This window comes from Robinsoniella sp. KNHs210, assembly GCF_000686105.1.
Classification (GTDB): Bacteria; Bacillota; Clostridia; order Lachnospirales; family Lachnospiraceae; genus Robinsoniella; species Robinsoniella peoriensis.
The window spans coordinates 230687-461372 of the sequence record NZ_JMLZ01000002.1 but is presented as its reverse complement, the minus strand read 5'-3'; the positions used below and the strand labels follow the sequence as shown (position 1 = coordinate 461372).

General features: G+C 41.0%; 179 protein-coding genes, 2 pseudogenes and 2 CRISPR repeat arrays (1 of these 183 only partly in view). Of the genes and pseudogenes, 37 read left to right on the top strand and 144 right to left on the bottom strand.

Annotation, left to right across the window (positions count from 1 at the left end; genetic code table 11):
* The 8 genes from CD03_RS0108885 to CD03_RS0108850 all read left to right on the top strand — a co-directional run.
* Positions 1–683, top strand: the 3' portion of a protein-coding gene (locus CD03_RS0108885) for a DegV family protein (protein ID WP_027293340.1). The gene continues 190 nt to the left of window position 1, outside the view; the window shows 683 of its 873 coding nt (coding positions 191–873); the start codon falls outside the window, past its left edge; its stop codon occupies positions 681–683.
* A 513-nt stretch (positions 684–1196) separates the two neighbouring features.
* The gene (gene speD, locus CD03_RS0108880; RefSeq protein WP_027293339.1) at positions 1197–1958 is read left to right on the top strand and encodes an adenosylmethionine decarboxylase; all 762 of its coding nucleotides are present in this window, start codon (positions 1197–1199) and stop codon (positions 1956–1958) included.
* 10 nt (positions 1959–1968) lie between these two features.
* Positions 1969–3423, top strand: a complete 1455-nt coding sequence (locus CD03_RS0108875) for an aminotransferase class I/II-fold pyridoxal phosphate-dependent enzyme (RefSeq protein ID WP_027293338.1) — start codon at positions 1969–1971, stop codon at positions 3421–3423.
* A gap of 4 nt (positions 3424–3427) precedes the next feature.
* Positions 3428–4279, top strand: coding sequence for a polyamine aminopropyltransferase (gene speE / locus CD03_RS0108870; RefSeq protein WP_027293337.1), 852 nt, complete (start codon positions 3428–3430; stop codon positions 4277–4279).
* On the top strand, positions 4269–5132 hold the full coding sequence (gene speB / locus CD03_RS0108865) for an agmatinase (protein ID WP_027293336.1): 864 nt from the start codon (positions 4269–4271) through the stop codon (positions 5130–5132). Before speE ends, speB begins: the two co-directional genes overlap by 11 nt.
* Before the next feature lie 73 nt (positions 5133–5205).
* A complete protein-coding gene (locus tag CD03_RS0108860) occupies positions 5206–6408 on the top strand; it encodes a saccharopine dehydrogenase family protein (protein ID WP_027293335.1) in 1203 nt (400 codons plus the stop codon).
* A gap of 15 nt (positions 6409–6423) precedes the next feature.
* Positions 6424–7551, top strand: coding sequence for a carboxynorspermidine decarboxylase (gene nspC / locus CD03_RS0108855; RefSeq protein WP_027293334.1), 1128 nt, complete (start codon positions 6424–6426; stop codon positions 7549–7551).
* Between the two features lie 116 nt (positions 7552–7667).
* Positions 7668–7871: a hypothetical protein gene (locus tag CD03_RS0108850; RefSeq protein ID WP_027293333.1), complete on the top strand. Its 204-nt coding sequence runs from the start codon at positions 7668–7670 to the stop codon at positions 7869–7871.
* A 680-nt stretch (positions 7872–8551) separates the two neighbouring features.
* Here CD03_RS0108850 and CD03_RS38840 read toward each other — a convergent pair.
* The 18 genes and pseudogenes from CD03_RS38840 to CD03_RS0108740 all read right to left on the bottom strand — a co-directional run bounded on the left by CD03_RS38840 (position 8552) and on the right by CD03_RS0108740 (position 30113).
* A complete protein-coding gene (locus tag CD03_RS38840; RefSeq protein ID WP_255348071.1) occupies positions 8552–8674 on the bottom strand; it encodes a hypothetical protein in 123 nt (40 codons plus the stop codon).
* Between the two features lie 148 nt (positions 8675–8822).
* Complete coding sequence (locus CD03_RS0108835; RefSeq protein WP_027293330.1) at positions 8823–9809, bottom strand: diaminopimelate dehydrogenase; 987 nt, start codon at positions 9807–9809, stop codon at positions 8823–8825.
* A gap of 103 nt (positions 9810–9912) precedes the next feature.
* The gene (locus CD03_RS32960) at positions 9913–10341 is read right to left on the bottom strand and encodes a hypothetical protein (protein WP_156042837.1); all 429 of its coding nucleotides are present in this window, start codon (positions 10339–10341) and stop codon (positions 9913–9915) included.
* A gap of 586 nt (positions 10342–10927) precedes the next feature.
* The gene (locus tag CD03_RS0108820) at positions 10928–11413 is read right to left on the bottom strand and encodes a GNAT family N-acetyltransferase (protein ID WP_027293328.1); all 486 of its coding nucleotides are present in this window, start codon (positions 11411–11413) and stop codon (positions 10928–10930) included.
* Between the two features lie 550 nt (positions 11414–11963).
* Positions 11964–13940 (bottom strand): sensor histidine kinase, encoded by a 1977-nt coding sequence (locus CD03_RS0108810; protein WP_027293327.1) that lies wholly within the window; start codon positions 13938–13940, stop codon positions 11964–11966.
* A 128-nt stretch (positions 13941–14068) separates the two neighbouring features.
* On the bottom strand, positions 14069–14707 hold the full coding sequence (locus CD03_RS0108805; protein ID WP_334291695.1) for a K(+)-transporting ATPase subunit C: 639 nt from the start codon (positions 14705–14707) through the stop codon (positions 14069–14071).
* Positions 14708–14884: 177 nt separating this feature from the next.
* Entirely contained in the window at positions 14885–16939 is a 2055-nt protein-coding gene (gene kdpB, locus CD03_RS0108800) for a potassium-transporting ATPase subunit KdpB (protein ID WP_027293325.1), read from the bottom strand.
* Positions 16940–16962: 23 nt separating this feature from the next.
* A complete protein-coding gene (kdpA, locus tag CD03_RS0108795) occupies positions 16963–18678 on the bottom strand; it encodes a potassium-transporting ATPase subunit KdpA (RefSeq protein WP_027293324.1) in 1716 nt (571 codons plus the stop codon).
* A gap of 34 nt (positions 18679–18712) precedes the next feature.
* Positions 18713–18817 carry a K(+)-transporting ATPase subunit F gene (gene kdpF / locus CD03_RS37150; RefSeq protein WP_081820193.1) on the bottom strand — a complete coding sequence of 35 codons (105 nt, stop codon included), beginning with the start codon at positions 18815–18817 and terminating at the stop codon, positions 18713–18715.
* Positions 18818–19161: 344 nt separating this feature from the next.
* Positions 19162–19866, bottom strand: a complete 705-nt coding sequence (locus CD03_RS0108785; RefSeq protein WP_027293323.1) for an ABC transporter permease — start codon at positions 19864–19866, stop codon at positions 19162–19164.
* On the bottom strand, positions 19859–20779 hold the full coding sequence (locus CD03_RS0108780) for an ABC transporter ATP-binding protein (protein ID WP_027293322.1): 921 nt from the start codon (positions 20777–20779) through the stop codon (positions 19859–19861). Before CD03_RS0108780 ends, CD03_RS0108785 begins: the two co-directional genes overlap by 8 nt.
* Before the next feature lie 168 nt (positions 20780–20947).
* Positions 20948–21880, bottom strand: a complete 933-nt coding sequence (locus tag CD03_RS0108775; RefSeq protein WP_052377737.1) for a sensor histidine kinase — start codon at positions 21878–21880, stop codon at positions 20948–20950.
* Positions 21877–22587, bottom strand: a complete 711-nt coding sequence (locus CD03_RS0108770; protein ID WP_027293320.1) for a response regulator transcription factor — start codon at positions 22585–22587, stop codon at positions 21877–21879. The genes CD03_RS0108775 and CD03_RS0108770 overlap by 4 nt, the downstream gene beginning before the upstream one ends.
* A 97-nt stretch (positions 22588–22684) precedes the next feature.
* Positions 22685–24727 (bottom strand): annotated as a pseudogene (locus CD03_RS0108765) (thioredoxin domain-containing protein).
* 228 nt (positions 24728–24955) lie between these two features.
* On the bottom strand, positions 24956–25552 hold the full coding sequence (locus CD03_RS0108755; RefSeq protein ID WP_027293318.1) for a cytidylate kinase-like family protein: 597 nt from the start codon (positions 25550–25552) through the stop codon (positions 24956–24958).
* A 91-nt stretch (positions 25553–25643) separates the two neighbouring features.
* Positions 25644–27497: an ABC transporter ATP-binding protein gene (locus tag CD03_RS0108750; RefSeq protein ID WP_081820190.1), complete on the bottom strand. Its 1854-nt coding sequence runs from the start codon at positions 27495–27497 to the stop codon at positions 25644–25646.
* On the bottom strand, positions 27494–29647 hold the full coding sequence (locus tag CD03_RS0108745) for an ABC transporter ATP-binding protein (protein ID WP_027293316.1): 2154 nt from the start codon (positions 29645–29647) through the stop codon (positions 27494–27496). The genes CD03_RS0108750 and CD03_RS0108745 overlap by 4 nt, the downstream gene beginning before the upstream one ends.
* Positions 29631–30113 (bottom strand): MarR family winged helix-turn-helix transcriptional regulator, encoded by a 483-nt coding sequence (locus tag CD03_RS0108740; protein WP_027293315.1) that lies wholly within the window; start codon positions 30111–30113, stop codon positions 29631–29633. The genes CD03_RS0108745 and CD03_RS0108740 overlap by 17 nt, the downstream gene beginning before the upstream one ends.
* Positions 30114–30395: 282 nt before the next feature.
* Here CD03_RS0108740 and CD03_RS0108735 point away from each other — a divergent pair, with 282 nt between their 5' ends.
* Entirely contained in the window at positions 30396–31094 is a 699-nt protein-coding gene (locus CD03_RS0108735; RefSeq protein ID WP_027293314.1) for a pirin family protein, read from the top strand.
* A gap of 59 nt (positions 31095–31153) precedes the next feature.
* Here the strand turns inward: CD03_RS0108735 and CD03_RS0108730 are convergent, their stop codons facing one another.
* The 9 genes from CD03_RS0108730 to CD03_RS0108685 form a co-directional block, all read right to left on the bottom strand.
* Positions 31154–32110, bottom strand: coding sequence for a glycoside hydrolase family 43 protein (locus CD03_RS0108730; RefSeq protein WP_027293313.1), 957 nt, complete (start codon positions 32108–32110; stop codon positions 31154–31156).
* 25 nt (positions 32111–32135) lie between these two features.
* Positions 32136–33125, bottom strand: a complete 990-nt coding sequence (locus CD03_RS0108725; RefSeq protein ID WP_027293312.1) for a LacI family DNA-binding transcriptional regulator — start codon at positions 33123–33125, stop codon at positions 32136–32138.
* Between the two features lie 218 nt (positions 33126–33343).
* A complete protein-coding gene (arfA, locus tag CD03_RS32955) occupies positions 33344–34879 on the bottom strand; it encodes an arabinosylfuranosidase ArfA (RefSeq protein WP_242849070.1) in 1536 nt (511 codons plus the stop codon).
* Between the two features lie 123 nt (positions 34880–35002).
* Positions 35003–35830, bottom strand: coding sequence for a carbohydrate ABC transporter permease (locus CD03_RS0108715; protein WP_027293311.1), 828 nt, complete (start codon positions 35828–35830; stop codon positions 35003–35005).
* The gene (locus CD03_RS32950) at positions 35823–36725 is read right to left on the bottom strand and encodes a carbohydrate ABC transporter permease (RefSeq protein ID WP_044289254.1); all 903 of its coding nucleotides are present in this window, start codon (positions 36723–36725) and stop codon (positions 35823–35825) included. Before CD03_RS32950 ends, CD03_RS0108715 begins: the two co-directional genes overlap by 8 nt.
* 140 nt (positions 36726–36865) lie before the next feature.
* Positions 36866–38275, bottom strand: coding sequence for an ABC transporter substrate-binding protein (locus CD03_RS0108705; RefSeq protein WP_027293310.1), 1410 nt, complete (start codon positions 38273–38275; stop codon positions 36866–36868).
* Between the two features lie 1198 nt (positions 38276–39473).
* The gene (locus tag CD03_RS38835; RefSeq protein ID WP_255348070.1) at positions 39474–39596 is read right to left on the bottom strand and encodes a hypothetical protein; all 123 of its coding nucleotides are present in this window, start codon (positions 39594–39596) and stop codon (positions 39474–39476) included.
* A gap of 135 nt (positions 39597–39731) precedes the next feature.
* Positions 39732–40373, bottom strand: coding sequence for a GNAT family N-acetyltransferase (locus CD03_RS0108690; RefSeq protein ID WP_044289253.1), 642 nt, complete (start codon positions 40371–40373; stop codon positions 39732–39734).
* A 130-nt stretch (positions 40374–40503) separates the two neighbouring features.
* Complete coding sequence (locus CD03_RS0108685; protein WP_027293307.1) at positions 40504–41919, bottom strand: CHAD domain-containing protein; 1416 nt, start codon at positions 41917–41919, stop codon at positions 40504–40506.
* Between the two features lie 389 nt (positions 41920–42308).
* On the opposite strand from CD03_RS0108685, the gene CD03_RS0108675 reads away from it, so the two are divergent.
* On the top strand, positions 42309–43127 hold the full coding sequence (locus CD03_RS0108675; RefSeq protein ID WP_027293306.1) for a polysaccharide deacetylase family protein: 819 nt from the start codon (positions 42309–42311) through the stop codon (positions 43125–43127).
* A gap of 95 nt (positions 43128–43222) precedes the next feature.
* Here the strand turns inward: CD03_RS0108675 and CD03_RS37760 are convergent, their stop codons facing one another.
* Positions 43223–43393, bottom strand: coding sequence for a CDP-alcohol phosphatidyltransferase family protein (locus CD03_RS37760; RefSeq protein ID WP_156042832.1), 171 nt, complete (start codon positions 43391–43393; stop codon positions 43223–43225).
* Positions 43394–43428: 35 nt separating this feature from the next.
* Positions 43429–44235 carry an MBL fold metallo-hydrolase gene (locus CD03_RS0108665; protein ID WP_027293305.1) on the bottom strand — a complete coding sequence of 269 codons (807 nt, stop codon included), beginning with the start codon at positions 44233–44235 and terminating at the stop codon, positions 43429–43431.
* An 80-nt stretch (positions 44236–44315) separates the two neighbouring features.
* On the opposite strand from CD03_RS0108665, the gene CD03_RS0108660 reads away from it, so the two are divergent.
* The gene (locus CD03_RS0108660; protein ID WP_027293304.1) at positions 44316–45203 is read left to right on the top strand and encodes a patatin-like phospholipase family protein; all 888 of its coding nucleotides are present in this window, start codon (positions 44316–44318) and stop codon (positions 45201–45203) included.
* 32 nt (positions 45204–45235) lie between these two features.
* Here CD03_RS0108660 and rsmH read toward each other — a convergent pair whose 3' ends face one another.
* The 26 genes from rsmH to CD03_RS32930 form a co-directional block, all read right to left on the bottom strand.
* On the bottom strand, positions 45236–46285 hold the full coding sequence (rsmH, locus tag CD03_RS0108655) for a 16S rRNA (cytosine(1402)-N(4))-methyltransferase RsmH (protein ID WP_027293303.1): 1050 nt from the start codon (positions 46283–46285) through the stop codon (positions 45236–45238).
* A 101-nt stretch (positions 46286–46386) separates the two neighbouring features.
* Positions 46387–47376 carry a diguanylate cyclase domain-containing protein gene (locus tag CD03_RS0108650; RefSeq protein ID WP_027293302.1) on the bottom strand — a complete coding sequence of 330 codons (990 nt, stop codon included), beginning with the start codon at positions 47374–47376 and terminating at the stop codon, positions 46387–46389.
* Positions 47377–47512: 136 nt separating this feature from the next.
* A complete protein-coding gene (locus CD03_RS0108645) occupies positions 47513–47950 on the bottom strand; it encodes a hypothetical protein (RefSeq protein ID WP_027293301.1) in 438 nt (145 codons plus the stop codon).
* A gap of 210 nt (positions 47951–48160) precedes the next feature.
* Positions 48161–48736 carry a DUF305 domain-containing protein gene (locus tag CD03_RS0108640; protein WP_027293300.1) on the bottom strand — a complete coding sequence of 192 codons (576 nt, stop codon included), beginning with the start codon at positions 48734–48736 and terminating at the stop codon, positions 48161–48163.
* Between the two features lie 81 nt (positions 48737–48817).
* Positions 48818–50419, bottom strand: a complete 1602-nt coding sequence (locus CD03_RS0108635; protein ID WP_027293299.1) for a GGDEF domain-containing protein — start codon at positions 50417–50419, stop codon at positions 48818–48820.
* Positions 50416–51996: a GGDEF domain-containing protein gene (locus CD03_RS0108630; protein WP_027293298.1), complete on the bottom strand. Its 1581-nt coding sequence runs from the start codon at positions 51994–51996 to the stop codon at positions 50416–50418. Before CD03_RS0108630 ends, CD03_RS0108635 begins: the two co-directional genes overlap by 4 nt.
* A gap of 14 nt (positions 51997–52010) precedes the next feature.
* On the bottom strand, positions 52011–52973 hold the full coding sequence (locus CD03_RS0108625; RefSeq protein WP_027293297.1) for an ABC transporter ATP-binding protein: 963 nt from the start codon (positions 52971–52973) through the stop codon (positions 52011–52013).
* Positions 52973–53962, bottom strand: a complete 990-nt coding sequence (locus CD03_RS0108620) for an ABC transporter ATP-binding protein (RefSeq protein WP_027293296.1) — start codon at positions 53960–53962, stop codon at positions 52973–52975. The genes CD03_RS0108625 and CD03_RS0108620 overlap by 1 nt, the downstream gene beginning before the upstream one ends.
* A complete protein-coding gene (locus CD03_RS32945; protein ID WP_044289252.1) occupies positions 53919–54923 on the bottom strand; it encodes an ABC transporter permease in 1005 nt (334 codons plus the stop codon). Before CD03_RS32945 ends, CD03_RS0108620 begins: the two co-directional genes overlap by 44 nt.
* Positions 54913–55851: an ABC transporter permease gene (locus CD03_RS0108610; RefSeq protein ID WP_242849069.1), complete on the bottom strand. Its 939-nt coding sequence runs from the start codon at positions 55849–55851 to the stop codon at positions 54913–54915. The genes CD03_RS32945 and CD03_RS0108610 overlap by 11 nt, the downstream gene beginning before the upstream one ends.
* Positions 55852–55895: 44 nt before the next feature.
* The gene (locus tag CD03_RS0108605) at positions 55896–57599 is read right to left on the bottom strand and encodes a peptide ABC transporter substrate-binding protein (protein ID WP_027293294.1); all 1704 of its coding nucleotides are present in this window, start codon (positions 57597–57599) and stop codon (positions 55896–55898) included.
* A 205-nt stretch (positions 57600–57804) separates the two neighbouring features.
* Positions 57805–60603: a DNA-directed RNA polymerase subunit alpha C-terminal domain-containing protein gene (locus CD03_RS0108595; RefSeq protein WP_027293293.1), complete on the bottom strand. Its 2799-nt coding sequence runs from the start codon at positions 60601–60603 to the stop codon at positions 57805–57807.
* A gap of 314 nt (positions 60604–60917) precedes the next feature.
* Complete coding sequence (locus CD03_RS0108590) at positions 60918–63065, bottom strand: ATP-binding protein (RefSeq protein ID WP_027293292.1); 2148 nt, start codon at positions 63063–63065, stop codon at positions 60918–60920.
* Positions 63058–64146, bottom strand: coding sequence for an SIR2 family protein (locus CD03_RS0108585; RefSeq protein ID WP_027293291.1), 1089 nt, complete (start codon positions 64144–64146; stop codon positions 63058–63060). Before CD03_RS0108585 ends, CD03_RS0108590 begins: the two co-directional genes overlap by 8 nt.
* 545 nt (positions 64147–64691) lie before the next feature.
* On the bottom strand, positions 64692–65420 hold the full coding sequence (locus tag CD03_RS0108580; protein ID WP_027293290.1) for a TatD family hydrolase: 729 nt from the start codon (positions 65418–65420) through the stop codon (positions 64692–64694).
* Positions 65413–66852: a Qat anti-phage system QueC-like protein QatC gene (gene qatC, locus CD03_RS32940; protein ID WP_044289251.1), complete on the bottom strand. Its 1440-nt coding sequence runs from the start codon at positions 66850–66852 to the stop codon at positions 65413–65415. Before qatC ends, CD03_RS0108580 begins: the two co-directional genes overlap by 8 nt.
* Complete coding sequence (locus CD03_RS0108570) at positions 66836–67537, bottom strand: hypothetical protein (RefSeq protein ID WP_027293289.1); 702 nt, start codon at positions 67535–67537, stop codon at positions 66836–66838. Before CD03_RS0108570 ends, qatC begins: the two co-directional genes overlap by 17 nt.
* 10 nt (positions 67538–67547) lie before the next feature.
* Positions 67548–69428, bottom strand: a complete 1881-nt coding sequence (locus tag CD03_RS0108565) for a KAP family P-loop NTPase fold protein (RefSeq protein WP_027293288.1) — start codon at positions 69426–69428, stop codon at positions 67548–67550.
* 130 nt (positions 69429–69558) lie between these two features.
* Positions 69559–70500: a recombinase family protein gene (locus CD03_RS32935; protein ID WP_242849068.1), complete on the bottom strand. Its 942-nt coding sequence runs from the start codon at positions 70498–70500 to the stop codon at positions 69559–69561.
* A 1-nt stretch (position 70501) separates the two neighbouring features.
* Positions 70502–70663, bottom strand: coding sequence for a hypothetical protein (locus CD03_RS38225; RefSeq protein WP_197041647.1), 162 nt, complete (start codon positions 70661–70663; stop codon positions 70502–70504).
* A 154-nt stretch (positions 70664–70817) separates the two neighbouring features.
* Positions 70818–71270: a DNA-directed RNA polymerase sigma-70 factor gene (locus CD03_RS0108550; RefSeq protein WP_027293287.1), complete on the bottom strand. Its 453-nt coding sequence runs from the start codon at positions 71268–71270 to the stop codon at positions 70818–70820.
* 160 nt (positions 71271–71430) lie between these two features.
* Positions 71431–71592 carry a hypothetical protein gene (locus CD03_RS37755; protein ID WP_156042830.1) on the bottom strand — a complete coding sequence of 54 codons (162 nt, stop codon included), beginning with the start codon at positions 71590–71592 and terminating at the stop codon, positions 71431–71433.
* A 202-nt stretch (positions 71593–71794) separates the two neighbouring features.
* Positions 71795–72640, bottom strand: a complete 846-nt coding sequence (locus CD03_RS0108540; protein ID WP_027293286.1) for a GIY-YIG nuclease family protein — start codon at positions 72638–72640, stop codon at positions 71795–71797.
* 346 nt (positions 72641–72986) lie between these two features.
* Positions 72987–74348, bottom strand: coding sequence for a 23S rRNA (uracil(1939)-C(5))-methyltransferase RlmD (gene rlmD, locus CD03_RS0108535; RefSeq protein ID WP_044289846.1), 1362 nt, complete (start codon positions 74346–74348; stop codon positions 72987–72989).
* 166 nt (positions 74349–74514) lie between these two features.
* Positions 74515–75459, bottom strand: coding sequence for a 3'-5' exoribonuclease YhaM family protein (locus CD03_RS0108530; RefSeq protein WP_027293284.1), 945 nt, complete (start codon positions 75457–75459; stop codon positions 74515–74517).
* A gap of 81 nt (positions 75460–75540) precedes the next feature.
* Entirely contained in the window at positions 75541–76854 is a 1314-nt protein-coding gene (locus CD03_RS32930) for a S1C family serine protease (protein ID WP_044289250.1), read from the bottom strand.
* A gap of 218 nt (positions 76855–77072) precedes the next feature.
* On the opposite strand from CD03_RS32930, the gene CD03_RS0108520 reads away from it, so the two are divergent.
* Genes CD03_RS0108520 through CD03_RS0108510 form a run of 3 tightly spaced genes read left to right on the top strand, consistent with a single transcriptional unit; the run spans position 77073 to position 81634 of the window.
* Entirely contained in the window at positions 77073–79451 is a 2379-nt protein-coding gene (locus CD03_RS0108520) for an endonuclease MutS2 (protein WP_027293283.1), read from the top strand.
* A gap of 48 nt (positions 79452–79499) precedes the next feature.
* On the top strand, positions 79500–80201 hold the full coding sequence (locus CD03_RS0108515) for a response regulator transcription factor (RefSeq protein WP_027293282.1): 702 nt from the start codon (positions 79500–79502) through the stop codon (positions 80199–80201).
* Positions 80201–81634, top strand: coding sequence for an ATP-binding protein (locus CD03_RS0108510; protein WP_027293281.1), 1434 nt, complete (start codon positions 80201–80203; stop codon positions 81632–81634). Before CD03_RS0108515 ends, CD03_RS0108510 begins: the two co-directional genes overlap by 1 nt.
* A gap of 188 nt (positions 81635–81822) precedes the next feature.
* Here CD03_RS0108510 and CD03_RS0108505 read toward each other — a convergent pair whose 3' ends face one another.
* The 13 genes from CD03_RS0108505 to CD03_RS0108435 all read right to left on the bottom strand — a co-directional run bounded on the left by CD03_RS0108505 (position 81823) and on the right by CD03_RS0108435 (position 97886).
* The gene (locus tag CD03_RS0108505; RefSeq protein ID WP_027293280.1) at positions 81823–82218 is read right to left on the bottom strand and encodes a ribosomal maturation YjgA family protein; all 396 of its coding nucleotides are present in this window, start codon (positions 82216–82218) and stop codon (positions 81823–81825) included.
* Positions 82205–82705 (bottom strand): tRNA (cytidine(34)-2'-O)-methyltransferase, encoded by a 501-nt coding sequence (locus CD03_RS0108500; RefSeq protein WP_027293279.1) that lies wholly within the window; start codon positions 82703–82705, stop codon positions 82205–82207. The genes CD03_RS0108505 and CD03_RS0108500 overlap by 14 nt, the downstream gene beginning before the upstream one ends.
* Before the next feature lie 120 nt (positions 82706–82825).
* On the bottom strand, positions 82826–83989 hold the full coding sequence (locus tag CD03_RS0108495; RefSeq protein ID WP_027293278.1) for an aminotransferase class I/II-fold pyridoxal phosphate-dependent enzyme: 1164 nt from the start codon (positions 83987–83989) through the stop codon (positions 82826–82828).
* Complete coding sequence (locus CD03_RS0108490) at positions 83986–84468, bottom strand: Lrp/AsnC family transcriptional regulator (protein ID WP_027293277.1); 483 nt, start codon at positions 84466–84468, stop codon at positions 83986–83988. Before CD03_RS0108490 ends, CD03_RS0108495 begins: the two co-directional genes overlap by 4 nt.
* A 30-nt stretch (positions 84469–84498) precedes the next feature.
* Entirely contained in the window at positions 84499–85482 is a 984-nt protein-coding gene (locus CD03_RS0108485) for an AIR synthase family protein (RefSeq protein ID WP_027293276.1), read from the bottom strand.
* Positions 85483–85840: 358 nt separating this feature from the next.
* Positions 85841–87517 (bottom strand): VanW family protein, encoded by a 1677-nt coding sequence (locus CD03_RS32925; protein WP_052377735.1) that lies wholly within the window; start codon positions 87515–87517, stop codon positions 85841–85843.
* 129 nt (positions 87518–87646) lie between these two features.
* Positions 87647–88405: a 3'-5' exonuclease gene (locus tag CD03_RS0108470; RefSeq protein ID WP_242849067.1), complete on the bottom strand. Its 759-nt coding sequence runs from the start codon at positions 88403–88405 to the stop codon at positions 87647–87649.
* Between the two features lie 109 nt (positions 88406–88514).
* The gene (nth, locus tag CD03_RS0108465; RefSeq protein ID WP_027293274.1) at positions 88515–89168 is read right to left on the bottom strand and encodes an endonuclease III; all 654 of its coding nucleotides are present in this window, start codon (positions 89166–89168) and stop codon (positions 88515–88517) included.
* 114 nt (positions 89169–89282) lie between these two features.
* Positions 89283–91004 (bottom strand): B12-binding domain-containing radical SAM protein, encoded by a 1722-nt coding sequence (locus CD03_RS0108460; protein WP_027293273.1) that lies wholly within the window; start codon positions 91002–91004, stop codon positions 89283–89285.
* An 837-nt stretch (positions 91005–91841) separates the two neighbouring features.
* On the bottom strand, positions 91842–93575 hold the full coding sequence (locus CD03_RS0108450) for an oleate hydratase (RefSeq protein WP_027293272.1): 1734 nt from the start codon (positions 93573–93575) through the stop codon (positions 91842–91844).
* Positions 93576–93747: 172 nt separating this feature from the next.
* A complete protein-coding gene (locus CD03_RS0108445) occupies positions 93748–94302 on the bottom strand; it encodes a TetR/AcrR family transcriptional regulator C-terminal domain-containing protein (RefSeq protein WP_027293271.1) in 555 nt (184 codons plus the stop codon).
* A 96-nt stretch (positions 94303–94398) separates the two neighbouring features.
* Positions 94399–96159, bottom strand: a complete 1761-nt coding sequence (locus tag CD03_RS0108440; RefSeq protein ID WP_027293270.1) for an ABC transporter ATP-binding protein — start codon at positions 96157–96159, stop codon at positions 94399–94401.
* Positions 96159–97886, bottom strand: a complete 1728-nt coding sequence (locus CD03_RS0108435) for an ABC transporter ATP-binding protein (protein WP_027293269.1) — start codon at positions 97884–97886, stop codon at positions 96159–96161. The genes CD03_RS0108440 and CD03_RS0108435 overlap by 1 nt, the downstream gene beginning before the upstream one ends.
* Before the next feature lie 257 nt (positions 97887–98143).
* On the opposite strand from CD03_RS0108435, the gene CD03_RS0108430 reads away from it, so the two are divergent.
* On the top strand, positions 98144–99145 hold the full coding sequence (locus CD03_RS0108430) for an AraC family transcriptional regulator (protein ID WP_027293268.1): 1002 nt from the start codon (positions 98144–98146) through the stop codon (positions 99143–99145).
* A gap of 84 nt (positions 99146–99229) precedes the next feature.
* Here the strand turns inward: CD03_RS0108430 and tig are convergent, their stop codons facing one another.
* Complete coding sequence (gene tig / locus CD03_RS0108425; protein WP_161597277.1) at positions 99230–100588, bottom strand: trigger factor; 1359 nt, start codon at positions 100586–100588, stop codon at positions 99230–99232.
* Between the two features lie 71 nt (positions 100589–100659).
* Entirely contained in the window at positions 100660–102117 is a 1458-nt protein-coding gene (locus CD03_RS0108420; protein WP_027293266.1) for a hypothetical protein, read from the bottom strand.
* Positions 102118–102338: 221 nt separating this feature from the next.
* Here CD03_RS0108420 and CD03_RS0108415 point away from each other — a divergent pair, with 221 nt between their 5' ends.
* Positions 102339–102821, top strand: a complete 483-nt coding sequence (locus tag CD03_RS0108415) for a hypothetical protein (RefSeq protein WP_027293265.1) — start codon at positions 102339–102341, stop codon at positions 102819–102821.
* Positions 102822–102933: 112 nt separating this feature from the next.
* Here the strand turns inward: CD03_RS0108415 and CD03_RS0108410 are convergent, their stop codons facing one another.
* The 3 genes from CD03_RS0108410 to CD03_RS0108400 all read right to left on the bottom strand — a co-directional run bounded on the left by CD03_RS0108410 (position 102934) and on the right by CD03_RS0108400 (position 104980).
* Entirely contained in the window at positions 102934–103386 is a 453-nt protein-coding gene (locus CD03_RS0108410) for a DUF1934 domain-containing protein (RefSeq protein ID WP_027293264.1), read from the bottom strand.
* Between the two features lie 10 nt (positions 103387–103396).
* Positions 103397–104221 carry a glutamate racemase gene (gene murI, locus CD03_RS0108405; protein ID WP_027293263.1) on the bottom strand — a complete coding sequence of 275 codons (825 nt, stop codon included), beginning with the start codon at positions 104219–104221 and terminating at the stop codon, positions 103397–103399.
* 108 nt (positions 104222–104329) lie between these two features.
* Positions 104330–104980, bottom strand: a complete 651-nt coding sequence (locus tag CD03_RS0108400; protein WP_027293262.1) for a YigZ family protein — start codon at positions 104978–104980, stop codon at positions 104330–104332.
* Positions 104981–105268: 288 nt separating this feature from the next.
* Here CD03_RS0108400 and CD03_RS32920 point away from each other — a divergent pair, with 288 nt between their 5' ends.
* Positions 105269–108109 carry a transglycosylase domain-containing protein gene (locus CD03_RS32920; protein ID WP_063837239.1) on the top strand — a complete coding sequence of 947 codons (2841 nt, stop codon included), beginning with the start codon at positions 105269–105271 and terminating at the stop codon, positions 108107–108109.
* Between the two features lie 82 nt (positions 108110–108191).
* Here the strand turns inward: CD03_RS32920 and CD03_RS0108390 are convergent, their stop codons facing one another.
* The 5 genes from CD03_RS0108390 to CD03_RS0108370 all read right to left on the bottom strand — a co-directional run bounded on the left by CD03_RS0108390 (position 108192) and on the right by CD03_RS0108370 (position 115024).
* Positions 108192–109775, bottom strand: a complete 1584-nt coding sequence (locus CD03_RS0108390) for a response regulator transcription factor (protein ID WP_027293261.1) — start codon at positions 109773–109775, stop codon at positions 108192–108194.
* Entirely contained in the window at positions 109753–111507 is a 1755-nt protein-coding gene (locus tag CD03_RS0108385; protein ID WP_027293260.1) for a sensor histidine kinase, read from the bottom strand. The genes CD03_RS0108390 and CD03_RS0108385 overlap by 23 nt, the downstream gene beginning before the upstream one ends.
* Positions 111508–111587: 80 nt before the next feature.
* On the bottom strand, positions 111588–112481 hold the full coding sequence (locus CD03_RS0108380) for a carbohydrate ABC transporter permease (RefSeq protein WP_027293259.1): 894 nt from the start codon (positions 112479–112481) through the stop codon (positions 111588–111590).
* Positions 112482–112500: 19 nt separating this feature from the next.
* Positions 112501–113370 (bottom strand): ABC transporter permease, encoded by an 870-nt coding sequence (locus tag CD03_RS0108375; protein ID WP_044289842.1) that lies wholly within the window; start codon positions 113368–113370, stop codon positions 112501–112503.
* 124 nt (positions 113371–113494) lie between these two features.
* Entirely contained in the window at positions 113495–115024 is a 1530-nt protein-coding gene (locus CD03_RS0108370; protein ID WP_027293257.1) for an ABC transporter substrate-binding protein, read from the bottom strand.
* A 219-nt stretch (positions 115025–115243) separates the two neighbouring features.
* Here CD03_RS0108370 and CD03_RS0108365 point away from each other — a divergent pair, with 219 nt between their 5' ends.
* Positions 115244–116299, top strand: a complete 1056-nt coding sequence (locus CD03_RS0108365) for a BtrH N-terminal domain-containing protein (RefSeq protein ID WP_027293256.1) — start codon at positions 115244–115246, stop codon at positions 116297–116299.
* Positions 116300–116404: 105 nt separating this feature from the next.
* Here CD03_RS0108365 and CD03_RS0108360 read toward each other — a convergent pair whose 3' ends face one another.
* The 4 genes from CD03_RS0108360 to ftsH form a co-directional block, all read right to left on the bottom strand.
* Positions 116405–117337, bottom strand: a complete 933-nt coding sequence (locus tag CD03_RS0108360; protein ID WP_027293255.1) for an ROK family glucokinase — start codon at positions 117335–117337, stop codon at positions 116405–116407.
* A gap of 6 nt (positions 117338–117343) precedes the next feature.
* A complete protein-coding gene (hprK, locus tag CD03_RS0108355) occupies positions 117344–118285 on the bottom strand; it encodes an HPr(Ser) kinase/phosphatase (RefSeq protein ID WP_027293254.1) in 942 nt (313 codons plus the stop codon).
* 59 nt (positions 118286–118344) lie between these two features.
* Positions 118345–120192, bottom strand: a complete 1848-nt coding sequence (gene uvrC / locus CD03_RS0108350; protein WP_027293253.1) for an excinuclease ABC subunit UvrC — start codon at positions 120190–120192, stop codon at positions 118345–118347.
* A gap of 82 nt (positions 120193–120274) precedes the next feature.
* Positions 120275–122371, bottom strand: a complete 2097-nt coding sequence (ftsH, locus tag CD03_RS32915; RefSeq protein ID WP_081820185.1) for an ATP-dependent zinc metalloprotease FtsH — start codon at positions 122369–122371, stop codon at positions 120275–120277.
* A gap of 196 nt (positions 122372–122567) precedes the next feature.
* On the opposite strand from ftsH, the gene CD03_RS0108340 reads away from it, so the two are divergent.
* A complete protein-coding gene (locus CD03_RS0108340; protein ID WP_027293252.1) occupies positions 122568–124046 on the top strand; it encodes a DUF1846 domain-containing protein in 1479 nt (492 codons plus the stop codon).
* A gap of 247 nt (positions 124047–124293) precedes the next feature.
* Positions 124294–125898, top strand: coding sequence for a CTP synthase (locus CD03_RS0108335; protein WP_027293251.1), 1605 nt, complete (start codon positions 124294–124296; stop codon positions 125896–125898).
* A 230-nt stretch (positions 125899–126128) separates the two neighbouring features.
* On the opposite strand, the gene CD03_RS35925 is transcribed toward CD03_RS0108335, so the two are convergent.
* Positions 126129–132467 carry a glycosyl hydrolase family 95 catalytic domain-containing protein gene (locus CD03_RS35925; RefSeq protein WP_052377734.1) on the bottom strand — a complete coding sequence of 2113 codons (6339 nt, stop codon included), beginning with the start codon at positions 132465–132467 and terminating at the stop codon, positions 126129–126131.
* A 529-nt stretch (positions 132468–132996) separates the two neighbouring features.
* Here CD03_RS35925 and CD03_RS0108310 point away from each other — a divergent pair.
* The 3 genes from CD03_RS0108310 to nagA are packed head-to-tail and all read left to right on the top strand — an operon-like array spanning position 132997 to position 135537.
* Positions 132997–133602: a carbohydrate-binding family 9-like protein gene (locus CD03_RS0108310; RefSeq protein ID WP_027293249.1), complete on the top strand. Its 606-nt coding sequence runs from the start codon at positions 132997–132999 to the stop codon at positions 133600–133602.
* A 59-nt stretch (positions 133603–133661) separates the two neighbouring features.
* Positions 133662–134396 (top strand): glucosamine-6-phosphate deaminase, encoded by a 735-nt coding sequence (gene nagB, locus CD03_RS0108305; protein WP_027293248.1) that lies wholly within the window; start codon positions 133662–133664, stop codon positions 134394–134396.
* 22 nt (positions 134397–134418) lie between these two features.
* Positions 134419–135537: an N-acetylglucosamine-6-phosphate deacetylase gene (gene nagA / locus CD03_RS0108300; RefSeq protein ID WP_027293247.1), complete on the top strand. Its 1119-nt coding sequence runs from the start codon at positions 134419–134421 to the stop codon at positions 135535–135537.
* 67 nt (positions 135538–135604) lie between these two features.
* Here nagA and CD03_RS32905 read toward each other — a convergent pair whose 3' ends face one another.
* From CD03_RS32905 to CD03_RS0108280, 5 genes and pseudogenes are all read right to left on the bottom strand, one after another.
* Entirely contained in the window at positions 135605–137047 is a 1443-nt protein-coding gene (locus tag CD03_RS32905; protein ID WP_052377733.1) for a polysaccharide deacetylase family protein, read from the bottom strand.
* A 62-nt stretch (positions 137048–137109) separates the two neighbouring features.
* Positions 137110–137985, bottom strand: coding sequence for a DegV family protein (locus CD03_RS0108290; RefSeq protein ID WP_027293246.1), 876 nt, complete (start codon positions 137983–137985; stop codon positions 137110–137112).
* Positions 137986–138255: 270 nt separating this feature from the next.
* Entirely contained in the window at positions 138256–139698 is a 1443-nt protein-coding gene (locus CD03_RS39445) for a glutamate synthase-related protein (protein ID WP_044289837.1), read from the bottom strand.
* Between the two features lie 66 nt (positions 139699–139764).
* Positions 139765–141105 (bottom strand): annotated as a pseudogene (locus CD03_RS39440) ([FeFe] hydrogenase, group A); the annotation flags it as partial.
* An 87-nt stretch (positions 141106–141192) separates the two neighbouring features.
* Positions 141193–141666, bottom strand: coding sequence for a zinc ribbon domain-containing protein (locus tag CD03_RS0108280; RefSeq protein WP_027293245.1), 474 nt, complete (start codon positions 141664–141666; stop codon positions 141193–141195).
* Between the two features lie 953 nt (positions 141667–142619).
* Here CD03_RS0108280 and CD03_RS0108275 point away from each other — a divergent pair.
* Both CD03_RS0108275 and CD03_RS0108270 read left to right on the top strand, forming a co-directional pair.
* Complete coding sequence (locus CD03_RS0108275) at positions 142620–142907, top strand: hypothetical protein (RefSeq protein WP_027293244.1); 288 nt, start codon at positions 142620–142622, stop codon at positions 142905–142907.
* Positions 142908–143101: 194 nt separating this feature from the next.
* A complete protein-coding gene (locus CD03_RS0108270; protein ID WP_027293243.1) occupies positions 143102–143656 on the top strand; it encodes a manganese efflux pump MntP in 555 nt (184 codons plus the stop codon).
* 69 nt (positions 143657–143725) lie between these two features.
* On the opposite strand, the gene CD03_RS0108265 is transcribed toward CD03_RS0108270, so the two are convergent.
* The 11 genes from CD03_RS0108265 to ilvD all read right to left on the bottom strand — a co-directional run bounded on the left by CD03_RS0108265 (position 143726) and on the right by ilvD (position 153068).
* A complete protein-coding gene (locus CD03_RS0108265; protein WP_027293242.1) occupies positions 143726–143929 on the bottom strand; it encodes a hypothetical protein in 204 nt (67 codons plus the stop codon).
* Positions 143930–143986: 57 nt separating this feature from the next.
* Positions 143987–144646, bottom strand: coding sequence for an ABC-2 transporter permease (locus CD03_RS0108260; RefSeq protein WP_027293241.1), 660 nt, complete (start codon positions 144644–144646; stop codon positions 143987–143989).
* The gene (locus CD03_RS0108255) at positions 144643–145500 is read right to left on the bottom strand and encodes an ABC transporter ATP-binding protein (RefSeq protein ID WP_027293240.1); all 858 of its coding nucleotides are present in this window, start codon (positions 145498–145500) and stop codon (positions 144643–144645) included. The genes CD03_RS0108260 and CD03_RS0108255 overlap by 4 nt, the downstream gene beginning before the upstream one ends.
* 5 nt (positions 145501–145505) lie before the next feature.
* Positions 145506–145880, bottom strand: a complete 375-nt coding sequence (locus CD03_RS0108250) for a GntR family transcriptional regulator (RefSeq protein ID WP_027293239.1) — start codon at positions 145878–145880, stop codon at positions 145506–145508.
* A gap of 196 nt (positions 145881–146076) precedes the next feature.
* Complete coding sequence (locus CD03_RS0108245; protein WP_027293238.1) at positions 146077–147441, bottom strand: FAD-dependent oxidoreductase; 1365 nt, start codon at positions 147439–147441, stop codon at positions 146077–146079.
* A 34-nt stretch (positions 147442–147475) separates the two neighbouring features.
* On the bottom strand, positions 147476–148492 hold the full coding sequence (locus tag CD03_RS38525; RefSeq protein ID WP_242849066.1) for a rhodanese-like domain-containing protein: 1017 nt from the start codon (positions 148490–148492) through the stop codon (positions 147476–147478).
* 223 nt (positions 148493–148715) lie between these two features.
* Complete coding sequence (locus CD03_RS0108230; protein WP_027293237.1) at positions 148716–149273, bottom strand: DUF3877 family protein; 558 nt, start codon at positions 149271–149273, stop codon at positions 148716–148718.
* Positions 149274–149477: 204 nt separating this feature from the next.
* Entirely contained in the window at positions 149478–150041 is a 564-nt protein-coding gene (locus CD03_RS0108225) for a DUF2812 domain-containing protein (protein WP_027293236.1), read from the bottom strand.
* Positions 150019–150357, bottom strand: coding sequence for a PadR family transcriptional regulator (locus tag CD03_RS0108220; protein WP_027293235.1), 339 nt, complete (start codon positions 150355–150357; stop codon positions 150019–150021). The genes CD03_RS0108225 and CD03_RS0108220 overlap by 23 nt, the downstream gene beginning before the upstream one ends.
* Before the next feature lie 259 nt (positions 150358–150616).
* Positions 150617–151093 (bottom strand): IS200/IS605 family transposase, encoded by a 477-nt coding sequence (gene tnpA, locus CD03_RS0108215; RefSeq protein ID WP_027292570.1) that lies wholly within the window; start codon positions 151091–151093, stop codon positions 150617–150619.
* A gap of 256 nt (positions 151094–151349) precedes the next feature.
* Positions 151350–153068: a dihydroxy-acid dehydratase gene (ilvD, locus tag CD03_RS0108210; RefSeq protein WP_027293234.1), complete on the bottom strand. Its 1719-nt coding sequence runs from the start codon at positions 153066–153068 to the stop codon at positions 151350–151352.
* Between the two features lie 266 nt (positions 153069–153334).
* On the opposite strand from ilvD, the gene CD03_RS0108205 reads away from it, so the two are divergent.
* Entirely contained in the window at positions 153335–154018 is a 684-nt protein-coding gene (locus CD03_RS0108205; RefSeq protein ID WP_027293233.1) for a FadR/GntR family transcriptional regulator, read from the top strand.
* Between the two features lie 142 nt (positions 154019–154160).
* Here the strand turns inward: CD03_RS0108205 and CD03_RS0108200 are convergent, their stop codons facing one another.
* A complete protein-coding gene (locus CD03_RS0108200) occupies positions 154161–155618 on the bottom strand; it encodes an aspartate ammonia-lyase (RefSeq protein WP_044289245.1) in 1458 nt (485 codons plus the stop codon).
* Positions 155619–155782: 164 nt separating this feature from the next.
* On the opposite strand from CD03_RS0108200, the gene CD03_RS0108195 reads away from it, so the two are divergent.
* Positions 155783–156730 (top strand): LysR family transcriptional regulator, encoded by a 948-nt coding sequence (locus CD03_RS0108195; protein WP_027293231.1) that lies wholly within the window; start codon positions 155783–155785, stop codon positions 156728–156730.
* 287 nt (positions 156731–157017) lie between these two features.
* Positions 157018–157971, top strand: coding sequence for a putative ABC transporter permease (locus CD03_RS0108190; protein ID WP_027293230.1), 954 nt, complete (start codon positions 157018–157020; stop codon positions 157969–157971).
* Positions 157972–157978: 7 nt separating this feature from the next.
* On the opposite strand, the gene CD03_RS0108185 is transcribed toward CD03_RS0108190, so the two are convergent.
* The 12 genes from CD03_RS0108185 to CD03_RS0108125 form a co-directional block, all read right to left on the bottom strand.
* Positions 157979–158821, bottom strand: a complete 843-nt coding sequence (locus tag CD03_RS0108185; protein ID WP_027293229.1) for a pentapeptide repeat-containing protein — start codon at positions 158819–158821, stop codon at positions 157979–157981.
* A gap of 167 nt (positions 158822–158988) precedes the next feature.
* Entirely contained in the window at positions 158989–160368 is a 1380-nt protein-coding gene (locus CD03_RS32885; protein ID WP_044289243.1) for an MATE family efflux transporter, read from the bottom strand.
* 327 nt (positions 160369–160695) lie between these two features.
* Complete coding sequence (locus CD03_RS0108175; RefSeq protein WP_027293228.1) at positions 160696–161466, bottom strand: hypothetical protein; 771 nt, start codon at positions 161464–161466, stop codon at positions 160696–160698.
* Positions 161467–161558: 92 nt separating this feature from the next.
* A complete protein-coding gene (locus CD03_RS0108170; RefSeq protein ID WP_027293227.1) occupies positions 161559–162125 on the bottom strand; it encodes a 5S rRNA E-loop-binding protein in 567 nt (188 codons plus the stop codon).
* Between the two features lie 272 nt (positions 162126–162397).
* Entirely contained in the window at positions 162398–164803 is a 2406-nt protein-coding gene (locus CD03_RS0108165) for an ABC transporter permease (RefSeq protein WP_027293226.1), read from the bottom strand.
* A 13-nt stretch (positions 164804–164816) separates the two neighbouring features.
* Positions 164817–165482 (bottom strand): ABC transporter ATP-binding protein, encoded by a 666-nt coding sequence (locus tag CD03_RS0108160; protein ID WP_027293225.1) that lies wholly within the window; start codon positions 165480–165482, stop codon positions 164817–164819.
* Between the two features lie 184 nt (positions 165483–165666).
* Positions 165667–166698 (bottom strand): sensor histidine kinase, encoded by a 1032-nt coding sequence (locus tag CD03_RS0108155; RefSeq protein ID WP_027293224.1) that lies wholly within the window; start codon positions 166696–166698, stop codon positions 165667–165669.
* On the bottom strand, positions 166695–167384 hold the full coding sequence (locus tag CD03_RS0108150) for a response regulator transcription factor (protein ID WP_027293223.1): 690 nt from the start codon (positions 167382–167384) through the stop codon (positions 166695–166697). Before CD03_RS0108150 ends, CD03_RS0108155 begins: the two co-directional genes overlap by 4 nt.
* Before the next feature lie 581 nt (positions 167385–167965).
* Positions 167966–168916 (bottom strand): GNAT family N-acetyltransferase, encoded by a 951-nt coding sequence (locus tag CD03_RS0108145; protein WP_027293222.1) that lies wholly within the window; start codon positions 168914–168916, stop codon positions 167966–167968.
* Positions 168903–169928: an aminoglycoside phosphotransferase family protein gene (locus CD03_RS0108140; RefSeq protein WP_027293221.1), complete on the bottom strand. Its 1026-nt coding sequence runs from the start codon at positions 169926–169928 to the stop codon at positions 168903–168905. Before CD03_RS0108140 ends, CD03_RS0108145 begins: the two co-directional genes overlap by 14 nt.
* Before the next feature lie 18 nt (positions 169929–169946).
* On the bottom strand, positions 169947–170999 hold the full coding sequence (rsgA, locus tag CD03_RS0108135; RefSeq protein ID WP_027293220.1) for a ribosome small subunit-dependent GTPase A: 1053 nt from the start codon (positions 170997–170999) through the stop codon (positions 169947–169949).
* 628 nt (positions 171000–171627) lie between these two features.
* Positions 171628–173037: a relaxase/mobilization nuclease domain-containing protein gene (locus CD03_RS0108125; RefSeq protein WP_027293218.1), complete on the bottom strand. Its 1410-nt coding sequence runs from the start codon at positions 173035–173037 to the stop codon at positions 171628–171630.
* A 30-nt stretch (positions 173038–173067) separates the two neighbouring features.
* Between CD03_RS0108125 and CD03_RS39165 the strand changes: the two genes are divergently transcribed.
* Positions 173068–173523 (top strand): tyrosine-type recombinase/integrase, encoded by a 456-nt coding sequence (locus CD03_RS39165; protein WP_052377732.1) that lies wholly within the window; start codon positions 173068–173070, stop codon positions 173521–173523.
* 3 nt (positions 173524–173526) lie between these two features.
* A complete protein-coding gene (locus tag CD03_RS39160; protein WP_330377161.1) occupies positions 173527–174012 on the top strand; it encodes a site-specific integrase in 486 nt (161 codons plus the stop codon).
* Here CD03_RS39160 and guaA read toward each other — a convergent pair.
* The 10 genes from guaA to CD03_RS0108070 all read right to left on the bottom strand — a co-directional run bounded on the left by guaA (position 173993) and on the right by CD03_RS0108070 (position 195848).
* Complete coding sequence (guaA, locus tag CD03_RS0108115) at positions 173993–175300, bottom strand: glutamine-hydrolyzing GMP synthase (protein ID WP_027293217.1); 1308 nt, start codon at positions 175298–175300, stop codon at positions 173993–173995. The two genes, CD03_RS39160 and guaA, sit on opposite strands and share 20 nt — an antisense overlap.
* Before the next feature lie 128 nt (positions 175301–175428).
* A complete protein-coding gene (locus tag CD03_RS0108110) occupies positions 175429–176847 on the bottom strand; it encodes a DUF4179 domain-containing protein (protein ID WP_027293216.1) in 1419 nt (472 codons plus the stop codon).
* Positions 176822–177355, bottom strand: coding sequence for an RNA polymerase sigma factor (locus tag CD03_RS0108105; protein ID WP_081820182.1), 534 nt, complete (start codon positions 177353–177355; stop codon positions 176822–176824). The genes CD03_RS0108110 and CD03_RS0108105 overlap by 26 nt, the downstream gene beginning before the upstream one ends.
* Positions 177356–177534: 179 nt before the next feature.
* Entirely contained in the window at positions 177535–178143 is a 609-nt protein-coding gene (locus CD03_RS32875; protein ID WP_044289242.1) for a DUF1062 domain-containing protein, read from the bottom strand.
* 268 nt (positions 178144–178411) lie between these two features.
* The gene (locus tag CD03_RS0108095) at positions 178412–186976 is read right to left on the bottom strand and encodes a GDSL-type esterase/lipase family protein (RefSeq protein ID WP_197041645.1); all 8565 of its coding nucleotides are present in this window, start codon (positions 186974–186976) and stop codon (positions 178412–178414) included.
* Between the two features lie 452 nt (positions 186977–187428).
* Complete coding sequence (locus tag CD03_RS32870) at positions 187429–190038, bottom strand: GH116 family glycosyl-hydrolase (protein ID WP_052377731.1); 2610 nt, start codon at positions 190036–190038, stop codon at positions 187429–187431.
* A 33-nt stretch (positions 190039–190071) separates the two neighbouring features.
* Positions 190072–192516, bottom strand: a complete 2445-nt coding sequence (locus tag CD03_RS32865; protein WP_052377730.1) for a GH116 family glycosyl hydrolase — start codon at positions 192514–192516, stop codon at positions 190072–190074.
* A gap of 90 nt (positions 192517–192606) precedes the next feature.
* Positions 192607–193440: a carbohydrate ABC transporter permease gene (locus tag CD03_RS0108080; protein WP_027293213.1), complete on the bottom strand. Its 834-nt coding sequence runs from the start codon at positions 193438–193440 to the stop codon at positions 192607–192609.
* Positions 193433–194347 carry a carbohydrate ABC transporter permease gene (locus CD03_RS0108075; RefSeq protein ID WP_027293212.1) on the bottom strand — a complete coding sequence of 305 codons (915 nt, stop codon included), beginning with the start codon at positions 194345–194347 and terminating at the stop codon, positions 193433–193435. The genes CD03_RS0108080 and CD03_RS0108075 overlap by 8 nt, the downstream gene beginning before the upstream one ends.
* Positions 194348–194459: 112 nt before the next feature.
* Positions 194460–195848 (bottom strand): ABC transporter substrate-binding protein, encoded by a 1389-nt coding sequence (locus CD03_RS0108070; RefSeq protein ID WP_027293211.1) that lies wholly within the window; start codon positions 195846–195848, stop codon positions 194460–194462.
* Positions 195849–196181: 333 nt separating this feature from the next.
* On the opposite strand from CD03_RS0108070, the gene CD03_RS0108065 reads away from it, so the two are divergent.
* From CD03_RS0108065 to CD03_RS0108050, 4 genes are all read left to right on the top strand, one after another.
* The gene (locus tag CD03_RS0108065) at positions 196182–197933 is read left to right on the top strand and encodes a cache domain-containing sensor histidine kinase (protein WP_027293210.1); all 1752 of its coding nucleotides are present in this window, start codon (positions 196182–196184) and stop codon (positions 197931–197933) included.
* Positions 197934–197948: 15 nt separating this feature from the next.
* The gene (locus CD03_RS0108060) at positions 197949–199493 is read left to right on the top strand and encodes a response regulator (protein WP_027293209.1); all 1545 of its coding nucleotides are present in this window, start codon (positions 197949–197951) and stop codon (positions 199491–199493) included.
* 314 nt (positions 199494–199807) lie between these two features.
* Positions 199808–200011, top strand: a complete 204-nt coding sequence (locus CD03_RS0108055; RefSeq protein WP_027293208.1) for an ATP-binding protein — start codon at positions 199808–199810, stop codon at positions 200009–200011.
* The gene (locus CD03_RS0108050; protein ID WP_027293207.1) at positions 200008–200589 is read left to right on the top strand and encodes a 4Fe-4S binding protein; all 582 of its coding nucleotides are present in this window, start codon (positions 200008–200010) and stop codon (positions 200587–200589) included. The genes CD03_RS0108055 and CD03_RS0108050 overlap by 4 nt, the downstream gene beginning before the upstream one ends.
* 140 nt (positions 200590–200729) lie before the next feature.
* Positions 200730–202114: a CRISPR direct-repeat array (repeat unit 30 nt; unit sequence GTTTCAATACATCCTATATTACTATTAATC).
* A 176-nt stretch (positions 202115–202290) separates the two neighbouring features.
* On the opposite strand, the gene cas2 is transcribed toward CD03_RS0108050, so the two are convergent.
* From cas2 to CD03_RS0107935, 22 genes are all read right to left on the bottom strand, one after another.
* Positions 202291–202581, bottom strand: a complete 291-nt coding sequence (gene cas2, locus CD03_RS0108040) for a CRISPR-associated endonuclease Cas2 (protein ID WP_027293206.1) — start codon at positions 202579–202581, stop codon at positions 202291–202293.
* Positions 202581–203579, bottom strand: a complete 999-nt coding sequence (gene cas1b / locus CD03_RS0108035; RefSeq protein ID WP_027293205.1) for a type I-B CRISPR-associated endonuclease Cas1b — start codon at positions 203577–203579, stop codon at positions 202581–202583. The genes cas2 and cas1b overlap by 1 nt, the downstream gene beginning before the upstream one ends.
* A gap of 59 nt (positions 203580–203638) precedes the next feature.
* A complete protein-coding gene (locus CD03_RS0108030; RefSeq protein WP_027293204.1) occupies positions 203639–204130 on the bottom strand; it encodes a CRISPR-associated protein Cas4 in 492 nt (163 codons plus the stop codon).
* An 18-nt stretch (positions 204131–204148) separates the two neighbouring features.
* Complete coding sequence (locus tag CD03_RS0108025; RefSeq protein WP_044289240.1) at positions 204149–206692, bottom strand: CRISPR-associated helicase/endonuclease Cas3; 2544 nt, start codon at positions 206690–206692, stop codon at positions 204149–204151.
* Between the two features lie 187 nt (positions 206693–206879).
* Positions 206880–207584: a type I-B CRISPR-associated protein Cas5b gene (cas5b, locus tag CD03_RS0108020; protein WP_027293202.1), complete on the bottom strand. Its 705-nt coding sequence runs from the start codon at positions 207582–207584 to the stop codon at positions 206880–206882.
* 1 nt (position 207585) lies between these two features.
* Positions 207586–208533, bottom strand: a complete 948-nt coding sequence (locus CD03_RS0108015) for a type I CRISPR-associated protein Cas7 (protein ID WP_330377160.1) — start codon at positions 208531–208533, stop codon at positions 207586–207588.
* On the bottom strand, positions 208530–210314 hold the full coding sequence (locus tag CD03_RS0108010; protein WP_027293200.1) for a hypothetical protein: 1785 nt from the start codon (positions 210312–210314) through the stop codon (positions 208530–208532). Before CD03_RS0108010 ends, CD03_RS0108015 begins: the two co-directional genes overlap by 4 nt.
* 20 nt (positions 210315–210334) lie before the next feature.
* On the bottom strand, positions 210335–211027 hold the full coding sequence (gene cas6, locus CD03_RS0108005; protein ID WP_027293199.1) for a CRISPR-associated endoribonuclease Cas6: 693 nt from the start codon (positions 211025–211027) through the stop codon (positions 210335–210337).
* 252 nt (positions 211028–211279) lie between these two features.
* Positions 211280–213319: direct repeats of the CRISPR family, unit length 30 nt; unit sequence GTTTCAATATATCCTATATTGATATTAATC.
* Between the two features lie 781 nt (positions 213320–214100).
* The gene (locus CD03_RS36725) at positions 214101–214565 is read right to left on the bottom strand and encodes a VOC family protein (RefSeq protein WP_044289238.1); all 465 of its coding nucleotides are present in this window, start codon (positions 214563–214565) and stop codon (positions 214101–214103) included.
* Between the two features lie 77 nt (positions 214566–214642).
* Positions 214643–215356, bottom strand: a complete 714-nt coding sequence (locus CD03_RS0107995) for a tryptophan synthase subunit alpha (RefSeq protein ID WP_027293198.1) — start codon at positions 215354–215356, stop codon at positions 214643–214645.
* 4 nt (positions 215357–215360) lie between these two features.
* Complete coding sequence (locus tag CD03_RS0107990) at positions 215361–216509, bottom strand: iron-containing alcohol dehydrogenase (protein WP_027293197.1); 1149 nt, start codon at positions 216507–216509, stop codon at positions 215361–215363.
* A 126-nt stretch (positions 216510–216635) separates the two neighbouring features.
* Entirely contained in the window at positions 216636–217433 is a 798-nt protein-coding gene (locus CD03_RS0107985) for a BtpA/SgcQ family protein (RefSeq protein ID WP_027293196.1), read from the bottom strand.
* 21 nt (positions 217434–217454) lie between these two features.
* On the bottom strand, positions 217455–218225 hold the full coding sequence (locus CD03_RS0107980) for a nucleoside phosphorylase (RefSeq protein WP_027293195.1): 771 nt from the start codon (positions 218223–218225) through the stop codon (positions 217455–217457).
* An 87-nt stretch (positions 218226–218312) separates the two neighbouring features.
* The gene (locus CD03_RS0107975; RefSeq protein ID WP_027293194.1) at positions 218313–219263 is read right to left on the bottom strand and encodes a carbohydrate kinase family protein; all 951 of its coding nucleotides are present in this window, start codon (positions 219261–219263) and stop codon (positions 218313–218315) included.
* A gap of 3 nt (positions 219264–219266) precedes the next feature.
* Positions 219267–219881 carry a cysteine hydrolase family protein gene (locus CD03_RS0107970; RefSeq protein ID WP_330373690.1) on the bottom strand — a complete coding sequence of 205 codons (615 nt, stop codon included), beginning with the start codon at positions 219879–219881 and terminating at the stop codon, positions 219267–219269.
* An 18-nt stretch (positions 219882–219899) separates the two neighbouring features.
* A complete protein-coding gene (locus CD03_RS0107965; protein WP_027293192.1) occupies positions 219900–220808 on the bottom strand; it encodes an ABC transporter permease in 909 nt (302 codons plus the stop codon).
* Positions 220805–221887 (bottom strand): ABC transporter permease, encoded by a 1083-nt coding sequence (locus CD03_RS0107960; protein WP_027293191.1) that lies wholly within the window; start codon positions 221885–221887, stop codon positions 220805–220807. Before CD03_RS0107960 ends, CD03_RS0107965 begins: the two co-directional genes overlap by 4 nt.
* Complete coding sequence (locus CD03_RS0107955; protein WP_027293190.1) at positions 221884–223428, bottom strand: ABC transporter ATP-binding protein; 1545 nt, start codon at positions 223426–223428, stop codon at positions 221884–221886. Before CD03_RS0107955 ends, CD03_RS0107960 begins: the two co-directional genes overlap by 4 nt.
* 65 nt (positions 223429–223493) lie before the next feature.
* Positions 223494–224756 carry a BMP family lipoprotein gene (locus tag CD03_RS0107950; RefSeq protein ID WP_027293189.1) on the bottom strand — a complete coding sequence of 421 codons (1263 nt, stop codon included), beginning with the start codon at positions 224754–224756 and terminating at the stop codon, positions 223494–223496.
* A gap of 21 nt (positions 224757–224777) precedes the next feature.
* The gene (locus tag CD03_RS32855; RefSeq protein WP_044289237.1) at positions 224778–225536 is read right to left on the bottom strand and encodes a GntR family transcriptional regulator; all 759 of its coding nucleotides are present in this window, start codon (positions 225534–225536) and stop codon (positions 224778–224780) included.
* A gap of 289 nt (positions 225537–225825) precedes the next feature.
* Positions 225826–226584, bottom strand: coding sequence for a GntR family transcriptional regulator (locus tag CD03_RS0107940; protein ID WP_027293188.1), 759 nt, complete (start codon positions 226582–226584; stop codon positions 225826–225828).
* 282 nt (positions 226585–226866) lie between these two features.
* Positions 226867–227139, bottom strand: coding sequence for a DUF4357 domain-containing protein (locus CD03_RS0107935; RefSeq protein WP_081820179.1), 273 nt, complete (start codon positions 227137–227139; stop codon positions 226867–226869).
* A 568-nt stretch (positions 227140–227707) separates the two neighbouring features.
* On the opposite strand from CD03_RS0107935, the gene CD03_RS0107920 reads away from it, so the two are divergent.
* The 3 genes from CD03_RS0107920 (at position 227708) to CD03_RS35905 (ending at position 230595) form a co-directional block, all read left to right on the top strand.
* On the top strand, positions 227708–228619 hold the full coding sequence (locus CD03_RS0107920; protein WP_027293184.1) for a MerR family transcriptional regulator: 912 nt from the start codon (positions 227708–227710) through the stop codon (positions 228617–228619).
* A 127-nt stretch (positions 228620–228746) separates the two neighbouring features.
* Positions 228747–228986 carry a hypothetical protein gene (locus tag CD03_RS0107915; protein ID WP_027293183.1) on the top strand — a complete coding sequence of 80 codons (240 nt, stop codon included), beginning with the start codon at positions 228747–228749 and terminating at the stop codon, positions 228984–228986.
* Positions 228987–229404: 418 nt separating this feature from the next.
* On the top strand, positions 229405–230595 hold the full coding sequence (locus CD03_RS35905; RefSeq protein ID WP_052377728.1) for a GGDEF domain-containing protein: 1191 nt from the start codon (positions 229405–229407) through the stop codon (positions 230593–230595).
* Positions 230596–230686 lie beyond the last annotated feature (91 nt).

Here is a 230686-nt window from a genome sequence, read left to right as displayed (position 1 = left end):
ACAATCCCGCAGTGATACGCCAGCGCTTTGAATCCCTGCTGGAACAAGGTCTGGATATTCTGCATATTGCATTTTCCTCAAACCTGAGCGGCAGTTATAATAATGTGGCAGTTGCCGCTGGTGAACTTATGGAAGAATATCCCGGTTCCCGGATTCAGGTAATTGACTCCTTAACGGTATCTCTTGGAGAAACACTGCTTCTCCTTCGTGCGCTGGATCTAAAGGCTGATGGTAAATCCATAGATGACATAACCGCTGTTCTGGAAGAAGAAAAACTTCACGGTAATGTACAGTTTACCGTAGATGACCTGCACCATCTGCAGCGTGGAGGAAGAGTATCCAAAGTTGCTGCCGTATTCGGCAGTATGATTAATATTAAGCCTATACTGTATGTGAATCCGGAAGGAAAACTCGTGCCGCTGGCAACGGTTCGCGGACGTAAAAAATCTCTTTCAGCCTTAGTAGAAAATATGAAAGCTACCCTGGAAGAAAACTATGACAAGAGCCGTCCGGTGGGAATCATCCATGGCGACTGCATACAGGATGCAGAATTTGCCGCTTCACAGATACGGGAAAAACTGGGATTTGAAAATATTATAATTAATGACGTCAGTCCCAGTATCGGTACACATGCCGGTCCGGGTGCACTTGGTCTGTGCTATTATGGAAAGGTACGCTCATAATTTTTTGTTGACTTCCCAGACCACCTATGCTATATTGAAGTCGTATGGAAAAACAGATTTAACAGGTCTTCCCATGCAAATATTTTTGACCACTTTCACTTTGGAAAGTTAAGGCCATGCGGACAGCCGGGTCAACTGCCGATTGGCAACATTTGTTGCCTTATTGATTGAGTTAAAAGCTCAAATTTTATAAGTTGGTTACTTCATAACCAGTGTGCATCCTGGCACATCAAACTTGTGAAACGGTCAATAAGAGTAGTAAAAGTAAAATATTTGCTATATAGACTCTGATCCCTATATCTGTTTTTGAATCGGAATACTTAAGATGAATCTACATACCTTTATTGGGGGGCTCATCTTTTTCATATATGCAAATTCAAATTCAGAATAATATAACGCAAGTGATGGACAGTTTGTACCGGCGCTTGCGTTATTTTTTTGCCTGTCTTACAGGAAAATCAAGGCCGGAGCGCGTTTATAAAATACCTTTTGGTGGATAAAGGAGGTACAAATATGGAAAATAAGTTAAAGCTCTACGGCTTTAATAATCTGACGAAAGCCTTGAGCTTTAATATTTATGATGTCTGTTATGCCAAGACTCCCAGAGAGCAGAAGGATTATATTGCTTATATTGATGAACAGTACAATTCAGAAAGGCTGCGGGCAATCCTGACGCATCTGGTTGATATGATCGGCGGCACGATCCTGAATATTTCCAGCCAGGATTATGAACCGCAGGGGGCTTCCGTCACAATCCTCATTGCAGAGGATCACATGGTTCCTGCCGGAGGCGATACCGTTGTAGCACATCTGGATAAAAGCCACGTGACGGTACATACCTATCCGGAATATCATCCGGATACCTGCCTCGCCACATTCCGTGTAGATATTGATGTGGCTACCTGCGGTGAGATTACACCCCTCTCCACCCTGGATTACCTGATCAGTTCCTTTGATTCAGATATTATCACGATGGACTACCGGGTACGGGGTTTCACCAGGGATGTATATGGCAACAAATTATTTATGGACCACTATATGACATCGATTCAGAATTATATAAAAGAAGAAACACTCCGGAAATATGATGCTGTTGATATTAACGTTTACGATGCCAATCTGTTCCATACCAAAATGCTGATAAAGGAAATCGATCTGCAAAATTATCTCTTTAATGCAGATGTTTATGAACTTCCACCCAGAGCCAGGCTTGAAATTATGGGAAGCCTGCGCAGGGAAATGATTGAAATTTTCAGCGGAAGAAATATATATTAGGAGGGAAGTTATGGGAAATCATTCTCAATCCCATGCCCCGATCTATGAGGCACTGGAACGTTTTAAACGAATGCGGGTCGTCCCTTTTGATGTCCCCGGACATAAAAGAGGACGTGGAAACCCTGAACTTGTGGAATTATTAGGCGAAGGTTGTGTCAGTATCGACGTGAATTCCATGAAGCCGCTGGATAATCTCTGCCACCCCATATCGGTTATTAAAGAAGCAGAGGAACTTGCTGCAGAAGCATTTGGCGCTGCAAACGCTTTCCTAATGGTAGGCGGTACGACATCCGCTGTTCAGAGCATGGTGCTCACTGCCTGCAAACGCGGGGATAAGATTATCCTTCCACGTAATGTACACCGAAGCGTCATTAATGCGCTGGTACTCTGCGGTGCAAAACCGGTATATGTCAATCCTGATATGGATCACAAGCTTGGCATTGCTCTTGGAATGAAAGTTTCACAGGTAGAACAGGCGATAGCCGAGCACCCCGATGCCGTTGCTATCTTAGTCAACAACCCAACCTACTACGGCATATGCTCCAACTTAAAAGCCATTGTGGATCTCGCCCACCGGCATAACATGCTGGCTCTGGCTGATGAAGCTCATGGGACCCATTTTTACTTCGGTGAGGATATGCCTATATCCGCCATGGCAGCCGGAGCTGATATGGCTTCCGTCAGTATGCATAAATCCGGAGGCAGCTTAACACAGAGTTCTTTTTTACTCATCGGATCAAATGTAAGCGAGGGCTATACCCGGCAGATCATCAATCTGACCCAGACCACCAGCGGGTCTTACCTGCTTCTCTCCAGCCTTGATATTTCCAGACGTAATCTGGCACTACGCGGCAGGGAAGAATTTGCAAAGGTACGTGCTCTTGCACAATATGCCCGCAGTGAAATCAATGCAATCGGAGGCTATTACGCTTATTGCCGTGAGATTATCAATGATAACAGTATTTATGACTTTGATGTGACAAAGCTTTCTGTCCACACACTGGATATCGGACTTGCAGGAATAGAAGTTTATGATATTCTCAGGGACGAATACGATATTCAGATTGAGTTTGGCGATATCGGCAATATTCTGGCATATATTTCTATCGGAGACCGCAGGCAGGATATTGAGCGCCTTGTGAGTGCTTTAGCCGAAATAAAGCGCCGTTACCAGAAGGATAAAGCCGGCATGCTGACCCAGGAATATATAGACCCCCAGGTGATAGTTACTCCCCAGGAAGCATTTTATGCAGAAAAAGAATCTCTTCCTATCCGTGAAACAGCCGGAAGGGTTTGCAGTGAATTTGTCATGTGCTATCCTCCGGGCATCCCGATTTTGGCTCCCGGGGAAAAAATCACCCAGGGAATTCTGGAATACATTGAATACGCAAAAATGAAAGGCTGCTCCATGACAGGTCCTGAAGATCCTGACATCGGACACCTGAATGTCTTAAAAGGAGTGTGATTATATGGAGCTATGGTTTTCTGAACAGCATACCCCTCATGTAAAGCTGTCAATCCGCGTGAACAGACAGTTATTCAGCGGGCAGAGTGATTTTCAGAGAATAGATGTTTTTGAATCAAAAGAGTTCGGACGTTTTCTTACCTTAGACGGCTATATGATGCTGACGGAAAAAGATGAGTTCATCTATCACGAAATGATCACTCATGTTCCGCTTGCCGTCCATCCCTGTGTGAAAAAAGTCCTTGTGATTGGTGCCGGTGACGGAGGCGTTATCCGGGAGCTGACCCGTTATACCAGCATTGAACAAATCGATATGGTGGAAATAGATCCCCTGGTGGTAGAAGTCTGCAGAAAATATCTGCCTCAGACATCCTGCCGTCTGGATGATCCCAGAGTCAGTATCTTCTATGAAGACGGTCTGAAATTTATCCGGTCCAGAGAAAACGAATACGACTTGATTATCGTTGACTCCACTGATCCGTTTGGCCCGGGAGAAGGATTGTTCACCAAAGAATTTTATGGCAATTGCTATAAAGCCCTGAAAGAAGACGGCATAATGGTTAATCAGCACGAAAGCCCATTTTATGCTGATGATGCTACTGCGTGCCAGCGGGCGCACAAAAGGATTGTTGAGAGCTTTCCCATCAGCCGGGTCTATCAGGCTCACATACCAACCTATCCGTCCGGGCACTGGCTTTTTGGCTTTGCTTCCAAGCGGTACCATCCGGTACATGACTTGAATGCGGTTGGTTGGAATCTGCTAGGAATTAACACCCGTTACTATACACCCCGGGTGCATGCCGGAGCTTTTGCACTACCAGCTTATGTAGAGGAGTTATTAAGAGATGTTGAATAAAAATATAGAAACTTTTATCGGTTGTGACGCAGAGTATTCGGATGCAAAGATTGTTCTGTTTGGGGCTCCGTTTGACTCTACCACTTCTTTTCGTCCGGGTACCCGTTTCGGAAGCAAGGCGATCAGATCCGAATCCTTTGGCCTGGAAACCTATAGCCCTTATCAGGATAAAGACCTGAGTGACATGCAGATATTTGACAGCGGTGATCTTGAACTTTGCTTCGGAGATACTGCACTTGCCCTGCAGGATATACAGGACCGTGCAGCAACAATCCTGCAGGACGGGAAACTGCCTCTGCTCATCGGCGGGGAACATCTGGTTACTTTAGGCGCTGTCCGGGCAGTTTTTGACAAGTACCCCGATCTCCATATTATTCATTTTGATGCTCATGCTGATCTCAGGGAAGATTATCTGGGTGCACAGCTTTCCCATGCCTGTGTTCTTCGCAGATGCTGGGAACTGGTTGGAGATGGGAAGATCTATCAGTTCGGCATCCGTTCCGGTGACCGGGAAGAATTTAGCTGGGGCAGCCAGGGCCACGTGAACACCCGCAAGTTTAACTTTGACGGTCTATTAGAAACCGTGGAGTCTCTGAAAGGAAAACCGGTTTACTTTACCATTGACCTGGATGTACTGGATCCAGGCATCTTTCCAGGAACCGGAACCCCGGAAGCCGGCGGTGTAACCTTTATGCAATTACTGAACGCCATTATAACCGTCTGCTCCGGTGCAAACATTGTGGGATGCGATGTGAATGAGCTCTGCCCTTCATATGACCAGAGCGGCATCTCTACTGCAACTGCCTGCAAAGTAGTCCGGGAACTGCTGTTGTCACTTGAACAGACGGGTTAGCGGTCAGCGCAGTACATGCGCAGACCTGCTAAATAGTTACTATATTACCATTTAAATTAGGAGGATTACAAATATGGGAAAAGCACTCATTATCGGATGCGGCGGTGTTGCAAGCGTTGCCATCCACAAATGCTGCCAAAACAGCAGCGTATTTGAAGAAATCTGCATTGCCAGCCGTACAATATCAAAATGCGATGCACTGAAAGAAAAATTATCCGCTGAGACAAAAACAAAGATTACAACAGCAAGTGTAGATGCTAATAATGTAGAAGAACTGATTACATTGATTGAAAAAGTTCAGCCGGATGTGGTACTGAATCTGGCATTGCCATACCAGGATCTTACTATTATGGATGCCTGCCTGGCTACCAGGACAAACTATGTTGATACCGCCAATTATGAACCGGAAGATACCGCCAAGTTTGAATATAAATGGCAGTGGGCATACCGGGAGAAATTTGAAAAAGCAGGTATCACCGCACTTCTGGGAAGCGGCTTTGATCCGGGTGTAACCGGCGTCTTCTCCGCTTATGCACTGAAACACTACTTTGATGAAATTAACTACATCGATATTCTTGACTGCAATGCCGGAGACCACGGCTATCCCTTTGCCACCAACTTCAACCCGGAAATTAATATTCGGGAAGTTTCCGCAAATGGTTCCTATTGGGAAAACGGCCAGTGGATTGAGACAAAACCCATGGAAATCAAGCGTGTCTACAATTTCCCGGAAATAGGGGAAAAAGATATGTACCTGCTTCATCATGAAGAAATTGAATCACTGGCACTGAATATGCCCGGAATCAAGAGAATCCGCTTCTTTATGACCTTTGGACAGAGTTATCTGACCCATTTAAAATGTCTGGAGAATGTTGGCATGACTTCCATCGAACCAATTATGTATGAAGGAAAAGAAATTGTCCCTCTGCAGTTTTTAAAGGCGGTTCTTCCTGATCCCTCTTCTCTTGGTCCCCGTACAAAAGGAAAAACGAACATCGGAAATATTTTTATTGGTAAAAAAGACGGTGTGGAGAAGAAGATCTACATTTACAATACCTGTGACCATGAAAAATGTTATGAGGAAGTAGGTTCCCAGGCAGTCGCTTATACAACCGGAGTGCCTGCCATGATCGGCGCCATGATGCTGATGACCGGAACCTGGAAGAAAGCCGGTGTCTATAATATTGAAGAATTTGACCCTGATCCATACATGGATGCCCTGAATAAATGGGGACTGCCATGGAAGATTTCAGAGAACCCGGAACTGGTAGATTAGAATACAGGAGGATTTATGAAGTTCGAACATTTACCAACGCCCTGCTATGTGGTGGATCAAAAGCAATTGCGCCGGAACCTGGAAATTCTGAAAAGTGTGACCAGTCATACCGGCTGCCGGATTCTCCTGGCGCAAAAAGCATTTTCCATGTATGCGGTATATCCAATGATCGGAGAATACCTAAACGGTACTACCGCCAGCGGGCTCTATGAAGCAAAGCTGGGAGCCGAAGAGATGGGAAAAGAGAATCATATTTTCTCCCCGGCTTACCGGGAAGACGAATTTGATGAAATCGCTTCTCTTTGCGGCCATATCGTGTTTAATTCCTTTTCACAGCTGGAACGGTTTGGGGCAAGGGCACGAGAAAAAGGCTGCAGTATCGGTTTACGTATAAATCCGGAATTTTCTACCCAGGAAGGGCACGAGATCTATGATCCCTGTGCTCCCGGCTCCCGGCTTGGAATTACGCCCGCTAATTTTCGTCCTGAGCTCCTGGATGGAGTGGAAGGACTTCATTTCCACACTTTATGCGAACAGGATTCAGACGCTTTACTGGATACCGTGAAAGCCGTAGAAGAAAAATTTGGTCCCTGGCTCTCTCAGATGAAATGGTTGAATTTTGGAGGCGGGCACCACATTACCAGACCCGGTTATGACATTGCTGCTTTAGAATCCTGTATCAAACGCATTCAGGAAACGTATCAGGTTCAGGTCTATCTGGAGCCCGGAGAAGCAGTGGCTTTAAATGCCGGTTATCTGTTAACTACTGTTTTGGAAACCCTGCAGAATGATATTCAGATTGCAATCTTAGACACCTCCGCAGCCTGCCATATGCCGGACGTACTGGAAATGCCTTATCGCCCTCCACTGCTTCATTCGGGAGAACCAGGTAAGAAACCCTGTACCTTCCGTCTGGCTGGTCCAACCTGCCTGGCTGGGGATGTCATTGGGGATTATTCCTTTGATGCTCCCCTAAAGCCGGGGGATCGCCTGGTATTCGCAGATATGGCTATCTATTCCATGGTCAAAAACAATACCTTCAATGGAATGGCTCTGCCTGCTATAGCACTTCAGGAGGAAAACGGAGACTGCCGGATCATCCATGAATTTGGTTATGAAGATTTTAAAAACCGATTATCCTGACCGAAATAAAATTTTATAGAAAAGATACTGACTTCTGCTTAGACTAGAGAGAACGTTTTATAGTGTTCTATTAAATGACTTATATTTGGGTTTAGCTGAGTAAGGACGCTTTGTATATGATAGGTAGTGTACGGAAAGAGAAGGGGGCGAGCCAGGACATTGATTTGGAAGGCTTACCGCAGAACTGGCATTTTCTAACCTTCCCAGAGCCCTTTTTGGCGGCACGCGGGCATTCGCTCCGAAATCCTGATGCATTTCGCAGCTCACTGCCCGCTTACAATCCGATGGGAGAAGTACTGCATTTTGCAATGCAGTACTAGTCGAATTGTATCCGCCAAAAAGCACTCTGGTAAGGTAAGTAAATACTCAGCTCTGCTATACGCCTTCCAAATCAATGTCCTGGCTCGCCCCCTTCTCTTTCCGAGATAGCATTCGTTGATACAAAGCTGGTTTTCTCAGCGTGGTGGGACCCTGGGGTTGTGGCATGCTGAACAATATTGGCGTTAAGCAACTGATCTTGAGAACGGGATTTGTTTTATGTTCTGCAATCAGAAAAAGGAATAGACTTTCATCTTCTATTATGCATAAACTGTCAAAATATACCGCTCTACATCCAATAAAGAACATCCATCTACACCCAGGGAATCTATCATGCTGAGAAAGAGTAACATAAAGCAACTGAACTTATCACAGTGATTTGTTTCTTCATTCCAGAAAAAGTAGCAAACTTTCATCTCCTTTTACGCTTAAATAGCCGAAACATACTACGCTACATCCAATAAAGAACAGCCTGCCACAGCCCAGGGGTCCGACCATGCTGAGAAATTCAGCTTTGTGGCGGTAACATGAATCTCGGAAAGATGGGAGTGGGAAACTTGTATGGACGGAGGAAGCGTAGAGCAGAGCTGAGTATTTACTTACCTTTCCGGAGTGTTTTTTGGCGGATAGTATTCGACTGGCTCCCATCGGATACTAAGCGGGTACTGAACCGAGAAATGCATCAGGATTTCTCGGTGAATACCCGCGTGCTGCCAAAAAGCGCTTCGGAAAGGTTAGAAAATACCAGTTCTGCGGCCAGCTGACGGAGTCCATACAAGTTTCCCACTCCCATCTTTCCGTACACTACCTACATCTACAAAGCGTCCTTAATCAGCTAAACCCCAATATAATGCATTTAATAGAACATTACAAAACGTTCGCCGTAGTACTAAAGAGTGCATAAAATCAAAACGAACTGCAGCCATTTTAGATCCGGCTGCAGTTCGTTTTATTTATAATAACTGTTTTCTTAATTCCTCTGAACTCTGGGCAGATAAATATGCCGGAGCAATATCAAATACTGTCTTACATCCGCTCTGTCCTTCCTGGCTTAAACGATAGGCAGCTCTTGCATATGCCACAAGTACTGATGACGTAAATTCAGGGTTTGAGTCAAGCTTCAGGCTGTATTCAATAACATGTGTATTTTCTTCATTCCAGCCTGTCTTGCCACTGCGTATCACAAATCCTCCATGAGGGATTCCACTGTGATTTTTCTTTAGCTCCTCTTCGGATATAAAATGCACGGTTGTATCATAATCTGAGAAATAGTTCGGCATAGTTTTAATTTCATTTTCAATACGTGCCTGATCTGCTCCCTCTTCTGCAACTACATAACATTCTCTGGTGTGTTTTTGTCTCGTTGTAAGTTCCGGAGTATCTCCATTTCTCACTGCATCCAAAGCGCTGTCAACCGGAATCGTGTACTGTTTTGCGTCTTTTACACCGTCTATTCTGCGAACTGCATCCGAATGTCCCTGGCTTACGCCTTTTCCCCAAAAAGTATAATCCGTTCCGTTTGGTAAAAGTGCATTTGCATACATTCTATTTAAAGAAAACATTCCCGGATCCCAGCCAACTGAAATAATACCGATTTTGCCATTACTTTTTGCAGCCTCATCTACCTTAGCAAAATGTTCCGGAATCTTTGCATGGGTATCAAAGCTGTCCACTACATGAAACATCTGGGCACATTTTGGTGTCTGTACAGGCAGGTCTGTAGCGCTTCCCCCGCATAAAATCATAACATCAACAGCATCCTTCATTTTCTCCACATCTTCGGTGGAATAAACGGAAGCACCTTCTGTCAGGATTTTAACGGTCTTAGGATCACGTCTTGTAAACACACCGGCAAGTTCCATATCCGGATTCTGCTTTAACGCACATTCTACTCCGCGTCCCAGGTTTCCATAGCCCCATATACCAATTCTAATGCTCATATTTTTTTCTCCAATCTTTCGTATCGTCTGGTAAATAATTTACTTTAAAATTTTAACACTGTTAAATATATTTTGACAAGCTTTTTTGCAAATTTAGTAAGAACTACCTGATTAAAATAGGATCTGCTCTGTACTTTTCCTTCATTTTAACTAAAAATTCCCGGTCATATGCCAACCTTGCAATATCTCCCGCCCGTCCATCGGAAGCCATTGCACTGATTAATTGAATAAATGACTGCTGCTCTAATTCCCTTCCCTTTTCTTCCCAAAAAATTCTCTCTGACCTAAGATGCTTTTCTTCATCGTATTCTTCTAAAATCACTCTCGTAACCTCCCCTCGGTTCTTGGATAAAATATCTCTCAGTATATTCTCATCTATGCATTGATTTACGGCTTTCTCTATGGACTCTTCTAATGGCATTTTAAATAAATATTCTCGGATAAGCGATATGAACCGGGCATATTCCTGCAATCTTCTGCATTGTTCCATCAAAATGCGGTTATGCCCCAAATTAATATTAAGTATTACCACTTTGCACTCAATGGCGGCGTCATTCTTCTTATCCGATTGATAAGATCAGCCAGAACAGACTGTCTTTATGTTTTCTGTTTACATGATAGTTTCGAGGCAATCCGCTTATCTCCCCGCCTTCCGGCAATATCTTTTCCTGCATTCAAGTACCTCCCAATTTCATTAATGAACTTATAGCAGGAAAACGAAATATACCATCTTGGGTCTCATTACATTCATTTATCTATTGAATCAGGGAATTTTGTACAGAAACGTACAATCTGAGAATCGGCCTATATTAGAGCGTGTGTTCAAATTATTCAAATACACTCCGGGCCTATAATATCTGCTTATAGAAAAGCATGGACAATAGGATAATCGCATAATTGCATACTGATATTTAAGAAATGTAATGGCTCCTGCCATTGTTGTCTTCAGTATAACCTGTATAAACAGAAAAATCAATCCCTAAAATTAATAAGTTATATAGAAAATATTTCAGAGGCAGCTCATATATTTATATTGCCTCTGATTTCTCTATTTGGAACACAGGACTCCGGAAATACCACTGGCAGTCTGTCAGGATTCCCCTTTCTTGTTTCGCTTTCTATAGTTCATGGTAAAATAAGATAATATCTTCATATTCTCCGCATTTACGCAGAAATCCACCGGGAATGGTTCCAAGCTGCACAAATCCCAGTTTTTCATAAATATGTATCGCAGACAGATTTGTTTTAACCACGGCATTAAACTGCAGGAGCCGAAATCCCAGTTCCTTTCCCTTTTCCAGAGAATGTTTCACTAGCTTTTCACCAGCTTTCATTCCCCTTACGGATTTTCTGACTGCATAACTGGCATTGGATATATGTGCGCAGCGCCCCACATTATTGGGATGCAGGATATACAGTCCTATAATTTCACCTTCCCTTTCCGCAACGGCAGTAAAGCTCTGGGAAGCGAAGAATTCTCTGGCATCTGTTTCGCTTAACCCCTCCCTCTGGGGAAATGCCTCCCCATCCTCCACTACCTCATTCCAGATCCGGCGCATCTGTTCCAGATCTTTTTCCTCATATCCTCTGATCTTTAATTCCATTTCCTTTTCCTCTTTCCGGCGAGAACCTATAAAAAAACTTCAGGTAACAATCTCACTCTATCCTATACTTTTTAAACAATCTGGGACCCTGGGGATGTGGCATGCCGGATGCGATTGGCGTAAAGCAACTAATCTTGAGAACGAAATTTATTTTTCATTCTGTAATCAGAAAAAGGAACAAACTTCCATCTTCTTTTACACAAACAGCCGAAACATACTGCCCAGCATCCAATAAAGAACAGCCCGTCACAGCCCAAGGGTCTCCACCAGGCTGAGAAAACCAGCTTTGTGGCAGTAAACTGAATCTCGGAAAGATGGGTGTGGGAAACTTGTATGGGCGTAGGAAGCGTAGAGCAGTTCTGCGGCCAGCTGACGGAGCCCATGCCAGTTTCCTACACCCATCTTTCCGTACACTACCTACATCTACAAAGCGTCATTCCTCAGCTAAACCCCAATTTAAGATAAAATTGTCCACTACAGAACTAAACCTTGTTTCTTCTAACAATTTTTGACTATTATAGTCTTATTTTTCATAAGCGTCAACTTATTTTTACTCCATATACCGTTCTAACACCAGGGCAGCCTCATTTAACATGGCGATCAGCAGCCCATATTCAAAAGGTGCTATCTCTCTCCTTTCTTCCAGCACAATCCCCACTACCGCGAATACTTTTTCATTATTCTGCACCGGCAGATATAAAGCTTTTGCTCCCGGCAGGGTGCTGGTGCAGGTCCCTGCCCTGTGATGGTTCTGAAATACCCACTGGGCAGCTGCCCGCTCTGATTTTACTACATATTCTTTCATATCCTCTTTAGACATTCCTTTTCGAGGAAAGAGCCTGGGGCCGGTTATTTTCTCTCTCTGTTTTAAGTAAATCAGAACGGACAGATTCGTTAGTTTCAGTACCTGGCTGGATATTTCTTTCATAACATCTTCTATATTCTGTGCCCTGCTCAGGCGCCGACTGTTGTCCAGCAGCAGTTCTGTCCGGTAAATCATTTTACTGCTTTCCTTCCCCTGCCTTCTGATCTTAGCCGTCATTGAGGACGACAGCAGTGCCACTGCGAACATAACGGCAAATGTGACAGGATAACTTTTCCCATGTGCCTGCAGACTTAAAAATGGAATTGTAAAAAAGAAATTATAAAGCAGTACGCTGAATATGGATGCTGCAATGGAACAGATTCTTCCGTTGGTATGCATTGCACATACGAGAACCCCCAGTATATATATCATAATAATATTGGAATCCGGCAGTTCCAGATTCCGGAACACCAAACCTATCGCTGTACTTCCCGCCAGTATTCCTGCAGTGATCAGAAAATCTCCCCAGTTGAGCTCCTCCCTGCGGTAAGAAATTCGTCTGTGCTTATCCCCGGGCTGAAGGTCCGGTATGACATAGATATCCATCTCCTGGGTATATTGTGCCAGCTGCTCCACCAGCGTCCGTTTGGACTGTCCAAAATATACTTTATGATTTGTCCTTCCGATAACTACTTTTGATACATTGCTTACCTTGGCGTATTCTGCAATCTGAAATGCAACATTTTCACCATAGACTGTAGCGATCTTAGCTCCCAGATCCCTTGCCAGCTGTAAGTTTTCTTCCATCATCTTTTTTACTTTCCGGTCACTGCCCTGTAATCGGGGTGTCTCAACATACAATGCGGTAAATTCTCCGTGAAAGGCGTACGCAAGCCTGGAAGCCGTACGGATTACTTTGGCATTTGTAGGCGATGCGGAGACACAGGTCAGAATATGTTCTCCCACATAATATCCCTTACGACCCTTGGACACCTCGGTTTCAGACAGACGGTTCACGCGGTCCGCCATCCTTCTCAGGGTAATTTCCCTAAGTGCAATTAACTTTTCTTTAGCGAAGAAGTTATGAACCGCCCGCTGAGCCTGATTCTCCTTATATACCTTGCCCTCTTTTAATCTGCGGATCAGGTCATCGGGTTCAATATCAATTACCTCAACCTGATCTGCCTCATCAAATACACTGTCCGGTATCCGCTCTTTCACCTTGATCTTCGTAATTCCCGCCACCAGGTCATTAAGGCTTTCCAGATGCTGGATATTAACCGTAGTATATACATTAATGCCTGCATTCAGAATCTCTTCTATATCCTGATAACGTTTTCTATGTCGGCAGCCTTCTGTATTCGTATGCGCCAGTTCATCTACCAACAGCAGTTCCGGCTTTCTGGCAAGACATGCATCCAGATCCATCTCACGGATTTTTATTCCTTTATAGTCCATCATCAGGGGCTCTATCTGCTCCAGCCCTTCCATCATCCCCAGGGTATCGGGTCTGGCATGGGGTTCAATATATCCGGCTGCCACATCCACCCCCTTTTCCAGCATCATATGAGCCGCTTCCAGCATCGTATAAGTTTTTCCCACACCTGCTGCAAATCCCAGAAAGATCTTCAGTTTTCCACGTTTGTCTGCTTCCTGCTGCTTCTCCTCTTTACGAACCTGTTCTAACAGTGCCTGCGGGTCAGGTCTGACTTCTTCTTCCATACAAACACCTCCTCTAGAATATATAAACACAAGCATTATTACGACATGCTTAAAGGATGACCTGACATACCAGCCAGTACTCTTTTTCAAGCCTTACTGGTTGGCATTCCGGTCACCCTTGTATTTCTTTATATCAAACCAATTGCCTTTGCTATTTCAATATTTGTTGTTAATACATTCACCCGATTTTCTCCAAATACACCAAGCACCTTATTTTCCGTATTGTTATCCACAATTTTCTGTACTTCTTCTACCGACAGCCCGGTTGCTTCTGCTACTGCAGCGACCTGGACTTTTGCCGCCTGGGGACTGATATGAGGATCTAATCCGGAACCGGATGCAGTTAACAGGTCCGCAGGAATATCTTCTTTTTTCACACCGGGGTGGGATTTCATGAACTCCTGAAGGTCCGCCTCCACCCTTGCCTGTAAATCAGGATTGGTAGCGCCATAGTTAAATGATCCTGATGATACACCGCCATATGCAGTATTTCCTTCTTCATCTGCGATCAGGTCTTCCTCTGTGTAGGTATTATAATTTACAGAAGAGATTCTTCCCTGAAAAAATCTGGGATCCGTAAACTGCTGTCCGATCAGCTCCGATCCTACCGCTTTGCCGTCTACTTCAATCAGACTTCCATTTGCCTGTTTATGAAATACAAGCTGGCCTGCACCATTGACCGCAAGTGGATAAGCAACTGCACACAAAAGCAGAAGGGCAACTGTCAAAATAAAAGATTGTTTTAACATTTTTATAAAAGATTTCATTTTTTTACCCATTGCATACTGCAGGCTTGCCTGCAATACTGCCACAATATAACTTGAACGAATTATATCGTGGCTTCCTTTCTATATTATAATTTTCTTTCAACTTATAACCAATGCTCTTCACAGGTTTCCCTGTATTACTGACACTCATAATTTTGCCTTAATCACTTTGTACTTTTATAATCCCAACAGAGAAAGTGCCGGGGATATTAATAAGTCAATCAGCTTAATTCCCACAAAAGGTACTAACACTCCGCCCAGACCATAGATAGACATGTTCTTTAACAGCATTTTCTCTGATCTCATAGGTTTGTATTTCACACCACGCATAGCAATCGGAATAAGGCAAGGTATGATGATTGCGTTAAAGATCAGAGCTGATAAAATCGCACTGAAAGGAGTTGCCAGTTTCATAATATTCAGCAGTTCCATCTGTGGAATCACCAGGGTAAACATAGCGGGAATAATTGCAAAATATTTAGCGATATCATTTGCAATACTGAATGTGGTAAGGGAACCTCTCGTAATCAGAAGCTGCTTTCCAATCTCAACCACTTCCAGAATCTTAGTGGGATCGGAATCCAGATCCACCATATTGGCTGCTTCTTTTGCTGCTGATGTACCACTGTTCATTGCGATTCCCACATTTGCCTGTGCCAGTGCGGGAGCATCGTTGGTACCATCTCCAGTCATTGCAACAATCTTTCCCTGTGCCTGCTCTTTTTTGATTTCCTCAATTTTATCTTCCGGCTTGCATTCTGCAATAAACTCATCCACTCCGGCCTCTTTTGCGATGGTGGCTGCTGTAAGGGGATTGTCACCGGTACACATAACCGTTTTGATTCCAATTTCACGCAAACGTTCAAACCGCTCTACCAATCCTGGTTTTACAGTATCTTTCAGGTAAATTACGCCGTATATTACATTTTTTGCACACACCACGAGTGGTGTTCCGCCAAGTCCTGATACCTTTGACACAATACCTTCCAGATCATCCGGGACATTTCCGCCGGCTTCTCTTACATACTGGATCATTGCATCGTAAGCACCTTTTCTTACCCTTGTTCCGTCTGCTAAATTCACGCCGCTCATTTTTGTCTGAGCCGTAAATTCTATAAATTCCATCTGATCTGCCATATTTGCTTTGATCTTACAATCCAGTGTTCTGCCAAGTTCTACAATAGATTTGCCTTCCGGTGTTGCATCGCTGAGCGAACACATCACGCTGTAATCTACCAGATCTTCTTTTTCAATTCCCTTAACCGGGAAAAATTCTGCCGCAAGGCGGTTACCAAAGGTAATGGTTCCCGTCTTATCCAATATCATCGTATCTACATCACCGCATGCCTCAACTGCTTTACCGGACATGGCAATCACATTAAATCTGGTTACACGATCCATACCTGCAATACCAATCGCCGACAGTAAGCCGCCAATGGTTGTTGGGATCAGGCATACCATAAGTGCGATCATGGTTGAAATGGGTATGGCTGCTCCTGAATATTTTGCGAATGGATATAAGCACACAATTACGATCATAAAAATAATGGTCAGTCCTACTAAAAGGGTGTTCAGTGCAATCTCATTGGGTGTCTTCTGTCTGGAAGCACCTTCTACCAATGCTATCATTTTATCCAGGAATGATTCTCCTGGGGAAGAAGTTATCCGTATTTTCAGCCAGTCGCTGACTACCGTTGTTCCTCCCGTTACAGATGAAAAGTCACCGCCGGACTCCCTGGTAACAGGTGCCGATTCTCCGGTTATTGCGGATTCATCCACGGATGCAACCCCTTCTATTACTTCACCGTCATTTGGGATCAGCTCTCCGTTTCTCACCAGGACGATGTCACCTTTTTTTAATTCAGAAGCATTTACTTCCCGTTCGCTTCCTCCAGCCAGTAATAATCTGGCTTTTGTATCCTGCTTTGTTTTTTTCAGCGTCTCGGCCTGTGCCTTACCCCGCCCCTCTGCAACAGATTCTGCAAAGTTGGCAAATAAAATGGTAATAAATAAAATCAGTGTAACTATCCCGTTATACGCCCTTAACTCCGCCTGATCCCCAAAAACAGTAGGCCAGATTGTCAGCAGCAGTGTGATGCAGAAACCAACCTCCACTACAAACATAACCGGGTTTTTCATCATATATCTGGGATCCAGTTTTTTAAAGGCTCCTGCAACGGAACTTTTTAAAATGTCCTTTGTGATGAACTTTTTTTTATTTTCCTTTGACATTTTTCTTATCCTCTCATTCTTCTCTAAAACCATAATGTCAGATGTTCCGCAATGGGCCCCAGTGCTAATGCAGGGAAAAACGTCAATGCGGCAAAGATATATACAACAAATACCAATATAACCGTAAAAATTACATTGTCGGTACGCAGCGTACCAATTGTTTCATTAACACGTTTCTTGGCAAACAGGGAACCGGCTATAGCCAGCTGTGCAATAATTGCCAGATATCGGCCAAAGAACATAGCTAACCCCGCAGTCACATTCCAGAATACCGTATTATCTGCAAGTCCTTCAAAACCGGAACCATTGTTCGCGGCGGACGAGGAATATTCATAGAGTACCTGGCTCAGCCCATGGAATCCCGGATTGGTAATTCCTGCAAGGCCTGCCGTAGTGGAAACCGCCAATGCGGAAAATCCCAGAATCAGCAACGGATGTACAATCAGTACCAGAGCCACCAGCTTCATTTCTTTACCTTCGATCTTCTTCCCCAGATATTCCGGTGTTCTTCCGATCATCAGCCCACACAGGAAAACCGCCAGTATTGCGTACATAATCATGTTCATAAGTCCAACGCCCTTACCGCCAAACACACAGTTAAGCATCATATGTAACAGCGGTACCATTCCACCAAGAGGGGTCAGCGTATCGTGCATGTTGTTAACCGTACCGGTTGTAAAGGAAGTCGTTACCGTAGTAAACAGAGCTGACTGCGCTATTCCAAACCGAACTTCTTTTCCTTCCATGCTTCCCATATCCTGGCTCAGTCCTGCCTGCTGCAGAGCCGGGTTTCCTGCCTGTTCATAGAAGAAGCAAAGGGTGAGTCCTATCATAAAGATCACTGACATTGCGCCAAAGATCACTCTTCCCTGTCTTCCAATCATGGGAAGTCTTTCCTTTTTCTCTTTCTTGCCTTTTCTGTCATGTATCATCTTGCCAAAGGTCACCACACAGGCACCCGGAAGAATCATCATGGAGATCAGTTCTGCAATATCAGAAATAATTGTGGGGTTCTCAAACGGCGTGGAGGAATTGGCTCCAAAGAAACCGCCTCCGTTGGTACCCAGATGCTTGATAGATTCCAATGCTGCCACCGGCCCCATTGCGATATCCTGCAGCTTTCCTTCGATAGTCTGCACTGTCTGGTTTGCCTGGAGCGTCTGGGGTGTTCCCTGGCTGATCAAAAGCAATGCTACTAAAAATGCAAAAGGAATTAAAATTCTGGTCGTAATACGTACCATATCTTCATAGAAATTCCCAAGGTCTTTTCCTTTTCCAGCCAATCCTCTGCAGAATGCCATACACGCTGCATACCCAGAAGCCGCGGATGTAAACATCATAAATATAATAACCAGCATCTGGCTTAAATAAGACAGCCCGGATTCCCCGGAATAATGCTGTAAGTTTGTATTCGTCATAAAACTGATGATCGTGTTAAAGCTGAGGCTTGCTTCCATACCACCGATCCCGTTTGGATTCCCCATCAGGAGCCCCTGAAGCCTTAATATCAAATAACCGACAAATATCATAACTGCATTTGCCATAATCAGATTTAACGCATACTGTTTCCAGTTCATACCCTGCCGTTCAATCCGGCATATTTTAAAAATACAGTTATCCACCCTGTTAAATACAGGATCTGCAAATGTTTTCTGCTTCGTGGCGATGTGATACATATAGTTTCCCATTGGAATAACCAGTATCAAAAAGATCGCCAGAGTCAATAATATCTGTAACATTGTTACCCTCCTAAAATCAACTTTTTGATTTTTCTTATAATTTTTCCGGATTTACTAACGCATAAACCAGATATACCGCTAATGCCGCTATGATGATACCTAAGAATAACATAGCATACCTCCATCTTTTTCTATACATTGTCCTGGATTATTTTTTCCCCGTTTTCACCTGGGACTCACACCAGTCGGTAAACAGCTTCACAAGTACAAAACAGAGCACCAGTACGCCAACCATGATAATGTCCATCATCTTTTTCTCCTCCTTCTTTTCTCTGAGCTGTTAAACTGATAACATCCTAACATGTATGGGTTAAAAGTGGTGTTAAACTATATCCGTGTTCGCATTAAAATGGCATTAAAATTAACGTAAAAACAGACAATCATCAAAAAAAGATGATTGTCTGCAGTCTGTTGGCAGCAGTTCTCAATTCGGCTGCCCCGTTATTCTTTTCTACTACGCAGGATCTTCTGCCGCTAACGGTATTATAAATCTAAATTTTCAATATTCCGATAAGACAGGTATGCAATTACGATTCCAGCCATACATAATAATATTGGAAAAATTGGAATGTTGAATAAATTTGCATTGCTGCCATTACTTCCGCCAGTAATGTTTACATTAGCATTAATCAGCATATTAATCACTACTGCCGCCACGATAGTTGACGAAGAAGATTTTTTTTTCATTCCAAAATACAAGGAAATCAGGCTTAATCCTGCAGTCATAAATGCCCCAAATAAAATATCCGGAATTCTTCCCAGTACCGTGGAAAATTCAATTCTGTCCGGCGTAAGGGGAATAAAAATATTAATCAGAAATAGCGATGTCCCAAACAGCAAATCAGTCAGTACAATCACTATAAATGTGCAGGAAAATACGATCAGCAGTTTACTTGCTATAATTTTTTTCCTGGAGACCGGATAAGTAAACAACGTATTTATAGTTTTTTTACCAAATTCACCAATAATTAGTTTAGCAATCAGAACGCCCGCAAAAATCCCGAAACACACCCGTAAAATCAAAGAGCCCAGCATAAGTAAGTCCTTTGCACTTTCGATACTTGCCTCATCCTCCAGTATGCTGCCCAATAATGTAATACCGATACAGCTTAATAATATAATTACACAGGCAAGCAGATTCTTGCTCAGATTTTCTTTTTCCAGTTCCAGTTTCATCAGCTTAATCATTTTCATTTCCTCCCATAATTGTATGAATAAAATAATCTTCCAGCGTATCATTCTTATAAACCATATTCAGAATGCCGACACCAGCCATTACAAGCTCCTTGCTAATCTCCGCCTGTCTGTTATTATCATAAATACGGAGCCTGTTTTCAGAGACAATTTTGAAATTCAAATGATCGAATGCATTGTCCAGAACGGTAGCCGCCCTGTGGATATCATTTACTTCTATTTCCAGGTATTGTAATGAATCATGGTGGATCTCGGACATGGATACCTCTTTGGTAAGAACCCCCTTGTCAATCACTCCAATGGTATCCGCTAACTGTTCAATCTCCGCAATAATGTGGCTGGATATTAAAATAGTGGTTCCGTAGGATGCCTTTAATTTTATTAAAAGCTGACGGATCTGTTTAATTCCAATAGGATCCAGACCGTTAATCGGCTCATCCAGAATTAATAACTTTGGATTTGTTATCATAGCCCTTGCAATCCCCAGACGCTGTTTCATACCTAATGAGAATTCTCCTACCAGTTTATTGTCAACCCCTTTTAAATCCACAAGACCCAAAACTTCCCGGATTCTTTTCTTGTTATAAAATCCCATATAATTGCAGTGCAGCTTCAAGTTCTTCCACGCAGTCAGTTTCTCGTAAAATATCGGATATTCAATAATGCTACCGATATTTCTCAGATACTCGTATGAATCTTTTTGGATAACTTCTCCACATACCCGGATGTTGCCCATATCCGGTTTCGCCAGGTTTAAAATCATTTTCATGATTGTAGTTTTACCTGCACCATTGGGCCCCAAAAATCCATAAATTTCTCCCTGTTTCACACGCATAGTAACATTTTTCACTACTTCTATGCCTTTATATGTTTTTGTTACATCTTCTAATACTATAATATCCGACATACTGATATCTCCCTCTTTCTGGTTTTGCTCTTTCTGGTTTTATTCTTTCTGGTTTTGCTCTTTCTGAATATTATTATAACGGAATAAATTTACCATTGATTACAAATTCCTTACATAATTCTTTTAAAAGAATTACTTTTGAAAAAGGGCAGGATGCTGATGCCGGATTCATTTCTTTGGCAGGGATACGGTAAACACTGTTTTTACAAATGGTCTGCTCTTTACTCTGATACTTCCTCCCATTGCCTCCACCAGGCGTTTGGTAATCGTTAGCCCCAGACCGCTGCCCTGGTATTTTTTATTCCTGGAGTCTTCCAGGGTAACCAGCCGTTCAAATATTTTATCCTGGCTGTCTTCGATAATCCCTTTTCCATGGTCTTCTACCTGGATCATTACATAATCTTCTTTCCATGTAATCCCCAGTCTCAGATATCTGCCGTCCGCTCCATATTTAATGGCATTTTGTAACAGATTAGCTAATATTCGTTTCACCGCCTGCTTGTCTGCCTCAACCGGTACTTCTTCTTCCGGAATATCAATGTCCACTTCGAAACCGCCCTCCTGAAGCATATCATAATAGTTCAGTATCTCATTTCTGGCAATTTCGCACAGATCCAGTTCCTGCATCTCCAATGCCAGTTCACCGGATTCTATTTTTACCAGGTCGAAAAAAATATTGATCATTTCTAAAACATCCGTGGTCTTCCTGTATATCTTATCTACTTTTTGCTGGATGGAATCCAGAGAGATCCCCTCCTGGTTTCGTATCATTTCGGAATATCCCAGAATGACGGTCAATGGTGTCTTCAAATCATGGGAAATATTCGCCAGCATTTTACGGTTGCTGTCTTCCTGATTTTTCCGCTCCATTTCCAGTGAGTTCTGGCGCTCCAGAAGGTCATTTATCTGAACCAGCAGCTTTTGTATTTCCTTTTCATCCGAAAGGGCGAGCAGGGTATCCGAAGAACCTTTTTCTAAAAATCCGGAGATTTCACCCGTGATTTTATTTAACTGCCTGGACTGGTTTATGTATTTTGATAATACAATTATCAATCCGACAGCCAGTATGACACAAACAAAGCACAAAATTGTATTACTCATTTTCCGCCCTCCACCGGTGTCCCCAGTTTATAACCAATTCCCCAAACCGTTTTTATGTACCGGGGATCGGATGGCTGATCCTCGATTTTTTCCCGCAGTCTCCTTATCGTCACATTGATGACATTGTCATCATGCAAAAACTCCTCATCCCATACCTCCTGGTAAATGGAAACCTTGGTATATACTTTCTCCGGATGATTCGCAAATAATTTTAAGATCTCAAATTCCTTTGCGGTCAGACTAACGGGAACACCTTTCTTTTTCACCACCAGATCCTCTGTTTCAATCGTCAGATCTCCAATCGTAATCCTGGAATCATGATGCTCCGCTTTCGCATGGTATATCGTGGTGCGGCGTAAAAATGCTTTTACCCTGGCCTGTAACTCCATAACGGAAAAAGGTTTTGTAATATAATCATCTGCTCCATATTCCAGTCCCAATACCTTTTCAAATTCACCGTCCTTCGCAGATAAGATTAAAATCGGTACCGTATTTTGTTCCCTGACTTTTTTAAGCACTGTCATTCCATTCACTTTTGGTAGCATCAGATCTAAGATAATTAAATCAAAGTCATTTTTTCTTATAAGTTCCAATGCTTCCTGTCCATCCCCGGCTGTATAGATCGTATATTCCGGCTGGGTAAGCGCTTCCTCTATCATTTCCCGGATATCGGGTTCATCCTCTACAATTAAAATTGAAAACTTCATTCTTATCCTCCCTCGAATAGCATTCTGTGCTGTTGTACAGGTTTTATAAATCATTCTTGCAATATTATAACAGATACGTCAAGTAAATGTCCCCCATTTATAAAATATTCTGTATCTCTTTCAAACTGTCCACAGGTGCCTGGCATCTGTTCCGGGTACACAGATAAAATTGTGTCTTTCCGGGTATGATCCCGTAAGCTTCCGTAAATGGAGCTATTTTTTTTAGTCTTTCGGCATTTTCTTTTGTCTTTACCACAATTGCAAGATTGCTGTCCCTCTCTCCAAGTTGCCGAAGCTCTTCTATCTCTTCTCCGGAGGGCTCCAGGCAGATTAGTTCCCTGGATGGATACAGAACCTGCATCAGAGCCAGCAAAGTAAAACTATAAGCGGAAGGGTATTCTGCAATATTACCCGCCAGAAAGCAGATCTGTTTATGAAATAACTCCTGCCACTTTTCTTCCCCTGTTATCTGGGCCAATTTATATAACACAAATGCAGCAACCGAATTCCCTGACGGAACTGCCCCGTCATATACTTCTTTTGAACGTACAATCAGCTTCTGTGCATCTTTGGCATAAATGTAGAATCCGCCATTTTCAAAATCAAAAAACTGATCTACCATATCTCCGGCAAAAGACAATGCCTTTTCCAGAAGTTCAACACGAAAGGTGGCACCGTAAAGCATCAGCAGTGCATAGGAGTAAAAAGCATAGTCATCTATTTTTCCTTCTCCAGCGGAATCCTCCTCCCGGTAACGTACCAGAAGCTTTCCTCCTTTCACCAGTTTCTGGGTGATAAACTGTTCTGCTTTCAATGCTGTACGCAGATAAGATTCCGCTCCGGTTACGGCATATGCTTTTGCAAATGCAGCTATCATCAGCCCATTCCAGGAAAGCAGGATCTTGTCGTCCTTGTGAAGGCTGGCACGCTTTCTGCGAATTGGATAAAGTGTTTTATTTATTTTGGCAATTCGGCTGTTTCTTTCTTCAAAACGGGGATTATCAATCAGGTTCGGTATAGATTTTCCTTCAAAATTACCATGGTAAGTAATATCATACCAGCGGCAGAAATACTCTCCGTCATAGTCTCCCAGATATTCTTTTATTTCATCGGGGTCAAATACATAGTACTTACCCTCCACCCCATCACTGTCCGCATCCTGTCCGCAGTAAAAGCCTCCCTTTTTATCCGTAAGCTCTGATTCTACATATTGGAGTGTCCTTTCTGCTACAAACAAGTACAGGTCTTTGCCCGTTATGGTATAGGCTTCCAGATAGGCGATCACCAGGAGGGCATTGTCATAGAGCATCTTTTCAAAATGGGGCACAAGCCATTTTTCGTCTGTGGAATACCTGGAAAACCCGCCGCCCACATGATCAAACATTCCGCCCCGATACATCTGGCATAAGGTCTTTTCCACCATTTTAAGGGCTTCTTCCTTATTCTCTTTTTTTGCATATTCCATCAGAAATAACAGATTATGAGGTGTAGGAAACTTTGGTGCACTGCCGAACCCTCCATATTTTTGTTCAAACCTTTCCAAAAACTGGGTAAATCCTTCCTTTACCAATTTCACATCCGGTTCTCCCCTGAGGCTTTCCTTGTTTTGCTCTTTTAGGAAATTTAAGATTTCATCCCCTGTCTGCAGAAGACGCTTTTTTTCATTTTTCCACCTGTCTGCAATCATGTCCAGCAATTCATCCAGTCCCGTCATTCCATATCTGGCTTTCGGGGGCAGATAAGTTCCTGCAAAAAACGGCTTGCACTCCGGAGTCATGATAATGGTAAGCGGCCAGCCTCCCTGACCGGTCATTGCCTGGCAGACGGACATATAAACGCTGTCCACATCCGGTCTTTCCTCCCGGTCTACCTTCACTGCTATATAATTCCGGTTTAAAATCTCCGCAATTTTTTCATTTTCAAAAGACTCATGTGCCATCACATGGCACCAATGACAACAAGATTTCTATAACCAACGTTAGGAATACCCAATAGATAAGAAAATAGGCTTATCTTCTGCTTTTGCTTTTGTAAATGCTTGTTCACACCAAGGCCACCAGTCAACTGGATTATAAGCGTGTTGAAGTAGATAAGGACTTTTTACATGTATTAATCTATTGGGTTTCTTGCTAGTTGTCATAGGGCATCACCTCCTTATATAAAATATAACCTTATTATACCCAAACAAAAAGTGACTATGTAAGCCACATAGCCACTAATTTTTATTTGAACTTAATCTTCAAACTATTTTCAATATATTGATAGTCTATAAACTGAAGCCCATTCCGGATCCCTGCACTCACAGCTAAACTGTTTGTAATAATAAGAGAATAATAAACTGCGATCTAACTTAACCACATAATCGCTGTTAACCTCTGTAAATCTTTTCTATTATATCCACACATTTCTCATATCCCAAGGTGGAGGTATTCAAACACAGATCATAATTTGCCATATCCCCCCACTCTTTTTCCGTGAAAGAATTATAATAACTTTTTCTCTGCATATCCTTTTGCTTGATAAATCGTTCTATGTTTTTCTTCTCAATCTTATCTACATTGCCTGCTCTGTTAATACGATCAGCCATAGCAGATGCATAGATAAAAATATTCAGTGTTTTGCATTTATCTTTCAGGGCATAATCGGAACATCTTCCGATAAAAATACACGGACCGTCATCTGCCAATCGCCTGATGGTATCACATTCTGCCTGGAAAATCTTATATGGCTGGTTTACCTTATCATATTGTCCATTGGTCATGATCGCTATATTATACAAAAGGCTTCCATTTCTCTTCTCATCATGTTCACGCATGATCCCGGGATTAATGCCATACTTTTCTGCGGCGATCATCAACAGCTCATTGTCATAGAAAGGGATGTCAAGACGCTTTGCCAGCATCTTCCCTACCTCCCTTCCTCCGCTTCCATACTGTCTGTCAATCGTGATGCATTTTCTACTCATCTTACTATTTCCTCCTTTAAACACGCCTCAGAACGTGTTTTATAATACATTTCCTCAACCTGCACACCTTAATTTGCGGTATGCATCTGCTCTAAGCAGTCATTTCCTCAAACTGGGAATTGTACAGGCTTGCATAGAATCCATCTTTTGCAAGCAGGTCTTCATGGTTACCCTGTTCTATAATATCGCCGTCCTTCATTACCAGTATCAGGTCGGCATCTTTAATTGTAGATAAACGATGAGCGATAACAAAGCTGGTACGCCCCTTCATCAGATTGTTCATTGCTCTTTGTATTCTGGATTCTGTTCTGGTGTCTACGGAACTTGTGGCTTCGTCCAATATCATTATCCTGTTGTCAGCCAAAATTGCTCTTGCAATCGTGATCAGCTGTTTCTGCCCCTGAGATACATTGCTGGCATCCTCATTGAGCTCCATCTGGTAACTCCCGGGAAGCGTCTGGATAAAGTGGTGGGCATGAGCCGCTTTCGCTGCCGCTATTACCTCTTCATCTGTAGCCTCTAGCCGTCCGTATCGGATATTCTCCATAATGGTTCCCTTGAACAGCCAGGTGTCCTGCAGTACCATGCCAAAATATTCCCTCAGTTCGCTTCTGTTGAAATCTTTGATATCGTGCCCGTCAACCTTAATACTTCCGCTGTTCACGTCATAGAAACGCATAAGAAGCTTCACCATCGTAGTCTTGCCCGCTCCGGTAGGGCCTACTATAGCAACCGTCTGTCCCGGCTCTACCTCACAGTTAAAATCATTGATAATAATTTTATCTGTATTATATCCAAAATGAACATGCTCGAATGTGACTTTTCCTTCTATATTATCTAACTGAACCGGATTTTTTGCAACCAGTTCTTCTTCTTCCTCACCCAGAAATTCAAAAACACGCTCTGCTGCTGCAGCAGTTGACTGAAGCATATTAGATACCTGCGCTACCTGGGCAATGGGCTGGGTAAAGTTCTTAACATACTGAATGAAGGATTGAATATCACCTACTTCAATGGCACCTTTTACAGCCAGAATACTTCCGCTGAGCGCAACTGCTACATATCCCAGATTACCGATAAAGCCCATAATCGGCTGCATCATACCGGATAAAAACTGTGATTTCCAGGCTGACTGGAATAAAACTGCATTAGTTTCATCAAATTCCTTTTCTACTGTCTTCTCCCTGTTAAAAGCCTGAACGATGCTGTGTCCGCTGTAAACCTCTTCTACCTGTCCGTTGATCTCACCCAGATATTTCTGCTGTGCCACGAAATATTTCTGAGAACACTTCACAACAATACCGATCAGGATTGCAGAGATTGGAAGTATTACAATGGCAATCAGAGTCATAAGCGGGCTGATGCTCATCATCATGATAAAAATACCGATCAGCTGGGTAATGGATGTAATCAGCTGGGTAATGCTCTGATTCAGGCTCTGTCCCAGCGTATCCACATCATTTGTGATGCGGGATAAAACCTCACCCACAGTTTTGGACTCAAAATATTTCATCGGCATCCTGTTAATTTTCTTGGAAATCTCTTCACGGAAACGGTAGCACAGCTTTTGTGAAATACCGCTCATAATCCATCCCTGTACAAAGGACAGGCAGGAACTGAATAAATATAAGCCCAACATTAAAATCAGTATACGTCCAATTTTTGTAAAATCAATTCCTCCCGAACCGGATATCTTCGCTACCAGGCCATTGAATAATTCCGTTGTTGCTTTACCAAGAATCTTAGGTCCCAGAATTCCAAAAATTGTTCCTCCCACTGCGAATATAAATACGCCGATCAACGCAATTTTATAACTTCCCATATATCCTGCAAGTTTGCGGATTGTTCCTTTAAAATCTTTTGCCTTTTCCCCCGGAACCATTCTGGAGCCAGGTCCATGGCGCCCTGTTTTCATTTTTGGCGGCTGGTTGTTTCCTTCACTCATGATGCTGCGCCTCCTTTCAATTCTGCTTCCGATAACTGGGATCTGGCGATTTCCAGATAAGTTTCACAACTTTCCAGTAATTGTTCATGGTTACCGATTCCTGCTATTTTGCCTTCATCTAAGACGATAATCTGATCTGCATGAAGAATCGTACTGATACGCTGTGCAACAATGATGACAGTAGCATCTGCAATCTTTTCATTCAATGCCCTACGCAGAACCACATCTGTCTTGTAGTCCAAAGCAGAAAAACTGTCATCAAAGAGGAATACTTTTGGCTTTTTCGCAATTGCCCTTGCAATGGAAAGACGCTGTTTCTGTCCTCCTGAAACGTTGCTTCCTCCTTCTGATATGCTGCTGTGGTATTTATCCGGTTTTGTATCAATAAACTCTGTGGCTTGTGCTATCCCGGCTGCTTCTTCCATATATTTATCGGGAATATCTTCCCCGCCAAACTTAATATTTGATTCAATATCTCCTGAAAAAAGTACTCCTTTTTGGGGAACAAACCCTAATATATCCCTCAGTTTATTTCTGGATAAATCCCGGATATCCACACCATCCAAAGTAATTCTGCCTCCGGTTACATCATAAAATCTTGGAATCAGATGGATCAAAGTGGATTTCCCACAGCCCGTACTTCCGATAATTGCAGTGGTCTGTCCCGGTCTGGCAGTAAAATTCAAATGTTCCAGGGCATCTTCATCAGCGCCCGGATAGCGGAAGGACACATCTTCAAATGCAACGATTCCCTTCCAATGTGATATGGTATTATCCAATGTATCTTTTTTATCCTTAATCACAACATCTGTCTCAATTACTTCATCGATACGGTTTGCGGAAACGCCTGCTCTTGGAAGCATGATTGAAATCATGGTTAGCATCAGGAAGCTCATTACAATCTGCATGGTATACGTAATAAATGCCATCATATCCCCAACCTGAAGGTTGCCGGCATCAATTCCCTTGCCGCCGAACCATACGATCATAACTGTAATACAGTTCATAATCAGCATCATTGCCGGCATCATAAAAGTCATAACACGGTTTGTAAATAACTGAGTAGACTTTAAATCCAGATTCGCATCAGCAAACCGTTTCTCTTCATATTTTTCTCTGCTGAATGCACGGATAACAGGAATTCCAGTTAAGATTTCTCTGGAAACCAGATTCATTTTATCCACCAGAATCTGCATTTTCTTAAATTTAGGCATTGCAACTGAAATCAATATTCCCACTAACAGGATAATTGCCCCTACAGCCACACCGATAATCCATCCCATGCCCGTTTGTGTATACCCGACTTTCATTATACCGCCTATGCCCAGAATCGGTGCATATAGAACCATACGCAAAAGGATTACGGACACCATCTGAATCTGTTGAACATCATTGGTGCTGCGTGTTATCAGAGATGCTGTAGAATACTGATCCATCTCCGTATTGGAGAATGACAGTACTTTCTTAAATACCCGGCCTCTCAGCGTCATTCCAATCTTTGCGGCGGTGTAAGATGCCAGCATTCCCACGAAGACCGCAGCAATCATGGATACAATAGCCAGTGCAAGCATCATTAGCCCCTTATGTATCAGATAATCGGTCTGGTAATTCCCAAGATCAATCCCCATTGCCTTATACTCTTCCTTATCAAACAGTAATGCTTTCTGTTCTATAATGGAATCACTGTAGTCCCCAAACTTCTCAAGCGCCTGATCTTTCATTTGAAGAATCTGATCTTTTGTCATCATTCCGGATGCAAGTGCCTGTTTTATCTGGTCAATATCCACTTTCCCGGACTCTTTTGCAGAAGAAAGCATCAGCATAGGTGTTCCCAGCATTTCATCCAGTTTTTCGATTTCTTTTTTACCTTCTTTATTCAGATGCAGGTAACCATCATCCTGCTTATCATAAGCAGCTTTCACCGTTTCCTCTTCTTTCTCTGTCAAAAACAGACACAGACTATCCATCGTTTCCTGACGCATCTGATCCGGAGCCACGTTGGCAATACCTCCCTGCTGAATCCCTACGTCTACAATGTCCGAGGTATAAGATGGCAATGCCAGATCGCAGTATGCCTGCACAATCAAAAGCAGTACAATGCACAGGATCAGCATTTTACACTCACTTAAATATTTAAAGAGTTTCTTCATCCTTATCTCCTTTCCCGCTGTCTTCCAATTCTTCTTCCATAACAGAAGTCATTTTATTGATCAGGCTGATCAGCATTTCTACATTTTCATCTCCCATGCGTTTCATGACCCGTTCGGAAAAGTCATCCATGGCTTTTGCTGCCATATCCCGCCTTTCCATTCCTTTTTCCGTAAGATATACATAGGTATTTCTGCGGTCATTTCGGTCTACTTCTCTTCGTATCAGATCTTTTTCTTCCATATTACGCAGGGTCCTTGATGCTGCCGGAGGTGAAACCCGCAGACTCTTGGCTAGGTCAGACACGATGATTCCCCTGCCCTCTCCGGCTCTCTCCTGACATTTGCGAATCATTTCCAGTGCAAAGAATTCCCCTTGTGATACATTGGAGAACACATGGCTCATATTCAGCTTTCGCATACGATGTGCTGCCCGGATAAACTCTTCTTTTAAATTTTTTTCACTCATATCCACACTCCTTTCTCTATCCACTTCCCTATTACTTACCGTGATTATTATTTATCCACGATATTAGTTAACTTGGTTAATCATTTACTTTGATAAGTATATGCTCACCTAAATAAATTGTCAATCCTTTAATTATAAAAAATTTATTAAATTCATTATCAAAAAGAATTGCCTTTTGCAGTTTAAAAGCTTATGATGTGTGTATACTACAAATAAAGCGGGGAACAAGTGAGATGAAAAGGTAACTATACATTAGAGCGTATAATTAAACGGAGGTTTCCAATGATAAAGAAAATTGACCACAGTAAAATGGGCAGAAGTGAACTTGGATGGCTAAACAGCTGGTTTCATTTCTCATTTGCCGAATACTACAATCCCGACAATATTCAATACGGTGCACTGCGTGTCATAAACGATGATCTAATACAGGCACACACCGGATTTGACACACATCCCCACAAAAACATGGAAATCATCACCTATGTGGTTGACGGTGAACTCACCCACGGCGACAGTATGGACAACAAACGGACGCTTACCCGGGGCGACATACAGTACATGAGTGCCGGAACCGGCATTTATCACAGTGAATTAAATGAATCAGATGAACACCTGCGCCTGCTGCAGATCTGGATCTTACCGGATGCAGCAGAATATATTCCCCAATATGGTGACTATACTTTTCCCTGGATTAACAGGCTGAATCAGTGGTTCCAGATTGTATCATCTGAAGATGGTACAGCGCCAATACGCATTCATCAGGATATAAATATATTTGTAACCCAGCTTATTCAAAATCAATCCCTGGAGTATGAAATCCTTCCGGGACGCCAGGCATATCTGGTATTAATTGAAGGACGGGCACAATTAAATGAAGTTACGTTAGAAAAAAGGGATGCCGCAGAAATCTCTGCCGGAAAATTGACCATACAGGCACAATCAGAAGCCCATATTATTTTTTTTGAAATGAAAGAACGTTAAACGCAAAGACTTCCGACAGATCGCAATTCTGCCGGAAGTCTTTGTATTTATTACCTCTTTTATTCAAACCGAAAAACAGGAAATCCTTCATCATTCCATTTAACCTGCATTAACATTGCGTGGCGATTTGGATTATACAATGGATCCCCGATAATTTCTTTCTCCGTTCTCGCATGATACACCATCATGTCATTTCCATCATTATCTTTCGTAAATGAATTATGCCCTGGTCCATAGATCCCATAAGCTTCATCTGAGGATAAAACAGGCATACGTTCTTTTTTCCAGGATAATGGATCCAGCAGATCGCTGTCCTCGCTCGCACTTAGCATCCCCATGCAATAAGCAATTCCTGTTTCACTTGCCGAATAGGTCAGGAATATCCGCTTATTATTTTTAATCACAGCCGGTCCTTCATTCACCCAGAAACCAACCCGTTCCCATGGATAGTCCGGTGTAGTCAGCAGCACCTGAACTGATTTTAATTTATACGGAGTTTCCAATTCTCCTATGTATAGGTTGGATATCTGCTTTCCAACACCTACTTTTTCAGCCCATACATAATAGTACTTTCCCAGGTTCTCGAATACGGTTGCATCCAGGGAAAATCCACGAAACGAAAATTCATCTTCATCGGCGCACTGCATCATTCCCCTCTCAGTCCAGGTTCCTGTTATCGGATTCTCATCACCGCATTCCAATACATAGGGACGGATCGCCCATATATCCTCTTTGTCACCTGCAGCAAAATACAGGTACCATTTCTGATCCAGATAATGCAGCTCCGGTGCCCAGATGTGTTCACTCATTTTCCCGTGCTCATGCTTGTGCCAGATCTCTGTCTCTTCTGCAAAAGGCAGTTCCTCTAAACTTTTAGAGCGGCGCAGTACGATTCCATCATATGCAGACACCGATGCAGTGAAATAATACCATCCATCGCTGTGGCGGTAAACATATGGATCAGCCCTCTGCATAATCCATGGTGTATTATATTTTAGTCCTTCTTTTAATTCCATTTTACCTCCGCTGCCATATAGGAGTTCAGCCCAGTGTATCTCCATCCACCGGCCTGTACTTCACTATACGTTCTTTTTTAACTTTCTTTTCATTGATGAGATCAAGCAGAAGGCTTACGGAAGTCTGTGCAACTTCCTCCACGGAATTATAAATTGTGGATAATCTGGGCGATACATATCGCAGAATATCAATATTATCAAATCCCATGATTCCATAATCTTCTACTACCTTTTTCCCCTTCATCTGAAGATATCTCATTAATTCCAATGCGATCATATCGGAAGTACAGAAGAAAGCAGTCCTTTTATCTGTGTTCTTAAGTTCCTGATATGCAGGCTCTAAGTATTCCCAGCTTTGAATCAGCCCCTGTTCCACATGGGGATATCGATCCATTGTTTCTTTAAATCCCTTTGCTCTTTCTTCATGTACATAGACATTCTCTCTCTGGGCATCAGCCAGTGGCGGGCATACAAAGATTACCCGCTCATATTTCTTATTTACAATTTTTTCCGCTGCTTCAGCTGCAGCTTTTTTCCCGTCTATTCCAACAAAAGGGATCCCTTTTGCCACCTTATTGTCAATGGTTACAATGGGGATTTCAAGACCTTTTAAAAATTCCTTATACGCTTCCCCTTTGTTAATGGAGGAAAGAATAATTCCATCCATATGATAATCCGCCAGCCGGCAGAGCTGTTCCCGTTCTATTTCTACTTTATTTTCATGGAATGTGATATTCACAGAATAATCGATCTTCCTGGCCTCCCGTACAATCGCATTTAGCATCTGGGAAAAATAGCGGTTGTCGGAATCCATAATAACAACTCCGATATAAAATGTTTTTCCCTTAACAAGACCTCTTGCAAGCATGTCGGGACGATAGTCATGTTCTTTCGCTATTTTCAGAATCATGTCTTTTGTCTCTTCATTAATTCTTCCTGTATTATGAAGCGCTCTATGTACGGTTGTTCTGGACACCCCGCATAGCAGTGCCAGATCTTTCGTTGTTATTCCCATCTTTCTGCCCCCTTGCATATCGTAAGCCTGCATGCGATACTGCTAAATGAGTAATGTGAACCTGTTCACATTTACCCCCTCGCATATCGCAGTAGTATGGCTTGTGAATACATTTATTCTAATACAATCCATGTGGCTTTACAATATTTATTTCCATACCCGGAAACTGCTGATTTCCAGTCACCCGTATGTGCTTTAAATACGCTCTGCTGCCCGGATCATATTCCAGGACAGGGGGCAAGCTCACATACCAGACGGTTTCCTTCTACTTTTCCGCCGGTTATCCTGCGTGGCTCTACGGCATCGTGCCGGATTAAATTTGTCATTTTCTTATCCTCACAGCTCATAGTTACCTGCTCCGTTATTCCCTTTATCTCAAATCCCTGAAGCTCACATTCAAAACAGATGGACTCGTCTTCACTTCGGTTGACCAGGAAAAATACCACTTCCTGTTCTTCTTCATTATATACGGTTACACTGTCTACATAAGGCACCTCACCAAACCGTTCACAGGCATAGGACGGACAGTCAAATACTTCCGATAAGACTGTACCTCTCCCATATCTGGAAGTATAGGAAAATGGATAAAAGATAGGCTGCACCCAAACCCCGCCGCCTTTTTCCGTCATAATAGCTGCACTGATATTGGTAAGTAGGGACTGGCATGCAATCTTAATGCGGTCTGCATATTTCAGGAAATTCATCAGCATACTGGCAAACAGAAGAGAATCTTCCATACTGTATATCTGCTCACTGAGGTTTGGCGCTACCTGCCACGGACTTTTGTCTACCTGGGCAGCCACTTCCACATCTGCCATTGACCACACACCCCATTCATCGAAACTAATGAACAATTCTTTATCCGAACGCTTTTTTGCCTTCACATAATCGCAGGTTCCGATCACCGTCTTAATATAGCGTTCCATATCCAAAGACTGTGCCAGAAAATAAGGTGTCCCTTTATCCTGTCCATCGTAATACTGATGCAAAGATATATAATCTACATAATCATAGGTATAATTTAACGTTATAGCTTCCCATTCCGGATAAGTTGCCATGTCGGATTTGGAACTGCCGCAGGAGACTAACTTAATACTGCTGTCCACCTGTTTCATCGCTTTTGCGGTTTCCTGTGCCAGACGCCCGTATTCTTCCGCGGTCTTATGCCCAATCTGCCAGTCTCCATCCATTTCATTACCCAGGCACCATGTATGGATACCGTAAGGGTTTTTTACACCATGAGCCTTACGCATATCACTGTAAAATGTACCCTCCGGGATATTGCAGTATTCTACAAAGGAAACTGCATTTTCAATCCCCTTAGTACCCAGATTCACTGCGAAAACAGGTTCGATCTCCGCTTTTTTTGCCCACTTCATAAATTCATTTGTACCAATTTCATTTGTTTCGATTGCACGCCATGCGATTTCCAGCCTGCGGGGTCTTTCTTCTACCTGGCCTACACCGTCTCTCCAGTCGTAACAGGAAACAAAGTTCCCTCCCGGATAACGGACTGCCGTAACTCCCATTTCTTTTACTTTTTCCAGAACATCCTGGCGGAAACCATCATCATCCGCTGAAGGATGTCCCGGCTCATAGATACCGGAATACACCACACGTCCCATATGTTCTACAAAAGAACCATAAATGCGTTTATCTATCTTTCCTTTTCTGAAATTTTTGTTTACAATCATAACTGCTTTCTGCATGTTTATACCCATTGCATATTGCCGGCTTGCCTGCAATACTGCCACACTTATACAGATTGAAAGAATCTCACCGTGGCTTCCTTTCTATGACATCATTTTCTTTCAACCAAAATTTGACTTATTAATTTAAATGTCCTTCTCTTCTTTCTCTTCTTTCACTCATTACCTCTACTCTTTCATACCAGCTGTGGCTATACCTTCCACAAAATATTTCTGGCAGAATATATACAATATTAATAATGGTGCCAGTGAGATTAAAGTCGCCGCAAGGGTCGGACCGTATTTAATTACCTTATTGCCAACGAGAACAGCAAGACCTGCGGACAACGTTCTCTTATTTGCAGAACTGGTCATCATCAGCGGGTAAAGCAGATCATTCCAGTTATTCATAAAATGAAAAATACCAAGGCTTGCAATCGCCGGCTTACATAGCGGAAGCATCAATGACCAGTAAATCCGGAATTCTCCCATACCGTCGATACGTCCGGACTCTTCAATAGATTTTGGCAGTCCTGCAAAAAATGACCTCATCATATAGATACCAAATGCACTTGTGGCTCTTGGAAGTATCAGTCCAAGATAAGTATCCAGCAGATTCAATTTATAAACTTCAATATAAAGGGGTGTCATGATAATCTGAAAGGGCACCATCATCGTCAGCAATATAATGGAAAAAATAATGCTGGATCCTTTGAAATTCATCCTGGCAAATGCATACCCCGCCATGGAATCAAAAAATACACTGAGTATCGTTACCGCTCCTGCAAAAATCACGGTATTTTTTGTCATATCAAATATGGGGATACTTTTTGTAACATACTTAAACTGATTCAGTGTCCATTCCACCGGGAAAAATTTCGGTGGATACTGAATTACGCCCACATCTGTTTTAAAGGAAGATACCAGCAGCCATAAAATAGGAATGACAACCGTAAGGGCAACAAACAATGTTAAAATAACACCAACTATATTTCCCAGGGATCTTTTTTTAATCATTGGCTTCTTCCCCCTTATTCAGTACTAACTTTTTAAGGACAAAGGTGATAACGGCTATAATTACAAAGAGATATACGGAAATGGAAGACGCATACCCCAGATCATATGGTGCTGTCTGAAAACCTCTGTCATAAATATACTGTACCACAGTCTCTGTCCTGTTCAGCGGACCTCCCTGGGTCATGACATAGGTCTGGTCAAATACCTGCAGGGCGCTTATGGTCGTCGTGACCACACAAAAGCTGATCGTAGGAAATATTCCCGGAATTGTAATATGTATAAATTTTTTCCACTGTCCTGCACCATCCATATCAGCCGCTTCATAAAGGGATGCCGATATATTCAGGACAGCTGCCGTAATCAGTGTCAGTGTATAACCAAATCCTTTCCATGCAGTAACCACAATAACCGTTGGCATAGCCAGATTCGGATCCTTTAAAAAAGATACGGAATCCAGTCCGATCTGCTCCAGCCAGTAAGGAACAAGTCCCATGTTGGGGTCCAGAAGCATAGACCATACAATACTGATGGCTGTCATGGAACAAACAAAGGGCAGATAGTAAGTAGACCGCAATAACTTTGTATACTTATTATTTTTAGCCACATACATTGCCAGCAAAAGTGCAAGCCCTACTTGAAGAGGTACTTCAAACAGTGTAAAATACAAGCTGTTAAAAGTAGCATTCCCCACCCGTGAATCCTGAAATAATTGCTTGAAATTTGTGAGTCCTGCAAAAGAAATATCCTTCATAAAGATATTCATATTCAACAGGCTGATCACCAGCGATGACACCAGTGGAATGAACACAAATATTGTTAAAATAATCATCGACGGCATAATAAACAAATACGCGCATTTCTGATAATGCGGCCGATATTTTTTTCTTTTCTTCATTCTTATCCCCCGGAATAGCACAAGCTGACTTGCGCTATTCTTTAATTAGTAGTTTGAAAGCGATTTTCTTTCAAACCTATACCTCCTGCATATCACAGGTCCCGCCTGCGATAGAGCATGGATCTGCCTTCCGGTAACTTTTATTTGCCCAGAACTTTATCCATTGCCGTAACTGCTTCCCCTAATGCTGCATCCGGGGCTGCCGCTCCTGTGATCACCTTTTCAAACATTGGGATCATGACATCGTTATCGATCTGGCTTGCTAAAGAATAACCCAGATTATAGGATCTTCCTATCTCTGTTGCCTTGGATATGGAGTTCAATACCTCATCATTTTTAATTTCCGGGTCTTCCATCAGTGATTTAGACCAAACCGGGAAACCGTTTCTCTGGGACCATTCTTTTAACGTATCATCTGACAGCCAATATTTCATGAACTTATAAACAGCTGTCTTTTTCGTATCATCAATTCCCTTGGGAATCATATAGCTGCATCCTCCTGCCGGTGAAAAAGCTCCCGCACTGCCGGATACACAAGGTGCTATTCCGAAATTAATTCCTGCTTCTTTTAAACCGTTAATCTGCCATGGCCCGCTCATATACATTGCGATCTGTCCTGCCTGAAGCATTGTATCTGCATCCGGTCCCGTAAGGTTCATGGGAGTTACTTTTTTATTTACAGCCAGATCCTGCAGCCATTCTAAAGTTTTAACATTTGCTTCTGAATCCAGTAAGTTTTCATTTTTATCCGGGTCATCGGCATCTCCTCCATTTGCCCATAAGAATTGCATATAGGTAACATTGGTAGGCAGTGCCAGTCCGTATTGTCTCTTGGACTCGTCCGTAAGCTTTTCTGCAAACTGTGCTAATTCTTCCATAGTTGCGGGCGGCGTTTCCGGATCCAGTCCGGCCGCTGTAAACATATCTTTATTCCAATACAGGTATTGTACGTTATACTGCATGGGCACCCCGTATAATTTTCCGTCAACGCAGGAAAGATCCACCACATTATCCAGGAAATTCGTTTTGTCCACTCCTGTTGTTTCCCAAAAATCGCTGATATCCTCCAGGGAATCATTACTCACATAAGGTGCAATATTTTCAATTCCGAAGAGAACAAAATCCGGAGCTGTATTGGTGGCAATTGCTGCAGGCAGCTTCTGCTGAAGGGTATCGTTCGGCATGATATCCATGTTAATCGTAATGTTATCTGTATTCGCGGCATTATAGTTGTCCACGATTTCTCTCAAAATGTCTCCATCCGAGCCGGTAAATACATTCCAGAAGTCCAGGGTCACTGCTTCACCGGAAGACTGCTCATCGGATGATTGTCCGTCGGATGACTGCTCATCGGAAGCTGCTTGCGTGTCTGTCCCTTTTTCTTCACCGGTACTTTCAGCATCACCTGCCGCCTTCGAATTTTCAGATACTTCCTTCCCATTCTCAGATGTTGTTTCTTTACTTCCAGAAGTGCTTCCCCCGCATCCTGCTAATGCACCTGCTGTCAAACTTGCTGCTAATAATAAACTCCAAAACTTTTTTGCTTTCATATTCTACCTCCATATAGAATCAATACTGGCTGGTTCATTGCTTCATTTTGCACCAGTCTCCTTAGAGCATATTAAAAAATTGCTCTAGTGGTTATCACCAATAGTCCCCCCGGATATTGTTTTAATCGAGTCTCGTTTTGGTGAACATTTTTTGCGTACACGTGTGCTCTACAATTTGAATTATATATAATGTACATAATTTTGTCAAGTGTGTTTTTTAGATTATTATAAAATAATTTAATTTACTATTTATTTGAGGATTGTGTTATCAGCTTTGTATGCACCTGCTCTCTGTTGGTTTATTATATTTGGGTTTAGATGAGTAATGACGCTTTGTAAATGATAGGTAGTGTACGGAAAGAGAAGGGGGCGAGCCAGGACATTGATTTGGAAGGCTTACCGCAGAACTGGCATTTTCTAACCTTCCCAGAGCCCTTTTTGGCGGCACGCGGGCATTCGCTGCGAAATCCTGATGCATTTCGCAGCTCACTGCCCGCTTAGTATCCGATGGGAGCCAGTCGAATACTATCCACCAAAAAGCACTCTGGGAAGGTAAGTAAATACTCAGCTCTGCTATACGCCTTCCAAATCAATATCCTGGCTCGCCCCCTTCTCTTTCCGAGATAGCATTCGTTGATACAAAGCTGGTTTTCTCAGCGTGGTGGGACCCTGGGGTTGTGGCATGCTGAACAATATTGGTGTTAAGCAACTGATCTTGAGAACGGGATTTGTTTTATATTCTGCAATCAGAAAAAGGAATAGACTTTCATCTTCTATTATGCATAAATTGTCAAAATATACCGCTCTACATCCAATAAAGAACATCCATCTACACCCAGGGAATCTATCATGCTGAGAACGAGTAACATAAAGCAACTGAACTTATCACAGTGATTTGTTTCTTCATTCCAGAAAAAGTAGCAAACTTTCATCTCCTTTTACGCTTAAATAGCCGAAACATACTACGCTGCATCCAATAAAGAACAGCCTGCCACAGCCCAGGGGTCCAACCATGCTGAGAAATTCAGCTTTGTGGCGGTAACATGAATCTCGGAAAGATGGGAGTGGGAAACTTGTATGGACGGAGGAAGCGTAGAGCAGAGCTGAGTATTTACTTACCTTTCCGGAGTGTTTTTTGGCGGATAGTATTCGACTGGCTCCCATCGGATACTAAGCGGGTACTGAACCGAGAAATGCATCAGGATTTCTCGGTGAATACCCGCGTGCCGCCAAAAAGCGCTTCGGAAAGGTTAGAAAATACCAGTTCTGCGGCCAGCTGACGGAGTCCATACAAGTTTCCCACTCCCATCTTTCCGTACACTACCTATCATTTACAAAGCGTCATTCCTCAGCTAAACCCAAATTTAAGCTGAAAGTGTAAGCTATAATTTTCAGGCAGAAAAACAGCCGGACCACTAAGTGCCCAGCTGTTTTTCTGCAGTATCCAATCTTATTTTTAGAATCTTAAGTTTACCAAAACCCTGAAATCAATCTGGGATTCCTCCTCCTTTTTTTCTTTTGGCGGAAAGGTATTCTCAAATGCTTCAAATTCCTCTTCATTTACTTCAAATCCACTGCTTTCTATAAATCTTCCTTCGATGCCCTTCAGTACTCCGGGTATTAGTTCCAGAAGCTGCATTGGTACTGCATATTTGCCATCTTCTGTCTTAACTTCATATTTTTCCGCACAATGAAATCCGAACCTGCTGTAATAGCGGGGATCACCGAATATACACACTGCCTGGTATCCTAACTCCTTCGCCCTATCCAGTGAATAGCGAATTAAAGCAGAACCGATTCCCTTTTTTTTATAATCCGGATGTACACTTACCGGTCCAAAGCATACCACCTCAAATGCCTCGCCTGCATCTGTAACAATAGCTCCCAGACTGTATGCTATATGTCCCACAATTTTACCATCCAGTTCTGCAACCAGATCCAGCTCTTTGATAAATTCTTTATGGTTCCTCAGATTATGAATCATAAAATGTTCCGTACAACCAGGTACATAGACATTCCAAAATGCTTCCCGGGTCAACTCTTCCACCGTTCTGTAATCCTCCGGCTTTTCAAGCCTTATGTTAAATTTTTCAATCATTCTGCTACTCTCTCCTGTAATTTATTTAACTTGCTCTTATTTTCTCCGATACGGCAATGCCCATACCCTTGTCTGTCCGGATATTTATTTCAGCCAGCTGTATCAATCTGCATCCATCTGAATTTCTCAGTCACAGACCCTCTCCGGCGAATTTCTTCCATCTCTTTCGGAATACAGCCAATAATGCCATTCTTTCTTCCCGTGAAAAATTTATGAAACTTTTTACGATTCTCAATTCTTTTTTTCCGGCTCCCTGCATTTTCAAATTTTTTAACTGATGCTCCATGCGGTCTATTAATACCGTTTCATCATGCAGGTCTCCGATCACAGTTTGAAACCAGGTACAGCTTTCCATCAGCTTTTCCCCTTTTTCTCCTGATTCTTCCCGGAAAAAGTCAAGTACATAACGCATATTTTTAAAAGCAATCCGCATCTGATGCAATACCGGTTCCGGAACAACCAGCCCGTTGATCCATTCATCATAAGCTTTTAATTGCATATAACACTGCAACAGGCTGACTTCCAGTACCTGCCTGTTCTGAAATATCATTACTTTAGCTGCTTTTTTCAAAACCGGCCGGCATACACCTGTTTCTAAATAGGATTCCATATCCCTTAAGAATGTTTCATATGCGATTGAACTGCAATGCCGATTTACCTCACTTAAACGTCTGTCTCTGGTCTCGCCAATCATTTTCCACAAAACAGGAATTTCTTTTATGGTATATCCACTTTTTTTCAAAAAATACACACACTTTTCCTGCATAATGTCAAGATCCCTAAGACTGCCCAGTATCTTGAGATTTTCCTTTAACTTTAAAATGCACTCCTGCTGCCATCTGTCATTCATATATCCGCTGAATATTACCGACAGGGAAAGCAGCCTGCGAAATGCCACTCTGATATCATGAATTACTTCAGGTTTCGAAAGATCCTTTGAATTACTGCTTAGTCTGGTGATTTCCTGTATCTGTATTGCCACATATTCCGACAGCTTTTGACAAAAATTATCGGAAGGATAGCGGCCGGACTCTCTTTTACCACCTTTTCCGCTATCCTGCTGCTGCATAACCTGTTGCCTTGCCTGGACAACGCTTTCCGCCAGAAACCTTAAGCTCCTGCCCTGCTCCACACTAAGTCCTGCACTTTTCATGCTGAATTTTACGGCTTTTTCCAAAGGAGACCCTGAATTAACACAGCTGATGGTTGCTGCCAATAACCGATTTTTCTCCTCCGTCAGAGATTTCAGGGGATGTGTCAAAATTATATCACCTGCCTGGGAAATTTTTGCTGTTTCCAAAACTCCTTTATGGATATCCTGAAGAAGATATGCCTTTGATGCCACATTCCCATAATCCTGCGGCAGCTGATATAATACGGCAAATCGCCGAAACAGCTTCTCAGCTATCCTGGCTCCTTCTTTTTGCAGGCTGCAGTGAATACCAAAATGACGACATAAATCACTTGTTTTCCAGTACTGAACCTCCTTCTTGGGGAGTGGCAGATATCTTGTATTTTGTACCTGACTGACCGCAGCTTTTTTCATAAGCATCCTCCTTCTAATTTGCTTGTTTTTTCCCTATACTTCTTTCCATATCCGCAGCACCGCATACATCCGCTCCTAAGTCTAATATGATTTTCTTTATCTCCTCTTTCATACTTCTCTCTGCTCCCTTGGAATCTTATCGTAAATTATTTGCTCTGTATCTAAAGCATAGCTTACCTAAGCCTATAAATCAACCTTTACTGATAAGAACTTACAAGTTTCCCCGGAACGTTTATTTACAGCTCACTATAAAGAAACATTTTTATGAGTTATTAACGGAAAGAGCAGGGACAGGCATTGACAGAGGCAAAGAAGGCTTTTTATGCAAAACAGTCATGATTCTACCATTTATCCAATATATATAAAATAAATAGAATTTGGGAATGTATATGATAAAGATTAATCACGCACTTTGTAAAAAACTGGCTAAATACGCTTTTCTATTCGTGGCAGCATTTCTGGCCGGCCATTTTGCCGCCAGAATTGTAGACAGTACTGTCAGTACCTCTATTCAGTCCTCAGCGGAAGGCAACTGGGGGCTTAGTTTCCAGGAAGAGGGTAAGCCGCCTGTGGCAAACGCTACTTTTGATGAACTGAAAAAATACGATACTTATTATGCAGAAGATACCACGGAAAAGGTTCTGTATCTGACATTTGATGCAGGGTATGAAAATGGGAATACATCCGCTATTTTAGATGCTCTGAAAAAACATAATGCTCCGGCGACATTTTTTATTGTGGGTAACTTTCTCTCAACAAGCCCTGACCTGGTAAAACGTATGGTAGCAGAAGGCCATACCGTCGGAAATCATACCTATCATCACCCTGACATGTCAAAAATGTCTACCATGGAATCCTTTTCAAAAGAAATACAGGATCTTGAGAAGCTCTATCAGGACACCGTTGGACAGCCGCTCACAAAATTCTACCGTCCGCCACAGGGCAAATACAGTGAAAATAACCTGAAAATGGCTCAGGAAATGGGATATAAAACATTTTTCTGGAGTCTTGCTTATGTAGACTGGTATCAGGATAAGCAGCCTTCAAAGGAAGAAGCCTTCAAAAAACTCCTTGGCAGAATCCATCCCGGTGCCGTTGTCCTCCTTCACAGTACTTCTAAAACAAATGCTGATATTATGGATGAACTTCTTAGCAAATGGGAAGAGATGGGTTATACTTTCAAATCTCTGGATCAATTGGCACAATGATAAAACATACACCACTCTCTAATAGCTTTTCTAAGCTCATTAAAAAGTGGTGTTTTTATTTCGTCCATAATAATGCCCATATGCCAGGCATATTTCTATTTAATTTTTCTGTTATTATCTGAATTGCCAGTTCCTCTATTGCTGAAACAGCCGCCATTAGTCCTGCTGGTCACCTGGTATCTTCTTGCAATCCAGCCGTCAGCCAAATCACTGAATCCACAGATAAAATACACGATCCAAAATGCTGTTCCAAGCGGCTTCATCATTCACACCTTTTACCATACCTTTCCTTTCAACTAGATCATAAGGATAATTCTAACCCTGTTCCTACCTCAGTCACATTAAGTGCATCGTTCATCTTCGCCTTCGCCTGAAAGGAAACACAGTGGCAGGGATATAAATTTTCCACTTGATTTTCCTGAAAGCAGCGGATCGTTTTTTCTAACCTCACATCCCGGTCAAATATATGAAATCCACCCAGAATACCCTGAATCCGCTTCTCCTTACATACCTGTTTGCTATACTCGATAATATTGCATATACCGCTGTGTGAACATCCGGTAATCACAAACAGGCCATTCGCTGACTGATACACAAGTGCAGAATCATCCAGAACCTGATCCGGTTCCCATACCCCATTGCTGTTCTGTTCTCCGATTTCGGCCCTTTTTTCAAAATCATTCAGAGAAGGTATTTCACCCAGAAAAACCAGATTTTCATTTAACCGGATTGGTTTTTCTGATAAAATCAGACTGCCGCTTTTTTTCATTTCCCCTTCTGAAAAAGGTGCTCCGATGTCTTCTGCACCATCTCGCTTAGGCTTAAAACAATCGGGATGTGCAAGAATCTTAACATCAGGTAATACATACCGCTGCATCAAAAACTTATAGCCTCTGGTATGGTCATTATGCCCATGAGAAAATACAATATGCGTCAATTTACCTAAGTCGATATCCATCGCCCTGGCATTTGTTATCAATACATCCGAATATCCTGTATCGAACAAAATGCATTGATCCCCATCCTCAATGTAATAACTAACCGCAGGCTCGCCTTTATAATATTGATCAATATAAGTATTATTATCAACCAGAACCTTTAATTTCATTTTTCTCCTCTCATCTGACAGTTATATTTTCGTCTTCCCCCTCATACATTATACCACACCATGGTATTGGAGGTTGCTTCATGAAATATGGATTAGCATTGGCCGGAGGCGGCACAAGAGGAGCGGCACATGTAGGCGTGCTGAAAGCTCTGGATGAAGAACACCTTCTTCCTTCTTCCATTGCCGGTACCAGCGCCGGAAGTATCGTCACCGGTCTATTTGCCTCTGGAATGAGTATCCCGGAGATGTGTAAGGTTGTCACCCATCTCTCCCGTCGCGGTTTGTCTTATCTTGATCCGGACTATACGAATATTCTGAAACTTTTTCCTCAAATGATATGCAAAAAAACAGTAACCCTCACGGGGCTGTTAAAGGGAAATAAACTTGCTGAATATCTATGTGAACTTACCCATAATATTTCATTATCAGATGCCCAAATAAAAACAGTAATTCCGGCAGTTGATATTGAAAGTGGAGATACCATCGTTTTTACCAATTTCGCCTGGACTTATCCCCTGGAGCATGTCCGTTGGAAACACACAGGTAAACTTGGTGACATCATGATGGCAAGTTCCTCTGTTCCAGCCATCTTTCAGCCTAGAAAACTGGAAAACTATCAGCTGGTAGACGGCGGAGTAACTAATAACCTTCCGGTTGATTTACTGGCGGCAGCCGATGAAAAACGAATTATCGCCGTAGATCTGGGCGATGACTATAAGAAGCCAGCAAATAACTCTATTTTTGAAGTATCCCTGCATTCATTTTCCATTATGAGCAGAGATCTGAAGGATTGTTTATCGCAAAAAGAGCTGTTGCTCCTGAAGCCTTCTCTTCCTGATGAAGCAGGATTATTGACCTTTGAATATATGACAGACTGCATGGAGGCCGGATATCAGTATACAAAAAAAATGATTCCCCGGATCAAAGAAGTACTGTCAGCTCCTGTAAATCCTATAAAAAGACTTTGATATTCTATAGAAAAACCGCAGTCCTATACCGCTTACGCTTTAATTGCCCATCGCATTTTCGTTGAACGGGCTCGGCTGTTTATGTTACACTCTTCCGCTGACGGGCGAATAACTTCTGTTGCAATTTCACTGTAAACACCATCGCGGAACAGTTGTTTAAAGGACTTTTTAACAAGCCTGTCCTCCCCGGAATGGAATGTAAGTATGGCTACCCGTCCGCCTTTTGCGAGTACATCCGGAAGCTTTTCCAAGAATTGATAAAGTACTTCAAATTCGCTGTTCACATCAATTCTCAATGCCTGAAAAGTCCTTTGACAAGATTTCTTAATTGCTTCTTTTCGTTGATCAGCAGGAACAAACTCCAGTGCATCTCCTATAATTTGCTGGAGTTTTGTTGTTGTAGAGATCTCTTTTCCTTTCTTAATCTCAGAAATAATCCCATGAGAAATCTCTTCAGCATAAGGTTCATCTGAATTATCAATCAGCATACCCATCAGTTCTTCCTTGCTAATTGTTCTTAAGCGTTCAGCTGCAGATATTCCTTTTTCCGGATTTAACCTCAGATCTAATGGTCCCTCTTTTTTATAAGAAAATCCTCTGTCCGGATTATCTATCTGCATGGAAGAGACTCCTAAATCCGCCAATACAAAATCAAAAGCTCCCGCTTTCCCGGCAACCTGGTCGATATCCGCAAAATTCAACTGCAGAATTGTCAATATATCCGATCCAAATCCCAAACCTTCCAGTCGCTCCCTGGTCTTAACTATTTCTATCGGATCTACATCCAGTGCATACATATGACCCTGGGATTTCAGACATTTCATCATTTCCAGTGTATGTCCCCCATATCCCAGTGTTGCATCCAGACCGGTCTGACCCGGCTTTATCTGCAGAAAATCCAATATTTCCTTTACACAAATGGAAATATGCATCCCCACGGGGGTACTTCCTTTTTGTATTACCTTTGCCACCGTTTCCGGATATTTTTCCGGTTGAAGTTCTTTATATTTTTCCTTATATGTTTTAGGATGAGTCCCTTTATATCTTACTCGACGTTTATGTTTTTGTTCCTGGTTATCCATTGTATGCCTCTCTTTCATTTATATCAAACGCATCACCTTCTGGTGTATCACTATATTTCATTTTCTTTATAAATAAGATTGTATTTTAATCATTTATTCTGTCATTCGGTCTCATACCAGCAGTAAGTTCCCCTGCCTTCTTCTTTTGCTTTATATAATGCTTTATCCGCATTATGATATGCTTTTGTGAATGACAAATCGCCTTTTCTAACTCTGACAATACCTATGGAACAGCTCTGTTCCAAATCCATCCCGGTAAAGATTATGCCGATCTTTTCAATCAGTTGATCTGCAATCTGAGTTCCTTCATTTCTGCTGTGAACCCCCTTAACAAACAGCATGAACTCATCTCCGCCAATCCTGCCTGCGATATCAGAATCTCCTGCATGTTTCTCGAGAACAGCCGCTGTGCGCTTAATAAGCGCATCCCCCGCCTGATGCCCTTTTTGGTCATTCACTTTTTTAAATTCATCTAAATCAAGCAAAAACAGCAATCCATCTGCCTTCTCTTCCGTCAGCAGACGACTGATATGCTTTTCTGTAAATTTCCGGTTAAAGAGTCCTGTCATCGAATCCAGCTGAATATCTTTTTCCAGCACCGCGCTGCGCCGCATGGCTTCTTCTGCCTGACTCGCAAATGTTTTGGGATAATACTCATCTTCTTGCTGATAAATATAAGGAACTGAATGATGCAGGCTGTCAATTACTAATCTTCCGTTAATCTCAGCGTGTACAACAGCGGTAATCCTGGTATCCATATTGATAACCACCTGTTTTCCCTCAACATCCGATTCACCAGCTTCAAATTCTCCATATACAATACAGACATCCTCACTGACCAGTTTTGCCTCATACCATTCATTTCTGATGATAAAGTCAATCCCTTCTGCTTCTTTCTGATCCTTTTGCAGACCGTTGATCAAAGATTCCAGCCCATGATAAAACTCGTGTTTCCCCGTTCCAATCACCAGTATATCAGGGGAAAGATATTCAAACATCTTTTCAATCTTCATCTGATCCCCGGAAATATAACTCTCCATCAACTGTTGTATCAATAGACTTGCCCTGCTGCATATATCTTCCTTCCTCATGGATACCTCCGTTTCGCTTGCTTGCATTATTATTATGATAACATATGGATTGTTATGTGTCGACTTCCTTTCCTGATTTTACAAAAAGATACAATTAAAAAAGCTCCACAAAGTGGAGCAGTCAGCCAGATTCAATTTAACGCTCAAACATATATCTTTCTATCTCTTGCAATGTTAATTTTCTTACCTTGGTATCCGGATATTCCCTATATGCTCCAGCACTGTAAACCGGAGCCATTTTTTCACATATTTTATCTTTATTTTTCCTCAAAAACAAATGCAGACCTTCTATATCTACAAATATTTTATATGATATGCGCCCTTTACTGCTTTTTATTTCATAAACTCCACAGGACTTTTTCATTGTATAATCAGCCGTTCTTAAATATAACTTTGCTATCTCTAAAGATTTGAATGGAAAATTCCACCTTTGCACACCTCTTTTTTCATCATGCTCAATGCAAATGCAGCGTCCGCAAGTTCCACAGATATATTGTGTATGATTTTGCAGGCACTCCATAGGATTCAGTAAAGGAGTTATTCTGTTGTTATCACTGTAACATTCCTTACACATAATTCTATTTTCCTTTCTTCACATTGTACTTTTTATCAGATCATTTTCACTTTTCTCCGATCTCTTTTTGAATTTAGTTTACTATATTTTCAAAAAACCGTCTATCAAAATATTAGGCTTCTTTTGCTGCTATAACAGAATCTTTTAATCTTGCTTTACAAAAAAGATTTTGCCGGATCGTTCTCACTTTCCGGCAAAATCCTTTTTATTTTATCTACAATTTATTTCCAGGCGGAGCAGATTCTGCATTTTCCTGATCCCCTCTTTTTGGGATGTAACGATGGCATCCAATAAGGGTACCAATGAAGAGCAAATAGGGAATTGCAGTGCATTCTCTGACATGTAGACAGCCCCTTTGTGGTGCGGTATCATTTCACGCATAAAATTAGCGTCAATATTATTGTCGGTGGACGCTGCCTTCATCTCATAAAACATATTCTGTATGATGTAATCATTGTTTTGTTTATAACAGCTGAGTTCTTCCGGTTCATTCATACAGCATTGACATTCCGGATATACCGCTTTCATATTTTCAATGCTTTTCTGCTGGGATACGATAATATTCATTGCTATGTTTTGTAATGGAATATTCGTTGTATACCTCAGCAGATTTTCAGACATGGCAATGGCGGCACAGTGATGGGGAATCATCTGGGTTATGAAACTGCCTGAAATGCTCTCCGTAAGTTTCACCCCAGACATCTTCTGAATCATATTTTCTAAAATGCAGTGATATTGTTCTACATAAGCTTTTGTATTATTACTTAACTGGCATGTATTGGTCATAATTTCACCCTCCTGCCATTATATGCAGGCTGGTTAAAGTTGGTGCCAGATTAATTTCTTCTTAACTTTCCTGCCTTATCATTAATCATTCTTATCAAGTTGGTATTTCTTTCCGGCACAGCCGTTTCTTCCATGGGCTTTCACTGTATATAGTGCCTGATCCGCCAGATTCAGCAGTTCATCAGGATCTATTCCGTCGCAGAAAGTCTCATTACAGTATCCGATCGATACCGTCAGGATATCAGAACCTGGATGTTTCTCATGATGAATCTTCTCCTGTTTTAGCCCTTCAGTTACCTGTTCAATATACGCTTTTACTTCCTGATCATCCATATTTACACACAGACAGACGAATTCATCTCCTCCGTAACGGCTGATATAGATTCCTTCCATAACATTATGGGACAAAATCTGGGCTACTTTACGTAAAACCACATCTCCCTGGAAATGACCATAGTAGTCATTATACTGTTTAAAATAATCCACATCCAGCATGATATAACCCAGGGTCTTCAGATTCTCTCTGTGTGTCATCTTAGTTACCAGTTTATTAAACGACCTCCGGTTATACAATCCGGTTAGTTCATCAAGCTGACTGGCATTTTCCAGCGCCTTTCTTTGCTGAATCATATGTTCATGCTCCATCGCTGCCTGATGGATCTGAATCCTTGAAAGCATACTTTGTGAACGCATCTCATCTTCAATCGCTGTAATCTTCCTGACAATTATATAATAATCCTGATATGCCTGTCCCAGCTCATCTTCTTCCTGGTACTGCTGGTAATATTTTATTTTAAGGATCTGAATGCGATACAATAATGACAGCGATACATCATATTCGAATTTCTGTATAATATCCAGCAATTTCTTACAGCGTTCCCTGTCACCAATTTCCAGCATGTTTGCACACATACCTTCTGCCATATCACAGACAAAAAACTGGTCTTCCACATTCAGTAAGTCGTCTCCCATTAATCTGTCAGCTTTCTCAGCACATTTCTCCCGGTCTCCTGTCATAGCATAGTAAGCACACCAGCTGCACCCTAACCGGATACGGCTATACACACTGTCATCACACAGTTTTTCACATTTTACAAGAGCCTGTCTGGCACCGTCAGCATCTCCCAGATGTCCGCATACTTCCGCTAAATTAGTCAGATAACAGACCGCAGCCCCAATATTCTCCTCCTCCAGATTGTGCTCAATGTTCGTATATGCCAATTCAAAATATGTCCTGGCTGTTTCCCAGTCTTCTCTGCAGGCAAAGGAATATCCGATATTATTATACAGCTTTCCTGCCATACTGATATCTCCCAGCTTATCTGCCAGTTTCTTACCGTCTAAAAAGTAAGACAGCGCCGTCTGGTCATCATTCAGCTTCTGATAATAGAGCCCGGCGCAGTTACACAGCACCAGCATCAAGTCATCAAAACCATAATCTTTGCATAATGTACTTGCCCGCAGGAGAAAAAAACCACAGCTGGAATACTCTCCCAATGCCAGGTGGCAGTCCACTAAATATACATTTGCAAACGCACAGCCATAGGTGTACTGCTCCGCTTCTGACACATCCAGTAACCTTTTACAAAGCTGCCGTTCTTCTTCCAGATCCGTAAATCGAACCTCCAGAATTCTCTCCATCAATTTCGTTTCATAAGAATCTAATTTCTTTTTTCTGCTCATAATAAATCTACTCTTTTTCTGGAATATGTGTTGCGGCCGGAGCGCTTACTCTGATAGAGCGCCTGGTCTGCAAGCTGAAACAATAAATGCATTTCTACCTGCGCTTTGTCTTCACCTGCCGCATAGCCAATAGAAAGGGTCACTTCATTGCTGCAGGGAGACTTATCATGTGGCAGAGCCTTAGAATGCAGGCTGTCCCTGACACATTTAATAAAATTTTCTATCTCCTCCACCGCTAATCCTTCACAAACACATACAAATTCATCTCCCCCATAGCGGCATGAAGAAATTCCGGTTTGTCTGTTTTCTATAAGGCAGCGGGCAATATCCTGGAGAACGAGATCTCCTTTTAAATGTCCGTAATAATCATTATATTCTTTAAAATAATCTACGTCCAGAATAATAATCCCCATGTTTTGCCGGACATTTTCACTGGTTCGGTCCCGCATCAAGGATTCTAAATACCTGCGGCTATATACACCCGTTAATTCATCCACATTCACTTCCCGCTCTAAGGTTTCCTGTTCCGACTGCATAATTTCCTTCTGCTGTACCAATTGGTCCAGATGAATCTTTGATTTCATAGCATTTACAATCACATTATTTACCTTCGCCCGAAATCCCTCATTTTTCTCATAAAACCTGTGATATACCTCTGTGTGTTTTGAAACCGGCTCGAACAAAAACTCATAGCGGATCGTTGTTTCCTCAAGAGCCTGCATCTGATCCACTCCAGCTTCAACGCAGTTAACCTGCATAGCCTTTAGAAAATGTTTTGCATAATGGGCATTATTCAAATCCATCATTTTTTGTGTCAGGGTGTGATAAGTCTCGAATGCCGACAGCATGTCTTCATTTATAACTTCCTGGCTCCGGAGTAAAAAGTCTGCATATTCAAATGCTTTTTCATTTTCACCTACCGCAGCATAGTAGAGGCACCAATTCTTATATCCCAGTACCTTCTTCTGCCGGGAATCCGATCCTGTCTGATCATACTCTTCAATAAATTTTCTGGCATCCGCATATTGATTCATAAGTAAAAACACCTCAGACAGATTGCCCAGTATTGAGAGTAAGACCGGGCTTTCCTCTAATACTGACTGCAGCCGATATGCTTTCAAATAATAATTCAGTGCCTGTTCATAACATCGATGACGCTGAAATGCAAATGCCAGGTTGTTCAATACCACACATTCTCCTGCCGCATCATTCAGCCGCTCTGCCACTGTAATTGCTTTCAGGTAATATTCTATGGAGTTTTCTTCATCACCACGCATATCATGATAGATCCCGAACAGACTATATACCCGCAGATGAAGATCGTCCCAGTTATGATTTTCCAGGATCAGACTTTGCGCTCCCTGCAGGCACTTTCCTGCATTCTCTTCATCATAAACCGCAATATAGTAATCCCCCAGGTATGTCAGTGCAAATGCTTTACCATAGGAATCATTACATTTTTCTGACCAGTCCAGAAGTTCCTGGCACAGCCTCTTTTCTTCTTCCAAATCCGTATAACGAATTTCCAAAATTCGGGACATGATCTTTCTCATGCCGTGATTTAAATATTCTGTCATTCAATTGGCCTCTTTTAGTGATTTTGTTCTGTATAGTGACAAGCAGCCAGATGGCCGCCGGAGATCTCCTTTAATGCAGGTTTTTCATTCATACAACGTTCCTTTGTCCGCTTACAGCGCCCTGCAAAGGGACACCCTTTGATTGACCCGGCAGCTAAAGACATATCATCTGCCTCCGTGCGCTTGCCGCTTATGATCTGCTCCCGGGAATCTACTGTCAATACCGACTCCAGCAAAAGTCTGGTATAAGGATGCTGCGGGGTTCTATATATTTCTTTTGTTCTTCCAATCTCCATTATGTGTCCCAGATACATAACAGCCACGCGGTCAGATATATAATGTACCATATTCATATCATGAGCAATAAAAACATAGGTTAATCCGATCTCTTTGCCCAAACGTTTCAGCAGATTCATAATCTGGCTCTGAATAGACACATCTAATGCGGCAATCGGTTCATCGCATATCAGCAGCTCAGGCTCCAATGCCAATGCACGTGCAATTCCGATACGCTGTCTCTGTCCGCCGGAAAATTCATTGGGAAAGCGTCCGGCATGAGCTGTCTGCAGCCCCACTGATTCCAGAAGTTCAAAGACCCTGTTTTCTCTCTCTTTTTTCGTTAATCTGTTCTGAATGACCAGGTTTTCAGCAACAATATCTCCCACCGTCATCCGGGGATTCAGGGACGAATATGGATCCTGAAAGACCATCTGAACTTTGTTTGCAAATGCAAGCCGGTGTTTTCTCCGCTTTAAATCAAGTTTTTCTCCATGGAAGTACAGGTTTCCTTCTACCTTTGGATAAACACCCATTATGACTCTGGCAAGTGTAGATTTACCACAGCCTGATTCTCCAACAATACCCAGTGTTTCCCCTTTATTAATCTTCAGATTCACATCCTGCAGCGCCTGAACTCTTCGTTTGTCATTTATCGTAAAGCCCTTGGAGACATGTTCTAACTGAAGTAATGGTTCCATTATGAATATCCTCCTTCTGGGTTATCCCGGTGATAAAGCCAGCAAGATGTCCTGTGTCCATCCTCTATTTCAATTTCAGGCGGATCCGCCAGATGACAAATCTTCATACAAGCTTCACAGCGCGGCGCAAAGGAACACCCTTGCGGCAGCTTGTCAAGATCCGGCGGGGCTCCATTAATTGCACGGAGTTCCTTATCCTTTTCCAGGTTTGGCAAACTCTCAATTAGGCCGCGTGTATAGGGATGTGCCGGTTTTTCAAACAACCTTCCAACATCACTTTCCTCCACAATTTTACCTGCATACATAACCGCAACTTTATCCGCAACATTTGCTACGACGCTCAGATCATGGGTTATCATTAATACAGACGTATGCAGCTCTGTCTGCATTTTTTTCAGTAGAGCCAGAATCTGCATTTGAATGGTGGGATCAAGTGCCGTTGTTGGTTCATCTGCAATCAGCAATACCGGACTGCATGCCAAAGCCATGGCAATCATGGCTCTCTGACGCATTCCTCCTGAAAACTGATGTGGATACTGCTCTGCACGCAGGGATGCTTCCGGTATCTGTACCATTTCCAGCAGCCGAACCGCTTCTGACTTACACTCAGCAGACGTTTTTTTTCCATGTCTGCGCAGAGTTTCTGTCACCTGTTTTCCAACCTTCATGGTTGGATTCAGATATGTAAGCGGATCCTGAAAAATCATGCCTGCCAGCTTCCCTCGTATTTCAAGCATCTCTCTCTCAGAAGCAGCAAGAATATCTCTTCCACCAAGCCAGAGCTCTTCTGCTGTCATATCCCCCCCTGATACATCATTGAGTTTTAAAACAGATTTTGCTGTCACACTCTTTCCACATCCGCTTTCTCCTACCAGCGCCAGAATTTCTCCTTTTCTAACCGACAAAGATACCCCCCGTACAGCATCCAGATTCCCATAACGCTGTTTAAATGACACTCTCAGCTCTTTTATTTTCAGCACTTCGTCCATGTGTAATATGTCTCCTTATCTTAGGATCCAGAATATCCTGTAATCTGTCACCCAGAAGATTGAACGCCAGCATAAGCAGACAGATGTATATTCCAGGCACTGCTAACTGCATCGGATATGTCTGAAACACACCGATGCCTTCATTTGCCATGACCCCCAGAGAGGGATAAGGCGGTGCAACTCCCATTCCGAGCATAGATAAAAACGCTTCGGTAAAAATAATCCCAGGTATATCCAGAGTAGCATTAACAATAATAATTCCAAACATATTTAGGAGCAGATGTATAAAAATAATCCGTCCTGCACTGGCTCCCATTATTTTTGCTGCCACCACAAATTCCTGATTTTTCAGCGATAACACCTGACCTCTTACAAGTCTAGCCATACCTGTCCATCCAACAAGGGAATACGCAATAATCAAGGAACCGATTCCTCTTGGCAGAACTGCCATCAAAAGCAGGACAATTACCATATAAGGTATACCGCTAACTACCTCCAGAAGACGCATCATTATATTGTCAGCTGCTCCTCCCATATATCCCGAGATACTGCCGTATGTAACCCCCACAACACAGTCAATCAATGCCACGGCACCTGCCACAGTCAGCGAAATTCTTGCACCATACCAGAGCCTTACGAATATATCACGTCCTAAATGGTCTGTACCAAATATATGAATCAATCCATTGACCGGATCTCTGCTGAAAAATGACTGATTCGCAAAAGCGACATTCTGTGCCGCATAATCAAACGGACTCAGAAAAGGAATCAGCACCGCTCCCAGGATCATTGCCAGAAGGAGAATCAGAAAAAAACCAGTTGACGGGCTGCTCAGGAAAAGCTGAAATGTTTCCTTACCATAGCTTGGAACAGTATGTATGGCATTCTCTTTCTGCTTCGGTTCATTCTTCGCTACCCGCTCAAAATACTCAGCCGGTATCTTGCCATTTTCATCCTTCAATTTCAACACCTCCCAGCCTGATTCTCGGATCTACGAGACTATGAATGACATCTACAACCAAATTACAAAGTACCAGGAAAATACCAAAAAATAAAGTTGTACCCACAATAACCGGATAATCATTTGCCCGAACAGAATCGACAAAATACTTTCCAAGTCCCGGGATTGCAAAAACATTTTCAACCGCAAAAGTTCCAGTAAGCAATACCGCGGTCATGGGACCAAGTACTGTTATTACAGGCATAACAGCATTTCGGAGGCAATGGCTGAAAATAATTTGCTTTTTACTAAGCCCTTTCATTCTTGCTGTCGTAATATAATCCTTTTCCAGTACTTCCAGCATACTGGAACGCATAAGCCGGCTGATAATTGCAATCGTACCAAATGCCAGCGAAAAAGAGGGCAGTAACTTACTGCTTTCTCCTTTCCACCCAATGATGTCGAATACATGCATACCGGTAATCTGATACAGCTTAACCCCAAGAAAATATTGCAGTAGAGCTCCCAAAATAAAAGAAGGGACCGACACACCCAGTAATGCTATGATCATAATTCCGGTATCCCAGGCTTTCCCTCGTTTAACCGCTGCCATGATCCCCAGTAATAAGCCAATCAGAACCGCAAAGATCAGGGAACGGATTCCAAGTTCCAGGGACACCGGAAATGCACCGCCGATAATATCGGTGACCTGTCTGCCGCTTACAAGAGAACTGCCAAGGTCTCCCCTGCATACATTCCCAATATAAATAAAATATTGTTCAAAGACCGGCTTGTCCAGCCCGTACTTTGCCGTAAGGGCGGCCTGGATAGCCGGTCTGATTGCTTTATTTCCCGAGAACGGATTCCCGGGAAGCATATGCATTAATAAAAATGTTATGGTTGTCAATACCAGTACTGTAAAAAAAGCATATATGATCCTTTTTACCACATATTGAGCTTGAAAGCGCAAAATTTTCACCTCTGCTCTCTGCCTTACCGGGCATTAATAGACGCACCGTCACACACGTTGAAATACTGGAACGGCGTACGTACCAGACCCTCCACTTTGTCTGACACTGCATATGTAGTACAGGTAAAATACAGCGGCCCCATCGCCATATCATCTAACAATAACTTTTCTGCCTGAATCATCAGTTCCTGTTTTTTGCCGGCATCACCTTGCTCATCTGCATCTGCCAAAAGCCTGTCATACTCAGGATTGGAGTATTTCCCCATGTTATTGACATTATCACTGGCGAAGTATTCCAAAAATGTCATTGCAGTATTCTCAGTCGGCCCGTTTGCCTCAATGCTTATATTAAAATCTCCATTTTCTTTCGCTTCCTGAAGTGCTTTCCATGCCTGGGCATTAATCGTCACATCAATACCAAGATTTGTCTTCCACTGCTGCTGGATATATGCCGCCTGATTCTGGCTGTAAGACGTATCCACAACATCCAGTGTCAGCTTTATATCTGCGGCTGCTATTTTCAATTCCTCCAGAGCAAGTTCCATATATTTTTTTGCATTTTCCAAATCATATGCGAACAGGCTGCCACGTGCACTGGCATAGCTTTTCTCTCCGGCACCTGCAATCATCTCCGGCACGAGACCATCTGCTGCAACAGACCCGTCTGCAATCACATTATCAAGAAGACTCTGTGTATCAATGGAATAAGCCAGCGCTTTCCGAATATTTTCATTAGCCAGATACTCATTCTCCATATTAAATCCGAGATACCACGTTCCCCCGTCAATATAGGTATGAATTGCTTTTTCATCTTTATCTTTCACCTGTGCAATCTGCTCACTGTAAATATTGCACAGATCAATTTCTCCGGTTGTAAAAGCATTCAGCCGGGTATTCGTATCGCCGATCATAGCCAGCTTGACCTTAGGAATCCTGATATCAGAAGCATTGTAATAATCATCCCACTTTTCCAGCATCATATGGTCATCATGGGTCCATTCCGTCAGCCTGTACGCCCCGTTCGTAACCATCTTATCCGCATCTTTTCCATATTCCGCAGCACCAATTTCTTCATAAGCCTTTTGATTCATCGGAAAATACATGGGCAGTGCTAAAAGGAACAGGCCATCCGTCATAGGATGTGACCATTCAATCTCCAATGTATAATCATCTCTCACCTTAATTCCCAGTTCCGATTCATCTGCCTGCCCATTATAAAAAGCTTCTCCGTTTTTAATATTCTCATATAAAAACGAAGCCATGAATGCACCTGTATCCGGCTTCATCTGGGTTACCCATGCAAAATAAAAATCCTTTGCGGTAACCGGTTCACCATTGGACCACTTTGCATTCTGCTTTAAGTAAATAACATATTTCGTATTATCTGCACTGATGTCCCACTTTTCTGCCAAGTCAGCCACCGGCTCGTCATTTTTATCCAGTCTGGCAATACCAGACATGCAGTGTGACAATATACTCATGGCAACCGCATCACACACAAGGATGGAGTTCATCTCAACAGGTTCTGTGGTAATGTCTAACACGACGGTATCTTCATCCGTGGTGCCCGGGAATGCACCTGCTTTCTTCTGAACCGCCTTCTCCTGACCCGTTTGATCTGTATTCACCTGATCTGTTTTGCCTCCGGCACTGGTATTGCCGCAGGATACTAAATTGAACACCACGATCAAAATCATTGCAAATGCCAGTAATTTTTTCTTTCTCATAATTTACTTCCCCTTTTTCTAATTAATGTAGAATGGAAATTTATGTATTTGGGGTAATTATAGCATTTATTGAAATGTGTTGTCAATTTATACATGGAGGAGTTTTATGGGGTTTTATGGGGTGGGAAATACGGAAAATAGCTGTGCAAAACGATGCGCATCCTGCCGGAAAAGTGAATACCTTTGTAAAAGTAAAACTTTCATACTAAATATCATCATAGTATACTTCTTTGTTCATATAAATCTTTTCCCGCTTAGAATCATAGTACATACTTGATTGACCTATAATCGGAGTGATATCATATCTGTCAAAGTTTAATCCATATTCCTCCTGTATAAATTCAATAAACTCCATAATGTCTATTTTCTTCAACTTTTTCATGATAAACAAAAAGAAATCAGCACGCGTAAACTGCCTTCCTATGTGACTAAAAAGGAAACCACCGCCTACTTTACTATAACGAATCTCCTTATTACCGCGTAATAAGGCTCCATAAAACCAATCGTCATAACCAAGCTTATCCAATTTACTTGTAAATCCGTTTTTTCTGATAGATTTTATTGAAAAAAACTCTTCGTTATCATATTGTGCCGCATCAAATGCATATTGTTTTAAATCTTCTTGCGATATATCCGGTGCCTTTTCACTAAAACTTCCATAAGTCAAATACTTATTTTTTTCAAATTCCAAAATATCACAATTAATGCGCATGCCCTCCAGAACACCTGCAAAATTTTGATTATACTTAATACGTCTGTCAAACATGTCAAGATCCGTAATCTCATCCTTAAGTAAAAGTGCTTTAAAATACTCCTCTCCATTCGGATAAGTATTTTTTATAACATAATCAATATACACCTGAAATCCCATAGTTTTTAGTGTATATGGATTTACTTTTTCCTTATCTCCTTTTGGGAATGTTTCCATGTAGATATTTTCAATATCTTCGATAAAATAAAAGTCTTTTATAAGTTTATTCCCCATTATTTTATATTCAGCATCTGACATAATCTTATAGTCCACAGAAAACATACCGTTATTGTAATATTTATTGATAAAAGGTGTAAAGTTAGCCAATGCTGTTTCGCTTTTGACACCAAATTCTTCCTCATATGCCTTACCAAAAGCATAAAACTCAATCGGTGCAACTCTGTATAAAAATTCTACGGTCTGCTGTTCTCTGTCTGATTCTCCAATGGAAATAAATGGCATCCTTCCTAATGATAAGTTTATCGGCAATTTATCAATATTTTTCTTTATAATATTATGTAATTCATACTCATCCATAATATTGAATTCTTCCATTAATTCAGGATAAACATTAAACAGTTTCAGTGTAGAAATCTCCATGTTTTGAAATGAATCAAAACCTAATTCTGCAAACAACCTGTCAAGATCATATTCCTGCATATTATAATATCTAATCCGGTGTCCGTATTTGCTAAGAACATAGCATTGATCATCCATCCTTGCCTCAAAGGCTCTTTCTGTGGGATATAACAGCCGCTCAACATTCTCTAATCCATTCATTTTCAGAAAATCCATATATAGCTGATAATATTCTGAAATAGTACACTCCTGATCACTATAATTTATTTCAAGTAACTTCCTTATTATAGCTTCTCTTTTTATTGGGATATATTCTCCACCGATTACTACACAGTATTTATACATTTCTTTTACTGCCTTTTGTGCAATTATACCTGAAATATGCTCATCATTTAGTAATTCTTCTAACCCCTTAGAACCTTTTTTATAAGTTCCTTTAAGATAGTTAAACGATTCTTCTGACAAACTAAATATGTTCTTAAACTCTTCCTTCGTAATGTCATAATTTTCGAACCAATATTTAAAGTCATCTTCTCTAAGCTTCGGCATATTCTCAATTGCCTTTTTTGTAATCTGTCTTACTCTTTCTCTAGTTATCCCTATAATGCTGCCGGTCTCTTCCAGAGTCATACCCTTTAATCGACACATTAAAGCTGTTTTTTGATTTCCTTCCTCCATCCGATCCGTATAATCCTGAACTGTTAAAAGATGATATTGCAATCCATCATCTGTATAATCCACCTTATCTTGGGCTTTAAGCTTCTCAATTATTTCCATAAAAATATCAGATGAACATAGTCCAAAGGGCAGCATCTTCTTTAATGTATCCATTGGTACTATTGCAGTTTCCTGAAGCAAAGAGCAAATATAGTTTTCAAACAGCTTAAAAATTGAAACATCTGAAAATATTTTATTTAATAAATTTCTATTTCCCCATACCATTTCTATATCGGATTCCAGTAAATCCCTATTCTTATATACAATGACCTTTACCTGGTTACTATATATCGCATCATCAAGATCCGGACAATTTATTTTTATATCTTCTTTAATTCTATTAGAATACAGATCAATGAGATGACTATGTTCATCCGCCTTATATTGAATACAGATAATTTCTTTAAGTTTATTTAAAATTTCTTCTCTGGTGCCAGCCCCCATTCCTTTTACTTCCAAAAAATCTTTATAATCCGTGTTCACGATAGACTTTGCCGTCATATATTTATTTCTTAATAAAGCTCCCGTAGCTCTTGCAGACATCCTCATATCATTCACGTCAATATCGTTCATAATAAAACCATTTGAGTCGTAAAATAAAGTATCATGAACATCTTCCGAAATTGTTGTTTCATCCAGATAATGCAGAACCTTGATTTTCTTCTCCTGAGTAGTATTGTTATGTTTATTGAAATTAACGTTCTTTTCTAAGACAACATCATTTATTTCTGCTTCCAGGTTTAAATCAGTTTCTATTTCCCCCAGAATAGATTTTTTTATAACATCTAATATTTCTACAGCAACATATTTATCAATAGAATCTATACCTAGTATCTCTTCTATTGAAAGCTGCATTAATTCACCTAAATTACTAATATTATATTTCTTTATTACGTTAAACGTATTTGATGAAAACCCCAGCTTGTCTATTAATATATCTTTATTTTCCCCAATCATGATATTACTCCTTTAAAAGTTATTTACATATCATAGTTTATTAATTTCCATCAAATAGTATCGCAAATGCTCTTAGAATAAGCTTTCTGCATGAGAAGTGCCACAGTTTCCACATGCGGTGAAAGTTGTCTTTTATACTACACGGCAAAAGGTTCGCCCTAACGTTTTGTTATAGAATGCCTGATTTGGAGTTTTACTCCTCTTACCCTTGTGATAATTTTTTACCCCTCTTGGTAAGAATTTTACCCCCTTTTCCCCACCTTAAATAACGAATAAATACGCTTCATTATTCTTCCCACACATCCTTTATCCTTTTAGGTACCATTGATACCTTCTTCCAGGCAAAAAGTACATTCAAATAATTCTCTTCTACAGTCATCACAATATATTGGTTCTTGAACTATGTCGTCTGCATCTACTACTTGCACGCCACAATTTGTACAATTAACAATCTTATTCATCGCTCCACAACTAAGACACATTCCATAAGGTGCATAATCATTATTTACACATATATATTTCTCTCTACATTCACAACACTCTAGTTCATCGGAAGCAATAAATGTAATACCTCCAAACAATTTTACTAATTCACGTTCAGTATCTACTTCATCATGTACGATTTTTAATGACTTCTCATCAAAATTTTTCTTTCGCCTCCAATATTCCATCAGTTTAATAGTATCACTCTCTACTTTGGTAACACTATCATCAAATTTCACCTGAACAATGTTAGGTCTATTAAAAGCTGTACCAGAAAATATAGCTTGTCCAGGTGATAAAATACTAAGCATTGCTATACTCATCTCATCTATAAAAGGCACTGTATTCTTTATAATGTCTATGTCTCTGGGATTAACCAATTTATGAATCACATAATTGTGAGACTGCGATAATAAAGTCGGTGTAATATCACTAGGTCTTTGAGTTGCCATTGTAAGAAATACCCCAAACTTTCTGCCTTCTTTGATGATGCTTTCAAAAGTATCAATGCATGTTTTGGCAATGGCATCTTCTTTATCAATATTTTGCGCTGATAAATAATTGTGAGCTTCATCAACAATCAAGTGCAAAGAAAAATTCTTTTCCTTAGAATTAAGTAAAAAATCATATAGCTTTGCACATAAAAACGTTACGATTATTCTTCTAATATCCTTTTTTGCTCTGCTCACATCGCATACCAGTATATGTTCTTTTTCAAATAAGCAATCTAATACATTTTTCTTATCACCCACTATATAAGGTAAAAAAATCGCTTTAAAATCCTTTTTATTTGAATTAAATCTTCCTATCAAAGGGCTTGTATTATTTTCATTAATATTATACTTATATGTTCGATACAAATGTGTAATATTAAGTAAAAACCCCATATCTTCGACAGAAAAGTTTTCTTTAATTGATAAAGTCGTATACTGGTTTACCTCATTGCAAATTACATGCGTATAATCAGTATAAAAATCTCCACTATTTACAATCATGAACTTATTTCCATTAATTGTATATCTATCAAAAATACTAAAAATATTCTCGATTTCTTTATAATAATTATCATCAAAAAAATAAAAATCCTCTTTTATACTATTAATTGCACCGAGTTTATTTGTTGTATTTGCATTCGAATTTAATATCCCAATTATGGATTTTTTTAGTTCATCTAATAAGTATTGAGCTATATTGGCCTGCTCTTCTTTAACAAATATATTTTTAATAACTCCATTCCAAACAGTCTTAATTACCGGATATTGTGTCTTTTCTGTTGCCTCAAGCAACAATTTCCAATCCTCACTTTTCAATAAATTTAAAGGAATATGTATACTGTTTTTACCAGCATTTCTTGTATCTAAAATTTTGTTTAATTTATTATTGGTAAATGCTTTGGTATACTCACCGTTTGTATCAACAAACAGAAAATAGCTGTTTTTTGTATTAATATTATCAAATAATTCTGTAAAAATGGTATTAAGTGTATTAGATTTTCCACTACCAGTATTCCCTACAACCAAAGAATGACTTGCAAAGAATTTATTGATATCTATATAAAAATCCAAATCCTTTTTATATAGATATTTCCCTACATTAATAGAGACACTGTATGATGTCCCGGAATAGATTTTCAACAGTTCTTTATCCGAAACAGTATAGGCATTATCAAATATATTAGGTGTCTCGCCACTATTTCCTTGTCTAAACTCATTTCCTTCAAAAAATCCTATAACTTTACAAATGACAATTCTATTACTTGCAATTTTAATAGATACTTCTTTTTTATCTGATTCAAGTATAGTTTTCTCATTTACTATTTCATATATAATATCTTCAATCTTTAAAAAACTTCCAACACCCGCAATTCGTACAGGATTACTATTGATAACAATGTACGGTGTCTCCAATTCCTTATTTATAGCTACACTTATGATAGTATTTGATACTTCTATTACCTTGCCGATATACATATCAATCATCTTTATCGCCTCCTCGAAGCTTTAGCAACAATTCAGCAACATCATTAAATTTATACTCTGTATTTACGACTATAACATTTTTATAAGCGTAATATTTCTCTTTTAAACGTGTTATCTCTCCACTTGTTGCACAGAAAATAATCAGATGAAATGTATTTATTGTCAATGCATTTTCAATTATTTTATTGATATGCTCATCTCCCATAGACATTCCCGTCACAAATAATGAAGTTTTTTCCTGACATAAACGATTTGAAAATTCTCTCATTAACGCCGAATAACTTATGATTAAATTAGTGTTTTTAAATTTATCTACAGAAGGATATATTATTTCCGGCAAAAATTCCTGTTCATAGGGGTTTCTCTCAACCAGTTCTTCATTTTTCATACACCACGATAGAGAACCATGTATCTTGAATAAATTCATATGATTAGGTGTTACTTTTATATTTGAATGGTTAATTTGAAAATTATCTACAAAATCATAATTATAATAGGCCAAATTGAATTTCCTATTTACAATTCCCTCAAATCCAGAATAATAATGAATGTTCTGTGCTTCCATTGCCATTTCATTCATCATGTCATAATTGGTTGTAAAAATATTAAAGGTCTGATTTTTTAAACCGTTTACCTCTTTTAAATTTTTAAGACCATTGTAAAATGCAATATAAGTTTCTAATACGGTGTCCTTATCTGATTGCTTCAATCGATTTCGAATTAATGATCTAATTAAATCTCTCTGTTCTTCAACCTGGTTTTTTAATGACATATTTACAATATATAAATCAACCCCCTCCAATACAGATAAAAATTTTTCTATATTAGCATCCTTAGCAAATAGATATGTATCATATAATTCTGATACCATCTCCCCCATCCCCACTGGTATAATCGAATCTTTTTTTATTCCACTATAAAAATCAATCACATTTGTATTACTTTTTATGTAATCCAGTAAATCCCACATTAATGGATAATTCACTTTACCAACAACTGGGTTATATGATGTTCCTGCACCAAGCAAAAAATTTATATTTGTATTTTTCATTAAAATTTTTATGAGTTCTAATTGCTCCATCTATGCCACCTCTTCATTCACGTTTACCGATATATTAAATGTTAATTTTTTAAGCTTCCATTTAGATTATCTCCTTACCTAATTTTAGAATTCCCTGTCTGTTTTACATGAATTTCGCATTGAAAATTAACCATTCATGGTTATTTACATACAAAGTGCACAAATCCTAGCCAGTTAGTTTCTCAATTACCTAACTATTGGATATACCCCTGCAATGCGACACCTACCACATAGTTTTTGTACATATAACAATTTCCCAACTATTTCGGCGACACAGAACTTTACTCCAACAATTAGCATCTTCTCGTTAGCTTCTTTTCACAAGCATACATTCATGTCTATATAAATTCGGATGTTTATTCACCCTTTCCGTCTCCATTTAATCAAGCATTATATTCTTCTATAAGCAGACTGTTATTCCGGTATTACTAGATCGCTATCTACATATAGAATCTGGCTTTATCTTCTCCGCTATCCTTTGCCCGGAAGCTTTACTTGTAGAGCTAGGCAGGCTGTTGATTTAAACATACTTATTCCATTTTGTATTAATCCTCTATTAAGGATAAATAATTTTTAAAGATTTGTTTTTTTAAACTTTCAATTTCACTAATCCCAATTAAATAAGCTACTTCCTTGTACACTATGCTTAATTTATCTATTGTATATTTTCTCCCAGAAACTTTTGTAAATGGTCCATCACTCTCTATAAATAATTTGTCTAATGGAATTTGTTTTATAATTTGTTTTCCATTTTTACTTCCTATCATGTTTGAATTAATAGAAAAATAGCAACCCAACTCAATAAACATTTCCAACCATTTTTTATTTCCAGAATACCAGTGCAATATTTTTTTTCTATTCCCATTCTTTTTTAATATCCTATACACTTCCTCTTCCGCCACACGACAGTGAATAGACATAATTTTTTCTTTTGAAATTTTGCATATATAATCAAATATTTCCATCTGTTTATCTTTATAAAACACATATTCCTTAGAAAAGTCCAAACCAACTTCTCCAACATACTTTGTATATTGTAAATTTCTTATAAATGATGTTTTTCGAAAGTTCACTTTTCCCACGTTTTGCGGATGAAATCCAACTCCAAATTGAACATACTTCGTTGGTTTGTACAGTTCTATGCATGATTCATATATTTCTGGTTGATTTGTAACACAAAAGGTATGCTGCTCCATTTGATTTATAAGGTTATATACTTGCAGATGATTTGAATAAAAATCAAGATGAAAATGCATATCTATTAACTTACTCATCAATCCCCTCCTCTATGAATTGAAGTAATTCATTTCCGTTTAACTGTGCTTGCTCTTTTATAAAATCATACAATTCACTCATTGATTTCATGTATACATCCACAAACTTTTCTATATCTTTCATGCTCATACCACCAAGTGCAATTAACCTTTGAGTATAATAATCCTTGCTGCCATATTTCAAATGATTATGAACTGCTAATAACACAGCTTTCAAATCTGTTGTTTTTCCAGTATCTGGATTTGAATACCTTTCATTTTTTGCAAATGCCATACTTATTTTATAACCTTCTTTAAATTTCTCCAAATACTCCTCTGATACATTAATTCCATTCAAAGACGATCTACGAATTAAACATGGATAGCAATATCCACAATTCCTTGGACGTCCTTTAATTCCCTTGTCTGCACGCATTGGGTGTGAACAAGATATTGTATTTCCTGCCCCCCTTTTAAATGCATTTGTCATTTTGACGCTTTGGACTATTTCCCCCTTTGTCTTATATGCAAAAAAATTTTCAATCGTATGTGGGATTAGAAGAATCTGTAAAAGATCATTTAATGCATTAATAAAATATACATGCGTAGTTCTTGTGCTACAACTCCCTCTTCTACTTGGCGTCAATGGAATATTTAATCCTATAAAACCATTTTCCGGAATATAAACCGGAACTTCTTCTCCAACTTGTGATGCAACTGCTAAAGCAACTGAAAGGAAAAGAAAAGATCTACTTCTACTCGTATTTTCAATATATTTTGTTTTTAAATCTTCATCTATGTTATAAGGAATTCTAGCATCAGTGTTAAAGAGTACCATATCTAATCTTCTATTGGGATAACTTTCCTTAAGAATTCTATGTAACGCATAAATTCTATTTCCTAATGCATTATATTCTCTGCAACCAACAAAACAAATATTTTTCCCTTTTTCCAACAAATTTATTGCACCTGAATAGGAATCTAAACCACCAGAAAATAGAGAAACAGCATCAAATTTTCCCTCTATAAAATCATACTTTTTTTTAGTAGCAAAATTTCTAAATTTTGAATCTGTTTTTCTAAAATTCACCGTCCATATATCACCACTTAAAAAATTTAATATATCTTCTAATTTTATCTGAACTGCATTCCACTTTGCAAATTCCAAAACTGGTATTGAAATATGTATCTCTCTAGTCCAATTATCCCCCACTTCTCCTGCCCGAATTCCTATACGTGGTATCCTTTTATCTGCTGCATAGACACTTGCTGCCAATGTTATCAAATCTTCATAAATCTCATCCAGACTCTCATTGTTAAATCTTCTCCAAATTTCTTCAAAGTTCACCTTTAGGTTTGACTTAGGTCCTTCATCCAGCATGTCAAATCTAATTGCATTTTCAAATTCATTAATTGGATCTATTTTTTCTGCTTTATTAATCCATACTTTCATACAGTCCCTCCATTTTCTTTAAATCTGCATAACACTCTTTACAGATGGCTGAAATATACTCCTGACCTTCTTTACTCGTATAATCTAAATCAAGTTTCTTTTCTAACTGAATGTCTGCCATTATTCTATTTTCTATTGCAGAACTGACATCATCCATAACACGATCGTAGTCTTTAGATAGTTCTGAATTTGTAAATATTTTTTCAGCAAAACAAGTTTCAAAATTTTTTATAGCAAATTGAATTATAAACTCCGTCAAAAATTCTTCGCTATTGATTTGTTCAAAATCTTTAAAAGTCTCTATGTCAAGTCTTTTTAAAGTTTCTGATAAACTTTCGCGTATGATCTGCATGTCAGTCGTAGAAAAATCTCTGGCAAAATAATCTATAAGTCCTTTATATAATTCATTACCGTTTTTATCCAACAATGAATCTAACCCTATATTCTTAGCTGCATTTTCTGCTCCATATTTATTGGCTGCACTTATGAAATTCATAAGTCCGCCCGCCACTATAGAAATATTGCTTTTCCCAAGATGTGTTGACATATAGGCATCTGCATATTTAGAAATCGCTTTACTAATTCCTGCACTGCCTCTTGAATCTTTCATCATTCTAGTTACGGCTCCTTTAGCCTGGCGCCACTGTTCATTTTTCGGTGGTATATAACCTTTAGATGTACCCATATATGTCCTCCTACTTTTCTTTCACTATAATTTCTACTATACTTTGATCCAGGCCCTTATTTTTTAAAGATTCAACAACATCAGAAAATCCTGATTTATCAACCTGGTACATTGAACTTAAAACAGTTGCAGTTTGCAAATTGATTTCCGTAATCTTCATCTTCTTTAATACATCCTTAATTTCGCTTCTGTAGTCAGAATAACAAATGTAGATTGGTTGCATCTTTTCTAGTAATTTGCAATTTTTTCGGAATTCCTCTATAAGTGCGTCCAATATTTTTGTATATTTAATTTCCTTATTATCTTTTAGCTTCTCCACTGTCCTACCATAATCCGTAGCACGCTTTGATTGCAAGATTTTGTTAAATATCGTCAGCTCTACTTTCCCTAAAGAATCTGATACACTTACATTTATATCTAATGATTCCCTAGTCAAATAGAAATATTTAAGCAATTTTTTTTCATATAAATCAATAGGATCTGATTTCAACCATCTTACTATTTTTTCATCAGACCACTTCCGGTATTCTTCAGGCAATTCCTCATCGTTTCTCGAAATACTTGTTATACTTTCTAACTCTTTTATTTTAGGATTTTTCTGGTTCTCTACAGCCCATTTATACAACTCTTTAAAGCGGCCCGTATCAATATATTCTAAAGCCATTAATTTAGCTAAAATTGCATAATTAAATTCTTTATCTGTTTTGTAATATATTTCAGCCAAATTCTTTCTTATCAAAAATGAATTCAAAAACCTTTTAGCCTGCCTTGGATTACCTTTTAACGTACTTGCAATTACATCACTTGTTTTAGCAATAATTTCAAACATTCTTTCAAATTCATTTATTGTTCCACACTCTAATACTGAATCGTCATAGTGCTCAAATGCTGATTTTACAAATTCCAAGTCAATTTTTACTCCGTCTACGAAAATGTTCGCCTCTTTAACTTTACTCAAAAGAATCTCAAGTTGATTTGCCTTTATTGATGGAACACCTTTAGATAAAAAAAGTTCACATATTAACAATAATAAATAATTTTTTATGTCTGTTTCAGATAACTCCGGAATATTTATAGGTAATTGAATAATCTTTTCGATATAGCTATCTGAAAAGTCTTCGGAACCTTCCGTTATTTTAGGATATTTATTTTCAATAGAATATTTCATAACCTGACTATCTACTGCTATAATAAAAGTTGATTTGGGAACAGACAAAAACAATTTAACGGCTTCCAATGTTTCTATTACGCGCTCCGGAGTACATCTATCCAAATCGTCAATCATAACAATTAAATTATCTATATGAGATTTATCAATTAAATCACTGAATTCTTTTCTAAAAAGTCGAATATTTTCAACAGCAGTATCTTTATTTTCTTCTACTTCTTTCTCATTCCAAACTTGTTTAATGTCATCCAATATTTCTTTTCTTTTTGTTTTTGAAAAATATTGTGCCATTGTAAGTGTAGCAGTTGCTGGATTTATTGCGCTCATAATCAAAGGCATCCCATGTCTTATTGTGGCTGCCCCCAATTTCATAAAATTAATTCTTCCAATCAACCCTTTTATGTCATCTTTAAGTTCTTCAAAAGCAGGTTGGTTGTCCATAAGAGCTCGTAACAAACTTTCCATAATTGCGCTTTTGGCATCATCATAGCCCTCAAACACCCATGAATTCAATGATACACAGACAAATTTTTTCTTTGTTACATCTCTTTCATCAATATTCTTTTCCACTAATTTTAACAATGTTGATTTACCAGCACCCCAACGACCAAACAATCCTATTGTCAATGGATTCAAACGTTCATTTGCCGTTATATTCGTAATTAACTCTGCAAAAGGACTATATGCCAATAAATCAATGGGAGATTCTTTATCTAACCACATAAATTTATTCCTTTCCCACTTTTTATTTATATTATATAACCCCCATCCATTTTCGACAACATATTTTTACATATTAAACAAATAGACCAACTAAAAGATTCATTCTCTAAATTGGTCTATATTTTCATTTTTAACATTTCCACTCAATCTCCGTCCCATCCAAGAACACCATCGTAACCATGCCACTCTCATACACCTTGATATAATCCACCGTCCTAAGCATCAAATCTATATTAAGTTTCTTTATTGGCTCTGCATCCTTCGTAACCTCCATAAAGTCCATTGCCCGGAACCTGGCCAGCAAATCCTCTCCCTGTATTTTTTCTTCCCACTCCGGTACCAGTATTTCTCTACTTTCCAACAGCCGATTCCATGCCAAGATATAAATCTTAATAAGCGTTTCCTCATCAATATGCCTATTCGTACAACCCATAACCCCTTTCACTTTATACCGTACACTGCACTGCCAAACCTTCCGGTCACCCTCCGGTGTCCGCCACCCCTTCCTTGCAAAAGCTTTTCCACACTCTCCACAGATAATTTTACTTGAAAAAGGATTTACTTCCGTATTCTGTGAAAACCGAGTAATGTTATGCTCTGCCAGATACTGCTTCCTACGCTCTGTCTCCAACTGCACACATTTCCAAATCCAGTCTTCAATGATTTCTTCATGGTCATCCTCAATATAGTACTGCTGAATCTCCCCTTCATTCTGTACCCGCTTCTTAGTAAGGAAATCTGTTGTATAACTTTTCTGCAGTAAAGCATCCCCTTTGTACTTCTCATTCTCCAGCATACTGGCAAGAGTAGTGGACTGCCATTTTGTACCGCCATCCCAATTCTTCACGCCTTCACTCTCAAATATCCTTTTGATATAATCTGTTGTTTTACCATGCAGGTATTCCATAAACAGCCGTTTTACAATCACAGCCTGCTTCCGATTTATAACCAATTTACCATTTTCATCCCTGTCATAACCAAGGAACCGTTTGGTACTCATCTTATGCTGCCCCACTTCAAACCTATCTCCCCGGAAGGGACTGCAGATAAATACCTTTTTTTGTTTTAGCATCCTACTTCCTCCCTTTTTGTCTTCCTGATTTTTCATACATTGCTGCCTGACCGGATTCATACTCTTTCATCTCCCAGTCAATCCGCATCAGCTTTTCTGCCAGATTCTTCGCAACGATACTGATTGCCTGCAAAATACCGATTAATTCCTTGGAATTTTCCATAAAAGTTCTGCTCCTTTCTTCAAAGTCCTGATGGGCATTTGATTTACCCTTCTATTTCCCGTAATGACACTTTTGGGAAATCTGGCAATGAAAACCAAATCTTTTTATAAAAACAGTTCGACATTTTTCTCTCTATGGCAGATTTTCCAAATATCTACACGTCAAATCCCCGGTCTCTGAAAAATGCCCGCAGCTTCTCCAGTGCCTTGTCCTTTCTAAATGCCAGTGTTCTCCGTTTCTGTCCGCTCGCTCTGGCAATCTCGCTGACTGATAGCTCTTCACTAAAAACTTTGGAAACCAGCTCTCTTTCGTCTGGAAGTAACGACTCCATGGCCTCTTCCAGAACATCCAGCAGTATCTTCTTTTCCAGAATTTCATCTATATCCGGCTGTGAGCAATCCGGTATACCCATGCTTTCAGAAAAGCCATCACTCCAAGCCTCATAAGATTCTTCCATATAGCCTTTTTCTTCTTTTGCATCCCGGTTTCTCTGCTCCCGTTTCTTCTGCTGCCACCATGGGCGGTAATAATTCTGATATTCCTCTTCGGTTACTTCCATTTGGATTTCTTCTTTACCTGATTTGATTGAGATTGTTCTTTTAGACATAAAGCGTTCCTTTCTTTACGCTTTCATAAAGCTAAGAACACTCCGCATAGATGTGGAACAGAATTTAAGACGGCAAAAGGCCGGAGCAAGCTAAGGTTAGTAGCTTTACTCCGGCCTTTCGGTGACTCAACTGAGCGGTCCCACTCGCTCGGTAGTTACATTATTTATTTTTTACTATGGAATGAACATGGAATACTACCTTTACTATTTTTTTGCAGTGCGGGCATTTCATCTCCACTGTAACATACGTTTCTTTTTTGACTGGACCGGCTGTCATCTCACAGAGACGCCGTTCACATAGCGGACATAAAATCTTACACATAATCGTCTCCTTTCGCTGTTATTTTGAGCCTAAGATGTCCAACTCTGATGTAATTGAATAAAATTGTCTGCTATATTTTGGCAATTTAATTCCATGAACTTCCATGTATAGTCATAGTATTTTCTATTTTTAGTGTTTTAAAAAAAGAAACAATCAGATTTGTATTTCTAACTGTTTCTTAGTGTAGATCCAACCTTTTATTTCATTTATTCTCTAAATCTTTTAATGTAATCCCAGCACTATTTTTCCAAGTAGCAGGACCGCTGACGCTATACCCTAATAAAAAACCTGCTGCAGCCGATGAGCTTGAAAACAAAAGATCTTCTGTGGTTATCAGTTCTTTAATCTTTCCATCCTGAAACATCTTTTCTCTGAGTTTTACTACTCCTGCAGATAGCGATTTTACAGAAGTTTTCTCATTCACAATACTCCCTGCCAAAACAACAAATCCTTCAGCAGTAACTACACCTTTTGCTGATAATCCCCCTGCTTTAATATACAACGCATCTTCTTCTGTTATAGAAATATCCTGCTGTACCACAGGTTCAAACACTTTATAACCAAGAGCATTTATCAGAACCCTGACATTCTCAACAAACTCTTCCATTACAGCAATTTGTGATTCCTTCATTACTGTATTTTTATATGTATTTTTCGTGAGAATATCATAGCGTTTACATTCACGTGCTATCTCAACAAACCTATTCTCAAGATAACGGATATGGGCTTTGTTCAAATCACGGCCTACAAATATTACCGCTGTAGTCCAGTAATACTTCTCTTTATCTGCCTGATAGTCTCGCATATGCTGAATTAGTCTGTCCTGAACATTCTCTGCCTCACCTATATAAACAGAATCACTTTTTCCCTCTTCCTTGCAAAATAGAAGATATACTCCTGGGCCCATGAGTTCAGACCTTTTCGCATCAGAGACTTCAATCCGGGGAATCTTAATTGCTTTTCCGTTCCAATTCGACAATTCAGCCGTGACAAGGCTGTCTGCCGTTCCATTTACCAGAAATAACTCTATAGATTTACCATATGCCATATTTACCACCTCATTCTGTTGAATTGTAGGGAGAACTTCCCAAGAATATTTCTAAAGAACTGCTTATTTATATATGATTATTGTATTAGATTATAACTTTTTTTACAAGGATTATCCTGTATTTCCCAACTACTGTTTTTATTAAGCTATTGCATTAATGAAGAATGGACTTGCCTTGAAATATTTCCCTCAAACAAGTCCATTTTTACATATAAAGTATTATGTTTTACCTTTTGCCAAAATGTTCATTTTTCTTACCCCACCCTAGTCATCGGAAACTTATATCATTCCAATACCAGCATAAGCACACCTACATACCATCATCAAAACCGTCAAACCCTTTGATTTACTGGCCTTTTCTCGTCAGCAGAGCCACGGTTTCAACATGCCCAGTATTCCCAAACATATCCACCCCCCGCACTCTCTCAACCTCATACCCCCCATCACAGAGATACCTAAGATCCCTGGCTAGCGTAGCACTATCACAACTCACATACACCACCTTTTGAACCCCCATCTCCAGGATAGCCTTCAGCAAAGCTTCCTCACACCCTTTCCTGGGCGGATCAACCACAATCACATCAGCTTTCACATTCTCCTCAGCCAGCTTCTTAGGCAGTACCTCTTCTGATTTCCCCACATAAAACTCCGCATTCTCAATCCCATTTAACTTCGCATTCCTCCTGGCGTCCTCTATCGCCTCCGGCACGATTTCCACCCCATATACCTGCTTAGCCCGTTGAGCTAAAAACAGTGAAATGGTCCCGATTCCACAATAAAGATCCCACACCGTCTCATTCCCGGTAAGCCCCGCATATTCAAGTGCGGTGCCATAAAGTTTCTCCGTCTGTGCCGGATTTACCTGATAGAAAGACAGCGGAGAAATCTGATACTTCACATCACCGATATAATCTTCAATATATCCTTTTCCCCACAATTCTACAATCTCTCTTCCAAGAATTACATTTGTTTTCTCCCGATTTGCATTCAGGGTTATGCTGGTCATTCCATCAAGTTCGCAGAGGCTTTTGATCAGTTCCTCCTGATTTGGCAGAGACTTCCCATTTACAATGATGCAGACCATAATCTCTTTTGTCCGAAAACCATAACGGATCAGAACATGGCGCACCAGCCCTTTTCCGGTAGCTTCATCGTAAGAAGAAACTTTGTTTTCGGTCATATAATCAATGACTTTATCTAATATGGTTTCGTTGATGTCAACGCCGAGGAAGCACTTTCGATTGGGAATGATATTATGGGTTCTTCCTGCATAAAAGCCTGCGATAATATTGCCGTCTTTATCTGTTCCGATGGGGAACTGGGCTTTGTTCCGGTAATAAAACGGTTCTTTCATTCCTATGATAGGCTCCATGGGTGGATTTTCAAACTTCCCGATTCGGATCAGATTGTTACGGATTTTATTTTCTTTGAATTTGAGCTGTTGTTCGTAGGACATTTCCTGAATCTGGCAGCCACCGCATTGCCTGGCAACCGGACATTTTGCTTCTATGCGGTATGGGGACGGCTCTTTAATAGTTAGCATTCTTGCGTAGCCATAATTCTTCTTGGCTTTCGTGATTTTTGCCTCGATCACATCTCCTATCACAGCATCTTTGACAAACAGCGTATATCCGTCTACCTTGCCGATTCCTTCTCCATCCATACCAATATCTTCTATTTTTACTTTTACTAAATCATTCTTCTTCATTGAAATAACTTCTGCTCGACCATTCTTTTTCATTAAAATAATTTCCCTTTCATCTGCCTGATATAAATTACAATTGCAAATATAGCAGGCACCGACCGGGCTGCCTGCTATACACTTTCTAACTATTTTGCTGCATCATATCTTTTAAATAACATCTATCTCTCCATTAAATACTGGTCTTTCGAATATTAGATTCAAACAACCGGTTGTACCCAAGCCAGTCCGTATTATCCCCGGCACCCATGATAATCTCCTTCATGGTCTCCATCTTCGCATCCGTATTATCAGCCAGATTAAGTGCCACTGCTTCTGCCAGTGCCGGTTTTTTCGGGGAACCGTATTCCAGTTCTCCATGGTGTGCAAGGATGCAGTGTCTTAATTCGCTTGCCAGTTTTGCCGGGAAGTTTGGTATTTTCCGGATACTGCTGCCCAGTAATTCCGCACCGATGAATATGTGTCCCAGAAGCTGTCCGTCATCTGTGTAATCATTCTCCGGAAATGCAGATAATTCACGCATTTTTCCGATATCATGGAATACTGCTGAGGTAAACAGCAGATCTTTATTCAAAAACGGATACTGACGTACATAGTCTGCGCAGAGGTTCAGTACACCAAGTGTATGTTCTAATAATCCTCCGACAAATCCATGATGTACGGATTTCGCAGCCGAATGGAATTTAAATGCTTTGATAAAACTTTCATTTTCTACAAAAAAGCTGTCTGTAAGCTCTTTGAGATATGGGTTTTGGATCTGTCCAATCAGACTCAGAAGCTCTTTGTACATTTCTTCAATATCCCTGGAACTCACCGGAAGATAATCAGCTGGTTCATATTCGCCAACCTGTGCTTTTCTTACACGTTTTATGTTCAACTGCAGAGTTCCCTGGAAGCTGGTTACGTCTCCTACTACATCTATGTAATCCATGGCATCGAAATCATCGATTCCCTGGGAATTGGGATCCCAGATCTTCGCATCGATTGTGCCTGTTTTGTCCTGAAGAACTACGTTTTCATATGTTTTTCCGTTTTTAGTAACCGCGGATTGTTTATATTTGCATAAATAGATATCTCCTACACGTTCACTCTCATGCAGCATTTCAATGTATTTCATAATCTTTTTTCTCTTACCTTTCCAAACTGTATATTATTTATATTCGCCGTCCACGATTATACCACAAATAACCTCAGGAATCTACTGTGCATTTCCAAGTGTCACGTCAGCGGGAATTTCTGCGTAATTTCCATCCATTCCCTGGCGCATCAGCAGTACATGGGCGATCTCCTCCGGCTTTAATTTACCAAGCTGGTCGCTGTACTGTTTCATATTCGTGATTTTTTCCCCATTAATGGATATCAGTATATCTGCTTTTTGTATACCGGCATACATTGCGGGAGAATCTGCGGCTATTTCTTTTACATAGACACCTTCCGGGATATGGGATTCCTTTTGGATGCTCTCCGTAACTTCTTTTCCGATAATGCCCATATAAGCCATTTCTACGTTATTGGTCATATTCTCAATCATCTGCCGTATTTCGGAAATCGATACACCGGTTACTGTGGACTGTTCCGCTTGATTTGAAAAATCCCTGGTGATGACTCCTACTATTTTACCGTCCAGATTGACAAGAATACCACTGCCTTCGCTGCTACCAATGATATCGGTATTGATCATGTTATATTCCCTGTCCTCTACCGAAGTTGGTAATATGGATGTGACCATTCCAAAAGCAATGGATTCTGTATAGCCCAGGGGACTGCCAATGGCTATTACAGGAGCTCCCTGCGCAACCGAGCAGGAACTCGCTAATGCTGAGGTATCGATCAGATTCTTCGTTTCTTCCGGAATCTTGCTGATCGGAAGCCTCACCAGCGCCATATCGGTAGTGGGATCCTGTTTCTGCAAGTCCGCATCCACAGTTGTCGCATCTGGAAATGTTACCCGTAAACGTTCTGCACTTTCTATTACGGCAGACTCTGTCAGCACGTACATATAAGCGCCATTTGCAGCCACAATCAGTCCGGATGCCTCCACATTATTTTCGGAAGGTTCATTGAACAGGTCTACATTGCTGCTGCTTCCCGTCACTGTGACCACAGCTCTTTGTGCTTCTCTGGCAACGGAATACATCTGACTGTAAAGTTTCTTATAATCGGACAGATTCAGTGCCTTTTCTTCTATAACTGTCTGCGGTATGATCTCGCTCTCTTTTTCCGTCACCGCTGCGTCGGTCGGTTTTTCTGTCGGTTTTTCGGTCGGTTTCTCCGCTGGCTTATCCGTTTCTTCTTCTTGCGCAATTACGATCTGTGTCGGGGTCTGGGGCTCACCAAATTTCTGTTTAGCCCAAGGTGTGATGATTGCAAATGTTAATCCGGCTACAGCGCCAAACACAACTGCAAGTCCTACAGCCGCTCCCGTCTTCAGAAACCATTTCTTCTTATAAAATGGCTTTGTCTTAATATGCTCATTGATAAAAGTAAAATCCTTTTTTCCTTGTTGCGACATAAAAGTACTCTCCTTCTCACAGTAAAACACATATCCCCACAGTAATGTCCTAATTCTATCAAACACATATGAACAATCTATGAATTTTAGAAAAATTTAGGTTTTCAATTGTCCGTTTATGGGGTATGATAGAAGCAGGCTTACCAGAGCGTGTCTGAAAAACCACTGCACCAATCCCCACGCTCTAACTATAAAATAAAAGATAAACAGGTGAATTTATGAATCAAAAAGCATTAAAGACATTAGAGTATTACAAAATCATAGATCAGCTTACGGAATTTGCAGGTTCCCTTCTTGGAAAAGAACAGTGTAAGAATCTTCTTCCTTCCTCTGATATAGAAGAAATTGGCAGAATGCAGCACGAAACCAGAGACGCCCTTTTACGCATTTATCAAAAGGGCAGCGTTTCCTTTTCCGGGGTAACGGATATACGGGGTTCTTTAAAGCGCCTTGATATTGGAAGTATCCTTAGTATGGAAGAATTACTTCGTATCTGTAAACTGCTTGAGACCTGCAGCCGCGTGAAATCCTATTCCCGCGGTGAGACTGACAATGACGAACCGGACTGTCTGGATGAGATGTTCGAGGCATTGCAGCCGCTGACTCCGCTTTCTACGGAAATCAGACGCTGTATCCCATCAGAAACGGAGATCAGCGATGATGCCAGCCCTGCCCTGCATCACATCAGACGCCAGATGAAGCAGACGAATGACAGGATCCATTCCCAGCTTTCTTCTATGGTAAATGGCTCAGTCCGTACTTATTTACAGGATGCGGTTATTACTATGAGAAATGGACGTTACTGCATTCCCGTAAAGGCAGAATACCGGGGCCAGGTACCTGGTATGATCCATGACCAGTCTTCTACCGGCTCCACTTTATTCGTGGAACCTATGGCTGTAGTGAAGCTGAACAATGACATTCGGGAACTGGAATTAAAGGAAGAAAAAGAAATTGAAGTTATCCTTTCTACGTTGAGTTCAAAGGCAGCTGAGGAAATGGAGGCTTTGGAAGACGATCTGGCATTGCTGACAAAATTAGACTTTATTTTTGCCCGTGCCCTGCTGGCTAAATCTTATAACGGAAGCGAACCGATTTTCAATGAACGGGGATATATTAATATCAAAAAAGGCCGCCATCCGTTACTGGACAAAAAGAAGGTAGTGCCAATTGATATCCAGCTTGGCCAGAAATTTGAACTGCTGATTATTACCGGTCCGAATACCGGTGGTAAAACCGTTTCCTTAAAAACGGTAGGTCTGTTTACCCTGATGGGACAGGCAGGCCTGCATATTCCGGCATTTGACCGCTCGGAACTGGCTGTATTTGAAGAGGTATATGCAGATATCGGAGATGAGCAGAGTATTGAGCAAAGCCTTAGTACCTTCTCTTCCCATATGACTAATATCGTTTCTATTTTGGAACATGCAACAGATAAATCCCTTGTACTGTTTGATGAATTAGGGGCAGGAACTGACCCTACGGAAGGCGCCGCTCTTGCAATTGCCATTCTGAGCAATCTGCACCGTCAGGGCATCCGGACAATGGCCACGACTCATTACAGTGAACTGAAAGTATATGCCCTTACAACCCCCGGGGTGGAAAACGGCTGCTGCGAATTCAACGTAGAGACCCTCCGCCCTACTTATCGTCTCTTAATCGGCATTCCCGGCAAAAGTAACGCTTTTGCCATATCCGGTAAGCTCGGACTGCCCCAGGAGATCATTGAGGAAGCAAAAGGACATTTAAGTGAGCAGGATGAGAGTTTCGAAGACCTGATTACGGATCTGGAAAACAGCCGTGTAACCATTGAACAGGAACGGGATGAAATCAACCGCTATAAGCAGGAAATTCAGACCTTAAAAGAAAAACTGGAAGAAAAGCAGGTAAAACTGAATACCAGCAAAGATAAGATTTTAAGAGAAGCAAATGAACAGGCCCACCAGATTCTCCGTGAAGCAAAAGAATATGCAGACACTACCATTAAGAATTTCAACAAATTCGGCAAAGCTGGGATTTCTTCCAAACAAATGGAACAGGAACGCAGCCGTCTGCGTGAAAAAATGTCTTCCGTAGAAAAGAATCTGGCTATGAAGACAGAAAAAAAAGCAGTGAAAGCAATCAAGCCAAAAGAACTTCGCGTAGGCGACAGTGTAAAAGTACTGAGTCTGAATCTGCGGGGAACCGTAAGTACCCTGCCCAACGCGAAAGGTGATCTGTTTGTACAAATGGGTATTCTGCGCTCCCAGGTAAATGTAAGTGACCTGGAACGCATTGATGAACCGGTTATTACCGCCCCGAACATGAGCAGATCCAGCAGCGGCAAGATAAAGATGTCCAAATCTGCATCTGTGGGCATTGAAATCAACCTGCTTGGCAAGACCTCTGACGAAGCCCTTGCCGAACTGGACAAATATCTGGATGACGCTTACCTGGCACACATGCCTTCTGTACGCGTTGTACACGGTAAAGGTACCGGCGCACTTCGTAAAGCGGTGCACAATTATCTGAAGCGTTCTAAAATCGTAGCTTCTTACCGCCTTGGTGAATTTGGTGAAGGTGATTCCGGAGTTACTATCGTAGAATTTAAGAAGTAGTAGAATGGGATATTCACTTACATTTATTCCACATTTAAGGAGGTCATTATGGTGACAAGACAGAAAATCATGATCGTAGATGATGATGCTAACATTGCAGAACTTATATCTCTGTATTTAACAAAAGAATGTTTTGATACAAAAATGGTATATGACGGGGAAGAGGCTATTAAAGAATTTGACCAATTTCAACCGAACCTGATCCTGCTGGATCTGATGCTTCCGGGTATGGATGGCTATCAGGTCTGCCGTGAAATCAGGCAGAAATCTTCCGTTCCAATTATTATGCTTTCCGCAAAAGGAGAAATCTTTGATAAAGTTTTAGGTTTAGAATTAGGTGCAGATGATTATATGATTAAGCCCTTTGATTCCAAAGAACTGGTAGCCCGGGTAAAAGCGGTACTCCGCCGCTTCCAGCCGGAGAAACCTGCAGCTGCAAAGCCAGCCGGAAAATACGTGGAGTACCAGGATCTGGTGATCAATCAGACCAATTATTCCGTTGTCTATATGGGGGAAACCGTTGATATGCCGCCGAAAGAACTGGAATTATTATACTTCCTGGCTTCTTCCCCAAATCAGGTGTTTACCAGAGAACAGCTTCTGGATCATATCTGGGGCTATGAATATATCGGCGATACCCGAACCGTAGACGTACATATTAAGCGCCTTCGTGAAAAAATTAAGGACCATGCAAACTGGGCGATTTCCACTGTCTGGGGCATCGGTTACAAATTTGAGGTGAAATCTTAATGAAAAAAGCTTTATACATTAAGTTCATTTCCGTATTTCTCGTATTCGGAATCCTGAGCTTTGTACTGATCTCCACCTTAAGTTCCTTCCTGACCCACAAATACCTGGTTAATTCAAAAGCGGAAGCCATGTATAAGGAACTGAATGTCCTTGCCTCCGGTCAGATCGCAGAATCCTATTCGGGTGGCGGACCTTCCATGCTGGAGATCTACACCAATATGCGGGCGCTGGCATCCTACCAGTCCGCCCAGATCTGGCTGATTAACACTAAGGGACAGATTTTATTGAATTCCGGAGAAATCTATGATCCGGAACATTTGAAAACCATTAACGGATTTGACCCTACGGCGCTGACTTCCAGTTATTATCAGGTAGGCAGCTTCTTCAACAGCTTTTCTACCGATGTTTTAAGTGTGGTAGTACCGGTCACATCCAACTATAAAGTAAAAGGCTATATCTCCATGCATTATAATATGTCCCAGCTGGAATCAGAGAAGAATTCAGTCCTGAATATCTCCTACATTACCTTTGGACTGATTTTCCTGTTATCCCTGATTATACTGGGTGCGTTTACTGCAATGGTGTACATCCCCATCAAGAAGATTATCCAGGCGGTAAACGAATATGCCAGCGGCAATCTGAATTACACACTACCGGTGGAGACTGACGATGAGATCGGATATCTGGCTGCTTCCCTGAACTATATGGCAAGTGAACTGAATAAATCGGGTGAATATCAGAGAAAATTTATATCCAATATTTCACATGATTTCCGTTCTCCGCTGACCTCAATCAAAGGCTATGTAGAAGCTATCCAGGATGGAACCATTCCACCGGAAATGCAGGACAAGTACCTGAAAATTGTACTTTCGGAAACGGAACGGCTGAACAAGCTCACCCGTGGACTTCTGACTCTGAACAACTTCGATGACAAAGGAACCTTACTGGAGCTTACCGACTTTGACATTAACGGTATCATAAAAGATACCGCTGCATCCTTTGAAGGAACCTGTACCAATAAGCGGATTACCATACAGCTTGTTTTTGAATCACAGAATCTGTTTGTAAATGCAGACATGGGTAAAATCCAGCAGGTACTATACAACCTGATCGACAATGCCATCAAATTCAGTCACCAGGACTCTTCCATTTTTATTGAAACTACGGTGAGGCATGAAAAGGTATTCGTTTCGGTAAAAGACACCGGAGAAGGCATTCCCAAAGAAAGTATCAAGAAAATATGGGAAAGATTCTATAAGACGGACCCCTCCAGAGGAAAAGATAAAAAGGGCACCGGACTTGGGCTCGCCATTACAAAAGAGATCATTCAGGCGCATAATGAAAATATCAATGTTGTCAGCACCTTAGGCGTGGGCACTGAATTTACCTTTACTTTGGCAAAAGCAAAAGAAACAGCCAATCAGGAAGCTTAATTATATCTCAAATAAAAAGAAGACAGCCGGATTTTGGGTTCTCCCTGAACTCACAGCTGTCTTCCTTTTTTAATCTTATTAAATTTTTTATTTGAATACCAGACGTAACTTGCTATTAGAAACTTCGATTGCTTTAACATAAGCTGCCAGCTATTTTATCTACTATAGGCTTTAACCATCTAAATGTTTTATAATTGCTTACGATACACTAGAAATTCATACAATCCAAGCAGCATACATCCCACTGCATAACTCCAAATATCTTTCCAGTCAAATACAGACCCTAAAGCCACCCTTGCAAAGGCATTATCCTGCAGTCCCAACAATTCCACAAGATGAAAATATTGCAAACCTTCCACAAAAACTGCAAATAAGAATACATACAGGGGCAGCATGTGGATACCTTCCGGGCAGAATATGCGCACAAAGCTGTAAACTACGATCACAACGAGTACATCACCTATATAAGGGCGAATGAATTGATCATGCACAAATAGTGCAATCCACACTTCTGTTAAAAATAATACAGCAAACAGACCGGCAAATATCAGACGCTTTCGGTTTTTACTATTATTTCCAATCATATTTTGTGAGATGGCCTTCCAGCTGCATATGGTCAAACTGATTCTGACGCAGTGCCTCATAAAGGACAATGGATACGGAATTTGCCAGATTTAAGGAGCGGATATCACCGATCATAGGAATTCTGACTGTTGTTTCCTGGTTCTCCAGCAGAATTTCTTCCGGTATTCCGGCACTTTCTTTGCCAAACATAATATAGCAGTCCGGCTCATAGGAAGCTTCTGTGTATACCTGAGGCGCTTTGGTGCTTGCCATATAAATTTTAGCGCCCGGGTTTTTACTTAGGAAATCCTCATAATTAACGTAAGTGGTTACATCCAGATCCTTCCAATAATCCATTCCTGCCCTTTTAATTTCTTTTTCATTTAGACGAAATCCCAGTGGCTCAATAAGATGAAGCCTGGTTCCTGTTGCCACACAGGTTCTTCCGATATTGCCTGTATTTGCAGGGATTTCCGGTTCGTATAATACAATATTTAATTTTGCCATTTTAAGCTTATCCTCCTGATCAGTCTTATCTTCCGTATTTTATTCTGAATTCTGTCCTAATCGCGTGTTTACAGATTCATTTCATGAATCTGAATTCCCACTTTCTGACATGATTACACCTTATCCACGCAGCTTATTAATAAAGCGCTCCAGGTGCTTCAGTGCTACCTTCAGATTCTCAAGGGAATACGCATATGAGATACGAAGATACCCTTCGCCGCAGTCTCCAAATGCAGATCCCGGAACTACAGCTACTTTTTCCTCTTCTAACAGCCTTGTGGCAAAATCTTCTGAGGTCATTCCGAATTCTTTTATGCACGGGAATACATAAAAAGCTCCAAAGGGTTCAAAACAGGGCAGTCCCATTTCTTTAAAGGCATGCATCAGATAGCGCCTTCTGCCATTATATGCTTCCCGCATTTCGGCAACATCACCATCGCCGTTTTTCATAGCCTCAATTGCAGCATATTGGCTGTTGGTTGGCGCACACATTATGGCAAACTGATGAATTTTGGTCATCTGTGCCGTTATCACCTCCGGCGCACATACATAGCCTAAGCGCCATCCTGTCATGGCATATGACTTGGAAAATCCATTAATCGTAATGGTCCTCTCACGCATTCCGGGAAGGCTTGCAATAGATACATGATCTCCGTTGTAGGTCAGTTCCGAATAAATTTCATCTGATAGTACATATAAATCTTTTTCAATGATTACCTCTGCTATTTCTTCCAGGTCTTTCCGGCTCATGACTGCACCGGTTGGATTGTTTGGAAAAGGCAGAACCAGAATCTTGGTTTTCTCCGTAATCCCATCCAGAAGTTCCTGTTTCGTCAAACGAAACTCATTCTCTTCTTTCAGATTGATTACCTTTGGCACCCCGTCTGCCAGTACAACACAGGGCAGATATGACACAAAGCTTGGCTGCGGGATAAGAACTTCATCCCCCGGGTTCAGCATGGCACGCATTGCCAGGTCGATCGCCTCACTTCCACCAACGGTAACCAGAGTTTCCTTGTCCGGAGAATATTCTATATTACATCTGCGTTTCAAATATTTACATATCTCCACACGGAGTTCTTTTAGTCCTGCATTGGAAGTATAAAAAGTCCTTCCCTTTTCCAGGGCATAGATTCCCTCATCTCTCACATGCCAGGGAGTATCAAAATCCGGCTCCCCTACGCCAAGTGATATGACATCATCCATTTCACTTACAATATCAAAAAATTTACGTATACCGGATGGCTGGATTCCAACCACCTTATCTGCTATAGGATTTCTCACGGGGTCACCAGCATCCTTTCATCTTTGACTTTTTTATCAAATATCGTTCCATGGTCTTTATATTTCTTCAAAACAAAATGTGTCGCTGTACTTAATACCGTATCCAGCGTAGAAAGTTTATCCGAAACAAATCCGGATACCTCTTTTAACGTTTTCCCTTCCAGAATTACCATCAGGTCATAAGCACCGGAAATCAGATATACGGAACGTACTTCCGGATAATTATAAATTCGCTCAGCAATGGAATCGAATCCCTGTCCCCTTTGGGGCGTTACCCGAACTTCAATCAGTGCCGTAATCTTTTCTGTAGATGTCTTGTCCCAGTCAATTAAGGTATGATATCCACAGATTACCTTCTCATGTTCCATTTTTGCAATCTCATTTGCTATCGTTATCTCATCCGAACCTAGTAATACCGCCAGTTCTTTCAGATCGATGCGGCTGTTTTTCTCTAAAAATGTTAATATCTGCTCTCTCATCTTAGCTCCTATCTGCCTGCTGCCAGGCTGCTACAACAATTTATATATTTCATCCGGCTGGGGACGTTCCAGAAATCTGCTGTCCTCTCCGTTAAACAATACCCGGTCATTGCCATCGGTTGTTCTTCCGATCAGTGATGCCGGTATCCTGCATTTTCCCAATTCGGCAATCAGTCCTAGTCCATCGTCTGCTGCAATCAGAAGGGCTCCGCTGGACATCAGAACATAAGGATTCAACCCAAAGTACTCACATATTTCTATACTTTCCTGCTTCACCGGTATTTTCTTTAGATCCGCTTCCAGTCCTACACCTGCACTTTCAGCCAGCTCCCAGAGTGCACCAAAGATTCCGCCCTCTGTCACATCATGCATGGCAGATACCCCGAAGCGGCTTGCGGCGGCTGCCTCCGGCACAACGGAAATATACCGGTCAAATTTCTTTGCGGTTTCAATCATAGCCATTGGGAATCTATTTTTCAGTTCCGCTTCTTTTTCTTTTGCAAGAATAGCGGTTCCCTCAAGGGCAATCCACTTGGTAAGTACCAGATCCTGCCCCGGTTTCACACCGCCTGTTGCCAGGACTTTACTTTCCAATGCTTTCCCGATACCCGACACTGTAATGACCGGCTGATTAACCGCCGTGGTCGTTTCCGTATGCCCTCCTGCAATCTGTATATTCAGTGAGGCGCAGGTATCTTCCAGTTCCTGCATCATGGCACGCAGTTCGGGCTCTTCCATGGAAACAGGAAGCAGAATGCTGAGCAGCACTGCTACCGGCTGGGCTCCCGATGTTGCGATATCATTGGCAGTTACATGTATTGCCAGGGCTGCGGCATTCTTTGCCGCCGCTGTAACCGGATCAATCGAGCATACAAACACTTCCCCTTCGGCAAGCTTTAACACCGCACAGTCCTCTCCGACCCCTGCCCCCTGAAGCACTTCACTTCGTTTTGTTTTTATCTGTCTGAACACAGACCTTTTTAGGGTCTGTTCTGAAATTTTACCAATTTTCATAAATTTCTCCTTCTGGTGCACCAGAGCGTATTCAAACAATCATTCCTGTCCTCTGCATAGAATGACCACCTGAAAATATTTTTCGTTTACAAAAAGCCTGTTGGATACATTTTAATACAACTTAAGTGCAATTGCAACTGTTAGCCGCCATATAGTCCCACAGTCATCACCGGTATATCATTTCTGGTCATAGCGTAATCATTCCGGCATAAACCGGCAAAATCGGCAGCCACAAATATGTAGCTGCCGATTATTTCTTCATATGATTTCTTTTCTTCTGCTTTTATCTTATTACGCCTGCTGTCAAGCTGCTTTTATCTTCCCGTAATTGATCTTCCCATCATTGATCTTCTCGTCTTTACTGTGCTGCTCCATTCGCGGTATTTGGATCTGTTGGTGCCTCAATCGGCGGCTGTCCATTTGCATCCGGCTGGGGCGCCTCCGTTACAGGCGGCTGATTCGGATCCGGAGGTGTCTGCGGGTCGGAAGGCGTCTGGTTTGGCTCTGTCTGAGGTGCATCCGTTGTGGGCGTTGTGGGTGTCTGATTCGGATCCGTAGATGGTGTCTGGGGCTCACTGGCCGGCTGTGTCTGAGGCGTGGACGCCGCGCCGCTGATCGCTGCCTGAACCGCATTTAAATCATTTGCGGCAATCGCATTGCTGATCGCTGCTGCCTGATTCGGGTCCGCCGTAGCTGTACCAACTTCATAACCTAACGGGGCTGCCTGATAGTAACTGGAGTTTACCTGTGTCTTGGTAGTTTCTCCGTTTTCCGTAACATACTTCCAAAGTTTTGCTTCCTTACCGGTAAGTGCACTCTGGGTCTGCTGCAGGTATCCGACATTCTGATTTGGATTGGCATACAGTGCAACTCCTTCTGCACTAAAAGTTTTCACTGTCTCACTTACATATTCCAGCACACGGTCAGCAGGTCTTGTCTCATGACCGTAAATCGTAAAAGTAAGTTCGCCGCCATATGCCGATCCTGCCAGATAGATCGGTGCATCCGTATTGTTTACAAATACAAGATCCATCAATCCTTCTGCAATAGCTGCATCCATGGACGGTTCTACATAAGTAACAATCATTGTGTGATTCGATCTTTCCGTTACATCCAACTCCGCCAGCAGCAATGCATTGTATAACGTAGTGGAAACCTGACAGATACCTCCGCCATAGCTGTCTACTACTCTGCCGCTCTCATAAGAAGGTGCCATCTCATATCCATTTTCAGCATTAAACGGTACCACTGCATCTGTAACAGAGAAGCTTTCTCCCGGATAAAGCAAATGTCCGTTCAGCAGTTCCGCTCCTCTTTCTACATTCTGGTTTCTTCCTGTGGTAGAACCATAGTATGTAGTATAAGTTCCCAGAACATCTTCTACCTTTGACAATTCTTCATCTGAAAATTTAGGCTTATCCTGATTCACGGAAAGTGTAACCGTTCCCGATTCTCCCTTAAAATCACTGTTCATATAATTGGTAATTGCATATACCGAATCTTCAACGTTGATTTTCTGTCCGATGACACCGGGTACAACCTCAAACTCGCCATTTTCTCTGGTAAGGCTGCCCTCCTGCGCTTCTTTTTCAAATACTTTGCATTTTGTCTCTACATAATTGCGGGCAGTAGAAGCATCCGCAGTATATTCCAGTTCAAATTTTGCAGGCTCATGCTGCAAATCTTTATTTTCTTTATAACGCTTAATCAGATTGCCGGCTTTTCCCAGTTCTAATGCCTGTTCCACCACATCTGTATTCGCCCATTTAGCTCCCAGCTCCCCTGCTGTTGCCGTTGCCGTATCTGTGCCTACCTGAAGCGTAATAGAAGCCGATTCCATTTTTGCAACTTCTCCTTTTACTGCTTCTTCTGCCTGATCCTTTGTCATTCCGGATACGTCAACATCACCAATATACACGCCTTTGTTAATCGTTCCGTCGGACTGTTCCGCATTGGCGGACAGGATACTTCCCCCGGCTGCCAATACCGCTGTCAGAACTACAGCCGGCAAAACCACCTTATTCCACTTATTCATCTTCATTTCCCCTTCTTAAATAAATAATTCCAAAACCATAGGTACCACCATAGCCAACACAATGACTACAATAATAGCTGCTGCAATAATACGCTTTGTCTTATTATTGTGAAAATTCATCATAGGAAATCACCTCTTAATCCTTCCATATTCTAGTATTATTTTATCTATCAATCTAGAGGCGTCATTTCTGGTCATGCTCTCGATTGTGACGTCCAGTTCTATTTTATGATATTTTACCAAATCTATCAAGTAAACTTTTTGAGAATTTGTAATCGGATTCTGTTTTTTTACCTGAAATATCAGTTCCTGAGGCACAAATGCCCTGGGAATCGCCCTGGCATACTCACCTGCCAGCAGCTTATACAGCTCACTTGATGAAATCGCATCATCCAAAGCACGGTGATGCCGCTCCTGCCCAATCCCAAAGTGGCAGCACAGAGAAGTGAGGCTTTTGCTCGGTACATCGTCCAGACACTGCCTAGCAATCTTCAGGGTATCAATTCCTTTTTTCTCAAATGACAATTTATAATTAACCGCCTGACGTTTGATGAAACTGTAATCAAATATCACATTGTGCCCCAGCAGCGGCAATCCCTCACAAAAGTCCACCAGGGTCCTTACTGCTGTCTCCGTACACTCTGCGCCTTTCATCATAGAATCATCAATTCCCGTTAATGCTGTTATTTTCTCCGGAATACGCATCTGACAATCCACAAACGTTTCATATGTATCCGTAACTTCCCCACCTATTACCTTCACAGCGCCGATTTCCAATATTCTGTCCCGGTTAGGATTTAATCCGGTAGTTTCCAGATCCAGCGCAACATAATTTTCACTCATCTTTAGTCCCATTGCATATTGCAGTCTTGCCTGCAATACTGCCACAATAAAACAGGTTGAAAGATCGTGGCTTCCTTTCTATGATTTCAATTTTCTTTCAACTTATACTCCTGCATACCGGAGCATTTTCACACACACTCCGGTATGCTGTATATTACTTCTTTATTTTTTTCTTTTTGTTCTTTTCTTTGTATTCCAGACAATAATCCGTCAGAAAACACTCTTCACATTTTGGGCCTCTTGCAAAACAGATCTGCCTTCCAAATGTAATAATCTGTATATTATAAAGTATCCAGTGATCCTTGGGGAGGACTTTCATCAGCTCAAATTCTACCTTTTCCGGGTCATCTTCCTTTGTAAGCCCCAGCCTTTTGGATATACGCTTTACATGGGTATCCACTACAATACTAGGCTGGTTAAAGATATTTCCCCTGATTACGTTTGCCGTTTTCCTTCCAACTCCAGCCAGAGCTGTCAGGTCTTCCAGGGAATCCGGCACCTCTCCATTGTATTTTTCCATCAGCGTATTGGTACAGGATATGATATTTTTCGCTTTGTTATGGTAAAAACCGGTTGGCTTAATATCCTGCTCTAATTCTTTTAAGTCCGCATTGGCGAACTTTTCCACGGTATCATATTTTTTAAATAATTCTTTAGTCACTATATTAACTCTGGCATCCGTACACTGGGCACTAAGCATGGTTGCAATCAACAGCTGCCACGGTGTTTCATGGTCCAGATAACATTTATACTCTCTTGTGTATACTTCATCCAGTTTATCCAGGATGGCTTTTGTCCTTTTTGTCATTGTTATACCTCCTGCATATCGCAGGCCTGCCTGCGATACTGCCTTAATAAGTAGTTTGAAAGCGCTTTTCTTTCAAACTTACTCCTATCTGATACAGCATTTCATCTTATTGGTTCAAAAATCAATTACAGAAACAGATGCGTCATCACTCAATGGATTTCTACTGCGGTAATCAAATACCACCCCAAAGCACCCCTCCTGCAGCTGATCCAGCACCTGATAATGAAACACTTCAAAATGTGTCATCTTCGATAACTGCTTATAATTATATCCATCATATCCCTTTAAATAAGAGGGATTCTCTGCTTCTTTTTTATAAAATTCGTAAATACGCTCTTTATAGTCTCCCGGATCATCTGCCCAGGAAGGTCTGCTCTTACTGTTTTCCCGCAGATACAGATCAAGCAAAAGCAATTCATCATATAGCCCGGCATTTTTTTCATCCTGTTCTCTGGCAAAATTTCTTAGATGCTCAATTCTAGCAATGCGGGAATGTTTCTGTCCTCCCAGTCCATTTCGGTCATAAAATAATGCCAGCTGCTCAAACATTTCATAGGCAGAGCCAAACGCCCTTTCCATAAATTGAACCGTGTTCGCAAACTGAAGGCTGTTATAATAGACCTCTACCATCTCTTCCACTGCCTTCAGCTTTAGTACTTCTTCGTAAGAAAGCCATCTTGTACTCAGCACTTCATACTGAGGGCGTGTCTTATAAGAGATACCATACTGTTCGGCATTCAGATGCATTTTCGATCCCTTTAACACCTTCAAAAATCCAAGCTGGAACTGATCCGGTTTCAGTGCGTAGACATCATTAAAAGACCGAACAAAGCTATCATAATTTTCATAGGGCAGCCCGGCTATCAGATCCAGATGCTGATGTATATTTTTCCCCCTGCGGATTCTCCCCACGATTTGCTTTAAAGCTTCAAAATCCATGACACGGTCGATTTCCTGTATCGTTTCCATATTCGTAGACTGTACGCCGATTTCCAGCTGTACCAGGCCAGGGCGCAGAGTTCCAAGCAGCTGCAGCTCTTCTTCATTTAATAAATCCGCTGCGATTTCAAAATGAAAATTTGTAATTCCATTGTCGTGCTCCCGGATATAATTCCATATACCCTGGGCATGTCTGTGGTTGCAGTTAAAAGTACGATCCACAAATTTAACCTGGGGTACCTTATGATCCAGAAAAAACTGCAGTTCCTTCTCTACCAGGGAAAGGCTTCGAAACCGCAGCTTCTTATCTATGGAAGAAAGACAGTAGCTGCAGGAAAAAGGGCAGCCTCTGCTGCTTTCATAGTAAACGATCTTATTGGCAAAATCCTTCATGTCACCGTACATAAACGGCAAAGTATCCATATCCAGAATCGGGTTGGACGGATTTTGAATAATCTTATTCTGCTTATTACGGTATGCAATCCCCTTAATCTGCTCAAGCTCACCGCCCCGCACATAATACGCTGTCAAGTCGTAAAAGGTCTGCTCCCCTTCCCCAATCATAACACCGCTCACCTGGGGATATGCTTCCAGAAACGTTACCGCATCAAAAGAAACTTCCGGCCCCCCTGCCCAAATCCTGGTATCCGGCAGAATTTTTGCCAGGTCTTCCATTAAAATCTTCACATATTCCAGATTCCAGATATAGCAGGAAAAAGCGATAACATCCGGTTTTTTCTTATAAATATCCTGAAGAATATCGTCCGTATAATGATTTATTGTATATTCTGCAATTTCAATATGCTCCTCAAACTCCCTGGCAAAAGCCCGCAGACTGTAAACAGCCAGATTAGAGTGAATGTATTTCGCATTGATTGCAGCTAAAAGTAACTTCATAGTTATACCTCCTGCATATCGCAGGCCTGCCTGTGATACTGTCTTAATAAGTAGTTTGAAAGCGCTTTTCTTTCACACTTTATCTCCTGAGATTTATTCATACCTTTTTAGTATAACATACTCATATGGATTTTCAACTGGAAGAAACGACAAAAAATGAGTATTTATGCGGCTGCAAATTTACTTTTTGAGAGGGGAGATGCGAAAAGGGGACTCTTTGTGGAAAGCCCTTGTATTGTGACAAGCGGTGTGCTTTTGAACATCAATAAGAAATAGGGCGCTGCACCATATACGATTATATTTGGGTTTAGTTAAGAAAGGGACGCTTTGTAGTTTGGGATGGTGTAGAAAAAGATGGAAGTTTGCTCCTTTTTCTGATTACAGAATGAAAAACAAATTCCGTTCTCAAGATCAGTTGCTTTACGCCAATCACGTTCAGCATGCACAACCCTAGGGTCCCCCCATGCCGAGAAAACCGAGGCCACTGAAAAAGTTTAAACCAAAGTAATATTGCACAAAAGGTTAAAATTTTAAAGTTCCCTGCTCTCCAAGGAACGTGATAGATTCGTTTGTTAAGGTCCTATAAAAACATAAAACTGGTATTTTCTAACCTTCCCGAAGCGCTTTTTGGCGGCACGCGGGTATTCACCGAGAAATCCTGATTGCATTTCTCGGTTCAGTGCCCGCGTGCCGCCAAAAAGCGCTCTGGGAAGGTTAGAAAATGCCAGTTCTGCGGTAAGCCTTCCAAACGCCTGTCATGATCCGCCCCCTTCTCTTTCCGCGCACTACATCTATCTACAAAGCGTCCCGTACTCAACAAAACCCAAAAGCAAAAGTTTATCTATAAGCCGTCTTCAATGCCACAGCCAACACCTTAGGGTTCTTCTTATACTGTGTAACCGGACAGATTTTCTTATTGATCCGCAGCAGTTTATAGATTGCAGTTCTTGCAGCCCTCACCGAATATTCCTCTGTAAATACCATATCTTCCGGAATTTCAACGAACTGACTGATCATAGCAAAATTAGTGGAATTGCCAGGCACTACTTTTGGTCTGTCTGTCATTTTTCTTGGTTCGAACTGTGAATCAATATATGGCATCATACATGGGATTACATTTATAACGTCTTCCATAATCTCATCAATCTTATCTTCAAAATGCAGATGATGAAGCAGCTCGGTCAATAACTCTTCGCCTGTACAATCTCTCATTGCCTTTGGTACATAATCCCCAACTTTATCCGTATACAGTCCGTATCCCCAGAAAATAGTCTGGTCGGCCGGCTGGTTTTTGAAATGAGGTTGTGCTGCTACGACAATACTCATTAACCAGTTGGAATCCTTAAAGGTCATCAGCGCACCGCTTCCGGGTATATTGGTTGAGAATTTTTCAATCATCTTTAACAGCTTATTGCCTTTGCAGGTAACCGTAAAGCTTTCCCAGTTAGTCTCTTCCGGTTTTGTGAAGAATGGTGCCGGATTTCCAAGACCATCCTTTTTTGCAGCCACTTTCTTCCACAGTTCACCGGAAATCGGATTCTCCGGTTTATATTCTGCCGGAGTATTGAAATCACCAAGTGTTGCACAATCCGTCATACAACCGTTTGTCATAATACACAGATCGCCTTCTTTTAAGGTTACGATACTTTCCTCTCCGTCTTTCAAAATGTGCATTGCCGTAGCCGTGATAGAATACCCTTCTGCAAAATCAATATCCGTTACGGTTGCATTGGTTACAAAATCCACACCATGTGCTTCCAGATAGGAGCGAATCGGCAGGATAACAGAATCATACTGGTTAAACTGAGTCCTGGTCACACCTTCCAATGTCTCAATTCTTGGGAATTCAAAAATCATTCTTTCCATATAGCGTTTGAATTCAAATAAGCTGGACCATTTCTGGAATGCAAATGTCGTCTGCCACATATACCAGAAATTCGTCTCGAAGAAATGCGGCGTGTCTTTGAACCACTCCAGAATGGTCATGCCATCCAGTTCACTTTCCGGAGTGATCATTAATTTTCCAAGAGTCATACGGTCGTCATTGTTAAATCCCATACTCTTAACATCCTGGATTACACCGTCTTTATCGATAAGACGTGCCTTAGCATGGGTCGGATGCGCATGGTCAAAGCTTAAAATCTCTTCGGTTACACTCTTCCCGGGATACTCCAGAGATGGAATACTTTTAAATAATTCCCAGAAATTTTCATAAGTTTCTTCATTTAACATACGTCCGCCACGGCATACAAATCCTCCTGCCGGTGTACCGATTCCGTCGTTACTGCCTCCAAGAATGTGCATTCCTTCGTAGATATGGATGTTCTCACCCTTAAAATGTCCGTCTCTGATTGCATAAGCTGCCCCTGCCATAGAAGCCAGCCCGCCGCCTACAAAGTGAATCTGTTTATCACCATGGTCTATTTCTTCATTAAAATCATATTCATAGTTTTCCTGCTGTTTGTTCTCTTCTTTTTGATCTCTGGATTTCTTATAAGCGGTTGCTGCTACTGCTGCACCTCCTATGATAACGCCTGTTTTCACTAATTTTTTCCATGTTTTCTTAACCATAATCATTACCTCATTTCTTTGTTTTGCCAGTTTGAATTTACTTTGTTTTCTCTTTTTCTTTTATTGTTCCCTTATGGCTAAATTATAAAACAGGCAATTCAAAATGTAACTAGACACTTTGAACTGCCTGTCTAAATCTCCGGTTATGGTCAGTAACGGAATTTAAAACGTTTTAATTACCGCTGTATCTATCATAAGCAGCTTTTTCACTGCTCAGAACAAGCCCCTTCATAAACTTCACAAATACTTCCGGTTCTTCTTTCATGCCACGTTTCATCCAGTCAATCACAGACCCGCAGGCTCCGTGGGCAAAAAATCCCGCATAGAATTTCTTATCCGCTTTGGAAAGTCTTTGTCTCATATCAAGTGCTTCGATTGCTTCCCCGAAAAGTTCTGTTGTTACGTGAAATAGATGTTCCTGAAAGTTATCCTGTGCATAACGGATGGTATTTTGGTAGAAATAACTTTCCGCTCTTATCCTGATCAGCATCTTACACAAATGTCCGTCCCAGTTATCAAAGTCAATTCCTTTTACCAGGTCTGCAAAAATATCCTGATAGTATACCCAGTTCAGAAGTTCGTACTTATCCTGAAAATGATAGTAGAAAGTCTGTCTGTTATAGCCGCTCACTGCGGTAATATCCGATACGGATATCTTATCAAAAGGCTTTTTCCTCGCAAGCTGTTTTAATGCCTGGCCCATATCCGCTTTCGCATTTGATTCCATATAACGCACCTCCCAACTTACCGGAAGCTACATCCGATTCTGTAGCTTCTGCATATTGCTGCCTGCAGCTGCCAGAAAACAATTTCAAGACACGCTCTAAGCATTCTGCTGAAACTGGCTGTTATACAAGTCCGCATAAAATCCATTATTTCCCAGCAGTGACTCATGATTTCCCTGTTCTATAATTGCCCCATCCTTCATTACCAGTATAATATCTGCCTCTCTAATAGTAGATAGACGGTGCGCTACAATAAAGCTGGTTCTTCCCTGCATCATTTTTTCAAATGCTTTCTGTATCTTGATCTCCGTCCTGGTATCAATAGAAGACGTTGCTTCATCCAGTATGAGCATCGGGGGAAGACAGAGCATCACTCTGGCAATGCAGAGCAGCTGTTTCTGTCCCTGGGACAGATTTCCTCCGGCTTCTGATATGACCGTATCATAACCATCCGGCATTCTCTTGATAAAACTATGGGCATGCGCTGATTTTGCCGCTTCCATTATTTCCTCCCTGGATGCGTCCGGTTTCCCATATGCTATATTGTCTGCAATCGTGCCGGATTTTAACCAGGTTTCCTGTAAAACCATTCCATAATTTGTTCTCAGACTGTCTCTCGTCAGCGTTCTGACCGGATGGCCGCTTACCGAGATCTCCCCACTGTCTACATCGTAAAATCTCATTAAAAGATTAATAATCGTTGTCTTGCCGCATCCGGTAGGCCCAACAATTGCTATACGCTGTCCGGATTTGACATCCAGGTTCAATCCTTGTATCAGGGATACTTCCGGGTTATAAGAAAATTGAACATTTTTCAATTTCACATTTCCATTCACCATCTCCGGCTTTAGTTCTAAAGCATCCGAAGTATCGGGAGTCTGAGGCTCTTCATCGATCAGTGCAAAAACCCTGGTAGCTGACGCCAATGCGTTTTGTAATTCCGTTACCACTCCTGAAATTTCATTAAATGGCTTTGTATACTGATTGGCATAGCTTAAGAAACAAGACAGCTGCCCTACGCTGATCACTCCCCGAATAGCAGAAATAGCACCTACAATGCCGACGCCTGCATAAACCAAACCGTTTACAAACCTGGTTGCCGGATTTGTAATGGAAGAAAAGAAGATTGCTCTCAGACTGCATTTCCTGAGATCTTCATTAATAACCCGGAACTTCTCTTCTGCCTCTTCTTCATGGGAAAATGCCTTCACAATCTTTTGGTTTCCAACCATTTCTTCTACCAGCGAAGTCATCTCACCTCGGGTTTCCGACTGCAGTTTAAACATAGAAAATGTCCTTCTGGCGATAAAGCTTGCCACAAATAAAGACAGCGGCGTAATCAGGACGACCACCAGGGTTATTTTAAAGTTAACACTCAGCATAAATAAAAGCGTACCCAGGATCGTTATGACTCCTGTAAATAACTGTGAAAATCCTAATAGTAAGCCATCCGAAAACTGATCCACATCGGTAATGACCTTACTAATCACTTCACCATACTGATTGCTGTCTATATATCGAAGAGGTAAAATTTCCAAATGCTCAAATGCCTCTGTTCGGATATCTTTTACTACATGATAAGTTATTTTATTGTTGCACAGATTCATCAGCCACTGGGCAAGTGCTGTGATTCCCACAACGATCCCAAACCTCACCAGCAAAGGCATTAAAGCAGCAAAATCAACCTGTCCTTTATCAATAATAAGATCGATTCCCTGCCCTGTAATTACCGGTGCATAAAGCGTCAATACCACACTGACCACCGCAAAGATCAAGGACATAATGAGAAGGTGTCCGTAAGGTTTAATTAATCTCAATATTCTTTTTTCTGTTTCTCTGTTATTTCCCTGCTTTTTCATTATCCACGCAGCTCCTTTTCCGAAAGCTGTGACAAACAGATTTCTTTATAAACTTCACACGTTTCAAATAATTCCTGATGCGTGCCGATTCCAGCCAGTCCGCCATCATCCAATACGATAATCTGATCTGCATTCCGTATTGTCGTAGCTCTCTGCGATACGATAAAAACGGTCATTCCCTTTGTTTTTTCAGTAATCGCCCTTCTTAGCTTTGCATCAGTGGCAAAATCCAGCGCCGATGCACTGTCGTCCAAAATCAGCACTTCCGGCTGTCCAACCAGCGCTCTGGCAATGGTAAGCCTCTGGCGCTGTCCTCCGGATAAATTCTTGCCGCCCTGCATAATCTTTGTATCCAAGCCTTCCGGCTTTCCGTCAATAAATTCCCTGGCCTGGGCAATCTCAAGTGCACGATAAATTTCTTCATCAGTTGCTTCTTTTTTGCCCCATTTCATATTTTCACGGATCGACCCTGCAAATAAAACTGCATTTTGCGGAACTACGCCTACTTTTCTGCGAAGCTGCCCAAAAGGATAATCCTTAACATTTATGCCATCCATCCTAACTGCCCCTTCTCTTACATCATAGAAACGGGGAATCAGATTAACCAGTGTACTTTTTCCGGAGCCTGTACCTCCGATAATTCCAATGGTTTGTCCACTTGCTGCTTCAAAAGACAGGTTTGTCAGAGAATCCTTATTTCCTTTATAGGCAAAACACACTTTATCAAAGGAAACTTTGGGAGCGCCTTTTTCTGGCTGAACCGGCTGGTCACCTTCTTGCATATCAGATCTCTGTTCAAATACATCATTGATTCTGATTGCAGATGCAGAAGCTTTCGTAAATGAAATAATGAGACTAGCCAGCGCCACAAGCGCCAGTAGAATCTGTGACATATAATTAATCAGTGCTATGAGTTCTCCCTGGGTAATGATCCCGTTGTAAACAGTTTTTCCGCCAAACCAGAGCACAATAATAATTGCAGCATTTACGATTACATAAGTAATTGGATTTAACAGCGCCGAAATTCTTCCTACCCGCAGCTGAATTCCCATCAACTGCCTGCTTTCCCGGTCAAAGTCTTCCATCTCTTCCTGCTGTCTGGAGAATGCCCGGATAACTCTCGCACCGGTAAGATTTTCACGGGTAATCAGCAGTACTTTATCCAGCTTGTTCTGAACCTTTTTGTAAATGGGAATGCTGATCATCATAATTCCATAGATTACAGCTGACAAAACAGGTACCAGAACAACAAATATCCACGCCAATTTCACATTGATGGTAAATGCCATGATAACAGCCCCCAGAACAATAAACGGGGATCTTAGAAAAAGCCGCAATACCAGGTTTACCCCTGCCTGTGCCTGATTGATGTCACTGGTGATTCTGGTTACCAGTGTAGATGTTCCTATGGTATCCAGTTCGGTATAAGACAAACCATTAATATGGGCAAACAAATCCTTTCGAAGCTCCGTACCAAACCCTGTAGCTGCTTTTGCCGCAAAATACTGGGCTGTCAGGGAACAGGTCAGTCCCAAAATGCCAAAGCCAATCAGAACCGCTCCCATTTTTAATATGTATGGAAGGTCTGCATTCTTAATTCCAATGTCAATAATCCTCGCCATTACCAGCGGTACCAGAAGTTCAAAGCACGCTTCCAGAAGCTTAAATAGTGGCCCTATAATACTTTCCTTTTCATAGCCCTTCAGATATTTTATTAGTTTACGCATTGGTGTACTCCATATCTCCTTCATTTAAAAATTATATTCAATTATACAACGATTTCAGAAATCTGTATAGGTAGTTTTGGGTAACTATAGGGGTAACTTATAAAGTAAGCAAAACACCCATACATTTTACCAAAAATTCATTCCTTTACTGTCCAAACTTCAGTTTTTTGTCATTGACAGTCCGTATACGGACACTTATAATTAAATTAGCAATTATTATTCTTAGAAAACCTACAAAGAGAAATCAGGAGTGAACAATGAATTTATCATCATTAGATGCTAATCTTCGAAATTTAACAAAAAAAGAACAAGAGTACCGTCAGGGAATCCGAAGCCATTTCTGGTCACATTTCCCAACGGAAATCCGGAACGGTAAAACTATATATAAAATATTTATTAACCGAAGCCGCGAAAATGACATCTGTGCTATTCCCAACAGTCTTTTTGTGCGTAAGCATTCCAGGTTTCAGGCCTGTCCCCTGCACATTCATAAATGGGTGGAAATTAATTATATGTATTCCGGATCCTGTGCCCAGATCATAAACGAAGAAACACATATTTTAGAAGAAAATCAGGTGATCTTCATAGACTCAGACACCCCTCATTCCGTGGGGAAGATCGGTGAAAATGATATCATGATCAGCCTCCTTATCGACAAAAATTATCTGAATATGAATTTTTTCAGCAGACTTGCAAAAGGAAGCATTCTTTCTCAATTTTTCATTAATACAATCGTTGAAAATACAAGTGATATACACTATATTATATTTCAATCCCAAAACAGCAGGCGCATTCCTATATTTTTCCGGGAATTTCTTTGTGAATGCTATGACCCGTCACTGAATTCTACCGATATGCTCAAGAGTCTTTTCAATCTCATCCTTTCAGAATTGATCAACGTATATGAAAACGATCTTGGTAAATGTGAACGAAAAGGACTGAAAGGGACAGTGATCCCCATACTTCGATACATAGAAGGAAACTTCAGAACCTGTACCCTGGAATCTACTGCTGCCTTTTTTAATTTAAATGCCAATTATCTGACTACCCTGCTCAAGCAAAATACCGGGTACTCCTACAAAGAACTGGTGCAGATGCAGCGTTTTAAAAGTTCCGAGAAACTACTTGCGAATACGAATACTCCGGTAAGTGTCATCGCTAATCAGGTGGGTTACGAAAATGTCAGCTTTTTTTATAAGAAATTCAAAGAAGGCTATGGCTGTTCCCCAAAAGAATACCGGATGAAACACCGCCGTTAATCAGTACAACAACTTTTTAATGTTCTCCGCAATAAAAATAAGCAGCCCGTTATTCGGGACTGCTTATTTTTATCAGGAATCAGACTACTCTGATTTTTCTGTTGTTTTTTCGGTTGTCTTCTCTGTTGCTTTGTCAGATGTCTTTTCTGTTGTTTTATCTGAACCTGCTTCCGTGGTTTCTTCCGTTGATCCTTCTTTTCCAGTTTCTTTCTCTGTAGTTTTTTCTGTAGCAGCTTCGGTTACCCTTGCTTCTTCATTTGTTACTTTTGCATTTTCTAACAGAAATTCCACTACTTTATCCTGGATCAGGCTTAATTCAATGATATCTTTTCCATACTGTTTCAGGAATTCATCTTCGCTTTCAAAACCATAATCTTTGCTGTATTTTGTAAGTCCATCTTTGTATTCCTGATCAGAGATCGTGATTTTTTCTTTTTCAGCAATTGCTTTTAATAACATTTCCTGAACCAATCCCTGCTTTACTGTTTCTTCTGCCTTTTTCATGAAATCATCTTCGGACATCTGCATATTAGCCTGAAGAAACTCTTCTAAGGACTGATCTGACTGTTTTGCGTAGGATTCATAGTATGTCTTCATACTCTGAACATTCTGGTCTACTAATTCCTTCGGATAATCATTAATCTTGGAATTGCTGTAAACCTTAGAGATCAGGTCATTTATTTCTGCTGTTCTCTGGCTCTGTGCCTTCTGCTGCATCAGGGTTGCTTTCACCTGCTCTTTGTATTCATCTACTGTCTTAGCATCTGAAATCTGCTTTACCAGTTCATCTGTTATTTCAGGTAATCTCTTGATGGAATTAACGGTAACACTAAATACAACGTCTTTACCCTGTAATTCTTCTTTTTGATAGCTATCCGGGAATTTCAGGTTCAGATCTTTGTTTTCTCCTGATTTAACTCCGATTAATCCTTCTTCAAATCCTTCGATAAAAGCATTGGAACCAATGGTTAATTCATATCCTTTATCCGTTGCTCCCTCTACTGCTTCTCCGTCAACTTTACCTTCAAAATCAATATTTACAATATCGCCATCCTGAACTGTTCCGTCTTTTACTTCTTCCATCTTATTCTGCTGTGTAACGGTACTTTTGATCTGCTCATTGATTTCTTCATCGGTTACTTCTTCTGTCTCCAGTGTAACTTCCAGGCCTTTATACTCTCCCAGTGTTACATAATCCAGAGCTTCATATTTCGCACGCTCTGTCTGTTTCTGGGTCTCAGAAGTTGCTTCTGTTGCATTCTCAGAGGTCTTTTCTGTACCTTCTTTCGTCTCAGATGCCTTCTCACTTCCGGCTTCTGATGTAGCGGATGCTGCCTCTGTTGCAGCCTGTGTTGACGTATCTGCTGTCTTCTTATCGCTAGAGCAGCCTGCTGCCAAAACACTCAGGCTTAATAATAATGCAACTACAATTTTTTTCTTCATAAAATAAATATCCTCTCTGATTTTACGCCGCTTTACTTCCGGCTCTTTCATTTCTTTGCTAATATAAACAACTACATTTGCGGGACAGGTGTAGGTCTGGACTTATCAAATACGGAATTCGCATCAAATAAATCACTTACCAGTTCCGGATTATAATACATTCTGTATCCATCCAGGTTTCTTCTGCCCTGACGCATGAAGTTATCACCAAACTGTACCCAGTACTGGGATGAATCTACATTACAATAGATATCAAATCCAACACTCTTCAAATACTCAAATTTGCCGTCTGTATTCTCGGCCGTATATCCCTCTACCGGACCAATATCCTGGCCGAAGGCAAAGATAATAATGTTTGTAGGTCCTAAAATCGGTTTTACAGTGTCCAGCCATTTCTGCGTATCTACTTTAAGCTTGTCCAGACTAATCGTACCTACCGGCTGATGCCCCCAGGTATGACTTGCAAATGTCCAGCCATTGGCTTTCATTGCATCCGCTACTTTCGTTGCATCTGCCACATCCTGATCATAATTGAAATCAGGGTGTTTGTCCAGCCAAACTTTCTGATCTGTATCTAAACTTTCCGGATCTCTGGTCTTGTACACGATATCCGTACGATATCCAAACACACCGTTATATCCGGTCATTGCCAGTGTTCCTTTTGCTCCGCGATAGGAAAAATCCGGATGCTCTTTAACAAATTCATCAATTAACGGTACCATGTCATCGTTACCGATCGTCACCGAACCATCGTCTTCCGTATAAGAAGTTTTCACTTCCCCATTTTCATCCACAACCAGTTTATCAGCCATACCATAGCCTTCCTGGTAATGATAGTAGCTCACATCATCCTGTGAAAGGACAAATGGCTTTTTATCCGGCGGCAGCATAATCTTGCCTTTTACGAGGTTGCCGTTTTCATCAAACGTAGCCATATCGGAAAGCTTTACCATTACATAGCCTTTTTCATACATAGACTGTGTAATTTTGTTAAACTCTTCAATTGTTGTCATAACCTGGTTGATTCCGCCTGAAGTGTGGTCACCAGGTCCGAAAGCCCGCTTCGTATCTTTAACCAGTGAATGGTAAAATACGTGAGTTACCTCTTCCAGGGGATATTCCACACAGGTTGCCTTGGTTGCTTCGTATCCGGATACTTTAGACTGCATGGCTGTATCATTGGCATAACCTGCTGAACTCTTAAGAAGCTCGATCGCTGCATCATAGTCATACATTGCTGCAAGCCTGTCCGCTTTTGCTACCAGGTCTTCCTGCGGTGCTTCGGTTACTTTTTGTGTCTCTGATTCCTGCTTTTCACTTGCTCCAGACTGACTTTCCGTCTGCTTATTACCCGATGATGAAGTTCCGTTCGTATTATTTTTTTTGTCAAGTACACCCTTTATTAAAAAGAAACAAAGCGCCGCAATAACCAAAACTAATACTGCAATAATGATTTTCCCCATCAGCACTTGTTTTTTGCGTTTTGCTTTTCTGGCTTCTGCCCGATTATCTTTTCCGTTTGTCTCCATTCTCATCCTCCCTCAATGTATTGTTAAATCTACCAGTCCTCATATTTTATGCGGACTGCATCTGTTATATTATAGCATATTCCGCACTAAAATCTACCTCAAAATAGTTTTTTAAGAAAAAATAAAGAAATATTGCACTTTTAAGGAAAGAATGGTAGAATGTAACAAGGTGTGAAAAATATTTGATTCTACCGATTCTACTTTATTCAGGAGGGTAACCTATGTCAACTTTTTTAACTGTTCTGCTGATTATTTTAGCAGTTCTGGTCGTATTATTGGGCGTCCTGTACTTCTTTGGACGAAAAGCACAGAAAAAACAAGCCATTCAACAAGAACAGATGGAGGCAGCCAAGCAAACGGTATCCATGCTGATAATCGATAAAAAGCGGCTAAAAATAAAAGAGTCCGGCCTTCCACAGATGGTAATTGACCAGACCCCGCGACTTATGCGTGGTTCAAAGCTTCCGATCGTAAAAGCGAAAGTCGGCCCTAAGATCATGACTCTTGTATGTGATGCTAAAATCTACGATGTAGTTCCGATTAAGAAAGAAGTTAAAGCCGTAGTAAGCGGTATCTACATTACCGAAGTCAAAGGTGTTCGCGGTCCTTTGGAAGTTCCACAGAAAAAGCAAAACTGGTTCCAGAAGGCGAAAAGCAAAATTACAGGAAACAAAACCAAGGACAAAGATAAAAAGAAAAAATAAGCATCTACATATTAAGAACCGGTCAGAATATATTATTTCATTCTGACCGGTTCTTTATTCATATATTACATTCATATATTACATTCATATATTACATTCTTATATTACATTCTTAGTTTCCCATTAACTGAAAGCTCTTGTTGTCCATGGATTTAATATTCATATTAATACAGCAGTCAGCCAGATGTTCGTAATTAACTTCCAGGGCATAGTCCACTTTCACATCAATATTGTCATCCGATGTATCCACATGGATACTGGTAGCTGAAATTCCAATCAGGAGATTTCCAAATGGTGTATCATAATACGTCATATTTTTTTTATTCTGCTCAAACACCATATGTACATTGGTCAGTCCCCGTTTTGTAACTTCCAGACCATCCTCTTTTAATTTAATCAGATTCTGGATCTTTCCATCCATGCCTTCCATAACTTCTTCGTAACTGATATAATGTTTTCCGTCTTTCTGCAGATACTTCGCGGCAGTCACAACCTCCACCGGATCTTCACCGCTGGTTTCCAGTGTCTGCATTCCTTTGATACTTATTAACACTTCTCCCGTCATCGTACTCACCTTAAAATTCTTCTATATTGATTTGTTTTGTGGTTTCAATATCATATGGTAAAATAGAATTGGCAAACTGTTTGAATTTGTCCGCCGCATCACTTACAAAAAACTGGTAAGGTGTCTCATCTTCCCCATAGCTTTCTGTATTGGCGATTCCCTTTTTCTGTAATAATTCTTTTAATCCCCTTGCTGTTTCATAAGCAGGATTTACAAGTGTTACCTTATCTCCCATGATCGCTCCGATTGTAGACCGAATCAGCGGGTAATGGGTACAGCCTAAGATCAGCGTATCAATGTCCTGTTCTTTTAATTCTGACAGATAGCGGTTTGCTATCTCTACGGTTACCGGATCTTTTAACAGCCCCTCTTCTACCAGAGGCACAAACAGCGGGCAGGCTTTTCCGATCACCTGAATATCCGGATTCTGTCCACAGATAAAATCCAGATACATATGACTGTTTACCGTACCTTCGGTTCCGATAACCCCGATTTTTCCATTTCTGGTTGTCTCGCATGCCACCATGGCTCCCGGCTTTACTACTCCGATAATCGGAATATCCAGTTCTTTTTGCACTTCTTCTAAAGCAAATGCACTGGCCGTATTGCAGGCAATCACAATCGCCTTTACTTCCTGTGTCTGCAGAAAACGTATGATCTGCCTGGAATATTTTAAAATGGTATCTTTTGATTTACTGCCATAAGGCACCCGCGCAGTATCGCCGAAATAGACAATCCTCTCCTGAGGGCTGTTGCGCATGACCTCTCTGGCAACGGTCAAACCTCCTACTCCTGAGTCAAATATGCCGATTGGTTTCTGATTTATATTATTCATTATTATATCCTCAATCTGATTTTTAAAGCTTTTCTTCCACTATTCTACTAGCAATCATCAAATAATTCAAGTGCTGAATTACCGGGACCCCTGCAAGCTGCCGTTTTCTCAGGAAAAAATCTCAGGTTTCCCATCAATAAATGCAAAATAAACCTCTTTTTCACTTAAGTATTTCGCTTTGCCGTTTGTTCCCTCGGTAATTTCCCCTTTCAGATCCAGAAGTTCATCACCCGGAACTAATGCTTTGACCATTACAATATCCGTATATTCCGAATCCAGGACAGCGATCTTTCTCTGCCCCAGTAAATACTGTATCCTGCCGATACCATTATAATCTGTTTTTATCTCCAGAATCCACCCATGCTGCTTCGTAATGATAATGCTTTCCCGCAGTCCTTCCTGGACCGCTTTTGAATAAGCCCGTACAAGTCCTCCCGTTCCTAACAGCGTGCCTCCAAAATATCTGGTCACAACTACAACTGCATTGTGGATTTCTTCTCCCAGCAAAACATCCAGCATAGGTTTGCCGGCAGTTCCGCCGGGTTCCCCATCATCGCTGCATCTTTGTATTTCCTGATTTTCCCCTAAAACGAATGCAAAACAATTGTGTGAAGCATTCCAGTATTTCTTTTTCATTGCCGCAATAAATTCCAATGCCTCTTCTTCATTGATGACAGGCTGAACCGTGGCGATAAACCGGGACTTTTTTTCACTGATTTCTCCCTCGCCGCCCAGATAGACTATTTTCAGATTTTTCATAACTGATCATCCTTTTCTTAATGTAACTCCCTCTTTTTTTATTTGTGTCCGTTTTTTCACAAATTTCAGCTAAAAGGGGATGTATACAAATTTCTCTTTGCGTACATTATAAGATAAGAAGCCCATTTTCACAATCTATATATTTTATGAAGTACTTAAAAAAAAATGAACTTGTTACTTCACCCTTTATTTCATCTGCTTTATTTGTTATAATACATAGACCAGTGGAATTTCTGTAAGTCTATGGATCCAATTCCGCTGTTTGCAAGTATTAAGGAGGCCGTGCCTATGAATTATGGAAAAAAAGAAATTTCCAAAAAACAAAAAGAACAGACTTCTGCGAAGGTGGGCAAAAAAATTGGCTTCACTTTTGTTAAAGTATTGCTAATATGTTTCGTTGCCCTGATCGTTGGTGGGACATGCATTGGGTTTGGTCTGATCAATGGACTGATAAAAAATGCGCCTGATATTTCCGGTATGAGCGTAGCACCTACCCAGGCGGCAACTTACATTTATGATACCGATGGAAATCCCATCCAGAAGCTGACTGCATCGGATTCTAACCGAACTCCGGTTACTATTGATAAAATACCCATTGACCTGCAGCACGCCGTAGTTGCAGTAGAAGATGAACGTTTCTATGAACATAACGGTATTGATGTCCGCGGAATCATCCGTGCGTTTGTTGTAGGCGTCAGCAGCGGGAACTTTTCCGAAGGTGCCAGTACCATTACCCAACAGCTTTTAAAGAACAATGTATTTCCCGACTGGGTCAGCGAATCTTCCCTTGCGGAGCGATTCAAGCGTAAATTCCAGGAGCAGTACCTGGCACTGCAGCTGGAAAAAAGCCTTACAAAAGATCAGATTTTGGAAGATTATCTGAATACCATTAACCTGGGAGCAGGTGCGTATGGTGTTCAGGCTGCCGCTCATCGCTACTTCAACAAGGATGTATCGGAGCTTACCCTTTCTGAAAGTACTGTTATCGCAGGTATTACCCAGAATCCTTCCGGTTACAATCCAATCCTTTATCCGGAAGAGAATGCAAAAAGACGTGTTAAAGTATTAAACCATATGCTTGAACAGGGGTACATTGATCAGACACAATATGATGAAGCTCTGAATGATGATGTCTATTCCAGAATCCAGGAAACCGATGTGGAAACCGGCGAGACATCAATCTACAGTTATTATGAAGATGCTTTGATCGACCAGGCTATGGACGACCTGATGGAAATCAAAGGCTACACGCAGAATCAGGCTTATAAAGCTCTGTATTCCGGCGGTTTAAAAGTATTTTCCAACCAGGACAAAAATATTCAGCAGATTTGTGATGAAGAATTTGCGAATCCTGCTAATTTCCCATCCGGAACTTTAATCGGCCTGGACTATGCTTTGACTCTGGAATCCGCTGACGGAGAGGCATCTTTCTATGACAGCGAGAGTATGAGAGTGTATTTTGAAGCACAGGATGCATCCTTTAATATGATGTTTCCTGATTCCGATACCGCGAATTCCTATGCTGCCCAGTATAAGCAGGCTGTTATGAAATCCGGCGATACGGTGCTCTCAGAACGTATCTCACTGATTCCACAGCCCCAGGCATCCGTAGTAATTATTGATCAGAGTACCGGCTATGTAAAAGCCATCGTAGGCGGACGGGGTAACAAGGAAGCCAGCCTGACATTAAACCGTGCTACTTCTACCAGAAGACAGCCGGGATCTACTTTTAAGCCGATTACCGTGTATGGTCCTGCAATTGACCGTGCAGGCATGACACTTTCCACCGTTTATGATAACGCACCTTATAATTATACCAACGGGCCGGAAGTCCGGAACTGGGACAGCGATTATGGATACAGCGGTTTAGAAACGATCCGCTCCGCCATTACCAAGTCCATCAATGTCATAGCCGTAAAATGTCTGACGGATATATCTCCTCAGACCGGTATTGATTATGCCGAGAAATTTGGTATCACAACACTTTATAACCATGATGTGAATAGTAACGGAGATGTCCTGACGGACGCTAACCAGCCATTGGCTTTGGGTGGTGTACGGGACGGTGTTGTGAATCTGGAACTTACGGGTGCATACGCCGCCATTGCTAATAAAGGCCAGTATATCGAGCCGAAATTTTATTCTAAGATTGAGGATCTGAACGGAAATATCGTCATTGATAACACCACGCCTGTCAGCTCCAGTGCAGTTAAGCAATCCACTGCGTTCCTGCTGACAAGTGCCATGGAAGATGTTATTAAAAAACCGGAAGGTACTGCATATGGAACCATTAATCTGGGTGATATGCCGGTAGCCGGCAAATCAGGTACCACGGATGATACAAAGGATATCTGGTTTGAAGGTTATACACCCTATTATACCTGCGGTATCTGGGGCGGCTATGACAATAATGTAGCCCTTCCTGACGGAGATATTTACCACTCCTACAGCAAGGTACTCTGGAACGCTATTATGCAGAGGATTCACCAGGATCTTCCTGTAAAAGAATTTGAACAGCCGGAGGATATTGTAACCGCTTCGGTTTGTAAAAAATCCGGCAAGCTGGCAATACCGGGTGTCTGCAGTGCAGATCCAAGAGGCTCTCAGGTATACACTGAATACTATGTAAGAGGTACACAGCCGGTAGCTGAATGTGATGTACACGTAGCTGTCAAGATCTGTTCTAAGACCGGACTGAAAGCAACCAGCACCTGTGAACCTGTAACCAAGATCTTCGTTCAAAGACCGACGGGAAGCGAAGGAACTACCGACGATTCTGCTTATGCACCGCCAGGCGGCACCTGCAGCGGACACACCATACTGGACAAATTATCTGATCTGCTAAAAGGAGATAAAGATAAAAACAAAAAAGAATCTGAGACTTCACCGGACGGAGAAGAAAACAAACCACAGAATCCGGAAGATGCCAATAAACCATCGTACCCCGGAACCAACACTCCGGATGATACAACCGGTGAGGGCAATGGGGAAGGAACAGGAAACGGTACGGGCAATGGAACTACACCTCCGGGTGATCAAAACCAGGGAAACGGAGGCCAGACCACACCGCCTTCCTATCCGGGGGGGAATACCAATGGCGACGGGGTAATTGATGCTCCACCGCAATAAAACCATTGTATACAGCAAAAAACGGAGAAGAAATCTAAATAATAAGATTTCTTCTCCATTTTTAAATTACAGTATATCCTCTTTATTTTCGAAATTGACTGCGGTATTCCTTTGGCGACATCCCCACCATATTTTTAAACATCTTTGAAAAATAGGAAAAATTATCATATCCTGCTTTTATGGAAATCAGATTCACCGGTTCTTCCGTCTTTTCCAAATATTCCTTAGCCAGTCTGATTCTCTGATTTGCCAGATATACACCGATGGGTTCCCCTACCTCTTTTTTAAAAATTCTAGCCAGATAGTCCGGATTCAAATATACTTTTTCTGCTAATGATTCTCTGGTTATTTCCTGATCAGGATTTTCATCAATAAATCTTTTCACCTTTTCTACTACTGAATTAGACTGCTGCTTTTCATTCAGAAGCCTGGCGGCCTCCCCCACCATCTTTTCAATAAATATTTTACATTCCTTTACGGAATGTATGGCATCCTTTAAGTTATGTATACGGTATCCAGCTTCTTCCAATTCTTCCGTGCTGATACCTTCTTTTTGATAAGCAAGGCGGAATGTATGGGCGAAATCCAGTGTGAATCTGGAGAGTATCTCTGTATTTGCAGATTTTCTTTTTACAAGGTTGTCTAAATACTCATTCACAACAGGCATGATAGAACTGCTCTCCTGCATGAGGCTCTCCCAGATCTGCCAATTGGGCGGCTGATAATCTGCTTCTTTATACACAAAGTCCTGCTGCATTACCACCTGTCCTTCCCCGTCTGCACAGTGATCCAGCATCTGTGCCACATCTGCAAAGCTTTCCTGTATTTGAAGTATTCTGCAGACATTTCCCACTGCAAAACAACAATTTGACCGAAAATGCCTTGTAATATTTTCGATCAGGTTTTTCCCTTTTTCCCCTATTTTGTAAAGTGCATCTTCTCCCATGGTTTTAATCACCACAATGCAGGAAGATTCCGTATGGGAAAGCACACATTCTACATGTGTATCAGGAGTGTCAAACAACTCTTCTAACACATTTTTCATAGACCATACCAGCATTCCCATACCCAGATCATTATAAGCCCATTCATAATCGTAAAGCTGGCAGACTGCTACTACAAACCGGACTGAATCTTCATAGCGAAGCATATAACGCTCCAGTGCAGCTTCCAGATCCTTTTGGCCTGGGATCTGCTGCTCCAGCATCAGCCCCCGAAAGAAAGATTCCTTCCGGCTCTTTTCTGTCTGGTTCCAGTGATCATAGTATCTGCGGTAATCCAGCCGCTCCAGTTCCTCCTGCTCTGCCGCTGCTGCCTTTCTCAAAAGCTCCTCAAGTTCTCCATAATCAATTGGTTTTAGCGTATAAGCAAAACACCCCAGCTTCACCGCCTGTCTTGCGTATTCAAACTCCGCATAGCTGGTGAGAAGGATATCCTTTATCACAAGATCCTGCTGCCGTATCCACGAGATCAGTTCCAGTCCATTTTCACGTGGCATTTCAATATCGGAAACCACCAGATGAATCGGTACATCCAGTATGATCTTTTTTGCATTTCTAACACTCTGGGCAGTATAGACATTTTCAATCTGAAGTTGTTTCCAGTCCAGGGTATTTTTAACGGCTTCCAATACATAGGCGTCATCATCTACAAGTAATAAGTTCATCCTTTTCCTCCTCGTTCCAAATAAATGGCATATAAAGCCGAACCCCTGCTCCCTGATCCTCTTTGTTGTAGAACTCTGCTTCTGCTTCATTTCCAAAGAAAAGCCCCAGACGTTTAATCACATTCATAACCCCTATCTGTTTGCCGTCATGGGAGATATCTTCTTTCCGGTTCAATTTTTCCATGATATCCGCCTGAAATCCTTCTCCGTTATCTTCCACAATCAATTCCAGCTTATACTTACCATGTATTTTTACTCTTCGTACAATCACCAGAATTATCGTTTCGTAATCAAAGGTCATAGCATGTTTGATTGTATTTTCTACAAAGGTCTGCAGTATCAGGGGTGGTATTTTTGCATCCAAAACACTTTCTTCTACATGGATATCGGAACGGAATCCTCCTTTATATCGGATTTCCTGAATTTTAAGATATCTCCTGGTGTGTTCAAGTTCCTCACCCAAACATACCATGTTTTCATTACTCTTAAAAATATACCTTAAATATGCGGATACATTTTTGGATAACTCCTGTATTTCTTTGTCTTTTCCCATCTGTGCCATATTGTAGATAATGTTCAGACAATTCAAGTAAAAATGCGGTTCAATTTGAAGCGTCAGGAAATCCATTTTGATTTTTTGCTGTTCTAACGTCTTTTCGTAGATATTAATTTTCAGATTCTTAATCCGGCTTACCAGGTTGGCAAGCATCTCACTTGCCTTTCCAAGTTCGTTAATCTGGTAATGAGTAGCTACCGAGTAACCCTCGTCTTCGTTCAGGCGGTCAATGTTCTCTGTAAATGTCTGAATGGGATGTACCAATGTCCGATACAAGAAGTAAAGGAATATCAGTAAAAAAAGTCCGAGAATTGTAATTGACATGCCTGCAACAAACTGAAATTTCAAGAGATTCATTACATTCTGTTCATGAATCACCAGTGTGAAGTCATAATCTTCCGTGCCGGGACGCCGGATCACCGTATACCCTTTTAATAGGCTTACGCTCACTTCATCATCTGAAACCCCCGCCAGATCAATACGATCCTCTTTCAGCTTTTCACTTCCGCTGTATACTGTATTTTCCTTTGAGGTGACGGCGATATAATAATCCTCTCCAAAAGCATTGTTATCAACAGAGCGCAGCAGCTGGTTTAACTGCATCCAGGAAAACATATACATGTCATTATTCCTGCGCACATATATCAGGTAAGTTTCCCCATCTAAATCGTGCATGAGCCACCTGCCCTTTTCTGCTTCTTCTATGGCAAATTTAAGCAGCTTTCCTCCGGCCTTTCTCCAATTATCATAGGCAGAATCCGTAGCACATCCATTTACCATAATCTCCCCTTTTTGAAGATATACCGCATAGTTTACAAGATGATCACTCTGTACGCTCCATTTGCTTAACTGCTTCTTCACACTTCTTTGCAGCAGTATGGATTCCCGTTCGTCTGTGACACTAGCCAGCCTTTCCAGCTCGATATCATATCCAAGCTCTGTGGCTACATTTTCTTTTATTGTATCCATGGTATTCTGAATCCCCTGAATCTGGCTGTCCAGAACCTGAATTCTTCCGTCACGGCTGTATTTTGAAACCGTATAGGAGGCATACATACTAAGTCCGACATTAATAATTACCATTAGAATAAGCAGCAAAGAAAACCACTTCAGTAACCTGACAAAATCATATTTCCGAAATTTCTCCTCCATAGTACGCTTTTCTTTTGATAACATATTGCCGGTCCCCCCATTACAATCTTCTGAACTTCCGCCAACAGATGGCTGCCTTGCCTATATCATTCGTTTGTTTTAGTTTAACCTTTGACAGCTCCTACCGCAATACCTTTTGCAAAATACTTCTGCAGGAATGGGAAAATACAAAGAATGGGAAGCACGCCGATAAATGCGATTGCCATACGCATAGATGCGCTTGGCATATTACTCATATCCACCTGAGCCCCCGCATTGGGGTTCTGGGCAAGATACTGGATATCTGTAATCATTTTATTTAACAGACTCTGTATCCCCCACAGGCTTCTCTTATCCCGGATATAATACAGCGCATTGGTCCAGTCATTCCAGTAGGTCAGAGCGGAAAAGAGTCCCATAGATACCAGAATCGGTTTTCCAAGAGGCAGAACAATAGTTTTGAAAATCCGAAAATGCCCGGCTCCATCAATGTTGGCTGCTTCGTAAAGTGCCGATGGAATACTGTTTGTAAAAAATGTCCGAATCATAATAACATTCATAGCGCTGACCAGGAATTGGGGAACAACCAGTCCGGCAAAAGTATCTTTGATATGTAAATAAGTGGTATACATCAGATACGTGGGAACCAGACCTCCATTAAACAGCATGGTAAAAAATACAAAAAAGGAGATTAGCCGTTTAAATGGAAGATTCTGGAGGGACAAACCATAAGCCAGCATAGATGAAAGCAAAATATTTAACCCCGTCCCCACTACCGTGATGAGAATGGTCATCATGTACGCTCTTCCAATCTCTCCCGAGCTTTGAATTAAATATTCATAAGCGGATGTACTTAATACCTTTGGAAAGAAAGAGTATCCATTTGCAATCAGCGTATTTTCTTCCGTTATAGAACCGATAAACAGCAGTATAAACGGCAGAATCATCATTAGCGCCAAAGCAGTTAAAAAAATATGTACAAAGACCATTGCAGTCTTTTGTGATTTACTTATTATCATAATCTATGACTCTCCTTTCCTAAAAAAGTGCGTTATCTGGGCTGATCTTTTTCACGATCAGATTAGATACCATGACCAGAATAAAGCCTACACAGGATTGATAAAATCCGGCTGCCGAAGACATACCCACATCCCCCAGAGTCAAGAGCCCCCTATATACATAGGTATCTATGGTTTGTGTGGTGGCATATAACATCCCGGAGTTCATGGGCACCTGATAGAACAGGCTGAAATCCGAATAAAAAATTCTTCCTATGTTCAGCAGCGTTAAGGTTATAATAGAAGGAACCAGTGCCGGAAGTGTTACATAAAAAATCTGCTTTAATTTTCCTGCACCGTCAAGAGCTGCTGCTTCGTAATAGGAACTGTCAATTCCTGCAATAGCAGCGATATAAATAAGGGTTCCATAGCCCACACCCTTCCAGCAGTTCACAACCACCAGAATTACCGGCCAATACTTTGCCTCTGCATACCAGTTTACAGGCTCCATGCCAAATGCCGGAAGTATAGTATTATTCAGCATTCCATTGTCTCCGCTAAACAGAGCGTATACAATATAGGAAACGATTACATAGGACATCAAAAATGGCAGCAATACCGAACTTTGATAAATCGTCTTCCCCTTTTTAGACCGGATTTCACTTATGAGAACCGCAATCAGAATCCCCATCAGGGTATTTACAATGATAAAAGCGAAATTATACAACAGCGTATTTCTGGTTATGGTCCACGCATCACTTGTATTAAATAAAAACTTAAAATTATCCAGCCCGCACCAGGGACTTTGAAAAATCCCTGTGGAAAAATTCACCTTTTTGAATGCAATTACCAATCCCAGCATCGGAAGATAATTATTAATCAATAGATAAATCAGTGCGGGCGCCATCATGATAAATACCGGCAGCCACTTTCTGAATTGTACTCTTTTGCTCTTTTTACGCCCTGCTGCTGCAATGGCTGCCGTACCTTGTTCTGTACCATTTACCTTCCGAAATGCCATAAAGTTCTCCTTCCTACTTTTGCGCTGCCAGCCATTCATCCAACTGTTTCTGCTTCTCATCTATTACAGTCTGCAGCCCCGCTTTGTAAAGCGCATCATTAAACTGCCCGATTGCCGCTTCCGGCTCCAGTGACCCCGTTCCAATGGCGTCATAAAATTGGTTCTTTGCATTTGTCAATGCAGTTAATTCCCCTGCCACATTGGTAGAATCATAGGTAAATCCCAGCGCCTTTGATCTGGATGCCTTCTGGATTAATTCATTTTGTGTATCCCATTTTGATGGATCTTCCCCTTCCCAGACATAGGCAATTGTCTGATTCGGAAGTTCCCAGCCAATATTCAAACCATATTTCTTATTGGATGCATCAACACCTTCCGGATAAGTGATGATTCCCTTTTCCTTATCCACAAATTGATAATGTTCTCCTTCAATTCCCCAGTTCAGCAAATTCATAATCTCGGGACTTCCATAGATATAGTCCAGACACTGGAACGCCTTATCCGGATTCTTTGAATTCCGTGCAATTCCCCAGGTATTAAAGTTCACACTGTAACTTGTGATATATGGATCACCAAATAACGAGGCAGAACTTAAATCATAACCCGTTGACAATTCATCCTGTTCCTCTGCACCTGCTTTGAGGGGTGTAAAATAGGAAAATGCTGTTCCGGCCTTTACCTGATTTACCAGTATTTCGGTAGTAGTGGCACCGTCCTTGGAAATGTATCCCGCCTGATTCCAGTCATATAATTTCTTTGCAAATGTTTTAAATTCCTCTGTCTCATAGAGGTTCACAACATCCGTAGACTGCCCTTTATCCATCAGCGTTCCAAACCCATCTGTGAGAAAATCTGCCGTTTCCCATCTGAATAACGGTGTTCCTGCCTGTGTACTTGCAAGCATAGTCATATCCGGATGCTTTTCCTTTACCGCTGCAAAAATCTTGTCCAAATCATCCACGCTTTTGATATCCTCTGCCTTGAATCCGGATTCCTCTAAAAGATCCGTTCTCATCATAATTCCTTCCCAGGTGATCTGTTCCCGCATAGTCGTTACCCCATACGTAAAATCACCGATCCGGGGGGATTTCAGGAAATCTGCATCCACATATTTCTTCATGTTGGTACCATATTTTTCAATATAATCCGTCAAGTCCAGCACCTGTCCATTACTTACATACCCCGCTGCATTGGTTACAATTATTGGAACAATATCCAAAGCTTCGTCTCCGGATAGCATCAGGGACAATTCATTGGTATAAGTCCCCCAGGAACAAGGTACCAGATCCAGCTCCATGTTGATATCCTTTTTCAATATTTCATTCACTTTCTCCAGAACCGCAGGCTCTGCTTCTTCATAAGCATCGCCGATATATGCCATGGTAACCTTATAAGTTTCTTCGCTTTTTGAATCCGCCGCTGCAGCTGTACTTTCTTTGCCGTTACCACTACTGCTTCCCTCAGTGTTTCCGCCGCATCCGGATATCATACCTGCTGCCAGTGCAGTGCACAGTACTCCCGCCATAACTTTTTTAAACTTCATATCATAATCCTCCTTTTCCTCCGTTAATGTTTTATTTGATACGGGTATTATAGAATAGCAGGATTTTTATTTCTACAACTATAAGGACTTTGTACTGTTACAATTCGGACTATCCATCCGACTATCTGTAAATTCTCCTTTCCCTCTTGACTTTCCCCCGCGCGGCACCCCTTATTCTATACTTACCAAACAAATTTATTTTCCAGAAAGGTATCTGATATGAAAAAAATAATCTCTGATTTTACCCCCGGCGGCGGAAAACACTGTATCACAAATGCTCTAAAACTAATTTTCAATTACTATGGACATCCGATGTCAGAAGAAATGCTTCTTGGTCTGGGTTGCGGCATATCGTTTTGTTATCTGAACCAGGTAGCCTCCCCCATGATTAACGGACGTATCAAACCTTTTGTCTTTGAAGAAATTCTGGCAAACAGGCTGAATATAACCATCCGCTGCCGGCAGCAAAAGGATTATATGAAAGCATTTGCATCCGCCAGGAATTCCATCGACCAGAACCATCCCGTTTTCATCTATGTTGATATGCCCTACTTAAAATATTTAAACCTGGATGAGGACTATCATTTTGGCGCCCATGCTGTTGTATTATTCGGATATGACGATGATCAGAAGATATTCTATATCAGCGATCGTGACAGCAGCCATCATCCGATTCGTACTCCCAAAGGCAGCATTGCCCGGGATTACCACCTGGTATCTTATGAAGAAACAGAAAATGCACGTTCCAGCCATCATCGCCCGTTTCCTGCACATAACAAATATCTGGAATTTGATTTCTCCCACATCCGTCCCGTTTCAAAGGAAATGATACTGGACGCTATACAGGAAAATTGCCTTAGTATGCGAAATGCGCCTGCCCATCTCCTTGGACTGAATGGAATTAAAAAGTTTTCGAAAGAAGTTTTGAAATGGAAAAATTTTGATTTAGAAAAAAGAAAAAGATCCGGTAGTACGAATTATTTTATGATTCACGCCGACGGCGGTACCGGTGGTGGAATTTTCCGAAGTATGTATGGGGATTTTTTAATCGAAGCTGCTGACGTTACTGGCTTAGAAAATTTAAAAGATATCGGTGTACGCTTTTTAGCTGTGGCTGATCAATGGGATACTGTGGCTGATGAGATGTGGGCCCTGTCCGAAACCGGAGATACTGATCTGCTGGCAGGCATATCTGTCAAAGTTGAAGACATCCATACTCAGGAAACAGAACTTTTTCAGGAGCTTCTGGATTTGAAAAGACCACAGCACCTCTGATATATGCCCGGTCAGGCAGGATAAGATTCCTGCCTGTGCATGTTTTAGAGGAATGTGGTCTATTTCTATTATGAATCCTTTTACTGTATGCCTCTGTAAGTATGCCTACAGGATCATCTTAGCTGCGCCGAAGATCCCTGCATCATTACCCAGCTCCGCCAGTGCAAACACAGCATCTTTACAGGCACTGAAAGCATATGTATTATAGTATTTACGAATATAATCCAGCAAAATATCTCCGGCTTTTGAAACGCCTCCGCCAATAACGAAGACTTCCGGATCTACCACACCTGCGATTACAGACAGGGCACTGCCCAGATATTTACCAAAACTTTCTGCTATTTCCATTGCTACTTTATCTTCTGCTTTCACAGCATCAAATACTGTTTTAGCTGATACTTCTCCATCACGCAGTACAGACGGCTCTGCATCAGCAGCCAGACGTGCATTGGCTAATCTGACAATTCCGGTTGCGGATGCTACCTGTTCCAGACAGCCTTTGTTACCACAGTTGCATGCTTCTTCCATACTGTCTTCCACATGAACATGGCCGATCTCTCCGCCTGCTCCATGAGAACCCGTAACGATCTGTCCATTAATAATGATTCCGCCGCCAACACCCGTACCAAGAGTTACCATAACTACATTATGATATCCGGCGCCGCCGCCTTTCCACATCTCTCCAAGAGCCGCTACATTGGCATCGTTTCCGGCTTTTACAGGAAGACCAATCATCTTTTCCATCTGTTCCACGAGATTTACATAGCCCCAGTGAAGATTAACTGCACACAGGATATCACCTGCTTCGTTAACCGGTCCCGGTACGCCGATACCAACGCCTGCGATATCTTCTCTTTCCAGCTGCTTTTCTAATATTTTATTATTGATAGCGCCTGCCACATCCGGAATAATATTAATTCCGTTATTCTCTGTTCTTGTTTTAATTTCCCATTTGTCAAGAACTTCCCCTTTCACGTCAAAGAGACCGCATTTTACGGATGTACCACCAATATCAATTCCAAAACAATATTTCTTCATAATTCTTTATTCTCCTTCTGGTCCGCGTCTTTTTGCAAGACTATTCTGTACGCGGTTATATAATTCCTGCGCAGCATTATAACCCATCTTTTTCTGTCTGTGGTTAACTGCAGCAGATTCTACGATAACAGCCAGGTTTCTGCCCGGACGGATCGGCAATGAATGGCAAACCACCTGATTTCCAAGGAATTCTGTATATTCCTCTTCCAATCCCAGTCTGTCATATTCTTTTTCTCTGTCCCATTCTTCCAGTTTAATTACCAGATCGATAGACTGTGTATTCTTAACACTTTCCACACCAAACAGTGTTTTCACATCAATGATTCCTATACCGCGGAGTTCGATGAAATGCCTGGTTATATCCGGTGCAGAACCAATTATCGTTTCGTCACTGACTTTACGGATCTCAACAACGTCATCCGAAACAAGCCGGTGCCCTCTCTTAATCAGCTCCAATGCAGCCTCACTCTTACCAATACCGCTTTCGCCCATAATCAGAACCCCTTCACCATAAACGTCCACCAGAACGCCGTGTATGGAAATACAGGGAGCCAGTTCCACATTTAGCCAGCGGATAATCTCAGCCATAAAAGAGGATGTAGTCTTCCTGGTAGTGAAAATAGGAACATTATATTTATTCGCCAGTTCCATCATATCTGCATCCGGCTCTGTCCTTGTGGTGTATACGATACATGGTATCTTACTGGAAATAAACTGCTCATATATCGGAAGCTTCTTTTCTCTGTCTAAATGTTCCAGATAGGTGTATTCCACATATCCGATAATCTGTACGCGATCAGAATCAAAATGATCAAAATATCCCGTCAGCTGCAATGCAGGACGGTTAATATCCGGGAGGGTAATCTTAATAGCAGACATATCCACATCCGGAGTCATATTCTTTAAATCCAGTTTCTCAACCAACTTGCTTAAAGCTACACTTGCCATATCTCTTCTCCTTCAAAATTTAATTAATATGTTAATATTATCATAATTATGCCCGAACATCAATGAAAGAAATCATACACTTTTTTTGCACTATTTGCATTCATGGACGGCGCCTTGGCAAGTTCCTCTTCGGATGCATCCCTTATGGCCTCCAGAGACTTAAATGTCCGCATCAATGCCTTTCTCCTGGCAGGCCCGATTCCATCAATATCATCCAGAATAGAATGTACCTGCTGCTTGCTCCTAAGGGATCTGTGATATTCAATGGCAAAACGATGTGCCTCATCCTGAATTCTGGTAATCAGACGAAAACCTTCCGAAGACTTTTCAATTGGAATTTCTACATTATTAAAAAATAATCCTCTGGTTCTGTGATTATCATCTTTGACCATACCGCAGACCGGAATGTTCATTTTCAGATTATCCATAACACGCAGCGCTACATTGACCTGGCCCTTACCGCCGTCCATCATGATCAGATCCGGAAATCTGCTGAAACTGCTGAATTCTTTCTCCTGTTTCGCTTCCTCAAGCTCAGCAAGACCATGGCTGAATCTTCTGGTCAGCACTTCTTCCATGCTGGCATAATCATCCGGTCCCTTTACCGATTGGATCTTAAACTTACGGTAATCGCTTCGTTTTGGTTTACCCTTTTCGTATACAATCATGGATCCTACCGATTCAAATCCACTGATATTGGAAATATCAAACGCTTCCACACGCACTACATTCTCAAGCCCCAGCAGGCCTGCAATCTCTTTCATGGCGCCAATGGTACGTCCTTCTTCCCGTTTGATTTTTTCTTTATCCTGGCTTAAAACTAATTCTGCGTTTCTGGCCGCCAATTCTACCAGTTTTTCTTTCGTGCCTTTTTTGGGAACTTTGATATGTACCCTCTGTCCTCTTTTCTTAGAAAGCCACTGTTCAATAACCTCGCAGTCTTCCACTTCTTCCTGGATCATCAGTTCCTTGGGAATAAATGGTGTCCCTGCATAAAACTGCTTGATAAAACTGTCTAAAACCATTCCTTTTGTATCGTGGGGAGCTACTCTCAGATAGAAGTGGTCCCTTCCAATCAGCCTGCCCGACCGTACAAAAAACACCTGTACCACAGCGTCCGTATCATCGGAAGCCATTGCAATAATATCCTTATCTTCCCCATCACTCATGGTGATCTTCTGTTTTTGGGCAATCTGTTTCACGCTGTTCAGAAGCTCTCTCTGTTCAATTGCTGCTTCAAAATCCATTCGTTCAGAAGCATCCTGCATCCTCTGCTCCAGCATTTTAATTACCGGATCATAATTTCCGTCCAGAAAAGCAATAGCTTCATTCACCTGATTACGGTATTCCTCTTTGGTAACGTAGCCCTGACAGGGGGCGTTGCACTGTTTAATATGGTAATTCAGACAGGGTCTCTCATTCCCGATGTCCCTTGGCAGGCTTCTGTTGCAGGTACGCAGCTTATACAGCTTGTTAATCAGCTCAATCGTATCCTTAATCGCTCCTGCACTGGTATATGGTCCGAAATATTTGCATTTGTCCTTTTTCATGATCCGTGCAAATAAAACCCTGGGATATTCCTCCTGTACCGTAACCTTAATAAATGGATAGGACTTATCATCTTTTAACATGGTATTGTACTTTGGTCTGTGTTCCTTAATCAGATTACATTCCAAAACCAGCGCTTCCAGCTCCGAATCTGTAATGATGTATTCGAAGCGGCGGATCTTTGTCACCATCTGTTCGATTTTAGCACCCTTATTTCTGCTGCTTTGAAAATACTGCCGTACCCGGTTCTTGAGACTGATCGCCTTTCCTACATAGATTATGGCATCCTTTGCATCATGCATAATATATACACCCGGCTTCGCCGGTAGTTTCTTAAGTTCCTCCTGGATATCAAACAACGATACCACCTCCCTTTCTAAAAAAATACAGCAAATCTGTTATTCACAAATTTACTGTATTTTATCTTGTCTTTTAAAGAATTTATTCACACACAGTGTTGTTATCGGGATTCTTATCCACAGTATCCACATTTTCAGACTGCTTTTGTATCTGCTGCACATTATCACCAGAAACCGATGCATCAATTTCTGCAGCTTTTACCTGATGATTACTTTCCGCTTCCAACTGAGGCTGGCTGGCACCTTCAACAGCTCCTGCCGCAGATCCTTCCAAGGCCGCCTTATCTTCTGCTTCCACTTCGTGGAAAATCTTCATAAACTCTTTACCGGTAATGGTTTCCTTTTCAATGAGGAATGCCGCAATCTTATCCAGTGCTATTCTATGTTTGCTGAGAAGTCTCTTCGCCTCTACATAAGCATCTTTGAGCACTTTCATAACTTCACGGTCAACCTCGGCTGCCGTTCTGTCGCTGCAATTTAACATGGTTCTGCCTTCCAGATACTGATTCTCAGGACTTTCAATTCCCATCATTCCAAAAGTTTCCGACATACCATACTGTGTAATCATCGCTCTGGTAAGCTTGGTAGCCTGCTCAATATCATTTGCGGCTCCGGTTGTTACACTGTTAAATACCAGTTCTTCTGCTGCACGCCCTGCCACAAATTCAATAATCTTAGCGCGGATCTCACCTTCTGAATTCAGGAATTTTTCTTCTTCCGGAACATTCATAACATATCCAAGTGCTCCCATTGTTCTTGGCACAATAGTTATCTTCTGCACCGGCTCAGAATCCTTCTGAAGCGCACTTACCAATGCATGACCTACTTCGTGGTAGGAAACAATTCTTCGCTCTTCTTTGCTCAGGATCTTGTTCTTCTTTTCCTTACCCACTAATACAACTTCTACAGACTCAAATAAATCAGACTGGGAAACTACATTTCTGCCCTTCTTAACTGCCAGAATTGCTGCCTCATTAATCATATTTGCCAGATCGGAACCAACAGCTCCTGAAGTAGCAAGTGCAATAGCTTCCAAATCTACGGTGTCATCCAGAAGAACATTTTTGGAATGTACTTTCAGAATATCCACACGGCCTTTCAGATCAGGCTTATCTACAACTACACGTCTGTCAAAACGACCGGGACGCAGAAGCGCCTGATCCAGAACTTCCGGACGGTTTGTAGCTGCCAGAATCAGTAATCCCTTCGAGGTATCAAAACCATCCATCTCAGCAAGCAGCTGGTTCAAGGTCTGCTCACGTTCGTCATTTCCACCGCCATAACGGCTGTCACGGCTCTTACCGATTGCATCAATTTCATCAATAAAAATAATACATGGCGCATTCTTTTTCGCCTCTTCAAATAAATCACGGACACGTGATGCACCGACACCTACGAACATTTCCACAAAATCAGAACCGGATAATGAGAAGAACGGAGCATGTGCTTCTCCTGCAACTGCCTTTGCCAGAAGTGTTTTACCTGTTCCAGGAGGTCCTACTAAAAGAGCACCCTTTGGAAGCTTGGCACCAATCTTCGTGTATTTTCCTGGATTTTCAAGAAAATCAACGACTTCCTGTAAGGACTCCTTGGCTTCATCCTGTCCTGCTTCATCCTGTCCTGCCACATCCCGGAATGTGACTCCTGTTTCTTTCTGCACATATACTTTAGCCTTGCTCTTGCCAACACCGCCCATCATGCCGCCGCCCTTGGACATTTTTCTCAGGAAAAATCCAAGTACAACCCAGATCAGAATCAGCGGGATCGCAATGCTTAAAATATTATAGAGAATTGCAGATGTCATGTCCGGAATCGCTCCATTAAAGTCCACACCTGCTGCAATTAATTTTTCGGTCAGGTTCGGGTCAGGTACAACGCCGGTATAATACGTCATCGTCACCCCTGGGAATGGCTGTTCCTTAGGAGTAATAACAATCTTACTGGACTGTATGTCAACCTTTTTGACTTCTTTCTTCTCTACCATTTCCATAAATTTGTTATATGTGATTTCTTTTTCGGTAGAATTCTTCAGCATATTATTGAAAATACTCATACCGACCAGGGCTATCAGTGTTACTACTAAAAATATCATGATCGTCTGCCCATTTTTAGACGGCTTGCCATTATTATTATTGGATCCGTTATTCGGTCCATTTCCTGGCTGTTGATTATTATCCATCATCTTCCTCCTCGTGATACGTCCTCTCTATTATAAAGATACTTCACCCAGAAATCAATATCGAGTTTGTGAAAAAGCCTCCATAATTCTTAAACTTTTATAAAAATCCTCAAAAAATGACTGGCATAACTCTGATACTTTGTAGTATACTAATTCAGTAAAGAATCATACCATAAAATTTAGGATCGGTGAACCAATGAAAATAGGATTTGATAACGAGAAATACTTACAGATGCAATCTGAGCATATCAGAAAAAGAATCAGCCAGTTTGGCAACAAACTCTATCTGGAATTCGGCGGAAAACTTTTTGATGACTTTCACGCAGCCAGAGTTCTTCCAGGATTTGCACCGGACAGTAAACTGCGTATGCTGATGCAGCTCTCCGACCAGGCAGAAATTGTAATCGTCATCAGCGCCGGTGACATAGAGAAGAATAAAGTCCGGGGTGATCTTGGGATCACTTATGATACAGACGTTCTCCGTCTGATCGACGCATTCGAAGAAAAAGGGCTCTACGTAGGCAGTGTTGTCATTACACAGTATTCCGGTCAGAACAGCGCGCAGCTCTTTAAAACCAGACTGGAAAAATTAGGACGTAAAGTGTATGTCCACTATGCCATCGAAGGCTATCCAAGCAATATACCATTAATCGTCAGCGATAACGGATATGGTAAAAATGAATATATTGAAACAACGAGACCGCTGGTCGTGATCACAGCACCCGGTCCCGGAAGCGGAAAAATGGCAACCTGCCTTTCCCAGCTCTACCACGAGCAAAAACATGGCATTCGTGCCGGTTATGCCAAATTTGAAACCTTCCCGATCTGGAATATCCCCCTGAAACATCCTGTAAATCTGGCTTATGAAGCAGCAACAGCCGATTTAAATGATGTAAATATGATTGACCCGTTCCATCTGGAAGCATACGATGAAAAAGCTGTAAATTATAACCGTGATGTTGAGATCTTTCCGGTCTTAGGTGCTATTTTCGAGCGTATTTTTGGGGAATGCCCTTATAAATCCCCTACGGATATGGGTGTTAATATGGCTGGAAATTGTATCTTCGATGACGAAGCCTGCAAAGAAGCCTCTAACCAGGAGATCCTTCGCCGCTATTATTATGCACTGAACGGACTTGCGGAAGGTACAAAGCAGGAAGAAGAAGTATTTAAAATCGAACTGATCATGAAACAGGCTCATCTGACCGCAGCGAACCGTAAGGTGGTACAGATTGCACTGGACCGCGCAGAAGCTACAGGCGCCCCTGCTGCTGCCCTGGAACTGGCTGATGGCAGAATGGTTACCGGAAAAACTTCTGACCTTTTGGGAGCATCCGCAGCCCTTCTTCTAAATGCATTGAAGGAACTTGCCGGCATCGACCATAAAGCCCATGTTATTTCACCGGAAGCCATTGAACCTATCCAGACTCTGAAGACTGCATACCTGGGCAGCAAAAACCCAAGGCTCCATACGGATGAAATACTGATCGCACTTTCCATTTCTGCTGCTACCAGTGAAAATGCCAAGCTTGCACTGGAACAGCTTCCCAAGCTTTCCGGATGTCAGGCCCATACTTCCGTTATGCTGTCTATGGTAGATATAAAGCAGTTTAAACGTCTTTCCGTCCAGCTGACTTCTGAACCGGTATATGAGGACAAGCGTATTTATCACTAAATTACAATTAAAATTGCTTGCGGCAGGCTGTATGTCACATTATTATTTGTTACCTTTTTATAAAACCCGGTAATTAACTTTATGACATTAAACAAATATCTGCGCCAAATAAATGAATCTTTGTTTATTTGGCGCAAATTTTATTTTTTTGTAAAAAACACTGTATTTATTAACTCTGAAGGTGTATAATTCTTTCGTTATTTTTTGACCAGCACGAGAGTGTGTTTGAGAAAACAGGAGGAAATTTATGCCAGTAAAGTATGTATTTGTAACAGGCGGAGTAGTATCAGGCTTGGGAAAAGGCATCACTGCCGCTTCACTCGGCCGCTTACTGAAGGCCCGGGGATACAAGGTAACCATGCAGAAGTTCGACCCTTACATCAATATTGACCCCGGAACTATGAATCCTATCCAGCACGGCGAAGTATTTGTTACAGATGACGGTGCCGAAACGGATTTGGATTTAGGACACTATGAGCGGTTCATTGACGAAAGCCTTGATAAGAATTCCAATGTAACCACCGGTAAAATTTACTGGTCCGTACTGCAAAAAGAACGTCGCGGTGATTTCGGCGGAGGTACTGTACAGGTCATCCCCCACATCACAAACGAGATTAAGAACCGTTTTTACCGGAATTTTACATCCGATGAAACAAGAATTGCCATTATTGAAGTCGGCGGTACGGTCGGAGATATCGAAAGCCAGCCTTTCCTGGAATCCATCCGTCAGTTCCAGCATGACGTAGGCCGGGAAAACGCAATTCTGATTCACGTAACTTTAATCCCTTACCTGAAAGCTTCGGGAGAAATGAAAACCAAACCCACCCAGGCAAGTGTAAAAGAATTACAGGGTATGGGTATTCGCCCGGATATCATTGTCTGCCGTTCCGAACTGCCGTTGGAACAAGGCATCAAAGACAAAATCGCACTTTTCTGTAACGTCCCTAATCATCACGTCCTGCAAAATCTGGATGTGGAATATCTGTATGAAGCACCTCTTGCAATGGAGCAGGAGCATCTGGCCCAGGTGGCATGTGAATGTCTGAATCTGGAATGCCCAAAGCCCAATCTGGAAGACTGGGAAGACATGGTAAATGCTCTGCGACATCCAACCAAAGTAGTAGAAATTGCTCTTGTCGGTAAATATATCCAACTCCATGACGCCTATATCAGTGTTGTAGAAGCCCTTAAACATGGTGGTATCGCCAGCCGCGCCACAGTTAATATACGCTGGATTGATTCAGAATTATTAAATGAGAACAATATTTCAGATCTCCTTGGAGATGTGGATGGCATTCTGGTGCCCGGAGGTTTCGGCAACCGGGGAATTGAAGGAAAAATTATGGCGATTGCATATGCCAGAACACATGAGATCCCTTTCCTTGGGCTCTGTCTGGGCATGCAGCTTGCCATAGTTGAATTTGCCAGAAATGTGGTTGGTTTCCATGATGCACACAGCATCGAACTGGATGCTTCCACTACCCATCCCGTGATTTCCCTGATGCCGGACCAGGATGGTATTGAAGACATCGGCGGCACTTTAAGACTTGGTTCTTATCCCTGTATCCTGGACAAGTCATCGAAAGCATTTGAGCTATATGGTGAAGAAACTATACAGGAACGCCACCGACACCGTTATGAGGTGAATAACGACTACCGTAAGGCATTGACCGGCAATGGCTTAACCCTTTCCGGAATCTCACCCGACGGCCGCATTGTGGAAATGGTTGAACTCAAAGATCATCCGTTCTTCATCGCCACCCAGGCACATCCGGAGTTGAAGTCACGTCCAAACAGGCCGCATCCGCTCTTTCGCGGATTGGTAGAGGCTGCTTTGCGCTATCAAAAATAAGCAAAACAGCCTCTATATAAATTTCTGTAACGCACAGATCTGTTTGGATTCCTAGCATATAAAGATGTATTATCACGATTATCCCTGTCTGGAACTACATTTATATAGGTAGAAAAAGCCGCACAGCAATTTCGGTCCGCACCCACTAGTTAAACTCTCTGGTCTGACTAACGGGTGCAGTTCCCTTTGCTGAAGCGGCTTTTTCTATGATCTGTTTGTGCGTATTCTGCTTACTTTATTGTAATTCTCTTGGATGCAGAGTATGCACCATAAACCTTCTCTCCTCTTTCCATGTATCCACGGATACGGAATCTGTACTTAGTTCCCTTTTTCAATCCTGCCTTGGTGTAAGCTGTATTTTTACCAGGTTTTGTGGAAATTTTCTTATATTTTCCATTTCCTGTCTTCATAAAGATTTCAATCTTATCTGCCTTAAACTTATTCCAGGATATTTTCACTTTCTTTCCTGACTGTTTCAGGGATATGGTCGGTTTTACAGGTTGTGTTGCTGTAATCATAGATTTGGAAGCAGAACCGCTGCCAGCTTTGTTTACAGCAGTTACACGGTATTTATATTTTGTCGCAGCCTTTTTCTTTTTGTCTACATAAGAAGTTTTCTTGGTGGTTGCAATTTTCTCCCACTTTTTCTTCGAATAGTTATAACTGCTGACAATATATGATTTTGCTCCTGTTTCCTTCTTCCATGATATTTTAATGCTGTTTGTTGTCTGTTTCGATGCTTTTACACCAGTTACTTTTCCAGGTTCCATCAGCTTCCATTTTGCTTTCAGGGTCACATCGCCCTTACAGATATCCGTTGATTTTACCTGTGTATTTCCCAGATACCAGCCAAGGAATTTGTAGCTTCCTTTTTTCGGTGTAGGCAGGTTACCATAAGGTTTGCCTTCCTGTACTTTGATTTCTGCCGGTAAAACGTATCCGCCATCTGTATCAAAGATAACAGTGTACTCTTTCACTTCCGGATCCGGTGTTGGTTTCGGTGCTTCTGTAACAATTACGCTGCAGGATGAGGACTTCTGTCCATCTACAGTTGTTGCTGTAATATTAGCTGTTCCTGCTGCTTTCGCCGTTACAACACCTTCATTACTCACACTTGCCACTGCTTCATTGTCCGTAGCCCACACTACTGCTTTATTTGTTGCATTTTCCGGTGTATATCCTACTCTTAAGGTAGCCTTCGTTCCGGTCTGCATTGCTGCACTGGATGGGTTTATCTTAATGGATTCAACCGGTATCTGCTTCGGTATTACATTTACCGTACAGGTAGCTGTCTTATTTCCATCCGCTGTAGTAACAATGATTTCTGCGATGCCTTCTTTTAATGCTGTGATCTTACCCTTGTCAACACTTGCAACTGTTTTGTTGTTTGAATCCCAGGTAACATTTTTATTGGTTGCGTTTTCCGGCTGAACGCTTTCTTTAATGACAGCTGTTTTGCCTACTTCAATATTAATTGCTTGTTTATCAAGGGTTACACCAGTTACTTTTATGATTTCCGGTTCTGGTTCACTCTTTACAGTTACTTCACATGTTGCTGTGAATCCGCCTTCTTCTGTGGTTACTGTAATCGTAGCTTTACCATCTGCAACTGCTGTAACTATACCGCCATCTACAGTAGCAACAGCTTCATTGTTTGATGTCCAGGAAACGTTTTGATTCGTTGCATTTGCTGGTTGAACAGCTGCTGTAAGTGTTGCTGTTTCTTTTAGCTTCATTTGCAGTGCTTCAGGCAATAATGTTACCCCTGTAACTGCTATATCTTTTCTTGATACGGTTACTTTACAGATTGCTGTTTTGTTGTTACTTTCTGTGGTAACTGTAATATTTGCAGTACCTTCTTTTATTGCGGTTACGACTCCTGCCTGGGAAACGGTCGCCACTGCTTCATTATCAGAACTCCAGCTTACATTCTGATTTGTTGCATTTGAAGGTGTAATTGTATGAGTTAATTTTTTGGTTCCTTCTTCTATTAAAGATAATTCTGCCGGCTCAACACTGACACTTTCTACTTCTACAATTTCAGGTTCTCCGTTTTCTACTGTAATTGTAGCGGTATCACGGATGGTATCATTTTCTGCTGATGTGACTGTAATTGTAGCAGTTCCTTCTGCCACACCGGTTACAACACCACCTGCTACCGTTGCTACGCCTTCATTATCAGAAGTCCAGATCATATTCTGGTTAGATGCATTTTCCGGCTGTATTTCCCCGGTTAAAGTTACACTTGCTCCTGTTTTAACAGTTGCATCTTTTGGTGATACGGTAATTGCGCTGACCGGTATCACTTCTTTTTCCGTAACGGTTACTGCACATTGTGCCGTTTTGTTTCCATCTGCTGTGGTTACGGTGATTGTCGCATTTCCTGGTTTCAGTGCATTCACTACACCATTAACTACAGTTGCCACTTCTTCATCACTTGATGACCAGGTAACATTTTTATTTGTTGCATTAGACGGGATTACCGCTGCTGTTAATGTTGCTGTGGTTTCTTCTACTAATGTAACTTCATTCGGTGTCAGTTTGACTCCGGTTACTGCTGTCGGGTCTGTGACTGTCTGTCCTGTTTCATATAAGTAGAATTCTGCTGCTGAAATAAAGTCATTTGCTGGTGTACCTGCTGTCTTTGTTGCCCTGATTTGAATTCTTTTTGCACTTACAGGTGTAAACTTAGCTATTTTTTTGTTTACATTATTAGCCCATTCACCACTTCCGCCTTCTATTTTCTGGAAATCATCTCCATCTTCTGTCGTGCTATAATACAAATCATAACCCAATATTCTTCCATTTTCTTGTGAACGCGTTACGTATTCTAATTTGTTGATTTGATATAATTTGTCAAGTGTTATTGTAAAAGTGTTATTTACACCATTTTCAATATCTGGCATTGGTTCATGTGTATAAGCAGTATGCCATATAGTACTTTCATTTCCATCAACCGCATTAGAAGCTGGACCATCGGAAGCTCCAGGTGTATCACTTTGCTGGCTGTCAGCTACTGCCGTCATTTTATTGGATGCTATCTTGTTGGATGTTTCTTCCCATAAAGCAGTTAACGTAACATCACTCTTCTCAATACGATACTTAGAACCTGCAGCATATGTGGTTTCTCCGTCACTCCATCCTGCAAAAGTCATACCGTCAATTGTAATACCGCATTCCGGCAATGTAATCGCGCTGCCTTCATATTCTGTAATAGACTCCGGAAGATTTCCTTCTCCTTCTTTATTACTTTCAAAAGTAATGGTGTGCTGGTCGCCTAATACCTGGAATGCATCAAATTCTAATTTCGTTCCTGTACTGGCTGGATTCCTGGTTCCTGTTCCAACCAATTTAATAGTATGTTTCGTATCCTCAAGACCTGCTTTTTCATAAACCATCTGTTGCTTCAGGCCTTGTGGTGTCGGATCGTAAAAGTCAATAGAATCTGCTTTTACTCCGTCAATGTAAACGTCCATGATTCCCCAGGTTGCATTCTTAGTTGCATACACACGAATGCCCTTACCCGAGAATACAAAGGAAATTGTATCATCTGCACTGCTGGTTTCTACAAAATGAATTCCACCGCCATAATGCGCAGCATCTTTCCACGTCTGCCATCTGGAACTATATTCAATTCTGGAATCAGAATCATCTACCATTCCTCTTACCGTAATATCCAGTGCACTGACGGTTTCCGAATACAGACTTTCCACACCATTTTCTACAGAGGTTATTTTATATCGAACCTTCGTAATATCTTTTACTGCTGTTTTATCTGTATAGTTTGCTTTTGTCAGACCTTCTGCGACTTTTTCATAAGAACCATCTTCTTTACGATATACATTGTAAGTTGCAGTTTCGGAAGCTGCTTTATCCCAGGTTAATTCTACCCCTGCTGCTCCGGTATAAACTGCTTCCAGATTTTCCGGTCCCTTTGCAAGTTCCGGGAAATTAGTAATGGTATATGTTTCACCCTGTGTTGATACAAACTGGATTCTGTCTCTTGACAATTTTGTAAATTCTACTTGCTTACCCTTAGAATCTACTACATTTGCCTGGCTGATTCCAGTATACTGTACCGCACAATCTCCACCATTCTTTGACAGGATCTTCACACTGGTTGCTTTTCCATCTTCCCAGTTAATATCTGTCTCAAAGTTTCCTCTTGCTACAATTCCTTTTACTGATCCGCTGGACCATGCATCCGGAAGTGCAGGAAGTACATTGATGTAACCCATATTACTCTGCATTAACATTTCATTAACGCCGGAGGTATAACCAAAGTTACCATCGATCTGGAACGGAGCGTGGGAATCAAAAAGGTTTGGATTGATACCATCGTTGAACAGTGTCTTCACTAAATCATAAGCACTGTTTCCCTGTCCTGTTCTTGCCCAGGAATTGATACGCTGACCCATTCCCCATCCGGTACTCTTCATACCACGGTCTTTTAAGGAAACGATTGCTGCATCCATATACTGATCATTGTCTACGGAAATCAAATCTCCCGGGAACAGTCCCAGTAAATGTGACATATGGCGATGTCCTCTTTCACCAATGCTTCCCAGGGTAGTTTCATTGTACCATTCTTTAATCTGTCCGCTTTCACCGATTTCGATTGGTGCTAATCTGTCCTGAGTATCCTGCCATTTCTGAATCAGAGCCTCATCTTCACCTAAAATCTTAGCACCGATAATTGCATCTTCGTATAATTGCCAGATCAGTTCCTGCTCGTATGCATTTCCCAATGTCCTTGGTCCATGCTCCGGGGAATATGTAGGAACAGATACCAGTCTTGTGGATTTCTCACCATTCGGCTTTGTAATTTCAACACCACTGTCTGTTAAAATCTGATCATAAAGCTTTGCTTCTTCTTTTAACATCGGATACAACTTATCTCTCATGTATTCAACATCGCCGGTGTATTCATAATATTCCCAGCAATTCTGAAGAATCCACGGTACCGCTGCAGGTGACCATCCCCAGGAAAATGCCCATCCGGGACAAGTCCATCCAAACGGTGTATTCTGTGTATGTGCAGTAAATCCATTCTCCGGATTTTCTTCTGTGCTCTCTATTCCAAAATAATCTTTTGCAGTAACACGGCCAGGTTCACGTAATCCATCCACATATTCAATCAATGGTTTTGCGCATTCCGCCATATTTGCAGAATAGGTTGGCCAGTAATTCATCTGAAGATTTACATTCATGTGGTAATCGCTGCCCCAGGGTACACGATTTGCATCGCCTACACGGTTCTGCCATACACCCTGTAAGTTTGCCGGTAAATCCCCTTCTCTGGAAGACTCAATCGTCATAAAACGTCCATACTGGTATAAGATAACTTCCAATTGGCTGCGTTCTTCTGGTGTTGCAGTATTTGCCTTATAAGCTGCCAGCAGTTCATCTGTTGGCTTGGAAGAAACTCCCTGTCCCAGATCCAGATCTACACGGTCAAAGATATTGGTATAGTCCGCAATGTGGTCCGCTTTTACCTGATCGTAATTTTTACCTGCTGCTTTTTCAACTGTTGCTTTCACACTTGCAGCCAGTTCCTCGTCGCTCTCTCCAGTGCGGTATTTCGGATAGGAATCTTTATAGTCTGTATCTGCTGATACATATATTACTACAGAAGAAGCATCCGATACATGCAATGACTGGTTATCTGATCCCGGATTAACCTGTCCTTCTGTGACAACCTTCAGCATGGAATTCATTTTCAGCTGATTATCCTGCATCTGTCCGGCAGTAACCAACGTATTTCCTTCTGCTTTATAGGTAACCGATTTACCTAATCCGTTATTTGCAACATTCTCTGCATTATCTACCGGGAAACTCACGTCAAATTCTAACTTTTTCGATCCATCTGCCGTCAATTTCATAGCCAGTACATTATCTGCATAACTAATAAAATATTCTCTGTGGAAATTCGTTCCTTCCAGGGTATAATCTACATTTGCAATTGCTTTGGTAAGATCAAGATCCCTCTGATAGTTCTGAACAGCAGTACTATCCGTAACCCCTTTAAAGTCCAGATAAATATCGCCCCAGGACTGATAAGCCCCATAACCATCGGATTCTCCTGTCAATTGATTACACAGATTGGAAGCTTCATCGTTTTTCCCTTCCAGGAAAAGCTGTCCTACCGATTTAAAGACATCTGACATTTTTGCCCCGTTGGATGCCGTCTGTTTATTTCCGCCATTATAATCCGGCCTTTTCGTACTTGGTCCGCCATTCCATAATGTCTTCTGGTTAAAAGTAAGGTGTTCTTTTCCAATTTCACCATACACATTTGCGCCCATATAGCTATTGCCGATTGGTAATGTAAGCTGCTGCCAGCGGTCATCTTCCGCTGTTGTTCCGAAACCGCCCGTTCTGCCTGGGATAAGATTTCCCTTGCTTGCCGGTTTATTGTACCACAATCTGAGTGGATTCTCCTGTCCTGCTGCTTTTGTCTCCGCTTTGGATTCCGCCGCCTGCACATTGAGGACATCTCCTGGAACCACTAGGGATGTTGCAACCATACATGTACTTAAAATACCTGCTATCATCTTCTTCAGTTTCATAGTAATCTCCCTTACAATTCGTTATACAATGAATTAGCGACGCTTTATCTTCCTGGCTTTTAATTTTTCTTCTCCTTTCCTGTTATTTTCATCAACATTCACAAAAAACCACCTCAGATATCTCTTCGCACTATCAAAGCTTGCCTTAATATAACATGACGAGATGTGCATTGTAAACATATGCAACCGTTACTATTTTACTTTTATTGGTTAATATTTTATCCATTTTATTACATATTTTTAACTTTTTAGTCATATTGCCTATTATTTTATCTTTCTTGTCTTTTTTACTTATTGTATTTTTATGTTTATACCAAATCTTCATAATTTTGAATTGAAAAATTGCCTAACATCAGACCTGCTAAAGAATGCTTTCTGTCTGTTATTCATTTGTACATTCCTGCTATTTTTTATAATTATTTGCCAATTTCTCATGAACCCTTTGCCTTTTTTTCCTGTATAGGTTACAATAGTAATTGTGAGCATACAAGCTTTCTAAGTTCGATTTTATATGCAAGGGAGGTATTTAATGGAATACATAATCCAAACCATTTCTTCAAAAGAAGAGATTGGAAATTGTCCTGTTTTTAATGTTGACCAGTATAACTGGGGAGGCGACTATCGTCCTAAAACCTATGGAAGTCTGGGATTTATCCCCGGAACCGGATTTTATGTAAAAATGACCTGCGAAGAAAAAGATCCGGTAAGGAAATATTTTAATCCCAACGACCCGGTACATCTGGACAGCACTATGGAAGCATTCTTTCAATTTTATCCTGCGGAACGCCCGAATTGCTACATAAACCTTGAAGCAAATTCCAACGGAGCACTCCATGCCAAATATGGGGACGAAAGAAACAACCGAAAGATTTTTCCAATGGAACTGCATGAAGCCTGTCAATGCACCGGTACTTTATACGAAAACTTCTGGACACTGGAATTGACGGTACCACTGGACCTGATCCGGTATGTGTATGGTCATTGTGATTTCCAAACAGGAAATGCCATCACCTGTAATTTTTATAAAATAAAAGAGAGCGAAGGTCTGACTCATTTTGGCAGCTTTACAAAGATTGAAAATGAAACACCAAATTTTCATTTACCACAATTTTTCGCAAAAGCAGTCATACAATAGAAATACAAAACGTTAAGAAAGCAGAGCTACTCTGCCGTAAATAGAAAAGGAGAATAATTATGCAAATAGTAAAAGCAAAAGATTATGATGATATGAGTAGAAAGGCAGCAAATATTATTTCTGCACAGGTTATCATGAAACCTGACTGCGTACTGGGTCTGGCTACCGGCTCAACTCCGATCGGAACATACAAACAATTAATTGACTGGTATACCAAAGGTGACCTGGATTTTGGACGTGTCACCAGTGTAAACCTGGACGAATACAAAGGACTTGGCGCCGACAGCGACCAGAGCTACCGTTATTTCATGAATACCAACCTGTTTAACAGCATCAATATCCGCAAAGAACGTACATTTGTACCGGATGGTTTAGAACCGGATGCGGATAAAGCGTGCTCTATGTACAATCAGATCATTTCTGATGTAGGCGGAATTGACTTACAGTTATTGGGACTTGGACATAACGGCCATATCGGTTTTAACGAACCAAGCGATAATTTTGAAAAACAGACACATTGTGTTGACTTGACAGCAAGTACCATTGAAGCAAACACACGTTTCTTCGAAAAAGAAGAAGACGTTCCAAGACAGGCATACACAATGGGAATTCAGACCATTATGCAGGCACGCAAGGTTTTAGTAGTTGTCAGCGGAGCCGACAAAGCTGAAATCCTGAAAAAAGTAGTGGAAGGACCAATCACTCCACAGGTTCCTGCATCCATTCTGCAGCTTCACAATGATGTAACAATTGTAGCAGATGCTGCAGCTTTATCGAAAATTGAAAATGCATAACAGTAATGAAGGGAAATAAAATATGATAATAAAAAATGCAAATGTATTTCACTCAGATGGTTATTTTGAAAAAAAAGACCTCTATATACAAAATGATAAATTTGCTGACAGCCCAGATACGGAAGATGAGGTAATTATCGATGCGGAAGGCATGTATGCTATTCCCGGATTGACGGATATCCACTTTCATGGCTGCGTAGGCTATGATTTCTGTGATGGAACGGAAGAAGCCATTCAAAAAATTGCAGAATATCAGCTTAAAAACGGCATTACGACCATTGTGCCTGCAACGATGACTTTCGATGAACCGCGTCTGGAAAAAATCTGCAAGACTGCAGCTGCCTATGAAAATAAATCAGGTGCTATCCTCTGCGGTATTAATATGGAGGGTCCTTTTATTGCATCAAAGAAAAAAGGAGCTCAGAATGGTAAATATATCCACAAACCGGATATTGATATGTTCCGCCGCCTTCAGGCTGCATCCGGAAACCTTGTAAAACTGGTTGATATTGCACCGGAAGAGGAAGGCTCAATGGAATTTATTGACGCCCTGAAAGATGAAGTTGGAATATCCATCGCTCATACAACAGCTGATTATGAGATTGCAAACGAAGCATATGACAGAGGTGCAAGACATGCAACCCATCTCTACAATGCGATGCCACCATTTTCCCATCGTGAACCCGGTGTAATCGGAGCCGCATGCGATCATGATAACTGCCGTGTTGAATTGATCTGTGATGGTATCCATATCCACCCTTCCGTAGTCAGAACAACCTTTAAAATGTTCGGAGATGACCGTGTTATACTGATCAGCGACAGCATGATGGCAACCGGTCTGACAGACGGTGACTATTCCCTTGGCGGCCAGCCGGTAAAAGTAGTCGGAAACCTGGCAACTTTAGAGAGTGGTACCATCGCCGGTTCCGCGACGAATCTGATGGACTGTGTCCGCACAGCCGTTAAAAAAATGGGCATTCCCCTTGCAAGCGCTATCAAATGTGCTGCAGTTAATTCTGCAAAATCCGTTGAGATATATGATCAATACGGCAGCCTGGAAACAGGTAAGATTGCAAATATTGTTCTTCTGGATCAGGACCTCAATATTGAAAAAGTATTGTTAAAAGGGAAAGAAATCTAAAATAAAAAGAGCAGCAGAGAAATCATTACTTTTTCTCTGCTGCTCTTTTCTATACGCCTCATTCACTTTAATATAAACTAGAATACACCGCACCATTTGTCAGTCCGCCCCGCTTATAATATCCCAGCTCACTGACGGTAACCAGCTGATACCCTCGTCCTAATAATTCCGGTATTATAATTTCAGCTGCCGCAACGGTAGGAAGATGAATATCATGCATCAAAATAATGTCTCCATCTCTTACATGGTTTAGAACTGCATCAACTGTACTCTGGGTATTTCTTGTTTCCCAGTCCCTTGTATCAATCGACCACATAATTACTGGCATTCCTGCCAATGCGTTTACCGCAGCATTATAAGCTCCGTAAGGCGGCCTTAACAGCGTAGCATTATGCCCTGTTATATTCCGAATATTTGTATTGGTACTGTTAATCTGTGACGATATCTGACTATCTGAAATTCTTGTCAGCTGTGGATGATCATATGTATGATTGCCAATCTCACATTTTAAATCATATTCTCTTTTCACCGCATTTGGATAAATCGGAATACTCTGGCCTACCAGGAAAAATGTTGCCCGCACTTTATTTCTATCAATACAGTCCAGCAGCCTTTCTGTATATGGTCCGGGACCATCATCAAAGGTCAGCGCCACCATAGGTTTTTTCGGATCGATCTTTGGGGTTACTTTCGCTTTTGGATCGTACACACCATTCTTATTAAAGTGGTACCACTGTCCTTCTATGAAGGAATCTCCCGTGGTTCTTGTCCCATCTTCCCGGAAATAATATTTCTTTCCATTTCGTTTGAGCCAGCCAGCTGCCATCCTGCCGTCAGACTTCAGGTAATAATATTTGTTATGGTAACGCAGCCAGCCTGTCACCCGCCTGCCGCTCCCGGTAAAATAGTACGTAGCGGAACCGATCTTCTGAAAACCTTTTGACATTTTGCCATCTTTTCCAAAATGATAACGCTTTTTGTCGATGGTACGCCACCCCACAGCCACCTTACCGTCTTTACCAAAATAATACTTATTCTTATGCCAGTTAAACCAACCGGTCCTCATCACACCCGTCCTGGTATTTGAATAATACTGTCTGCGCTTATATTGAAACCATCCTGTTCGCAGTGAACCGTCTTTATTTAAAAAATACTTGTAATTGCCATATTTTTTCCAGCCGGAAACACGGAATCCTTCTTTATTAAAATAATAGATTTTTCCTTTAATATTCACCCACTGATGAGAAGCATAAGTCCCATTAATAAAACGGAACTTATATCTGCCTGCCGATTTCACCCATTTTCCGTTTCTGCGAGCTGCTTTCATGACATTTTTCAGCTGCGGCTGTCCCTGGATTGCTTTTCCAGAGACTTTCCTTCCGGTCTTAGTGCCGCTGCCAGACTTATCAACAGTTTTCTGAGACTTTGCCGATGCTCCTGTTGAGGACATCATGGCTACTGTAATAATTACAAGAAGTGCCCATATCCACCTCTTTTTTCCACACTTCATAACCTTCCCTTCTCTCTTTCTTCAATCCTCTTATCCACTGAACATTAATTATTTTACTATTATTATTTTACTGATACATATTTCCGATAACATCCTATTGCAATTGCCCCTTCGCCTATATGACATGACACACTTAAAGATAATGGGTCCATACGGCATGGGATGTCAGGAAATGCTTCTTCAATTTCTTTCTTCCAGATCAATGCCTCTTCCAGATTACCGGAATATGCTGCTCCAAATTCCATATTTCCCTGCTGCGCATACTCCTTAAATCTCGTAGCCAGATCCTCTTTTACGGCATCCAGAATCGTTTTTTTAGCCTTCACTTTTCCACGCACTTTCGCATAAGCATCCAGCTTCGCGCCCTGTATCTGTAAAACAGGCTTAATATTTAAAATCGTACCAACCGCTGCTGCTGCCGGAGTGATTCGTCCGCCTTTTTTCAGATATTCTAACGTTTCTACTGTAATATAGATACTGGAGTCCAATGACATATCTTCCATTTTATTTTTAATTTCTGATGCACTGAACCCATCCTCTGCCATCATAATTGCGTCCATAACAGATTGATACTGTGTAACTGAAATTCTCTGGTTGTTTACAACCTGTACTTTTCCGTCAAACCCCATGGATAAACTCATTGCATTTTCACACGAGGAACTCAGTCCGCTGGACATCGGGATATGAACGATTTCTTCATTTTCTTCCAATAATTGTTCCCAGAGTTCCGTAAGATCCCCCGGAGATGGCTGAGATGTGCTGATATCAGCTCCGGATGCCAGTTTCCGGTAGAACTCTTCCTGGCTCAGGGTAATATCTTCCATAAACATTTCACCGTTGATAAAAAAAGGCATCGGTACTACATGAATCCCTAATTCTTTTGCCTTATTCTGTGTTATCCCACTATTACTATCTGTAACAATAGCTATTTTTTTCATATTCATATCTTCCTTCTTCTGCATTTTAACGATTTTAGACATCATTGTTATTGTATCTAATATTGACTTATATTACAACATTAATTTAGACTTTTTTACTATATCTTGTATATTTTCACATAGTTTTCATTACTACATCACAATATATATGTCCTGTGCAAAATAGTCTGGAAGATTCTGTTTCATCATATAAGTTAAGCCGTATCTGATCACAGTTACAAGCTATAGTAATTGGGTTCGGATACGGCTCACTATTATTTTAAAATTAATTTATGCATGTGGAATATTTGTAAATTCGGATATCTCTCTGTCAATGGTGCACAAATCACTGACATTCATATCATGCAGATTTTCATGTCCGGTAATTCTGGCAAAGGTTTTCAAATCCTTAAAACTACAATTCAGGAAATTTGCCACACGTTTTGCAGATGAATCTACTTTCAAACGTTTTCGAAGCTCCGGATCCTGTGTTGCTACTCCAACCGGACAATTACCACTTCCACAGATACGGTATTGCTGGCAAGCCGCTGCGATTAAGCCTGCAGATGCTACTGCTACCGCATCCGCTCCCATGGCGATTGCTTTCGCAAAATCAGATGATATACGCAGACCACCGGTAATAATAAGATCAATGTCAGCACCTGCTTCATCCAGATATTTTCTGGCACGATATAATGCGTAGATCGTTGGCACGCTGGTAGCATCCCTTACGATCTTCGGGCTGGCTCCGGTTGCACCGCCCCGTCCGTCAATTGTAATAAAATCAGGTTTGGCAAAGACACAGAATTCCAGATCCTTTTCTATTCTTCCCGCAGCTATCTTAATTCCAATCGGCCTTCCTTCTGAAGCGAAACGAAGTTGTTCAACAATGTCGCGCAGATCCTCTTTCGTATTGATATCTTCAAACTTTGATGGACTGATCACATCCTGTCCAATGGGCTTATTTCTAATTTTTGCAATTTCAGGTGTAACCTTGCCTCCTGGAAGATGTCCACCCATTCCTGGCTTTGTACCCTGACCGATTTTAATTTCAATTGCATCTGCATTTTTCAGATTCTCCGGTGTAACACTGTAATGATTCGGTACATATTCAAAAATGTATTTATAAGCTGCATCTCTTTCTTCCGGCAAAATTCCGCCTTCGCCGCTGCACATCGCAGTCTTTGCCATTGCACTTCCCTTAGCTAATGCCTCTTTTACCTCTTTTGATAATGCCCCAAAAGACATATGTGAAATATATACCGGTCCTTCTAAGACCATCGGCTTCTTCGCATGCTTTCCAATTACCGTAGTGATGTCTACCGGTGCATGTTCATCAAGCGGCGGTGGATTTAACTGGGCACCCAGAATAAGGATATCATCCCAGTTTGGCATTGGCATTCTGGTACCCATCGCTTCGATTATTGTTTCTCCGGTCATTGCCATCTGATGAATTTCACTCATAAATCGATTATTGGAGTCTTTCCTGACATATTCTTTTGGATAGGCAAGCGGATTTTCATTTTCTTCCTCTGATTCCACATCCTGTGCCCTGACAGCTTCCTCCGTCATAGAGCTTTCGGATATCACCACATCAGAATTTAGTGCGCCTAATTTTTCAAATACATTTATCGGATTCTTACAAATCGGGCATTCCTTTAATTCAGTAATAAGAGCTCCTTCTTTTTCTTCGTCATAAATATATCCGCAGATACTACATTTAAACTTTGACATACTTTTCACGCTGCCTTTCATCCCTTCGCCGGAACCTGCGTCCAGATCCCCGCTTCTGTCAAAATAACCGGTATGTAACATTTCTTCTGCGAGCTTACTTAATGACTCACCGTAGAAATCTTCATATAATTTAACAATCTCTTCATTTCTATGGCTTAAACGCAGCTCCATGCTTTTATCTCTGTCATACAGGCTCTTTATACGCTTCTCTCTTAGCGTGTCACCCAGCCATTTTGTATCCTTAGGCTGACCGCCTCCGCCAATGCATCCGCCAGGGCAGGTCATAACTTCAACGAAATGATAATCTGCTTCCCCAGTCTTTATTTTTTCCATAAGCTTCTTAGCATTTGCCGTACCATATACTACAGCCACCTTAACATCCAGATCTCCGATTCGTACACTTGCTTCCTTGATTCCCTGAAGCCCTCTGACCGGTTGGAGATCATACAGTTCTTCCGGCGCTTCTTCTTTGGTAATAAAATGATAGGCTGTTCGAACAGCTGCTTCCATAACACCGCCGGTATTCCCAAAAATCACACCTGCACCTGATGCTTCACCCATGAAATCATCGTAGTCTGAACCTTCAAGAGACACAAAATCAATTTCTTCTTCCCGCGCCCATTTTGCCAGTTCTCTGGTAGTAATGACATAATCCATATCCCGCATACCTTCTATGCCCAGATATTTAGACGCCGCATTCATTTCTTCACGCCGAATCTCAAACTTCTTTGCCGTACAGGGAGTTACCGCCACATTAACTATTTTTTCAGGATCAATTCCCATTTTTTTCGCAAAATAAGTCTTAATGGTAGGTCCCTGCATTCCGATCGGGCTCTTCGCGGTAGAAATATGCTCTCTCATATCCGGATAGTAGGTTTCCACAAACTTTACCCAGGCAGGACAGCAGCTGGTAAACTGGGGCAGCGGCTTATTTGCTTTTGTCACACGTTCCACCAATTCACTGGCTTCTTCCATAATGGTCAGATCCGCCGCAAAATTAGTATCCAGAACATAGTCCGCTCCAAGTCTGCGGATGAGTGCCACCATTTGATCCTGGACAAAACTTCCTTCCTCCAGACCAAATTCTTCACCAAGCGCCGCTCTGACAGAGGGGGATGTACTGAATATGACAATTTTCTCTTCTGCTTTTACTGCTTCACGAACTTGGTCGTATTCATAGACTTCCGTTATACTTTCCACCGGACAGACATTAGCACACTGACCGCAGTGTATACAGATTGGGATATCTCCTGTCTTCCTCAAATCATATGTTCCTGCTACTGCAATGTCGTTTGTACAGACCTGTTTGCACTGACCGCACTTGATACATTTTTCCTCATGACGCTGAATAGATGGATTGCCGGGCTCGATTGGTACCCGGATGTCTGTAAACTGATGTTTGCTCATATGTACTTTTCCTTTCATATTCTTTAATATTAGTAATGATTACTATTATTAATTATAGGACATTTTCCATCTTCTGTCAACGATATATTAACCGATTCTTTTACCGCATTGTCCACAGAATTTTGCATCTGTCTCAACATCATTTCCACAGTCGGGGCATTTCCTGCCTTCTGTTTTTAATTTTGCTCCACATTCCTTGCAGAAAGCATGATCACAGGGATTCGCTGCTCCGCACTCTGCACAGACTGTACAGTCTTCCTCTTCACATTCTTCTCTAGTTTCCTCTTCTCTGCCTTTTGTTCCCGACTGCAGGTCAAATAGTTCTTCTTCTGCTGCCTGACGCTGTCTTCTGGCTGCTAAAAGCTTATTAAGATCTTCAGGAAAGCGAATTTCCCCATCCTGTTCCAATGCCTTTTTACCAACTTCTCTATAAATCTCATCCTCTTTTGCTTTAAACTTTTTAATATCACTTTGCAGCTGAAAAGCTCTGATACACGGGTCATCCTCTGGCATTAGTTCTGATAAGCCTTTCATTAAACTACTAAATATATCTCCTGTCATTTTGTTTACCTCCGTATTATTATCTATTCTTTTGGGTTTCTCTGCAACTAACAACTGATATTTCAAGCCGTTACCTGAATTATACCACAAGTAACCTTTTTATCAAATATTTGTCTGTAATTTTTAATAAAATTCTAATATTTTTTATCTCCTTATGAGTAGTTTAAGAAGACGCTTTGTATCTAGTACAGCGAAATATTTCAGCTTAAATTTGGGTTTAGATGAGTAATGACGCTTTGTATATGATAGGTAGTGTACGGAAAGATGGGGGTGGGAAACTGATATGGACTCCGTCAGCTTGCCGCAGAACTGGTATTTTCTAACCTTTGCGGAGCGCTTTTTGGCGGCACGCAGGCATTCGCTCCGAAATCCTGATGCATTTCGCAGCTCACTGCCCGCTTAGTATCCGATGGGAGCCAATCGAATACTATCCGCCAAAAAACACTCCGCAAAGCTAAGTAAATACTCAGCTCTGCTCTACGCTTCCTCCGCCCATATCAGTTACCCACCCCCATCTTTCCGAGATTCATGTTAACGCCACAAAGCTGGTTTTCTCAGCAGGTTGGAACCCCTGGGCTGTGGCTGGCTGTTCTTTATTGGATGCAGCGTATTATGTTTCGGCTGTTTATGCGTAAAAGATGAAAGTTTGCTACTTTTTCTGGAATGAAGAAACAAATCACAGTGCTAAGTTCAGTTGCTTTATGCTATTCGTTTTCAGCATGATAGATGCCCTGAGGCTTAAGCTGTCTGTTCTTTATTTGATGGAACGCAGTATATTTTTGGCTGTTTATGCATAAAAGAAGATGAAATTCTACTTCTTTTTCTGATCACAGAAAGAAAAACAAATCTCGTTCTCAAGATCAGTTGCTTGACATCATTAGCTTTACGCCAGTCGCGTCCAGCATGCCACAACCCCAGGGTTCCATCATGCTGAGAAAACCAGCTTTGTATCAATGAATGCTATCCCGGAAAGAGAAGGCGGCGGACCAGGACAGGTGTTTGGAAGGCGTATAGCAGAGCTGAGCATTTACTTACCTTCCCGGAGTGCTTTTTGGCGGATACAATTCGACTGGCTCCCATCGGATTGTAAGCGGGCAGTGAGCTGCAAAATGCATCAGGATTTTGGAGCGAATGCCCGCGTGCCGCCAAAAAGTGCTCCGGGAAGGTTAGAAAATGCCAGTTCTGCGTTAAGCCTTCCAAACACCTGTCCTGGTCCGCCGCCTTCTCTTTTCGTACACTAACTACTAATACAAAGCGTCCTTAATCAGCTAAACCCCAATTTAAGCTGAAATTGTTCGCTCTAGAGCGTGTTCTCAACTCCCCTTTGTCACATCACGGATATCCGGGAATATATTATATAGAGGTGATAATCCGTTTACAGCTGTCACCATCCTGATTTGAATGCCTGCAAAGGCAGGCAGATGGGAGTTTTAATATGTCAATCATGTTTCCGCTTTTGATTGGTATCGCAGTCAATCTGGATAACTTTGTTATCGGAATGAATATGGGGATACGCGGTCAGAAGCTTACCATATTTTCTAACTTTCTAATAGGTCTGACAACCGGAGTCTGCGCGTTCGGCTCAACCTATGCTGCCAGGTTAATTACCGGAAACTTCCTGGTATATACAAATTTTATAGGTGCTGTAATTATGATTTTCTTTGGTTACTTCTGCCTGATCAAAGATTCTATTCCCAAAAATACCCAGGACCAGGAAAACGAAACAGATTTCTGCGCACCCTGTATGCAGGAAACTGTCTTTCTGGGGTTTGTACTTGCAATCAACTGCATCCCCCCTTCTTTCAGTGCCGGTGTCATGAATATGTCTCCACTGTATATTGCATTTTTCGCAGCTTTGTTTTCCTGTATTTCTATGCATGTAAGCAACCGTTTAGGATACCGGCTGCTTCATTTCCGGTTTATTAAAATGTTATCTCCTGCTTCCTCCATTCTGTTAATTGCAATTGGTATTATCGAATTGATTGTATGACGTTCTGGTGTGAAGGATCGAAAAGAGCAGAGAATTATTAAATCATCTCTGCTCTTTTCGATGTGCTGTTTATTTCTTAAGTGTATTTTTGATTTGTATGACTATTTGCCGGAAAGAACTGCAGCAGTGATAATTGCCATATCTAATGATGATTCCCATTATTCCGCATATCACCACCACCGCTAAAAATAACTCACTGGGAATCATTTTCAGAAAGTTTAATGTCAGAACGACTACAATGAGCGTTCCGTTGATTACACCATATTTTTCCATGTATCCACCTCCAGGATCTTAGCTGAATAAATATAAATGCAGCATGCTTAAATGAATTTATATCTCCTGTTTTTCGCAGATCCGGATGCTGACCATAAACGATATAACAGCCATAATGCAAACTATAACAAAAAAGCCTGCTGTAATTAAATATCCATTATTCATGACAAACTGAAAAATCTCCTGGTAGGAACCAATCTTTTCCTGCGTGGTGGAAAATAGCAGGGCAACCAGTCCGGCTGCCAAGATCGGCATGACTCCAATCAGGCTTCTCCCTTTCACAATTCCCACTTTGTATACAAAAGGATACATGATCAGACATGCTGCAATATCCATCAGTACCCCGCAGACAAATAAACCCATATCCAAACCAGTAATCTGTACGCCAAAACTGCCGGAAATAACAGCAACCAGCAGACCTCCCAGCATTTGTACGAGGGCACTTGTCAGCAGAAACAGATATCGTCCCAATACCATATTCTTTACCGTAGCAGGCAGAGATACATAAAATACTTTTATTTTCTGGCTTTCTTCTCCCAGAAACGGCGTCATTGCCAATGTAGGAAAAAGAAAGATCAGCATAAATGCCCCCATAACAAAGGAGCGCTGGAATATCACGAACAAAAATACCACAACCGGATAGAAGAACACAATTTTATTCATCATAGCTAATGTTCCAAAATCCATTTTCAAAAAACGCATTGTATTACCTGTCATCTTTTTCTCACCCCCTGAATATAAAACACTATGATCTGCTCTATACTTGGCTTTTCAACAAGAAAATCCTTACGTATATATTCCAGCTGTTCCGTTTCCAAAAGTCCTTCAAATCCAATCTGGGTTTTCTTCGCACCAATCAGCTTTTTTTCCAGATCTCCCGTCAGATCCTCCAAACCTCCTTTAATCACCACGTATTTATCCAGGATTTCATCCTTGGTGTCAAAGAATACTTTATTGCCCTGATTCAGAAAGAAAATAAAATCTGCAACCTGATCCAGATCGCTCATAATATGCGTGGAAAGCAGAACACTCCGCTCCCCATCTTCAATGTATTCCTGGAGTTCTTCCAGAATTTCCGTGCGGATGACCGGATCCAGCCCGCTTGTAGCTTCATCCATAATCAAAATCTTCGTATCCCTGGACAATGCGCAGGCAAACATGATCCGAACCTTCATTCCCTTGGAAAACTCTTTTATTTTCTGATCTTTAGGAAGATTCCATTTGGAGAGATAGTCATAAAATACTTTCTTTTGGAATGACGGATAAAATCCTGCCAGTATTGCCGCAAGTTTTGCAGCGGTATATTCTCCCGGGAGATAACACTCATCCGCAATATAGCCGATCTGGTCTTTATATTTTATTTCATCTTCCTCAAAGGTAATGCCATTTACCCTGATCGTACCCATTTCGTGTTTTAACTGTTCCATAATCAGCTTAATCGTCGTGGTTTTTCCTGCTCCATTCTGTCCTACATATCCGCAAATATAGCCTGCCGGAATCTGAAAGCTGATATCATTCAGTTGAAATCCACCTCTCTGTTTAGATAAGCCTTCTACTTCTAATATGTTCATACATTTCACTCCTCATGTAATAATGCCTCTAAGATACCTACTAACTCTTCTTTCTGAATCTGCGCATACCGTGCATTTTCAATTGCTGTTTCAAATGCCTGTTCAATTCTCTTCAGATACTGCTCGCGAACCATTTCATTATCCCTTGGCAGAACAACGCTGCCTTTGCCCTGCCGGGCTGCAACAAACCCCTCCTGTTCTAATTCACTGTAAGCCCTGGTTGTTGTGATTACGCTGATTCCCAGATTCTTAGCCAGCTGCCGGATAGAAGGAAGTGTCTCTCCTTCTGGAATTGTCCCATTCATAATCTGCTCTTTTATCTGCTCTTTTATTTGTACATAAATCGGTAGCTCCGACTGGTTTGAAACAATGACTTTCAAACGATCACTCCTTATCAATATTGATATTATAGTATATACTGTATATATATCATTATATACAGTTGTTTGTATTTGTCAATAGTAAATTCCAAAATAAAATGATTCACCCATGATTCACCCTATAGCGATATGTATACGCAAAAAATACCGCAGCCTTTCGGCGCGGCATTTTCACTTCAATATACTGATCGATACATTATACTGCAAATAAATCATTAAAGGCTTCGCTCATTGTCGGATGTGTATAGATCTGGTCTCTTAAAATCTGATAATCCAGATCAGCATCCATCGCAAGCTTGATTAAATTAATCATTTCATACGATTCCTCGCAAAAAAGCATCGCACCCAGAATCTTATTTGTATCTTCATCTATTATAACTTTTAATAAACCATCCGGCTGCTTTAATACCTGTGCTTTAGGAATTGCAGCGGCAGCAAGCTTTGCAATTTTAACATGATATCCGGCTTTTCCAGCCTCATCTTCATTTAATCCCACCCTGGAAAAAGAGGGTGTTATAAACACACTGTAGGGTACATTCTGACGTTTCTTCTCATTATACTGACCTCCGTTTAACTGAGACCAGACGATTCGGAAATCATCCAGGGAAACATATGTAAACTGCAGACCGCCAACCACATCTCCCATAGCCCAGATATTTGGTGCCGTAGTTTTTCGGTTCTCGTCTACCTTTACCGCGCCTCTGGACGTAAGCTCTACCCCGGCTGCTTCTGCATTTAATTCTGCCGTATTAGGTTTTCTTCCGGTAGCGACCAGAATTGCATCTGCTTCTAATTCCTGCCTTTCACCTTTCCAGACAACGGTTAAGGATGCATGATCCCCATTATTATGAATCTGCTCAATCTGAGCACCCAACCGAAATGTAACACCGGAATTCTCAAGTGCACTTTTAATCGCATCTGCAATGTCACGGTCCTCACGTTTAATCAATGTCTCACCATCCTGAAGCACCGTCACTTCTGATCCGAAACCGGAATAAATGGAGGCAAATTCCAGTCCGATATATCCGCCGCCGATAATAACCAGCCTCTTTGGCAATCTTTCCAGGTCCATTAAAGTTTCACTAAAATATACATAGGGATTATCTTTGATCCCATTTATTTCCGGAATAACAGGGGTTCCTCCCGTATTAATAAAGATCTGCCCCGCTTCCAGTTCCTGTACTTCATTTTTCATTTGTACCTTTACTCTGGTATTGGATAAAAAGCTGGCTGTTCCATTATAAATGGTCACGTTTGGCAGATCATCCAGTTTTGCAAAATTTTTCCCACGGAGCATAGCTGTCAGATTTCTTTTCTCATGGATAGCCTTGGCATACCAGTCAGCCTTTTGCGCAAAATCAGTTCCCTGGTTCCTTCTTGCTGTCTGCGAATTACGGACAAGGGATTTTGAAGGAATACATCCTACATTAATACAGGTACCTCCATACATCTGATCTGATTTTTCCACCAGTGCAACGCATTTTCCCTGTGCCGCCAGCTTTCCTGCAAGTGTCTTACCACCTTTGCCAAAACCAATTATTAATGCATCATATTCCTTCATTTTAAATCCTCCTTTTCCCGTATATCATGAAATTTTATTTTACCTGTTCCAGTAAATCATTTATAATTGTTTCCCAGTCTGCTTTGCTTCTGGCACCCGTCTGAATTTCTCCCACCTGTTTGCCATCTTTATCTACAAATATTGTGGTGGGAACTACCGAGGCATCCTGAAGCGGTCCCATCAGTAAATCCATAGACGGGAGTAGGTGGGTATAACCTGCACCCGTTTCTTCAATTGCATACTTCGCCGTCTCGATCTGGGAAGCAGAAATTGTGCCGTCATTTGTAATAACGTCTGTTACGATTCCAACGATCTGGAATCCTTTATCTGCATATTCCGTATTAATTTCACCCAACTCGGGCATTTCACGCAAACATGGCCCGCAGAAAGTTGCCCAGATATTAACCATCGTAAGCTCATGATCTTTAAAAATATCCTGGGTTACTTTATTTCCGTCAATATCCGTTGTAGTAAATGCGCTGAGGCTCGGGTTGTCATTCTGGGCCTCCATAATTTTTGAATCCCCAACGGCTATCGGGGTTTCCTTTGTCTCTTTTTCAGAATCTGCATTCTCACTGCCGGATACCGTATCATAAGGCCAGTCGTTAATGCCGCCAAAATCATATACATTAGTGTATCCCGCTTTCAGCATCTTCTTGGCTGCCTGACTGCTGCGGTTGCCGCTTCTGCAATAGATCAAGATCTCCTGGTTTAAATCCGGAAGCTGCGCTAAAGGTTCTTCTCCGATTTCCTCATTTGGAATCAGAACCGCTCCGTCAATATGTTTTTCATCATACTCTTCCTGGGTGCGTACATCCAGAATAACCAGATTATCCCCGCTGTCGATCCTTTTCTTTGCTTCCTCTGCCGTAAGCTTTTGATATTCTGCCTTACCGGCTGTCTCTGATGTATTTTGACCAGCCTCTGTCGTACTCTGTATATTTTCTTTGGTCTCTTTTGGCGAAGATTCTGCTTTGTTACTGCCACAGGCGCTCAATACCACTGCTGCCGAAATCAAAATTGCTCCCATAACTAACCGTTTATGCTTCATTTTTGCCTCCTCATCAATTCATATCTGTTTAATTGTTATTGAAATTGTTACAGTTGATACTGTAATATTATCAGTTACAGTTAGGTTTGTCAAGTACTTTTGTACATTATTTCCTTTAAATAGATATTTATACTTTATTATCGCTGATGCATCTTACCGGCTTCAATCAGCCGCATCAATCGCTCACAGTGAACCGCATCAACACCTTTGCCTCCCCCCTTATTTAGCAATCACAGTGAACTACTTTTTCAAAATCATAATCTAAAAGCCGATGGTAATAATGCCCCATTTCATCAAACGTAAAGCAATAGTGGAACTCATCTATATGCTTATCCTGGAAAGTAATCACATACTGGAATTCAGAATGTTGGATTTCCTCTACGGTGATATGTTCCGAAACCTCCCGGAAAACGTCAATAATCTCCTCCAGTCCGCAGGCTGGTCCCTGTAATACCTGAACAAGTTTTTTCAGAAATTCACGGCTGGTATTGTTCTCATAGATATACTTTACCCCTTCTTTTGGAACTGCAAACTCATATCTTCCTGCCTCGAACTTTACTTTCAAATCGTGAAAATGCGGTTTCACAAATTCTGCAAATTCAGCCATGCAGTTCTGCAAAGACGTTTCTTCCATTTCCCCGGTATCCAGCAAATAACAGATCAGCCCCGGATCATAAAAGACACTGACGCTTTTTCCTTCCATATAACCAATCTTAACCATACCTTCAAATATCATATCTGATATATTTTTTTCTAAATGTGTAAAATTATAGTTTTCCATTACACTGCCTCACTTTCAAATATGCTCCGGGTCTTAAAAATACTAGTATATCCGGCACTGGTACCCCTCAGTTTTCGGATTTTGACAGACAGGTACAATGATTTTCAGACACGATTTTCAGACACGCTTAATCATTATTGTAACAAATTTTACTGATTTCTTCCAGCGTATTTCAAAATTAAAACGTATGCCAAAAACTTCATCTTATCTCTCCAACGGATTCCGTAATGCATCGATCATCCGGTTTAATTTTCTGAAGTTGCGTAAATGGAGTACTAATATCAGCACATAAATACAGCAGTAAATTGTCATTATGACTCTGAATACCAAACTGTTCCAATTTGCCCCTCTATTTATAAGAGGTATAATAAAGCAGCACAAAAGCACGGTAAAAAAAGTGGTAAGCAAAATAACCTGACGCTTCAATATCTTTTTACAGCACTCTGCTTTTGAAGTGTTATCACTGAAGATTTGGTTTTCTTCAACTGATTCTGATTTCTTTTTGCGAAAATAGTAAAAACTGTTCAGCTTCATCAGATATTCCCATCCATAATCTTCATAGATAGCAAGATAACCGGATTCATCATTTTCTTCATCATTATAATCCAGCTGATAAATATATTCTTCCGGCCGGCAGGCTTCAAACCGGTACGTAAATCCACCTGTTCCCAGAAACCTCCATCCTCTTCGATGCTGTTCCATCAAAAAACGCTCTTCATCTTTAAAATCAGCAATAGAAAAAAATTTATGCATTTTCTTGATTTCCATAATACCGCTCTCCTTTACTATTTTGATATAATCTTTGTATCCTTTTTAATTCTATCTGCAGGATCTGTTCTCCAAGAGGTGTTATGCGATAAGACTTTCTCTTATTCTCCTCTTTTGTAAAACGGATCAGTCCATCTTTTTCCATTTTAGATAAACTGCCGTACATTGTGCCCGGGCTGATTACAATCTCGTCTGAAGTAATCTCCTTCACATGCTGCATAATATTATATCCGTGCATTTCATTTTGCAGAGAGAATAAAATATAAAATCCTGTTTCTGTCATTGGAATATATACACGTTTAATTTTTTCATCCATTTTCTACATCCTTCTTTTCAGCATTCACTTTTATTTTTCCTTAATATTTATTGCATTCTTCACCTCGATACATCGCACTGCTATATATCGTACTTTGAGTATATCGCATTGCGATATAAAAGTCAATACAATCAGTACCACCGGCTTAGCCGGTGGTTTGTTTTCCGCCCTATAAGGGCTCGTTTCCGGTACTGGAGTCTAAAGACTCATCGAAAGGTTCGCCAGCCGCAACGTCAGTTACCTGCTAAGCCCCTTGGGCTTATTTCTTTTTGCTTTTGTTTACTGGCTCACCCGTAAACGGGTCAATATACTCCTTCAAAGACATTTGATCATATTCCAAATCTTCCTTTAGTTGATTCCGAATATACTCTTCTATTTTTTTTGCATTTTTTCCTACTGTATCTACATAGTATCCTCTGCACCAAAAGTGTCTATTTCCATACTTATATTTGAGATTAGCATGTCTCTCATATATCATTAAGGTACTTTTTCCCTTTAAATACCCTACAAAATCTGACACACTTATCTTTGGCGGTATTTCTACTAACATATGAACATGATCTGGACAGATTTCTGCCTCCACAATATGCACTTCTTTGCGCTTGCATAACATACTTAAGATATTTGCAATATCCTTTTTCAACTCGCCATATATAATTTTTCTTCTATATTTCGGTGCAAAAACTATATGGTACTTACAATTCCACTTTGTGTGTGCTAAACTATTATTGTCCATTTGGACTACCTCCTTTGATTTATAAAACGGTTGGCGAACCTATTTTTATTATATCATTGGAGGTTTTTTACACAACGCTAAAGCTATTCCAACCACCCGCAGAGCAGGTGGTTTATTTGTTCTCCAAAGTTCCGTTTTTCGGATCAACGAAAAACTCCTCAATGGAGAACAGGGCCATGCCCTAACAAAAAAAACCTTCTGCCATTCAGACAGAAGGATATTATAAACCATTTCAGCTGCAAAGCGTCCCCTGAATCTATTTCATATATCCACCCTTCATAGGGGACACCGCATGTTGCGCAAATATATTTAAAACACCAGACTTATACTTTTCTTTAGCCGGTTTCCACTCTGCTTTTCTTTTATCGAGAATCTGCAGGATTTCTTCCTCACTGCATTTTTTTCCATCTATCCCGGCGATTCGAAGAACTCTGTTTTTAATATCCATTTCAATCAGATCATCTTCTTTTACCAGAGCAATCGGACCTCCTTCTGCCGCCTCGGGAGACACGTGTCCGACTGCCGGTCCTTTGGATGCTCCGGAAAAACGCCCATCGGTTATAAGAGCTATCGTTTTTCCCAGTTCTGCATCAGAGGAAATGGCTTCCGTTGTGTAGAACATTTCCGGCATGCCGCTTCCTTTAGGACCTTCATAACGGATAATTACTGCATCCCCCGGCTTAACATCGTGATTCAGTACTGCCGCTATCGCATCTTCTTCACAATCAAACGGACGTGCACGAAGAAGTGCTTTGAACATTTCTTTTGGTACCGCAGAATGTTTGACAACTGCTCCATCCGGTGCCAGATTTCCCTTCAGGATTGCAACCGTTCCATCGGATCCAATGGGATCATCGAAGCTTCTGATAATATCGGTACGCTTTAAATTCCATTTTTCCAAATATCCACTGCATTTTTCATAAAATCCGGAGTTTTCTAAATCCTCCAGATTTTCGCCCAATGTCTTTCCGGTGACTGTCATGGCATCCAGATGCAGCATACTCCTGATTTCTTCCATAATTGTGGGTACACCGCCAGCATAATAGAAAAACTGTGCCGGCCATTTTCCAGCGGGACGGATATCCAGCAGATAGTGTGCTCCCCGATGCATCCGGTCGAAACTTTCTGCATCAAATTCTATACCAAATTCATGTGCAATCGCAGGGATGTGAATCAGGCTGTTGGTAGATCCCGAAATTGCTGCGTGAACCATTACTGCATTTTCAAAACTTTCCTTTGTTACAATATCCCGTGCCTTAACTCCTTCTTTTGCCAGCTGTACCGCACGAACCCCCGCTTTGTATGCAACTTCTTTTAAATCTTCACAGGTTGCAGGCATAAGTGCACTTCCCGGCAGCATCAGCCCCAGCGCTTCTGCCATTATCTGCATGGTAGATGCGGTACCCATAAAGGAACATGCTCCGCAGGATGGGCATGCGTGCTGTTTATAGAATGTAAGCTTCTCATTCGATATTTCCCCTCTCTGACACATGGCACTATAGGCGCCGATCTGCTCCAAAGTGAGCATATCCGGACCGGCATCCATAACCCCTCCGGTAACAATGATACTTGGTATATTGATTCTTCCGATACCCATCAGATGCGCCGGGACACTCTTATCACAGCTTGCAATGAACACTCCGGCATCAAAAGTTGTGGCATTTGCATGGATCTCAATCATATTAGCGATCATATCCCGGCTGACAAGGGAATAATTGATACCATCATGTCCCTGAGCCATTCCATCACATATATCCGTGGCATAATATCTGGCTGCTTTTCCACCATGTTCATTAATACCCCGAACAGACTCTTCTACAAAGAGATTCAGATGTGCACTTCCCGGGTGGCTGTCCCCATAAGTACTCTCAACCATAATCTGTGGTTTCTCTAAATCTTCCACGGACCATCCCATTCCCATTCTAAGAGGATCCATTTCCGGTGCCAGCTGACGAATTTTTTGACTGTTATACATAGTTCATTCTCCTTTTTATACATACGATCTTTTATTCTCACCTTTACGCGTCAATTCATACGATGTTTTATGCTATGAATATAAATCTTTCATTCTTAAAAGTCAAGTATCAGATGGAATATCGTAAATTTTGTATGTATTTCTGCTTTTGTTTTGTTCATTATTCTCAAAATTCATAGGATGACTTTTACTGGATTTATTTATATGAAGAAACCATTGAAAATCAACCCGTGATACTATATAATCATTTCCAGGAAGGTGATCATATGAATTCAGAACAAAATCAAGATAAAAAGAATCTTACCGGACAGGCATCCGATTTTATTATTCAATATATTAACGAACAGCATTTACAGCCTGGGGACCGTCTGCCGAACGAAACAGTATTCTCTAAATCACTGCAGATTGGACGTGGAACCGTACGGGAAGCGATGAAATTACTGGAATCCAGAAATATTGTTGAAATCAGACAGGGTTCCGGCACTTATGTATCTGCCAAAAAAGGGGTTGCCGACGATCCTCTGGGACTTATTTTCATAGATGATAAAGAAAGCCTCGCTAAAGATCTGATGGAAATCCGTTTTATGATTGAACCATCAATTGCGGCTATGGCTGCCCAGAATGCCAATGAGCAGGAAATCCTGCAGATACAGGGACTCTGCCAGGAGATCGAATCGCTGATGCGTGCAGGTATAAACCATACACAAAAAGACATTGAATTTCACACGGCCATTGCCATGAGCAGTAAAAATGTGGTAGTACCCCGGCTGATTCCCATAATCAACAGCACTATTGAGTTATTCATTGATTTAACCGAGAATACTTTAATAGAAGAAACTCTTCAAAGCCACCGTGATATAGTGAATGCCATTTCCAGGCACGATGCAGTAGGTGCCCAGGATGCCATGTATCTTCATCTTGTATATAACCGCCGTCGTATCCGTAATTAACATGGTGTAAATATTTTTTTATAAAATCAGAAACCCCAGCCGCAGATCCTTCACGTTATCTGCAGCCGGGGCTTCTTTTATATTCTAATCTTAGGGAGATTGAACATGCTATTTTCCATTAATGGATATTTGTTTAACAGTTTTATCTATTTTCGAATTCTCTTTTTAAAATCAATTCTTTACCGGAAATACCAGGCTGCGTCATGTTAAGCGGCTCCAGAATGGTATCTATCTCTGCTTCATTTAACAGCCCTTCCTGTACCACCAGTTTTCGTACCGGTGCACCGCTTTTAATTGCTTTTTTAGCTACTTCCGCTGCTTTCTGATATCCTACGTGAGGACAGATGGCGGTAATCGTTCCAACGCTGTTTTCTACTAATTCCTTACATCTTTCTTCATTAGCCGTAATTCCGGTTACGCAGTTGTCTACAAAAGTCTGAACAGCATAACCCAGGGTATCAATCGACTGGAAAAGACAGTAAAATACAATGGGTTCAAAAGCATTTAATTCCAATTGTCCTGCTTCTGCGGCCATGGTAATGGTCATATCATTTCCGATAATGTTAAACGCAACCTGATTTACTACTTCCGGAATTACCGGATTTACTTTGCCCGGCATAATAGAGGAACCATTTTGTTTTGCCGGAAGATTGATTTCCCCAAATCCTGCCCTTGGTCCGGATGACATTAAACGAAGGTCATTCGCAATTTTAGACAAGGTAACTGCACAGGCTTTTATAGCTCCTGATACGGCTACAAATGGGTCCAGGTTCTGGGTTGCATCGATCAGGTCAAATGCCTGAACAAATCCAATACCGGTAATCTCAGAAAGATTTGGTACAATTCTTTTTAAGTACTGTTCGTCTGCATTCAGTCCGGTACCAATGGCTGTTCCTCCCATGTTGAGGGTGAGCATTTCCTCCATTGCTTTATCCATACGGTTAATATCTCTTTGTATCGCTACCGAATAAGCGCGGAATTCCTGTCCCAGACGAATGGGTACTGCATCCTGCATCTGTGTTCTTCCCATTTTGATCACATGGTCAAATTCCTGGGCTTTTGCACAGAATGCTTTATACAGTCTTTTTAATTCCTTTTGGGCATTCTTAAGCAGGTTCAGGGAAGTCATTTTACCTGCAGTGGGGATTACATCATTTGTGGATTGCCCGCAATTTACATGATCATTGGGGTTTACGATACTGTAATCACCTTTTTCGCCGCCCAATATCTCAATTGCCCTGTTGGCAATTACTTCATTGGCATTCATGTTCAGTGAAGTTCCCGCCCCGCCCTGAATGGGATCTACAATAAAATGTTTGTGCAAATGTCCGTCTAATATCTCATCACATGCCTGTACAATGGCATCTGCTATTTTTTTATCCAGCTGCCCTACTTCACAGTTTGTGATAGCTGCTGCTTTTTTTATGTATGCAAGGCTGTTGATAATCTCCGGATGCATAAATAACCCTGTAATCTTGAAGTTTTCTGCCGCTCTTAAGGACTGTACCCCGTAGTATACATTTTCCGGAACATCTTTCGTCCCTATTGAATCATTCTCCATACGATACTTTACGCCATCCAGCTTTACTTTTTCAACCATGATACCTGATCTCCTATCTTCTTTGCCGTGTATTTTATACTTTTTTTGTTTTGATTTGCTTTGTTTTGATTGACCTCATTATATACGAGGGTTATAATATAATCAAATACAAGTTTTTTTATATAACTTATAACCTGTATGTTATATCACATTGGAGGCGGACTATGTTTTCATCAATGAAATATATTTATGAAGTATATAAGGAAAAAAGCTTTTCCAAAGCGGCTAAGAATCTGTACATTTCCCAGCCCGCTTTAAGTGCCACTGTAAAACGGACAGAGGAACAAATTGGTGCACCTATTTTTGACCGCAGCAGCAATCCCATACGGCTGACGGACTGTGGCGAAAAATACATTCTGGCAATCGAACAGATTCTCAGTATTCAAAACGATTTTACCAATTATGTCACGGATTTAAACCAATTAGAAACGGGCAGCCTCTCCATCGGAGGCAGTAATCTGTTCTCCTCTTACGTGCTGCCACCTTTGATTTCGGAATTTACCAGGCTTTATCCGAAAATCCATGTTGATCTTCTGGAAGAAAGTACTTCCAGGCTGGAACAACAGCTTTTAACGGGCACACTTGACCTGATTATTGACAACTATGTGTTTGACGAAGCAGTCTTCGCAAAGCATTTGTATCAGGAAGAACATCTGGTTCTGGCTGTACCTAAAGCACTTTCTATCAATCAGACACTTGAGGATTACCAGATAGATCCGGCTGCCATTCGTGACGGCAGTTTTCTGAATACCGGATTCCCGTCTGTACCTCTGATTTCTTTTCAGGATGAGCCTTTTGTTTTCCTGAAAACAGAAAACGATACCGGAGAGCGGGGGCTTACCATCTGCCAGAACCATGGTTTTAAGCCAAATATTATCCTGAAACTGGACCAGCTGATGACTGCATATAACGTTACCTGTTCCGGGATGGGCATCTCTTTTATCAGCGACACGCTGGTTGCCTGTGTACAGCCTCATCCCGATGTGCTGTATTATAAAGTGGATGACAGTAAAATCGGACGAAACATATATTTCTTCCGTAAACAGAATAAATATATGACCCGCTCCATGCAGGAGTTTCTGAATCTGGCATCCAGAAAGTCACAGCTGTAAGTTTCAGACAACATAAAAATCTGAATAGCAGCGGAACAAAAGCCGAACTGCTGCTGCCCGGTTGACACCCTCGCTTAAAAGGTATAACATGGATTTATTATAAGCTTATGGCTTCATTTATGTTTATGGCTTCATTTATGCTCATGGCTTCATTTATGCTCATGGCTTCATTTATGCTCATGGCTTCATTTATGCTTATTGCTTCATTTATATGAGTTTCTATTATGGATATTCCGTACTATTATTTCATTAAATTCATTAAATACAGCGAAAGGAGTTACTTTGTAATGAACTATAATTATACCCTGGTGGACTGGCTGCTGTTTTTCTACATCTACTGCTTTATCGGCTGGTGTATCGAATCCACCTTTGTTTCTGTCAAACAAAAAAAACTTGTGAACCGCGGGTTCATGAGAGGGCCATTTCTACCACTATACGGAAGCGGAGCTGTGCTGATGCTCTATGTATCCATTCCGGTTCGCAATAATCTTCTAATGACCTTTCTGTCAGGCTGTATTGCAGCTACAGTTCTGGAATATGTCACGGGAGTTGCCATGGAAGCACTTTTCAAAGTCCGTTACTGGGACTACAGCGATCAGCCCTTTAATTTCCAGGGTCATATCTGCCTCAGCTCTTCCATCGCATGGGGATTTCTAACAATTGCCCTGGTAAAATTCATCCATGGTCCGGTAGAACATCTGGTGCTCTCACTGAATGATTCTCTGGCTTCCATCACAGCTACCGCTCTGACTGTTATAATCGCAGCTGACCTGGCACTCTCCTTTAAAGCTGCACTGGATATCCGCAATATGCTGGAAAAGATGACAAAAGCAAAGGACGAACTTTTAAAAATTCAAACCAGGCTGGACGCCATTATTGCATTCTCGGACACTTCTTTTAGTGACAGTGAAACGCCCAAAGAAAGTTTCACACAGACGGCGCGGACCCAGCTTGGCGAGTTAATGCAGGGAATTCGCGAACGGCTGGATACCCTTACGAAAAATGCTTTTGAGAATAATGACAGTGCAAAAGAAAATACGGCACAGTTTCGCGATGAGCTGGAACATTTAAAAGAGAAGTATATTATTGAAAGAGAAAAGAGAAATTCCCTGCGGGAACGCCTTGGATTTTACAAAAGAGATATGTTAAAAAGCCATCCCACTGCAAATTCCAAAAAGTTTAAAGATGCTTTCATTGAATTGAAATCTGCAGCGGAAGAGCGTAAGAAAAAGAAGAAATAGCCGGAATCTATTGTCCTTTCCAGGATTTTGGTCTGCATAAGGTTTTGGGCAGCTTAGTATTCTCATTACCCTGAGCGGCATTCACCTGGGCCTGGGTGAGAAAAAGACTTTCGCTCAGGTCTGCATTTCGAATATTTGTATCCCGCATATCCGCTCCCAGGAAATTCGTTCCGAACAAACTGCAGCCCTCCAAATTAGCCGCAATCAGCAGGGACATGCTAAGATCCTGTCCATCCAGATTAGCTTTTTTGAAATTTTTCCCCATATTATCGGACCTTCTGACTGTGTTTTTTCCGGGAGCAATGGAGTTGGCTGTAAGTTCTCCTGCTTTTTTCAATATAAGGTTAACCCTGGTACGGTATTCCTCAATATCAATCTGTAATATTTGATCAGACGGAAGTGCTGTCATGTTCTTGTATTCGGTAATCAGGGCATCGATATCTTCCGCCAGCTTTTCAGCCGGAATGACAGCCGCTGCTTCCGCCAGGTACCACACCATCTGATGCAGCTGCCAGACCGCCAGAAACACCTGGAAAATCTCAGATGCCGCTTCCGGACGCTGCTTCCATGACACGCCTCCATAAATATCACTGGTCACTTTCTGCCCTGCACCGAGACAGTCAAAAGCCATGCATCCTTTCAGATTGTACTGCATCAGTTTTTTATGCACGGCACAGCTAAAATCTGACATAAGATTCGTACAGGGTTTCCCGGCTGGTTTATCATTTGGGAAACCCTCTGATTTTGAAAAATATAATGCGGTGCAGCAAAGCCCGCTGCATTTTCTACAGTCTATTTTCAGGCTCCGGACTAATTCTTTATATTGCGTTGATTTATGTAATGTTTGCATCTGTCTTCCTTTCCTGGCAAACCGCCATTACCATTGGCATTTCTTGGATAGATACGCAAGTCTGCATAATCTATATTTTACCCCATGAAATTATCATTGGCAACAAAAAAAGCAGCCAGGTGTACGGAACCGGTGCGGGCTGCACCCTTAAAATTTACGATTTCAGCTTAACCTGGAGCACCAGACATATGAGCCCTCATACTATTTAGTTCCTTATGAAGTTGAACTGCCATAAATACGGTTATCAGGGCAGAGATAACATCAGAAACAGGTTGTGCATATAGAATTCCGTTCATTCCCCAAATAAATGTAAGTAACAATATGACGGGTATAAAGCAGATCCCCTGTCTGCAGGCTCCAAGGATAAATCCTTCTTTTGCTTTTCCAAGTGCAAGAAATAATGAGGAATAGACGGTGTAGAAGCCAAAAAGGAAGAAAGAAATTCCATAAGCCGCCAATGCTTTTTGACCGGTCTTGATCAGTTCCGTATCATTTTTTGTGAATTGTGAAATGATTTGCGTTGAAAATAATGAGATAATGAAACCAAAAATCACGCAGAATACGGTTGACCAAATTATTGTTGTCTTAATCGCTTCATATAAGCGGTCATATTTTCCAGCTCCATAGTTATAGCCTGCTATGGGTTGAAATCCTTTAATAAAACCAAACACCATCAGACTTCCCATGGAAACAATTCTAGTGACATCGCCCATACCTGCGATTACAGAGTCCCCATATCCGTTTATTTTTGCTATTCCGCTGATGAGGGCGATGGAAATACTTGTTAATAACTGAAAGATCAACGTTGGCACACCGATCTTAAATATTTCAGATAAAATTCCTTTAGCAAAATAGCAATCCTGAAATCTAAAACTGAAATTACTCTTTTTACTGAAAATATAGAACAAATAAACAACTGTAGATACTACCTGTGAAATAGCTGTTGCAATCGCAGCTCCGGCGATGCCCAAGTCCAGTGTATAGATAAATACCGGGTCTAAGATCACATTCAGTATAGCTCCAGCCAATAATGCAAACATCGTTGTTTTAGCAGAACCTTCGCTGGTTACAATGTTATTCATAGTGACATTGAAAACATTAAATATAGATGAAATGATATAAATACTTGTATACGTCACCGCATAAGGCAAGATACTATCTGTTGCCCCCAGTAGTTTCAATATTGGGTTTAGAAAAATTATCGTACAGATGATAACTGCTGCACCGGCAATCACGCTGCAGTACAGAGCGGTACTTGCAACTTTATTTGCAGTATCTTTATCACCGCGCCCTAATAACCTGGAAATATAGGATGCGGCTCCATTTCCAAACAGAAGCCCCAGCCCTACAATGACTTGCCCCAGCGGAAAAGCAACCGCTATTGCACCATTTTGCGCAGTTCCCAATCCCGCAACAAAATAAGCATCAACCAAATTGTAAAGTGCATTCACCATCATACCAATCATGGTCGGCAGACCTAAAGCTAACAGCGCTTTGGGAATCGGTACCTTTCCTAATAAATCTGTTTTCTTGTTTTCTTTACTCATCACAAACTCCTTCCTTATCCCGAAACTAGTTATAAAATACAGTACTATAAATTATAGTATATAAGGTAACGATTATGATACTACTATAATTTATAGTAGTTGTCAATAAGGAATGGAGATATTTTTTTGGATGGTATTTTATTGTTAGGAAATCTCATTGCCTGCTCCAAGTATTCCGCCAGTGCGGGTTTAAAATTGGCTCTTATTATAATTGGCGAGTTTTATAATTTCTTTCTGACAGCTGTGCATCATACTTTGTGGGGAATTTGTTCCAAAAGCAGAAGGCGTTGCGGGCTACGCTGACTATTTTCGGGACAAATTCCACGTTTATGTTATCGTCTGTTCGGGAATACGATTTACAGAACAAAAATAACTGTATAACTCCATTGTTTCTTCTTCCTGCTCTGTTCCGACTGCATTATTACAGATATCATAGATAATCTTCTGCATAGTCTCATTTTGAAAATACTTAAACGGGACTCTGCCCCACTGATCAGGAAACGCTTCTCGCTTAAAATATCTCCAAAATGAAATTCTATTCTCATAAGGCAGAATCAATTTATATTTATGATGGAGTTTTATCTGTTGATCCTTACATTCTTTTCCCCAGAAATATTCATCTGCCATTGCTATACCGATTATACATCTTTCATCTTCTCCACCATTTCCACAATCAGTCAGGATGACTGCTGAATTCGGCTGCACATTTGAAGGTGTTCTTGGTCTGCCTTTCATTTCTCCGCTTAAAAAGCATCCCGTTTCAACATAATCCAAATTTGTAATTTCTTCCTCCAGAATATCATATGCCACTTGCGATTTTAAAGGAATTTTCATTGTATACATACGGTTACGGTACTTAATATCCCTTTCCATTCTTTGCTTTCCCGTTTCAATTACCCTTAAGCGTTCCTCATTTAACTTTTCAATTTTCGTTTGAATAGAGATGTTCTTTAACGTTAAATACTGTTCAAATGCTTCAGGAAACAGAAACAATTTCTCACTTTTTGCAAAGCAGACAGTAATTTTATTTTCAGAAAGCTCTGTTATCACACCTTTTCCATATTTCTTATGCTTTACTGCTTGACCTAATATATTCATTGAATTCCTCCCTAAAAAAAGAGCCTTTCCTGCACAACACTTAAGTGTCAACATTCCAAGCTCTTTTTGTTGTTCTCACATACGCCAAATAGTTATTCCTCCGGCTGTGCCTGAGTCTGCTGCTTTCTTTCACTTATGCGCAGCACAATCTCATCAGTATCTACCTGTAATTCAATTTTATCACTCATAAGTTCTGGAATATCCTTAACGGTAAGTATAACACCTGTTTTCAGTCCGTCAGCATCAATCGTGATTGTATCAATCATATCCCCTGGTAAAGAAGCATATGGAATTTCCATAAGCAATTTTTCCAACTGCCCTCCAAGTTTTTTATCATTTGCAAGAAGAATATGAATGACACTATTGACTTTTTCATCTGTTGTTAATGCCTGAAAGCTAATGTGCAAAATTTCATCATTTAATGGATTGAAAGATTTTTCCTTGATTTGTACCGGAATAATCTTTCCATCAAGATCCAGTGAAAGTTTGCTGCCTTCACGTTTCTGGCGAATCAATCTGCGCGCTGTCGTTTCTTCCAACTGAATGGAAAGTGACTCTGGCAGGGATTTACCAAACACGTTACCCGGAATCATACCGAGACGTCTCATTTTCTTTGCCTTTACAGTAAAATCACGCTTTTGAACACTAATGTTTTCCATTTTTTAATTCCTCCTGTATTTTGTGATTTATGTTTATTTGTTGCCTTAAAACATTACAATCGGTGAACCCCTGACAAGCCTATAAAAAAAAGAAGAGCTCTTCATACAACGCCGCTAAGCGTAATACCAAAAGCCCTTCTTTAAGACGGTTCTTTTTATTTTCAATTGATTGTAATGAATGTAGTATAACATAGAATTAAAAAAAAAGCAAATTACAGAAATATATTACTAAACTACGTTCAACACATATGATCATTTATCATATAAATTTGTTAATTCACTGACATTGTTTCAATTAATGATAATTTATTTTGATGCTTCAACATAGCCCCTGTCACTATAACTGTACATAAAACCACAAGGATACAATACACTGCGGCAATTCCAAACGGGAATTGATAATTCAAATAAGTCATAAGTCCATTTTTCAAGAATAAACAAAGGAGATTCCCAATGCCTCCACCAATGAAAAGAGATAACACCAAGCCGATTGCTATGATAATCAATCCTTCATAGCGCACCATAGAAGCAAGCTGTTTTTGTGACATTCCAACCGAGCGCATAAGGGCAAATTCTTTTTGCCGGGTTATGATACCAGTCAGTATTGTATTAACTAAATTCATAACTGCAAAGCATCCAATTAAGGCAACTGCAACCATAAGCGCAAGTTTCATTCCCTGCAGGAAATTCTCATTTTGTGCAATCGCTGCAGACAGTGTTGTAATTTTAAGTTCTGGTGTCTCAGTCATAATCTGGTCTATTTCCATTTCGGCTTGTTGTTCTAACTGATTAGAAACACGAATTGTATACTGATACGTTGTATTGCAGGATGCAAGATTATTCATGGCATCCAAAGGTAACATGAAACTATCTATTTTATCTCCGTTATCCCCTATCTTGCTTTGATCAAGAATCATACCAATCTCAAAATCCATATTACGACAAATAGATCCATCAAATACTTTTAACGTAATAGTTTGCCCAACCTCTAAATGAATATTCAAATTCTTTTCCAAATCATCGGGTCTGCCAATAATAAGCTGGTTTTTCATAGCCATTTTATCATAATCCAACATGGTTCCCTCTGCAGCACAAGACTGTATCAACTCCATATCTTCACGATTAAAACTTACAATGGCAGCATCAGATTCCTCCGCCTCAAGTTCAGCAGATACCGGAAGATAATGATACTCAGTGATAGATTCCATTCCCGAAATACCGGATAAGGTAGCCTTTACACCATCTGTAAACGGATTTGATTCTTGAATTTTCTCTAACGACTGATTCAGCAATGTTTCATTGCTTATATTAATAATGAACTGCCCTCGTGGGAATCCTGACAGAGACATATCTTCTGCATTGATGGAGGAAAGAATCGAAGACACTCCCAGCAGCAATGTACCCGTAATAATCAATGACATAATCGTCAGAGCATTCTTCTTTCGGTTACTCGCTATCTGTTTTTTTGCTAACATGGCAGGTGAGATTTTCATTGGCCGAAATGTCTGATTTTCTTTTTCCACCTGTGTTCCAATATAACGATATGCATCTATAGGCGATACTGTTGCCGCTATCATAGCAGGTTTTCTAATGGAAAGTCTTACCGTTATATACACCAGGACAGCGACTAATGGACATACCCATAACAGACTACCAGGATGAAATCCCTGTGGAATTAGTAAATAGGATAATACCCCTCCCGCCACGAGACCGATTGGAATGGATATTACAGATAGCGAAAATCCCTCACGAAACACCAGTTTCTTCACTTGCCTTCCAGTCATACCAATTGTCCGTAATTGCCCATACTCTTTAATCGAATTGATAATGGCAATATAAAAAATACAGTATATCACCAAAACGCCTGCCACAATAATAACAGCCAGTCCGGCGATTGCTGCCCCGACTAAAAAGATAGATGGTTTGGACAGATTGATATATGCCTCATTCATAGATGGCATTTTTTGAATACCTGCACTTTTTATAACTTTTTTAACTGATTCCTCAATATCTGCTTTGGAGTCAGCTGAACTTGTATTTACCCGAATCATAACCGAGGGAGGAAAGTTTTCCCACCCTTTCTGTACAACATAATATTGTTCAGAAACAATGGCAGCGTATAAAGTTCGGTCCGTCCCTGCAGCTCCCGTTTTCAAATACCCGGAAATCACAAAATCCGTTTTTTCCTGTGTGCCGGGCATAGTAATGGAAATTGTATCACCTATCCCAGCATTTATCCCCAGATAATCCAGATAATCTTTCTCGATAAGTATTTCGTTTTCTGATTCTGGCATCTTTCCATCTGCCACAGCTAAGCCATTCACCGTGAGGGCATCTGAATTAGAATAAGAAACATTCAATCGACTGTTCTTTTCCTTACTGCTTCCCATAGCGGCGGAAAGACCAGACAACCTCACTTGTTCATTTAATTGAATCTTCTCAAACTGTTTTTGACTAATGCCCGAAACAAGTGCGTGATAGGAACCCGTAATGCTATTTCCACCATTTCTGTTTACAGTTGCAATACCTGAAATCAAAAGTAATACCGTAGACATTAGCATGGTTGCTAAGGTAATTGCCGAGATAGAAATTCTTTTTTTCAGTTTATCATGCTTCAATTTAGCAAAAGCTATTTTATAAGTAATCGCACTTGTGTCATTTTCAAAAGGCCAAGTCATAGCCAGCCACCTCCTATTCTATGCTCTTGCCATCTTCGATTCGCACAATACGGTCTGCAAGCTGGGCAATCTCATTGTTATGGGTAATCATTACAATCGTTTGATTAAACTCTCCGCTGGTGCGCTTCAAAAGTCCTAGTACATCGGCGCTGGTTTTACTGTCAAGGTTCCCGGTTGGTTCGTCGGCAAGGACTATGGCAGGTTTGCTAATGAGTGCACGGGCAATTGCAACCCGCTGCTGTTGTCCTCCTGAAAGATTATTGGGCATATTCTTTAATTTATCCTCCAATGCCAGCATCCTTACAACCTCATCCATGAATTTCTGATCCACTGTATTGCCATCAAGCTCTACCGGCAGGACAATATTTTCATACACGTTTAAAATCGGCACCAGATTGTAGTTCTGGAAAACAAATCCAATATTGCGACGACGAAAAATTGTCAATGCTTCATCGTTCTTTTTGGCAAGTTCTTCCCCCCTGACAATTACACTGCCAGAAGAAGGTGTATCAAGCCCGCCCATCATGTTCAGCAGCGTAGATTTTCCACTTCCGGATGTTCCAACCACTGCTACAAATTCCCCCTGCTCCACGGAGAGATTCACACCATCCAGGGCACGGGTAATGTTTGGCTCCACTCCGTAATATTTTTTCAGATTAAAAGTTTGTAAAACACTCATATTCCAATACTCCTCACTTTCAATGTTCTTCAACTGTTGATGGGACTATTATAAGATTCAAATGTCACAGAAATGTCCGAGGTATAGACAACTTTTTCTAAAAATCAGTCTCGAATATTACAAATCACGGACATTTCAAAAAAATAAAGCGGCAATCCTCCCAAAAGGGCTGATCACCGCTTCATCATTTGCATGGAAGAAAAACAGAAAAGATGGAACCTTTTCCAACCTCCGACGTAACTTTCATATAACCGCCCTGTCGTGTGATTATTTCACGGGCCAAATACAACCCAATACCAACACCTGGCTCATCGTGTACTGCTTCCTCCCGGTAAAAGCGCCGAAAAATGGATGCCTGATTACTCTCTGGAATCCCTTTGCCAGTATCAGCAATATCCAGCTTTACATACATTTCCCATTGTTCTACTGAAACACTGATCCTGCCACCGGCGGTAGTATATTTTACTGCGTTATCCAGCAGATTGAAAAGAGCCTCCGTCGTCCATTTGCTGTCATGGGACAGGTGTAAATCCTCCGGACAGTTAACTGTCACAGAAATATTCTTTTTTTCAGCGCCATAGACAATACCACTCATAGCCTGCGCAAGTGTGGTATACAACATGCAATCGTTCTTTTCTAAATGAATAGCTCCTGTTTCCAACCGAGAGGTTTTTATAAGAGACTGGAAGAGAAAATCTAATTTATCGGTTTGATTTTGGATACCTTGCAAAAAGTCTATTCGCTCCTGTTCTGTGACTGACTTTGTCAGTAACGTGTCAGTTACCATTCTAAGATTACTAACTGGCGTTTTTACCTGATGGGAAATGTCTGATACCAGTGTTTGAAGTTCCTGACGTTCCTGATCCACCTTGCGTCGATTTTCCCGCATAATATCATATAGCCGGGAAATCCGGTGAATAATGCAGGCAAAGAGTGTTTCGCTGTCAATAGCCTGCTCTGGCTTATCATTGCCGCTTATCATGCGGTCCAAAGTTTGGCACAGGTCGCCGGTAAACATGGATAAGCGTCTGCCAAAACAATATACCAGAAGGAACAGCCAGACAAGAGCACAAACCGTCAACATCACACCAGCCCAAAGCATAAGGGTGTTCTCAATAAGTATGTAAAAGAACACGCTAATTATTAGCATGGAGCATATTGCACCTGCTCCAATGAGCAGACACATATTTTTGACTGAAAGACATTTCTGCTTCATTTCCGTTCACCCCCAGTCCATTGATACCCCATTCCATAAACCGTTTTAATGTAGGTGTCTCCCTCTGCTTCGATTTTCCCTCGTATGCGGCTAATAGCAGTTGTCAGGGTGTGTTCGTCCACATAATTATCCTCTGCGTCCCATAACTTTTCTAGCAGTTGACCACGGGTAAGTACCTGGTTGGGATTTTTACAAAATAAGTTCAACATCTTAAATTCCATTGAAGAAATCGTCAGCATTTTTCCATTCAGATTGGCAGTCAACTCCGAAAAATCAAGAAACAATCTGCCATCATTGTAAATATCTTTTGTTGGTTTGTGGTGTTCCAACATTGCAAACATTGCATTGATTTTTCTCTGTAAGGCACCAATGGAAAATGGTTTTGTAATATAGTCCACTGCTCCCACCTCATAGCCCCGTATCTGGTCGCTTTCCTGATCGTTGGCAGTCAGAAATATGACCATCGTATCCGGATGTTCCGGTTTAATTAAGTGACAAACATCATATCCGTTGCCATCCGGCAGATTGATATCCAGCAGCACCAGTTCAAATGACTTTGTGTTCAGTTCTTCAGCGGCTGTATGTGCGTTTAATGCTGTGGTAACATCATATCCATCCGATGTCAGATTGTAGGCCAGCGTTTTATTCAAAAGTGTGTCGTCCTCGACAATTAAAATCTGTTTCATATCGTCATTTCCTCGCTTCAAATTTTGTATTTAGTATAACAGGCAAATGTCCTTAAAATGTTACAGTTGGCATTCAATAAATAATATTATATTTTGCTACACGGATTAAAGCAAGTTATAGAATTCAAAGAAGCCAGGTGACACAAGCAAAAAAAACCTTACCAACTTTCAATCATTTTTGAAAATCAGTAAGGTTTTTCTATGTCATATTGAAATAAATTTTACTCATTTAGTGAGAGCCAATGTTGCCAAATCTTTGCCGCAGCTTAAATAAATTTGTTTGGAATCCGCTTAAACACTGGGTTCTTTAGCACTTACATCATTCCCACTCGACTTCTATATCTTTTCAAATGGCAATTATATGTATTTTTAGTTCGCTTTTATTGTAGATTTTTGCAAAACCACACGCACTTTATCTGTATTATCAAAATCTTTTGTAGCCAAAATGTAGCCAGTAGATTTCATTCACCTCAACACCTGCAAGCCACTGGATATGATTTAAAGTAGGTAAAGCACTTGACACAAAAATGTTTCAAGTGCTTTACCTTTTCCCGTTCATTTATGAGCGGATATCATGATTGCTATTCAATTTTTAGGATGTTCTCATCAATCCTCCTCACTACACTATGCGTGTATGGCGTAAAATATTTTGTCCAAAAGCCATAGGCGGTAGGGTTGAGGCTCTCAAAATCCACACCAAAGCGAGTATAGCCCTCCGACTTTAGCGTGGCTATCGTGAAATTGAGCAAGTTTTGATAAGCACCTTTTCCCCGATGTTCAGGCAGGCAATAAGCGCCTTGAATGTGACGGTAATCCCCTCCGCTTGCAGCAAACGCTTCACCTAAGTCCGAGATTTTAACAAATGCACACAACAATTTATTTTGTTTAGCCACAAAATAACGAGCACTCTCGTTTTGACACAGTTTTGCAAAACTTTCAATGGTGTCGGGTTTCCGGTTCATAAAAAATGGACTTTTACAGAAATGTCGATTGAGTTGATAGTCTAACGGATAAATGGACGGATATTCATTTGGTGCAAGCTCTGAAAATTTGTATTCTTCGCAAAAAGCGCAAGGGATCACCTCCATTGGACGGATTGCATCCATACAGCGCAGACCAAAGCCGTAAAGATAAAACTGCCGTTGTAGTTCTTCATCATGCGCATATAAACACACAGCATGAGCAACCGCTTCAGCGTTTACCCACTTAGCCCCATTTGCTTGATACATAGCGGCATAGATTTTTGCACGGTTTTGCTTTACCGCACCATTTGCACCCATAGGTGAGAAAATCCCTCTAACGTCTGTAGAGCCAAAAGCTTTATCAAAGGGCGGATAGCTGCATAAAAAGCCAAGCATCTTATCTCCCTCAAATGCAGCTACACCAAACCCATTGTTCGCAAAGGGAGTTAAATCGGGCACAGTTTCAATTGGCGGTAGTGCGGGAACGTGACGGCGTTCTTCTTCGTAACTCGCTAAAGCCAGTGCGGTTGCTTCAGGGATATGGGCATGCGTAAAATCAACAATTTTCATATGGATTCATCTCCATTTCGTAAATTTTTTGTAGTGTTTGAATCTGTAAGTGCTTTACTTCCTCCGATTCCGCAAACTTATACCACTCCACTAACCGATATCCAAATATAATAATCATCATTTCCCAAATACAGCTTTTTGATATATAGGATATGTCTACATATTCTGAAAAGCCTTTATAGTAAGCAGGTACGCAACTTCTGTAATATTCCACCATGTGCTCGACATCTGCTTCATCGGCAATCAGGCTTGCAATATCCTCACCAAGATATCCCCACCCTGCGGTATCCCAGTCAATCACTCGGATATTCCTATTTGAATAAAAAATATTTGTTATCCAAAAGTCTCTATGACACCACACCACCGGCAAGCTTTCAATTTGTTCCCATATTGTATCAAAATGTTCATCAACATCAATTAACATTTTGCAGAGATGTTTCGGAATCTCACAGTTTTCAGAACGGATGTAATCAAACACCTCATTCCACGACCGATAGTGGAGGTAATTCTTTTTTGCAAATTCAACCTCACTCAAATTCGTCATTTTTTTCAGCACATCTGCCTTTTGTGCATAAAGCCTACCCTGAAACATGCCCAATTTCTCAGCCGCACACTCATACATCGCCCCCGTCAAGTCAAGTCCTGACACACCCTCTACATACTCCATCCATATTTGTACTTCATCATCTGTAATTTCTTGATAATAACACTTCGGAGAGCGTAAAGATTCATCGAACAGCGCATCTATGCCGCATGCATAAAGGTCATATTCTCTGCGCCATGAGCCCGCATCAAAGTTACGCTCCCATTTTTTCTGGGTTTTATGGACAATTTTAAAAGGCAACTCCTTTTTTTCAGACATTTTTGCAATCCCACTTATTAACCTCACATCACCCACAGTTCCGCCATGGAGAGGGGTAATATCAAAGGTTGCATCGGTGATTGGTTCGCCAAATTTTTCGGCTATTGCTTTCATAAGTGACTCTTTAAACTTATTTACTATTTTGTTCATTATGATTTTTCCTCCCACCTAGTTTTTCTGTTTGTTTTTCATGGCAATAGACTTACCTCGTGCATCTTTATCCCGCAAGACTTGGCTCTTATCATTTGCAAATTTCACTTCATGCTTAATTTTCAGATAGCTCTCCAAACGTTCTTGTGAAAGTGTGCCACTTTCTATGGCAGCTAAAATTGCACAACCAGGCTCATTTTTATGTTGGCAATCAGAGAACTTACACATTCCTATATATTGTTCCACATCCACAAAAACCTCGCCAACTCCCTCTTTTACATCCCACATACCTAACTCACGCATACCTGGTGTGTCAATTATCATAGTACCATTGGGAAGCATAATCAGTTGACGATGTGTAGTTGTATGTCGCCCACGGCTATCATCCTGTCTAATTTCCTTAACAGTCATAATTTCATCCTTGGCAAGCGCATTGACAAGACTTGACTTTCCCACGCCGGATGAACCAAGGAATACAATGGTTTTACCCGGCTTTAGATAACTATACAGAGCATCCAATCCATCCCCCGTTTTTGCACTGATTACATGGACTTCGCATTTGGTTGCCAACTTCTTTATAATTTCCAATTGTTTTTCTGCATTTTCCACAAGATCAGACTTTGTTAATAGCACCACAGGTGTCGCTCCTGACTGCCATGCAAGGGTAAGATATCGTTCCAACCGCCGCGTATTTAAATCATGGTTCAAGGACTGGATAATAAATACGAAATCAAAGTTTGCTGCCACTACCTGCTCTTTCACCGTCTTCACATATCCTACTGCGTGACCGGAAAAATCATTTCGTGAAAATTTTGTCTTACGCTCAAGTGTTTTCACGATTTGGCTGTCACCGTCAGAATTGTAATTAATCAAAACAAAGTCTCCGGTTGTCGGAAAACTCTCTGATGTATCCGCATAATATACGCTGGCTTTTAAACGTCCAAAGATTTCTCCATGTTCACAAATCAAAACATAACGTTCTTTGTGAACCGCCATAACTCTCGCTACTTTTTTATTGTTGCTTTCAATAATAAATTCTTGTGTTAATCCATAGTCTTCTAGTCTTATCATTCATTTCCTCCATAAAATTTGTTGATATCGTTTGAATTGCATTTGTCATAATCAAGCTCCCTTCAATTTAATTTTCCATGAATAGGGCATGTTTTTAAAAAAGAGCGCAAAAATACCGCAGAAAGTAGCCCCGTTTAAAGGCTACAACTGCGGCTCATTTTTTACATAAAAATAACACACCCTAGAGTGTGCTACAACCGTAAGTTATAGAATTCACGAAAGGTTACTTAAAACGGCACAGCTACGCCAAGGGTGTGTAGTACCCTCAAACATTTCCCATGCCCTATTCGGTTTAGGAAACAGCCACCTCATAATTTTTTGTCATATAGAACATCTCCTTTCGCTTTCTGCTGAGCAGACCTAATAATATTATTATAGCATAATTCACAGGAAATTGCAACCTCAAAATTTGTTTTTTCATTGCTTTCATTCGTGCGAATTTATTTAAAAAATGGTAATGGAAAGCAATGCACAGGTATATACATCCCGTGCTTTTTGCTTGTTGGTGCATTGCCCCAAACCCCAAAGAGATAGAGCGTTTTGCTCTGTCTCTTTTAAGCCGCTATGCGTCTGCTTAACTCAACAAAGTTGAGTTTGCCCACACTTACGGTGTGCTGTTTTATGAAATTTATCGTTCCTCCTGCGATATAGACTTTGTTGTTTTTACTGGCTGAGATCCACCTAAAATTCTATCAATATTATGCTTCGCCATCTGCAAATCCATCATCTCCTGTCGAGCCTGTTTGTATTCACCATAGAGCTTGCTTTTCTGTGAAAGTAGCACAGCATATTCGGATTTTAGTGCCTCCATAGACGGCAATTTTTCCAGCCCCAGCTTATCAAATTCTTTCTTCGCCGCCTTGTGCAGCAGGATGTCAGATTCATATGCCGCCAGAAACTTTTTGCTGTATCCCGACTGCCTATACTGCACATACACATCTCTGGTTTTACGATAAGTACCGATTTGTTTTTGCAACGAAGAAATTTCAGACATGCGTCTTTCGCTCGACTTAATTTTATCCGAAAGCATATCAAACCGCTGCCCAGCCTCCTCTGCCTTTGCAGATAAAACATCATAATCATCAAACCCACGCTCCTGCAAATAAATCAGCGTTTTTGCCGACTCCTTTAAATTAAATGTCCTTGCCCATTTTTCGTATCCAGCACCCTTACCTTGCTGCAATTTTGCCTCAATGTCGATTAACAAGTTGGGCTTTGACCGGACAGGGAAAGAAAGCTTTTTCTTAGTAACAGGCTTTGCAATTTGCTCGCACCCAAGCCGCTGCAAAAGAGCGTGTTCGGTATAATTCTCGCCCAAAGAATCACAGCGAATACACCGCTTTCCCTGTGGCAGTTTGAATGCCAAATGTGCTTTGTGCTTCACCTCACACCCAGCTTTACGCAGAGCATCTTTTAATTCTTCTAAAGTCAAACTTTGCTCAAGATTTGCATCAATCAATTTTGCTAAACTCTCCCGAAGCGTAGGTTGCTTTTCGTCACCAATCCATGTCCCATAACTGCCACGGCTCTGTTTGGGCTTTTCAATAATGGACAGCCCATTTTCCACACACAGCCTGTCCGAAATCTTACGAATGGCAAAGCTGGAACCCCAGAAATTCCGAAACTTTTTGGTATAGTCCAATGTGGTTGAATTGAAAATGATATGCGAATGAATGTGCTGGCGATCCACATGAGTGCAAACAAGAAATGCGTGTTTTTCCTTGGTCAGCGACATAGCAAGGTCATAGCCAATCTTGTTGGCGGTGGTGGGGTCAATCTCGCCGGGTTTAAAGCTCTGCCGCAAGTGGTAGGCGATAACATCACGCTCCCCTTGGTCTCTGCCGGTGAGCGCCCCATACTGCCGCTTAGAGAGTAAAAACTCATCGTCTGCTATCATGGGGTCACATTCATAAGATGAAATCCATTCACCGCACTCGGTCTTTTCAGGGTTCTCCACATAATCGGTAGTCTTGCCCAACGCTGTGGCGATACTGCGACCCTTGCCTGTATGTAGCGGCATCAATCTTGTAGTTGCCATCAATACCTCCATAAATTATGGGGCGGAGCATTGCAGTGTCGCAGTGCCCGCCCCCCGTTTGGTTTCAGCAAAATCCCGTTAAACGAGATTTCACCCACAGACGTTCGCAAGTGGCAAAACAAGCTGACCTCCTATCGGGATGAGAAGGGCGAGGGATTTTCCCAAACCTATCTCAAAACCATCAACAATCAGCTGACTGCCATATTCAATTATGCGGTGAAGTATTATAATCTCTCCGAGAATCCCTGCCACAAAGCCGGGAGCATGGGCAAAAAGGATGCCGACGAAATGCTGTTCTGGACAAAGGATGAATTTGAACAGTTCATCGAAGCCGTCAGGGACAAGCCCCAATCCTACACCGCCTACATGACTCTCTACTACACCGGCATGAAAATCGGTGAGCTGACCGCCCTGACACCGGCTGACATTGATTTAGATAAAGCCACCATTAGTATCAACAAATCCTATCAGCGACTGGATGGCTAGGATTTGATTACCACGCCCAAGACACCAAAGAGCAACCGAGTGATTACCATACCACAAGGCTTATGCGATTGCCTGCGGGAGTATATGGCGCAGTGCTACCGCTTGCAGCCCAAAGACAGGATGTTTGCCTTTACCAAGCACTTTATGCGGCACGAAATGCTGCGAGGGTGCAAGGCATCCGGGGTGAAGGTGATACGGGTGCACGATACCCGTCACAGCCACGCTTCACTTCTCATTGAGCTGGGCTTTTCGCCGCTGCTGATAGCCGACCGGCTGGGGCACGAAAAGGTGCAGACCACTATGGACACCTACAGCCACCTTTACCCAAGCAAACAGGCGGAGGTCGCCGACAAGCTGGACATACTCATGGGAACGGTAGCCGATTCTGAAAATGTAGCCAATTTGTATCCAACAAAAAGAAAAATCCTTGCAAACCCGCATAAATGCAAGGTTTGCAAGGATGTAAGCCTTATTCCCACTCAATCGTAGCAGTAGGCTTCGGACTCATATCATAACAAACACGGTTTACATTCTTCACTTCTTTTAATATTCTGTCCGTGATTTTCAGTAATACCGGCCAGCCTACCTGTTCAATGGTGGCACTCATGGCATCTATGGTATTAACCGCACGAATGATGACCGGATATTCAAAGGATCTTGCATTATCTCTTACACCAACTGATTTGAAATCAGGAACAACCGTAAAATACTGCCATACAGTCTTGTCAAGACCAGCTATTTCGAATTCTTCCCGCAGGATTGCATCCGATTCCCGTACCGCTTCCAGACGCTCTCTGGTAATTGCGCCAAGACATCTTACGCCTAATCCGGGTCCCGGGAAAGGCTGACGGAATACCATGCCATCCGGCAGTCCCAGTTCCAAACCGCAGGCTCTTACTTCGTCTTTAAATAACTGCTTTAACGGCTCTACCAAACCAAATTTCATATCTTCAGGAAGACCGCCTACATTGTGATGGGATTTGACCATCTTCGCTGTCTTCGTGCCACTTTCCACTATATCCGGGTAAATTGTTCCCTGACCTAAGAAGTCAATTCCCTCAAGTTTACGTGCTTCCTCTTCAAATACGCGGATGAACTCTGAACCGATAATCTTTCTTTTCTGCTCGGGATCACTTACATTTTCCAGCTTCTTCAGGAAACGTTCGCTGGCATCAACATAAACCAGATTTGCATTCAGCTGATTTTTGAATACTTCTACTACACTTTCCGATTCGCCCTTACGCATGAGGCCATGATTTACATGTACGCAGACCAACTGGTCTCCGATTGCCTTTAATAATAAAGCTGCAACTACAGAACTGTCTACTCCGCCGGATAATGCAAGGAGTACTTTCTTATCACCAACCTGGCGTTTTACCAGTTCGATCTGGTCTTCTACGAAATTTTTCATATTCCAGTTTGCTTCCGCATGACAGGTGTCAAATACGAATGGTTTCAGTCCTTCTTTTAATAGATCTTCGTCCTCAGGCCACTCATTCAGGGACACTTCACATTTAGCCAATTCATGCCCTGCTGCCATAACAGGATATCCTGCTTCATAGATTTCCGGTAGTACATCAATACGAACGCCGTCTACAATATGGTTTGGTCCGCCATTTATAATAATTCCCTTTACATTTGGCAAAGCCTTGAGTTCCGCCTGAGTAATATCATGGGGATAAATCTCACTATATACCCCAAGGTCACGAATCGCCCTGGCTAACACCGTATTTTCCGTACTGCCTAAATCTAAAATTACAATCATGTCTTGCTTCATTATTGTTCCTCCTCCGTATGTGTATAGAAATATCTTAGCTGTAAAATGATTTTGTGTCAATACACGTTTTCCCGTTTACGGAGTTATTTGCAAACCTCATGCTGAAAAATGAGCTGATAGAAATATGACTATTGGGTAATTCCAGTCTCTACGGTTGTGTGATAAACTGCTTTTTCATCTAAAATCTGTTTGAAATTATCCTCTGTTTTATGCCCTTTAATCTCATCCATGTACTCTATATAATCACATAAATAGATATCTATTTTAGAAATATCCACTCCGCGTACTGCATAGTCTGTAACATAACCGCTGTTTCCATAAGGAAGCATTTTTCCATTGGCATCCAGTACTACCGGGAATGTGTCTGCAGTTTTTGTGGAACCTTCATTTAACTGATTGACCTTTAATTCAAATGGGGTAATTTCCACGGATGCAATTCCTACACCATTCTCATTTTCAGTATTAATTTCAATCATCTTTGTTCTGCTTCTGTCCACGTTAATATCCAGATCGAAATTCCAGGAACCATCCCACCAGATATTTTCATGATCATTAGGGAACTGGTTCCAGTCAGCCGGCTGCTGCTTCATGACATTTTTCCACTCTTCATCCGACATAGCTTCCAGTTCATCCCCTGTATAACCGGAATCCCATACATCCGGGTTAGCCTTGTATGCAATAATCTTCTGAATATCCAGATTTAACTTGAAATTGTCAGGAACATCCAGATTCTGAACATCCAGCTGAATGTCTTCTTTCATTGGATCCCTGCCTTCTGCTTCCGCTGCCTGATATGCGGTATTATATTCCTGAAGTGCTTCATCCGATACTACCTTGGATGCCTGTTTGTAGTCTATACGGATGATACCTGCATATGTATAATCATCAACAAACTTGCCTTCCAGATAATAAAGCTGATCCTGTGATTTATCATTGAAACTATATTTTTCACTAGTTAAAAAGCCTATGTTCGGCTGGTTATTCTCACTGTCTGTAAAGATTTCAGAAACCGGAAAAGCTTTCTCGCTGGTTAGTTCAAGCGTCATATAAAGTGCCTGGTCATTGCAGTATAATTCCGATAAAGTCATGGTAACTCCATCTACCGTCTGTGAATAACTGGCTGGTTTGGTAAGCTCTGTTTCTTTCTTTGCATCTGCCTGTTCCGCTGCTGCCCCATTTTCATCGGCGGAAACAGCTGCCCCATCCGGAGTCTCCTGGTCTTTTTCTCCTAATGTTTCCGCTACTGAGCTAAAATCTCCGGGATAACTATAGTTCTCCTGAATCTGTTCAAATATATGCCCAATAATCGGCAACTGGCTTGCCATAACAGGGTTGGCCATACCAAATACAAAGAATGCTGCAAATACCGCAGCAGCACTGCCCGCTGCCACCAGGATCTTTTTCCGGATCCCTCTTGTATCTCTTGCCTGACTTTTACTGCTGCTTTTTATTGTCTGAAATGCGTCATCTGCCTTATTTTTTACTACTTTGGGTATCTTGATCTCTTCGTTTAATTTATCCTTAAATTCTTGTTCCTGTCGGTTCATGCAATTGACCTCCTTGTTTTAAATACTCTGTGGAAAATAATTTTCTTCCCCTTGCCAGTCTCGTTTGTACCGTCTTTTCATTCATATCCAGTATTACTGCTATCTCTCTGGTATTAAAACCTTCCAGGTAATATAGTAAAAGAACAATCCGGTACTTTTCATCCATATCCTTGATTAGTTCATTCCACTCCATGTTGCTGTACTCCTGATCCCACACCGGAATTTCCGGCACCTCATCTGTAAGTAACATTCCTTTTTTCTTTCGTAAAATATCTTTGCATTTGTTGATTAAAATACGAGTCATCCATGTTTTAAAATATTTATTCTGTTTCAAATCTCCTATTTTTTCAAAACAGCTTAATATGGTATCCTGTATGGCATCCGCCACATCTTCATCATTTTTCAGATATGCTTTTGCCACTTTGTACATATTCTGCATATTCTGTTCCATTAGCTCAACAAATGCATCCGGATCCTTCCTGCGTGCTTTTTTAATTAAAACATCCAACGTCTTACCTCCCCGCTTAGATTGGCCAATCTTTAATGTCTTACAATCATTAGACGAAACGCTCCAGCAAAACCCTTCAAATAATTTAAATTATTTTATCATATTACAAAAAAAGCTGCCATACCCCTAACATCAGGTACAACAGCTTTCTTTTGAGCACTTTACCACTCACTGATTATTCACTTCCATCTTACCACCATTCCATCCATGGCAAATGCCTTCTCCAGACTTTCCCCATCTCTTCCCTCAATGATTTTTTCTTTCATTGCCTGCCTGACAGCCGTTCTTGAAATATCCAGCTTACCGGCAATCAGCTTATCCAGCCGGATTCTGATATGATAAGGATTCCGAATGACAATCCGACTCATTTCAGCCTCTTCAGCATCCGTCAGTATCCTTTCCCGGATATGATATGCCCCCTCCTCCATACAGATCTCAGCTTTTTCCCTCTTTAAGATATTACTGTTAAAACTGTATTCCAGAGCCAGTTGTGGATCGTTTGCTAAGAATCCTTCATATTCTTCTCTTGGGATTTTCTTTGGGGAAATCCGCTCATATATTGTTATGTTATATGTGGTCTTGCATTTACTGCACTGATAGATCAGCCATACATCTACCCGGTTTCCATTTGCATTAACCCGGAAACTGCCGGTATTGATGTAGTTTGACTTGCATCCGCATTTGGAACAATTCCTTATAATCTGTGGACTGACGTCCGGTATAATCTCCCATTCACAGTTTCTTATATCAGAACATGTTTGAAAATTGCTTTCTGTTAAATAGCCCATATGCATCTCCTTTGTGTAAATTTCTTACTTTCGGATTTGCAAAAGCTATATCATCATATTTGTTTTATCATGCAATAGCTTTTGCTATGCATTGTAATTGGGTTCCATCATAAAATCATTCCTCTCTTATTATATGATCTGATTTTACTACAACAGATCCCTGGGTTAACACCTTAAACTTTTTTATTAAAAGATTATGAGCCGGGATATAAGAGTCGGGCACGATCAAGGAGCAGGCCGCTGGGACCTGCTCCTTTTCCTGGTTTATTTAGAATTTTACTCTTTTACTTGCTGAATAAGAGCTGTAGATCTTTTTATTCCCTGCCTTATGGTATGCTCTTATTCTAAACCGGTAGCTTCTTCCTTTCTTCAGTCCGGATTTGGTGTAAGATAATGTCTTGGCTGACTTTGATGCGATCTTCTTATAATCTCCGTTATTTGTCTTCATATAGATTACAAATCCATCCGTACCTGACTTTTTATTCCATTTTATTTCTGCTTTGCCTTTTCCTGCTTTCCCGGCGTGGGTCAGGCGTGGTTTTGCAGGCGCCGTCGAGGTCTTCAATACAGAAGAATAGGAACTGTACTTCTTTTCTTTTCCAAGCTGGCTGTAAGCTTTTACCTTGTATTTATAATCTGTGCCTGATTTTAATCCGGTGTTCACATAGCTGGTGGATTTTGTGGTTTTTACTTTACTCCACTTCTTTGTCTTGCTGTCATAACGGTATAAAATATAACCGGCTGCATTGGATGATTTTTTCCAGCTGATCCGGATACTGCCGGGCTTATTCCGGGAAGCTTTTACTGCCGTTGGTTTTCCAGGCTTTTTCAGTGTGAGTCTGATCCACTGGGCATAAACGGTTGTATTTGCCTTCAGGCTGCATACCTGTCCTGCCTGTATCTGCGTTCCGCCTGATACCGCGGTAAACCATCCCTTAAAGGCATAGCCTGATTTTGTTGGAACCGGAAGTGTTCCATAAACGGTTCCCTGTGTGACTGTCATGGATGCCGGACTTACTTTTCCGCCGCGTGCATCAAATGACATCTGATAGGTTGCCGGTTTCGGCTCTTCTTTTTTCTGCCACTGTGCCGTAAATGTGATGTTTCTATCTGGCATTGTATACCGGGTATTTGCCTGATAAACCTTTGCTCCGTCGGACCATCCGATAAACAGATATCCATCCTTTGTAAATGTATTCTCCGGCAAAGTAATCTTCCCCTGTGCTTCTGCCTGAATTGCTGCCGGAGCTGTTCCTGCTGCTCCCGCACCGCCGGTAAATACTGCCGTATACTTCTTAGGAACTGGTGCTTCTTCCCTGCTGATATAAAATGCTGCCGCCGCTGAACTTGTCTTATCATTAACACTGGCTGTTACCGTAACTTTCACGGTTCCTGCACCGGAAACTGTCAGTATATCCCCTTTTATGCTTCCAATACCCTCTTTATCTTCGGTAATTGCATAGGTGTAGGTGATACTCTGATCTGCATGTCCCGGCATCTGACAGTCTCCCGTAAGGACTGCTTCTGCCTTCAGCCCGATCTGTCTGCTTGATTCAGGATAAGGTATCGTGACATTCTGATCTTCAAAAACCGGTGTACGAAGTTCACAGGTGCATCCGTTTACCGTAACCGTACAGCTGTCTGTTTTTCCACTAGTGGATGTTGCTGTGATCACGGCTTTCCCCGGCGCTGCTGCCGTTACCTTGCCGTTTGCCGATACTTCCGCTATTTCCGGACGGCTGGATGACCAGGTGATCTGGTCGTTTGATTCCTTACCGTCATTTGTAGTTACATCCGCGTACAGCCTTCTGCCCTCTCCGACTTCCAGACTGAGCGTTTTCAGACTTACCACGACCTGATCTGCCGGAACTGCTTTTTCCAGTCCTTTTACTGCTGATTTTAATGCCTGCAGCTGCTGGAACACCTCCAGTTGTTCTGTCTCCTGTGCATCCAGGACTTCCTGTGCGCGGTCAATGGCATCTGACAATTTCTTATAAGAAGCCTGAGCGTACTCATCTCCTTTGATTGCTTTTGCTTCTGCAATCTTTTTCTCAAGAACAGACTTATCGGTTACCTGGGAGGGATCTTCCTGGCTGACCAGTTTAGCTCCTGACCACTGGGAATGTCCGCTTCCGATATTGCCGTCTTTTGCAATTGCTTCTAATTTTAAGGTTTTTGCTCCTGAAATGTCAACGGAAGCAAATCCCATCGGAGATGTGGACTGTAATGCTTTATCACTGGTGTGTATAACCGTCCCATCTACAGCTATCTTAAAGGTAACTGCTGCTATCGCCGGTTTACTTGCATCTATTCCATAATAAGTTTCAAATTTCTTATAATTATGACCTTCCGGAAGATTAAAAATCAATGTGGAAGTACAATGTGCTCCGTATCCTTTGTTAAAGGATACTCTGTTTCCATTCTCGTCCAGTAAAGACATGGTGCCGCCATCCTGGTTGGTATCTACCTTGATCTTGTCACCGGTTCCTTCCCAGTAACCGACGGAAGAGTTCACTTTATCTAAATAATCATGGTCAGACAGATAATCCGTTTTATCATAACTGCCTTCTTCTGTAACGGAAACCGGAACTACAATGGTAGAAACATTTTTCCCGTCTGATACATTCACCATCATCCGGCTTGTTCCTTTATTAGAGCCATACAGTGAAACAACACCATCTGATAATTCTGCAATTATAAATGAATCCGGCTCTGATACAATTTTTGTAATAACAATTGCATCTCCGTCCTGGTCTTCTGCTATATCTTCTGCAGTGAAAGTCCTGCCTTTCAGGCTGTTCACTTCCTGATTTGGTACGGGATCTTTTGCAGCCGGCGCCTGATTCACCGTTTCACCCGGTTCTGCTTTTTTTACGGTGATATTACAGTCCGCATTTCCTGATTTGTCATTCAACTGAACGGCAACGTTTATTCGAACTGTTCCTGCAGCCGATACTTTTAATTTACTGCCGGTTATAACAGCGCCTGTCTCTCCCCCATCCGCAACGGTGTAGGTATAAACAGGACGGAAAGCATGGCCTTCTTTTGCACAGGTACTTTCTTTTATGGAGCCTGTTAGATCAACCGTATATTCCTCTGTTTTCGCAGGAATTATTATTTCTTTTGGTGATAATCCAATCTCTTCTATTTTGCAGGTACATTCCGGTGTTCCATCCGGTGCAAACTTAAATTCACTTTCTAATGGAAGCATACAGAGTGCATTCCCGATTTCACTTTCTGCATCTGCCGCAGCTACACCAACATTTGTAACCGTCAGGCCTGTGGTAATCTGGGTATCACCTGTATACCGGAATATAAATTGTTTTGTAGTATTTCCGGATACATAAGCAGCCTCTTTCTCTGCTCCATCCAAATTAAACTTCAGAACCGGATTTCCGGACTTAATCATATAGGAATCGAAATCCACGGTAAAATCAATCTGATTATCACTTATTTCCATCGCTACGTTTTCAATTACCGGCTCCTTCATCGGCACCGTCAAATCCGCTTTGATCCATTCCACATTGAAGCTGGTGAAATCCATCGATGGCTGGTCACCTTCATAAAATAAGCCGATATCTCCATTTGGAAGTACGGACAGACAGGAATAAGCATAACTTCCGCTCTTAACCAACTGACTGTATTTCCACTCAAATGACTTATTCTCCGGATTATAAAGTCCGATTCTTACCGTACCATTGTTTCTTGCAGGGCCATCCGGATTTGCTAAAATAATGGCTTCTTTGCCGTCAATCAATTCCGGATAATGAGTTGCTGTTAACTGGCAGTATACCTCTGTAACATTTGTATCCCTGATGGGCGCTCCCCAGGTAGTTCCGGAGTCATTGCTCACGGAATATTTCAGACGTCCTGAGTTATTTCTGCAGAACTGAATTAATGTACCGTCATTCATCTCCACGATCTGTGACTCTGTCAGGATGATACCACCATCATTCATTGTGGAAAGATCTGTTCCTTCTGCCTCAAGAGGTGACTTCTCGGTACGCTTCCATGTTACACCATAATCATCACTGTAAATACAGGTGGATGCCTGAGCAGATGTCCAGTTCTGGTTAGCCACATAGATGGGGACAATCAGACGTCCCGCATGCTCTCCTTTTTTCACCTGAATCCCAACTCCGGGGCCTGTTCCGCAGAACAGCATCCAGTCTTCTTTGATCATCGGTGTTAAATCCACCGGTTTTGACCAGGTTTCACCATCATCATCGCTATAGGTACTCCAGATTCTCATATTGCGGACTACCTTTAATTCACCCGCATTGGAGCCGGTATAGAGGAAGATGTTGCCTGCAGGCTTATCATCCTTATATAATTCGCCGGTACTGAAATCCGGTACCCGGTAATCCGTTGGTCTTGCATCAGCCTCTGTTTTTCCTTCCAGCCATACTTCTCCGTGCTCACGGATGGTATAGGTTTTCGTATAATTATGAGTTGTATTTAAAACGCTTTCATAGTCTCTCAAGATACAATATGATTTGTCGCCAACCTGTTTATATCCGGATCCTTTTTCCAAAAGAGAAGTATCCATTGCTGCTTTTGATTCCGGGAACATATCTACCATCAGGAAGACTCTGCCGTTCACCTCGTCCTCAACCATAGCTGCATCTATGGTTAAAGAATGCTGCTGCTGTCCCGGAGGCAGATTTATGATTGTCTGCCCTTCTGTCCAGTTCTTTCCATTATCAAAGCTTCTTCTCACAGCGGTATCAATATTTCCCTGATCCCCGCCGCCGCTCTGGCGTTTATCAATTGCTGCCAGTACAACTCCGTTCTTTGTGGTCACTAAGCTTGGGATACGATAATAGACAGATCCCTGGTATCCACCATAGAACAACGGCTGATCTTCTGATTTGAATGCATCTTCTGGAAGCTCTGCTTCTTTTTCTTCTCTCAGTGTCACTTTATGGATATCTGTTATCTGCTCTTCCGTTAACAGGTCCGATCTCACTTCGATATAGCTGATACTGCCTGTGAAAGGATACTGATTGCCTCCGCCGGAACGCTGCGTTTTACCAAGGTCAACGGTATTTACACCCTGGCTGCTGCTGACAAATCCTGTATTTGTGTTATTAATTACCCTTTCACCGTCAAAATAAACAGATGTACCAGTTGAAGAAAATGCATAAGTTACCGTATGCCATTCATCTCTTGTCATATTGCTTACGCCAGCTGATGCGGTATTTACATTGGTACCGTTATTGCGGACTTCGTATCCCACCGTGCCATCATTTACATAGACATGGGTATGTGTGGCATTTTGCGTATTATTTGATACACTGAACAGACTCATAAGACCTGTTTCGGCCTTTTTATACCGAACCGTTATGGTTCCCTGGGTCAGACCTTTCAGCTTATCAAGTGTTCCGGTGTAATCTACCGGACGGGCTGGAACGCCGTTTACAATTTTTACCTCTGATTTCTGAAACAGAACAGCCGGGTCCTGCCCTTCTTTTTTAACTGAGAATACGGCTGTCTTTTCTGCCGATGCCACCGTTCCGGGAATCAGTGCATTTACCCGTACTTTGATTGTTCCAGCCTTGCTGACCGTCAGTTTATTCTGTCTGATCGTGCCGATATTCTGCAGATCCTCTGCTTTTTCAAATACATAAGTGATATTTTTGCTGCTGTGGCCTTCTGCTTTACAATCACCGGTAATTTCCGCAGCTGCCTCTAAGCTGATTTCAATACTGTCTTTATCCTGTGGAATTACAAGCTCTCTGTCTGCAAACACCAAATTGCTGATTCCACAGGTACACTCCGGGTCACCTTCCATTTTCAGGCTGGCCGTAAAAGTAATTTGTTTCTTGTTCATAGCATCTGTGCCTGTTACCATTGCAGAATAAGGTATGAAATCCTTAGGAACACGAATCTTCATATGCTCATCTGCACGGTATTCACTTGTTTTGGAAACAATAACTCCATTTACATCTGTTATGCTTACCGTTACATCCCGGATGCCATTTTCATATGCCGCGAGTGGTGCCGGATCAAAAGAAACTTCTTTCTTAGTTTCGTCATAAGTTACCTCTGCAGCTAATTCAGAATTATCTGCCCAGTCACTGAATTTATAAGAATAATTAGACATCACTGAATCGTTCTTATAAAGTCCCGTTTCTTTTAATATCTGCTGGAACATTGCCATATTGCCCCGTCCGTTTGGATGTACATTGTCTACTAACCATCCATTGCTTCCGGTGTTCAGGAAATCATTTCTGACATTTTCTCCATACTCAATCCAGTTCTTCATATGGTCAATAACGGTAATCTTAAGTCCCGCTATTTCCGTCTTCATATCCTGTTCTACATCATATATGGCATTAAAGTAGTCTTTATAATTTTTCCTGGGATCATCCGGGTTCATGTCACATGGAACTCTTAAAACGATATAGCTGTCCGGATTTTTCTGATAAATATCCCGCACCAGTTCTTTATAATTATTCTTAAATTCTTCTACGGTAAATCCGGTGCCCGAAGAACCTGCCACTTCCCCTCTGGAAGACGCATCATTTGTTCCAAGCATCACCATTACCACATCCGGTTGGAACTGATTCAGCCTTCTGTCAATCTGATCCAGTGTCGTAGATACCGTTGCATTAGAAACACCCGTATTGATTACTACATCCTGTGCCCTGCCCTGCTCTCTTAAATATTTTTCAAACAGTTCAGGAACATTATCATAGCCATTTGTCAGGACTCCATGGGTAATACTATCCCCCATAAACAGATAAGTTACAGGACTCTGGCTGTTCAGAAGATTTGTCATATCTTCAATTTGATTCACATTCCCGTCTTTATGAGCCAAAGCCTGAGCCTGTCCATTTTGAGCAGCCGTAAACTTTATGTCCTTTAACTGGCGTTTCCGGTTTCCTTCATCGGAAGTCATACGAAGTACATACTCCGTTCCCGCTTTCAGTCCGGTAATCGTGAACGGCGCAGTTACCTGTTTCTTAGAAATTACCTGACCATCATAAGACAGCTCGTAATTCCAGTTCAGATCTGAATATCCTTCCGGTGCATTTACCTGAAGCTGATCTGCCATTACCTGCACAACAGGGGATGCATCTACTTTTAATAACGTAGGATTAACCGGTAAGTTAAATCCTGTATAAGCAGTTGTATGCCCAATACCAAGAGTTGTCTTAATTATATTTGCTATCTCCTGATGTCCCAGGGCAGTGAGATAATTCCCCGGATCCAGATAGGAAGCATCCAGACCTGTGATATCTGCTACCAGGGTATCTTTTACTGCTGCTTCTTCTTTAATTGCTGCCGTATAGATACTGATCAGGGCATTGTCATCCTCCGAAAGCGAGGGTGCTGGGGTAATGATAAATGGGATTCTCTGATCCTCATAAAGCCTGTCAAGCAGTGCCCTGAGATTTGTCCGGAACTCCTCTATACCAGCTTCCCCTTTTTCATAATCACTGCGGTCTACCATGATACCAACGGCTTTCGGTGCATACTGGTCAATGAACTTCTCATAATCCGCATTTACATCCGCGATAGTAAGTCCTGCCTGCGCCGTATTAAATACAAAACGGGAACGTTCTACGTAAGTTCCGCCCGCACGCAGATTATCTTCAAAGAATCCCACATAATTCTTAACAGGACCAATCTCATCAAACTTGGAAACTGCCGTATCCGATCCGGTCATTAACCATGTATTTGCCGTTCCAGCTGCCTGCATAACGCTGAAATCGTTCAAATCAGGAGCCTGCTGCGTCATTTCCTTTAATTGATTAACGGTAAAGCTTTGATCTGTTACAGTTACAAAATCAATTTTCCCATTAAAATTCCCCAGGGAATCAAATGCAGCTGCATTATAGATTCCGCCTCCAATGCCAAAATTCACATATGGCAGCTGGTTATTATTTATATTCTTATTAAATCCGGGATTCCAGCCGCTCCACCATGCGCTTGGGTAAAAGTTGTCACTTCCATCAACAACAATATAAGCATCCTCCGCCTGTCCCGAATGGAAGCTGACAGCGATGGTATGCCATTTATTATCCTTTAAGTTCACGGAATTTGTTAATAATCTTGCTTTCAGCCCATTGCTCTTGTCATTTCGAAAATAAGCCCGCAGCTCTCCGGCATTATTTACTCCAAAAACCATATTATAGCCGTCATCTGCGCCGGAACTTCCTGCTCCGAAGATTACACCGCTCGTGTTGGTCTTGAATTTAAAAATAATACTTCCACCGATATCATTTGTTCTTAGATTATTCAACACCTTCAGGTAAGGAGAGTCTGCTCCGCCATATTCCTCAGATGTATAGTCAACGGCACCTGCCGCTGTACCGTCAAAAGTTCTGCCGCTCAGATTCAGATCAACTGCACGGGCATCTGCATTGCTTCCTTCAGCAAAATCTGTCTGTGCCTGTTTTCTCACATCCTCTAATAAATTTCCCGTCGTCTCTAACGGGGCTGCTAACACTTTAGCTTCTGTCTGAACTTCTGTTTCTGCTACAACTTCAGATTCTGTCTGAACATTCGATTCTGTCTGAACATTTGAATCTGCTGCCTCTTCCGTCTGAGCCTCAGATTCTGTCTCAGCTGCATAAGGTTCCGTTACAGACTCATTCTGAACTTCAGAATTTGTCTGCAGCTGTGATTCCTGCAAAGCTTCTAAATGTTCCTGAGCTTCTGTCTCTGTCTGACCTTCCGATTGAACCTGAATGTCATTCTGGTTATCAGCCCCCGCCTGAACCGGAAGGTATGCCGTCTGAAACACCATACAAAAACATAACATTATGGATAAAAATCTGGATATTCTTTTCTTCATGCCGCCCTTGTTTCCTCTCTTCATCATACATTCCTCATCTTTCTTCATTGATCAACCCTACCGAACTCTGCTGCGGTGATTTCTCAATGCTCCCTCCTCCCCTGGCAAATCTTTTTCAAGTCCCTCTCACCAATACTTACCTAATCTCCTTTTACGAATCCGGATGTGGACGATGCATACATTATATCAAAAATTATTTCTTTTTTAAACACATATTCGGAAGAATATTTCTTTTTCAGTAGTTGTAAACAATTTCTTATGCATTTGTTGATAAATTTTTCTTCCATTTTGTCTATATTGTATAAGAACTACACAAAGATTTTGAGTGTTCCCATATTTCAGATGGATTGTTACAGACAAATAATGTATGAAAAAGTATGTGTAAGCGTTTTTCCAATAAAAATAGCATAGGGAACCAATGCAGTTTTACGTGCTCCATTGATTTCCTATGCTATATTTTACCGTTATTCTTTTAATTGTCAGTTTCGGATTATTTCTATGCACTGGCCCGCACCTGCTGATACTGCATTAGCCAGTTCAATTTCGGAACCGGAAACTTTAAATTCCGGTGTGTCATCCCCGAACCTTACTGAGGGTTCACCCGATCTTTTATCCCCGATATATTTTACCGTTACTTCTCCGTAATCGACCCATATACTCATCTTATTTCCTTCAAAGATTACGTGGCCAAACCCACTGTCCAGTGACCAGAAATATGTGCAATCCTCCTGGTGAAGGGGATGAAAACCAATCATGTTCCTGCCCATATCAAACATAAACCCACTGTATACCAGCAGCAGAGCATAGCTTGCCATGGATCTTGCATAATTGCTGCCGCACTCCATCTCATTCCAGGGATTTCTGCGCATGCCGTCATAGCGGCTGCGGATAGCGCGGATGCACTGAAGCCCCTCTCTTTCCATTCCGTGTAAAATCATATGTGACGCCGCCTGGTATTCAAACCCATGCATGGTTTCTTCCGCATAAGGCACAGGAATTGCCGGTTTTAACCTGTCTTTTGGATAGGAACAGATTATCAGGCCGCTTTCATCATTTAAAGCGTATATTCTGCACGGATTCACATGCTCATGCATATCCGTAATGTAGTTAAACCGGTAAACGGCCTTTAGTGCCTGCTCTACCTTTTCTACTTCAAACACTTCTCCCAGATTCAGCAGATCCGCATGCCATTGCCCAAGCACCTGATCAATAGAACAGCCTTCTCCGATCTGGTATTTCATCTCACCACTTTCATCATTCCAATAACTCTTTACCGCATCCTGGCTGTGGTCGCTGTAACCTCCCTGAAACTTCATCAGTCTGTTTTTATCCGTTAAATCTACTTTCTGGTCAAAATATGTTCCGTTAAATAGCTCCTGATTCAATTTTTTCCTGCCCGACCGGAAAACTTCCAGGTATTCATCCTCCGCCTCTTTATCCCCCACAATCCCGGCAAGACGGATTCCTGCCTGCAAGCCTGCCAGGTACATTCCACTGAGCCAGGAATTCGGTGAAAACAACTCCATATCCAGAGTATGATGCTGACGTCCCTCCAGAATACCGTCCTTATCCAGATCCCACTGATCCGGATTTTCTCTGCTCCAGGCATAGGCTATGGTTTTCTTTACTGCCTGCCAGATACTTTGCAGCCACTTGAGATCTCCGGATATCAGATACTCCCGGTATACTCTCAGCACCGTTCCATATTGCCCGTCCACTGCCGGACGGAAATTTGTAGGACCGCAGCCCAAAGGCAGCTGCAGGCGAAATCCCATACCTCCATCCGGCTGGATGGACTGGGTATATTCCAGTGTTCTTGCACTTCGCTCCAGCTTCGGGAATAAAAAAGCCGCTGTATAAGCATAAGACCAGACATGGGTACAACTGCCTTCACAGCAGCCTTCGTGGGGATGAACTCCCTCAAATCCATAGAACGAACCATCTTCCAGGCGAAGGCAGGTTGGTGACTTTAATACTGCTGCATTTGCGGCAACGGCATCCAATACCTCCGAAGGAAGAGAAGATTGATACATCCACCTGGTATAAAGCATGGTATCTTCATACAGACGTGTAAAGTTTTTCATTCCATAAACAGCGCTTTCCATGGAATCCCGAAATAATACTGCGTAGTAATTTTTCCACATGATCTTCCGCCGTCTCTGCAGTTCTTTTTCACTTAAACCTATATGTGTGATCTGCCAGGTATTACTCCGGTATGGCATAGACCATGACCATATAAACCGGACTTTTTTTCTTTCTCCCGGTTTCACCTCCACATGTGCTGCCAGGGTTGCGGTATCGCTTCCTGCATACACTTCCTGCCCTTCCTTTTCTGCTTTATAATGACGGTTGCGCAATTCACCGGGTCTTGCAAAATCATTCCAGAACACAGACACGTTGTCAAACCAGTTTCCCCGGAACCAGTATTCCTGATAGCTGACATCCGGACAATCTGTTGCCATGGTCATATTTCCGTATGCAGTACTTTTTGTTTCTTCCTCATTGTCCAGAAACATCGAATGCAGCCCGTCTGCATATCGATAAGTATGCCGGGCATTATTATGGCTGTAGAAATTACTGGCGGAAAATGCCAGTGCATACTGAAGCTCTTCATCTGTGGTATTTTCTATCTCAAACTCAAAGAAAGCAGCCGGGATAGAACTGTCATCTTCATTTGTGGGAATCAATGGATTAAAAGCCCGCATAACAACCTTGCCCGGAAAATGCCCGTCTTCAAAATCAAGCTGTGCAATGGGAAATGTTCCATCAAACTCTCCTTTTCGAAAATGTGGAAAACCAGACATAGAACCCCGGTCAGGTCCCCAGCCAAATCCTGTATACCTGTCCCGTTCAAAGTTCCCCATATATCCAGACTGTAAATCCGTATTCAAAACCCTTGCATCCAGCAGACTGCCCGCTTTTTCTGCCTTAACAGCAAAATGTGTAAACCGGCCTTCCGATCCCTTATTTGGTTCATTTTGAATTTCTATATCCACTATGCTTCCATTTCCAGCAAGACCAATACATCCTGTGCCTATTCCACCGATTGGAAATGAGATTTCTTTTTTATTTATACCTGTATACTTCATTTTCTGCCCTTCCTTTACATAGATTCATTCCTCTTATAATTCATCTAACTGATTCTCTTTGCCGTAAAGAGTAATCAATTCTTTTTCGATACCATCCCCGCCATTTTGTTTCTGTAAATAAATGCCCCAGGATGTTCCATTGGAATAAAAACAGCTAAAGTCTTCCTGCCTGATACAAGGCTGAAACGAAATCTGATTTTTCCCCAGATCAAACCTGTAGCCGGACAGAGCTGTCAGCAATCCCCAGGCTGCCATAGATCTGGCATAATGATTTCCACATTCCATCTCATTGTAAGGACTTCTTCTTTTCCCGTTATATCGGTTCCTGATTCCGCCTACGATTTTTAGCCCTTCTTCCACAAATCCTTCATAGATTAAATGCACCGCCACCTGATATTCTATTCCCGTCCAGATCTCATCGCTGTATACAAACGGTTGTTTCGGTCTGCCTTCAAATGGCCAGGTGCAAAGGACAAGCCCGCCTTCATCCTGATAAGCATAAGTACGCTGCACGCTTTCGTGCTCCTCTAAAACTTCCTTGAAGTTAAAATCAAAAACTGATTTAATTGCTTTTTTAACATGTTCCTTAGGCAGCACATAGCCCAGTCCGTAAACATGTGCCAGTTCCTGCCCCAACAACTGGTCGGAAAGACATCCTTTGCCATATTGGTATTTGTATTTATTAAGATCTTCCGGGTCTATTTTCTGCTCATAATAACTCCCATTCCACAATGTCAGATCCATGGCACGGCTTCCCTTATAGGCCCCTTCTCTGCAGGCTGCCGCACGCTTTACATCCCCAAGGCAGTCTGCCATCCTGGCACATGCTTCAAGTGCCGCATACAGCATAACATTGGTCAGTGAATTCAATCCATAAAATTCTATATCGTATGTATTGTGCTGTGTCCCCTCCATAACAAAGTCCCCGTCCATATCCCATGTACGAAGGGCATAATCAAGTGCTGCCATCACTTTCTCCCAGATCTTTCTAAGGAATTCTTCATCCCCGGAAAGTTTCCATTCCCTGTATACTCTCAAAATGCTGCCCAATTGTCCATCTGCTGCCGGCAGCATATCCCATTTTTCGCCGTCCAGAAGTCTTTTAGCACGAAAAGCCATCTTTCCATCTTCATCTGTTTCGGTTAAAAACTCCGTATATCTGGCGCTTCGTTCCAGCTCAGGAAATAAAAATGCCAGTGCCTGCGCATAATTCCATACATGGGTACAGGTACCCGCGCAGCTTCCTGCGTGTTCAAAGCATCCCTCCCATCCGAAAAAGCTCCCATCCTGAATGCGAAAACAAGTCGTGGACCGCATAACGGTAACTGCTGATACCAACGATTCCACTACGTCTGCCGTCAGAGTACTGCTATATAAAGCATCGGCAAACTTCCTGCTGTAACCGATCAGATATTCTTCTTCCTTATGCAGATAGCAGATGCTCTCTGTCGCCTCTTTCCATACGGTGCTGTAGTAGTTCTTCCAGATTTTGCGGTGACCACAATCATCCGGGGTGCTGTGTCCATCCGGCCACCATCCATACCTGTTCGGAAAATTCCAGGAAATATAAAAAACAAACTCTTTTTCTTCACCCGGCAGAATTTCTTCCATTGCCGCTACTGATCCAACATAGCGGTCTGCATAAGTTGCCTGAATATTTGATCCAACGGCATCTGAAGAAACATCTTCCTGCAGTCTCCCATCCTCTCTGAAATCCTGCCAGAATTCCTCCGCTCCATCCCACCAGCCGCCAAACTGCCACAATGGCTTTTTTGTCACATTTTTATTAGCTGTTGCAACAGCCAGGCTTCCCTTGGTAACCGTTTCGTCCCGTCCGTCCACTCCCATTTCCACACCGGATATGCCCTCTTTTCCAAATGACCTGTTATAGGGGATTCCCTCCTGATACAGTCTGTCATACCCATCATAATATGTCATTCCTGCAAAATTATAGAGTGTGGAACAAACAGAGACCCTGGCTGCCTTGTTACTTTGATTTTGAATGGTATATTTCATGCGAAATGCCGGTATCCCTGAATTAAGGGCATCCAGTGGTATAAACGGAGTAACCGCTTCCAGCTTTACATCCAGGGGAAGATCTTTTTTTTCAAACTGATAATAGTAAAAGGGATAATTTGTCCGGACAAAACAGGAATCAAATCTGGGCAATCCCAGAAGTTCTCCGGTTGGATGCCCCAAAGCACGGCTGCTGATTCCTTCCGGTTTTCCCTCCAGCACAAGCGCCCTTGGCTTCTCATCCCCAAACTGCGCCCATAAAGCAAAAAAGGTATATGGTATTTTCAATCCTTTATCCGGGTGGTTCATCATTTCAAAATCGCATAATCTTCCGCTTGCATCAAGCGATACATTCCCTGTGCCGATTCCTCCAAGCAGTGCACGAAATGCCAGGTCATCCGAACGGTATGTTTTAGTATTTTCTAAGATAACGGCATCTCTGCGCCAATTGTTTTCTATCATTTTAACTCCTCCTTCGTCGCGTGTTTCCATCTGGTTCATTACATAATTAATGGGAGGCTCTAGAGCGTGAAAATTGCTTTCTGACACGCTCTAGCATTTCAGCCCCGACATCACTGCACTCTGCAGAATATGTTTCTGCCCGAAAACATATAAAAGCGTGGGTACAATCAGTGAAATCGTTACCCCGGCAAGTACCACCGATGCACTTCCGGTGTTCATTGCTCCGCTCAATGTTTTCAGTCCAAGGGGGAGCGTCATTTTATCATATTTAGATAAAAAGATCAGCGGATTGATAAAATCATTCCAGGAAGCCAGGAAGGAAAGCAGAGATACCATTATAATAACGGATTTTGACATTGGTAAAAATATTCTCCACCAGATCTTCAGCCTGCTGGCACCGTCAATATAAGCCGCTTCTTCATAACTTGCCGGAATCGTCATCATAAACTGCCTCACAAAAAAAATGTTAATTGGACTGATCACTGCGGGCAGGATTAATGCTGCATGTGTCCCTACCAGCCCCAATTTGGACATTACTAAGTAAGTGGGAACCAGTTTTGCCTGGGTTGGTATCATCATACCTGCCAGAATAATTATAAATACTATGTTTTTCCCTTTAAACGGTATACGTGCAAAAGCATATCCTGCCATGGTTGTGATTATAATGTTGGATGCTACTACAATTACCGCAATCTTTAAACTGTTAAATATACATTTTGCAAAAGGGAAGGAGGAAAATACCGCTATATAATTTTCATAGTGAAAGCTGGTAGGAAAAAATGACGGCGGCAGCTTGAAGGAATCCGCCGGCAGCCGCAGTGAAGTAGAAATAACCCAGGCAAATGGCGCCAGCATGATAACACATAAAATAAACAGAAAAATCTGTAATACAATCTGAGGTAATTTTGCTTTTAATTTATTCATAATCATACACCACCCACTTATTCTGCCCTATATACTGCACAACCGTAATTACCAGTATAATCAAAAATAGGGCAAATGATATCATTGCGCCGTATCCGATATTCATTTCTTTAAATGCAGTCTGATAAATCTCCAGTGCAACTGTTTTGGTTGCCGATCCCGGTCCGCCGTTTGTTAACAGAAATGGCTCATCAAAAATCTGAAACACACCTACAATGTTTGTAATTACCACAAAAAAAATGGTTGGTGTCAGCAATGGTATTGTGACATGAAAAAAAGTATGTAAGGTGCTGCTCCCATCTATTTGAGCTGCTTCATAGTAAACGTCCGGTATATTCTGCAACCCGATGAAATAGTATAGAAATGTCGTACCGATAAATTTCCAAAAACTAAACAAAGCAATGGTAAAATAAACCACGGTACGATTGGTCAGCCATGGAATACTGGTACCCCCGAACATCCGTATAAAATAATTAATTACACCCGTATCAGTTGCAAACATGTAACCCCATGCAATGGCAACAGATGCGGTGGTAACAACTGTAGGAAAATAAATAGCCGTTCGGAAGAAAAATTTGAATTTTTTTGCCCGGTAGACCAGAAATGCCAGAATGACTCCCAAAATACAGTGTATCGGCACCAGGATTAACAGAAATTTAAATGTATTCCCAAAGGCATTTAATACCCCTTTATCCATAAACAGCTTTTTGATATTTGCTAATCCCACAAATTCCGGTGCTCCAATCAGATTGTACTTGAAAAAAGAAAGTACAAAGGAGAGCACTATCGGAAGCAGGATAAAGCAAAGAAACATAATAATAGCAGGTGCCAGAAACAGATACCCCGATAAATTATCCTTCCTCTTTTTCCGATTGGCATATTTCGGTTCTTTCTTTCTATTTTTCATATTCTCCTCTCTTTCTCACTGAGCCTAGAAAGGCCTGCTTACTTGTGATCGGCAGGCCTTTCTGATAAAACTATTCAACCCCGGCATGTCAGCGGCTGCCGGAATTTCCGTTTCACTTATTCTCTGCTAATACTTCGTTCATCTGTTCTGCTGCATCATCTAAAGTTTCCTGCACATCTGCCTGATTTACCAGTATTTCCGAAAGCGCTGTCGTCACAATGTTAGAGCACTCGGTAAACTGCGGAGGTGCACTGACCGGCTTGTACGCTGTAGTAGTAGAATCCTTATAGAAAATTTCACAGTTTTCCGGTATCCCCAGGGAATCAATCTTTTCTTGTGCAAGGGAATTAGATGCCGGGATATTTCCTGCGGTGAGATATTTACCGGCAAAATCTTTCTGGGACATCCATCCTGCCAGATCTTTTGCTTCCTTCAGATGTTTGGATCCTGCCATGGTAAAGATACCGTCAACACCAAAGATCTGCTGGTTTTTCTGGAAACTTGGAAGATACTGCACTGCAACGCTCTTAAAATCACTTGCAATGTAGTTTGCAGTCGGCCATCTTCCCCATGATCCCATGGCACACTGGCCATTCATAAGCTGTTCAATCGCACTTACATTTTCTTCCGGAACCGGTGCATAACCATATTTATAAATCAAATCCTGCATCAGTTGGAAGATCTCTGCCGATTCCTTGGAATTAATAGTGGATTCAGTAAAATCCTCATTCATGTATGCTGCATTATTATTTAACAGCCAGGCTTCCGTGCAGAAATATTCCCCGTAAGGCAGTGCAATGGCATACTGCTTTACACCGTCTTTTTCCGTAGTTAGTTTCTCACAGTATTCTAAGAACTGGTCTTTATTCCAATCCGCCGGAGGCAGTTCCAGATTTGCTTCCTTCAGCCTATCCGTATTCATATGCATTACCACATTATTAAATGAAAACGGAAGTGCATACGTTTTTCCATCGGCTTTAAAAATCTCCTGATGTGCCGGATTCGTATCATCAATAACATTCTGTGCAAGCTGCGGATTTTCTGCTATCCAGTCATCAATCGGTGCCGCTATATCCATACCAATAAACTTGCTTACTCCTTCAATTGCCAGAATAGCGCAGTCAAGGTCTTCCCCTCCTCCTACCATCGTCTGAATCTTGGTACAGTAATCCCCCCAGTTTGCAGCAATGAAAATGGTTTCTACCTTTACCCCCGTTTCGTCTGTATATTCTTTCAGTAAATTATCCAGTGATTCCTTCGTGGTACCATCACCGCACATTGCTAAAGTAAGGGTCACGTCCGATTTGCTTTTTTCCGGTTCTGCCGCTTTGGTTTCTTCCCCTGCCGCCTTTGTTTCTTCCTTTGCCTCCCCGGCCTCGCTTACAGCTTCTGATCCCGTCGTTTCCTTTCCTCCCGCTGCCGGTTCCTGTCCTCCAGAACAAGCGGTCAGCATCGTGATTGCACATGCTGTTAACATCGAAACTACTACTTTCTTTTTCATGACTTTTCCTCTCTTTCTTCATCCCGGCAGCCAGATCCAATTCTTAAAAATGCTCCGGATACCATCTGTTTCCGTTTATTTCTTCGTGGTAACTATACTATATCTTTGATTGACAAAAAAATAAATGAATTATTCGATAGTGACTGGTAATATTCTTGTGTCTTTTTGAATTTTCTATTACATTCAACTCAATACCTGATATTTATGATATAATCCGATCATAGTTTTCTATTATTTTAAATGTACCGGTATGTCATCAGCCAATGCTGATCTGAACCAGAGCCTGCCTGTCGGTGGCACAAATAATGTACTTCTGCATAACGGAGGATTATCATGAGACATATAAACATTCATTCCATGTGGATCAAATGCTTTTTCTTTATTTTTTTCCTGATGGCACTTCCAATTATTATTATTTCCTACGCCTCAAAGGAATACACCAGTGATACGATGCTGGAACAAAAGCGTCTGTCCGATTTAAAAGATCTAACCTCTTTAACCTCCACGCTGTCTATCTATCTGGATTCTATCGAAAACCTGGGTAAGCAGATTGTAAGTGATATTTCCTTCGATGATTTGGCTTCCATTCTGGAAAACGGTATGGAATATCAGGGTGCAGATCTTCCTTCCTCAGAAAAAGTTTTATCCTCTTTTCGCAGTTATACTGCAAATTTTCCTACTATCAGCCATATCAGCCTAATGAATAAAAATGGCTGTTTTATACAGGAAAACACATTAAACCGGGACAGGCTCACATATTTTTTTAATCCTACACTATTAAAAAAACTGGCCGCTTCCCCGATGTCCTGGACACCCTCTTTTTCGGTAGAATACAAGGATTCCAATTCCGTAGAGCGGGTAATCTCCCATGTAATTCCACTCAGGGATAAGTCGGATAATTTAACCGGATATCTGGTGCTGTTTGTACCTACATCAAATATACGCAATCTCCTGCTGCCTTTTGAAGAAGGAACCCTTGTACTGGAAAACAGCCGTATACTGGCGAGCATGCAGAACGTCCCTTTTTACAAGGATGTCTTTCAGCTGTATAACATAAACTATGGCTATCTTCTTGCAGAAAGCAGTGTCATTGTGCCCACCAAAAATAACCCACTGGTTATCACAACGAAGAATTATGATCGTTTGGGATTTCAGTTAGTTATTGTATCTTCCTATGACGCACTGGAAAAAGCTGTATTATCAAATGTTCCCAGTATTTTATTTGTAGGGCTGTACGGTCTTATTTTTTCACTTTTATCCGCTCTGATCCTTTCCAGACATATAACCAGGCCAATCCTTTCCCTGAAAAAGGTAATGAATACTACAAAATCAGGAGATTTCGACACACGTGTAAAAATCAAAGGCAGGGATGAAGTGGCAGAACTGGGCATTACTTTTAACGCCCTGCTGGATACCATACAGGAATTATTAGAGACGCAGAAACGCAGCCACCGGCAGCAGCAGCAAATCCAGTTCCAGTTGATTCAGGAACAGGTAAAGCCTCATTTCCTCTACAATATGCTGGAAACCATAAACAGTATGATCCGCTGTGACCTGAAAGAAGAATCCATCCAGGTAGTCTCCAACCTTGCAAATTTCTACCGCATTAGCCTGAACAATGGTGCAAACGTCATCAAAGTATCCCAGGAACTTGAACTGATGGAGCATTACCTTCTTCTTCAAAAACTGCGGTATATAGAATTTATGGATTACACCCTGGCATTTTCCCCGGCCATCTATGACTATGCAATTCCGAAGCTGACTTTACAGCCATTAATAGAGAATGCCATCTATCATGGACTGAAAGAAAAAGGAAGTGCAGGTATGCTCTGTGTCTCCGGCTTCCTTGAAAACGGTATTCTGGTATTTGAAATTTTCGATACGGGAAGAGGCATCAGTGAACAGAAAATACAGGAGATTAAAGATTCTGTATTTAAAGATGAGGAAATTGATAATTACTTTGGAATTGCAAGCGTGCTGAAACGTCTGAATATCTTCTGCAATAATCAGGCAGCTCTGCAGATAGACAGCGTAGAAACAGAATATACCTGCATCACAATCAGCTACCCGCCCACCCCTATGTGAAAGAAGGAGCATTTTATGTTGAAAGTATATTTAGTAGATGATGAATATTACGTCAGAACTTCCCTTTGCAAAAACCTCCCCTGGGAAGAAAATGGTTTTCAGGTTGTCGGAGAGGCGAACAACGGAAAAACCGCTCTGGAGGAGATAAGTGCACTTTGCCCGGATATAGCCATAATCGACATCAATATGCCTGGATATAATGGATTGGAACTGATCAGCCTGCTGTTGGAACGGGGAATTGACTGCAAATACATCATTTTAACCGGTTATAATGAATTTAAATATGCCCAACAGGCAGTCCGACTGGGAGTCTCTGATTACATCCTAAAACCCATAGACTATACACTGCTGCTGACAACCTTAAACGAACTGAAAGAGGACATTCTGTATGCTACCTCCCTACATCGTAAAATTAATGACCTGGAAACAGAAAAGAAGGAACTCCTGCTGGAACAATATTACAATGATCTGGTTAATTGTAATCTCAGCAGCCACGGTTCCATTTATTATGACAAAGCAATTCTCTCAGAAAAAGATTTAATACCCGGTTATAGCTGCTATACCATAGCAATCATTCAGGTGACACCTCCCTTGCTCTTAGTTGAACTCCAGGAGATTTTGGATCAGTTGGCTTTTCAAGATTTTCTCTTCTTCCACGATATTAAAAAGAGAATTTTTTTCATACTGGATTCCTCTAACCGCAAGGAGGCAGATTCCTTTTTAACAAACCTGTACCAGTCTTTAAAAAAGCTGCTGCTTTCCCCCTGCATTGGAGTCGGAAAGCAATGCCACAACTTTAACCAGCTTTATCTTTCCTATAACGAAGCACAGATTGCACTGCAAAACCACTCTCTTTTGGAAAAAGAAATTATTTATTATGAAGAACTGAAAACCTCCACCGATTATCACAAATTAGACGTAAAAATTCAACATCGCCTGAAAGCCTGCATTCTGAGTAAAAATATAAAAGGAACGGTTCAGATTCTCAATGAATTCTTTGATTCTTTTCTGCACAGTGAGTATTTGTTCCAGGCTCTGATTTTTAGTACCATCGACCTGATTCACATTCTGGTAGATGCACTGAGCAGCCAGCTTTCCATGCCGGTTTCCATACTGAAGAATTCAGACAATATACTGGACATCTTAAATAATTTTACCGATATGGCGGGAATTCGGGAGTGGACCATTCAGACTTATGTGGCAGCAATCCAAAATATACTGTCTTCTACTACAAATTATTCAAATGTAACTACGAAGATCGAGTGCTTTATTCAGGAAAATTATTCAAATCCGGAACTCACTATCCCAATGATCGCAGAACAGCTCTATCTGAACTACAGCTATCTCTGCTCCTGTTTTAAGAGAGATAAACATATTACAATCAATGATTATTTAAATAACCTTAGAATCAGCAAAGCGGTGGAACTGTTTCAAAATGGCATTGATAACGTTACCTACGTTGCTGAGAAAACCGGTTTCAACAATTCCGGATATTTCAGTAAGAAATTTAAGAAGGCCGTAGGACTTACACCAAGCGAATATATAAAGACAGTCAGTTGACCTGCATTTCACATACTTGACTGAGACCATCTCGCAACCGTTAGTATTTCAAACTTCTCTTTAGAATGCTAATCTTAAAGACTATTTACATCCACAACCTGCACATCAACTTCCTGCAGATGCTTTTGCTCCGCAAATGCCGGCGCTCCCTCTCATTGCGTCACATCCTTTCACAATAAGAAAAACCACATAAGTAAATTGCTGAACATTTATCAATGTGGTTCCACGCTAATAAATTTTTTTTGTGATTTTATCACAGAACTTCCTCTGCACTCATGATATAGTACTATCAAACACTTGAATGGAGGAACAATATGGTTAAGAGAAAAGCACAAGTCAACCAAAATGATTGCGTAGCCTGCGGGGCATGCCAGAAGGTCTGTCCGAAATCCGCACTGTCAATCCATAGAGGCTGCTATGCTCTGGTAGACGAAAATTTATGTGTAGGATGTGGACTATGCACAAAAGTCTGCCCCACAAATGCGATCGATGTCATTAAGAAGGAGGTAACCTTATGAAGCAAAAACGCTGGTACGATTATCTTTGGCTATGGTCCATCATTTTCTTTATCCTGGGTTTTTTCAATATTCTTTTTGCCTGGCTTGGTATGATTGAATTTATATTACCTCTGGCAATATCCTTATTTGCCAAAAACAAGGCCTTTTGTAATTCATTTTGCGGCAGAGGGCAGCTGTTGAACCTATTAGGCAGTAAATTCAAATTGTCCAGAAATAAACCCACCCCAAAATGGATCTATTCCAAATGGTTTCGTTACGGTTTCCTAATCTTTTTTTTGGTGATGTTCATACAGATGGTATTTTCAACCTATCTGGTATTTTCAGGGGCAACCAGCCTGAATACGGTTATTAAATTGCTATGGACCATCAAAGTACCCTGGCATTGGGCCTACACCGCTAATCTTGCATCTCCCTGGATCGCCCAGTTTGCATTTGGCTTCTATAGCATTATGTTGACATCAACTATCCTCGGCATTGTCGTAATGCTTTTATACCGCCCCCGTACCTGGTGCTCATTTTGCCCCATGGGAACAATGACCCAGATGATATGTAAAGCGCATAACCATAAGGAACAGTAAAGAAGCGCCTTATTTATAAACGCCTCAGTGTGGCTCGCACTGAGGCGTTTGGCTTGTCTTGTACATTCACATATTTGATTTAATATATCTTATATGGATATTAATGTTAGCGGCTAGACTTCTAATCACTTCGGTTGTTAGTTTTAATACGTTCTATATTACTATTAATCAATTCAGAATCAGAATACGTATATCTCACCATAATGTTTCAATACATCCTATATTACTATTAATCTAAATATGTGTTAAAAGATCCGCTTCCTGCTGAGTTTCAATACATCCTATATTACTATTAATCTTTAAAGCATATTTGGAAGAGATGGGAATTAATTTGTTTCAATACATCCTATATTACTATTAATCGCGAACGAAAATACCGGCCAGCTTATTCCGATTAAGTTTCAATACATCCTATATTACTATTAATCAATGCTCCGACAGCAACCACTAATCCAGCTACGGCGTTTCAATACATCCTATATTACTATTAATCCAAAGGATGGCGTGGATCTGGCAGAAGGAACAATGTTTCAATACATCCTATATTACTATTAATCTAGGACAGCATATACAAAACATGATAGTGATTACCAGTTTCAATACATCCTATATTACTATTAATCTAAACGTAAGCCGTGGGGCTTTTGTGTTTGACAAGTTTCAATACATCCTATATTACTATTAATCAACTGGTCTGTGCACATTGCGAAGGAAATTAATTAGTTTCAATACATCCTATATTACTATTAATCGATATAAGGAAGAAAAGAAACTTAATAGAGATTGTTTCAATACATCCTATATTACTATTAATCGGTGCAGCATTAAGCAATTTCAATATGACATAGAAGTTTCAATACATCCTATATTACTATTAATCGGGTAAAACGACAAGAGGCAAAAATAAAAGCCTCTGCGTTTCAATACATCCTATATTACTATTAATCGAAAACGACAAAGATAAGGGAGGCGATCTGGATGGCGTTTCAATACATCCTATATTACTATTAATCTATATCTATCTCCAGAAGATGGATCAAACCAATACGTTTCAATACATCCTATATTACTATTAATCTAGCCCCTGTGCATTTTTAAAAAGTCCATGAAAAGTTTCAATACATCCTATATTACTATTAATCTCGTACACCCGGCAGTTAATTTGCAGTTCGTCTAGTTTCAATACATCCTATATTACTATTAATCAGAATATCTTGAACGGTTAAAGGCACAACGGTGTTTCAATACATCCTATATTACTATTAATCTTCTTTCTGTCATCCACTAACATCATGTCGAAAAGTTTCAATACATCCTATATTACTATTAATCTGTAGTCGGTGGAAAAGAACTGGCAATGCTGAATAGTTTCAATACATCCTATATTACTATTAATCCGGACGAACCTCCACTTTTTGATTTTGGAGAGTCGTTTCAATACATCCTATATTACTATTAATCGGATTAAGAAATGAATGGGGGTATAAAATATGAAGTTTCAATACATCCTATATTACTATTAATCCAACGCATTTCCACCATTCTTCCCCTTAACTATACCCCAAATCCCCCATAAAATCAACCCTTTCCACATATTTTCCCAGGCGCCAATGATTTTCATCCATTATCCTTCACATCTCTGTTTTTTCCTATATCTACAGTCTTTTTCAGACTTTCCTTATACAGGCACCTGGTAAATTATTATAAGATTAAATCCTCTCCCGTCGCAACATCACGCTTTCCCAGAATCTCCTCTCCAAACACATTATCATTCATTAATTTAATAATACATACAAAATCTTCTTCTTTGTCAATGACCTTATTTATATCTGTTCTGAGTTCAATCAACTTAGAAGGTGTAATTTCTCCACGAAATACGGAATACTGAAAATGTGATAAATATTTTTTGCAAACTTTAAATACCTTCTGAACCCGTTTTTCATTGACGTCATAAAATACAAAAGCATAATTATAAGATGGCTGTTTTTTCATTAAATTCCCTCCTTAAGCGAGAATGGAATAAACTCTTTATCTTCCAGCACAAATTTGATTAATTTATAGCAATCTAATTTAATTGCAGTTCGGTAGCTCACTTTTCTTTTTAATCTTGGATGGACAAAAACGGATTCCATACGCTGTTCAAAGGCTTCCACAAAAACTTTACGTCCCTCCTCATTCAGAAGACAGTAATTTACTTTTTTGTCAAAATGTTTTTCTACCTGTAAACGACGGTTATTTACTAAATCAAATATGGTTTTATACACGATGACTGGTTTAAAAACCTCGCTCATATCAAGACTTAATGAAAATCGCCCTTCTGATGGTTCATGCAGATAACTAATCCTCTGGTCCAGATGTGTCCGATAAATTGCTGAAATCGTTTTTGTATATAGCAGTGTATTACCAAATGAAATTAATGCATTGATGGGATTATCCGGCGGACGCTTTACTCTTTTATTCATAATAAAGTCTTCCGGCAGAAAATATTTAAATGTTCCATAAAATTTAATCCATGCTTCTCCTTCGTATGACATTAACTCTGCAGGAGTTTCTGCTCTTTGAACCCGACTGGGAAATTCTTTTTTTAACCAGTCTATCGTTTCTTTTACCTCTTTCTTTTCATGCTTATAATAATGGTACAGCACTTCTCCCATATTAACCCCAATACCATTCACAATAGCTTTTGCAATTTTCATTCTGGTATTATGGTATGCCTCAACCTGTTTTACAAGCAGTCGGCCGCTATTATAATGATTTCTCGGATAAAATGTCCCACTGTATCCTTCATAGTAGTTAAAGAAATGGACGATTACCTGATTTTGACTGAAAAAATCCAGTAATTTCGTGTTAAATGATACCTCATTTAAGCAATAAATTTCTTTTGTATTTTCAATTGGAATATAAATATTTTTTCCATCTTTCCGAAAGCACAGGGAATTATCTTTTCTTGTCAATTCCCCCATAGACATTAAATATTTTGTAGATCCCATGTTTTCCTCCTTAGCCTGACAATTTTTCAAAGCATAATACTGAATCAGCTTTATTCATCTTAGATACAGCAATATTCATAATAAGCACATTTTTTGCACTGGGTCTTTCCTATCCCCTCCGGAACCTGATCACAACTCAGCATTGCTACTATTTCTTTTATATATTCTTCTAATTTCCGCTCCTCTTCCTCCCCAAGTTCAACGATTACAATCTTTTTGCTGCTTTGCTTTTTTTCCACAAATTCTAACTTTCCTTTTCGTACTATCCCTTTCTCTTTTAAGACCTTAAGGTAGTACAGCAGCTGCCACCTGCTGGCTTCCAAATCAGCATCTGATTTTTTTACTTCTGTAAGATATTCCGCCGTTAATTTATCTAATCTGATATTTTCTATTGCTATTTCTGTATCCTTTCCTTGAGCTTTTTCTTCATGAATTGCTTTTCCAATCTTTACAATCTCGCTGTTATCTTCCAGATTTAAACGGCTGCCATGGAGATAACACTGACGTTTACAGTGAAAATAATAATTAATTAAAGTTCCATTTACCTGCATTTTACTATCCCCCCATCCCTATAAATCTACAAACATTACTCCTTGTGATTCTAGCTTCTTCCGATTTAATTTTCCATTTTCAAAGTATTCTTCTCCGTCCCGGATACAGTAAAGTTCTCCAAGAACCCCGCTGTAGTTTAAATTAGGATTCCATTTTACCTGATAGATAAAATTATTTAGTTTACTTCTTACATCCGACAGCTTTAACTGCTTTTCAGAAAAATCCATGGTTCTGTTGCGAAGCAGCTCTTCGTATCTTTCCCAAAGACTCCACCCATCCAATACATTGCCATTTTCTATCTCAAGTGTTCTGCATATTACCAGACTCATATTCCATTTATTTTCTTCTATTAATTTCATGCGATCCGCAATACATGGGCTATTCATATGTTTTACATGTTCATAAAAAAAGTCATCTAAGCCCTCCGAAGAAGTACTTTCGTTTCTTTGCTTTTTCAATACATTGAGTACTTTTTTATAATATATATCAAACTCTTTCTCTTTCAGGATCTCTCTCATTTCCGACGTCAAAAGTGTAAAGGACTCATCAATCCGAAAATCCGATCCATAAATATTCTTTGCCTGATCCATATCAAAAAAATATACAATACCATCTCTTTTGCAGGAACGGTTAATACGTCCAAGAAACTGCTCTTCACTATCCAGCTTTGAAATATCTTTAAATCCTATATCCATGTCAATATCTACCCCCGCCTCAATTACCTGGGTAGATACCAGTATCATGCCGCCTGTGTTCCCTTCCCTGATCGGTCTTAATATCTGCTCACGTTCATACATGGAATCATCTCCTGTAATCAGATACGCTGGAACTTGTATATCACTGTAATTACATAAAGAATCAAAAAATTCGTATGCCGAATCTTTTTTTATGAAAGTAACTAAGACTTTTTTATCGGGCTTGCTTTTTTCTAATACCTGTTCCAACAAATGATCTATGGTCATTTTCTCTTTTAATAACTCATAAGAAACCGTTACCCGTTTCTGAAACAACGGATGGTTAAAATATTTTTTTCGATCCTCAATCAGCCTCGTTACGGTACCTTCTCCATCCGCAAGAATATCCAGTCCAGGCAGCGTTGCCGACATTATAATTATTTTCATACCAAGCAGTTCCGAACAAGCCTGCAAAAATATTATTATTTCTGCCCATATCGTATTTTTATAGCTTTGAATTTCATCCAGGATCACGATACTGTCCGTTAACTGCATAAAGGAAAATATGTTTTCTTTTCTATATCCGAAAAGTGTTTCAAAAAAACTTACATGGGTAGACAAAATAAATGGGTAGTTTAGAAACTGGCGGTCCAATAGTGCATTCTGGTAATATTCCCGCGAATCCTCGGCAATATTTCCCCTGCCGGTAATAGGCATTAACGAATTTACCACCACGATCTGATTCTGTACTTTTTTATCTGTAAATATCTCCTGCAAAATTTTCCGGTTCTGCTCTACAAGTGTATTAAATGGATACATATAATATATCTTTTTGCCACTGCCCAACAATTGAAAGCCCAAATTCATAGCTGTATTACTTTTCCCGCTTCCGGTAGGTGCCTCCAGAAAATAAATCGTATCTTCCGGATTTTTACGCAATGCTTCCTCAGCATCCAGGAACATTTCACTTCTCATACGATTAATATCATTACATTCTACCAAAGACTTTTCCGCTTGTAATATTCTCTCTTTTTCATAATTACGTATACTTTGCAACAACTCCGATCTTTCATAAGGTTCCTGAAAAGTGTCTGCACATTGAATCGTTCCAAACTCCTTTATTTCTACATTTTCCATGTACTCAGTCGTTGCATAATAATCGCAGGCGACTAATACTGAATACAAATACCGCATATAAAAGAAACAAGTGATATCCTGCCCCCGGTCCATTCTATCTTTTACATTTGAATACTTTTTCACACATTTTTTAATGGTATCACTGGTCAGACTGCGCAGTCCGGCATATCCTTCAAGCCCAGACTGTGTCAGTACATCCAGTAGATATCCAATTTCTCCATCTTTTGCCTTAAATTTTGAAGTAAAATCAATCATCTTCTCCAGATCGCTATGATGCCTGGAGATAACATATGCATTAATCCATACCAGTAACGTTAATAAACTTTTATCTTTTTTGGAATAACTGCTTTTCTCAATCTCCTCTAAAAAATAATCCAGGTAAATGACTGCTGAAAACAAGGAATGATCCGAACCTGACAAACCATCGAGTATCTTTATTGGCACCTTTTTATTTTTCGTTTTTTGAATTTGAAATGCGGGATTAATTTTGCCAAAATCATGAAATAAAACAACATTACAAAACATTTTATAAATAAAACTTTGAATATTATCGGGATTATTGGGGAGAAGTTTCAAAGCAAAACGTTTGACCACTATCGATAACTCTTTCTCTTTTTCCAACATTTGAAAATACTTGCCACACCGTTGTAAATGTTCCACTAAAGTTTCTTTATCGCTGTCATCCTTCCAGTGAGCATATAACGGATAATCAGCATTTATTACATCCTCCATATTTATAAACAAACACATAATTCCCTCCTTAATTACTATTGACTATACTTTAAGTTATCTATATTTTACTAACAAAAAACCGCAGAATATAGAATGTTACTTCTATATTCTGCGGTTTCCTCCTTACCTGCAACCAATTTAAATTTATGCCTTTAACCAAATCACTTAGAGCGTTTTTCATGTCCTAAAAACTAATATTTGTTCATTAATAAAAAACAATATTTCTGTCACCAATCTGATAAACATCCTTTTCGCACTGCACTATTTCAGCATCCGTTAGAATAAATTTTTTAACCTCATACAGATTCGTCACTTCTTTTAAACCTGTCGGCAAATATTCTCCATATTTAAAAGACATCTCATCCATGTCAAACTCAACAACATCTGCAGGCACTAAGCTATGAAGCTTTTTTTCCTCGCATTCTATCATCTGCGCCTCTATGATTTCCACTTCATCGATATCTGCCAGATGATTATTTCTTCCAAGATAAGGTGTATAAATGCACCGCCTGTTTACCATGAAATCTGCTAATTTCTTACTTTCCGGATCCTGTATCAAGACGCAGACTGTCCAGTCCGGATGCTCCAGCCATTGTTCTTTCACAATTAGATTTCCGCCCATTTCCTGAGAAGCATATCCTACTGTATTATTGTAAAACTGAATTTTCTTTTGAAAATAGCCATGTTCTCCTTCCGGTATTACCGAGATCTGAATATCCTTTAATTTTTCATAAAATTCCGGATACCTGTCATATTTGTGTTCATATCCCTCATACCCCATAATTGCACCAAACATGCCTAAAAGCGCTACTTTATGAATATTGCCATACGTAAAATAATAGTAGGTATTAACTTCAGGCACTTTAAAAAAGGCGTTTTTACCTCTTAACCTGAATTTTAAAATTTCCATATCACACCTCTTTCCGGGTGATGATATTAAAATACCGTGCTCCTTCCACATCTGCCTCAATCTTCGTTGTGTATGGATTAAAATATATTTCTACAGATTTAACCTTGTCCTTCACTTTATTTAATAAATCAGAACAATTCAAACGAATGGTATTTTGCTCATCGTCACCTTTTTCAAATGAAATATATTCGGATAAGCATGGCAGATATAAATCTGCTTCTGTTTCTACAAAAAGTGCAAATTCATTATCACATCCGGCTTTTGCATTGGTAGCAAATGCCGTGGCAGAAACGATGGAAGTCTCTTTAAAATTCTGATAATCCTCTTCTGTATACCCTTCCGTCACTCCTAATTCCACATATTCTTTGTACGCAAGGGGATTGATTACAAATGGGTAGAAATAGTGAGCCTCATTACTGACTATTTTAGTTCCAAGGGTAGAGTTCTTTGCCTCTTCCCCATCCTTGACTTTGGATGCATCGCGAAATGGAGAAAGGATAGGCTGCTCCTGGGGATCGGTTTCATCGTATTTATTAAATCCTTGTCCGATTTGAACAGCACCAGTAATAGAAATATTATTGCCGGATTCTGCAAATGTTGCACCAAAGTTTTTAACATCTACCGCTTGAAATAAATTTCGAAGTACAGATTCAATATCTTTACAATCTTTTAAATCCGTCACATCAAATATCTGCTCATAACGTTCTTTCAGACTTCTTGGTATTAAGGAAACATCTCCCTTTTTACCTTTCTCAAACCTCATTGATTTTATATATATCACAGGTTTGCCCTGATTATCCCACATCTTTTTCATTGGATATTTTAGTGCCTTATCACTTCCAAAGGTAGATCCATCAGAAGTAGTTTTCGGATACCCGGAAAAATCAGCATTCCAGTTAGCCATAACGGATGCGATTCCCAAAACACCATATACTCTTTTATTCATCATAACTCTTCCCCACCTTCCTGGTTTTTCTTATTGTAAATAAGTAATTCTGCTGTAAATCCAGCGGCTATCATTTCTTTGTTCAGCGACTCATTTTCCTTAGGCATATAGTCCATGATATGAGTAAATATTTTTTCAGCCCGATTATCCGGATAGTGGGAAATATCATAATTATATTTCTTATAAAGCTGTAATAATCTGCGTTTTATAACTGTATGATTTTTTGCATTTAAATAAGGATTTACTAAAGAAGATGGCTTGTTATTTGCCTTACTTTTCGAAATCAGATAAGAAACCATCTGTCCGGCTGCGTATCCAAACTCGTCTCCCGACATGAATTCCCAATCATCTTTTAAATTCATTTTTTCCCATAATATTTTTCTGACATTCTCCATTCTTAACTCCATCCCCCTATCTTTGCTAAAATAATCAATCAGTGACCATCTTAAATTAAATTGCCTTCGTGCCAAAAACACTCTTCCGTTTCCAATTGCATTTATAATCAAATCCATAGAAATTTTATCAAGCAATTCTTCCACATTTTCTCTGCATCCTTTATAAAACCATGCAAAAAGGCGATCCCTGCTTTCCAAAAGAGTCCTCTTTAACACTCCGTCCGTTATTGCAATATCCTTAGCTTCCGTAAAGAAATTATTTGAAAGCTTATTTTCAAAAAAAGTTTGATCTATGAGTCCCTTCAGCATCCAAAGCTTATCATGGGATGTATTATACTGTATGTCATATTTCTCCAAGGTTTTATCAGGAATCCCAATACCATTTCTCAAATAAAATACTGGTTGTAAGTTTGTATTATAATTACTGATAATATCACCTTGATGAATTTCAACTTCTTTCCCTTTTTTCAGACGTAAAAAATAGCCATTTTCCAATCCCTGAGGCTCTTCTGTATTCGAATATCCGCGAATTCTCAGATGATCTGCATCAATATATACATTAACCTTTCCTTTCGATGCAAAACCCATTAAATAATCAAATAATTTGGCCTGCAAAATTGCCTGATCTTTATCTAAAAGATACGGCACCGCCACTTTTCTGGTCCTGTTAGCCAGATAAGGTTTCTTTGCGTTCATACCCATATTATCATTTGGAAGCCCCAGTATTTCCCCAGACTCCACTTCGTTAAAATCATTATTATTAAAAATATTTGGAAATAAGTAACGGCTTCCCTCGCATCTATATAAAGCCTGCGTTTCTTCCCAATCCTCTACAATAAAAAAGAATTTCAAATAATCTTTTCGTTCCAGATCTATATCTTCCCAAATATCTTTTTCGGCAACACATTTTCTAATTTTTTCTATCAGCGTAACATTGGGTTTTCCCAGTTCTTGCTCTGTAGCTTCATATAAAACTTTAGCTTTTAATTTCTTCCCATACTTTATTTCCGGATATTTTAAAAGTTCATAATAAGAATCTATTATCTCTTCTGTTAATTTTTCTTCCTTTACACTATCTTTTTTCATCCACAGAGACAAATAATTGTTAGAATGAATAATTTTCTTTGCGTCAATTGGCTTATTCATTTCTAAAAGTTTACTATAATAATCCAAATAACATATCTTATTGTAAATGGAATCTGTTTTTCCTACTATTTCATCATTTTTTCTATCATACCGGATATCTAATGTCTTCTCGATATTATAACTATCTTCCGTCAATTTAATAATCCGATAGGTACCATCCTTAGGAACATACTCATCCAGTACCAGCCGATCCCCCTTTTGTTGAAGGATTTGCTGAAAAACTTCCATAGCTTCCTGTAACATCCGATCACCCCTTTGCTATGTTACAAATACCGATAATTAATAAAGCCCGCTCCTCGGGCATTATTCTCTCCTATTCCAGTTCCTATCGCCATATACCATAATTTTTGCGCCGTAGGATTTTTCGATACAATCATATTTACCTTATCACCTAACAAAGTAATTCCCTTATACGGCACACGCACCGGCACCTTATTTTTAAATTCAATATAATCATAAAGCGAAAAATCTTCATCTAATTTTTCACCCATTAACTGATTATATTTTTTAACCAGATTAATTTTCAAACGTTTTTCAAACTCCTGCACGTTCATCTGATCCCGCCAGTAACCATATTCTGTCTTTATTACAACTGGTGTTAAAGTATAAATTTTTTCTAATACTTTCTGCTGAATAATTTTTATTTCGCCATTTAATCCCACAATTTCTTTTGACGAATGATGACTCAGTATATTCGAAAAATATTCTGCAAGTTCCTGCCGAACAGTTCGAATCCTCATAACATAAATCTTACCCTGTTGATAAATTCCATCTTTTTCACATGGATATGGAAGATCATAAACATAATATTTAAACTCTCTTCTATTATGTAATTCCAGAAATTTATCTGTTTTTCCAAGCGCACTATCCAGGAAATAGGCGATTGTTCCGGTAGCTTTGGCATAGTCCATATTTTCTAACAGACGTACCCGCAGCTGGTATTCAAAAACTAACAATTGTAACTCACTCCTCCCATTAATAAGTAAATCTAAATAATATGGATCTAATAATTTAATATAAAAATAGTGTATTATTTTAGATCAATATGATTTAAATTTCTTTGGTTAATTTGTGTATTTTTCACAGTAATATTATATTATAAATGGTATATTTTGTCAAATTAAATACTAAATTATCGAATAATATTTTTGTTGATTTATATTCTTTAAATTTGTACTGTGTGGATTAGGTTGGATGTGCATACTCCTGTTTTTATATGTCCTATATTGATATTAATCATACAAGACTCTTCTAACAATATTATACGTCCAGGGTTTCAATATATCCTATATTGATATTAATCCGGCCTATGATCTTGATCGTGTTTATGAAATGCTGTTTCAATATATCCTATATTGATATTAATCGGTACTATGAACACAAAAGTAAATGGTTTACGAGAGTTTCAATATATTCTATATTGATATTAATCCAAAGGACGTGGATATAACCGGTACCATAAGAGCGTTTCAATATATCCTATATTGATATTAATCTATATACCGCTTATAACAAGTGATAGTAAAACTGGTTCCAATATATCCTATATTGATATTAATCGCAATGGTTCTGGCTACCTTAATAATCCGGTGATAGGTTTCAATATATCCTATATTGATATTAATCGTAGGCTCTAATTTTAATAAGCTTATTGATCGCTTGTTTCAATATATCCTATATTGATATTAATCAGATTGCGTAGAGCTGAAGATAAATGAAAAGTACTTGTTTCAATATATCCTATATTGATATTAATCGGCTGTCCCCTGTTAATGGCTGAAGACATTTCAAAGTTTCAATATATCCTATATTGATATTAATCTTTATCTTTCTGGGGGGTATGTGTGCGGTTATAGGTTTCAATATATCCTATATTGATATTAATCATGTTTGTATATGGGGATTACGGCCAGTTTACTTTGTTTCAATATATCCTATATTGATATTAATCCCAAAACTCCACAAATCCCTGATGCAAAGTTAAGTTTCAATATATCCTATATTGATATTAATCGCAAATGAGAGGTGATGGAAGCATAACAGTAAACGAGTTTCAATATATCCTATATTGATATTAATCAGGTTCACACGTGTGATGCATGCTTGCAACCGATGTTTCAATATATCCTATATTGATATTAATCTTTAAAGATGCAGTTTAAGAAAGGATGGAGTTTAGTTTCAATATATCCTATATTGATATTAATCCTATGCAATGGAAACGGCAGAGAAAGAAACCGATATTAGTTTCAATATATCCTATATTGATATTAATCCATTCTTATACCTCCATCTCTGTAAACTTTGGAAGTTTCAATATATCCTATATTGATATTAATCTCCGCTGTTGTTGCTGCCGTTGTTGTAAAATTGCTGTTTCAATATATCCTATATTGATATTAATCATATAGGTGTAAAGCCTACGCAGATAGCCCAATAGTTTCAATATATCCTATATTGATATTAATCTATATCCAGGAGAAAAAGAGCCGGGATATTAAGAAGTTTCAATATATCCTATATTGATATTAATCTAAAAGGCAAGCAGAGATAAAACTAACCCGGATCAGTTTCAATATATCCTATATTGATATTAATCGAGAGCAAAGGAGAAAGCAGAGCGCGACACAAGAAGTTTCAATATATCCTATATTGATATTAATCTAAACCAGCTTTTATAAGTTCGTCCCTCACTTTTAGTTTCAATATATCCTATATTGATATTAATCCCAGGGCGTATCGAACATGATCTGCGCTGTTTCCAGTTTCAATATATCCTATATTGATATTAATCGATACAAAGGCTTAAGGCAGAACAGGGACTTCTTACGTTTCAATATATCCTATATTGATATTAATCCCCACAGGAACAGCAACTGGATTTGGGGCTTCGCTAGTTTCAATATATCCTATATTGATATTAATCCCATTTCACAGGAACTATTTTTTTCAATATATAAGTTTCAATATATCCTATATTGATATTAATCGAAGAAGCTGGAATTATATACGGAACAAGCTAAATAGTTTCAATATATCCTATATTGATATTAATCATAAAAATATTACACAAAAATATGTGAGCGTGTTGTTTCAATATATCCTATATTGATATTAATCCGAGTCATAATCCCTTTCTTGCCAGAAAAATTTTGTTTCAATATATCCTATATTGATATTAATCCTGTTACCGAGGGTAGTTCTTACCCTACAATCGGGTTTCAATATATCCTATATTGATATTAATCCAACGCATTTCCCGCCTTCTTTCTTACCACTATATCCTAAAACCCCCACTAAATCAAGGTTTTTCTCATTTTTTACCAAGCAAGACAAAATTTTTTACTATCCCCGCATCCTCACCCATTTTCCTATATAAAATAAGGCTTTATTCCTAAAACACAAATACACCGCCTGGTAAATTTATTACTCTTTGAAGTTCTAAAACTATCTGCTTCACAATCCCTGACCCCTTTTTTATAATTACTCTGCCAATTTGAAGTGTATTTTTTATAATTTAGTACCATCACTGCCCCTAAGGAAAGCCCGCATAAATTTAACTGACTAGAAATCAATATTTTGAAAAAGCCTGGTATAAATTTTCATATGTGGTCCTTCCTCCTTTGCATAGAGTGAAAAAATCCGGTAAATAATATTATCTTACTGTGTCAAATAAGACATTGTTTCATTCCAACGATGAATTCTGCCTCAGGCCATAAAGATAGATATTCTTCATACAATACTTTCCACATATTTTTATATCCATTTTTATAATATTTTATTATAGCAAATGAATGCAGGAAATATAGCACGGAATATAAGAACCCGTATATTCCGTGCTATATCTATAATTTTTTTATTAGATGAATTTTATAGCTACATTTCAGTGTTGCTTTTCGGTATTGCTTTTTGGTATTGCTTTTCGGTATGGCTTTTCAGTATTCATCTCAGTATGGCTTTTCGGTCCTGTTTTTCGGTCCTGTTTTTCGGTCTTGTATTTCGCTACTTATATTCTTTCACATATCATTTTCATTCGCCCTTTGTCTTCGGTAACAGCCTTCTATCTTCCGAAAGTCGCAAAAATGGTGCATAAGCAACTTCCCATGGATATCCGTCAGGGTCCAGGAAATAACCGGAATATCCGTCATAGCCTCCCCAATCTTTCCACTGTGGTTCCTGGTGTGAACTTCCTCCCGCTTTCAAGGCCGCCGCAAATAAAGCATCTACTTCTTCTTTATCTGAACCGTTTATCGCCAGTGTGAACCCATTATATGGTTTCTTAGGTGACACGGGAAGTTGTGCGTCTTTAGCCAGGAAGTCATACGGGACCAATCCCAATACGATATTGCTGGTCAGCATAAAGGTACACATCTTCGGATCAGAATCCGGAGAAAGCTCCCATCCCAGTGTTTCATAAAATGCAATCGAACGTTCTACATCTTCCACTCCCAGAGTAATAATCGAAATGCTCTGGGCAGTTCCTGCCTGCTTCATAATTCTCTCCTTTCCTTTACCAGACCTGCCGCCGCAGCATGCAATTCCAATCTATTTTACTTGTGAAACAAAACCAGTTAACACTGTGCCGCAAACTTACCAATCATTTTTTTCAATGCCGGAATATCTTCATGGAGTTTTAAAATTGTACTTCCCACAAATGCCGCATCTCCCCCGGCTTCTTTTACCATTTTCACGTCTTCCGGCGCATGTACGCCTACACCACAGTAGATCGGACTCTCAATTCCGCAGGCACGCAGGTGCGCTATGCAGTCAGAAAGCAATGGATATTGAGGATTGATATTTCCGGTGGGTTTCGCCTGCATATAGACAAATCCATTCGACTTTTTCGCCATCTCAATTTCTTCCGGAAGCATGTGGTATTGAACGTAGCAGGATACCCTAAGTCCTGCTTCCATAAATTTGTCTTTAATTGCATTATCCTTTAGTCCCACCAGTAGAATATCTTTTAAATTGTTGTCGAGACAGAAACGGATGAATTTATCGGCGCCGATTTCCTCAACGGTATTTTCATAAGCCAATACCAGCAGCTGGACACCAGGAAGCCTTTTCTGCACTGCGATAATGCTGTCCATGTATTTGTCATAGTCGTCGCATACTTCCAGAGCCTTTGCCATTCTCCCTGCTATGTATTCACCTTCCAGATACGGATCCCTGGAGGGAAAATCAATTTCAATCATACCGCATCCGGCGTCTGCATATTCAATTGCCATTTCATAGCTGTGTTCCAATGTTGGGTAACCGTTTGATAAGTAACAAATAATCTCCATAACTCTATTCTCCTTTATATGCCTTCTTGAATAATTCTACAAACTGTCCTAATGCCGGAATGACCGGATTGGTTTTAGTACAGCCATCTTCCATTGCGGCCTTTGCCATTTCATCTAACAGACTGTTATACTTTTCCTCATCCTCTATGATTTCCCGGAAGCATACAGGAATATGAAGCTGTTCATTAAGCCCTGCAATCATATCTGCCAGATTCTCTCCTCCGGCTTTGCGCGCAAGGTCGTTGTAAATCTTTTCAGCTCTTTCATCCTGGCTGTTGAAACGGATCACATAAGGTAAAAGCATAGCATCTCCCAATCCGTGAGGGACGTGAAAGAATCCGCCCAGGGTATGTGCCATAGAATGTACAATACCAAGGGAAACATTTGTAAATGCAATGCCTGCTGCCATAGAAGCATTTAACATCTTTTCCCTGACTGACAGATCCTGGCCATTTTCATATGCCTGCGGTAAATATTCGATAATATCTAATGCTGCCTGAGTAGCCAGAACATCACCGATATAATTTGCCCTGGTGGAAACCAACGCTTCAACTGCATGGGTCAGGGCATCCATACCGGTCTCTGCCGTTATGCGCGGTGGCATGGAAACAGTGACCACTGGATCGCAGATGGCAATATCCGGCATCATTTCCATATTTCCAATTCCATGTTTCATTCCCGTCTCATTATCGGAGATTACAACAGAGCGGGAAACCTCACTGGCTGTGCCGGCAGTAGATGGAATACAACAGAAATGTGCTTTCGTCCTGAGCTGTGGAAATGGATTGGGAGGCAATACATCTTCCAGGTTCTGAAGCTGTGGATTTTCATAGTAAATCCACATGGTTTTGGCAGCATCCATAACGGATCCGCCTCCCAAAGCTACAATCAGATCTGGTTCTGCAGCCTGCATTTCCTTAGCGCCTCTTAACACTGTGGCAAAAGTCGGATCCGGCTCCACACCTTCGATAATGGAAACAACCGCCCCGCTCTTCTCAAATAATCTTTTTACCTTATCCAGCATTCCACTTTTATGCATACTGGAGCCTCCAAGCACAATCGTAACTCGTTTATACGCCAGTGTTCTTATGTGTTCCAGACAGCCCTCTCCGAACAGGAGCTGGCTTCCGGCTAATTTCATAGGTCTCATCATTTTTCATTACCTCACTTTATACTTATTAAATTCTGTTTTTTATCTCTGTCAGTTTCTTTTATTTCGCCTCAGACGGCTTGGCTGATTTTCAGGGAAGCGGGGCGTGCAGCTGGCGGGAATGATTTATCAAACACTCCCTAACCCTTCAATCACTTCCCGCACCAATTCATAATCAATGGGATTTGTAAGAATCCCTTCTTTTTTCAGGCTGGAACCTATGATGGCACCGTCTGCCGTCTGCATCTGTTCGCTGATATTAGAAGCATTTACGCCGCTTCCCGCAAAAACAGGAAGTGATACCGCTCTTTTCACCCTGGCGATCATATCAATTGGCGTTTCCACACCGATTTCACTGCCGGTCACAATAATTGCATCGGCACCGTTAGCCGCTGCCTCTTTTGCCGACTGTTCCACAGCAATATGGGGGAGCAGCATATGGGCATGTTTTACCTGAACATCCGCCAGGATTTTAACATGGGACAGGTTCAACTGCTTTCTGTATTCCATGCATTCTTTAGCACAAGGCATAATGTATCCATCGGTAAACACCACCGTATCCACAAATACCGGAACACGAACAAAATCAGCACCTGTGATTCCGGCAATTGCCAGGGAAGCCTTGCAGTCATTAAACGCTGCATCAATACCAATTGGTATGTTTACTGCTCTGCGCACTTCCATTGCCGCTGCCGATAATGCTGCTATCTGTGCAGTATTCAGCAGTGCACTAAATGGAGTGTCACCCATATTTTCCACAATCACTGCATCCACACCTGCTTTTTCCAAAGTCACTGCATCTTCAACGGCTCGTTTTAAAATCTGCTCATAATCGCCTCCAAATCCCGCTGTCCCCGGAAGGGGCAGGCAGTGTACCATACCGATTACTGTCTTTGTATTGGTTGTAAATATCTGTTTATCATTCATTTTGCAAACTTCCTTTCTTTATCATTCATTCTGCATACTACATTTCTGATTCTGGTCATACTGGTATATTCCTTCCAGTACGGTTCTGCAAAGCAGATCCTCCGCATCTTTTCTGGCCTGTCCCTGCAATGTTTCCTTTAAGTTTTCTAATACGGTAGTCATGGTTACAATACAGGTTTTAACTCCCATCAGCCTTCCAACTGTCAGCAGGCAGGAGGACTCCATGTCGATACCGGTTACCTTTAATTTCTTAAGTTCCCGGAAGGTTTCTGACATATCCCTGCCTGTTTCCAGAGAAAACCTGGAATCATGCATCTGACTGTAAAATCCATCCATCGTACAGTTGATGCCATTGACATATTTTGCTCCCATCCGGGTCACAGTTTCATTCATTGCATTGACCAGTTCAATATCCGCTACTGCCGGATAAGACTCTTCTACATAAGTCAGACTGGTGCTCTCTCTTCTCATAGCTGCAACAGGGATAATAAATTTCCCCAGCAAATCATCCTGCAGTCCCATTACGGTTCCCATTCGGACTGCTACTTCCATGCCTGCTTCATACATTTCTTCCAGGGCAATTGCCGCTGATGGTGCACCAATTCCGGTAGAAGTTACCGTTACCATAACCCCCTTATAAATACCTGTATATGTATTAAATTCCCTCTGGAATGCCACATGTACCGGTTCCTCAAGATACTGCTTCAATACATCCACTCTCCAGGGATCCCCGGAAAACAATACGTATTTTGCAATATTAGAACGGTCCGCTCCTAAGTATAATGTGCTCATTTACTACCTCCTTTTGCTTGTTCCATTGATCACGCTTTTGATATTCTTTCGTTACTGCTTTCTTACATTCACGCGTAAGTGCTTTTATTATTCTTTCTCACGAATCTCCCGATACTTTTTAAGAAACTGGTCTTGCGTTGGCAGATTTGTGCAGCAGCCTTCCGCCTGCAGAACAAACCAGGACAGCACGCTGCCAAGCCTGCAGCACTCCACACTCTCCATCCCTCTTAAATACCCATAGAGAAATCCCGCCATATAAGCATCCCCGGAGCCTGTAGCATCTACGATATGCTCTGCCTCACAAATACCGATTTTCCAGGTGCGGATTCCTTCCGGGGTTCTCTCATAACAGATGCTTCCGTCTTTCCCCATAGTGGTCACAATCACATCTGCCTTACCGATTTCAAAAAGCTTCGTAATATCATGAAACCCATATATTTTTTCAATCATTTCCCGTTCCACTTCATTGGTAAAAATAATTTTACTTCCCGTTAGAAGCGTCTTTAAAAATACTTCCGGAAATGCATCGAAATCGTCTTTCATGCCAAATACCACAGGCACTTCATGGGCTAAACACTGCTGATAGAACATCTCATTGTCTTCTCTTGCCGCAACCGTAATGACGCCAAGTCTGGCTCCCTCAAATAAGCTGCCATCGATTGGACCGGCATATTTGCTGTCCATAGCACCGGGATAAAAAATAGTAATATGGTCATTATTATTATCCTGTAATAAGTAGCACACTGAGGTTGCCTCTTCTTCAATGACCCGTATCCCATCCAGCGGAACGTTTCCCGCTTCCAGAAAATGCTTAAATCCATTTGCTTCATAATCCCCGCCCACTCTTAACACCGGCAGCGTATTGATCCCCAGCCGATTCAGCCCATAGGCGATGTTGACGGAACAGCCTCCATAATATATCTGTACATTATTTTTATTCGTCACCAGGGATGTACAGCCAATCGTCGCCGGCGAAGCGATTTTAATAATGTGATCCATGCTCACATAGCCGCTGGTTAAAACTTCAAACTCACCCATGCTCTACAACTCCCCCCTGTCCAGCATTTGAAACAGTGTCTCCCTGTCCACTACTTTCCCCAGATATTTATTGATATCCTCCAGGTGCACCTGATTCACAACCTGGGAATTGGTTGCCACACAGTCTGAAACTACATAGCTATTGTAATCCAGATAAAACGCATCGGTAACAGTTGCACGGATACAGCAGTTTGTCTTCGTTCCCACAATAACCACATTCTTAACGTCATTTTCACGAAGCACCAGATCCAGATCAGTTCCAAAGAAGCCGCTGTACCTGCGCTTTTTAATCACATAGTCCTTTTCCTCATCTACTTCCAGCATCGGATCAATTTCCTCTCCTCCGCTGCCTTCAATGCAGTTGGGGCGCATGGATGCTGCTTTTCTGTCAAATTTACCTTTCCGGTTGCAATGCTGTAAGAACACGATCAGTACTCCTTTTTCCCTGCATTTATCCAGAACTTCCTTTATTTTGGGCAAAATCTCCCGGTTCTGCGGATAGAAAACCAATCCATTTGCATCGGTAAAATCTTTCACCATATCTACAATCAATAAAGCCGTTTCACTCATCGCTGCATATTCCTTTCTCTTAGGGGCATATTTGAAAATCCATATCATCCACCTGCAATCTTAAAATCATTGAAATCCCCTCACCTTGTTATTTCTGTATTTCAGCATAGAAACAATGGTTAATACGATACTCATTACCACATAAGGTACTACATCAAACAGTGCTGCTGCCGGTCCCGCATAGAGTCCCATATTTACCGCAAGCGCTCTGGCTGCACCGAATACGATGGCGTAAAGAGCACTGGAAACAGGATCTCCCTGTCCGCAGTAGATTGCTGCAATGGCAATAAATCCACGGCCGGCTGTCATATTATTGGTAAAGAGAACCATACGCTCTAATGCCAGGTTTATACCCGCAAGTGAGCAGCAGAATGCTCCTAACAGAATCGCCAGATAGCGGTATTTATTCGTATTTAAGCCCATATTTCTGGCTGCATCTTCATTTTCCCCGACTACTCTTACATAGATACCAAACTTTGTACGGTACATTAAAAGCCAGATCAGCCCGATTCCGATAAATGCCAGATAAGTTATAGGCGTATGCCCGCTTAAAATGTCCCCGAGAATCGGAATCTTATCAATGACAGGAATGTGGATTTTAAAATCCGCTACATTTTTCCAGGTCAGCGTAATGTTTGCAGACTGCATATACTGAAGTACAAAGCCTGCCACTGCAGGAACCAGCATGTTGATGGCAAGGCCTACAACGATTACATTTCCCTTCCAGGTTACCGTCATAAAAGAGAAGACCAGTCCAATCAGGATGCAGACAACAAGAGCCGTTACATAACCCAGTACTATGTTTCCGGTTAAATAGGAAACCAGAAGGGAAACAAATGCACCTGCAAGCATGATACCTTCCAGTGCGATATTTAAAACATTAGCCTTATAGGCAAAGATCCCGCCCAGAACACACAGAAGTATAGGCGTTGCATGATATACGGAATCGTATAAAATATTTCCTAGAAAATTCATTCTGCTGCCCTCCTGTTCTCTTTCCACATTTTATAGTGTTCGATAAAACCATATTTTTCATTGAAGAACCGAACTGCCAGGAATAAAATGATCAATCCCTGCAGCACTCCTACAATTTCTTTAGGTACTGCAGTATACATGTTGATATTGTCAGCCCCTGTTTTTAATCCGCTGTAGAAAATAGCCGCCAGCAGGATGCCGAAGGGATTGTGTCGTCCCAAAAGGGCAATCAGCATACCATCCCAGCCAAGGCCAGTTGTCCCGGAAAATGTCAGCGTATATTTAAATGCTTCACTCATCATCTGCCCGGAACCCGCAAGACCGGCAAGGGCACCGCTCAGACACATGAGGATAATAATTTTTTTACGGACACGAATACCGGATGCTTCTGAAAACTCAGGATTCTTTCCAATTGCCGTAACTTCGTATCCAAGCTTTGTTTTCTTCATGACAAATGCCATGACAAGCAGCACCGCCAGAGCAATAAAGAAAAACAGAGTCATCTTGGAATCCCCAAGCCTGGAAAACATGGCTGTTTCCTTAATGGTGGGTGTACAAACATACCCAGCCCCGTCTTCCCGGAATGGACCTGAAGACAAATACTCCAGAATTTTAATCATCGCATAGTTTAAGGTCAGTGTTACAACCATTTCATCTACATGAAAATATGCTTTTAGCAATGCGGGTATCAGGGCAAATAGAACACCGAAAAGCATTCCCACCAGCATACAGATTACTTTGTGCCAAAACGGGCTTCCTATGGAAATCATTGCACCTGCAATTCCGGAAAAGAATCCGCCCAAAAGGAGCTGTCCTTCCACACCCATGTTAAATATATTTGCTTTAAAGGTAATCGCAATTGCCAGTCCCGTGAGAATCAACGGGGAAGCATAATGCAGCGTATTACTGAATCCCTTTGCTGTAAACAGTGATTTTCCAAGCATGATTCCATAGACTTCAAATGGATTTTCTCCAATTGCTGCAATGATCACGCCGCCGATGCCAAATGCCAGCAGAACAGGTAAAAGTGTATTTACAATCTTGGGAAATATAGATATTTTTTTCTCTCTTTTATTCATGCTGTTCTCCCCTCATCCGGTTTTGCACCTGCCATCAGCAGACCGATTTTCTCCACAGGCACATCCGGTGATGCAACTCCTATGATTTCTCCTTTGTACATAACGGCAATCCTGTCTGAGAGACTCATAATTTCGGAAAGCTCACTGGAAATAAGAAGTACCGAATTTCCCTCATTCCTAAATTTGAGCAGCTGGGTGTGAATAAACTCAATGGAACCAATATCCACCCCTCTGGTTGGCTGGCAGGCAATAATCACTTTCGGATGATTCTCAAATTCCCGGGCTATGATTACCTTTTGTGCATTCCCCCCGGAAAGCTGGGAGATCTCTCCCTCCGGATCGGCTACACGGATATCGTACTTTTCGATATATTCTCCGGTCAGGCGCGTGATCTCTTTACCACGCAGCACACCGCATTTACAGACTCCATGGTTTCCAAAGTATCCGGCGATACAGTTTTCCCCGATACTCATATCCCTGCACAATCCCTGCGCATAACGGTCTTCCGGAATGATTCCCAGACCCTTTTTGCGAAGTTCGTCCGGCCAGGCATTGGTCACATCCATTTCACATAAACGCACACTTCCTTTTGTAGACGCCATAAGCCCGGTAAGAACCTTTATCAGCTCACTTTGTCCGTTTCCCTCTACTCCGGCAATTCCTAAAATTTCCCCTTTATGTACTTCTAAATTAATATTGTGAAGAATTTCTTTTTGTTCTGCATTTGTGGTACACAGGTCTTTGACACAGTATGCCGTTTCACAGCTGCAGGGAGCTGCATTTTCATTGCTGACGGTTAAAACAACATCTCTGCCTACCATCATCTGCGCCAGCTCCTGTTCATTGGTATCAGCCGTTTTCACATTCCCAATTACTTTCCCCTGCTTGATGACGGTGACACTGTCGCTCAGCTCCATGACTTCTCTTAATTTATGGGTAATAACAATAATGGTTTTTCCATTTTTCCGAAGCTCTTTTAAATTTTCCATCAGACGGTCTACTTCCTGCGGAGTAAGCACAGCGGTAGGCTCATCCAAAATCAGTATCCGGACATTCCTGTACAGCATCTTCAGTATTTCAACCTGCTGGCACAGTCCTACCGAAAGATTTTCTACCTTTTCCAGCGGGTCAATCTGGAAATGATATTCCTCAATTAATTCCTTTACTTTTGCAATCTCTGTGTTACGATCAATAAACGGGCTTTTTCTCCCTTTCCACTTCTTATTGATTTCACTTCCAAGCAAAATATTTTCATAGACGGTCAGGCTTGGCACCAGCTTAAAATGCTGGTGCACCATGCCGATACCGTGACCTATGGCATCGGTGGGATTTTTAAAATTAACATCCTGTCCGTCTATTAGGATCTTCCCGCTGGAAGGCCGGAGTGCACCGTAGAGCATATTCATCAGGGTTGATTTCCCGGCACCATTCTCCCCTACGATACATTTAATCTCTTTGGGTTCCACGGATATATTGATCTTGTCATTCGCTGTAAAAGCATCAAACTTCTTTGTTAGGTCGATTGTTTGTATGATACTCATCTACTCTGCTCCTTTGTTTCTGGAATACCTCATCTGGAGTTAAACACGCTCTGAGGCTTTTTCATTTACTCGGTTTTAATATTTACATGCGGGCAGGTTGCCGGATCAAATTCTTCTCCGATCTGTTTGTTCACCACATCGATCTTGCCATCCTGGATCTGCTGGCTTACTTCATTTGTTTTCGTTTTTATTTCATCCCATACAGCGGTATCTGCCACATGCTTGCTCATCTCAGCCAGATCTGTGATACCGGTTGCTCCGGAAGCCAGGTTATAACTCTGCTCTTTATCCATATCCGCAATTTTCCCGTCTGCATAAGCCTGTGTAATAATCTTAACCGGAACTCCGGTGATCTTTAATACGCTGGTCAGCACATGTCCCGGCTGCTGGTCATCCAGATTCGCATCCGTCTGGATTGCAATTTTGCCAACTTCCTTCGCCTTAGAAGTGATGCCGTCTCCAACCACACCTGCGTCTGCAAATACTACATTCGCACCGCTTTCATAGAAGGTTCCAGCAACCGTACTTCCAAGTGCCGGATCCGTAAATCCTGCGTCATATTTTGCATAATAATCGTAATCCACACCCAGCTCTTCTGCAGCTTTGTTAATACCCTGAATGAATCCATAGGAATATACCAGAATGCCGTTTGAATTTGTTCCGCCGATAAAACCAATTCCTCTGGATTTATCAGCCGGAGTCATGGAATATCCTTCCGGGAACAGCTTGTCTGCATTTTCATTCATATAAACAGACAGATAACCTGCCAGATAAGAAGCTTCATGTACATCAAACAGAACGGAAATAACATTGTTATGCAGTGTGCTTCCATCTTCTTTCCGATTCGGGTTATCGTTGAAAACCACAAACCAGGTATCCGGATACTGCTCTGCGATTGGCTTTGCCCCTCCCACACCTTTTACTAATGCATCAAAGTCATATTCCAGGCTGAAAATCAGATTATATCCATCTTCCGCAAGTGCTTCCAGTGCAGAAGGCACACCGTTTACCGGTTCAACAATTTTACACTCCGCTCCCAGCTCCTGAGCAATGGCCTTGCCTTCCGTACATGCTGACTGATTATACCCATTATCATTTTGTCCGGAATTCGAGCATATAATTGCAATTTTCAAATCACTGTTTGCACTTGTGTTTTGATTTCCATCTGAATCATTTCCTGTCTCTTCCCCTTTCGCCGCCGCTGATTCTTTTGCCGTACTCTTCTCTGTGTTTTTGATTGCGGCATTTTCTCCGCATCCCGCCAGAGCCCCCGCCGTCAAAACAATTGCCAGTGCTGCTCCCAATAACTTCTTAAAACTTTTTTTCATTCTTGGTTCCTCCTGTTTTTACTAATTTTCCTGTACCGATGCCGTTTTCTTCTCAGTCACCTGGTTGATGGAAAATTTAAACTTATCCGTTCTATAGTAACATTTAAAATATTCAATGGGGATTTCAGCTCCATTTACGATGCCATAGGTGGTGCATCCAAATAAAATAATTGGCATTCCTTCTTCAATTTCCAGATAGTCTGCAATATCATCCCTTGCCAGAACGGCTTCAATAGTTCTTCTTGCTTTTGTAATCCGGATTCCATACTCTTTTGGAATCACATTGTATAGAGACTCATTAATAAAATCATGTCGGTCAATGCCACTGAAAAGCTTCTCCGGCAGATACGTGATGGTATAATTTAACGGCTCTCCCTGTGCATACAGGACTCGTCCCATACAGAACACCCTGTCATCAACGGTAATATGTAATTTCTTTGCCCTCTTACTGTCCGCCTGAATATATTCTGCAATAATCATTTTCTTAGTAGGGGTAAGCCCCAGCCGCTGAACATCTTCCGTACAGCTGGTAATGGCAAATAAATCCTGGCTGTTCTCATCTGATTTCACATAAGTCCCTTTTCCCTGAACTTTATAGAGGTAACCTTCTTTCACCAGTTCATCAATCGCCTTTCGGACCGTAATCCGGCTTACCTGATAAAGTTCCATCATCTCCCGCTCACTCAATATAGGCATGTCGCCTGTGAATTCCTCCATTTCGATTTTGCGGATAATATCCCTCTTCAGGGAAAAATATTTTGGTATGTGTTCTTCTTCCATCTCTCCTCTCTTTCCCGGTATCTCCCGTCATCTTATTATGTCGTTATGTCGTCATAACCAGTTATGTGTTTATCTTACTCTTTTTTAATTATTTGTCAATATATTCACTTTATTTTTCTCATTTTTGGTAATTAGTGATAAAATTAGATACGGATTTTCTATGAAATGGATAGAAAGATTTAGACAAAAATACCAGTTTTCAGATTCTGTTTTTGACTTCCGAAAACTGGTATACTTCGATTTTACGATAATAACCCCCATTTAAGGGACATGCTCTTCGAAACTGGTACTACTTTCTCCGGAGATCTGTTCCCGGAACGACCTGGTCAATATAAAACTTATATTTATCCGTCCGGTAATAGCAGTGAAAACGCTCAACTGGAATCTCTTCTTGCTCAATTCCAGCCAGCCTGCCATAAGTTGTACAACCAAATTTGATCAATGGCATTCCCTCTTCAATGTCCAGATATTCTGCAATTTCATCGGTTGCCAATACCGCTTCAATCGTTCTCCTTGCCTTACACAAAGTCACGCCAAATTCTATTTCCAGCGTTTGATACAGGGATTCCCTGGCATAATCATGCCGTTCAATATGAGGAAATAAATGATAAGGCAATGAAGTAACGGTATAATTCAGCGGTTCATCTCCTGCATAAAGTATCCTTCCCAGCCGAAATACATTTTCCCCCGGTTGCAGTCCAAGCGCTTTAGCACGGCTGACATCAGCCGGAACCACCTGGGATACAATCACTTTCTTCGTAGGCGTCAGCCCCATCTTAATAACATCTTCCGTGCAGCTGGTAATGGCAAACAGATCATGGCTGTTCTCATCCGTTTTCACATAGGTTCCCTTGCCCTGTACCTTATAGAGATATCCCTCCATCACCAGTTCATCCACTGCTTTGCGGATAGTAATCCGGCTCACTTTATAGAGGTCCATCAGCTCCCGCTCGCTGGGGATCGTCTCTCCGGCCGTGTAATCCTCTGCTTCGATTTTCTTAATAATATCCTTTTTAATCAGATAGTATTTTGGCGCTTTTTCTTCCATCTCGTTGCTCCCTTTTCTTGCTATTTTAGGTGATAATTTTGTAGCTTCTATTTATGTAGAAAACTGAATCCATTTGTGTCCCGATATATAGTTATGTGCGCTGCTTATTCCCGCGGGCAACGAGCCAAACAGTCATGCTGGCATGTCCATCTGGCTGCTGCTGCGAGGTTCAAATACCCCGCCCTCATGACGCTGCAAGTTTGATGCCCTGTTGCTTGTGGCGGGGTGTTTGCCTTTGAGATTCTGAGAACAGTCTAGCATAGGCATAGGGAAGTGGCAATCTTAATTTTCTTCATCACTCTCCAATGACTCCTCCACCTCAATATCCGCAAGTGACTTACCCTGGCATTTCCAGGCTGTATGCCCATTTACATTTCCACCTGTTATCACTACTGCAGCACCTGATGGACTATCGAATTCAATATCAGCCAGTAATTTCAATACACCTTGTCCCTCATCTACTAAAATACCTCTTTCTATAAGTTTTTTGCGGTTATTTCTCACCCAATTTCCCGCAGAATTGTGCTCATCTAATTTTGCCAACGAGTCTTTCAATTCTGTCCCCTACCGGATCCCCTTCTCCAATGTATATAAGAGGTTCCTCATTAATCCCCTTCCCCATCAGTACATATACGCCTGGGCGTTTGTATTCTCTGCGCTGTTTGTACTGGGAAAATAGTGGGCGTGGGAGCATCGTAGCATATATAGTCCGATTTGATATCTCTAATGTTTTAATCCCTTCTGCGTTTCCGTCTAATAAAAACATACGAATAAGTTGTGCTGACATTTGTTATATCCTTTCTCTTTAAAGGTAATGTTACTGCCGATTATGAAAATTATTATGCTTATTCCTAATTCTACCACGTCCATTTTCTTTTCTCCACAATAAAATAAACACAACATGAACTTATCCACATCCATGTCTTTGATTTGTGAAATAATCCTGCCATCTGTACGCCCTGCAAACATTCATTGAAATATCATCAAGTGTATTGTAATATTGAACCATACCACGTTTCCTGCAAGAACATATTAGAAAATAGGGTCTATTTCTACTTTTCCCTTGACATGCACGTTACGTACAGGGCTATACTCAGGCCATAAAGAAGAAAGGAGCACTGCCATGTTAATTAATGAAGTCATCCAACAAGTAGATCTCAGCAAACGTGCGGTCAAATATTATGAAGAACAGGGGCTGCTGCGGGTAGCTAAGGATGGAAACGGATACCGCAATTATACCGAAGAGAATATTCTTACCTTAAAGGAGATTTCCATATACCGTAAATTAGGAATCAGTATTCAGGATATCAAAACTCTCCTGCATTCAAAAGACAAAGCGCTTCTGGAACAGATCTACAACGACAAGTTCCAATCGCATCAATCCGAACAAGAGGAATTAGATGCCTTGTATTCCTTCATCCGCAATCACGATGCAGATGCCGTCAATCAAATCATTGACTATAAGACGATTGCACAGGCATTGCAGGATATGGTTCCAGGATTTTATGGATATTACTTCATGAATCATTTTTTACCATATCTGCAGATACAGATTACAACTCCGGAACAGCAGCAGGCATATAAAAATATTATTGAATTCTGGGATAATGCAGATATCAAGATTCCTCTGTTTATAAAATGTATCAGTTACTTTATGTATCGCTTTACGCCTAAATCATCCATAAAACAAATGGTCTCCAGAATGGAACATCAACTGCAGCAATATTTGCATCCCACTGAAGAAGAATATGCAAAACTTCGTGACCAGACAAAGAAAAATGTAAAGTTAAAAAATAGTTTTCTCTATAAATACCACCCGGCATTCATCTCACAGCGTCGTTATATGAGAAACCTTCAGGATCAGGGATATAATGATATTTTCATCCCAAATATGATCGCATTATCTCCAAAATACAAAGAATATCATGATGCACTTATGGATATAAACAATCGCATATGTAAGGACCTGGGCCTGTATTATGATTCAAAATGCAACCTGATAATGAAGAAAAAAGCAGAATCCCAAAGTAAATAATGTAACTCCTCCAATGCCCTTTTAGCAGTTTTTATTAATAAAATTATACAGGAATTTGTTTATTTTGTCCTTTGAATTTCCAAATTTATTATGATAAAATTCTTTTAAAAAATTGGAGGGATAAAATATGAAACGTATTAAATCAGCATGTCTGGAACAGACAATTCACTTTATATTAAAAGATGGTATTGGTTCTGCAAAGGCAAAAAAAGAAGTTCAGCAGGAATATGAAAAATATAAAGTACAGCTGGACCATAATAGAACGAAGTATAAGATAATAGAAGAGCATTCTCAGCCGGATGGTTCTATTATTATTAAAGTCAAAAAGCAGTATAATAACCATAATGTAGGGGAATATTTTGAATAATTCCTTTGCATGCCCCACCCTGCAGTGGAAATGCGTCAAATTTAGTCCGTGTAGACTGTTACACGTCCTGAATTTGGCGCATCTCTACCTTATTTAGAACAAGTACACTGATTAACCCTATAAAATAGTTGATTACAATACCTGACATTCACATAGAAACACATTCTTTTTAATGCTGCAATATTCTTCCGTTCTGTTCGGATAAATGCTTCATTTCATTCTTCTACGCCTCTCATCATACCCCTTTCAGAAATTATTAGCAGAAGCCCCTTAGATAACTGAAAAGACGAATGTTCATTTCTTTATAATATTTACAAATTTAATATTGCCAACTACTATTCAGATACATTATAATATGGATATCTTTAGCGATTAATATTAATTAATTAGTGGGAACATGGCACTGGGAGGATAAGACGTGGATAAGACTAATAAGAAATTGGATATCGTAGTTCAGTTAACCCCTGAACAGAAAAAACGCTTCCAGGAATATATACCATTAAAGGTCTACGCAACAGAAAAGAATATCGCCATTATTGTAGCACTTATACAATTGGTCATGATAATTGTTTTTATGAACAGCAAGCATCTGTCATTTGAGTTTACGCGAACCATGGGGTATTTCAGTTTGTACGTGTTTCTGTTTGTTGTTACCTGCATCGCTGTTGTTTTGTACCCTTATACCGTGAATCGAAAAAAGTACAGCCAGTTTTTCTGGCTTCGCAGAATTTATACTGCCTGTTTATGTCTATGGGTACTGGGTATCACCTGTATGGAACTGCTGGGCGGCAAAAGTTTATCCGTATACTGCTATCTGCTCCCAACAACGGCGGCATTTTTATTGCTTACTCCCCTGGAAAGTGCAGCAATCTTTGGCTGTACCTGGCTTTCCCTGGTTTTTATTTCCATTAAGTTTGCCCATTCAAATAATAATATGTTTGGCTATATTGTAAATGGCATTTTAGTAACTGTTCTATCCTTTTTTATTTCATATCGATATTATCGCAGCACCGCAATCGAATTTTGCGACCGGGACATTATTTCCCGGCAATATGATGAAATACAGAGGAAAAACGATCTGTTGGTTGAGCTGGTAAATATTGACCAGTTAACCGGACTTAATAACCGCCATTATTTATTAAATAATATATATCCGTTATTTGCCAGTGCGCGGACAAAAGGTTACTATGGTATGTGCCTGATGCTGGATATTGATTATTTCAAACAATATAATGATTTATACGGTCATGTTCAGGGCGATGTTTGTTTGCAGAGGATAGCCGGGATCATCCGAACTATCAGTTTAAGAGAAGATGCCTCTCCTATCCGATATGGAGGGGAAGAATTCCTTATTATCAAGATTTCAGAGCAGGCATTTGATGCTGAGCATTTTGCTCAAAATCTACTTTCATCCATAAAAAAAGATCACATCGAAAGAGACGATGTAAAAGAGAAATACGTCACGGTCAGTGCCGGACTCTGGTATGGTAATCTGAAACCTATGGATCATATTGAGGCAGCGATTAAATATGCAGACGATGCTTTATATGAGGCTAAAAAGGCAGGGCGTAACCGCATTATAAGTTCAGATTTAATCACAGAAACATAAAATGTCATAAAAATATTAGTGTGATTTCTTATAAAAAGATGGAACGCAGGCTTTCATTCACACGTCAAAAAGCCTGTCGTTCCCACTGTAT

Coding starts and splice junctions, on each gene's coding strand:
- speD (WP_027293339.1), top strand. CDS start 1,197: ATGGAAAATAAGTTAAAGCTCTACGGCTTTAATAATCTGACGAAAGCC.
- CD03_RS0108875 (WP_027293338.1), top strand. CDS start 1,969: ATGGGAAATCATTCTCAATCCCATGCCCCGATCTATGAGGCACTGGAA.
- speE (WP_027293337.1), top strand. CDS start 3,428: ATGGAGCTATGGTTTTCTGAACAGCATACCCCTCATGTAAAGCTGTCA.
- speB (WP_027293336.1), top strand. CDS start 4,269: ATGTTGAATAAAAATATAGAAACTTTTATCGGTTGTGACGCAGAGTAT.
- CD03_RS0108860 (WP_027293335.1), top strand. CDS start 5,206: ATGGGAAAAGCACTCATTATCGGATGCGGCGGTGTTGCAAGCGTTGCC.
- nspC (WP_027293334.1), top strand. CDS start 6,424: ATGAAGTTCGAACATTTACCAACGCCCTGCTATGTGGTGGATCAAAAG.
- CD03_RS0108850 (WP_027293333.1), top strand. CDS start 7,668: ATGATAGGTAGTGTACGGAAAGAGAAGGGGGCGAGCCAGGACATTGAT.
- CD03_RS0108835 (WP_027293330.1), bottom strand. CDS start 9,809: ATGAGCATTAGAATTGGTATATGGGGCTATGGAAACCTGGGACGCGGA.
- CD03_RS0108820 (WP_027293328.1), bottom strand. CDS start 11,413: ATGGAATTAAAGATCAGAGGATATGAGGAAAAAGATCTGGAACAGATG.
- CD03_RS0108810 (WP_027293327.1), bottom strand. CDS start 13,940: ATGGAAGAAGAAGTCAGACCTGACCCGCAGGCACTGTTAGAACAGGTT.
- CD03_RS0108805 (WP_334291695.1), bottom strand. CDS start 14,707: ATGAAATCTTTTATAAAAATGTTAAAACAATCTTTTATTTTGACAGTT.
- kdpB (WP_027293325.1), bottom strand. CDS start 16,939: ATGTCAAAGGAAAATAAAAAAAAGTTCATCACAAAGGACATTTTAAAA.
- kdpA (WP_027293324.1), bottom strand. CDS start 18,678: ATGTTACAGATATTATTGACTCTGGCGATCTTTTTGATACTGGTTATT.
- kdpF (WP_081820193.1), bottom strand. CDS start 18,817: ATGTATAGAAAAAGATGGAGGTATGCTATGTTATTCTTAGGTATCATC.
- CD03_RS0108785 (WP_027293323.1), bottom strand. CDS start 19,866: ATGATTAAGCTGATGAAACTGGAACTGGAAAAAGAAAATCTGAGCAAG.
- CD03_RS0108780 (WP_027293322.1), bottom strand. CDS start 20,779: ATGTCGGATATTATAGTATTAGAAGATGTAACAAAAACATATAAAGGC.
- CD03_RS0108775 (WP_052377737.1), bottom strand. CDS start 21,880: ATGAGTAATACAATTTTGTGCTTTGTTTGTGTCATACTGGCTGTCGGA.
- CD03_RS0108770 (WP_027293320.1), bottom strand. CDS start 22,587: ATGAAGTTTTCAATTTTAATTGTAGAGGATGAACCCGATATCCGGGAA.
- CD03_RS0108755 (WP_027293318.1), bottom strand. CDS start 25,552: ATGAGTAGAAAATGCATCACGATTGACAGACAGTATGGAAGCGGAGGA.
- CD03_RS0108750 (WP_081820190.1), bottom strand. CDS start 27,497: ATGAGTGAAGGAAACAACCAGCCGCCAAAAATGAAAACAGGGCGCCAT.
- CD03_RS0108745 (WP_027293316.1), bottom strand. CDS start 29,647: ATGAAGAAACTCTTTAAATATTTAAGTGAGTGTAAAATGCTGATCCTG.
- CD03_RS0108740 (WP_027293315.1), bottom strand. CDS start 30,113: ATGAGTGAAAAAAATTTAAAAGAAGAGTTTATCCGGGCAGCACATCGT.
- CD03_RS0108735 (WP_027293314.1), top strand. CDS start 30,396: ATGATAAAGAAAATTGACCACAGTAAAATGGGCAGAAGTGAACTTGGA.
- CD03_RS0108730 (WP_027293313.1), bottom strand. CDS start 32,110: ATGGAATTAAAAGAAGGACTAAAATATAATACACCATGGATTATGCAG.
- CD03_RS0108725 (WP_027293312.1), bottom strand. CDS start 33,125: ATGGGAATAACAACGAAAGATCTGGCACTGCTATGCGGGGTGTCCAGA.
- CD03_RS0108715 (WP_027293311.1), bottom strand. CDS start 35,830: ATGATTAAAAAAAGATCCCTGGGAAATATAGTTGGTGTTATTTTAACA.
- CD03_RS32950 (WP_044289254.1), bottom strand. CDS start 36,725: ATGAAGAAAAGAAAAAAATATCGGCCGCATTATCAGAAATGCGCGTAT.
- CD03_RS0108705 (WP_027293310.1), bottom strand. CDS start 38,275: ATGAAAGCAAAAAAGTTTTGGAGTTTATTATTAGCAGCAAGTTTGACA.
- CD03_RS0108690 (WP_044289253.1), bottom strand. CDS start 40,373: ATGATTGAAAAATTTAACATAAGGCTTGAAAAGCCGGAGGATTACAGA.
- CD03_RS0108685 (WP_027293307.1), bottom strand. CDS start 41,919: ATGAAAAAAGCTGCGGTCAGTCAGGTACAAAATACAAGATATCTGCCA.
- CD03_RS0108675 (WP_027293306.1), top strand. CDS start 42,309: ATGATAAAGATTAATCACGCACTTTGTAAAAAACTGGCTAAATACGCT.
- CD03_RS37760 (WP_156042832.1), bottom strand. CDS start 43,393: ATGATGAAGCCGCTTGGAACAGCATTTTGGATCGTGTATTTTATCTGT.
- CD03_RS0108665 (WP_027293305.1), bottom strand. CDS start 44,235: ATGAAATTAAAGGTTCTGGTTGATAATAATACTTATATTGATCAATAT.
- CD03_RS0108660 (WP_027293304.1), top strand. CDS start 44,316: ATGAAATATGGATTAGCATTGGCCGGAGGCGGCACAAGAGGAGCGGCA.
- rsmH (WP_027293303.1), bottom strand. CDS start 46,285: ATGGATAACCAGGAACAAAAACATAAACGTCGAGTAAGATATAAAGGG.
- CD03_RS0108650 (WP_027293302.1), bottom strand. CDS start 47,376: ATGAGGAAGGAAGATATATGCAGCAGGGCAAGTCTATTGATACAACAG.
- CD03_RS0108645 (WP_027293301.1), bottom strand. CDS start 47,950: ATGTGTAAGGAATGTTACAGTGATAACAACAGAATAACTCCTTTACTG.
- CD03_RS0108640 (WP_027293300.1), bottom strand. CDS start 48,736: ATGACCAATACATGCCAGTTAAGTAATAATACAAAAGCTTATGTAGAA.
- CD03_RS0108635 (WP_027293299.1), bottom strand. CDS start 50,419: ATGAGCAGAAAAAAGAAATTAGATTCTTATGAAACGAAATTGATGGAG.
- CD03_RS0108630 (WP_027293298.1), bottom strand. CDS start 51,996: ATGACAGAATATTTAAATCACGGCATGAGAAAGATCATGTCCCGAATT.
- CD03_RS0108625 (WP_027293297.1), bottom strand. CDS start 52,973: ATGGAACCATTACTTCAGTTAGAACATGTCTCCAAGGGCTTTACGATA.
- CD03_RS0108620 (WP_027293296.1), bottom strand. CDS start 53,962: ATGGACGAAGTGCTGAAAATAAAAGAGCTGAGAGTGTCATTTAAACAG.
- CD03_RS0108605 (WP_027293294.1), bottom strand. CDS start 57,599: ATGAGAAAGAAAAAATTACTGGCATTTGCAATGATTTTGATCGTGGTG.
- CD03_RS0108595 (WP_027293293.1), bottom strand. CDS start 60,603: ATGATTGGGGAAAATAAAGATATATTAATAGACAAGCTGGGGTTTTCA.
- CD03_RS0108590 (WP_027293292.1), bottom strand. CDS start 63,065: ATGATTGATATGTATATCGGCAAGGTAATAGAAGTATCAAATACTATC.
- CD03_RS0108585 (WP_027293291.1), bottom strand. CDS start 64,146: ATGGAGCAATTAGAACTCATAAAAATTTTAATGAAAAATACAAATATA.
- CD03_RS0108580 (WP_027293290.1), bottom strand. CDS start 65,420: ATGAGTAAGTTAATAGATATGCATTTTCATCTTGATTTTTATTCAAAT.
- qatC (WP_044289251.1), bottom strand. CDS start 66,852: ATGAAAGTATGGATTAATAAAGCAGAAAAAATAGATCCAATTAATGAA.
- CD03_RS0108570 (WP_027293289.1), bottom strand. CDS start 67,537: ATGGGTACATCTAAAGGTTATATACCACCGAAAAATGAACAGTGGCGC.
- CD03_RS0108565 (WP_027293288.1), bottom strand. CDS start 69,428: ATGTGGTTAGATAAAGAATCTCCCATTGATTTATTGGCATATAGTCCT.
- CD03_RS32935 (WP_242849068.1), bottom strand. CDS start 70,500: ATGCTAAAACAAAAAAAGGTATTTATCTGCAGTCCCTTCCGGGGAGAT.
- CD03_RS38225 (WP_197041647.1), bottom strand. CDS start 70,663: ATGGAAAATTCCAAGGAATTAATCGGTATTTTGCAGGCAATCAGTATC.
- CD03_RS0108550 (WP_027293287.1), bottom strand. CDS start 71,270: ATGTCTAAAAGAACAATCTCAATCAAATCAGGTAAAGAAGAAATCCAA.
- CD03_RS37755 (WP_156042830.1), bottom strand. CDS start 71,592: ATGTGTAAGATTTTATGTCCGCTATGTGAACGGCGTCTCTGTGAGATG.
- CD03_RS0108540 (WP_027293286.1), bottom strand. CDS start 72,640: ATGGCATATGGTAAATCTATAGAGTTATTTCTGGTAAATGGAACGGCA.
- rlmD (WP_044289846.1), bottom strand. CDS start 74,348: ATGAAGAAGAATGATTTAGTAAAAGTAAAAATAGAAGATATTGGTATG.
- CD03_RS0108530 (WP_027293284.1), bottom strand. CDS start 75,459: ATGAAATACATTGAAATGCTGCATGAGAGTGAACGTGTAGGAGATATC.
- CD03_RS32930 (WP_044289250.1), bottom strand. CDS start 76,854: ATGTCGCAACAAGGAAAAAAGGATTTTACTTTTATCAATGAGCATATT.
- CD03_RS0108520 (WP_027293283.1), top strand. CDS start 77,073: ATGAATCAAAAAGCATTAAAGACATTAGAGTATTACAAAATCATAGAT.
- CD03_RS0108515 (WP_027293282.1), top strand. CDS start 79,500: ATGGTGACAAGACAGAAAATCATGATCGTAGATGATGATGCTAACATT.
- CD03_RS0108510 (WP_027293281.1), top strand. CDS start 80,201: ATGAAAAAAGCTTTATACATTAAGTTCATTTCCGTATTTCTCGTATTC.
- CD03_RS0108505 (WP_027293280.1), bottom strand. CDS start 82,218: ATGATTGGAAATAATAGTAAAAACCGAAAGCGTCTGATATTTGCCGGT.
- CD03_RS0108500 (WP_027293279.1), bottom strand. CDS start 82,705: ATGGCAAAATTAAATATTGTATTATACGAACCGGAAATCCCTGCAAAT.
- CD03_RS0108490 (WP_027293277.1), bottom strand. CDS start 84,468: ATGAGAGAGCAGATATTAACATTTTTAGAGAAAAACAGCCGCATCGAT.
- CD03_RS0108485 (WP_027293276.1), bottom strand. CDS start 85,482: ATGAAAATTGGTAAAATTTCAGAACAGACCCTAAAAAGGTCTGTGTTC.
- CD03_RS32925 (WP_052377735.1), bottom strand. CDS start 87,517: ATGAATAAGTGGAATAAGGTGGTTTTGCCGGCTGTAGTTCTGACAGCG.
- nth (WP_027293274.1), bottom strand. CDS start 89,168: ATGACAAAAAGGACAAAAGCCATCCTGGATAAACTGGATGAAGTATAC.
- CD03_RS0108460 (WP_027293273.1), bottom strand. CDS start 91,004: ATGAAGTTACTTTTAGCTGCAATCAATGCGAAATACATTCACTCTAAT.
- CD03_RS0108450 (WP_027293272.1), bottom strand. CDS start 93,575: ATGGTTAAGAAAACATGGAAAAAATTAGTGAAAACAGGCGTTATCATA.
- CD03_RS0108445 (WP_027293271.1), bottom strand. CDS start 94,302: ATGGAATCAAATGCGAAAGCGGATATGGGCCAGGCATTAAAACAGCTT.
- CD03_RS0108440 (WP_027293270.1), bottom strand. CDS start 96,159: ATGAAAAAGCAGGGAAATAACAGAGAAACAGAAAAAAGAATATTGAGA.
- CD03_RS0108435 (WP_027293269.1), bottom strand. CDS start 97,886: ATGCGTAAACTAATAAAATATCTGAAGGGCTATGAAAAGGAAAGTATT.
- CD03_RS0108430 (WP_027293268.1), top strand. CDS start 98,144: ATGAATTTATCATCATTAGATGCTAATCTTCGAAATTTAACAAAAAAA.
- tig (WP_161597277.1), bottom strand. CDS start 100,588: ATGAAGAAAAAAATTGTAGTTGCATTATTATTAAGCCTGAGTGTTTTG.
- CD03_RS0108420 (WP_027293266.1), bottom strand. CDS start 102,117: ATGGAGACAAACGGAAAAGATAATCGGGCAGAAGCCAGAAAAGCAAAA.
- CD03_RS0108415 (WP_027293265.1), top strand. CDS start 102,339: ATGTCAACTTTTTTAACTGTTCTGCTGATTATTTTAGCAGTTCTGGTC.
- CD03_RS0108410 (WP_027293264.1), bottom strand. CDS start 103,386: ATGACGGGAGAAGTGTTAATAAGTATCAAAGGAATGCAGACACTGGAA.
- murI (WP_027293263.1), bottom strand. CDS start 104,221: ATGAATAATATAAATCAGAAACCAATCGGCATATTTGACTCAGGAGTA.
- CD03_RS0108400 (WP_027293262.1), bottom strand. CDS start 104,980: ATGAAAAATCTGAAAATAGTCTATCTGGGCGGCGAGGGAGAAATCAGT.
- CD03_RS32920 (WP_063837239.1), top strand. CDS start 105,269: ATGAATTATGGAAAAAAAGAAATTTCCAAAAAACAAAAAGAACAGACT.
- CD03_RS0108390 (WP_027293261.1), bottom strand. CDS start 109,775: ATGAACTTATTACTTGTAGATGATGACGCCTATGTATTGGAAGCCGTT.
- CD03_RS0108385 (WP_027293260.1), bottom strand. CDS start 111,507: ATGTTATCAAAAGAAAAGCGTACTATGGAGGAGAAATTTCGGAAATAT.
- CD03_RS0108380 (WP_027293259.1), bottom strand. CDS start 112,481: ATGATAATAAGTAAATCACAAAAGACTGCAATGGTCTTTGTACATATT.
- CD03_RS0108375 (WP_044289842.1), bottom strand. CDS start 113,370: ATGATGGCGCCCGCACTGATTTATCTATTGATTAATAATTATCTTCCG.
- CD03_RS0108370 (WP_027293257.1), bottom strand. CDS start 115,024: ATGAAGTTTAAAAAAGTTATGGCGGGAGTACTGTGCACTGCACTGGCA.
- CD03_RS0108365 (WP_027293256.1), top strand. CDS start 115,244: ATGAAAAAAATAATCTCTGATTTTACCCCCGGCGGCGGAAAACACTGT.
- CD03_RS0108360 (WP_027293255.1), bottom strand. CDS start 117,337: ATGAAGAAATATTGTTTTGGAATTGATATTGGTGGTACATCCGTAAAA.
- hprK (WP_027293254.1), bottom strand. CDS start 118,285: ATGGCAAGTGTAGCTTTAAGCAAGTTGGTTGAGAAACTGGATTTAAAG.
- ftsH (WP_081820185.1), bottom strand. CDS start 122,371: ATGGATAATAATCAACAGCCAGGAAATGGACCGAATAACGGATCCAAT.
- CD03_RS0108340 (WP_027293252.1), top strand. CDS start 122,568: ATGAAAATAGGATTTGATAACGAGAAATACTTACAGATGCAATCTGAG.
- CD03_RS0108335 (WP_027293251.1), top strand. CDS start 124,294: ATGCCAGTAAAGTATGTATTTGTAACAGGCGGAGTAGTATCAGGCTTG.
- CD03_RS35925 (WP_052377734.1), bottom strand. CDS start 132,467: ATGAAACTGAAGAAGATGATAGCAGGTATTTTAAGTACATGTATGGTT.
- CD03_RS0108310 (WP_027293249.1), top strand. CDS start 132,997: ATGGAATACATAATCCAAACCATTTCTTCAAAAGAAGAGATTGGAAAT.
- nagB (WP_027293248.1), top strand. CDS start 133,662: ATGCAAATAGTAAAAGCAAAAGATTATGATGATATGAGTAGAAAGGCA.
- nagA (WP_027293247.1), top strand. CDS start 134,419: ATGATAATAAAAAATGCAAATGTATTTCACTCAGATGGTTATTTTGAA.
- CD03_RS32905 (WP_052377733.1), bottom strand. CDS start 137,047: ATGAAGTGTGGAAAAAAGAGGTGGATATGGGCACTTCTTGTAATTATT.
- CD03_RS0108290 (WP_027293246.1), bottom strand. CDS start 137,985: ATGAAAAAAATAGCTATTGTTACAGATAGTAATAGTGGGATAACACAG.
- CD03_RS39445 (WP_044289837.1), bottom strand. CDS start 139,698: ATGTCAAAGTTTAAATGTAGTATCTGCGGATATATTTATGACGAAGAA.
- CD03_RS0108280 (WP_027293245.1), bottom strand. CDS start 141,666: ATGACAGGAGATATATTTAGTAGTTTAATGAAAGGCTTATCAGAACTA.
- CD03_RS0108275 (WP_027293244.1), top strand. CDS start 142,620: ATGAATGCTATCCCGGAAAGAGAAGGCGGCGGACCAGGACAGGTGTTT.
- CD03_RS0108270 (WP_027293243.1), top strand. CDS start 143,102: ATGTCAATCATGTTTCCGCTTTTGATTGGTATCGCAGTCAATCTGGAT.
- CD03_RS0108265 (WP_027293242.1), bottom strand. CDS start 143,929: ATGGAAAAATATGGTGTAATCAACGGAACGCTCATTGTAGTCGTTCTG.
- CD03_RS0108260 (WP_027293241.1), bottom strand. CDS start 144,646: ATGACAGGTAATACAATGCGTTTTTTGAAAATGGATTTTGGAACATTA.
- CD03_RS0108255 (WP_027293240.1), bottom strand. CDS start 145,500: ATGAACATATTAGAAGTAGAAGGCTTATCTAAACAGAGAGGTGGATTT.
- CD03_RS0108245 (WP_027293238.1), bottom strand. CDS start 147,441: ATGAAGGAATATGATGCATTAATAATTGGTTTTGGCAAAGGTGGTAAG.
- CD03_RS38525 (WP_242849066.1), bottom strand. CDS start 148,492: ATGAAGCATAAACGGTTAGTTATGGGAGCAATTTTGATTTCGGCAGCA.
- CD03_RS0108230 (WP_027293237.1), bottom strand. CDS start 149,273: ATGGAAAACTATAATTTTACACATTTAGAAAAAAATATATCAGATATG.
- CD03_RS0108225 (WP_027293236.1), bottom strand. CDS start 150,041: ATGGAAATCAAGAAAATGCATAAATTTTTTTCTATTGCTGATTTTAAA.
- CD03_RS0108220 (WP_027293235.1), bottom strand. CDS start 150,357: ATGGATGAAAAAATTAAACGTGTATATATTCCAATGACAGAAACAGGA.
- tnpA (WP_027292570.1), bottom strand. CDS start 151,093: ATGGACAATAATAGTTTAGCACACACAAAGTGGAATTGTAAGTACCAT.
- ilvD (WP_027293234.1), bottom strand. CDS start 153,068: ATGTATAACAGTCAAAAAATTCGTCAGCTGGCACCGGAAATGGATCCT.
- CD03_RS0108205 (WP_027293233.1), top strand. CDS start 153,335: ATGAATTCAGAACAAAATCAAGATAAAAAGAATCTTACCGGACAGGCA.
- CD03_RS0108200 (WP_044289245.1), bottom strand. CDS start 155,618: ATGGTTGAAAAAGTAAAGCTGGATGGCGTAAAGTATCGTATGGAGAAT.
- CD03_RS0108195 (WP_027293231.1), top strand. CDS start 155,783: ATGTTTTCATCAATGAAATATATTTATGAAGTATATAAGGAAAAAAGC.
- CD03_RS0108190 (WP_027293230.1), top strand. CDS start 157,018: ATGAACTATAATTATACCCTGGTGGACTGGCTGCTGTTTTTCTACATC.
- CD03_RS0108185 (WP_027293229.1), bottom strand. CDS start 158,821: ATGCAAACATTACATAAATCAACGCAATATAAAGAATTAGTCCGGAGC.
- CD03_RS32885 (WP_044289243.1), bottom strand. CDS start 160,368: ATGAGTAAAGAAAACAAGAAAACAGATTTATTAGGAAAGGTACCGATT.
- CD03_RS0108175 (WP_027293228.1), bottom strand. CDS start 161,466: ATGAATATATTAGGTCAAGCAGTAAAGCATAAGAAATATGGAAAAGGT.
- CD03_RS0108170 (WP_027293227.1), bottom strand. CDS start 162,125: ATGGAAAACATTAGTGTTCAAAAGCGTGATTTTACTGTAAAGGCAAAG.
- CD03_RS0108165 (WP_027293226.1), bottom strand. CDS start 164,803: ATGACTTGGCCTTTTGAAAATGACACAAGTGCGATTACTTATAAAATA.
- CD03_RS0108160 (WP_027293225.1), bottom strand. CDS start 165,482: ATGAGTGTTTTACAAACTTTTAATCTGAAAAAATATTACGGAGTGGAG.
- CD03_RS0108155 (WP_027293224.1), bottom strand. CDS start 166,698: ATGAAGCAGAAATGTCTTTCAGTCAAAAATATGTGTCTGCTCATTGGA.
- CD03_RS0108150 (WP_027293223.1), bottom strand. CDS start 167,384: ATGAAACAGATTTTAATTGTCGAGGACGACACACTTTTGAATAAAACG.
- CD03_RS0108145 (WP_027293222.1), bottom strand. CDS start 168,916: ATGAAAATTGTTGATTTTACGCATGCCCATATCCCTGAAGCAACCGCA.
- CD03_RS0108140 (WP_027293221.1), bottom strand. CDS start 169,928: ATGAACAAAATAGTAAATAAGTTTAAAGAGTCACTTATGAAAGCAATA.
- rsgA (WP_027293220.1), bottom strand. CDS start 170,999: ATGATAAGACTAGAAGACTATGGATTAACACAAGAATTTATTATTGAA.
- CD03_RS0108125 (WP_027293218.1), bottom strand. CDS start 173,037: ATGGCAACTACAAGATTGATGCCGCTACATACAGGCAAGGGTCGCAGT.
- guaA (WP_027293217.1), bottom strand. CDS start 175,300: ATGAAGCAAGACATGATTGTAATTTTAGATTTAGGCAGTACGGAAAAT.
- CD03_RS0108110 (WP_027293216.1), bottom strand. CDS start 176,847: ATGAACCGACAGGAACAAGAATTTAAGGATAAATTAAACGAAGAGATC.
- CD03_RS32875 (WP_044289242.1), bottom strand. CDS start 178,143: ATGGGCTATTTAACAGAAAGCAATTTTCAAACATGTTCTGATATAAGA.
- CD03_RS0108095 (WP_197041645.1), bottom strand. CDS start 186,976: ATGATGAAGAGAGGAAACAAGGGCGGCATGAAGAAAAGAATATCCAGA.
- CD03_RS32870 (WP_052377731.1), bottom strand. CDS start 190,038: ATGAAGTATACAGGTATAAATAAAAAAGAAATCTCATTTCCAATCGGT.
- CD03_RS32865 (WP_052377730.1), bottom strand. CDS start 192,516: ATGATAGAAAACAATTGGCGCAGAGATGCCGTTATCTTAGAAAATACT.
- CD03_RS0108080 (WP_027293213.1), bottom strand. CDS start 193,440: ATGAATAAATTAAAAGCAAAATTACCTCAGATTGTATTACAGATTTTT.
- CD03_RS0108075 (WP_027293212.1), bottom strand. CDS start 194,347: ATGAAAAATAGAAAGAAAGAACCGAAATATGCCAATCGGAAAAAGAGG.
- CD03_RS0108070 (WP_027293211.1), bottom strand. CDS start 195,848: ATGAAAAAGAAAGTAGTAGTTTCGATGTTAACAGCATGTGCAATCACG.
- CD03_RS0108065 (WP_027293210.1), top strand. CDS start 196,182: ATGAGACATATAAACATTCATTCCATGTGGATCAAATGCTTTTTCTTT.
- CD03_RS0108060 (WP_027293209.1), top strand. CDS start 197,949: ATGTTGAAAGTATATTTAGTAGATGATGAATATTACGTCAGAACTTCC.
- CD03_RS0108055 (WP_027293208.1), top strand. CDS start 199,808: ATGGTTAAGAGAAAAGCACAAGTCAACCAAAATGATTGCGTAGCCTGC.
- CD03_RS0108050 (WP_027293207.1), top strand. CDS start 200,008: ATGAAGCAAAAACGCTGGTACGATTATCTTTGGCTATGGTCCATCATT.
- cas2 (WP_027293206.1), bottom strand. CDS start 202,581: ATGAAAAAACAGCCATCTTATAATTATGCTTTTGTATTTTATGACGTC.
- cas1b (WP_027293205.1), bottom strand. CDS start 203,579: ATGGGATCTACAAAATATTTAATGTCTATGGGGGAATTGACAAGAAAA.
- CD03_RS0108030 (WP_027293204.1), bottom strand. CDS start 204,130: ATGCAGGTAAATGGAACTTTAATTAATTATTATTTTCACTGTAAACGT.
- CD03_RS0108025 (WP_044289240.1), bottom strand. CDS start 206,692: ATGTGTTTGTTTATAAATATGGAGGATGTAATAAATGCTGATTATCCG.
- cas5b (WP_027293202.1), bottom strand. CDS start 207,584: ATGGAAATTTTAAAATTCAGGTTAAGAGGTAAAAACGCCTTTTTTAAA.
- CD03_RS0108015 (WP_330377160.1), bottom strand. CDS start 208,533: ATGATGAATAAAAGAGTATATGGTGTTTTGGGAATCGCATCCGTTATG.
- CD03_RS0108010 (WP_027293200.1), bottom strand. CDS start 210,314: ATGTTACAGGAAGCTATGGAAGTTTTTCAGCAAATCCTTCAACAAAAG.
- CD03_RS36725 (WP_044289238.1), bottom strand. CDS start 214,565: ATGAAGCAGGCAGGAACTGCCCAGAGCATTTCGATTATTACTCTGGGA.
- CD03_RS0107995 (WP_027293198.1), bottom strand. CDS start 215,356: ATGGAGATTATTTGTTACTTATCAAACGGTTACCCAACATTGGAACAC.
- CD03_RS0107990 (WP_027293197.1), bottom strand. CDS start 216,509: ATGATGAGACCTATGAAATTAGCCGGAAGCCAGCTCCTGTTCGGAGAG.
- CD03_RS0107985 (WP_027293196.1), bottom strand. CDS start 217,433: ATGAATGATAAACAGATATTTACAACCAATACAAAGACAGTAATCGGT.
- CD03_RS0107980 (WP_027293195.1), bottom strand. CDS start 218,225: ATGAGCACATTATACTTAGGAGCGGACCGTTCTAATATTGCAAAATAC.
- CD03_RS0107975 (WP_027293194.1), bottom strand. CDS start 219,263: ATGGGTGAGTTTGAAGTTTTAACCAGCGGCTATGTGAGCATGGATCAC.
- CD03_RS0107970 (WP_330373690.1), bottom strand. CDS start 219,881: ATGATATGGATTTTCAAATATGCCCCTAAGAGAAAGGAATATGCAGCG.
- CD03_RS0107965 (WP_027293192.1), bottom strand. CDS start 220,808: ATGAATTTTCTAGGAAATATTTTATACGATTCCGTATATCATGCAACG.
- CD03_RS0107960 (WP_027293191.1), bottom strand. CDS start 221,887: ATGAATAAAAGAGAGAAAAAAATATCTATATTTCCCAAGATTGTAAAT.
- CD03_RS0107955 (WP_027293190.1), bottom strand. CDS start 223,428: ATGAGTATCATACAAACAATCGACCTAACAAAGAAGTTTGATGCTTTT.
- CD03_RS0107950 (WP_027293189.1), bottom strand. CDS start 224,756: ATGAAAAAAAGTTTTAAGAAGTTATTGGGAGCAGCACTGGCAATTGTT.
- CD03_RS32855 (WP_044289237.1), bottom strand. CDS start 225,536: ATGGAAGAAGAACACATACCAAAATATTTTTCCCTGAAGAGGGATATT.
- CD03_RS0107940 (WP_027293188.1), bottom strand. CDS start 226,584: ATGGAAGAAAAAGCGCCAAAATACTATCTGATTAAAAAGGATATTATT.
- CD03_RS0107920 (WP_027293184.1), top strand. CDS start 227,708: ATGTTAATTAATGAAGTCATCCAACAAGTAGATCTCAGCAAACGTGCG.
- CD03_RS0107915 (WP_027293183.1), top strand. CDS start 228,747: ATGAAACGTATTAAATCAGCATGTCTGGAACAGACAATTCACTTTATA.